Genomic DNA, 229442 nt, shown 5'->3' on the forward strand with positions numbered 1-229442 from the left:
CATCGGCAGGCCCATCGTCCCCAAGCCCAGAAATCCTATCGGCATGCGTTGTCCTTGTTCGTTATGACGTCTATCGGATGGATCAGCTGGCGAATACGCCACGCGCATCGCGTGGCTCGCAGCGCAGGTATTGCGGCGAGGGCGTGACCGATGCGCCAAGTGCGGCGGCGGCATGCCAGGGCCAGCGCGGGTCGTACAGGATGCCGCGCGCCAGCGCGATCGCATCGGCCTGGCCGTCCTGCAGGATCGCCTCGGCCTGCGCCGGCTCGGTGATCAGGCCCACACCGATCACCGGCGTGTTGACCTGCGCCTTGATCTGCTGCGCAAACGGAATCTGATAGCCCGCCTGCACCGGAATCTGCTGGCGCGGATCCAGCCCGCCGCTGGAGACATGGATGTAGTGCGCACCGCGCGCATCCAGCGCCTTGGACAGCGCGATGCTCTGCTCGATATCCCAGCCGCCCTCCACCCAATCGGTGGCCGAGATGCGCACGCCGATGGCAATCTTGTCCGACACCGCTGCGCGCACCGCGTCGAAGATGCGCAGCGTCAGCCGCATGCGGTTTTCCAGCGAACCGCCATACGCATCGCTGCGCCGATTGCTCAGCGGCGACAGGAACTGATGCATCAGATAGCCATGCGCGGCATGCAGCTCGATCAGCGCCAGGCCCAGGCGTTCGGCACGCTGTGCCGCATCGACAAAGGCCTGTACCACCGCATCGATGCCGGCCTCGTCCAGTGCCTGCGGCAACGGCTGACCGTCACGGAACGCCAGCGCCGATGCGGACACGGTCTGCCAGCCATGCGCGTGCTCCGGTGCGATCGCCTCGCCGCCGTTCCACGGCAGATCGGTGGAGGCCTTGCGCCCGGCGTGCGCCAGTTGGATGCCGATCGGCATCGGCGACCACCGCCGGACCGCGTCCAGCACCTCGGCCAGCGCCTGCTCGGTGGCATCGTCGTACAAGCCAAGGTCGGCATAGGAGATGCGCCCCTGCGGCTGCACCGCGGCCGCTTCCAGGATCAGCAGGCCGGCACCGGATTGCGACAAGGTGCCCAGATGGATGCGGTGCCAGTCGCTGGCGCGGCCGTCCTGTGCGGAGTACTGGCACATCGGGGCGATGACGATCCGGTTGGCGAGCGCAAGCGGACCGAAGCGGATGGGGGAGAACAGCTGGCTCAAGGGGGCATCCACAGATGACACGGGGGGTGCCCATTGCACTGCGCAGCGCGCGTGGACACAACCGCTGCGATGGATCACTGCGTCATGCCGGGCGCGCGCTGTTGTCATTGACGCTGCGTGCACGCAGCGGATCGAACGGGGTGTGCAGGAACGCCAGCGCCTGCGCGCACGACTGTTCCACCTTCAGGCTGAGCAGCTCGTCCGCACGGGTGCGCCCGAAGTTGAGCGCGGCGATCGGCAGGCCGTTGCGTGCAGCGGTCTGCACGAAACGAAAGCCCGAATACACCATCAGCGACGAGCCCACCACCAGCACCGCATCGGCCGCCTGCAGATGCGCAAATGCACGCTCCACGCGCTCGCGCGGCACGTTCTCGCCAAAGAACACCACATCCGGCTTCAGCACGCCGCCGCACACCGGGCACGGCGGCACCGCAAAGCTGTCGAAAGCCACATCGTCCAGGTCCGCATCGCCATCGGGCGCCTGCGCCGCGTCCAGGTCGGCCCAGCCGGGGTTGGCCTGCTCGAGCAGCCGCTGGAATTCGGTACGGGGCATGCGCCGCTCGCAGCCCATGCAACGCACCACATCGAGCCGGCCATGCAGATCGATCACCGCCTGACTGCCGGCCGCCTGGTGCAGGCGATCCACGTTTTGCGTGAGCAGCACTTCCAACTGGCCACGCGCTTCCAGTGCAGCCAGTGCGTGATGGGTGGCATTGGGTTGCGCCAAACCGAAACGCGGCCAGCCGACCAGACTGCGCGCCCAGTAGCGCTGCCGCGTGGACAACTCGCCCATGAACGCCTGGAACGTCACCGGTTGCGGACGCTTCCAGCCGCCTTGCAGATCGCGGTAATCGGGAATGCCCGAATCGGTGCTGCAGCCGGCGCCGGTAAGCACGAACAGGCGCCGATGGCGCTCGACGAAGTCCTGCAGCGCGCGGGGGTCTTGGGTAGGGACAGCAGTCATCTGGTAAGTCCGGAAGCGACGGGATCACTTTGCACCAGCGGCAAACGGTTTGCCCGCTGCGGCGCGGCGTCGACGGTGGGAACGGTTCGGCTTGCGCGAAGCGCGTCGCACTGTCGCATGACGCACGGCCGCCGCCGCGTGCGGGTCAGGACGTTGTACGCGCCACGCACCGGACCGGATGCATCCGTGAAGCCGGTACGGCATCACGCCGCGGCCGCGCGCAACTGTTTCAACCCATCGGCGCTGCGGGCCAGGGACGCTGACGCTCAGTGTGCAACCCGCGCCTGCTCGACAAACTGCACCAGGTCCCGATTGAAGCGCACGCTGTCCTCCAGGAATGGCGCGTGACCTGCATCTGGGTAGAGACGCGCCTGCGCACGCGGCTGCAGCTGCCGTGCACGCGCCAGCGTCGGCCCGGTGCTCACCAGTGCATCGCGTGCGCCGTACATCAGCAACACCGGCAGCTGTGTGCGTTGCAGCCCGGCGACGTCGATCGACATGCCCTGCACGGCACGCTGCATGTCCCACGAGGCCAGTGACGCATTGGCCAGCAAGGTGGCGAACACCGGCGCAGGCGGCTGGGTGGCAAAACACAGCCGCAGGAAGTCCTGCACCGCCTGCAGGTGCGTACGCAGGTCGTCGGAGACCAGATCGCGATAGATCGCCGGATGCGCGCCCAGCTGTTCTGCACGCAATTCGATTACGCCGTCGACATACACCACGCCACCAAGCCCCGCATCGCCATGGCGGGTGAGGTAGTTGCTGATCACCGCACCGCCCAGCGACCAACCCACCAGCACCGCATCGCGTGCGTTTGCGCCCTTCAACACGGCGGCAAGGTCGTCGGCCCAGCGCATGCCTTCCCGATACGCGGACGCTGCGGCCGGTTTGCCGGACAGCCCATGCCCGCGCAGGTCGTAGGTGATCAGTCGATAGCGTTGCAGGCGCGGATCGGCCAGCTACGCGTCCCAATCGATGCGGCTGCCGAGCAGGCCGTGCACGAACACGATTGCCCGGCCATCGGCGGCGCCATGCTCCTGCACCGCCAGGGTCACGCCGTCGGGCGCGGTAACGGTGTAGCTGCGGGAAGCCGGGGTGTCCGCCGGGACCGCCGCAGCCAAGGTTGCAAGGACCAGCAGCAGGCAGGCCAGCAGGCAGCGCATCGGCAACACGCCAATGACGGGAAGAAAGCGAACAGGCATCGGAGTGAGCTCCAGACAATGGGAGCCTGCATCCTCGCGCCTCACACCAATGTGAGGGTCAAGCGTTACGTGCAACGTATGCTGGGCGCATGGCCACATCGTCCGAACCATCGCTGAGCATTGGCGCGCTGGCGCTGCAGACCGGCGCCAGCGTGCGCTCGCTTCGCCACTACGACGCGCATGGCCTGCTGACCTCCTCGCGCAGCGCCAATGGCTATCGGGTGTTTCCCGCCGCCTGCGTTGCACAGGTGCGGCAGATTCAGCGGCTGATCGCCACCGGCTTCAGCCTGGACGACATCCTCGGCTTCCCCGATTGCATGCGCCTGGTGGAAGGCGCGCAGATGTGCCCGGAAACCGCGCAGGCGCATCGGGCACGCTTGCAGCTGATCGAGCGCCAGCTGGCCGACCTGGAACGGCGCCGTGCGCGTTTGCTGGAAACCCTGGCGCAGGGTGCGGCGGATGCAGTGGCCACGCTGCCGCCTGCAGCGCAGACCAAACGCAGCAAGCGGGCGCGCTAGAGCGGCTGACGAATACCGCGCAGTCGTGGTGTCAGTCGCTCTTGGACGCGTCGGCCGATCTGCGTCACTCGCCGCGTGCAGGATGCGGCGCAAGGCGTCCATAGGGCCGCGCGTCGTCGGCGCGCTGGCGCAGCACGTAGGCCGCCGCGAAGGCGAGCGCCAACAACGTCAGGCACATGCCGACCAGCGCACCCCAGCCGCCGTGTTGCCAGAACCAGCCGCCGAGCGCGCCGATCACACTGGAACCGGCGTAATACGCCAGCAGATACAGCGATGCGGCGTGGCTGCGGTGCGCGCCGCCGAGCCGGCTCACCCACGCGCTGGCCGCCGAATGCGCAATGAAAAAGCCGATCGTCAGCAACACGATGCCGCCTACCACCAGCGCCAGCACATGTGCCAGGGTCAGCGCCACGCCGAGGATGCACAGCACGATGCCGGTGGTCACCACCGGGCCGCGCCCGAAGCGATCCGATGCCGCACCGGCCACCGACGAACTGACGATGCCGAACACATAGGCGCTGAAGATCATGCCGATCTGGCTCTGGCTCAAGCCGAATTCCGGCCCGCCCAGCCGAAAGCCCGCATAGTTGTAGAGGCACACGAACACGCCCATCAACAGGAACGGCAGCGCGAACAGGAACGGCAGGTTGCGGTCGCGCAGATGCCCGGCCCAGGCGCGCAGATGGAAGCGCAGGTTGATGCCGTGCCGGCGCACGAAGTTGCGCGACGGCGGCAGCAACCAGAAGAACGCCAGCGCGCACAGCAGGTCGAACACGCTCAACACCGCCAGTGCGGTGCGCCAGTCGTAGTGATCGGTCAGCACGCTCATCACGATGCGCCCGCTCATGCCGCCGAAGGCATTGCCGGCCACATACAGGCCGGTGGCCGCGCCCATCTTGTTGGCCGGCAGTTCCTCGCCCAGATACACCATCGCCACCGCCGGCACCCCGCCCAGCGCGATACCGGACAAGGTGCGCACCAGTACCAGCGCGCCCCAGTGCGGCAGAAAGGCGGCGATCAGGTTCAACAGCGCGGCCAGCGCGATCGACACGAACATCAGACCGCGCCGGCCCAGGTTCTCCGACACGGCGCCGGCGCAGAAGATCGCCAGCGCCAGCGCACCGGTGGCCAGCGACAGCGGCAGCGAGGCGCTGGCCGCGTCCACATCGAAGACGCGCGCAAACTCAGGCAGCACCGGCTGCACGCTGTACAGCAGCGAAAAGGTGGCGAAGCCGGCCAGGAACAGGGCCAGGCGGATGCGGCCGCTGGCCGGCGCATCCGCGGCGGCTGCGTTGTCGGCAGGGCCGGCGGTGGCGCCCGGCAGGCGGCCGGTGCGGCGATCAGGAGAGGACACGGAAGCAGCGACGAGACACGGGACGGCGAGTATTCGCCTGCCATGACCCCCTGTCCAATATATGATGCTTGCAGTTGCCATATGCAGAACAGATAGCATGGAACTCCGCCACCTGCGCTACTTCCTCGCCGTTGCCGAGGAGGGCAACTTCACCCGCGCCGCAGCGCGGGTCGGCATCGGCCAGCCGCCGTTAAGCCAGCAGATCCAGGCGCTGGAGCGCGATCTGGGCACGCCGCTGTTCCGGCGCACCCACAGCGGCGCCGAGTTGACTCCGGCCGGCGAGGCGTTCCTGGTCGAGGTGCGTCGCGTGCTCGCCGATGTAGAGCGCGCTGCGGAAACCGCACGGCGGGTGGCGCGCGGTGAATCCGGCCGGCTGCGGCTAGGCTTCACCGCCTCGGCCGCATTCAACCCGGTGGTGTCGCACCTGATCCGCGACTTTCGCCGACAATGGCCGCAGGTCGAGTTGCTACTGGAAGAAACCAACACTGCCGGGCTGCTGCTGGCCCTGGCCGATGGCCGCCTGGACGCGGCCTTTGTGCGCTACGGCCTGAGCACGCCGCCCGACCTGCAACTGCTGCGCTTTGCCGACGAACCGATGAAAATCGCCGTGCCTACCGCGCATCGCCTGGCCGCCCGCAACCGCGCGCCGCTGGCCGCGCTGGCGGGCGAACCGTTCATCCTGTTCCCGCGCAGCTTCGGCTCCAGCCTGTACGACGAGATCCTCGCCGCCTGCCGGCAATCCGGCGTGACCCTGCGCATCACCCAGGAGGCGCCGCAGATGTCGTCCATCGTCAACTTGGTCGCCGCCGAGCTGGGCGTGTCGGTGGTGCCGGCCTCCACCGCGCAGCTGCAGCTGCCCGGCGTGCGCTATCTGGATATCGAAGGCCAGATGCCGCGGGCCCGGCTGGCCCTGGCAGTCGCGCCGGGCGCCCTGGACACCGCGCCGCTGGTGCGGCATCTGTGGGCGCTGGCGGACGTGCTGTGAGCCTGGGTGGTCTTGAGCCGACAGCACGGTTTTTGTAGGAGCGCACCCGTGCGCGATGTGGCTCTCCCGGTAACGCCCTCGCGCACAAGTGCGCTCCTACACCTGCTCATGCGGAAAGATGTTGGATTGCGTTGCCCGCCATCAGCGATGGCGCTGGTTCTCTTGCGCCGAGGTCTGATCGACACACCCTCAGCCACACCAGCGGCCGTTGATCCTTTGGATGCGCACATGCCCGCGATGCTGTTTGCGTGGCGACATCATCGCGGCCAGGGCCTTCGCTGCAGACAGCATGCACGTTGCCTGCGCACGCACGTGCCCTGCCGAATCAGTGCACGCCATTCCGGCACACCGCTTGACCTCAACCGCGATTGAGGTCGTTCAATGCCTGCACCTTCCATCACCTGCGCCCACCATGCATCTTCGCCATCTGTTGCTGCCCTGCCTGGACCCCGACCTCAGCCTGCGCTTCTACCGCGAGGTGCTGCAGCTGCCGCAGCACGGCAGCACCATTCGCATCGGCTGGAGCAGCCTGGAATGCGTGCAGGCGCAGCAGCCGGTGGGCAGCGTGCATCTGGCGTTCAACGTGGCGCCGTCGCGCTTCGACGCCGCTACGCAATGGATCGGCGCACGCAGCACCCTGCTTGCCGATCCACACGGCCGTCGGCAGTTCCAACTGGACGGCGTATGGCAGTCGCAATCGGTGTATTTCGCCGGCCCCGATGGCGCGGTACTCGAGTTGATCGCGCGTCGGGCGGTGCAGGACGTGGCCACCGGCGACGGTGCGTTCCACGGCGACGAGTTGCTCTGTGTGAGCGAGATCGGGTTACCCAGCAACGATGTCGCAGTGGTGACCAGCAGCGTCGCCCATCACTTCGGCGTGCGGCCGTTTGCGCCGGTGCTCGAGGGTTTTGCCGCGCTGGGCGACGATGATGGCCTGTTGATCGTGGTCGATCAGGCGCGGCGCTGGTTTCCGCAACAGCGGCAGCTGCCATGGGCCACCGGCGTGCGGGTCAGCGTGGATGCACCGCAACCGGGGCTGCGTTTGCGCGATGCGCAGGGCTGGGAGTTGCTGGCGGCGTGAGCGCCCACGCCGCGCAGGTCATGCCGCGGCTGCAGGCGCGGGCAGGCGGAAGAACGTACGCGCCGCCGCGGTGCTGTTGGCCGCGGTCAGCGCCACGTCCTCGCCGCGATCGCGCGCGAGTTCTTCGACGATATGCGACAGGAACATCGGCTCGTTGCGGCGGTCCTTGGGCATCGGTTTGAGGGTGCGCGGCAGCAGGTACGGCGCGTCGGTTTCGATCATCAACCGGTTGGCCGGGATGTTGCGCACCAGCTCGCGCAGATGCACGCCGCGGCGCTCGTCGCACAGCCAGCCGGTGATGCCGATGTAGTAATCGCGGTCCAGGTAGTCGAACAGCTCTTCTCGGGTACCGGTGAAGCAATGCACCACCGCCGGGCCCAGGCGGCCGTCGAAGCTGCGCATGATCGACAGGAAATCGTCGTGCGCTTCGCGTTGATGCAGGAACAGCGGTTTGCCGTTGTCGGCAGCCAGTTGCAGCTGGCGCTCGAAGGCCTTGTGCTGGGCCGGACGCGGGGCGAAATCGCGGAAGTAATCCAGCCCGCATTCGCCCACCGCCACCACCTGCGGGTGCGCCTGCAGCGTGCGCATTTCGGCCTCGCATTCGGCGGTGAACTCCACCGCGTGGTGCGGGTGCACACCGGCGGTGGCGTAGAGGAATCCGGGATGCTGCTGGGCCAGCTGCAAGGCCAGCGGCGAATGCTCGCGGCTGGCGCCGGTGATCACCAAGTGCGCAACGCCGGCGTCGCGTGCGCGTTGCAGCACCGCGTCGCGGTCGCGGTCGAAGGAGTCGTGGGTGAGGTTGGCGCCGATATCGATCAACTGCATGCTGCGGTGTCGTGTGGGGAGAGCCGGGCAAGTGTAACGAGTGGGGGTTGGCCGCGCTCGCAGAGCGGCTACTCCACCACCGGCACCACCATCGCATCGATCTTCGCCGCCAGCGCCTGGATCGTCAGTAGCGCCGAGCGCGACAGCTGCCGCTGCGGGGCAACGCACAGCGCCAGCGTCATCGGCTTGGTCAGGTGGCGGCGGAACGGCACGAATGCCAGGCGGCCGTCGGCCACATCCGGCGCGGCGTCCAGCCACGACATCAGGCCCACGCCGGCACCGGCACGCACCAACCCGCGCAGCGTGCGCACATCGTTGCAGTGGGTCAGCCGCTTCACGTCGATGTGCTGGCGCTGGTACAGCACCTTGGCATGCTCGCCGACGATCAGCGGGGCGGCCGGCAGCAGCAGGCGGTGTTCCAGCGTTTCGCTCAGCTGCAGCTCGCGACGGGTGCTGAGCGGGTGGCCGACCGGCATCGCAATGCCCAACGGGATGTCGGCAAATGCGCGCACCTCCAGGTCCACGCTGCTCACCGGGTCCAGCAGCAGGCCGATGTCCACATCGGCCGAGGTCACCATTTCCATCACCCGCTGGTTGCGCGCGGTGGACAGGTTGAAGGTGATGCCGGGGTATTCCTGCACCAGCGCCGCCACCGCCGCCGGCACCACGCCCTCGCTGAGCGCGTCGATCATGGCGATCTCCACATGCCCGCGGCGCAGCCCCTTGAGCTCGTCGAAGCGCTCCAGGGTGCGCGCGTAGGCCTTCTCCCAGCCGCGTACGTCCACCAGCAGCAGCTCGCCGGCCGCGGTCAGCCGCAAGCGGCCCGGCAGGCGTTCGAACAGCTGCGCGCCCAGCTCTTCCTCGGCCTTGAGGATCTGCCGGTCGATCGCCGACGCCGACACGTGCAGCACGTCGGAGGCCTTGCGGATGCTGCCGCAGCGGGCCACTTCGATGAAGTAACGGGTGAAGCGGGAAAAGGTCAGCATGCGGCAGGGCTCGGTTGGCGTTGCATTTTTTGCAATGGCTTGGCTGAAAATCGATGTTTGATAACACACCCCCGGCTTCCTAGAGTCAATCCGGCACCGCTCCCGCCCTACGCCAGAGACTGCACCCATGGATGTCGCCGTCCCCACCCTGCCGCTGCACTGCACCTTCGAGGCCGCCGACTGGCAGCGCCTAGCCCAGCACTGGCATGCGGTGGCGCTGAGCAGCGAGGTCGGGCAGGCGCCGTTCAAGGCCACCCTGCTGGACGAGCCGCTGGTGCTGTACCGGCTGGGCGAGGAACTGGTGGCCGCGCGCGATGTCTGCCCGCATCGCGGCGTGCCGCTGAGCATGGGCACTGCCGATGGCGGCGGCGTGGTCTGCGCCTACCACGGGCTGCGCTTCGGCTCGGGCGGGCGCTGCAACCACATCCCCGCCAGCCCCGGCCAGAACATCCCGGCCAAGATGCGCCTGCACACCTACGCGGTGGCCGAGCGCTACGGGTTGATCTGGGTGTGCCTGGCCAAACCGGCCGGCGTCAGCGCGGCCGAGGTGCAGATTCCACCGATGCCCGGCTGGGACGAGGACGGCTTCCAGCAGATCGTGTGCCCGGCCTTCGACATCGGCGGCAGTGCCGCGCGCCAGCTGGAAGGCTTCATCGACGTGGCGCATTTCGCCTTCGTGCACACCGCCACCTTCGCCCAGCCGGACAAGCGCGAGGTGCCGGCCTACACCACCACCGAGACGCCGACCGGCTTCAATGCCGACTACCTGAGCGCGGTGGCCAATTATTCGGTGGACATGCCGCTGCCGGACGTGGACCCGGATTTCCAGTGGCTGCGCCATTTCGAGGTGCATCTGCCCTTCACCGCCACCCTCACCATCCACTTCCCGGTGCCGGGCAAGCGGCTGGTGATCATGAACGCGGCCAGCCCGGTGTCCAAGCACAGGACGCGCCTGCTGGTGCCGATCGCGCGCAACTTCGACACCCACCTGCCGGTGGAAGACGTACACGCCTTCAACCTGCGCGTGTTCGAGGAAGACCGCGCCATGGTCGAGGCGCAGCGCCCCGAATACCTGCCGCTGGACCCGCTGCTGGAAGTGCATATCCCGGCCGATCGCAGCTCCATCGCCTACCGCCGCGGCCTGCGCAGCCAGGGCTACAGCGACTTCTTCCTCCGTTGACCGCCGAGGAGCACGCCATGCAGCTGCACGAGGTCCGCGTCGCCGAGGTCTTCGACCAGGGCCATCGCCAACGCGCGATCCGGCTGGAGCCGGTGGGTGCGGAATTGCCTGCCTTCGAGGCCGGCGCGCATGTGGACCTGCATCTGCCCGACGGCATGATCCGACAGTATTCGATCGCCAGCGCACCGCATGTGCGCGACCACTATCTGCTGTGCGTGAAGCTGGCCGACGCCTCGCGCGGCGGCTCGCGGCATCTGTGCGAGCAGCTGAGCACCGGCGACCGCCTGCGCATCTCCACACCGCGCAACCTGTTTCCGCTGCATCCGGGCGAGCGCCACGTCCTGCTGGCCGCCGGCATCGGCATCACCCCGCTGCTGTCGATGGCCGAAGCGCTGGAAGCGCGCGGCGAACCCTTCGTGCTGCACTACTACGCGCGCCGGCACGCCGATGTGGCGTTCGGGCAGCGGCTGCAGCAAGGTTTCGCGCATGGCCAGGTGCAGGTGCATCTGAGCGATGGCGGCGAAAGCCCGCGCGTGCATGTGCCCGAGGAAGTGGGCCAGGCGCGTGCGCGCGATCAGCTGTATCTATGCGGGCCGGCTGCGTTCATGGACCACTTCATGCTGCTTGCCAAGGCGCACGGCTGGACGGCGCAGCAACTGCACCGCGAGCACTTCGCCGCCGCCGAGCCCGGCATCGCCCACGATGCCGACAGCACCTTCGACGTGGAGCTGGCCGCCAGCGGCCGCGTGGTGCAGGTGCCGGCCGACCGCAGCATCGCCAGTGCCTTGCTGGATGCCGGCATCGAGGTACCGCTGTCCTGCGAGCAGGGCATGTGCGGCGCCTGCCTGACCGGCGTCCTGGCGGGCACCCCCGATCACCGCGACAGTGTGCTCAGCGACAGCGAACACGCGCAGAACCGGCAGATCACGCTGTGCTGTTCGCGTAGCCGCTCGCCGCGGCTGGTGCTGGATCTTTGAGGCGGTCTGTGTGCGGCGGTTGCATACGCAGCGATGCCGTGAACGCGGACATGCACTTATGCAGGCGACCCTGCCGATGCGACCGCTAAGCCGCATATGACAAGGCGTTGTGCCAGCGATCGTCACGGCCTGCACGCCGCTGCGCCTCCGCAATATGTCGCGTGCCCGGTGCCGGAAACGGCGTGGTGGTTGCAGCGAGGTTTGTGCGTTGCTCTCGTCTGGAGAGTCAACACTAGCGTGCCGCTGCGCAGCGTATCGCGTGTGGATCTGCAAGGCACGGCGAAGAAAACTAGGTACCGCACTTGTCGATCCGCAGGCATTTCTGGTGATGCGTTGCCTCATGCAGCCACAAGTGTCTTGCAACCTCACCCAGGTGCCTGGCGACCAACACGATCTTCAGCGCCAGCAAAAAAACCACTCCAGCGCTGGCCGTCCACCACGCTGCAAGGCATGCTTCGCATATCGGCGGCGTGACTGCGCCATCGCTTTTTCTCTCCGAGTTCTCCATCGCATGTCCACCGTTCATCGCAGTCTGATTGTGGCGCTATGCCTGCTGTTGCCCACCGCCGCACAGGCACGCAGCCAAGCCACCCCTGCACAGCAACGCGAGCAGCAGGTGGCGCAGCAGCTGCGCACCGCCGCCGATCAGCCTGCGCAGCTGCGTGCCTGGCTGCAGGCGATGCCCAAGGGCGGCGACCTGCACAACCATCTGTCCGGTTCGGTATATGCCGAGGACTACCTGCAGTGGGCCAGCGACGATGGCGCCTGCGTGCAACTGGACGACCTGAGCCTGCGCGCGCCGCCGTGTGGCAACGGCCAGGAGCCGGCACGCGACCTGGCAACGCGCAATGCCGCGCTGTATGGCCGGGTGGTGGACGCCTTGTCGATGCGCAAGTTCCTGCCCAGCCCGTCGCAGCCCACCGGACACGATCAGTTCTTCGGCACCTTCGGCAGGTTCGATGCGGTGGTGCGCGTGCGGGTTGCCGACACCGTGGCCGCAGTGCTGGAGCAGGCCGCACGCGACCGCGTGCCCTATATGGAAATCATCGCCAATCCGCCGCAGATGGATCAGGCGGCAAACCAGATGCAGTCCCTGCCCTGGAAGGACGGCGACGACGCGGCCAACCTGCGCGCCTTGCAGGATGCCTTGCCGCCGCTGGTGCAGGCCGCACAACGCGCGCTTGCCGACACCGATGCCCAGGTGCGCCGCGTGCTGCACTGCGACCAGCCCGATGCACGTCCCGGCTGCCGGGTCACCTACCGCTACGTGCCTTACGTGCTGCGCGTGTTGCCGCAGCCGATGGTGTTCGGGCAGATGGCGCTGGCGCACGCCCTGATCGCCGCCGGCGGCAGCCGCGCGGTGGCATTGAACATCGTCGCGCCCGAAGACAACCCGGTGGCGCTGGCCGATTACGCGCGGCATATGGCGATGTTCCGTTTCTTCGCCGCGCGCTATCCCGACGTGCCGCTGTCCCTGCACGCCGGCGAGCTGGCCCTGGGCCTGGTGCCGCCGGCGCAACTGCGTTCGCATATCCGCCAGGCGGTGGATGCCGGTGCACGCCGTATCGGTCATGGCGTGGACCTGCCTTATGAAGACGACGCCGATGGCCTGCTGCAGCGCATGCGCCGCCAGCAGGTTGCGGTGGAGATCAACCTCACCAGCAACGATGTGATTCTCGGCGTCAAAGGCCCCGCACATCCGCTGGCGATGTATCTGCGCGCCGGTGTGCCGGTGGTGCTGTCCACCGACGATGCCGGCGTCTCCCGCGCGGACATGACCCACGAATATCAACGCGCAATGCAGGAACAAGGCATCGATTACCCCACGCTCAAGCAGCTCGCCCGCAACGGCTTGACCTACAGCTTCCTGCCCGGCACCAGCCTGTGGGATGCCGACGGTCGCGCTGCGCAGGCCTGCGCCACTGCGTTGCAGCGCGAAACCGATGATGCTGCCTGTCGCGCATTCCGCCAGGGCAGCGAGAAGGCACGGCTGCAATGGCAACTGGAAACCGACCTTGCCCTGTACGAGCGCACGCTGTTGCAGGTAGGAGCGCGCCCGAGCGCGAACGGGCTTTACCGGTAACGCCCCGTCGCGCGCAGGCACGCTCCTACCAACGCGACTTCCGATCCATCGCCGTTGCAATGTATTAAACCTCCACGACAAAAGCGCAATGACCGACCCGCACGCCACCTCATCCAGACGCCGCGTCATTCTCGAAGACGACATCGACGGCTTCACGCCCGCGCAGCTGCTGCTGTTGCAGTCGCCCGAGGTCCAGGTGCTGGGCATCAGCGCGGTCAGCGGCAACATCTGGCGCGACGAAGTGCTGGCGCATAGCTGCCGCCTGCTGGAACTGGCCGGGCACCCCGACATCCCGGTGCTACCCGGCCCGGTGCATCCGCTGCTCAACAGCGAACGGGCCACCGAGCGTTGGGAAGCGCTCTACGGCAAGCTGGTCTGGAAAGGTGCCTGGACCAGGCACTGGGTGGATGGCGACACCGTGCAAAGCGCGCCGCGGTATCACGCCCACGACGTGGTGCCCGACCTGCCGTTGGGCAATCCCAGCGTGGTGCGCGCGTCCGACGAGCCGGCCGCATTGTTCATGCTGCGCATGGTGCGCCAGTATCCGGGCGAGGTGAGCATCATCGCCACCGGCCCGTTGACCAATCTGGCAATCGCGCAATCGCTGGATCCGGCCTTCGCCACGCTGGCGCGCGAGCTGGTCTACATGGGCGGCAGCCTCAACCCGCGCCAGCAACGCAACAGCATCAGCGCCCAGCAATTCGCACGCGAGTTCGTCAACTCGCCACGCCGCGAATTCAATATCCGCTGGGATCCGGAAGCGGCCAGCATCGTCATGCGCGCGCCCTGGCGCAGGATCGCCATGGTGCCGGTGGATCCATCGACCGCGACCGAACTCACGCCCGACCTGCTGGCGCGCATGAGCGCGGCCGATACCAGCATCGGCCACGCGTTGCGCCGCCGCGAAGCGGGCTTTCCGATGTGGGACGAGCTGGCCACCGCGGTATGGCTGCGCCCCGAGCTGGCGACACGGACCGAGACGCTCTACGTCGATACCAACACCGCCTTCGATGCCGGCTACGGCGACATCCTGTCGTGGGCGCCGGGCTATCAACCGGGGCTGGGCGAACAGGCGCAGACGGTGGTGCACGCGGTGGATATCGAGGCGTTCGAACAATTGCTGGTAGACCATCTCACCGCGCCGCAACCACCAGCAGTCGGCTTGCCGCTTCCCCCTCTCCCCTCGGGAGAAGCGGCCCGAGGCGCGGATGAGGCTGCGGCGCCCCAATCCCGAATCCCAACTAGCGAATCCCCGCTCCCAACCAGGTGACCCCATGCAACTCCCAGCGCAGTGGCAGGCCGGCATCGATCGCAATACCGAGGTCCTGCGTGGCCACGCGCAGCTGCTCGCCAGCTTCAACGCGCCGCGCCCCGCAGCGCCGGACACCACCACCCCGCGCGGGCTGATCGACTCCATCGTCAGCACCACCCGCGGCCAGCCCACCCTGGCCGCACGCCATGCCACCCAGACGCTCACGCGCATCAGCCAGGCCAACGACCAATTGCGCGCGATCACCCGCCTGCTGCCCGCACGCGCCGCCGCCGATGCCGCGCGCGTGCAGGCCGCGCTGGCCGGAGGCAGCGACGGCGGTGCGTTGGCCGGCGTGCCGTTCGTGGTCAAGGATCTGTTCGACGTCGCCGGCCAGGTCACCACCGCTGGCGCCGTCGTGCGCGCGCAGTGCGCGCCCGCCAGCCGCGATGCGGCCGTGGTGCAACGGCTGAGCGACGCCGGCGCGGTGCTGGTCGGCACCGCCAACATGGACGAGTTCGCCTACGGCTTCGCCACCGTCAACGCGCATTACGGCACCACCGCCAACCCGCACGATCGCCGCCATCTGGCCGGTGGCTCATCGGGCGGCTCGGCCGCCGCAGTGGCCGCCGGGCTGGTGCCGTTCGCGCTGGGCTCGGACACCAACGGTTCCATCCGCGTCCCGGCCGCGCTATGCGGCGTGTACGGCCTGCGTCCCACGCACGGCGCGTTGCCGCTGGATGGCGTGTTCGGCTTCGTCGATGCGCTGGACGTGGTCGGCCCGTTCGCCACCTCCATCGCCGACCTGCGCCGCGTCCATGAAGTCATGCTCGGTCGCCCATTGGCGTCGTGCAATGCCGGCAGCCTGCGCATCGCCCGCCTGGGCGGCTGGTTCCAGCGCAACCTGGATCCCGAGCTGGACGCCGGCCTCGGCACATTGCTGACCGCCTGCAACAGCAGCACCCTCATCGAATTACCCGAAGCAGAACGCGCCCGCGCCGCCGCCTTCGTGCTCACCGCTGCCGAGGGCGGCCACCGCCATCGCGCCGGCCTGAGCACGCAGGCCGAGCAGTTCGACCCGGCCACCCGCGACCGCCTGCTTGCCGGCCTGCAACTGCCCGCCAGCGCGGTGGCCGATGCGCACCGCTTCGCGCAGTGGTTTGACGCCGCCATGCAGCGCCTCTGGGACGAGGTGGATGTGTTGATCGCGCCGGCCACCCCCTGCGTGGCGCCACGCATCGACCAGGACACCATCCAGATCGACGGCCTGCCGGTGTCCGCACGCGCCAACCTGGGGATCTTCACCCAGCCGCTCGGCCTGGCCGCCTGCCCGGTGCTGGCCGCGCCGTTGCCGCGCCCCGGTCGCCTGCCGCTGGGCGTGCAGCTGATCGCCGCACCCGGCCGCGAAGACCGCCTGTTCGCACTCGCCGCGCAACTCGAACGCGACGGCCTGCTGGCCTTCAGCCCACCGCCGGAGACACGCTGATGCTGCACACCTTGCGCGCACGCCGCGGCATGGTCGTGGCCCCGCACCATCTGGCCGCACAGGCCGGGCGCGATGTGCTGCGCGACGGCGGCAATGCCATCGAAGCGGCCGTCGCCACTGCCGCCTGCCTGGCCGTGGTGTATCCGCACATGACCGGCATCGGGGGCGACGGCTTCTGGCTGATCCACGACCCCGACGGCCGCGTGCACGCCATCGATGCCTGCGGCCGCGCCGCACAGGCCGCAAACCTGGAGTTCTATCGCGGCCACAGCAACATTCCGTGGCGCGGCCCGGGCGCGGCCAATACCGTCGCCGGCACCGTCTCCGGCTGGGCGCTTGCCCTGCAGCACGCAGGCGGCAGCCTGCCGCTGCAGCGCCTGTTGCAGGATGCCATCCACCACGCCAGCGCCGGCGTGCCGGTGACGCTGGGCGGCGCGCACATCGCTGCCGGCAAGGGCGACGAACTGCGCGTGCAACCCGGCGCCTACGCGGACATCTTCGAACCCCACGGCACGCCGCTGCGCGAAGGCGCATTGCTGCAGCAGGCGCAGCTCGCACACACCCTACAGCGGCTGGCCGACCAGGGCCTGGACAGTTTCTATCGCGGCGCACTGGCCGACGACATCGCCGCCGACCTGCAGGCACTCGGCAGCCCGCTGCGCGCGTCCGATCTCGCAAGCCACCGTGCCGACGCCAGCGTACCGCTCTCGGTCGCCATCCATGGCGCGCGCCTCTACAACCACGCACCGCCCACGCAAGGCCTCGCCTCGCTGCTGATCCTTGCCTTGTTCGATCGCCTGCAGGCCGAACAGCCCGACAGCTATGCGCACCTCCACGGCCTGATCGAAGCCAGCAAACACGCATTCCTGATCCGCGACGCACACCTCGGCGACCCCGCCTGGATGACGCTGGATGCGCAGGCGCTGCTCGATGACAGTGCCGCACTCGATGCGCTCGCCGCACGCATCGACATGCGCAGCGCACGGCCCTGGCCGCAACCCTCGCAAGCCGGCGACACCGTCTGGTTCGGCGCCATCGACGCGCACGGCCGCGCGGTCAGTTGCATCCAGTCCACCTATTTCGAATTCGGTTCCGGCCTGGTGCTGCCGCGTACCGGCATCACCTGGCAAAACCGTGGCTGCAGTTTCCGCCTGGCCCCCGACGGCTGGAACGCGCTCGCCCCTGGGCGCAAACCCTTCCACACCCTCAACCCGGCACTGGCCACCTTCGACGACGGCCGCGTCATGGCTTACGGCACCATGGGCGGCGAAGGCCAGCCACAGACCCAGGCCGCGATCTTCTCCCGCTACGCCCGTTTCGGCGTGCCGCTGCAACAGGCCATCACCGCACCACGCTGGTTATTGGGACGCACCTGGGGCGAAGACAGCACGTCACTCAAGCTGGAAGACCGCTTTGATCCGGCACTGGTGCAGGCACTGCGTGATGCCGGGCACGCAGTGGACCTGTTGCCCGCCTACAGCTCGGTGATGGGACACGCAGGCGCGCTGGTGCGCGAGGTGGATGGCGTGATCAGCGGGGCAAGCGATCCGCGCTCCGATGGTGCGGTGGCCGGCTGGTAAGGGTTGGGCGTGTTGCCGCTTCCTGCAGTTGAGTGCGTGGCGGGCAGACGTTGCTGGCAGCCAATCAAGCTATGGGTCCGCCAGTCACCCTGCAGGACAGTAGAGGCGGGCGCACAGGATCAAGACTCCAGCCCGGGCAGGCCGACAAGGTGCACATGTCATAGACTCTGGGCATGCTCTCCAAGGCGACGATGGCGGACTCAACCACGCCGATCACCGGACAGAATGCATTTGCTTTCTTGGGCATGCGGGGCGATGAGTAGGTACTTCGCCGCGCTTATTTCGACAGACGCATCAACCCTTCCACCAAGGAGAGTCATATGACAGAGCTAGACGACAATCAACCCAACCTGGAAGACGTCAAGCTGGCGTTCGACGGCCAGAGCCTGGACTGGTATCTGCAGAAGCTGGTCGCAACCGTCAACACCTCGAACGTGCAGTTCGGCATCACGCTGTTTGTCGAGGGCATCATCGTGTCCGGCCAGCTGGTCAGCGGCAAGCAGTACTTCGAGGCGTTTGCGCAGGAATTCTCTGCAGCCTATCCGGGCGATGCGGAAGAAAAAGAGGATATCCGTCGCGCCTTTGCCAGCCACGCCAGCATCTACGACACCGAGGAAGATGCGCAGCAAAGCAGCCGGCCGCCGCAGTTCATTCACCTGATCGACTCGCGTTGCTTCTCGCCCGGCGGCCAGCCCCTGCCCAGCAACCGTGGTGTGCTCTGGCGCGGCAAGGTCAATGCCGTCTCCGGCTTCACCCTGGGATCGCTGTCGGCGGATTGAGCCTGGCGCGCTCCACCTTGGTGTGAGGTGCTTGTCATCTCACATCGGACTGTTGGAGATATCCCACGAGCACGCCATGGCCGTACAACGGCCAAGCGTGCTTGCGTTTGCTGACAACGTTGCGCTCGCCAACGTCTTCCGTTGGCTGTAGGCATTGGACCGGTGCGGCTCGCATGGCAGCAGCACCAGCCACGCGACGGTACCTACGCAGCCACCTTGAGCGTGCGTCCCAGGAAGTGGCCGATGTACTGCGCGATCTGCGAGGCATGCGTTTCCAATGCGAAGTGACCGGCATCCAGCAGATGCACTTCGGCGTTCGGCAGGTCCTTGCGATAGGCCCACGCGCCCGGCGGAATGAAGGCGGGATCGTGCCTGCCCCACACCGCCAGCAACGGCGGCTGATACTTGCGGAAATACGCGTGGAAGGCCGGATAGGCCGCGACGTTGCTACGGTAGTCGAGAATCAGATCGAGCTGGATCTCTTCGGCATCCGGACGGGCCATGTATGCGATGTCCAGCGTGTAGCCATCCGGCGACAGCCTGCCCGGGTCGGCACCGGTACCGTACTGCCAGTCGCGAATGGTCTGCGGCGACAGCGAGTCGCGGCATGCGTCGCGAGTGGCCGCGGTCGGCTCACGCCAGTACGCCTGCCAGGGGCCCCATTGGTCGCTGAAACCTTCCAGATAGGCATTGCCGTTCTGGCTGATGATCGCTTGCACCTTGTGCGGATTTGCCGCAGCCAGGCGCAAGCCCACCGGTGCGCCGTAATCGAACACGTACAAGCTGTAGCTGGTGAGTCCCAACGCTTCGGTGAAGCCTTCAATGACTTTATAGAGATTGTCGAACGTGTAATCGAACTGCCCGCGCGGCGGCGCCTTGGTATTGCCGAAGCCGGGCAAATCAGGCGCGATCAGGCGGTACTGGCTTGCCAGCAGCGGCATCAGATCGCGGAACATATGGCTGGCACTGGGGAACCCGTGCAGCAGCAACAGGACCGGTGCATCGTTGCGCCCGGCCTCGCGGTAGAACACGTCGACATCGCCGACCTGTAGCGTGTGGAAACTGACGCGAAGTGCTTCGTCGATCGGCATGGCGTCCTCTTTGAGGTCACTGGCTTTGTTGGAAAGTTCGGTAGCGCCGAGCGCGCCGGCGCCAAGTGCGAACGCGGTGCCTATGCACGATGCCAGCAGCAGGTTGCGGCGACTGACATCCGTTGTGGCGTTATCGATGTTGTCTGCGATGAGCGCATCGGAATGATCCATTGAGATCCCAGCTCGATGAAGAGCCGGCCATGCTAGGCGCGCAGGCTAGCTTCGAGAACCACCAAGGGGGTCAATTCACCATTGCCATTGCTGCAATGCTGCACGCAGGCGCACGCGATCCCCAGGCCGGGGGTGTCGCGCGACGTGCATGGGCAGGCTGTTACTGTGCTGCCACATCCGACGCTGAGACGCACGTGGACCGCATTCAGGAAATGACGCTGTTTGCCGCACTGGCAGGGGAGGCAAACTTTGCCGGCGTTGCGCGGCGTCTTGGCATTTCAACCGCAACGGTCACCCGCACCGTCGCGCAGCTGGAAAGCCGCCTGGGCGTGCTGCTGGTCATGCGCAGCACACGCAAGATGCGGCTTACCGTGGCCGGGCATCAGTACGCTGTCGACTGCCGACGCCTGCTTGCCGATCTGGAGGATGTCGAAAACAGGGCCGCCGGGGTGCACGCACTTCCCAGCGGCTTGCTGACGGTGACAGCCCCGCAGATGTTCGGCGCCTTGCATGTCACACCGGTACTGACGCGATTTCTCACCGAGTATCCGTCGATGACCGCACGCGCCATCCTGGCCGACCGCGTGCTGCCGCTACTGGACGAAGGTATCGATGTCGCCGTGCGCATTGGCGCACTGCCCGACTCGTCGCTGACCGCGATCCCGGTCGGCAGCGTGCGCCGCATGGTCTGCGCCTCGCCCGACTATCTTGCAGCGCAGGGCTCTCCGCAGCATCCGGACGATCTGCCGCAGCACGCCACCATCTCCACCTCATCGGCCGAACGCGCGCACAGATGGCTGTTCCGCATTGATGGGCGCGAGCATCTGGTCGAGGTGGCATCCCGCCTCCACGTGACCTCGTTCAATGCCGCCATCACCGCCGCCGTGCAGGGCTGGGGACTGACGCAGGTACCGTCCTACCAGATCCGCGAACATCTTCAGAGCGGCAAGCTCGCCTGCATCCTGGAGCCCTTCGAGATCGCACCGGAACCGGTGCATGTGGTCTACGTGGAAGGTCGTCGGGGCTCGGCCAAGGTGCGTACCTTCGTCGACTATTGCGTGGACGCATTGCGACAGGACCTGGGTTTCGACGGCCGCATTTGAGCCGGCGGCTCGAGCGGGCGGCGGCCTCATCGAAAGCCGCGCGCAGGAGCGATCGCGTGTTCCGATGACGTTGTAGGCACGTGTCCATCCCGCGTTGTCTGCGCTGCTCGACCGCTGCAACGACGAACGGCGATGCGCATGCACAAGCCGTCGGTCAAGCCGTTGTCGGCCACGATCGAGACCTTGATATCAGCGTGATCACGCAGCAGCCTGGGCAGCTTGGGCCACAGGACCGCGCACGCGGTGTGGGCGGGGCGGTGATGCGCAAGGTACCTGGAGGGGCGTGTCGCGCAATTCGCTGAGCGCAGACAACCCCGCCCTGGTCTTCCGCAACGCGCGGCGCCACCGTCTGGATCTGCTGCTCGCCGGCGTCGGTCGGCGCCACGCAGCGGGCAGTGCGGGTCGGTGTGTCGCATTTTTTGCAACGCGTGCCCCTAAAAAAACCGCTTTGGGGTAACGGGGGCGGTTCGTATAGTCAATTGCGACGCCCGGTGCGCACGCGCCTGTCGCCACGACGACCGGGCAATCAATCGCCCGGCGTGCCTCGTCCCTTCCACACCGCCTGCGGAGGCGTCATGCATCGGTTCCTGTCGCATCGCGGTCCTGGCAGCGCCGGTGCGACACAACGCCCGCACCGCGCCCCATGCTGAGTGCGCAGCTCACTTCCTCCATCCACTGCTCGGGCGCACGCGCGGTCGCCCGTTGCGATGCGCTGGGTGTTGCACCTTACAGCGACACGCCCGGCGGGCTGTTCCGTGCCTGGCTCAGCCCGGCGCACCGCGCCGCCGTCGCCCAGGTGAGCGAATGGATGCGCCAGGCCGGCATGCAGGTGCAGCTGGACGCAGCGGCCAACCTGATCGGGCGCTACGAAGGCGCACGTGCCGACGCGCCGGCAGTGCTGATCGGCAGCCATCTGGACAGCGTGCGCGATGCCGGGCGCTACGACGGCCCGCTCGGCGTCCTGCTCGGCATCGAATGCGTCGCCGCGTTGCATGCACAGGGGCGGCGCCTGCCGTTCGCGATCGAGGTGATCGCCTTCGGCGACGAAGAAGGCTCGCGCTTTCCTGTCTCGATGTTCTGCAGCCGCGCGGTCGCCGGCACGCTCGACCCCGCCACGCTGGCGGTCACCGACGCGGCCGGCACCGACGTGGCCACCGCGCTGGCCGACTGGGATCTGGATATCGCGCGGATAGCGCAGGCCGCACGCGCGCCCCGCAGCGTGCTGGCCTATCTGGAAACCCATATCGAGCAAGGCCCCGTGCTGGAAGCCGAAGGCCTGCCGGTCGGCATCGTCACCGCGATCGCGGCGCAGCGGCGCTTTGCCCTGCGCTTCGATGGCCGCGCCGGCCACGCCGGCACCACCACCATGGCCTTGCGTCGCGACGCACTGAGCGCCGCTGCCGAGGCCCTGCTGGCGATCGAAGGGATTGCACGCGCCGGCAGCGACGACCTGGTCGCCACGGTCGGCAGGCTGCAGGTCGCACCCGGTGCCACCAACGTGGTGCCCGGCCGGGTGGACTGCACGCTGGACGTGCGCGCCGGCGACGACGCCAGCCGCGATGCGGCGGTGCTGGAGATCGAACACGCGCTGGCACGGATCAGCGCGCTCCGCGGCATTGCCATCACCATCGATCCGCTGCAGACACTCGCCGCCAGCCCCTGCGCGCCGGCGTTGCTGAGCCGTCTGGCACACGCAGTGGCCGCACAAGGCATCGCACCGCGCCATCTGGTGTCCGGCGCCGGCCACGATGCGATGGTGATGGCATCGCTCTGCCCCACCGCGATGCTGTTCGTACGCTGCGCTGGCGGCATCAGCCATCATCCGGACGAATACGTGGCCCCGGCCGATGCCGAGCTCGCACTGGCGGTCATGCGCCACTTCATCGAACACCTGGGAGATCCCCTTGCCACCTGATCTGCGTCACCTGCACACCTTCGGCGAACTCGATCCCCCGCAACGGCTGTTGATGGGACCGGGCCCGGTCAACGCGCATCCGCGCGTGCTGCGCGCGATGGCGGCCGATCTGCTCGGCCAGTTCGATCCGGAAATGACCACCTACATGAACGAGGTGATGGCGCTGTACCGGCCGCTGTTCGGCACCGAGAATCGCTGGACGTTTCTGGTCGACGGCACCGCGCGCGCCGGGATCGAAGCGGCGCTGGTATCGCTGGTCAGCCCGGGCGACCGCGTACTGGTGATCAACTTCGGCCGTTTCGGCCTGCTGCTTACCGAGATCCTGGGCCGGCTCGGTGCCGACGTGCACACCGTGGATGCGCCATGGGGCGAAGTGGTGCCGCTTGCTGCCATTGCCGAGGCGATCGAGCGCGTGGCACCCAAATTGGTCGCTACCGTGCATGGCGACACCTCCACCACCATGGCCCAGCCGCTGGATGGCCTCGGCGCGCTGTGCCGCGCGGCCGGCGCGCTGAGTTACGTGGATGCCACTGCCACCATCGGCGGCATGCCCATCGCCAGCGATCGCTGGGACGTGGACGTGGTCACCGGCGGTTTGCAGAAATGCCTGGGCGGGCCGTCCGGCTCGGCGCCGATCACCGTCTCCGACGCGGCGGCCGAGGCGATCTTCGCGCGCCGGCATGTCGAGCGCGGCATCGTGCGCGAGGACATCGTCAACGGCAGCGGGCCGCGCATCGCCTCGAATTATTTCGATCTGGCGATGATCATGGACTACTGGTCGGACAAGCGCCTCAATCACCACACCGAAGCCACCACCATGTTGTACGGCGCGCGCGAATGCGCGCGCGTCGCGCTGCAGGAAGGCCTGGATGCCCGCTTCGCCCGCCATGCCGCCGCTGGGCGTGCGGTGAGCACCGGCATCCGTGCGTTGGGGCTGGAGGTGTTCGGCGACGATGCGCACCGCATGAGCAATGTCACCGGCGTGGTGATTCCGCACGGCATCGACAGCGATGCGGTGCGCCGGCGCATGCGCGAGGATTTCGAGATCGAGATCGGCACCGCGTTCGGGCCCTTGCAGGGCAGGATCTGGCGCATCGGCGCGATGGGCTACAACGCAATGAAGCACAAGGTGCTGATCACCCTGGCCGCACTGGAAGCGGTGCTGCGCGCCGAAGGCCACGCCTGCACACCAGGGCTGGCAGTGGAAGCCGCACTGGCGGCCTGGCACGCGGAGCCGCATGCATGAATACAGCCCGCGACCTGGTCGGCTACGGCGCCACCCCGCCTGCGGCGCAGTGGCCCGGTGGCGCACGCATCGCGGTGCAGTTCGTCATCAATTACGAAGAGGGCGCGGAAAACTGCGTGCTCAACGGCGATGCCGGCTCGGAGGCCTTCCTGTCGGAGATGGTCGGCGCGCAAGCGCAGCCCGGCGCGCGCGCCATGGCGATGGAAAGCCTGTACGACTACGGCAGCCGTGCCGGCTTCTGGCGGCTGCATCGGCTGTTCACTGCGCGCCATGTGCCGGTGACCGTGTTCGGCGTGGCGCAGGCACTGGCCTGCAACCCCGAGGCAGTCGCCGCGATGCGCGCGGCCGGCTGGGAGATCGCCAGCCACGGCCTGCGCTGGATCGATTACCAGCATGTGGATGCGGCCACCGAGCGTGCCCATATCGCCGAGGCCATCGCCGTGCACACGCGCGTCACCGGCAGCCGTCCGCTGGGCTGGTACCAGGGCCGCACCAGCCCCAACACCGCGCGGCTGGTCGCCGAGGAAGGCGGCTTTGTCTACGACGCCGACAGCTATGCCGACGATGTGCCGTACTACGACCATCGCCACGGCCGCGCGCAGTTGATCGTGCCGTACACGCTGGACGCCAACGACATGAAATTCGTGGCCTATAACGGCTTTGCCGACGGCGAGCCGTTCTTCCGTTATCTGCGCGATGGCTTCGAGCAACTGCGCAGCGAAGGCGGGCGCATGCTGTCGGTCGGCCTGCACGGACGCATCGTCGGCAAGCCGGCGCGCGCGGCGGCCCTGGCACGTTTTGTCGATCACGTGCTGGCCAGCGGCGATGCCTGGATTGCGCGCCGCATCGATATTGCGCGGCATTGGCTGCAGGTCCATCCGGCATGAGCATCGACAGCGCCGCCATCGACCTGCCCGAGGTGATCGCGCAAGTGACCGCCGCCTTCCACAGCTACGAGCAGGCCCTGATGCACGACGATATCGCCGCAATGGATGCGCTGTTTCACGCCGCACCCAGCACGGTGCGCTACGGCGTGGGCGAAGTGCTGTACGGCATCGATGCGATCCGCGCCTTTCGCATCGGCCGCGGCGGCTCGCCGCAACGCCGGCTTGTGCATGTGCAGGTGCACGGCTTCGGCCACGACTTCGCCACCACGCATGCAGAATTTATCCGCGACGGCAGCAGCGTGCGCGGCCGCCAGAGCCAGAGCTGGGTGCGTTTTGCCGACGGCTGGAAAGTGGTCGCTGCGCATGTCTCGCTGCAGGGAACGCATGCATGAGCGTGATCGACGACAGCGTGCTGGACGATGCCGCCTTCGTGGCGCGCTACCGCGAGCTGTTCGAGCATTCGCCGTGGGTGGTCGAACGCGCTGCACGGCGGCGCCCGTTCGCCGATGTGTACCGCGGGCTGATGCAGGTGGTGTTCGACGCGTCGCAGGAAGACCAGGTTGCGTTGATCCGCGCGCATCCGGAGCTGGCCGGCAAGGCGGCGATCGACCACACGCTCACCGCCGCGTCGGCCGCCGAGCAGGCCTCGGCCGGGTTGGACCGGCTCAGCGAAGCCGAATTCAAGCGCTTCCACGCGCTCAATCAGGCCTATCGCCATCGCTTCGGATTTCCGTTCGTGATCTGCGTGCGGCTGCACGACAAGGCCGGCATCCTGGCCGCGCTGGAACGCCGGCTGGACGCCTCGCGCAGCGAAGAGATTTCCACCGCCCTCGCCGAGATCGGCAAGATCGTGCAACTGCGCCTGGAGGCACTGCCATGAGCCTGGCCCAACTCGAACGCGAGCTCCACCACGACCTGCAACGCCTGGCCCACGGCGGCGATGCCTGGGTGCAGCCGCGCGTGCATCCGGCAGGGCACGTGTACGACGTGGTCATCGTCGGCGCCGGCCAGAGCGGCCTGGGTGCGGCATTCGCACTGCAACGCGAGCGCGTGCACAACGTGCTGGTCATCGATGAAAACCCGGCCGGGCAGGAAGGCCCGTGGGTGACCTACGCGCGCATGCAGACCTTGCGCACGCCCAAGCAGATCACCTCGATCGACCTGGGCGTGCCGTCGCTGACGTTCCGCGCCTGGTGGGAAGCCCAGCACGGCGGCGCCGGCTGGGACGCGCTGGACAAGATTCCGCGCAGCAGCTGGATGGACTATCTGCGCTGGTACCGCGCGGTGCTGCGCCTGCCGGTGCGCAATGCAACGCAGCTGGCGCGGGTGGAGCCGGATGTGGCGCCGGGCATCCACCGCCTGCATCTGGCGATGGGCGCGCCATTGCTGACGCGCAAGCTGATCCTGGCCACCGGCATCCAGGGCGGCGGCCAGTGGATGGTGCCGGACTGGATCAGCCGCGCCCTGCCCGCACAGCGCTATGCGCATACCTCCGGCCACATCGACTTCGCCGCGCTGGCCGGCAAGCGCGTGGGCATCCTGGGCGGTGGCGCCTCCGCGTTCGACAACGCCTGTTTCGCGCTGGATCAAGGCGTCGCCAGTGCCGAGGTATTCGTGCGCCGCAGCGCATTGCCGCGCATCAATCCGTTCCGCCACATGGAACAGGCCGGCATCATCCCGCGCTTTCTGACGCTGCCGGATGCGGATAAGTACCGGATGATGGCCAGCTTCTTCGCGCACAACCAGCCGCCGACCAACGACACCTTCCAGCGTGCCTGCGCGCATGCCGGCTTCGCGCTGCACCTGGGCGCGCCATGGCTGGAGGTGGCCGAGCGCGATGGCGAGGTGGTGGTGCGCACGCCACAGGGCGAACACCGCTTCGATTTTCTGGCCGTTGCCACCGGCCTGGTCACCGACCCGCAACTGCGCCCGGAACTGGCCGCGCTGTCCGGGCGCATCGCCTGCTGGGGCGACCGCTACCAGCCGCCGCCGGGCCAGGCCAATCCGGTGCTGGATGCGCACCCCTACCTGGGGCCGGGCTTCGAACTGCTGCCGCGCACGCCTGACGATGCCGCACTGCTGCACGGGGTGTTCGCCTTCAACTATTCGGCGCTGATCAACCACGGCCCGTCGGCGGCGGCGCTGTCCGGGCTCAAGGTCGCGCTGCCGCGGCTGGCCCGCGCGGTGGCCGACCAGCTGTTCCTGGACGACCGCCAGGCCATCGTCGACAGCTACCTGGCTTACGACCAGCCCGAGTTCGTCGGCCAATGGCCGCAGCCGACCCAGGCGGTGGCATGAGCACGCTGTCCACCCATGTACTGGATACGGCAACGGGCCGCCCCGCCGCCGGTATCGCCTTGCGCCTGTTCGCCGGCGCCACGCTGCATTTCGACGGGGTCACCAACCAGGACGGGCGCTGCCCCGAACTGGCCGCACTCACGCTGCAACCCGGCCGCTACCGGCTGGAATTCGAGGTGGCCGGCTATTGGCGGGCCGCCGGCACCGCACTGCCCGACCCGCCCTTCCTGGAACAGGTGCCGATCGCGTTCGGCATTGCCGACGACGGCCATTACCACGTGCCGCTGCTGCTCTCGCCGTACGGGTATTCCACCTATCGCGGCAGCTGAGCGGCCGCCGGTTCGGCAACGGATCGGTGGGGCACACGCCGCGTTCCGCATCGGCCCCGTAGAATGGCGCCTTTCCGGCGACAGGCCGGGGCCCCGGAATTGTCATGATCCACAACGATGTACTGCGCAGCATCCGCTACATGCTCGACCTCAGCGACGACAAGGTGGTGGAGATCACCCACCTGGCCGACCCGGAGTTCGCGCTCGACAAGCCGCAGGTACAGGCCTGGCTGAAGAAGGAAGACGAGCCCGGTTTCGAGCCCTGCACCGACGCAATGCTGGCGCGCTTCCTCGATGGCCTGGTGCTGCGTTTCCGCGGCCGCGACGAGAGCCAGCCGGTGCGCCCGCTGGAAACCCGCGTCGGCAACAACCTGGTGCTGAAGAAACTGCGCGTGGCCTTCGAGCTGAAAGACGTGGACATGCACGCCATCTTCGCCAGCGCCGGCTTCCCGCTGTCCAAGCCGGAACTGTCCGCGCTGTTCCGCCAGCCCGGCCACAAGAATTTTCGCCCCTGCGGCGACCAGTTGCTGCGCGCTTTCCTCAAGGGCCTGACCGCGCGGATGCGCGAAGCGGGTTGATGCCCGGATACTGAGGTCGGCCTGGTTTGGCCTGACTTGGTCGTCCGACGACGCTGCGACTTGAATCCGCAGGTTTTTAGCGCAGTTTTCGTGTGTCTCGAAGTGACTGGATGGTGCGGATAGAGCGATCGTGGAGCGGTCGATCTGGAGCGGTCGATCTGCGGCTTGGTTGCAGGGTCCTTGCCCGCCCACCCTCGCAGGACACGCCGCAAGTACGTCCGTGTAGGCTCTTACGCGGCATCCATGCCGCGTAAGGTCCCGCGACGGTAGGCGGGCAAGGACCAAGCGAGATGGTCGGTGTGCTTGGTGCAAGCAATGCACGACGTGCGTTGTTCGGATTGTGGGAGTCCAGTTGGCCCCTCAATCGAATTCGAGCAACAGGCAAGCCTTGAACGAAGCGATCTCAAACTTCTCGGCACCCCAAAGCAAAACCAGGTTTTCACGCGCCCATCGACCAAAGCCCGGTGCGGCGTCCCCGCCGCTTACGGGACCCTTGGCGGCACGGAGGCCGCCAAGGAGCCTCCACGGACGGATGCATGACGTGTCCCGCAGGTGGTGAGGGCACCGCGCCCTCGACGCACCGGGCTTTTTGATTCAAGCATCTGCACCTGGGTCGCTACAACGCCTCACGCAATCAAGCCGCAGCCGCCAGCGGCGGCCGACGTGCATCCAGACGGAACACCGATACCGCTTCGCTCAGTTCCACCGCCTGCTCTTCCATCGCACGTGCCGCGGCCGAGGCTTCTTCCACCAGTGCGGCATTGCGCTGGGTGGTTTCGTCCATGTCGTTGACGGTGCGGGCGACCTGCTCGATGCCGGAGGATTGTTCGCGCGATGCGGCGGAAATCTCCGCAATCAACGTGGTCACCTGCTGCACCGACTGCACGATCTGCTGCATCGTCTGCCCGGCCTGATCCACGCGCGCGCTGCCGCGCTCCACGCTGTCCACCGAGGCATCGATCAGGTGCTTGACCTCCTTGGCCGCGCCGGCCGAACGCTGCGCCAGCGCGCGCACTTCCGAGGCGACCACGGCAAAGCCACGGCCCTGTTCGCCGGCACGCGCCGCCTCCACTGCCGCGTTCAGCGCCAGGATATTGGTCTGGAACGCGATGCCGTCGATGACGCTGATGATCTCGGCGATCTTCTTGGACGACACCTCGATCTCGCCCATGGTGTCGACCACGCTGGCCACCATCTCGCCGCCACGGCCGGCGATCTCGGCGGCCGCCTGCGCGCCGCGGCTGGCCTGCTGCGCGGTGTCGGCGTTCTGGCGCACGGTGGAGGTGAGTTCTTCCATCGAGGCAGCGGTTTCTTCCAGGTTGGCAGCCTGCTGTTCGGTGCGCTGCGCCAGGTCGTTGTTGCCGGCGGCAATCTCCGCCGAGGCGGTGCGAATGGTCTGCGCGGCCACGGTGATGTCGCCGACGATATCGGTCAGGCGCTGCACCGTGGCGTTGGCATCGTCGCGCATGCGCGCGAATACGCCTTGCTGGTTGCCATGCATGCGCGCGGTCAGGTCGCCATCGGCGATCGCCTTGAGCAGCTGCGACAGCTCGGCCAGATTCTGGTCCACGTTCTGCATCAGGCCGTTGACGCCGCTGACCATGGCGCGGAATTCGAACTGATAGGCCTCGGCATTGCCGCGCGTGGCAAAGTCGCCGGCCGCCGCCGCGTCGACCAGGCCACGGATTTCGCCATTGATCGCCGCCAGGTTGCGCTTGGTGGTGTCCATCGCCTCGGTGATCTGCGCTTTCTCGCCCGGCAGACGCGGCATGTCCACCGACATGTCGCCGACCGCGTAATGCTGCATCACCTGCAGCATGTCGCCGATCAGACCGACCTGCGCGCCGATCAAGCCGTTGGTGTCGTCGACCATGCGGCCGTATGCACCCGGGAAGGCTTGCGCATCCATGCGGTAACTCATCTGCCCGGCCTCGTGGCGCTGCGCCATGTCGGCCTGCGCGGTGGAGACATCGGTGAGCGTGTTGACCACCTGGCCCATGGCCTGGCCAAGCAGACCGATTTCATCGCGATTGCTGACTGCTGCACGCGCCGACAGATCGCCAGCCGCCACCTGGCGTGCCGCACGTGCGACGTTTTCGATCGGGCGTACGATCGAGCGACGAATCCACCAGCCCAGCACTGCCACCAGGCACAGCGCCGCAGCGATCGTGGCCACCGCCGACAGCACCAGCTTGTGCTGCGCCGATTGCGAACTGGCCAGCACCGCCGCATCGGCCAGGGTCTTGCTGCGTTTCACCAGCGCTTCCAGCGTCTGGCTGGGCGCGCGGTCCTGGCCCTTGACCAGCTGGTCGCCCACCTGGGTGTCGTAACCGGCCTCGGCAAACTTGCCCAGCGCCGCTTCGTAATTGCGCTGCAAGGTCAGATGCGCCTTGGCAAAGTCCTGCGCCAGCGCGCGCGCCTGCGGGTCCCGGGTTGCCCTGGCCAGCGCCTCGGTGCTGGCCTGCACCTTCCTGCCCTGCTCGCGGAATGCGCCCAGGTGCTTGTCCAGCAGCGCCGGATCGCGCCCGCGGATCAGCACGTTCTTCCATTCCTGCACCTGCAGGCGGAAATCGCGGGTGATCTCTTCGCTGCTGGAGGCCTGTCCCACCTCCGGCGGCACCCTGCCCGACAGGCTCAGCCACGCCGTGCCCAAACCGCCGAGGGCACACAGCAGGATGACCGACAGACCCAGCGCGAGCGCGCCGAGCAGCTTGCTTTGCAGGCTGACGAATTTCGGGGTGGCAGCAGACATGGTGCATCCAGATCGGGGATTACACCGGTTATCGACCTGCGTATCGCCGATCTGAAGCAGCGCCCGCGCCAAAGTCAGCCTTGAATGCCCAAAAGGTAATAGCACTTCCGGATTCCCTGACAGGCTTCACCCGACGGCCCGACCATCGCGCCATCTGTGGCGTGCCCGTATCCTTCCCGCGCATGACCGAGCCTGCGTTTCCGATCTCTCCCCTGCTGCCGCAGCTGTGCGACAGCCTGGCCGCCCATCCGCGACTGGTGCTGGAAGCCCCGCCCGGCGCCGGCAAGACCACCCAGGTACCGCTGGCCCTGCTGGACGCACCGTGGCTGGCCGGTCGCAAGATCGTGATGCTGGAACCGCGGCGCGTGGCCGCCCGCAGCGCCGCGGTGTTCATGGCGCGCCAGCTCGGCGAGCCGGTCGGCGAGACCGTGGGCTATCGCATCCGCTTCGAGAACAAGACCTCCGCGCGTACCCGCATCGAGGTCGTCACCGAGGGCATCCTGACCCGGCTGATCCAGGACGACCCGATGCTGGAGAGCGTCGGCGCGCTGCTGTTCGACGAGTTCCACGAACGCCATCTGGCCGGCGACCTCGGCCTGGCACTGGCGCTGGACGTGCAGGCGCAGGTACGCGAAGACCTGCGCATCGTGGCGATGTCGGCCACGCTGGATGGCGAGCGCCTGGCCGGCTTTCTCGATGCGCCGCGCCTGAGCAGCGCCGGGCGCAGTTTCCCGGTGGACATCGCGCACTTTCCCGCGCGCCGCGACGAAGCGCTGGAACCGCAGACCCGGCGCGCGGTGGAACACGCCTTGTCCACCCATCCGGGCGATGTGCTGGTGTTCCTGCCCGGCCAGCGCGAGATCGCACGCGTGCACAGCGCGCTGCAGGACATGCTGGACCCGGCGATGCAGGTGCTGCCGCTGCACGGCGAGCTGTCGGTCGAGGCGCAAAGCCAGGTGCTGCAACCCGACCCGTCCGGGCGCCGCCGCGTGGTGCTGGCGACCAACGTCGCCGAGTCTTCGGTCACCCTGCCCGGCGTGCGCGTGGTGATCGACAGCGGGCTGGCGCGCGAGCCGCACTACGACCCCAACAGCGGTTTCTCGCGCCTGGACGTCACCGCCATCGCGCAGGCCTCGGCCGACCAGCGCGCCGGCCGCGCCGGGCGCGTGGCCAGCGGCTGGGCGTACCGGCTGTGGCCGCAATCGCAACGGCTGGAGCCGCAGCGGCGCGCGGAGATCACCCAGGTGGAACTGACCGGCCTGGCGCTGGAACTGGCCGCCTGGGGTAGCGCCGCGCTGCGCTTCGTCGATGCCCCGCCGGCCGGCGCGCTGGCCGCCGCGCAGGAATTGCTGCAGCGGCTGGGCGCGCTCACCGGCAGCGGCGGCATCACCGCGCTGGGCCGGCGCATGCTCGCGCTGGGCACGCATCCGCGCCTGGCCGCGATGCTGGCGCAGGCCGGCGATGCGACACGCGTGGCGCTGGCCTGCGACCTTGCCGCCTTGCTGGAAGCGCGCGACCCGCTGCGTCAGGGTGGCGATGGACTGGCTGCGCGCTGGCGCGCACTGGCCGCATTCCGGCAAGGCCGCAGCGCACACGATGCCAACCGCAGCGGCCTGGCCGCGATCGACAGCGCCGCCAAACAATGGCGACGGCGGCTGCGCTGCGACAGCGCCCCGCCTGCCAGCGTGGAGGCGCACGCGCTCGGCGACCTGCTCTCGCATGCCTTCCCCGACCGCATCGCCGCACGCCACCCCAACGACCCGCTGCGCTACCTGCTCGCCAACGGCCGCAGCGCGCGCCTGTTCGACCACAGCGACCTGCGCGGCGAACCCTGGCTGGTCGCCAGCGAACTGCGTTACGAAGCCAAGGACGCGCTGCTGTTGCGCGCCGCGCCGGTGGACGACGGCTATCTGCGCCGCAGCGTGCCCGAGCGCTTCGTGCAGCAGGATCTGGTGCAATGGGACGCGGACAAGCGCGCCCTGGTCGCGCGCCGGCAATCCAGCTTCGATCGCATCGTGCTCGACAGCCGCCCGGCCGGCCGCGTCGATCCGGCGCAAGCCGCCGGCGCCCTGACCGAGGCCGTGCGTCAGCTCGGCCTGGATGCCTTGCCGTGGACCGACGGCCTGCGCCAATGGCGTGCACGCCTGCAGTCGTTACGCGCCTGGATGCCCGAGCTTGCGCTGCCCGACCTGTCCGACCCGGCGTTGCTGGAGACGCTGGACACCTGGCTGCGCCCGGCCTTCGCCGGCAAGACCCGCCTGGATGCGCTGGACGAGGCCACTCTGGGCGAAGCGCTCAAGGCCGCCCTGCCGTGGGACCGCCGCCAGCTGGTCGACCGCAATGCGCCCACCCGCGTCAGCGTGCCCTCGGGCATGGAGCGACAGATCGTCTATGCCCTCGACCACGCCGAGCAACCGTTACCGCCGGTGCTGGCGGTCAAGTTGCAGGAGCTGTTCGGCCTGGCCGAAACCCCGCGCATCGCCGACGGCCGCATTCCGCTGACCCTGCACCTGCTCTCACCCGGTGGGCGCCCGTTGCAGGTGACCCAGGATTTGAAGAGCTTCTGGATCACGACCTATCCGGATGTCAGGAAGGAGATGAAGGGGCGGTATCCCAGACATCCGTGGCCGGAAGATCCATGGACTGCGACTGCAACCCATAGGGCAAAACCGCGCGGTACCTGATGCATCCTGGCCCGCAGCGGCGGTGAAAAATTGCAGGGATGCAATGGCTCCTGCGGCGCGGCCGGAAGATCCATGGACTGCGACTGCAACCCATAGAGCAAAACTGCGCGGTACCTGATGTAAGCCCTTCTCCCGGCGGGAGAAGGGAGTCGACGTCGATACCGGCCAGGGCAGGCCTCTGTTGCATCCAGGTAAGCACCGATCACAGCGTCGCCCCGCATCGTTACTTAACCGCAACCCAAACAAGCCCTGCCACCGCTAACACCGTCTATACGCACCAGCCCACACACTGCGGCACACGTACTCAGAAAGGAAACGCCTCCAATGAGCAAGCTGACTGTGATCACCGAACGCGCCCTGGAGCGTGCCCTGGAACTGGCTGGCAATGCCGGCGACCACCTGCGTCACGCCGCCTCCAACGCGGGCGATCAGGCCCGTCATGCAGGCAGCAGCCTGCGTCATTTCGGTCCGGGCGCCAGCGAATGGCTGAAGACCGGCGCTGCCCTGGGTGCCGTGCGCACCGGCGGCAAGGTCGTCAGCAAAGTGGTCAAGCGCAACCCGGCCGTCACCGTGGCCGCGGCCGTCGCCGGCCTAGGCCTGATCGGTTATGCCGTGTATCGCAAGCGCCAGCGTGACCAGCAGGTGCTCGGCGGCAACGTCCACCGTCTGGACCGCGAACACGCCAGCAATGCCAGCGCACGTCGCGCCGCCTACCAGCGTCGCGGTGCAGTAACCCCGAGCGACGGCATCGAATAAGCCGTCTTTCAAGGCACAAACAAAAACGCCACGGCCTTGCGCCGTGGCGTTTTTGTTTGTGGACGACGGCCGGTGCCACCATGAAATGGCTAAGCCATCGATGCCCACTCGCGTGGTCGAAGAATGCCGCATTGCATGTGCAGATTAACGTTCGCGTGTGATCGCGTTGCTTGCCCCTAGACGCGCCCTTGTCATTACCACGCTTGTCCTGACCCGCGCCGTCTTGCCGCATCGCAGGGTGGATCGGCCTCCACGCAGACACGCAACCGTTGCATCTGTGCGCGCGTTACCCATCCTGCTGCTCATGCTGCATGGGCGGTGCGGTAAGCAGCGCCGTCCAAAATGCATCGAGCTCAGCGCCACGTGCGGTGCAGCGACTGCTGTACCGAATACAGGATCAGCGTCGCGTCCTGCCAGGGCGCGCGCCATGCGATTGTTCGATGCGCCACTGGCCGGGCGCCAGCGCATCCAGGGTCCAGTCGCCGATCGCCACGCGGATCAGACGCAAGGTCGGAAGGCCCACCGAAGCGGTCATGCGCCGCACCTGGCGATTGCGCCCTTCGGTGATCCGCAATTCCAGCCAGGCATCGGGCACGGTCTTGCGCACGCGCACCGGCGGATCGCGCGGCCACAGCTGCGGTGCCGGATCGAGCCTGCGCACATCGGCCGGGCGGGTCGGGCCGTCGTTGAGCAGCACGCCATCGCGCAAGGCCTGCAGTTGCGCAGGTTCTGGGTCGCCTTCCACCTGCACCCAATAGGTCTTGGGTTGCTTGTGGCGCGGGTCGGTCAAGCGATGCGCCAATGCACCATCGTCGGTCAGCAGCAACAAGCCTTCGCTGTCGTGGTCCAGACGACCGGCCGCGTAGACGTCGGCCGGCAGGCCGAATTCGGCCAGCGTGCGTTTGGGCGGCTGCGAGCGGTCGCTAAATTGCGATAGCACGCCATAGGGTTTGTTTAACAACACCAACATGCCAATCCTGTTGCGCAAGGTCGTTGCAGGGCACGCACATGGCGCGTGAGGTCGTACACCGGGTCAAAGAGGTTTCGCCACGAGCGACAGGTGATGCGCTGCATCTGCCCGTAACGGTATTGAACGCTGAGGCCGCGAGTATCGCTTCGCGAGAGGTTGCGCATCGCTGGCATGCTGGGTGCAAGCGCCGCAGCATCGGTCTAGCAGGCCGTTATTACGCTGCCGGCGCCGTCTATGCAGTCGTGCGCCTGATCGCACCGTCATCGCATGCCGCGCGTCATGACACCACCGACGCACCATCGTGGGCAGCGCCCAAGACCCTGCATGCCGACACGCGATGCGTCGGCATGCAGGCGGCGTCTCACTGCTTGACGAACTTCAAGGTCATGCGGTCGCTCTCGCCGATCGCCTTGTACTTGGCATCGTCGGCCTTGTCGTGGTTGTTGCTCGGCGGCAGGGTCCATACGCCACCGGCATAGTCCTTGGTGTCGCGCGGATTGGCGTTGACCTCGCTCTTGCCAGCGAGCTTGAATCCGGCCGCTTCTGCCATCGCGATCAACTGCGCCTGGCCGACATAGCCGCTCTTGTCGTCGGCCGCCACGTCGGCCTTGGCACGGTGCTCGACCACGCCAAGCACGCCACCGGGCTTGAGCACCTTGTAGAAGCCGGCAAACATCGCCTCGGCATTGCCGGCCATACGCCAGTTATGCACGTTGCGGAAGGTCAGCACCAGATCGGCCGAGTTGTCCACGCCGAACGAAGGCGTCTTGGGCACATAGGAAACGAACGACGGCTTGCCATACACCTCCGGCTTTGCCGCAAACTTCTTCTCCAGCTCGTCGCGCCCACGTTGTGCCGAGTCGCGGCCGCGCCCCTCCGGCACCGCCGCCGGGTCGACCACCGCGGCGACATACCTGCCCTTGTCGCGCAGGTACGGCGCCAGGATTTCCGAATACCAGCCGCCGCCCGGCGTGATTTCGATGACGGTCTGGGTCGGCTTGATGCCAAAGAACGCCAGCGTCTGGCCCGGATGACGATAGACATCGCGCTGCACGTAGACCCGGTCGCGCCAGTTGCCGTCGATGGCTTTTTGCAACGCCGCATCGGGCGCCGGCAAGCTGGCGCTATCGGCCGGTTTCATTGCCATGGCCAGTGGCGCGCTCATCGCCACTGCCATCCCCACCACACACGCATACACCAGCTTGTTGCGGATCATCGCAGCGCCCTTTGCGGGAAAAAGTAGCGCGAGCCTAGCATGCGGCCCGAAGGCTGCCATGTGCATGGATCGGTGCGCCGCATGACGCGCCGCACCAGGCGCGCCGGGCCACATGTTCAAACGACGTGAGTCGATGAGGGCGATCTGCGGAACGCTGAATCCACGCAGGTGTCACACGCAACATCGACACGCATGACTATCCTGTCGGCAGTTCGAATCAGGAGCAACCGTGATGACCCACTCCCGCGCGCTAGGCCGCTCCGGCCTGCAGGTTCAACCGATCGTGTTCGGTGGCAATGTGTTTGGCTGGAGCGCCGACGAGGCGACCTCGTTCGCGTTGCTCGATGCCTTCGTCGATGCCGGCTTCAATCTGATCGACACCGCCGATGCGTACTCCGGCTGGGTGCCGGGCAATCGTGGTGGCGAGTCGGAAACCATCATCGGGCGCTGGCTCGCACGCAGCGGCAAGCGCGACAAGGTGCTGATCGCCACCAAGGTGGCCAAATGGAGCGAGCATCCGGGCCTGTCGCCGGAGAACATCGCCGCTGCGGTGGAAGATTCGCTCGCCCGCCTGCAGACCGATGTGATCGATCTGTACCAGGCGCACGAAGACGACGAATCGATTCCGCTGGAAGCCACGCTGGCCGCGTTCGGCCGCTTGATCGAACAGGGCAAGGTGCGCGCCATCGGCGCGTCCAACTACAGCGCCGCGCGCCTGCGCGATGCGCTGGATATTTCCGAGCAATACACACTGCCGCGCTATGAAAGCCTGCAACCGGAATACAACCTCTACGACCGCTCCGGCTATGAGGCCGAGCTGGAGCCGCTGGCGCGCGAACGCGAGCTCGGCGTGATCAGCTACTACTCGCTGGCCAGCGGCTTTCTGACCGGCAAATACCGCAGCGCCGACGACGCCGGCAAGAGCAGCGCGCGCGGCGCCTCGGTGGTCAAGCAGTACGTCAATCCGCGCGGTCTGCGCATCTTGCAGGCGCTGGACGATCTGGCGGCCACCCACGGTGCAACGCCGGCACAGATCGCACTGGCATGGTTGATCGCACGCCCGGGCCTAACCGCACCGATCGTCAGCGCCACCAGCGTGACCCAGTTGCACGATGTGCTGGCCGCCGCGCAGCTGTCGCTGAGCGCCGATCAGATTGCACAGCTCGATGGCGCAAGCGCCCCCGAGCCGGCCGACGCAGCCTGACGCACCGGCTTGCATCACGCACGCAGGCGACCACGCGCGTCCTCCCGCGCGCAGCCGCCGCCGTGGCTGTATCCCCCCGTCGCGTACGCGCGGCCCTTTCCGCAAGGAATTCCCATGCCATCGATCACCAACCGCCGCATCGTGCTGGCCTCACGCCCGCACGGCGAGCCGAACGCAGCCAATTTCCGCATTGAAGACGTCGCCTTGCCGCCCACCGGGCACGACCAGATCCTGGTGCGCAACCGCTTTCTGTCGCTGGACCCGTCCATGCGTGGACGCATGGACGAAGGCCCGTCCTATGCCGCACCGGTGGAGATCGACGCGGTGATGGAAGGCGGCACCGTCGGCGAAGTGCTCGAGTCGCACCATGCCGGCTATCAGCCGGGCGACCTGCTGGTGCTGCCCGGCGGTTGGCAGAGCCACAGCCTGCTCACGCCCGCCGCACCGTTGCGCAAGCTGCCCAAGGACGATGCCCTGCCGCTGAGCACCGCGCTCGGCGTGTACGGCATGCCCGGCTTCACCGCCTACGCCGGCCTGCACGAAATCGGCAAGCCGCAGGCCGGCGAAACCCTGGTGGTGGCGGCAGCCAGCGGGCCGGTCGGCGCCACCGTGGCCCAGCTGGCGCGTCTGCAGGGGTTGCGCGTGGTGGCCATTGCCGGTGGCGAGGAAAAGGTGCGGTACCTGCGCGAGGTGCTGCGCGTGGATGTGGCGCTTGACCATCGCGCCGACGACTTTGCCGAACAGCTGCGCGTGGCCACCCCGGACGGGATCGACATCTATTTCGAGAACGTCGGCGGCAAGGTCTTCGACGCGGTGTTGCCGCAATTGAACGCCTTTGCGCGCATCCCGGTGTGCGGCGTGATCGCCACCTACAACAGCCGCGGCCAGGCCTTGCCGGGGCCGGATCGCCTGCTGGAGTTCATGGGCCAGGTGCTGCGCCAGCGGCTGACCGTGCGCGGCTTCATCCAGCACGATTTCATCCGCCTGATGCCCGCCTTCCTGCGCGAGATGGGCCAGTGGCTGCGCGACGGCCAGATCCAGTACCGCGAACACGTCCTGCACGGCCTGGACAGCGCCCCGCAGGGCCTGATCAGCCTGCTGCGCGGCGAGAACTTCGGCAAGGCCGTCGTCGCACTGGACTAATGGCTCACAGCGCCCCGCACGACATCAGCGTTTGCGATTCACGATTCCCCATTCCCGATTACCAAAGGAACACAATGACAGTCCCCGCATTCGGCCTCGGCACCTTCCGTCTCAAGGACCAGGTCGTCATCGACTCGGTGCGCAATGCACTGGAGTTGGGTTACCGCGCCGTCGATACCGCGCAGATCTATGACAACGAAGAACAGGTCGGCCAGGCCATTGCCGCATCCGGTCTGCCGCGCGATGAGCTGTATCTGACCACCAAGATCTGGGTCGACAAGTTCGACCGCAGCGCCTTGCTGCCCAGCCTGCAGGAAAGCCTGCGCAAACTGGGCACCGACCATGTCGACCTGACCCTGATCCACTGGCCTTCGCCCAAGGATCAGGTGCCGATGCGCGACTACCTGGAAGCCTTGAACGAGGCCCGGCAGCAGGGCCTGACCCGTGCGATCGGCGTCTCCAACTTCACCATCGCGTTGATCAAGCAGGCCATCGAGATCCTGGGCGCGGAGGCCATCGCCACCAATCAGATCGAAGTGCATCCGTACCTGCAGAACCGTAGCCTGATCGCGTTCCTGCGCGAGCAGGGCATCCATGTCACCTCCTACATGACGCTGGCGGTGGGCGAAGTGCTGAAGGATCCGGTGATCCAGGCGATTGCCGCGCGCCACGACGCCACGCCGGCGCAGGTCACCCTGGCCTGGGCATTGCAGCAGGGCTATTCGGTGATTCCGTCCTCGACCAAGCGTGACAATCTGGAGAGCAATCTCAAGGCGCAGACGCTACGGTTGAGTGCGCAGGACATGGCCGAGATCGCGGCACTGGACCGCGGGCAGCGCCTGGCCAACCCGAAGGCCATCGCACCCGACTGGGATTGAGGTCCCGGTTGCCACGGGTCGGCACTGTCCGGCCCGTGGCATCACCACCGCGACGACCGCTCGTCGTCGCGTGCTGGTTGCACGCGGCAGGCGCTGCTACGGTGCCGGGCACAGGGGGTAGTCTCGGCAACGGAGTCTTACCCATGCACAGCGCATCCGTCTTGACCCGCCGCACCGTCGATCTCGCCACGGAGATCGCCTACTGGCGCGATGTCCACGCCGAAGGCCATCTGGGTGGTTACGCGTTCGCCGATTACGCCCGGCTACTCACACTCGGCTACGACATCTATCTGGCCTATCCGCGCGCCACCGAGGCGCAGCTGTATCGCGTGCTGCAGGACGGCTATTACCACTATCAACCGCTGCTGTCGGTGCCCTGGGACCAGGCGCGCTGGATCGTGCGGCATGCGTGGCGGCATCTGGAAGAGGCCGCCGTTCGGCATTGAAACAAGCATTCTGAAAAAGAATTGGCCACTCGGACGACCGCGCAGCCCTTGCGGCTGCCCGGTACTGTCAGCTCACTGCCCCAGCGCCATCGCCTGGCGATCGATGCGGTGCTTGTCGGCCAGTGCCTGCATGCCCTGCAGGGTGGCGGCGATCAGGCTGGCGTAGCGCAGCCGCCACAGCGTGGCGCGGGCGTTGTCGTCGTGCGTATTGCCCAGGCCGTCGAGCACCTGCGGCAGACGGCGGTCGGCCAGCGCGGAGGCGGCCAGGTAGGGCTTTTCCGGGGCGATCACGTCCACCGGGGGGCGCCAGTCGTTGGCAACCTGCTGGGAAATGCCGGCTAGGTGCGAGAGCTGGTGCATCCCGATCAGCGTCTCGTGCAGCATCTCGCGGCACGCCCACTGCCACAGCGCCACCTTCTCCGATGGGTCCTTGGCAATCTCGGTGAGTGCCAGATCAACCTTTTCGATGCGTGAGTCGAGCATTGCCGAGCTCCGATGCTGCTGTGCAACATAATTCACACCATACACCGTGAGAATCAAGTGAGCCAAACGTTTGCAGGATGTCGGCGCAGCGATGCTCGACCCGGTTCACGCTTTGCGCCGTCGAGGCCAAGAGGCCGCTACGGCACCCTGACTTCCTGCCCATGGCCAGGCGTGCAGCCGCGCGCCATGCTGCCGCATCACCACTCCCGGGCATCCGTCATGCGCATCCGCTCCGTCCTGGCGCCGCTCCTGCTGCTGGCGGCCTGTAGCGCACAGGCCGCAACCGCCAGGCCGCAGGTGTCCGCACAGCAATGCGACGTCAGCACCTCCTACGATGTGCTGGCCGACAGCGGCGGCATCTGGCTGCGTCGCAAGCAAGGCGTGCCGCGCGAGATTTTCTTCCACGGTGGCGAACTCAACATCGATCGCCAACCGCAAGCGGTCAGCGCTGCCGACGCGCAACGCCTGCGCGAACTCGAACAGGGCGCACGCGCGCTGATGCCGGCCGTGACCTCCATTGCCCGTTCGGTGGTCGACATCAGCTTCGACGCACTGGCCGGCGTGGTGCAGATGCTGACCGACAGCGCGCGCCAGGAGCGCAAGGTGGAGCGGCTGCGCGGCACCGCACTCGCGCAGGTCGATGCCACGCTGGGGCGTGGGCGCTGGGAACAGGCGCTGTTCGACGAACGTTTCCAAGCCAGTGTCGGACGCGCTGCCGACGACCTGGCCGGCAGCCTGGCCCGCAGCGTGATGTGGACGGTGATGACCGGACGCGCTGCGCAGCTGGAGCGACGCGGGGAGCAACTGGATGCGCGCATGGAGCAGCAGATGCAGGTACGCAGCCAGGCGCTGGAAGCACAGGCACAGACGCTGTGCACGCAGGCGCAGGCACTGTATGGAGTGCAGCAGGCGCTGGAATATCGTTTCCAGGGGCAGCGGCTGCAGATGCTCGAACTCAACACGCACCGGCAGAAAGACGACGCGGATGCGCCGGTGTCCAACAGCGTTGTGGCGACGGCCGCGCGGTGACGGCGGCGATGCAGCACATGCGGACTTGCACGCCGTCGTAGCAGCCCAACGAGTCGCTTCGGCCAGATGGCTGCCGTGACTGGGTATGACGCAATGCATGCATGAATGCAGGCATTGCGCAGCAGCCGACGGCGCGCTGATCGCCTTCCCAGGACCGCTGCTTCAGAGCCCCTCATCGCGCACTGGTTGATGCCGTCCCGCCGCATGGCGATCGCACGGCGGCAGGCATGGCTACGCCGGCTCGGTTGTCGCTGTATCAGGCGAGCAGCCATTGCCGCAATGCATCCGACACCGCCTGCGGCTGCTCCAATGGCGACAGATGGCCACACGCAGGCACTTGCACCAGACGCGCCTGCACTGCGAGTGCGGCCATTTCCTCGTGCAAGGCAGGCGGGGTGATCGCATCGTCCTGGCCGCACAGCACCAGCAGCGGGCCGGCATAGGCGCGCAGCAGCGCGCGGCCGTCTTCCCGCTCCAGCCGGTTCTGCCGCAGGAACACCTCCACGCCCAGACCCTGGGTCATGCCACGCACCCGCTCCAGCAAGGCCTCGTCCTGCCAGCGCGAGGGATGCACGTAGTGCCGCAGCAGCCGTTCGCCGAATCCGTGGAAGGCACCGGCGCCACGCACACTCGCTTCCTGCGCGCGCCGTTGCGCCGCGCGCTCGGGCGAATCGGCACGTGCGGAGGTATCCAGCAAGGCCAGCCGCTCCACGCGCTCCGGCGCGATACGCAGGATTTCCTGCGCGACGTAGCCGCCCAACGAAAACCCCGCCAGCGCAAAACGCGGCGGCATCTGCGCCAGCAGCTGCGTCGCCAGCGCGCGCATGCGCTCGCCCTGGGTGATGTCGCCGACCACGCAGTCGGCAACCTCGGCCAGGGCCACGCGCTGCGCCTGCCACAATTGCGCATCGTTGAGCAGACCGGGGAGCAGCAGCAAGGTCGGACGCGTTGCGCTCATGCGCAGGAAAATCCGATCGGGATCGCAGAAGCAGGCACTGTCATCGCAACAGTGTGCCGCGCGGTGACGCCCATCGCCAGCGCGTGCATGCGCGCCCGGACGCGGGTGCATCGACTCGTTGGCGTGTCTTGCATCCATGCCAGGTCACGCTGGCACAGCGCCGCCGACTATCTGTTTTCTTCAGGGCAGCGCTCCTGCTGCTGCAACAAAAAACGGCCCGACGCAGGCGCCGGGCCGTTTGTGACTCCACCACGTATTGCGCGTGGTGATGCTGGCGTGGATCAGGCCAGGGTCAGGGTGACGTCGATGTTGCCGCGGGTCGCGTTGGAGTAAGGGCAGACCTGGTGGGCCTTGTCGACCAGCGCCTGCAGTTCGGCCTGGTCCATGCCCGGCACTGCGATGCGCAGCTCCACGGCAATGCCGAAGCCGCCTGGAATCTGGCCGATGCCGACGCTGCTGTCGATGCTCACGTCGCCCGGCAGCTTGAGCTTGTCCTGCGCCGCGACCGCCTTCATCGCGCCGATGAAGCAGGCTGCGTAGCCGGCAGCGAACAGCTGTTCCGGGTTGGTGCCGTCGCCGCCGGCGCCGCCCAATTCGCGCGGCGTGGAGAGCTTGGCGTCCAGCGCCTTGTCGGAAGACACGGCACGGCCTTCGCGGCCACCGGTGGCAGTGGCGAGGGCGGTGTAGAGGACTTTTTCAGGTGAGGCCATGGTGGTTCTCCAGAATGAGCGCTGTCAGCGCGTGATGTAGCTGAATAGTTGGCGATTAAATCGTGTGCGATATTTTTAGGAAACATACAGGCAACGCTGGATCGACTCACCCCGCACCGAGGCCGGAGCGTAACGTCTCCAGTTGCTGCTTGAGTTGACGCAACTCGTCCAACGAACACGCCGAGGCACACAACACCTGCTCCGGCACCGCGCCGGCCTTGGCGCGCAGTGCGCGGCCGGCATCGGTCAGCGCAATGATCACCTGACGCTCGTCGCTGGCGGCGCGGGTGCGGGTGACCAGTCCGGCAGCCTGCAGCCGCTTGAGCAGCGGGGTCAGCGTGGCCGAGTCCAGGTACAGGCGCTCGCCGATCTCCGACACGCTGCGGCCGTCGGTTTCCCACAACACCAGCAGCACCAGATATTGCGGATAGGTCAGGTCCAGCGTCTTCAGCAGCCCGCGGTAGAGCTTGTGCATCGCCAGATTGGCCGAATACAGCGCAAAGCACAGCTGGTTGTCGAGTTGCAGCAGCGCATTGGTCCGGGCGGTGGTGGCTGTGGCGGTGTCCATGGCTGCAATTTACATTGCGCGCAATTTAATTGCAAGCGATTTTATCTGTCGTGTCACCAGGCATCGTCGCCAACCTGGTCCATGCCGCCGTCCCGATCGGTCACGACGGCCTGTGGAATCGCGGGCCGGGCCGCGTGTGCACGTCTACGCCCGATGCGCGGTCGCCAGATACTCGGCGCTCTGCATCTCGATCAGGCGCGAGGCGGTACGCTCGAACGCGCCGGCCAGGCGCTGGCCGCTGTACAACGCAGGCGGTGCGTCCTGCGCGGTGCAGACCAGGTTGACGTGGCGGTCGTACAGCTCATCGATCAGATTGACGAAGCGGCGCGCGGCGTCCTCGTTCATGCGGTCGAAGTGCGGAATGCCGCCCAGCAACACGGTGGTGAATTCGCGCGCTATCTCGATGTAATCGCCCGGGCCACGCGGGCCTTCGCACAGCGCGGCAAAATCGAACCAGGCAATGCTCTTGCCGCGCGCGCGTACGCAAATCTTGCGCGCCTCGATTTCAATATTGCCGCTGCGCGCCTCGGAATGTCCGCTCAGTTCGCCCCACCGCTGCGTCAGCCACGCATCGGCCTGCGCATCCAGGGGTGCGCGATACACCGGTGAGCGCGTCAGCGCGCGCATGCGGTAATCCTCGGTGCCTTCGGCATAGAGTTCCACGCAGAACTTCTGCAGCAGACCGATCGCCGGCATGAAGCTGTCGCGCTGCAGGCCGTTGGCGTAGAGGTTTTCCGGCGCGGTGTTGGAGGTGGTCACCAGGGTCACACCTTCGGCGAACAGGCGTTCCAGCAGGCGCGCCAGCAACATTGCATCGCCGATATCGGTAACGAAGAATTCGTCGAGCACCAGCACGCGCAGATCCTCGCGCCACTGTTGCGCGATCTTGGCAAGCGGATCGCTTTGCCCGGCATGCTCGCGCAGTTGCTCGTGCACTCCGCGCATGAAGCGATGGAAATGGGTGCGGTACTTCTGCTTGATCGGCAACCCGTCGTAGAACAGGTCGACCAGGAAGGTCTTGCCGCGCCCCACCCCACCCCAGAAATACAGGCCGCGCACCGGCTCGGGCTTCTTCCAGAACGCCGATAGCCGGTCCAGCCAGCCGTCCTGCGCGCTGTCCACCAATGCCTCGTGGATGCGGTCCAGTTCCGCCAGGGCCGCCTGCTGCGCGGGATCGGCGCGCCAGTCGCCGCGTTGTACGCCGGCGGCGTAGCGCTGCGACGGGGTCATCTCACTCATCGTGTTCTCCGCGGGCCGGCTGCTGCCTTGCCCGCTCAACGGCGCATCGCCGGGCGATACGCATGGGCCCTGCCGCGGTCAGAGGGTGGCCGGCAACCAGCGCCGGACACCATGCTGGATCGCACCGCGCAGGTCGATCAATTTGCGGTGGAAAAAATGGCTGGTGTCGGGCATGCGTACCAGCTCCGGCGGCTGCTCCAGGGTGTCCAGCCAGTCATACACCGCCTGCGGGTCGACGACTTCGTCGGCATCGCCCTGGATCACCAGCCACTGCGCCGGCGGTTGCACATCGCTGAAATCCCAGCGCCCGGCCGGCGGCGCGATCGAGATCAGCACCTGCGGTTCGAGCGAACCGGCGGCGCGCAACGACACATACGCCCCGAAGCTGAAACCGCCCAGCCACAGCGTGTCGCCGGGGCGCTGGCTGCGCACCCATGCAGCGACCGCACGCAGATCGTCCTGCTCGCCATCGCCATGGTCGAACGCACCGGCCGAGTTGCCGACACTGCGGAAATTGAAGCGCACCACGGTGATCCCCAACTCGCGCAGCGCGCGCGCAGCCATGGTGACGACCTTGTTGTGCATGCTGCCGCCCTCGGTGGAGAGCGGGTGGCAGACGATGGCGGTGACCGGTTGCACGGCAACGTCCGGCTCGGGCAGATCGACCGCAACCTCGAGCGGGCCGACCGGCCCGTCCAACGTCAGTGCAGCCGCTTCGGTGGGGAATAAGGGATTGGACATGCCGTCATAATAGCCGCCCCGCCGGCCGCGTTCATCGCCCTGCCTGCACACTTCGTTGCGTTGCCCATGCATTTCCTGCTGTTTTCCGTCGTTTGCAGTGTCCTGGTGTCGGTGTTGCTGAAGCTTGCGCCACGCCGCGATATCGATGTGTTTCAGGCCATTACCTGGAACTACGCTACCGCCAGCGTGTTGGCTGTTGCACTGCTCAAGCCCTCGTTTGCCAGTCTGGGCGCGCCGGCCACGCCGTGGTTTGCGCTGCTGGGGCTTGCGTTCGCGTTGCCGGGTATTTTCCTGCTGCTCGCACGCTCGATAGGCGTGGCCGGCATCGTGCGCACCGATGTGGCGCAACGTCTGTCGCTGTTGTTGTCGCTGGCGGCGGCCTTCAGCGTCTTTGGCGAAACCGCCGGGCCGTGGAAGCTGGCCGGCCTGGGTGTCGGGCTGCTGGCAATCGTCGGTATCGCGCAGCGCCCGCGTGCTACCACTGCGGTCGAGCCCGCATCGAACGCCGACAACCGCGCGCGCGCGTGGCCGTGGTTGCTCGGCGTGTGGGCCGGCTTCGCGCTGATCGATGTGCTGCTCAAGATCATCGCGCTTTCCGGCACGCCATCGCTTACCGCATTGACGCTGTGCTTTGCGATTGCATTCGCGTTGCTGCTGGTCGCGCAGCTGGCGCGCACGCGGCGCGGCCATCGCCTGCATCTGCGCAGCATCGCTGCCGGCCTGCTGCTGGGTGTACTCAACTTCGGCAACATCCTGTTTTACGTGCGCGCGCACCAACGCCTGCCGCATAGCCCGGCAACGGTGTTTGCGACGATGAACATCGGCGTGGTGGTGCTCGGTGCGCTGGTCGGCATTGCGGTGTTCGGCGAGCGCACCACCGTTTGGACGCGCGTGGGCCTGGCCCTGGCAGTGCTGGCGATCGCACTGATTGCCTGGGGTTCGCGCTGACGCAGCACGCATGCGGTCGCGCAGGGCGTGCGCAACTCGCGCACGCGTTGCGCGGCAGCTTCAACGCTGCCAGTGCGGAAACGGATCGTCCAGCAGTTGCCATTGCGCCGGGCCCTGGCGCAGTTCCTGGTCGCTGAGCAGGCACGCATCCAGCGCTGCGCGCGTGCGCGGTGCATCCATGTCCACGCCGATCACCGCCAGCTCCTGGCGACGGTCGCCCCACAGCGGGTGCCAGAGCCGCTGCATCGCGGCGTATTCGCTGGCATCGCCGACCTCGTGCAAGTGCGGCAGCGGCGCGGTCCAGCACCGGGTCTGCTGACGTTGCCAGCCGATATCGGTGTACGGCAATGGCGTGATGCTGGTCTGCAGCGGCTCTCCGATCGCGTGCGCATCCACGCGATGGCGTGCGGCGAACCAGAAACCGGCCGCATTGGTCTGGGTCGCGCCACCCACGCTGGACAATTCGCCGACCCAATCCATGCGGCTGGCCAGCCAGAAAAAGCCCTTGCTGCGAATCACCTGCGGCAGCCCGCCCTGCACCATGCGCGCGAAACGCTGCGGGTGAAACGGCCGGCGCGCACGATAGACGAAGCTGCTGATGCCGTATTCCTCGGTCTCCGGCGTGTGCTGGCCGCGCAGTTCCTGCATCCAGCCCGGCGCCAGCTGTGCACGGGTGAAATCGAAGCGGCCGGTGTCGAGCAGCTGGCGCAGCGGCACCTCGCCGTGCGCCGCGTCGACGATCGCCGCCTCGCGATTGAGCGCACGCAACACCGCGCGCAGGCGTTGCAGCTGCCGTGTATCGATCTGATCGCACTTGCTGATCACCAGCACGTCGGCGAATTCCACCTGTTCGCCCAGCAACTGCACCAGCCCGCGGGTATCGTCCGGGCCGGCTTGCTGGCCAAGCTCGGCCAATGTGGCCGCCGAGCCGAAATCCTGCAGGAAGCGGCTGCCGTCCACCACCGTCACCATGGTGTCGAGCCGGGCGATGTCGGCAAGGCTGAAGCCGTCGGCATCGCGCACCGCAAAGGTGGCCGCCACCGGCATCGGCTCGGCGATGCCGGTCGATTCGATCAATAGATAGTCGTAGCGCTTCTGTTCGGCCAGCTTGCGTACCTCCTGCAGCAGATCGTCGCGCAGCGTGCAGCAGATGCAGCCGTTGCTGAATTCCACCAGCGTCTCTTCGGTGCGTCGCAAGGCCGCGCCGCCCTCGCGCAGCAGTTGCGCGTCGATGTTGACCTCGCTCATGTCATTGACGATCACCGCCACGCGCAGGCCGTCGCGGTTATGCAGGATGCGGTTGAGCAAGGTGGTCTTGCCGGCGCCGAGAAAGCCGGACAACACGGTGACGGGCAGGCGTGAATCGCGCTTGGGGGACAGGGACATCCTGAGGGCCTGGCTGGAATGGAAGTGTTACTATATAACACTCGCTCGACAGGACACCCCCCGATGCGCGTTACCGCTTCCGTGCTGGACAACTCGGCCATCGCCTTATCCAGCCTGTGCCTGCTGCACTGCCTGGCCCTGCCATTACTGGCCGCCACATTGCCGCTACTGGGTGCCTGGAGCCAAGCCGAATGGGTGCATGTGGTGTTTGCCGCGGCTGCCGTGCCGCTGAGCGGCTACGCGTTGCGGAGCAGCCATCGCCGGCATGCGCTGCCCGCGCCGGTGTGGGCGCTGGCGGTCTTCGGCCTGGCCGGCCTGGTGCTGGGCGCCAGCGGGGTTGCCGACGGCAGCTGGGAAACCCCGATCACGGTGACCGGCAGCCTGCTGCTGGCCGGCACGCACCTGCTCAACCTGCGGCTGCGCCGCCGCGCCGGGAGGTGCGCCAGATAGCGCGCTATAGCGAAAAACCCAGCAGCACCGGGTCGTGGTCGGAACTGCGCCACGGGCCGGGCAGGTTGCGCTTGGCATAGCCGGCGTCGTCCATGACATCGGCGTTGATATGCCATTCCACCGCGCCGCGCAGTTGCTTGGCCATCGCCGGGCTGAGCAGGGCGTGGTCCAGCCGCCCGCTCATGCCATCGTAGACGTAGCTGTAGGGCTGCTTGACACCAGCCACCGCAAAGGCGTCCTGCCAGCCGCTGGCACGCAGGCTGCGCATCGGGGTTTCCATCGCGTAGGCATTGAAATCGCCCAGCAGCACGGCCAGCCTGGTCTGCGCGCCGGTGGGGTCGGTCTGCAGCCACTGGTGCAGGCGCTTGGCCGATTCGGTGCGGGTCGCGTTCCAGCAGGCCTGGCCGTCGCGCTGGTCGGCATCGGCGCCGCTGGCACTGCCGCAGCCCTTGGACTTGAAGTGATTGGCGACCACCACGAAGGTCGCCCCGCGGGTGCTGCGAAACGCCTGCGCCAGCGGCACCCGGCTGTGGCTGTCGAACGGCCCGCCGGTCAGCGTGGCCGGCTTGCCGACCGGAGTGACCTGCGAACTGCGGTACACGATGCCGACCCGGATCGCGTCGTCGCCCGGGCCGCTGCCGGTGTCGACGAACTGCCAGTCCTTGTCCTTGTCGCCCGCGTTGAGCGCGGCGACCAGTTGCGCCACCGCCGCATCGGCGCCATTGCCGTCGTTTTCCAGCTCCATCAACGCGGCCACATCGGCGCGCAGCGGCACGATGGTGGACACCAGCTTGGTCAGCTGCGCCTGGAACTGTTCGTGCGTGCTCGCGCCGCGCTTGGTCGGAAAGCCGCCGCCGCGGCCATTGCCGTTGAAGAAGTTCTCCAGATTGAACGAAGCGATACGCAGATCGCCGCCCACCTGCGGCGCCACCGCGGTCGGCATGGCCGGCAGCGTCAACGGACTCAGGACCTGGATGCGGTAGTTGCCGTCGTAGCGCTGGTCGACGATACCGTCGACCGACTTGAGCAGGCTGCCACTGCGCAGCACCGGATCGGCCGGCAGATAGGCCACCGTCTTGGGGCTGCGGCCATTGCGTGCGTCGTCCAGCAATACCTGGCGACGGGCATTGTCGGCCTCCACCTGCGCGAAGGCCGGGGTACCGGCGGCGGCCACTTCGCTTGGCTGCCACAAGCGCCCGCCGAACGCGGCGACCAACTCGCCATAGGTGTCCAGGCGATCGCTGCCATTGAGCGTCAACGCGGCGATGCGTACGTGCTCGCCTTCCAGCGCTTCCCAGTTGGCCGGCGGCCCGCTGAGCATGCGCACCGGCACCGGCTGGCCGCTGGCCAGTCGCTCGATGCTGCTGGCATCCACCGTGGTCAGGCTCGCCTCGCCACCTGCCGATACCTCACGCACGGTGCCGACGATGCGCACGCGGTCGCCCACGGCCACCTCGGCATTGCCGGCACCGGTGACGAACAGGCCGTGCGAGCGCCGCGGCTCGAAGCCGGGCTGCTGCACGAACAGACCCGCCAGGCCGGCACGCGTATCGGCGGTGACGATGCCCTCGACGTCGACCACACGGCCGTCGTGGGGGCTACGGGTATCTTCGCCCTGCACGTCGGCGATCGACAGACGTTGCGGCGCGCCCTCGGCGGCACTGCCCAGCAGTGGCGCCAACAGACCGATCACACCGAGCACAACCAGCGAGCAACGCGACATCGACACACTCCAGAAGGACGTAGACCACATGCACGCGCCACCCCGAAGGCGGTGCGTGAGAACCGCGACAGGCTAGCAAAACGTTGCGAGTGGCGACCAGTTGCTGCATGGATCTCGTGGCCGTGCGCAGGTGCCGGCAACTGCGTACATTCCCCGAAGCGATGGCGCTGACGTGGCCGCCCGAGGCTGACGTCGTCGTGCAAGCACGTCGTGCAGCGAGTGCAAGCGCTCACGCAATGCCTGCCGCCCTACAAAAGCAAAGCGTGCTCCAGCGCGCGCAAGCCTCGCGATTGACCAGATCGACACGCCCGCGCACGGCAGGCGCTGCCACCTGGCCGCACACCGACCGCTTGCATCAGCCGCTTGTTGCGAGCGCTTGCTGCTGCTTCAGGCGCTTACTTCAGGTTGCCCAGCATCCAGTCGACCGTGGCCCGCACCTGCTCTTCGGTCAACGCCGGGTTGCCGCCCTTGGGCGGCATGATGCCGCCGTCCGGGCCGGTATAGCCCTCGATCGCGTGCTTGTACAAGGTGTCCTTGCCCTGGGCGATGCGCGCGTCCCAATGCGCATGGTCCAGCGTCGGCGCCTTGCCCACGCCGGTGGTGTGGCAGGCGGTGCACAGGTTGTCGAAGATGGTCTTGCCGTCGGTGCTGCCGCCATAGGCAGACTGCGAGGCGGCCTTGGCCAGCGCTGCCGCCTGGGCTGCGGCCTGTGCGGACGCGCCGGTGGTGCCGGCATAGACCGCGCCGGCCGGGGCGATGCGTTGCTGCACGCGCTTGGCCGCGGTGGGCGAGACTTCGTCGGGAATGGCGCGTTGCAAATAGGCTGCCAGGGCAATCAGGCCCAGGGTGATCACCACCAATAGGCCGATCACCATCGAGAATTTCTTCAGGAACTCGAGGTCGTAATTCCGCACGCGCTCACCCCTGGCTGTTGGTCGAAGACCTCTGCTAGCGCCGGAGTATAGAGCACAGTTTGCGCCCGTCTGGCCACTGTGCATGACAGTGATTGCAGCGGTGTGCGCTGCGCCCTGGCGCGCTATGGGTCTTGCGCGCATGCACCGTCTGTACCCGCCGATGAATTGCCGCAATGCCGCATGAGACGTTGGTCTGGCTGGACGGAATTGCGTATCATTCCCATCAATCCACGGTGATGCGGTCCTCGCCTCGCCCGGTCCCGCTGACGAGGAGTCGCCGCGATGAAGTCCTTCCTGCTGTCCTGCCTGGCCTTGGCCAGCATCAGTCTGTCTGCCCAGGCCCACGAGATCTGGATCGAACGCGACGGCAGCGGCCCGGTGCGCATCTACTTCGGCGAGCCGGCGCAGGAAGCCCTGGATCACGGCGAAGACGAGATCAAGCGCGTGGTCAAGCCGACCGTGTTCGGCAGCGCCGGCAAGGCTGGCGCCCTGCAGCGCGGCAGCGAATTCCTCACCGCGCCGTTGTCCGGCACCGGCGATGCCTGGCTGAGCGACGACAGCGTGTTCGAGCCGTGGAAGGGCGAGGCTGGCGGCTTCGAGACGGTGAGCTACTACGCACGCGCCGGGCGCGCCACGCCCTCGGCCAAGCTCGATTTCGAGCTGGTGCCCACCGCCGCCGACAGCAACACGCTGACCGTGCTCTATCGCAACAAGCCACTGCCCAAGGTCGAGGTGACGGTGATCGACCCGCAGAAGTGGCAGAAGACGCTGACCTCCGATGCCAAGGGCCAGGTGACCCTGCCCAAGCTGCGCGCCGGCCGGTACATCCTGGTTGCCACCAACAAGGAGCCGGTGAAGCGTGAGATCGCCGGCAAGCAGGTATCGATGATCCATCACATCAGCACGTTGACCTTCCTGGCCGAGTAAGTCGGCCACACGCCTGGCTGATCCGATGTCTACAGTACCGTCCCTGCCGCTTCCCTGGTTCAGGCGTCCCTGGCTGGGCGTGCTTGCGCGCACGCTGGCGGCAATGTTCGGCGGCTATGCACTCGCCAGCGCCACCAATCTGCTGCTGGCGCTGGTCCTGCCCATGCCACGCAGCGAGGCGGTGCTGACCAGCATGCTGGTCGGCATCGTGGTGTGCGCCTGCGCGCCGCTATGGGCCTTCGCCACCGCCAGCGTGTGGCGCGCCTGGGCCGGCATCGCGGTGCCGGCGTCGCTGATGTTCGCACTGGCCGCATGGCTGCAACGGGGCGTGGCATGAAGCAGGGATTCCGCCAGTCGATGGCGTGGCTGCACACCTGGACCGGGCTGCTGGTCGGCTGGGTGCTGTTGTTGATCTTCATGGGCGGTACGGCGAGTTATTACCGCGACGAAATCAGCCGCTGGATGCGCCCGGAATTGCCCACCACCACGGTGAGCAACTCAACCGCGCTGCGCAGTGCCGAGCAGTATCTGCAGACGCATGCAGCCGATGCGCAGAGCTGGAACATCACCTTGCCGGACACGCGCAATCCGGTAGTCAGCATGTACTGGCAAAACCCTGCGCCAGCCGACGGAAAGCCGGCCAGCCGCCGCCAGATGTACGGCAACGCCATCATCGACCCGGCCACCGGCAAGGAGATCGCCGCACGCGACACCCTGGGCGGCGAATTCTTCTACCGGCTGCATTTCGATCTGCATTATCTGCCGGTGATGTGGTCGCGCTATATCGTCGGTTTCTGCGCGATGTTCATGCTGGTGGCGATCATCAGCGGCGTGATCACGCACAAGAAGATCTTCAAGGACTTCTTCACCTTTCGCCCGGGCAAGGGCCTGCGCTCGTGGCTGGATTTCCACAATGTCAGCGCGGTGACCGCGTTGCCGTACCACGCGATGATCACCTACACCGGCATCGTGACCTTGATGTTCATGTACCTGCCGTGGGGCATCAAGGCGCAGTACTCCGACAACGAAATGCGTTTCTACGAAGAGGCCGCCAACCGGGTGGCCGATACGCGAAGCGCCTCTGGCACGCCGGCGCGCATGCTGCCGCTGGAACAATTGGTGGCGCGTGCGCGCAGCGACTGGCGCGGCGGCGAGGTTGGCAACGTGGCGGTGTCGCTTCCCAACGACGCGCACGCGGCGGTCGGGGTCACGCAGTTGGCCGACAATCTCTCCACCGATGCGCCGTCCATCCTGTTCGATGCGATCAACGGACAGCGCCTGCAGCGCAGCGGGTCGCCGGGCGGTGCCAGCCAGACGCGCGGGGTGATGGTGGGCCTGCATATCGCCCACTTCGCCGGGCCATCGATGCGCGCGCTGTTCTTCGGTTCCGGCTTGCTCGGTTGCCTGATGGTGGCCAGCGGCGTGGTGATGTGGGCAGTGAAGGAACGCCCCAAACATCTGAAGGCCGGGCGCATCGGCTTCGGGCTGCGGTTGGTGGATGCGCTCAACATCGGCACGGTCGCCGGCCTGCCGATCGCCTTTGCCAGTTTCTTCTGGGCCAACCGCTTGTTGCCGGTGAGCCTGGAGGCGCGCGCGGCAATGGAGGCCAATCTGTTCTTCGCCGCATGGGCTACTGCATTGCTGGCAGCATTCGTGTGGCCACGGCGCGCGATGTGGAGCTGGCAGCTGTATCTGGGTGCGGGCTTGTTCGCGTTGGTGCCGGTGGTCAATGCGATCACCACCGATGTGCATCTGGGCGTGACCTTGCCGGCCGGGCAATGGACGCTGGCCGGGGTCGATCTGGTCTGCCTGTTCCTTGGGGTGTCTCTGGGAATGGCGGGGTGGCGCTTGCAACGCTGGAAGGCACCGCAACCGGCGTCGGCACGACGCGCGCGCGCCACTGCCGCCGCGCCTGCGCAAGGCAGTGTGCCGATGCAGGAAAGCGCATGAGCGTGTGGCTGTTGCTGGCGCTGAATTTTTCCGGATTCGCCGCGCTGTGCCTGGCGATGGACAAGCATCAGCAGGACGTACGTGGCCGCACGCTGGGTGCCGCGCGTTCGCGGCAACTGCGCGTGCTGGGTTGGCTGCTGTTGCTGCTCACCTTCGGCCTGGCGGTACGCGCGCAAGGCTGGGGCATCGGTCCGGTGTTGTGGCTGGGCACATTGACCGGCGCCGCCGCGCTGCTGTCGCTGGGGCTGCTGCCGTATCGGCGTGGATTGATTCTGCCGACGGCTGTGGCCGCCCCGGTGCTGGCGGGTGCGCTGCAGCTGTTGGTGGGTTGAAGGACGTCGTTACGCCTCAATCGGCGGATCGCCCCAGCTGCGCCCGTCGCGCGGCAGGCGGCCATCGTCGAGCACGTGCAGCACGTGTTCGGGCTGCAGCATGTCCACAAACAGCACCACGTTGATGCCCTGCGGCAACGCCATGCTGGGAAAGATCACACCGGGGATCTCCGCCTCGCGCAGCATGTCGCCGAGCACCCAGCTCACCGGTTCGATCTTGTTGACCAGGGCCTTGCGCCAGTCCTCGGTCCAATCGGCCCAGAGCGGATCCCAGCTGGCATCGAGCAGGCGCAGATCGGCCAACGCCGGCAGGTCGGCGGCGTAACTGACCAGGGTCAATGGCGGCAGGAACAGCGCGGCCTGCGCGTATTCGGCAGCAGCGGTTTCCAGCTGCAGCGACAGATACAGCGCCGGCTGCCCGAAACGATTGAAGCGCCCGCCCGAGCGCGCCGCACCGGCGCCGCTGAGCGGTTCGGCGGCCCAGCGCGGAGTGAAGGCGCGATACAGCGTGCAGCGCGCCGGGGCGCTCAGCTTCAACCGGCGGCCCCCGAGGCCACGGTGCGCAGATAGGTCAGCGCATCGTCGGTACGGCCCTGTTTGACCACTTCCAGCAAGGTGGCGAATTCGAACGCGGGGATCGGGGTGTTCTTGAGGTGGAACACCACCTGGCGTTCGTCCGGCTGGACCTGCGTCATCGCCACCAGCAGGCGCGACAGGTTGCGTAGCAAGTCCTGCACGCGCGGGCTTTCCGGATGCACGCGCAGGCTGTTGCGATGCACGCCGGCCAGCTCGGCCAGCTCCTGCTGCGACAGATCCAGCAGGCCGGCCATGGCCGTGGGCGACAGGATGGTGCGATCAGGCACGCGCAGGCGTTCGGTCAGGGCCAGGGGATTGAGAACGGCGACCATCGCACGACTCCAGCAGGACGAGTGCACAGTATATGCACAGTCAGAAGCATTCATACAGCCCAGTTAGGCGCTCAGTCAGCGCACTGTCAGTCCGTCGGCTGGTGTGCTCCCACCGCGCGCAGGCAGAACCCGCAGATCGCCTCGACCAGTTGCTCGCCCTGCTGCGGGTCGCCACGACTGGGGGCGATCGGCCCCACCAGCGCCTCGGTGAAGGCGCCGACGATGCAGGCCGCCGCCGCGTCCAGCGACTGCTGCGGGAACTCGCCGGCCGCCACGCCTTCGGCAAGCAGCTGGCGGAACACTTCGCCGAACAAGCGTCGGCCACGGATGCGCTCGGCATCCACTTCGCTTTCCACCGGCTCGGCGATGAAGGCGTACGCCAACGCGGGGCCGGCCAGCGCGCGCCGCACGAAGGTCGCGATCGCATTGCGCAGGCGCTCGGCAGAGCTGGCCTGGGTAGTGGCGATGGCGCGCAGGATGGTCATCTCGCGCTGTATTGCCGCGTTGAGAACTTCCACGAAGAGCTCTGCCTTGGACGGGAAGTGTCGGTAAATCTGCCCGGTGGACACACCGGCGGCAGCGGCGACGGCGGTCACCGGGGCATTGCGATAGCCGCCTTCGGCAATCAGGGCGCGGGCCGCATGCAGGATGCGTTCGCGATTGCCGGCCAGGCGTTCTTCCATCAGGGCGGAGCGTCGATAAGCCATGGTGTGATTCTGGGTTCAATAGTTGAATTTTAGTTCACTTTTTCATTGCGGACCGCTAGGCTGCTTACAAACGCCGTGCGGCCTGCCCGCTCCCACCCGGCACATCCCGATCCCTGCGGAGTCGCTCCATGCACGTGCCGTCCCTGAATTTTGCGCTTGGCGAAGACATCGATCTGCTGCGCGAAAGCGTGGCGGCCTTCGCCAGCCACCATATTGCCCCGCTCGCGGCCGCGGCCGATCAGGACAATGTCTTCCCCGCCCAATTGTGGCGCCTGTTCGGTGAGCAAGGCCTGCTCGGGTTGACCGTGGAAGAAGAGTACGGCGGCAGCGGCATGGGCTACCTGGCACATGTGGTGGCGATGGAAGAGATCTCGCGGGCCGGCGGGGCCATCGGCCTGTCGTACGGCGCGCATTCCAATCTATGCCTCAACCAGCTGCGCAAGAACGCCACGCCGGAACAGAAACAGCGCTACCTGCCCAGGCTGTGCACCGGCGAGCATGTCGGCGCGCTGGCGATGAGCGAGGCCGGCGCCGGCTCGGATGTGGTGTCGATGAAGCTGCGCGCCGAGGCGCGCGGCGACCGCTACGTGCTCAACGGCAGCAAGATGTGGATCACCAACGGCCCCGATGCCGATGTGCTGGTGGTGTACGCCAAGACCGACCCGGATGCCGGCGCACGCGGCATCACCGCCTTCATCGTCGAAAAGGGCATGAAGGGGTTCTCCACCGCGCAGAAGCTCGACAAGCTGGGCATGCGCGGCTCCAACACCTGCGAGCTGGTGTTCACCGATTGCGACGTGCCGGCCGAGAACGTGCTGGGCACGCTCAACGGTGGCGTGCGCGTGCTGATGTCCGGGCTGGATTTCGAACGTGTGGTGCTGGCCGGTGGCCCGTTGGGCTTGATGGCCGCGGCGATGGATGTGGTGCTGCCGTACGTGCACGAGCGCAAGCAGTTCGGCGAGCCGATCGGCACCTTCCAGTTGATGCAGGCCAAGCTGGCCGACATGTACGTCGGGCTCAACGCCTGCCGCGCGTATGTGTATGCGGTGGCGCGCGCCTGCGATGCCGGGCTGACCACGCGCCAGGATGCGGCCGGCGCGATTCTCTACGCCGCCGAAAAAGCGACCTGGCTCACCGGTCAGGCGATCCAGGTGCTGGGCGGCAACGGCTACATCAACGACTACCCCACCGGGCGCCTGTGGCGCGATGCCAAGCTGTACGAGATCGGCGCGGGCACCTCGGAGATCCGACGCATGCTGATCGGCCGCGAGCTGTTCGAACGCACCGCCTGACGGAGCCACCATGAGCGTGATCACCAGCCAGCTGCAGATCAGCGGCGAGAGCTTCCAACATAACGCCGCAGCGATGCGCACCGTGGTGGAGGATTTGCGCCGCACGCTGGCGCAGACCGCGCTGGGTGGCAGCGCCGCCGCGCGTGCCAAGCACACCGCACGCGGCAAGTTGCTGGTACGCGAGCGTATCGATGCCTTGCTGGATCCGGGCAGCGCCCTGCTGGAGGTCGCGCCATTGGCGGCGCATGGCATGTACGACGATCAGGTGCCCTGCGCCGGTGTGGTGGCCGGCATCGGGCGCGTGTCCGGGGTGGAATGCGTGATCGTGGCCAACGATGCCACCGTCAAGGGCGGCACCTATTACCCGATGACGGTGAAGAAGCATCTGCGCGCGCAGGAAATCGCGCAGCAGAACCGCTTGCCGTGCATCTACCTGGTCGATTCAGGCGGCGCGTTCCTGCCGCTGCAGGATGAAGTGTTTCCAGACCGCGACCACTTCGGGCGCATCTTCTACAACCAGGCCAACCTCTCGGCCAACGGCATCCCGCAGATCGCCTGCGTGATGGGCTCGTGCACCGCTGGTGGTGCCTACGTGCCGGCGATGAGCGATGAAACGGTGATCGTGCGCGAACAGGGCACGATCTTTCTCGGCGGCCCACCACTGGTCAAGGCGGCCACCGGCGAAGAGGTCAGTGCCGAAGAACTCGGCGGTGCGGATGTGCATACGCGCATCTCCGGCGTGGCCGACCACGTTGCCGACAACGATCTGCAGGCCCTGGCACGCGTGCGCGCCATCATCGCGCAGCTCAACTGGCGCAAGCCGGCTGCATCGCTGGCACTGCAGGCACCGCTGCCGCCACGCTACGCCGCCGACGAACTGTATGGCGTGATTCCCGCCGATACGCGCAAGCCCTTCGATGTGCGCGAGGTGATCGCCCGCATCGTCGACGACTCGCAGCTGGACGAATTCAAGCCGCGCTACGGCAGCACCCTGGTCACCGGCTTTGCGCATCTGCATGGCTACCCGGTGGGCATCATCGCCAACAACGGCATCCTGTTCTCCGAGTCCGCGCTCAAGGGCGCGCACTTCATCGAGCTGTGCACGCAGCGCGGCGTTCCGCTGGTATTCCTGCAGAACATCACCGGCTTCATGGTCGGGCGCAAGTACGAACATGGCGGCATCGCCAAGGACGGCGCCAAGCTGGTGATGGCGGTGGCCTGTGCCAAGGTGCCCAAGTTCACCGTGGTGATCGGCGGTTCGTTCGGTGCCGGCAATTACGGCATGTGCGGCCGCGCGTATTCGCCGAACTTCCTGTGGATGTGGCCGAATGCGCGCATCGGCGTGATGGGCGGCGAGCAGGCCGCCAGCGTATTGGCCACCGTGCGCCGCGACGGCATCGAAGCCAAGGGTGGCGCCTGGTCGGGCGAAGAGGAAGATGCGTTCAAGGCACCGATCCGTGCGCAGTTCGAGCAGCAGGGGCATCCGTATTACGCCAGTGCACGCTTGTGGGACGACGGCATCATCGACCCGGCCGATACCCGCCGCGCGCTGGGGCTGGGACTGTCGGCCGCATTGAATGCGCCGATCGAGACGACGCGCTTTGGCGTGTTCCGGATGTGAGGTGGTGATGCCCGTTTGCACGTGCTGCGCCTCACTGTCTTGCAGTGCACATGCATCTGCAAGCAGGCTGTTGCGTGTTGTCTGGAGCATTGCATGAGGACGCTCGCGTTGCCTGCTTCGAGCAGCGAATCGCATCAGGGCACAGTGGTGTCAGCTGCCATCGCACCGTGTACCGCGCAATCCATGCATCCGTATCTTCATCGCAGTGCCCGCCACCATGGCGGCGTACAGAGAACTTGGTCATGACCCAGCGCGAACTCACCACCACAGCAAGGCCGCCCTATTTCGACAAGATCCTGATCGCCAATCGCGGCGAGATCGCCTGTCGCGTCATCGCCACCTGTCGCAAGCTCGGCATCGCGACCGTAGCGGTGTATTCCGATGCCGACCGCGGCGCGCGGCATGTGCGGCTGGCCGATGAAGCGATCCATATCGGCGCCGCACCGGCGCAACAGAGTTATCTGCGTGGCGATGCGATCCTGGAAGCGGCACGCGCAAGCGGGGCGCAGGCGATCCATCCCGGCTATGGCTTCCTGTCCGAAAACGCCGCGTTTGCCGATGCCTGCGCGCAGGCCGGCATCGTGTTCATCGGCCCACCGGCGGCAGCCATCCGCGCGATGGGCGACAAGAGTGCAGCCAAGGCGCTGATGCAGCGCGCCGGCGTGCCACTGACACCGGGCTACCACGGCGACGAACAGGCGCCGGCCTTCCTGCGCGCGCAGGCCGATGCGATCGGCTATCCGGTGCTGATCAAGGCCAGCGCCGGCGGCGGCGGCAAGGGCATGCGCCGGGTGGATGCCAGCGCGGCATTCGAAGAGGCATTGGCCAGCTGCCAGCGCGAGGCGCAGTCGGCCTTCGGCAATGCGCAGGTGCTGGTGGAAAAGTACGTCGAGCGCCCGCGCCATATCGAGATTCAGGTATTTGGCGATACCCGGGGCGAGGTCGTCCATCTGTTCGAGCGCGATTGTTCGGTGCAACGCCGGCATCAGAAAGTGCTGGAGGAAGCACCTGCTCCCGGCATGAGCGAACAACGCCGCGCCGCAATGGGCAAGGCCGCCGTGGATGCCGCGCGCGCCGTGGGTTATGTCGGCGCCGGCACGGTGGAATTCATCGCCGGCCCGGATGGTGATTTCTATTTCATGGAAATGAACACCCGCCTGCAGGTCGAGCACCCGGTGACCGAGTTGATCACCGGCACCGATCTGGTCGAGTGGCAATTGCATGTCGCCGCGGGCGAGCCGTTGCCGCTGCGTCAGCAGGACCTGCGCATCCATGGCCACGCGCTGGAAGCGCGCCTGTACGCCGAAGATGCCGAACGCGGCTTTCTGCCGTCGACCGGCACGTTGCGGCAGCTGCAGTTTCCCGCACCCGGCGCGCATGTGCGGATCGATGCCGGCGTGGAGCAGGGCGACTGCATCAGCCCCTACTACGACCCCATGATCGCCAAGCTGATCGTATGGGATGTGGATCGCCCTGCCGTACTGGCACGCATGCGCGAGGCGCTGGCGCAATTCCATGCGGTGGGCGTCACCACCAACAGCGCGTTCCTTGCGCGCCTGATCGGCACGGTGTCGTTTGCGTCTGCCGATCTGGATACCGCGCTGATCGAACGCGAGCAGGCCGTGTTGTTTGCCGAGGCAGTCAGTCCGGCCAACGCCTGGTGGTGCCTGGCGGCGGCGTTGATCGCCGCAACATTGCCGAAGGCGGCCGCCGATCCAGCCGATCCGTTTTCACCATGGCAGCACACCGATGGGTGGCGCATCGGCGCGCATGCGGCGCACACCCTGACGCTGGAGGCCGCAGGCGAACGCCGCCAGTTTGGCGTGCGTCCGCTTGCCGATGGCTGGCAGGTCACGGCTGCGGGCGACACACGCACACTGCGCTACCACCTGCAGGACGATGCACTGCGCGTGGAAATGGATGGCCGGCAATGGCGCATGCAGGTCCTGCGCGATGGCGATACCCTGACATTGCGCGATGCCACGCAGCGCGCGACATTCCGCCACCATGATGCGCTGCTCGAAGCCGATCAGCCGGCGCACGACACTGGTGGCCTGACCGCACCGATGCCGGGCCGCATCGTGTCGCTGGTCGTCCCGGTGGGGCAGTCCGTCACTCGCGGGCAGGCCCTGGTGGTGCTCGAAGCGATGAAGATGGAGCACACCTTGCATGCACCCAGCGACGGCACCGTAGCGGCGTACCTGGTGGCCGAAGGCGAGCTGGTCGCCGAGGGTGCCGCGCTGGTGGAATTTGTGTCCGCGTCTGCGTAGCGGCGCCTGGCGCATTGGCACCTGCACGTGATGTCGGGCCAGCGGCCTGTTGCCGGTCCTTGACCTGAAGGCCATCCAATCAACGTGAGATGGCTCATCCAACAGCGTGAGTCTCCTACACACAGAGCTATTGCTGATCGAGTTGATTGGAATCGCTTACCCCAGCCCAGATCGCACCAGCTGGATCCAGTTCTGTAGTGACCATGGTCTGAGCGCGCCAACCGAAGCCACAGACAGCCAAAACACCTTGCGATATCGGGTCCAACCCTAAAGCACGTTCAAGATGTTTTTCGTTGACGGCGCCGGTGATGAATGCACCCAAGCCCAGATCTGTAGCCGCAAGGTAAAGCGTCTGCGAGAGGTGACCGGCCTCCAATGCGACCACACGATACCCTTTGGCGTGTTGCCGGTACTTCCAGAAGGTTCTATCGAAACGCGGAACCAGCGCGATCAGGACATGCGCATCTGCAAACCAGTGCTGTTGCCCGACAGCCTGCATAACGAAATCGTCGGAGCATTCAACCCCTGCGACAAGCTCGAGTGCATGAACATCTGCACGATAGTGATAAACGCCTGCCGCCAACCCCTCCACACACCTGACCAGAATGTAAGCCTCAATCGGATGCAAGCCGCCGCCAGATGGGACGTTTTTCTTCAAGAAGACCAGATCGTCGCCGACCTTTACCTTAGCCTGTGCGGCAAAAACCCGCTGCAGCATGTGGGAAAACATCTGAAGGGAAACCGCTTTGCGCCGGTCAAAATTACGGCATGTGACCCGGCGGCCCAGCAAATCGTCGAAGTTGTTTCGGGGCGTCGATGGCAAGCCGATCAATGCGTCGTTATCAACGGTCCGCTGGGCCTCCGGAGGTGCGGGGCCGAGCACACGACGCATTGCCACAGCCGTTTCGGTTCCAGAGTCCCGTGTGTTCTTGACCGCATCCACACCATCCCAACGCGTGAACGCATGCAGCACCGCTGCAAGCGGATGCCAATGCGATGCTCTGAGACGTTCATCGTTTCGGGCAAAGAACGCGTCCTGTGCTCGCTCCTCCAGCACCAGGCCTTCGTCGATCAACCCCTCCAGTGTTTCGTGGTCGAAATGCGATCGGTCCGTCCAATGCGAGGGGCTGAGTTCACCCAGTAACCGGCGCTGATCTTCCGTCACTGCCACTGGCGTATCGAGATGGGGCGCGAGCGCGAACCACTCCATCACATGTTGCAGCCCATTGCCTCCCTGCAGAAGACTCTCCAGCGTATAGAACACGGTTTCCCGCGGCTCCAGCATGACGACTGCACAACGTCTGACCCGCATCGGCTTCTCCAGCGAAATGAAATGCACCTTACGCAGGTGTCCCTGCGGTAGCTATAGCGTCTCCTGCCCGCCCAAACTTGAGTCCGTTGCACGATAGCCCTCAAGCCAACAACGCTAAAGCCGCTATGTGATACTTCACCCACTTGAAGAATTCAAAGATGCCGACGCTGAAGCTTGATCCTGCAGTTGCAAGCAAGTTGATCGACCTGCTGTCCACGGACGACGCCTTCCGCACGCTATTCGTCTCAGACACGGTGACGGCGTTACAGCTGGTCGGGCACATCGCCGCACCTGAGGACGACCTTGAGGCCTTTGTGCGCGATTGCGCGAGCAGCATCCAGCTTGCCGACAAGGATGTGATCGCGAGCGCCCGTGAGCAAATCAACACCATGCTTACGGCAGGAACCTCACATATCGTTCCTCAACTGGATGCTGGCTACGGCGGCGATAGAACTCTCAAATAATTCGACGGATGTGCGGCATGGGCAACATGGGTCAGCCCTGGGCCTCCGCAATCCAGGAAGCCTCTGCAGCTTTCAGATCCACTACATTGAGTGACTGCAAGCAGTACCCGCATTCGATTTCCGCGTAGGCCAGGCCCCGGCGCTGCCGCATCCAGTCGTTCTGGATGCGTGCGTCTTCGTTGCGCCGCGCTGATCGTGCCGCGCGCATTGCGGTGGCCCGCGTCTGGAAACGGGATGCCGAATCCAGATAGGGCATAAGCGAGCGGAACGCATCGTCCGGCCTCCGATTTGCCATCAGAATTTCGGCGTCCACTACCGCGCCCAGTTCGACGATCAGGCGGTTGGCATAGGCTAGCGGCGCTGCTCTGACCTGTTCCCGAACCTTCGCCGCACTCGATGTTTCTCCCGCTCGCACCATCACCAACGCTGCGGCCAGAGCAGTAGACAGATTGTCGATGGTATCGATTGGTACGTCCTTGCTTATGTCGTGCAGCGCTAGCTGTGCACCTTCCTTGGCTACCTCCGCAGCTTTAAGGCGCTGCCCCGACGCCAACAATGCAGTCGCCAGGGGAACGTAGTAATTGATGCGGTCCGTCCCTTGCTTGTTCAGGCCCGCGTCCACGCCGGCTTGGGCGTGCGCAACTGCACCACGCAGATCACCCTCGTCCAGAGCGACAGTCGCTCGGGTGATGCCGGCATGGAAATTGGTTGCCTCCACTTTTGCAAGCGCACTGCGTGCACTGGAGAAATCGCGCTTGGCGGCGGCTACGGCCGCCTGGCGGAGCAACGCGCCATTCCAGCCCGCGTTCACTGCTTGTGCCACTGCGTGATCGGCTTGATCGTATTGCCCCAGAGCAAGCAGGATGCGCCCATGCATATCGAGCGATATGCTGGAGAGATCGTACTTGCTTTGCGTCGACATACGCGCATGAGGCAATGCCTCAGTAAACCGGTTTGCAACAAACAGATCCATCGCTGCATTGGCTTGAGCAGGCGCGTAGTCTGGATACAGCTCTGCCATCTGAACCCAGGAATCGGCTGCCTGCGCCGGGTCAAGAATCTGTACACCCCAACTCTTGACGTAAAGCGCCTCACGCGGCGGAAGCCTGGATTTGAATCTTTCAGCGACGTTCAGTGTCTCGGTCGCCTTTCTGTAATCGACATTGGCAAAATGAGCACGCACTTGTCCCAGCCAAGCCAATGCGAAGTGAGGATCTATCTCCACTGCTTTCTGGAAGAAATCCAATGCAGCGGCATATTTTCCCTCCGCATAACGTTTCTGCCCAAGTGCGTAGGCGCGCAGGGCATCCAGACTGGAGGTCGTTACATCTGGCAAAGCGGGACTATTGTTGCGGATGCTCTCGCGGTTTTCGCCGAGCTGGTTTCTTAATTCGCCGGTAACCTTGTCAACTGCAGCAAGAATCGAAGGATTGGAACCGAAAGCAGTGCTTACTGCTACTGTCTGCTGTGTCTTCGGGTCAACGACTTCCACAACAAAACGCGTTCGTCCACCGACGTAGCCGACCGAAGGAAGCAACACCGCACGTGCGCCACTCCGAAGTGCAACGTCTGAGGCGTTCTTGCGATCCAAAGGCTCCTTGTAAGGATCCTTACGCATCAGCGCCAGCAGCTTGAGCGTTCTGTCCTCACTGAGCACATTGACGTAGCGCGACTGTTCCAGACTGATCCGAAAAGCCTGATCCAGAGAACTTTCCAGCATGACGTCGTCGGTAAGGTTGCGTACCGTTCCCACAACCACCCAATCCCGCTCGGCGAACGCAAGCGCCGGCTGCGGGCGTGCAAACAGCCAGACAGCAACACCGATTCCGAGGACCACTCCTAACTCTGCGACTAATGCCGCAGGCCGTCGCCACAGCGGAACATCGCGCCAGGCCTTTGCCGAATTCTTCGGCGTGCGCAACGGCGTCAGGCCGACTTCGCCAACCTCATAGATCTCCATCGGCGTGGGCACGCCCTTGAAGCGCCAGCGGCCGTGGGATTTCCACAGGATGCGATCGCCGCGGTCGCCCAGTTCGCGTGCCGCGCGATGGGTCAACGACTCGGCCACCGCCGACAACAGGATCTGCCCGGGCCGTGCCATCGACATCAGGCGTGCGGCGGTGGGCTTGGCCAGGCCTTCGACTTCCAGCGGTTTGGCGCCGATGCTGACCGCTTCGTCGCTGTTGCGCCAGGTCAGTACTTCGCCGACGTGCAGCCCCTGGCGCGCGCACAGCGTCAGCGCGCGGGCATTGCCCATCGCCTTGAGGCCGCGTGCGTAATCCAGTGCAAAGCCCAGACCGTCGATGGGGCGATCGAACAGCAGCAGCAATCCATCCGAGCGGTCGATCAGGCGGCCACGCCACTGCTGCTGCAGTTTGACGACCAGCCGATCGTGCTCGCGAAACAGCGCGGCGGCGGCGTTGTCACCAATGCGTTCGACCAGCGCGGTCGAATCGCACAGGTCGGTCAGCAGCAAGGTACGCAAGCGCGGCGCCTGGATCGCATCCGACGACGCATCCTTGCGTGCGTGGGCGCGAGCGCTCATTGCTCAGCGATTGTCCGACGTGGTTGGGTTGCCGGATGGCTGTGTGACGCCCGACACCAGCGTTTCATGCATGCACAGCACGTTGCCGCCCTGTCGCTTTGCCTCGTACAGCGCGCTGTCGGCCAGCGTGTACCAATCGTTCCATGCCGCGTCGGCGTCGATCATGCACAGACCCACGCTGACCGAGCAGCCCTGCTCGCCCTGGCCATTGCCCAGGCGCGCCTCCACCGCGCGTACGATGCATTCGCCGATGTGATGCAGCAGCTCCTGGGTGCCCAGTGCGACCAGCACGCAGAATTCGTCGCCGCCGAGCCGGCAGGCGAGGTCGCCGTCGGCGATGACCGAACGCAGTGCATGGGCGACGTTCTGCAACACGCGGTCGCCAGCCAGATGACCGAATTCGTCGTTGATGCGCTTGAAGCGGTCGCAGTCGATCAGGATCAGGCCCACCCCGGGCACGCGGCCGGCGCGTCGGCATTCCTGCAGATGCAGGGCGAGGCCGCGACGGTTGTGCAGGCCGGTGAGCTCGTCGGTGCGGCTGAGTTCTTCGGTGTGGTTGAGCTGGTGCGAGGTGACGTAGAGGTTGTCCAGCGCCGCTTCCAGGTCGTGATTGCGCCGGCGCAACTGGCGGATCAGCAACTGCTCGTTGTTGACCACGCGCACGATGGAGCGGCGCAGAAAATGCGCCACCATCGACGGATTGTGGTCGACCAGGCGCTGGAAGTCTTCATGCGCCAGTTCGATCAGACGGGTGTCGGCGGATGCACTGGCGCCGGCACTGCGCGCATGGTCGCCGATCAGCAGGCCAAGTTCGCCGAAGAATTCGCCCGGGCCCAGGTGCTTGAGCATCAGGTCTTCGCCGAAATCCAGATCGACCTGGCCACTGACCACGATGAACATCTGCGTGCCCACCGCCCCGCGCTCGAACAGCGCCTGGCCGGCAGCCAATTCGCGAGCACGGCCAAAGCGGGCGAAAAACGCCAGCTCTTCGGCAGTCATCAGCGCATGCAGCCCGTCCGACAGCGTCTTTGCAACGCTCCCCGTCGGCTCCACTGCGCCGGCAGTGTTATGGCACGTCATCCAAATTCCCTTAGACCGACCTGCAGCGCCGGCCTGCCCTAGCATCGTACAGGAGCGTTTTGTTCAGCACCAGGTCACACTCTATCTCATTTAACTTGAGACGAAATGACGGGTATTTGCAAAAAAGTGAGGGCTCGGTTGCCCAAGCCCCTTGCTCCCTTCCTGCAGTAGCGCATGGCGCCGCGCGCGAGGCCGGCGCTGTTCTACGGTGCTGGCGCAGACTTGCCGGCGGGCAAAACCACATGCTCCGATCCATCCCGCAGCCAGCTGACGAGCGTTCGCGACGCAGCGTTACGCCGCCTTTTCGCCGTGAAACTGCTCTTCCTCGGTCGAGCCTCGCAGCGCGGTGGTGGACGACTGGCCCTGCTGGATGGCCTGTGTCACCGCGTCGAAATAGCCGGTGCCCACCTCGCGTTGATGCTTGACCGCGGTAAAGCCCATCTCGGCCGCCGCGAACTCTGCCTGCTGCAACTCGACGAAGGCACTCATCTGGCGGCGTGCGTAGCCATGCGCCAGGTTGAACATGCCGTAGTTCAGAGCGTGGAAGCCGGCCAGGGTGATGAACTGGAATTTATAGCCATAGCTCGCCAACTCGGTCTGGAATCTGGCGATGGTGGCGTCGTCCAGGTTCTTCTTCCAGTTGAAGCTCGGCGAGCAGTTGTAGGCCAGCAATTTGCCCGGGAATTTCGCATGGATGGCTTGCGCGAAGGCACGCGCAAATTCCAGATCCGGCTTGCCGGTCTCGCACCAGATCAGATCCGCATATGGGGCGTAGGCCAGCCCGCGGCTGATCGCCTGATCCAGCCCGTTGCGGGTCTTGAAGAAGCCTTCGACGGTGCGCTGCCCGGTGGTGAACGGCTGGTCGTTGGCATCCACATCGCTGGTGATCAGATCGGCCGCCTCGGCGTCGGTGCGTGCGATCAGCAGCGTGGGCACGCCCAGCACATCGGCAGCCAGACGCGCGGCATTCAACTTTTCGATCGCCTCGCGGGTGGGCACCAGCACCTTGCCGCCCATGTGGCCGCATTTCTTCACCGATGCCAGCTGATCTTCGAAGTGCACGCCGGCGGCGCCGGCTTCGATCATCGCCTTCATCAACTCGAAGGCGTTGAGCACGCCGCCGAACCCGGCCTCGGCATCGGCCACGATCGGCTGCAGGAAGTCGATGTCGTCGTTGCCTTCGGCGTGATGCAGTTGATCGGCGCGCAACAAGGTGTTGTTGATGCGCTTGACCACCGCCGGCACCGAGTCGGCCGGATACAGCGATTGGTCCGGATACATCTGCCCGGCCAGGTTCGCATCGGCGGCGACCTGCCAGCCGGACAGGTAGATCGCCTTCAAACCGGCCTTGACCTGCTGCATCGCCTGGTTGCCGGTCAACGCGCCCAGCGCATTGACGAACGGCGTGGCGTGCAACGCGTTCCACAACTTGTCCGCGCCCAGCCGCGCCAGCGAATGCTCGACATGCACGGTGCCGCGCAAGCGCACCACGTCGGCGGCGGTGTAGTTGCGGGTGATGCCGGCCCAGCGCGGATTGCTGGCCCAGTCTTGCTGGATCTGTTCGGCGGTCTGCAGTGTGCTGCTCATGGTGCGTTCTCCTGGCAGGGATACGACGGATGCAACGAGGAAGGAATGGCGCATCAGAGGCGCGCCGGGCATGGCAAGGCCGTCGTTGCGCGCGTGGGCGCAACGGGCGGTGTGGTGCATGACGTTGATGGATTGCAGCGACAGCGCGCGTGCGCTGGCGTGTCGCGGCAGCGTTGGCTCAATCGATCAGGCGATACGCCGGCACGGTGAGGAAGTCGGCCAGCACATCGGCACGGCTGAGTGTGTCCAGCAGTGCAATGGCGTCGTCGATGCGCGCGGCGCCCGGCAGTGCATCGGTCGCACCCAGGCGTGCCGGCAGCGCACGCAACGTGGCCTGCAACAGGGGCTGATCGATCGCAGTGCCGTCGTCCAGGTGCTGGCCGTGATGCAACCACTGCCACAGCTGCGCGCGGCTGATCTCGGCAGTGGCGGCGTCTTCCATCAGGTTGTGGATGGGCACGCATCCATTGCCGTCCAGCCAGGCGGCCAGATAACGCACGCAGACTTCGACATTGCCCTCAAACCCGGCGCGGGTGACGGTGCCCGGCGAAGGCGCGATCAGCATGTCGCGCGTCACCTGCACGTCGTTGCGCAAGACATGCTGCTGATGCGCAGTGGGCATGTGTTCGTCGAAGATCCTCATCGCCACCGGGATCAGGGCCGGATGCGCCACCCAGGTGCCATCGTGCCCGGCGCTGACTTCGCGCAGCTTGTCGGCACGCACGCGTGCCATCGCCTGCTCGTTGGCGGCCTCGTCGTGATTGATCGGAATCTGCGCGGCCATGCCGCCCATCGCATGCGCGCCGCGGCGATGGCAGGTCTTGATCAGCAGTTCCGAATACGCCTTGAGGAAGGGCTGGCTCATGGTGACCTGGCCGCGTTCGGGCAACACGCGGTCGCGATGCGCGCGGAAGGTTTTCAGATACGAAAAGATGTAGTCCCAACGCCCGCAATTGAGCCCGACGATGCGCTCGCGCAGCGCATGCAGGATCTCGTCCATCTCGAACACCGCCGGCAGCGTTTCGATCAGCACGGTCACCTTGATCTGCCCATGCGGCAGACCGAGCATCGCTTCGATATGCGCCAGCGCGGTTTCCCACAGCGCGGCTTCTTCCATGCTCTGCAACTTGGGCAGATACAGATACGGGCCACGGTCCTTGGCCAGCAGGGCGCGGCCGTTATGGAAGGCGAACACCGCCGCGTCGAACAGTCCGCCGGCCAGCGGCTGGCCATCGATGAGCACGTGCTTCTCATCCAGATGCCAGCCGCGCGGGCGCACGATCAACACCGCCCGTTCGGCCTCCGGGCGCAACGCGTAGTGCTTGCCGTTGGGCGCATCGAAGCTGAGATCGCCTCGCACCGCAGCGGCCAACGTGCGCTGCCCGGCCAGCAGATTGCGCCAGGTCGGCGCGGTGGAATCCTCGAAGTCGGCCATGAACACCTTGGCGCCGGAGTTCAGCGCGTTGATGACCATCTTCGGATCGGTGGGGCCGGTGATCTCCACCCGGCGGTCCTGCAGCGCCGACGGCAGCGCGGCGACGCGCCACTCGCCATCGCGGATGGCGCGGGTGTCTGGGCGGAAGTCCGGCAACTGACCGGCATCGTAGTCGGCCTGGCGCGTGCGCCGCTGTGCCAGACGCTGCTGGCGACCGGGCTCGATCGCGCGATGTAGCGACACCAGCAAGGCCAGCGCGGCGGCAGGAAGGAGTTCCACCTGACCTGCGACCTGCATGGTCAGCGACAGACCGGGAGTGGCGCGTTCGGTAGGACGTGGGGCAAAAGCGGTAGAAGACATGTCGGGGAGTCCTTCTGAATCCGGACTTGCACCGTGCGCCGAACGCGAATATTTGACAAAGCAGTTTTATCAATGCTGTAAATAAGCCAGGCTTATATTGCATGCCGGAACGCACTGAGATGGCGCCAACCCCTCGATTTTCCTACAAATCCGATCGACTCAAACCGCTGCGCGCGTTCTGTCAGACGGTGCGTTTGGGTTCTGTCTCACGGGCGGCTGAGGCGCTGTATGTGAGCCAGCCGGCAGTGACCCTGCAGCTGCAGGCGCTGGAACGCGACCTGGGCGTGGTCCTGTTCGAGCGGTCGGGGCGACGCATGGCGCCCAGCCGCGAGGGCCAGCTGCTCTACGACATGGCGCTGCCGCTGGTGGAGAGCCTGGACGGGCTGGAGACGAGCTTCCGCGAGAAGGTGCGCGGGCTGGATGCGGGCGAGCTCAATATCGCCGCCAACAGTTCCACCATCCTGTACCTGCTGCCGCGCATCGTGGCGAACTTCCGCGCGCGTCACCCGGATGTGCGCCTGACCCTGCACAACGCCATCAGCGCCGACGGCACCGACCTGCTGCGCGAAGACGCAGTGGACCTGGCGATCGGCTCGATGCTGGACGTGCCGGCCGACCTCAACTACGCGCCGGTGTATCGCTTCGAACAGCTGCTGATCACCCCGCCCGATCATCCGTTGGCCAGCAAGTCCACGGTCACGTTGCAGGATCTGTCGCCGTATCCGCTGATCCTGCCGCCGCGCCGGCAGGTCACCTATCGGCTGGTCGATCTGATCTTCCAGCAGGCACGCGTGCCCTACACCGTGGCGTTGGAAGTGGGCGGCTGGGAAGTGATCAAGCAATACGTGGCGATGGACATGGGCATCTCCATCGTCACCGCGATCTGCGTTACCGAGGCCGATCGCGACAAACTTGCCACCCGCTCGTTGAAGGATTACTTCCCCACCCGCAGTTATGGCGTGGTGGTGCGCAAGGGCAAATATCTCTCGCCGCAGGCACGCGCATTTATCGAGCTGATCCAGCCGGATCTGTTTACCCCGCGCGGGTATGACGAAAGTGGCGATTCGGAGCGGTGAGCCTCCTGCCTGCTTGTGCGCGTGAGTCCCAGTAGCCCCCGAGCGTGCTCGCCGGGCACTGCGCATGAGATCGCCATGCGTTCTCCATCGGCGATGCCGTGCGCGGCGTGCGGGTCGCCATCCGAAGGCGTCGCTCGATCAAGCCGTGCAAGCGACACGGGGTCGCCCCGACGATCGGCGCCGCATCATCTCGGCTCGATGCGACTGCACGGCGGTTGGTGTCATAGACTAACAACGGGCAACAAAACGCGGCGAGCGGTCGTCAGGTAGGGGCAGAAGGCGCGCTCAGAGCCGGAGTGTACGAGTCGATTCCGAACACCGGCCGCGCCCGCCTGACGGCGGCGCCGTCGTTTTGATAGCCGCTCTCAGCCGATGTTGTGGGTACTGCATGTCATCAACAGCTGGTCAGTCCGGGGAACCATTGGCCAGATGCGCAGCCGTCCCGTACTGCGGGGCGAGCCGACTCAACCAACGCGAAGGGCTGACGCAATGAATCCGACAATGGTGTTGCTGGTGCAGTTGGCGGTGATCCTGGGCGCGGCGCGTGCGTGCGGCGCGCTGTTGCAACGCTTCGGGCAGCCGCCGGTGATCGGCGAGATGGCCGCCGGCCTGCTGCTGGGGCCGATCGCATTCGGCGCGTGGCTGCCGGAGTTGCATGGCGTGTTGTTCGCCTCCAGCAGCTTGCCGCCGCTGTCGGGCCTGGCCAACATCGGCGTGGTGCTTTTCATGTTCATCGTCGGCGTGGAGTTGCGCGCGCCGGAGGGCACCGCCGCGCAGGTGCGCTCGTCGGTGCTGGTGGGGCTGTCCGGTATCGTGCTGCCGTTGCTGCTGGGGCTGGTTGCCGCGCCCTGGTTGTTTACGCGCTTTGCACCGCAGGGCATCGGCTTCTGGCCATTCGCCTTGTTCATTGCCGCGGCGATGTCGGTGACCGCGTTTCCGGTACTGGCGCGCATCCTCAAGGACCGCAACATGACCCGCACGCCTGCCGGCCGGCTGGCCCTGGGCGCGGCGGTGATCGACGATGCCACGGTGTGGATGTTCCTGGCGATCGTGCTCACCCTGACCGGCGGCAACACCCATGGCGGTGTTGCGTTCACTGCGACCGGTGCAGTGGTGTTGATTGCGGTGGTGTTCGGCGTGTTGAAGCCGGTGTATGCACGTGTGCTCACGCCGCGCGCAAGCGATGGAGACTATCCGTCGACTGCGTTGGTGTGGGTGCTGATCGGTGTGCTGGCCTGCGCCGCGGTGGCCGAATGGATCGGCCTGCATGCGATCTTCGGCGCATTCCTGTTCGGCATCTGCGTGCCGCGCGATGACCGCCTGCTGGTACACCTGGCCGGGCGCATCGAACCCCTGGCGATCACCTTGCTGATGCCGGTGCTGTTTGCGGTCGCCGGCCAGGCCACCAGCCCGGGCGTGTTCGTCGGCGCAGGCGCCGCCGGCTTTGCGCTGGTGGTCGGCGTGGCGGTGACCGGCAAGCTGGTCGGCTGCACCCTGGGCGCGCGCCTGAGCGGGCACGATTGGCGCGATAGCCTGAGCGTGGGTTCGCTGATGAACGCACGTGGCCTGATGGAACTGGTGGTGATCAAGATCGGCCTGGACAGCGGTGTGATCGGGCCGGATCTGTTCACCCTGTTGTTCGGCATGACGCTGGTGACCACGGTGATGGCCTCGCCGATGGTGGCCTGGTTCCAACGCGGCCGGCCGGCCGTCACTGCCAGCGGGCTGGGTGCGGGTCGGTCGCCGCATTGACGAGGCAGCACAGGTCATCTGCGTGCGGCCTCGATGGACGCGTCTGCATCGGCCTGCGATGTCCAAGGCATCAGTCGGCGCCACGCACCCTCACCGCTGCGGTCGCCGAGCAGCACCGCATCCACTTCTTGGCACAACGCACTGATGTCCGACCTTTCCGAGTCCTGTTATGCCGAAAGCCCGGCACCGCCGGCATTACGCACGCAGCTGCAGTGCAGTTGGCGCTTTCGCCAGGGCACGGCCACGATGGACCCCGTGCTGGTATTGCCCGATGGCAGCGTGGATCTGATCTGGGATGGCACGCTGCTCCTGGTTGCCGGGCCCGATCGCACGGCCGCCATGGCAGCGCTGGCACCGGGCAGCGCGCTGGCCGGGGTGCGCCTGGCGGCGGGTGCGGCGGCCGGCCTGTTGAAGCTCCCGCTGCACGCCATCGCCGGCCAACGGGTCGCACTGGAATCGCTGTGGGGCGTGCGAGGCCGCACCTGGCAATACCGCCTGGAAGACGGCGCCGACCCGCTGCACACCTTGCAGGCGCTCTGCCGACAGCACGGCACATCGCAAGACCGGCAGATGGCGTGGCTGTTCGATCGATTGACCGCCGGCAACCCTGCGCGGCTGAGCGACTTGACCCAGGTGATGGGTCTGAGCGAACGCTCGCTGCGCCGCCGCTGCCAGGATGCCTTCGGCTATGGCAGCAAGACACTGGAGCGGGTGCTGCGTCTGCAGCGCTTCTTGCGTATCGCCGGCCAGCACCGCAGCCTGACCGACGCCGCGCTGCATGCCGGTTACGGCGATGCGCCGCATCTGGTACGCGATGCGCGCCAGCTCACCGGCCTGAGCCCGCGCGTGTTGGTACAGCGCCACGCACGCTGAGTTGGCCGTTTTCGCCAAGCCAGGCGCGCGCGCCGATTGCATGCTGTGCCTCCACTTCCGCAGGACGCCACGCCATGATCGACAACGCGCCGCAGCACCGCATCGATTACCTCGAATTCGCCGTTGACTCGATCGCCATCGCCAAGGCGTTTTACGGGCAAGCCTTCGACTGGACGTTTCAGGATTACGGCCCGGATTACTGCGAATTCCGCGACGGCCGCCTGACCGGCGGCTTCTTCCACGGCCCCGCCCAGCCCGGTGGTGCGCTGGTGGTGCTGGCCTCCGACGACCTCGCCCATAGCCAGGCACGCATCGAAGCGGCGGGCGGGCAGATCACGCAACCGGTCTTCGCGTTTCCCGGCGGGCGACGTTTTCATTTCACCGATCCGCATGGCTATGCGCTGGCGGTGTGGTCGAAGGACTGAGCACCCAGCACGCGCAGGCTGCAACGGCATGGGTTGCGCAGGCAGCGCGGTGCAGAACGTCTCGGTTGCAGCTGCAGTGCTGCGGCAGACATGCACCTGGCATGCGCATGGCGTGCCATCACTCGCGCCCGTACCGACCCAGGAACATCGCCACCGCCGATTCGGCCACCTGGGTGCGTTGCTGCGGCGACAACGGCGGCTGGCCCATGGCGATCTGCGGCCAGAACGCGAAACCCTTGATCAATGCCTGCAGTTGCTGCGCACCGACGTCCGGCTCCACGCCCGCCAGCCGGCCGTCGGCCAGTGCGGCGCGCACCCAGGTGGTGGTGCCTTCCTCCTTGCTGCCCAACTGCGCGATCAGCGCGCGCGCGCGCTCGGGCGAATGGATGCCTTCGGCGATGGCGACACGCGACAGGTCGATAAATGCCGGGTCGTCGAACAGGTGCAGCTTCTGCTGCAGCAGCTGGATCAGCTGCGCGCGCAGCGGCTGGTCGGGCCGGTAGACCAGATTCACCGCATCGGCGCTGCGTTGCCACAGCCCGCGCAGGATCTCGCCGAACAGCGCGTCCTTGCTGGGAAAATGGTTGTAGACGGTACGCTTGGACACGCCCGCGGTGGCCGCCACGCGGTCCATGCTGGTGGCCTCGAAGCCATGCTGGCGGAACTGGGCAATGGCCGCCTCGACGATGGCGTGGCGCTTGCGGTCGGTCAGCCGCAGCGGCGCAGCCAGGGGAATCGATGCAGTCGACATCGGGCCATTTTACACCGGACAGTTTACTTTTCGCGGAATAAAACTACACTGACCAGTGTAACTTACTCCTGCTGTCATTCCCTGCCTCGGTCGGACTTTCCATGGCTACCTCTCGCCCTTCCCCTTATGCCGATTCACCGCAGTTTCGCGGTGGCCGGTTCCGCAATGCATTGCCGCTGCCGACCACCGTGCTCAGCCTGAGCAAGCAGATCGGTCTGATGTGGACGCTCCTCTTCGACAAGCCCAGCACCACGGTGCCGTCCGCGCCGCTGCCGGTACAGCCGCTGACACGCGCGCAGTTGCTTGCCGCGCCCGATCGCAGCCTGTATCGCCTGGGCCATTCCACCGTGCTGATGAAGCTGGCCGGTGGCCTGTGGCTGACCGACCCGGTGTTCTCCAGGCGCGCCTCGCCGGTGCCGTTCGCCGGGCCCAAGCGCTTTCATGCGCCGCCGATCGCGCTGGACGAGCTGCCGCCGCTGGCCGGGGTGATCCTCTCTCACAACCATTACGACCATCTCGACCGCGCCAGCATCCGTGCCCTGGCCGACCGCGTCGGCGTGTTCGTCGCGCCCCTGGGCGTGGGCGATTTGCTGGTGCGCTGGGGCGTGGACCCGACCAAGGTGCGTCAGCTGGACTGGTGGGACGCGATCACCGTCGATGGCCTGCGACTCACCGCCACCCCGTCGCAGCATTTTTCCGGACGCGGCTTGTTCGATAGCGGGCGGTCGCTGTGGTGTTCCTGGGCGATCCAGGACCGCGAGTTGCGCGTGTTCTTCAGCGGCGACGGCGGTTACGGCCCGCACTTCAAGACCATCGGCCAACAGCTCGGGCCGTTCGACGTGGCGCTGATCGAAAACGGCGCCTACGACCAGCAATGGCCGCATGTGCACATGCAGCCGGAGCAGAGCCTGCAGGCCTACCTGGACATTGGCGGGCAGACCCTGCTGCCGATCCACAACGGCACCTTCGACCTGGCCATGCATGCGTGGCAGGAACCGCTGGACCGGATCGTGGCATTGGCCGACAGCGCCGGCGTTGCACTGGCGACGCCGCGCATGGGCGAGCGGGTGGATCTGAATGCGCCCGGCAATCGCCTGCGCTGGTGGCGGCAGGATGCTGCGACGCAGGCGTCCGATGGCTTGGTGGCGACGCGCTAGCCCGATACATGGCGCCGCCGGCGCATGCGCGGCGGCGTTCGCGTTGCCCTGCGTCATTGCCATCGCAGCAAAGTGCGCGATAACCGCCGGGAAAACCCTGCTTTGCTTCGCTAGCGTAGGGCGCTAACGCCGTCGCTCCTGCTGGCGTGTAAGCGCAGACCACGCATCACAGGCGTTGCCACTCCAGCCCTTGGCCACGCCGGTAATACACCGCCACCGCCTTGCCGTAGACGGCCGGCGCATCGACCAATCCGAAGTAACGTCCATCCAGGCTGTTGCCGCGGTGATCGCCCAGCATCAGCAGCTTGCCGGGCGGCACAGTCAGCCCGACGATGTTCGGGCCGCCGCCATTGCCGAGATTCAACTGCGCCAGGTGCGCCCCAAAACGTTCGGCATCGCCGCCCTCCGCTCCCAGCGGCTTGTCGTTGATCTGCAGATGGCCGTCGATCAACCCGACCCGGTCGCCTGCCACCGCCACCACACGCTTGATCAGGCGTGTGCCATCGCGCGGCGAATCGAACACCACCACCTCGCCACGCTGCGGTCGATCGCCATCGACGAGGATGCGGTTGCTCAACGGCAGTCGCCAGCCGTAGGCATGCATGTCCACCACCACGCGATCGCCCGGCTCCAGGGTGGGCTGCATCGAGCCGCTCGGCACCTGGTAGTGATTGGCGAACGAGGAACGCGCCGCGGTCATCAGCACCAGCAGCACCAACAACGGCAGCAGTTCCCTGCGCGACCAGTGCGCGGCGCGTTGCAGACGTGAGGCCGCCGGAGGGACTTGGCTCATGAGGCACCTGTTGGTTTGAAGGGTGACGGGCGATACCCGATGAAGATGCGCCTACGCGCCGGGCGGGCGGAAGTGACGAAAGGCATGGCACCAGCTGGGTCGTTACTTCGGATGCTGCCTGGGTGGCTGCCCTGCTGTCGCCAGTGCCGCTGCCGGGTGGCGGTTCAAAGGCAACAGCAAAGCACCATCGCCAAGGGCAGTCGCAACACCATCACCTGACCCGCCATCAAAAAAAAACGGGATGACGCGAGGCCATCCCGTTCGATTGCTGAGTGCGGCGATTACACGTGCATGCGCCAACGACGCAGGCGCGTCACCCAGTCGCTCACTCCGTCAGGCCGCGATTTTCCAGCAGCGCCTTGACGCTGGGATCCTTGCCGCGGAAATCGCGATACAACGTGGCCAGATCGACGGTGTTGCCGCGCGACAGGATCTTGGCGCGGAAGATGTCACCGTTCTTGCGGTTCAAACCGCCGTTTTCCTTGAACCATTCGAACGCATCGTCGTCGAGCACTTCCGACCAGAAATACGCGTAATACCCGGCCGAATAACCGCCGCCCCAGATGTGGTCGAAATAGCTGCTGCGATAACGCGGCGGCACTTCGGCCAGGTCCACCTTGAAGCGCTTCAAGGCATCGGCTTCGAACTTGCTCACGTCCTGCAGCGGCGCGCTGGCCGGCTGGGTGTGCCAGGCCAGATCGAGCAGCGCGGCCGACAGGTACTCGGTGGTGGCGTAGCCGCTGTTGAAGGTCTTGGCCTTCTTGATCTTCTCCACCAGCTCGGCCGGCATCGCCGCGCCGGTCTGGTAATGCTTGGCGTAGTTGGCGAAGACCTTGGGATCGGAGGCCCAGTGCTCGTTGAACTGCGAGGGGAACTCGACGAAGTCGCGCGAGGTGCTGGTGCCGGCGATCGAGGGGTACTTCACCTTGGAGAACATGCCGTGCAGCGCGTGGCCGAATTCATGGAACAAGGTGGTGACATCGTCAAAACTCAGCAGCGCCGGCTGGCCGGCGGCCGGCTTGGTGAAGTTGCAGACGTTGTAGACCACCGGCTTGGCGCCGCTGAGGCCGTCCTGCTCGACAAACACATCCATCCAGGCGCCGCCGGACTTGCTGTCACGCTTGAAGTAGTCGGTGTAGAACAGCGCCATCGAGGTGCCGTCCGCGTCGAACACTTCATACACCTTCATGTCCGCGTGATAGGTCGGGATGTCGGTGCGCTGCTTGAAGGTGATTCCGTACAGCTGCGTGGCCGCGTAGAAAACGCCATTCTGCAGCACGTTGTCCAGTTCGAAATACGGCTTGATCTGTGCCTCGTCCAGGTCGTACTTGGCCTTGCGCACCTGCTCGGCGTAGAAGTCCCAATCGGAAGCGGCGAGCTTGAAATCGCCGGTCTTCGAATCAGCGCGCTGCGCGTCGATCACCTTCTGCATCTCGGCCACCTCGCGGCGTGCCTTGGCGGTGGCGGCCGGCACGGTGTCGGTCAGCAGCTTGAGCGCGGCGTCCGGGGTCTTGGCCATCTGGTCGCCCAGGCTGTAGGCGGCGTAGGTGTCGAAGCCGAGCAGCTTGGCCTTTTGCGCGCGCAGCTGCGCTAGGCGCTGGATGGTCTGGCGGGTGTCGTTGGCATCGCCCTTTTCCGCGCGCGTTTCCGACGCCTTGAGCACCTCGGCGCGCAGCTGGCGGTCCTTCAGCGAGGCCAGCACCGGCTGCTGCGTGGTGTTCTGCAGGGTCAGCAGATACTTGCCGTCGAGCTTGCGCGCCTTGGCCGCATCGGCGGCGGCGGCGATGTCGCCCTCGCTCAGGCCGTCGAGCCTGGCCTTGTCGTCCACCACCACCGCACCGGCAGCCGAGGCGGCAACCAGACGGGTGTGGAACTGGGTGGAGAGCGTGGTTTCTTCGATATTGAGCTTGCGCAGGCTGGCCTTGTCGGCATCGGACAGCTGCGCACCGGCGCGTACCAGCTCTTCGTAGTCGCGCTCGACCAGACGCTTCTGCTCCGGCTCCGGCTCCAGGTTCAGCGTGTCGCGTTGGTCGTAGATCGTCTTGACGCGTGCGAACAGCTTGGGGTCGAGATTGATCTCGTCCTGGTGCGCAGCCAGCTTGGGCGCGATCTCTTCCTGGATCTTCTGGCGTGCGTCGCTGGTGTCGGCCTGCACCAGGCCGAAGAAGATGCGCGACACGCGCGTGAGCGTTTCGCCGCTGCGTTCCATCGCCTCGATGGTGTTGTCGAAGCTGGCCGGCTCGGGGTTGTCGGCGATCTTGCGGATGTCGGCCAGGTGCAGGCGCATGCCTTCTTCGAAGGCCGGCAGGTAATCGGCGTCCTTGATCCTGTCGAACGGCGGGGCCTGGAACGGCAGCGTGCTGGCGCTCAGCAGCGGGTTCGGCGCGGCATCCGCGGCCGGGGTGGTGGCGGTCTTTTCGGGCACGGTGGTGGACTCCTTACCGGACGAATCTTTTCCAGAACAAGCAGCCAGTGCCAGGGTGATGGCAGCGGCCAGAACGACGGTACGCGACATGGCGTGTGATTCCTGAGTGGGTAGCGCAGCCGGTCACGCTAGCGGGTTTTCGCAGCGTCGGCATGTGCCGTTGGATTGGGGGGCTGGGTGCGCTTGAGGAGGCGTGTGCTACAGCGTCTCGTCCTTGAAGATCGCCACGTGCGGGGTACCGTCTGCGCCGATCCAGCCGCGGTACATGCCTTCGGTATTGAACGGGAATGCGGCGTTGCCCTGCGCATCCAGCGCGATGGCGCCACCGTCGCCGCCGGCCTTGGGAATCTCCTGGTCGATCACCGTGTCGGCGGCCTGTTGCAACGACTGCCCGGCGTATTTCATGCGTGCGCAGATGTCGTAGGCGGCCACCGCACGGATGTAGAACTCGCCCCAGCCGGTGCCGGACACCGCGCACTGGCTGTTGGCATAGGTGCCGGCGCCGATGATCGGCGCATCGCCGACGCGGCCGTAGCGCTTGTTGGTCATGCCGCCGGTGGAGGTGCCGGCGGCCAGGTGGCCGGCGCGATCCAGCGCCAGCGCGCCCACGGTGCCGAAATGCTTGGCGGTTTCCAGATCCAGTTCGGCCTGCGCCTGACGGTCGCCGGCTTCGGCCTTGCGCGCTTTCTGCAGCTGTTGCCAGCGCTTGTCGGTGCGGAAATAATCCGGGTCGACCAACGTGACGCCCTGCTCGCGCGCGAACTGTTCGGCGCCGTCACCGACCAGCATCACGTGTTTGGAATGGTCCATGACGCTGCGCGCCAGCTGGATCGGGTTCCTGACCGTGTGCGCACCGGCAATCGCGCCGGCCTTGCCGGTGGCGCCGTCCATGATTGCGGCATCCAGTTCGTTCTTGCCGTCGTGGGTGAACACCGCACCGCGCCCGGCGTTGAACTGCGGCGCATCCTCCAGCACGGTGATGGTGGCCGCCACCGCATCCACCGCACTGCCGCCACCTTGCAGCACCGCGTGCCCTGCGCGCAGCGCGCGTTGCATCGCCTCGCGCGCCTGCGCCTGTTCCTCGCTGGAAAGGCTGGATTTCTCCACCCCGGCGCCGCCGTGGATCACCAGCATCGGCGTGGCCGCCAGCACAGGACCGGCAGCGAGCAGGAGGGAGAGCGACAAACACAGTGCGCGTGCGGACAAGCCCATCATGGTGTTTCCTCGATGGAGGTAGCGAGGTGCCCGGCGGCGCCAGTCATGAATGCAGTGGACCAGCAGCGACACAACCTTTCAGCCGCGCGGCAGCATCTTCACAGCGTGTCGCGATGCTTGCCACGCCACGGCCGGTACCAGGTGCGGATGGCGGCGATATCGGCGGCCATGTCGGTACCGGTCCAGAACGGCTCGCCGATACCTACGGTCTTGCTGGGGTAGTCGAAATACACCGGCAGGATCGGCACCTTGGAATCGGAAGCGATCTTCCAGAAGCCGGCCTTCCAGTGCTCCACCCGCTTGCGGGTGCCCTCGGGGGTGATCACGTACCACATCTGTTCGGAATTGCGGATCAGCCGCACCGCCTGGCCGATGGTGCCCTGCGGCGAGCTGCGGTCCAGCGGGATGGCGCCGAGTTTGCGCAGCAGCGGGCCCAGCGGCCACCAGAACAGTTGCGCCTTGCCCAGCACGCGCACATCGAAGCCCAGCGCGAACTTGGCCGCAAAGCCCAGGAAGCCGTCCCAGTTGGACGAATGCGGGGCGACGATCATCACCAGCTTGGGTTCGTCGGGCAGCCGCCCGAGCAGGCGCCAGCCGGTCAGACGCAGTGCCGTGCGCCCCAGCCAGCGGCCGAAGCGGCCGTGCGCGCGTGGCATTTGGGGTGGAGAGGGCTGCAGCAGGATGTTGGCCTGTGTTACCGGTGGCAACGACGGGGCGGTGTGACTCACGCTTACTCCCAGTGGGACGCAGAGCGTCCACGCTTGATATGGCTGCGCTCACGCTTGGCATCCAGCCGCCGCAGCTTGGCACCATGACTCGGTTTGGTGGCGACCCGGCGCTTGGGCACCGACAGGCAGGCACTGATGATCTCGACCAGCCGCTCGCGCGCATCCTCGCGGTTGCGGTCCTGGGTGCGGAAGCGCTGCGCGTCGATCACCAGCACGCCATCGGCGGTCATGCGCCGGTCGCGCCGCGACAGCAGCCGCGCGCGCAGGGGTTCGGGCAACGACGGCGACCCGGCCACGTCGAACCGCAGCTCCACCGCGGTGGAGACCTTGTTGACGTTCTGCCCGCCCGCGCCGCTGGCGCGCACGAAGCGCTCGACGATCTCGCTGGGCGGGAGCGTCAGGCTGGGGGTGATCTGGATCGGGTCGCTGGCCATCGGGCCGATTGTATCGGCACCGGCATGGACGCGCGCGCTAACGCCGGCTTCCCGTATGCTGCGGCCGGTTCCCCGACTGTGCAGGATGCTCCGATGACACCGCCCCGTTCCGTTGCCGCCGCCCGCGCCTTCGCGCGCCGCCTGATCGTGCTGGCCGCGCTGGCGCTGGCCACGCCTGCCGCGTTTGCGCAGGCGCCCAGCGATGCCGACATCAACCGCCTGCTGGCCGCCTCACGCGCGCAGACCATGCTGGACACGATGCTGCCGCAGATCGAGGCGATGCAGCAGCAACAGTTCGCCCAGCTCACCGCCCAGCGCCAGCTCGACGCCGACCAGCAGGCGCAGCTGCAGCGCATCCAGGAGCGCACCCGCCAGACCGTACGCAAGGCGCTGTCGTGGTCGGAACTGCGGCCGATGTATGTGGATATCTACAAGCGCTCGTTCTCGCGCGAGGACGTGCTGGCCATGGCCGAGTTCTACGAGAGCTCGGCCGGCCAGAGCCTGCTGGACAAGACCCCGGCACTGACCCAGAACCTGATGGGCGCGATCCAGCAGAAGATGCTGCCGCTGTTTGCCGACCTGCAGAAGGATCTGGAGAAGATCGTCAATGAGCCGGCAGCGGCACCGCAGAAACCCTGAAGGGCGGGGATGCGGGAATCGGGAATCGGGATTGGGGAATCGGACAGCGTGCCTGCTGCGGCGGTTGCTACTTGCGACGGTGGCGTTGATGGCGTTGACGATGATTGCGCCAACCCGCTTCTCCCACTCGCTGAGGGAGCGCTTGGCCCCTCTCCTGCGGGAGAGGGGTTGGGGTGAGGGTACGGTTGTGCGGATTTCCAGCAGATCGTGTGGGCTTGTTGACCGTCAGCCGCGCGCACCGCATCAAGCCGTCTGCACCACTCCCAGCGCGGCCATCTCCCACCCGAGCAACGCGCAGGCCTTGGAAAATTCCACATCCAGTGGTGCAGTGACGCTGATGCGCCGCCCATCGGCCGGATGCGGAAACCCCAACCGCTCGGCGTGCAGCAGCATGCGGTGGATGCCGAGCATGCGGAAGCTGCGGTTGTGCCGGCCATCGCCATGGCTGGTGTCGCCGAGCATGTGGTGCGACAGGTGTTTCATGTGCCGGCGGATCTGCCGGAACCGCCCGGTCTGCGGCTGGCAACGCAGCAACGCATAGCGCGAGGTGGCGAAGCCGGTGGACGAGATCTCCAGCTCGCCGGTGGCCAGCCGCTGGAAGTGCGTCACCGCCGGCTTCTTGACCGGCTTGCCGGGGCCGCCGTCCAGATCGTGGTCGACGATGAAGCGCTCTTCGGCCGGCCAGCCGCGGCACACGGTCAGATAGTCCTTCTCCAATTCGCCGGCCATCAGGGCCTTGCCCAGCGCGCTGGCGGCCTCGCGGTCGAACGCCAGCAGCAGGCAGCCGCTGGTCGCGCGGTCGAGCCGGTGCACCAGAAAGATCGGCCGGCCCAGCTGTTCGCGCAGGCGGTCGGCCAGAAAGTCGTCCTCCCCGCGCGCCAGCTTGCTGTCGTGGACCATCAGCCCGGCGGGTTTGTCGACGACGGCCAGGAGCTCGTCCTGGTAGAGAATCTGCAAATGCTTGGGGGAGGTGCTCACCGGCGCATTATCCGCGTCGTCGACACCGCATGCCACTGCGTCGCCACGCCGTATGGCGCATGCCGATCACGCGCCTTGAGACCTAAGGGCGTGGCAGCTCGGCGACGCACGCTCAGGCCGCGCCGCACACCGCCAGCAATTCGCCCTTGCCCACCGGCACCACGCTGCAGGTGACTGCCGGATCGTCAGCCAGCAGCGCGGTGAACGCCGCCAGTTCGTCGGCATGCGACAGCGCATTGTCGACCACCAGCAGGCCACCGCCGCGCAGCACGCGGCGCAGTGCCGGCCACCAGCGCACGTACTCGCCACGCGCCGAATCCAGGAACACCAGATCAATGCTGGCGCTGGCCGCCTGAGTCAGCCACGCACCACCGTCGTCATGCACCACATCCACCGACGCCGCCAAGCCGCTGCGCGCAAGCGTGGCCTGCGCCAGGGCCACCTTGTCGGCCGCAAGCTCCACCGTGGTGACGTGCCCACCGATTGCGGCGGCCGCCTCGGCCAGCCACAGCGTCGAATAACCGTTGGAGGTGCCGATTTCCAGAACGCGCCGCGCGGCGGTGGCACGTACCAGCACGGCCAGCAATTGCCCGGTGTCGGGCGTGATATTGAGCATGCGCCGGCCACGCGCCAGCTGCTGCGCATCGTTGTCGCTACCGAACCGTACCAGTTCGTCCTTCAGTGCCTGCAGATCGATCATCACCACCTCGCTCAGTACGGCGTGCCGTCCTTGTGCCGATAGGACCACTGCCCGTCTGCAGCGGTGACCAACATCAGATCGTCGTCCGGATAAGTGACGCAATCGCCGGCGCTGCGGTCGCCCACTTCCAGATACGTCACCGCCGCTTCGCTGCGATTGATAAGGCAATGCGCATCGCCGTCGCCCGCACGGAATCCGGCGCACATGCCCGGTTGCAGCATCTGCTCGCCGGCATTGGTCACCAGGCTCGGCGTGCCGCTGACGATGTAGACGAACTCGTCCTGCAACGAATGCCCGTGCCGCAACGCCGAGCGCGCGCCCGGCGCCAAGGTGGTCAAATTGACGCCGAAGTTGCGCAACCCGAACAGCGCACCCAGCGCGCATTTCTGACGGCCGTCCATCTGCGCAGCGAACGCCGGCGGATAGCTGGAATTTTGCGTGCGCGGCGGCGCATTGAGCGCGACGATCGGTGCGCCGGGTATGACTGCGTGGAATGCCTGGGGCATGGCGGCGCCTTAACGCCGCAGCCAGGCGACCAGCAGGGCCACCGAGCCGGTCGCGCCGCTGACCCAGCTCCATACCGGCACCGTGCCCAGGTACCAGCCATCCGGGTGCAGGCCATACAGCACGGCGGCGACCACCAGCAGGCCGCTGCCGGTGATGGCGGTGACCACGCGTGTCTGCAGCTTGCGCAGGCTCATGTCCAGCGCGCGCAACTCGGCCGAGCGGATGTCGACTTGGTGGCGGCCTTCCACCTGCTGCTTCAACCAGCTGTGCACCAGGCGCGGCATGTCCGGCGCATGCGTCATGATTTCCGGCAGGCGCTTGCGCAACTCGCCGAGCACGCGGCGCGGGCTGTAACGCTCGCGCAGGATGCGTTCGAGCACCGGCCGCGCCACTGCCCAGATGTCCAGCCTGGGGTCGAGCTGGCGGCCGACGCCTTCGATGTTGAGCAAGGTCTTCTGCAACAGGATCAGCTGCGGCTGCAGCGTCAATTCGTAACGCTGCGCGACGCGGAACAGCTTGATCAGCACTTCGGCCAGCGAAATCTCCGACAACGGCCGGGTGAAGTACGGCTCGCACACCGAGCGCGCGGCCGCTTCCAGTTCGTCGATGCGCACGTTGTCGGGCATCCAGCCCGCCTCCACGTGCAGCTCGGCCATGCGGCGATAATCCTTGTGGAAGATCGCCATGAAGTTCTCGGCCAGGTAGTACTGATCTTCCTGCGAGAGCTGGCCCATGATGCCGAAGTCCAGCGCGATGAAACGCGGATTGAGCCGGCGCTCCGGATCACTGTCGACCCAGATGTTGCCGGCATGCGCATCGGCATGGAAGAAGTTGTCGCGGAACACCTGCGTGTAGAACACGCGCACGCCCTTGGCCGCCAGCGCCTTGCGGTCGATACCGGCCGCGTCGAGCTTGGCGATGTCGTCGGACGGAATGCCGTACACGCGCTCCAGCGTGAGCGCACGCTCGGCGGTGTGCGACCAGATCACCTCGGGCACGTACAGATCGTCCGAGCCTTCCCAGAACCGGCGCAGCACGCTGGCGTTGGCGCCTTCGCGCTGCAGATCGAGTTCTGCCGACAAGGTGCCTTCGATCTCGGCCACCACTTCGCGCGGCCGGATCTTGTCCGCACGCGGGTGGGTGCGCTCGACCAATGTGGCCAGCGACTGCAGCAAGGCGATATCGGCATCGATCTGACGCTCGATCTCCGGGCGCAACACCTTGACCACCACCTCGCGGCGCACGCCGTTGGCATCCGGCGGCAAGGTGGCCGCGTGTACCTGCGCGATCGAGGCCGAGGCCAGCGGCACGGTGTCGAATGCGGCAAACGCCACGCTCACCGGCAGGCCCAGCGCCCGCTCCACGATCAGCCGCGCCGCTTCGCCGTCGAAGGGTTTGACGCGGTCCTGCAGCAGGGTCAGTTCATCGGCCACGTCGGCCGGAATCAGGTCGCGCCGGGTCGACAGGATCTGCCCGAACTTGACGAAGATCGGCCCCAGTTCCTGCAACGCCAGCCGCAGGCGTGCACCGCGCGATTGCGCGGCGATCTCCGCACTGGCGCGTGGCACGAACGGCTTGGCCAGGCGCAACCAGCGCTCGGCCGGCGTGTCCTGCAGCAGGTCGTCCAGGCGATAACGCAGGATCACCCGGCCGATGCGGCTGGCCCGCAGCAGCGCCTTCATGCCGCACCTCCGGCCGCGCCCAGGCGCGCGGCGCGCGCGGCCAGCCGTTCGACGTCGTCGCGCAGCTCGTCGACATCGTCGTGGAAGGCGTCCAGTTCGGCACGCGGCACCACGTCGCGCGATTCTTCGGTCACGAACTCGGCCGCGCTATGCGCCAGATCCACCGCGCTGCGGCGCGCCTGCTGCAGCGCTGCGCGCACCGCATTGGCGATCTGCACGCCGAGGATCTCGCCAAACACCGCCACGAACGGCAGCTGCCAATCCGGATCGAAGCGGCCGGCCAGTTGCTGCAGCTGGCGTGCCAGCTCGGCGTCGCCGGAAACCTTGAGCCGCCCGGCCGGTGCGCCGCTGCGACGCGCGTTGGCCAGGAATGGCAGCTGCCCGAGCAAGCCGGCCAGGCTGCTGCGCACGGCCAGATCGGGCTCCTGCGCCTGGTCCACCGGGCCGACCAGCAAGCGGCGCTCGTGCACACGGATCTGCAGGGCCAGCGCGGGCGCCTCCAGGGTCAGTGCGATGCGTTGGCCTTCCAGTGGCAGCAGGGCGTCGCGGGTATCGGGGTCCAGTGCCAGCGCGCGGTTGAGCGCGGCTTGCAGGGCCTGGCCGGCGAGCGGCTTGAGTGAGTTCAACAGGGATCCGGGCATGGGCGCATTCTACCGTCCCCGCAGGTCGCCACTGCTTGACGGCGATGTGGCCAGTGCAAGCCGGAGGCCGGGGTGGCGATCATGGCGGGCGCCTCAGTGGCCCGGCCGTGTGTCTTGGTCATGCAGGGCTTCCTTCGGCGCGCCTGCCGCGGGCATGCTGGCGACCTCATCACGCAGGTGGCAGGAGCAGGCAATGCGCAAGATCCGGGTCGGTCTCATCTTCGGCGGCAAATCGGCCGAGCACGAGGTCTCGCTGCAATCGGCGCGCAACATTCTCGATGCGCTGGATCCACAGCGCTTCGAGCCGGTGCTGATCGGCATCGACAAGCAGGGCCAGTGGCACGTCAACGACCCCGACAGTTTCCTGCTCAATGCCGACGACCCGGCCCGCATCGCCCTGCATCGCAGCGGTCGCGGCGTGGCCCTGCTGCCGGGCGCGCAGCAACAACAGCTGCGCCCGACCCAGCCGGAGCAGGCGCTGACGCAGATCGATGTGGTGTTTCCGATCGTGCATGGCACGCTCGGCGAAGATGGCTCGCTACAAGGGCTGCTGCGCATGGCCAATCTGCCCTTCGTCGGCTCGGGTGTGCTTGGCTCGGCGCTGGCGATGGACAAGGACCTGGCCAAGCGCGTGCTGCGCGATGCCGGGCTTGAGGTGGCGCCGTTCGCCTGCTTCAACCGCCACACCGCCGCACATGCCGATGTGGATGCGTTGATCGCGCAGTTGGGTTTGCCGCTGTTCGTCAAACCGGCCAACCAGGGTTCGTCGGTCGGTGTCAGCCAGGTGCGCAGTGCCGATGCATTTGCCGACGCGCTCGCATTGGCGCTGGCGTACGACCACAAGGTGCTGGTGGAAGCGGCGATCGCCGGGCGCGAGATCGAATGCGCCGTGCTGGGCAATGCCACCCCGCAGGCCAGCGTGTGCGGCGAAGTGGTGGTGCACGACGCGTTTTATTCCTATGAGACCAAGTACATCAGCGAACATGGCGCCGACATCGTGATCCCGGCCGACATCGATGCGCAGACGCAGCAGCGCATCCAGCAGATCGCAGTGCAGGCCTACCAGGCGCTGGACTGCGCCGGTATGGCGCGTGTGGACGTGTTCCTGTGCGCCGATGGCCGCATCGTGATCAATGAGGTCAACACATTGCCGGGCTTTACCCGGATCAGCATGTATCCCACGCTCTGGCAGGCAAGCGGGCTGGACTACCGCAGCTTGATCACGCAGCTGATCGAGCTGGCGTTGCAACGGCATGCAGATGATCGACTGCTGCGCAGCGCGGTCGAGCCAGGCGCATGAGCCAGGCCCGTGTGCGCGCAGTGCAACGGCACGACCACAGCGCACTGCTTGCGCTCAACAATGCGCATGCCACCGAGCTGTCGTTGCTGGATGCCGAAGGGCTGGCTGCATTGCTGCAACTGGCGTGGCATGCACGCCTGGTCGCGCCGGCGGATGGTTTGCTGATCGCGCTGGATCAAAGCGCCACATACGCCAATCCGAACTTTGCGTGGATGGCGCAACGCTTCGCGCGCTTTGTCTACATCGACCGCATCGTGATCGCTGCGCATGCGCAGGGGCGCGGGCTTGCCAGGCAGTTATATGACGGACTCATCCACGCCGCAGGTGCAGCGGGGCAACCGCGCCTGGTCTGCGAGGTCAACCTGGTCCCACCCAATCCGGCATCGCTGGCGATGCATCTGCAGCTGGGTTTCCTGCCGGTCGGCGATGCGCTGCTGGGCAACGGCAAGCACGTGCAATATCTCGAAAAACGGCTGTGAGACAGATGCCGCCCGGCTGCAGAGCGTCCATAACGCACATGGCCCACCTCCTTGCGGAAGCGGGCCATGTGAGCGCCGACCGGCAGCGCCGCTGCCGTGGCGTATCGCAACTAGGCGTTATACCTTGCCGCGACGGAACATCGAGATCACTGCCAGGATCAGGAACACCACGAACAGGATCCAGGCGATGTTGGTCGCCGCACCGGCGATGCCACTGAAGCCCAGCACGGCGGCGATGATGGCGATGACGAAGAAGATGATGGCGTAATGCAGCATGGCAATGATTCCAGAAGTTGTCGTGCCGAATCGGCGCAGACGTATCCTGAAGACGTGGCGGTCTTTATCGGGTGATGGCGATGTCGTTGGAAGATGAGGATCGCAGCCGTTGCAGCCCTTCCTCGATGCTGATGTGCGGCACATAGCCGAAGTCACGATATGCCGGCTCCATGCTGTACCAGTGCGGCGTGCACAGCTGTTCCACCAGAAAACGCGTCAACGGCACTTCGCCAGGCAGACGCAACATTGGCCATATGGTCTCGCATACCGCACCGATTCTGTATGCGGTCTTGAACGACAGCGAACGTGTCACTGCAGGCGCATCCACCGCGGCCAGCAGGCGATTGAGCAACTCGCGCATCGGCAACGGCTCGCCGTTGGAGATGAAGTACGCCTTGCCCGCACACGCAGCATCTGGAGCAAGATGCGCGAACGCATCGAAATGCGCCTGCGCGGCGTTGTCGATATAGGTGCTGTCCACCAGGTTGCTGCCATCGCCGACCATGCGCAAGCGGCCAGCGCGCGCACGTGCGGCCAGGCGCGGCAACAGATGATTGTCGCCCGGGCCCCAGATCAGGCGCGGACGCAAGGCCACCGTCGCCAGTTGCGCATCGTTGGCCGCCAGTACCGCGCGCTCGGCGATCGCCTTGGTCGCCGCGTATGCCGCGCGCAGGTTTTCGCCGTACGGCACGTCGTCGGCGCCCAGGCCCTCCACCGGATTGGTGGCGCGATGGGTCACGCTGGGCGTGGAGGTATAGATCAGGCGCGACACACCATTGGCCCGACACGCGTCGAGCACGTTCTGCGTGCCCACCACATTGGCCTGGTGATAGCTGTCGTAGCTGCCCCACGCGCCGGCCTTGGCGGCGTTGTGGAAGACCGCGTCGATACCGGCGAAAGCATGCCGCACCGCTTGCGGGTCGGCCAGGTCGCCACGGATCTGGCCCACGCCCAAGCGCTGCAGGACCGGATAATCGCCGCGCTGGAAACTCACCACCTCGTGCCCGCGCGCGCGCAAGCCGCGACACAACGCCTGGCCAAGAAAGCCACCACCACCGGTTACCAGGATGCGCACGCACCACCTCCATCGCAAGGACGCACACGATAACGGGCGCGGCCGGAATTGGCGATGCGGCCGGGTGCCTGCGCGCTACGCATCGACAGGTCAGCCACGTTGCTGCGCCGCCCAGATCGCCAGCGTTTCGCGGCCGATCTTGGCATTGTGGCGGATGTCCACCGGAAACCCGGAATGGCGCAGGAAACGTGTGATTCCAGCCGTGTGCGGGTGCGCAGCGCCCAGCGCGCGCAATGCGGTTTCCACTTGCGCAAACGCCGACGCCGCAACGCCTGGCTGCAATTCCACGCACAGCACCGGCTGCTGCTGTCCGGGCGCGCCGATACCGACCAAGGCGGTGCGCCGCACCTGCGGATGCACGTTGAAGACCGGTTCCACCTGCTCGGTATAGAGCGGGCCGCTGGCGGTTTCCACGCGATGGGTCTTGCGCCCGCAGAACCACAGGCGTCCTTCGGCATCGAAGTAGCCCACATCGCCCATGCGATGCACGATGCGTTCGCTGCCATCCGCGTTGCGCTCGCGGATCTTGGCAATCCGCGTGGCCGCGTCGCGGTTGAAGTAGGTGTCGGTGGTGGTGGGGCCGGCGACGGTGATCTCGCCGACCTCGCCCACCGCCAGCACGCGCGCGCCGCTCCACTCGGGAATGGCCGCATCGTCGATGGCGATGATGCGGACCTCGTTCGGCGCCACGACCTGGCCGACGCAGGTGCCCGCACCGGCTTCGGTGGCCGCGCGCGTGGCGTCCAGCGTGCGCCCTTCGATCGCCGCCACCGGCAGACATTCGGTGGCGCCATACGGCGTCCAGAATTGCGCATCTGCCGGCAGCAGCGCGCGGATCTTGGCCACCACGTCCGGCGGCACCGGCGCACCGGCCGAGGTGGCCAGGCGCACGTTGGGCAATGGCTGGCCATGGTCGGCCAACACGCGCATCAATGCCGGCGAGCCGAACAACTGCGTCACTCCGAAGCGGTCGATCGCATCGTGCAGCTTGCGCGGATCGGCAGTGGCCGGGCGGGTGGGGTCCATGTCCGGAATCACCGAGGTCAGCCCCAGTGCCGGATCGAACAAGGCAAACGGCGGAAACGTCGGCAGATCCACGCCGCCGGGCCGCATGCCGAAGGCATTGCGCAGCAACTCGATCTGGCCGACGAAATGGCGGTGTCGGTACACCACGCCCTTGGGCACACCGGTCGAGCCGCTGGTGAACAAGATGGCGGCCACATCGTCCGCCCCGGTGTCGGCCAGCTGACTGCCGGCGCCGGCGCCATCGCGCTCCACGCGCGCCAAGGTCACCCCGCCCCAGCTGTAACGGCCACCGACGCTGACGATCTGCTTGGCAGAGCGCGCCCACCGCAGCAGGCGACGCGCCAGCTGCGCAAGCGGAATGCCGATAAACGCCTGCGGCTGCGCTTCGTCCAGGCATTGCTTGAGCGCGCGCTTGTCGATGCCCGGATCCACCAGCACCGGCACCGCACCGGCCTTGAACAAGGCAAACATCAGCAGGAAGAATTCCGGCGACGGACGCACCATCACCACCGCGCGCGCACCGCGTCCGATGCCGTGCAGGGCCAGTCCGGCAGCAATCGCATCGCTGCGCGCGTCCAGCTCGGCGTAGCTCAAGGTCACATCGTAGGCGGCAAATCCATTGGCGGCGCGGCGGCCCGGGCAACGGATGGCGATCTGCTCGGGGCGCTCGCGCGCAAGTTCCGGCAGGGTGGCGGCGATATTGCAGAGAGTCGTCGTAGTCATTGCCGCATTATCACCCACGCGACGACGGTACCGGCCGCTTGTTCGCGCTCAAGTCAGCTGCGCTGCGCGTACCCGCATTGCAGCTGCGCCTGACGCGGTGATTGCGCGTCATCTGGCCGGATCGATGCGGCGCCGTGTTCGCACGACATGTCCTGCTCTGCGCGGGGTGCTCCGCATTGCGCGCGCACGCGCTGCTTCGAGGTGCACAGATGAACCGCTAACCGGCGCGCGGTGGTGCCACTTGTATCGTAGCGCGGTTCGGTCAGAATGCCGCGCTCTCCACGTTGTTTCGCCGCGCAAGGCCCGGCATTCCATGGCACATCCCTGCCTTACCTGCGGCGCCTGCTGCGCCTACTTCCGCGTCAGTTTCCACTGGAGCGAAGCCGACCCCGCATTGGGCGGCAGGGTGCCGATCGAGCTGACCGATGCGCTGCGCACGCACGAGCGCGTCATGCGCGGCACCTCGCAATCGCAGCCGCGCTGCATTGCGCTGGACGCGGACATCGGCCGCTACAGCCGCTGCAGCATCCATGATCGCCGGCCCTCCTCCTGCGCTGCCGTGCCGGCCTCGCTGGAATTCGGCCAGCGCAGCGCGCAATGCGACAAATCCCGGCTGGCACACGGCCTGCACGCGCTGACCGAAGCCGATTGGCTGGGCGTGGACGAGGCCCAACGCAATCCGCTGCCGCCGTTGTAACGGCTTTCGCTGCGAGTGAGCGCAGCATCCATTCGCAACGGCCAACAGAATGACGGCATGCCCGGTCGCATCCATTGGTGCATCCGATTTATGCGCGCCGCTTGCATTCACCTGCCGAGCGCCTGCGCGGCAACGCCAGCAGTGCTTACAGCCGATTGCGCTCCAGAAACGCACGGATCGCCGGCACCAGCACTTCATGCTTGTCTTCCAGCACGTAGTGGTTGGCATCGTCGAACGCGGTGACTTCGGCATTCGGCAATGCCTTGCGAAAGCCGGCCAGAAAATGCTTGTCGAAGCAGATATCGCGCAGGCCCCAGGCGATGAACGCCGGCCGGTCGGCGAACGACGGCAATGCCTGCGCCGAGCGCTCCAGCAGCGACCAGGCCTGGTCGGCGGGCGACAGCGGAATATCCTGCATGAAGCGAATGGTGGAGATGCGGTTGCGCCAATTGTCGTAGGGCGCCACATAGGCACCACGCACATCCGCCGGCATCCGCCGCGACACCCCGAACCAGGACGCGCCGGAGGAAAACGCATTGAACGTACGGATGAACCACTCGCCCGGGCCCCAATGCCGGCCCATTGCGATCTGCCACGGCATCGGTTTTTCCGCCGGCAACGGGAATGCAGCGGTGTTGGTGATCACCAGCCGCTTGACCTGCGCATGATGCGACAACGCCCAGCCGAACCCGATCATGCCGCCCCAGTCGTGCACCGCCAGCGTGACCGGGCCGGCGATGCCCAGATGCCGCAACAGCGTGTCCAGATCATCCACGCGCGACTGCAGCGTGTAGTCGTAACGCGGCTGCGCGTCGGGCGCATCGTCCGGCTTGTCGGACAGCCCCATGCCGATATGGTCCGGCACGATGCAGCGGTAACGATCCGACAGGCCACTCACCAGGTGCCGCCACAGATAACTCCACGACGGATTGCCGTGCAGCATTACGACCACCTCGCCATCGCGCGGACCTTCGTCCAGGTACGACATCGCAATGCCGGGACGCACTTCAAGGCGCTGGGGAGTGAAGGGATAGCCGGGGTAGTTCATGGATCTCTCTATTTGCTAAAGCTTGGACTGGGTGTGTCTGGCAAGTCGCCAGCTACATCGCCACGACAGTATCGAAAATACGCTGGATGTCTCTGCATCGTCGGCAACGGCCGTGCGCAAACGAAACGCTCACAGCGGCTGCGCCCCTTCGCTGAGGATGTCGAGATAGGCGTGATAGGCAAAAATACGGTGCCGCTGCTGGCCGGTGAGTTCGTTGACGATTTCCAGCTCCTGCAGGGTGCGTACTGCGGCACGGATGGTGGGCGCACTCAACGACAGGGCGGGCGCCACTTGCGGCACCGCCAACACCACGCGCCGCGCGAACTGCTCAAACACCAGGCCGACGTTGCCTGCTCGCTGGCCCAAAGCGGCAATGCGGGCCCGATCACGCGCCAACAGTGCCAGCAGGCGCTGCGCGGTGTCGACGGCTTGTTGCGCGGTCTCTGCCACACCATCCAGAAAGAAACCCAGCCATCCTTCCCAGTCACCGTTGAGTCGCACCGCATTGAGGCGGTCGTAGTAATCGGCACGACGGCGCTTGAAATACAGGCTCAGATACAGGCTGGGCTCCCGCAGCACGCCTTCGCTGCACAGGATCAAGGTAATCAACAGCCGTCCCAGGCGCCCGTTGCCATCGCTGAAAGGATGGATGGTTTCGAACTGCACATGGGCAAGCGCCGCCTTCACCAACGGCGGCATCTGCTCCTGCGGCGCATGCAGAAACTGTTCGAGTGCCGACAGCGCGTCGGGCAATGCATCTGGCGGTGGCGGAACAAAGTGTGCAAGTGCAGGCGAGGCCCCGCCTACCCACACCTGACTCCGGCGGAATTCACCTGGCTGCTTGCCGGCACCACGCCCGCCCTGCAGCAACAGCGCATGCATCTCGCGGATCAAACGCAGCGACAGCGGGAAATCGTGCTCGCGTAGGCGCCGCAAACCATGGTTGAGGGCCGCGACATAGTTGGATACTTCTTCGACATCGTCGACAGGCACGCCCGGCGCAGCATCCATTTCAAACAGCAGCAGATCCGAGAGCGATGACTGGGTTCCTTCAATCTGGGACGACAGCAAGGCTTCCTTGCGGATGTACTGATAGAGAAACAGTTCCGGGTCCGGCAGCATCAGCGTGATGCCGTCCAGTCGCCCTAATGCCTGGTCCGCGCGCTCTTTGCGCGCCACCAGTTCGGCCTGTGCGAAATCCAGTGCCGGCAATGGCGGCAACGGATCAGGGACGAACGCCTGGTAACGGCTCCCCGCGAGAGCGCCAGCAACATGGTGTCCAGTGATGCGCTGAGCCATCGTCTTTCCTTACAGACCGCAACTGTCCCTGCAAGGAAACTTAGATACCACTTTTTTACTTAAACAGCGATATTGCCCGGCTCGCAGCAGCACCTGCCGGGCAACACTAGCCTGTCACCACACCACTTCCGCCATCGAGCAGTTCAGGCCAGAACCAATCCCCATCAGCGCGATCCGGTCGCCCTTCTTCAAGCGGCCGAGCTCCTTGAGCTTGCTCAGCACGATCGGTACCGAAGCCGGGCCGATATTGCCGTGTTCGCCGAAGATGGTCATGACCTTTGCCGGGTCGATACCGAACGACTTCACGAACGAAGCGGTATGCGGGCGGCTGACCTGGTGGATGACGAACTGGTCCAGCTCGTCCACCGCCCAGCCCATTGCCTGCTTGGCGGCCAGGAAAGTCTTCTGCGCCAGCTTGATGCCTTCGATCAGCAGCAGGCGGGTGTCGGTGACCATGCGATCCAGGTTACCGCGGCACAGCCTGTTCCACTCGGTGGCCGAGCGGGTCACGCCACCCTTGTAGCGCGGGGCGTCGGGCACCAGCTCGGTGCGCGCCATCACCATGGCCGCGGCACCGCAGCCCAGGGTCAGCGCAGCAAGTTCGTTGCGGAACTCTTCTTCGGTGACGTCGGGCGAGGTCATGCGCTCGAGGGTCTTCTCGTAGACCAGGTTGGCGGTTTCGCCATCGACGACCAGCGCGTAGTCGATCTCGCCGCGCTCGAGCATGCGGGCGGCGATGTCCATGCCGTTGATGAAGGCAAGGCAGGCATTGGCGACATCGAAGGTGACGCAGTGGTCGCCGACCCCGAGGTTGCCGGACACGATGGACGCCGTGGACGGCTCCAGGTAGTCGCGGCTCACCGAGGTGTTGACCAGCAGGCCGATCTTCTCGATGCCGATGCCGGCGTCGAGCAGTGCCTTGCGCGCAGCCTGGGTGGCGGCGTCCGAGGCCTGGACATCCTGGTCCCACAAGCGCCGTGCATGGATACCGGCAACGTCGCCCAGCACGTCGGTTCTAATCCCGAGGCGGTCGTAGGTCGGTTGCAGGCGCTCGTTGATTTCCTTGGAAGTCAGGGTGTGCGGCGCATCAATATGCGCCAGTCCCGCGATGGAGACATTCTGGAAGAGCATCGAAGTAGCGCCATGGCGTCAGGCGAGGGGGCGCTAGTCTAGCCGCTGGCTGGTTTTACCGCATCTTTACAATTGCAGCGGCCGCGCCCCAGCCCAACGGTTCAGCGCGGCGGGCAGCGGAAGGCGTTGAAACGCTGGCTGCCATCGGCCGGCTGGCCCTGCGCCTGGACCGCATTGGCATTGGCGCCCGGCGCCTCGTTGCGTGCCAGCGTTTCCAGCTCTTCCTGCACCCGCAACGGGTTGCGGTTGTAGAAGCCGACCTTGCTCTTGACCGACACCACCACCTCGCCCTGCTGCTGACAGCCAGCCGGCACAGGGCCTGCGGGCAGTACCTGCACGCCTTTGCCGCTTTGTTCGATCGGCACCCAGGTGCAGGCCGTGGCGGTGGTGGCAACCAGAACAGACAGCATCAGCACGCGCATAAGTCTTAGACACCCGAGGACAAAGCCGGATTGTGCCGCAGTTACCGGCCGGCGATCGGCGTGTGCTGTTTGGCCACAGGCCGCGCATTCAGCGCACTGAACATCGTGTGGATCGTCGTGTTCTCTGGCCTGCAGCAGTGTCCGGCGCCTGCCATCGCGTCCGGGTGTCCGGACACGGACACCGCTGCGATGCATAAATCCCTTTAAAAACAATCTTCTAAAACTGGCACGCCGTTTGCTGCATGGCATGGGCAAGCAGCGGGCAGCAACCTCGATCAGTAAAAATGACTGCCAGCTGAATAAATAAACTTGCGCCACGAAAGTTGTTGCACTTACCGAAGCGGTGTACTACCTTACTACCACACCACTGATCGCCCACACCAAGAGACCTCGCCATGACGACCCAGACCCTGCGCATCGCCCTCTCCGCCGCCCTGCTTGCCGGTACCGCCCTGGCCGGTTTCGCCCAGGCCGCCAGCCTGACCACGCTGGACACCGTGCAGGTCCGCCCGTCTGCCGACCAGATCGCCCAGCAGACGCTGGAGCGCAACAGCGACATCCGTACCCTGTCCGCCGTGCAGGTGCGTCCGTCTGTGGAGCAGCTGGCCACCCTCGCCGCCGGACAGGCCGGCCCGCGCATCGTCACTCTCGCTGCGGTGCAGGTGCGTCCGTCCGCCGACCAGCGCGCCGACCTGGTGACCCGCAGCACCGCTGCCACCGCGCAAAGCACCGCCGGCCAGGCAGCTGCTGCCATCGGCGCGCTGATGGGCCAGGTCATCGTCAACCTGCCGGTGCCGCAGCTGCAGCCGTCGCCGGTCGAACTGGAAGCGCTGGTCAACGCCGCCATCAGCCTTTGAGCACGCGCGCAGCTACACTGCGCGCATGTCAGCTCCCGTCCTCGATGTCATCCTGTTTCAGCCGGAAATTCCGCCCAATACGGGCAATGTGATTCGCCTCTGCGCCAACACCGGCGCGCGCCTGCACCTGATCGAGCCACTCGGCTTCGACCTCAGCGACAAGCAGCTCAAACGCGCCGGCCTGGACTATCACGAATATGCAACCCTGCAGGTGCATGCCGACCTGCCCACCGCCCTGGCCGCGATCGCGCCCAAGCGTGTGTTTGCCCTGAGTACGCGCAGCACCGTGCGTTACGACACACCTCAATTTGCCGATGGTGATGCCTTCCTGTTTGGACCGGAAACACGCGGCTTGCCCGCCGACGTGCTGGAGTCGATCCCGCCACAGCACCGGCTGCGCCTGCCGATGCGCCCGGACAACCGCAGCCTCAATCTGTCCAACACCGTTGCGGTGATGGTGTTCGAAGCCTGGCGCCAGTGGGATTTCAGCGGCGGCCGATAACCGCGGCAATGCAGACGGCTGGCTGACTGCCAAATCCTCCGCCCCGATCCCGGTGCGCTGCATGGTTCCCGTACCGGTCTGTCGTTCAAAGCGTGCTCCGCGCGTATGCCAGTCCCGGGCATTGCCGTTTGCCTGCTGCTCCATGCCTGGCATCACTGCATCACCTGGACCTCGGCCGCTGCCTGCAACATGCCGCGGCAGCCTGCCGATAACGCCACCGCCAGCACGGCGATGGCGCCCAGCGCCAGAAACGCGATGCGATAGCCGAAGGCGTGCGCCAGCCAGCCACCCAACGTCGGGCTCAGCGCCGCGCCCACACCTTGCATTGTCATCACTGCGTCCTGGCCGACATTGATGCGCCCGGTGCCCTAAAGCAATTGCGCCACCAGTGCCGGCACCGCCAAGGCCTGCAGGCCGGCGAGTCCATCGAAGATCTGCACCAAAAACATGCCCCCAGCCATAGATCAGCGACGCTGCCACCAGTGCACCCACCAATGTCCGTGCACGCGGATCCAGCGCATCGCCAACAACGCCACCACCATCATGCCTGCACGACCATGATGGTGGTGGCCGTCAGCGCACTCGCATCGCCCGCATGCGCAGCCACGATGGCCATGCCATAGAGCGGCAGTATCGCCGCATTGCCCAGTGCAACAGCCCCGGGGCGATGCCGGCAACGCCAGCGGACGGCAGGTCTGCAGTATCCGCCAGTCGCGACCCGATTGCGGTCGCACTGCGCCAACACGGCAGTCGCATTGCAGGCTGCTAGTGCTTCGGCTTCGGCTTATGCCCACCCGGGCCATGCGGATGCTCGATCTGCTTCAGCGACGCGGCCTTGGTGCCCAGCCCATGCGCGTGGATCAGCACGCCGTGCGGGGTGGTCCTGGTATCGCCTTCGGCCACCAGCGTCTTGCCGACAACCAGCTGCCTGGCGAAGTCCGCACCGGCGTGCGGCGGGAACCGCACCGTGGCCCCGTCGTCCAGCAACACGCCATGCACCTGCCCGTGCGGACCGTGCAGCAACCGCGCAATGGTGCCGCTGTACTGGGTGATTTGCGGCTTGGGCGGCTTGTCGGCGGGCGGTTTGGGCTTGGGCTTGGCGTGCGGCCCGTGCGGGCCTTCATCGACGATGCGTTTGCCGCCTTCCGGATCGATCGCCAGGGCCACCAGCATGTCCACATCGCGCGGCTTGAGGCCGCGCACGGTCAGGGTGCTGCCTGGCTTGAGCGCCTTGAGCAAGGCGGCGGACAGGTGCGGCGGCGTGTGCACCTCGGTGCCGTCGGTCAGCAGCAGGCCGTCGATATCGGCCTTGGGATTGAGCAGAAAGCGCGCCAGCGTGCCGCGGGTTTCGGGGAGGAAATCAGGATCGATCCAATGCATGCAAAAACTCCAGAGAAGTGAGAACCGGCCGATGCCGGCAAGCCGCGCCCGTTGCCACGCATGACGCGTGGTGAACAGGCGCGTAGAGGGGAACGCGATGTGCGCGCGCCAGCGCGTGGCCGGCGGCGCCCTGGATCAACGCGGCGCCGGAGCCGGAGCCGGCGGTGCAGCCGGTGGGACAGGTGGCGCTGGTGGTGCGGGCGGCACCGGGCCGTCCGGGCGCGGCGGGCTGAACAACGCACGCTGCGAGGCGCGATCGCGGCCCAGTCGGGTGGCTTCGATGGCGCGGCCGTTGGCGGTGGCAACCCCGAAGCCGCTCACGCTCAATGGTGCGCCGGCCCGCAGCAGATCGCCAAACTGCAGCGCCAGATGCGGCGGCATCCGCACCAGCGTGCCATCGCTCAGCAACGCGCCATTGGTCTCGCCACCCGGGCCGTAGACCAGCCGCTCGATGCGTCCTTCCGCCTGCAACGGCGTCAACGCGGCAGGTGCCGGCGGCGCCGGCGGCATGGCGCCAGTGGGCGGCTGGTCGACCACTTCGCCCCCACCACGACTGGAGCGGATGCTGCTGGCGCGCAGCACCGGCAGGCTGCCCAGGCGATAGCCCTGCACGCTCACCGTATCGCCGCGGCGTATCGCGGCCTGCAACTGCGCGGACAGATGCGGTGCAAACGCCACCTGGGTGCCATCGCGCAGCCACAGGCCATCGACCTCGCCATTGGGATTGAGCATGAAGCGCTCGACCGTGCCGGTGATGCGTACCGGCGTGGCGGCCAACGGCGCAGGTGGGGCAGGCGGCAGCGGTGGAGCCGGTGGTGGCGTGCCGACCGGCGGACGCGGCGCTACCGGTGCCGCCGGCGGTGTGGGAGCCTGCGCGGCGGCGGTCGCCACGCTGCAGGCCAGTGCGAAAGCAAGTGCGGTCTGACGAATCATGCGATGTCTCCAACGCGGCAGGAGCGCCGCTCGCCCTGAAGACAAAGCAGCAATCGTGCCAACCGCGAATCCGTTGTTTTACAAGGGTTTTGCGTGTGCACGTTCACCGACAGTCGTCTTCGTTTCATACACCACTGTCCGCTTTGCAGACACTTGCAGCTTGGGTTGTGCGTCCCTGCAAGGCAAGAACGTGCCGGGCACGCTCGACGGTGGCGTGCGCGTGCGGATTCCCGGGCTGGATTTCGAGCGCGTGGTGCTGCGCTTTCCGGCTGCACTTTGCTGGTGGACGGCCATTGGCCAATGCTGCGAGTGGCAGCGGCGGCATGCAACCAAAAGGTGCGCACGACAACAGGTGCACGTGCTGCTGTGCGCGTACTGCGTGGTGACCGAAGCGGCAGCCTGCAACCATCGCGTCCGGTCTGATCGCTGCGACTACTGCAAGCCGTACTCATCAAGCTTGCGGTACAGCAGCTGGCGATGAATCCCGAGCCGGCGCGCGGCTTCAGCGCGGTTGCCGCCACTGTGCGCCAGGGCGGCCTGGATCATCTGCTTTTCCAGCCGCGCCACGGCTTCGGGCAAGCTGCCTTCCGGTGGCGCTTCAGTCATGGGCTGCTCGGCATCGTACTCGAGCGCGTCGTCCAGATCCGCGGCAACGATGCTGTGGCCGCGCACCAGCAGCTGGCTGCGTTGCATGAGGTTACGCAGCTCGCGCACGTTACCGGGCCACGGGTAGGCCAGCAGCCGCGCTTGCGCGTCCGCCGACAACGCACGCGCCGCGCCTTCGCCGGTGCGCAGAAAATACTGCGCCAGCAGCACGATGTCCTGCCCGCGTTCGCGTAGCGGCGGCAGTTCGATCGGCACCACATTCAGGCGATAGCGCAGGTCGCTGCGGAACTGCCCTGCCGCCGCCCATGCCGCCAGATCGCGATGCGTGGCCGCCAGCACGCGCACATCCACCTTCTGCGCGCCGCGCCCGCCCAGCGGCGTCACTTCGCCTTCCTGCAAGAAGCGCAACAACTTGGCCTGCATCGGCAGCGGCATGTCGCCGATCTCGTCCAGAAACAGCGTGCCGCCATCGGCTTCGCGAATCAGGCCGATGCGGTCGCCGGTCGCCCCGGAAAACGCGCCCTTGCGATGGCCGAACAATTCGCTTTCCATCAACTCCAACGGAATCGCCGCGCAGTTGACTGCCACGAACGCCGCATTTGCGCGTGCGCTGGCGCGATGCAGGGCGCGCGCGACCAGTTCCTTGCCGGTACCGGTTTCGCCGGTGATCAACACCGGCAGATCGGACGCCGCCGCCAGCCCGATGCGTTTATGCACGGTACGCATCGCCGGACTGTGGCCGACCAGGCCGTCGTCGTCGGAAGGTTCGCTCGCTGCGGCATCGGCGTCGGCATCGGCATCGGCGCGACTTGCCAATGCACGCTCCACCACATCGACGATATCCGCACGCCCCACCGGCTTGACCAGGTGATCGAACGCACCCAGCGTCATCGCCTCGATGGTGTTGCCGCTGGATGCGTACGCGGTGAGCATCACCAGCGGCACCTGGCGCGCGCGGGGATCGTCCGCACGCGCACGCATCAGCTGGATCCCGTCCATGCCGGACATACGGAAGTCCACGAACGCCAGCTCGATGTCGCCCTCGTTCAAGCGCATCAGTCCCTCGGCGCCGTTATCGACCGCGACCACCGCATGGCCGAGCGAGCGCAGCGTTGCCTGCAAGGTGGCCAGAAACGCCGCATCGTCGTCGATGATCAGAATGCGCGCCATGGCAGCTCCAGAATGAAATGGGTCAAACCGTCGGTGTGTGCGTAACGCACCTGCCCGCCATGTGCACGGGCGATCTCGCGCACCAGCGCAAGCCCCAGGCCATTGCCGTCGGCGCGACCGCTGACGAACGGCTCGAACAACTGCGCTGCGATAGTTGGGGCGATGGCCGCGCCGCGATTGCCCACCTGTAGCTGCAGCAACCCATCGCGGGCGCTGGCATCCAGTGTCACCGCGCTGCCTGCCTCGGCATGTTGCAGTGCGTTGCGCAGCAGATTGTGCACGGCGCGTCCGAGCTGCTGCGGATCGAGCGTCCACTGCAGCGGCGTGTCAGGGACGCACAGCTGTGGCGTCGGCGTGCCTGGCGGCAGCAAGGCCGGATCGAGCAAGGCCGCCAACCAGTCCTGCACCACCACCGTTTCCAGCTGCAGGCGGATCGGCTGCACCATGCCGAGCAGACTTTCGACCACCCCATCCAGGCGACGGATCTGCCCCAGCATCAGCTCGCCGTGCGCGGCATCGTCCGGCGTGCCCTGGCGCGTGGCGATTTCGTTTTCCACCGCCAGGCGCATCGTGGCGATGGGGTTGCGAATCTCATGCGCCACCGTGGCGGTCAGGCGCCCGAGTGCGGCCAGCCGCTCGTGCCGTGCCAGTTCGTCGGCCAGCCGCCGCGTCTGCGCCAGGGCGTGCGCATTGCGCTGTGCGTAATCGCTCACCGCAGCGCCCAGCCGGTCCAATTCGGGCGCGCCGGTGACCGGAATCTGCGGAAGTTCGGTGTCGGCGGCCAGCGCCTGCTGGATGCGCTGCAGGCGCTGACTCCAGCGCCGCACCACCACGCCCAGGGCAATCGCGGACACCGCCACCATGGCGAAAATCAGCAGCATGCCGATTACCAATGGCCGCCAGGCATCGGAGGTGCTCGCCGGCACCCGCGACATGGTCCATGCGGCGGTGCCGGCGGCCAGCGGGCAGGCGCTGATCAGTACCACTTCGCGGCTGCCATCGCGACGAAAATCCACGGCCCTGTTGCCCACCGCACTCTGCCGTGCGGTACTGACGATCGTGGTCCACTCGGCAGCCGGAATATCGGTCTTGTGATCGCTGCCGTCGTAGGTGGGATAGGCGTAGGCAACAAACCCCTTGTCAAGATTCCACACCCCGCCCTCCACGCCGGGCGCATCGGCTAGCACCAGTTGCACGACCACCGCGGCCAGCCCGGCGCCGTTGTCGCCGCTGCGTGCCGCCTCGCTTGCACCGGCGTAGCGCTGCACGATGCGTGCGCATTGCGCGGTCAACTGCTGGTGCGCATCGTCCAGTCGCACGCCTTCGGTCTGTCGGTACAGGCCATACAACATGGTGGCCACGCCCACGCAGGCAGCCAGGACCACCACCCAGATCAGCAGCAACTGGCGCAACAACGAACGAGGCATGCGAGGGTCCGAAAAAACGTGCAGTGGTGGAGCGTGGCGATGGCGTCAGCGCATATTGGTCTTGACCAGATCGATCACCTCATCGCCGCGCCCGCTCATCACTGCCTTGAGCAGATACAGGCCCATGCCCTTGGCCTGTTCCAGCTTGATGGCCGGCGGCACCGCCAGTTCCTGCGTGGCGATACGCACATCCACCAGCGCCGGACCCGAATGCGCGAAGGCCTGCCGCAACGCCCGCTCCAGTTGCGCGGACTCATCGACCCGGATGCCCAGGATGCCCATCGCATTGCTCATCGCAGCGAAGTCCGGATTGCGCAACTCGGTGCCGGTATCCAGATAACCGGCGGCCTTCATTTCCATCGCCACAAATCCCAGCGAGGCATTGTTGAACACCACGATCTTCACCGGCAGGCGCAGCTGCGCCAGCGAGATGAAATCGCCCATCAGCATCGCAAAACCGCCATCGCCGGACAGCGCAATCACCTGACGGCCCGGATACGCCGACTGCGCACCCAGCGCCTGCGGCATCGCATTGGCCATCGAGCCGTGATTGAACGAACCGAGTAACCGGCGTTGCCCATTCATGCGCAGATAGCGCGCAGCCCACACCGTCGGCGTGCCGACATCGCAGGTGAATACCGCATCCTGGTCGGCGATCTGGCTGATCATGCGCGCCACGAATTGCGGATGCAGCGGCTCGCCTGGATCGGCCGGCACCGCCAGATCGTCCAGCCCCTCGCGCGCCTTGCGATAGTGGGCAAGCGACTTGTCCAGGAAGTCGCGTTTCTCGCGTCGCTGCAGCTGGGGCAGCAAGGCGGCGATGGTTTCACCCACATCCGCTGCGATACCCAACTGCAACGGCGTGCGCCGTCCCAGCGCGCTCGGGTCGCGGTCCACCTGCACGATGGTCGCGTCCTTCGGATAGAACTGCCGATACGGGAAATCCGTGCCCAGCATGATCAAGGTGTCGCAATTGAGCATCGCGTGGTAGCCGGAGCTGAAACCGATCAGGCCGGTCATGCCGACATCGAACGGGTTCTCCCACTCCACGTGTTCCTTGCCGCGCAAGGCATGCACGATCGGCGCGCCCAGGGTGTCGGCCAATGCCACCACCGCATCGTGCGCACCCGCGCACCCGCTGCCGCACAACAGCGTGATCGCTTCGCTTTGCTGCAGCAGCTCAGCCAGCTGCTGCACATCTTCGGGAGCCGGCAGCACGCGCGGTTGGCGCAATTGCGGCCAGGCCGTGGGGATGTGCTTGTCCACTTCCAGCAGTGCGATATCGCCGGGGATCACCACCACCGCCACGCCTTGCTGCAGGATGGCTGCACGCATCGCCCGGTGCAGCACTTCCGGGAGCTGCGCCGGATTGGTCACCAGCTCCACAAAGTGACTGCACTCGCGGAACAGTTCCTGCGGATGCGTCTCCTGAAAATAGTTCAGCCCGATCTCAGACGAGGGAATATGCGCGGCAATCGCCAGCACCGGCTGGCGGCTGCGATGGCAATCGAACAGCCCGTTGATCAGGTGCAGGTTGCCTGGTCCGCAGCTACCCGCGCACACCGCCAGCCTGCCGGTCACCGCCGCCTCGGCGCCGGCGGCGAACGCGGCCACTTCTTCGTGGCGCACGTGCATCCACTCGATCGTCTGCATCTCGCGCAAGGCATCGGTCAAGCCGTTGAGGCTGTCGCCGGTCAATCCCCAGATCCGCTCCACCCCCGCGCTCTGCAGCGTCTCGGCCAGAAACCGCGCCAATGTCTTCTTCTTCGCCACGATGCAGCTCCACGCTTGTTCGACAAGCCTGGCATGCTCCCAGTCGCGGCGTCAGCGCAATGTGCTTGCACGCTGCAAACGCGGTAAAAACCCCTGAAAAACAGCTGCTGCTATACATGCGCGTGGTAACGACCGATGTAAAGCGCCAATGCATCACGCTTTTCGTGTGCGCTACGCGCGTTGCAAGTTAGTGACAAGGAAGCGCAGCTGAACCGGGTGCGATGATTCATGCACCAGTCAGTCCAAAATTCATGTCGCGTTCCATCGAATAACGGAGAATTTACATCTCGGCAGCGAACGGCATCCGCCTCAGCGCCGGCCCAAACCATAAGTACAGGTATCGATCATGAAGACTTCACTGCTGGCCCTCGGCCTTCTCGCAGCCCTGCCGTTTGCGGCCTCCGCTGCTGAAAACCTCTCCTACAACTTCGTCGAAGGCGACTACGTGCGCACTCCGACCGAAGGCCGCGACGCCGATGGTTGGGGCGTGAAGGCGTCCTACGCCGTCGCTCCGAACTTCCACGTGTTCGGCGATTACAGCAAGCAGAACGCTGACGACAACGACAACGTGTTCGAAAGCTCCAACTCCGACTTCCAGCAGTGGGGCGTTGGCGTGGGTTACAACCACGAAATCGCCACCAGCACCGACTTCGTCGCCCGCGTTGCCTACCGCAAGCTGGACCTGGACACCCCGAACATCAGCTTCGATGGTTACAGCGTTGAAGCTGGCCTGCGCAACGCCTTCGGCGAGCACTTCGAAGTCTACGCCCTGGCTGGCTACGAGGACTTCTCCAAGAAGCGCGGCATCGACATCGGCGACAACTTCTACGGCCGCCTCGGCGCCCAGGTCAAGCTGAACCAGAATTGGGGCATCAACGGCGACATCCGTATGGATGGCGACGGCAACAAGGAATGGTCGGTCGGCCCGCGCTTCAGCTGGTAAGCCGCACGTTTGACTGCAACGCGACTCTCTCTCCCGCGTTGCATTGGAAGCCCGGTCCCCCGACCGGGCTTCTTTCTTTTGGGCGATCGGCTGGTGACGCGCACATCGCTTCATAGCGGCATGTGCGCAATGCCGCTCCTGTAGAAGCACGGTGCATCGCGCTCAGCTGCTGCGTCCTGCCGCCAGCCTTTGCGATCCGTGCCAACAAAAAGCCCGGCAATGCCGGGCTTTTTGTTGATTTCCGCACAGTGCGCCAACACGCGACGCCGCAATCAGGTGAACAGGGTCTGCGGATACTCGGGCTTGCGCTCGCGTGCCAGCAATTCCTTCAAGCCCGCTTCCGGGGTGATCTCGCCATGCAACACCGCACGCACGGCATTGGAGATCGGCAGCTCGATGCCGTGATGCTCGGCCTGACGCATGACTTCGTCGGCGGTCTGCACCGATTCCACCACCTGGCCGATCTCGCGGATCGCATCGTTCAGGCTCTGTCCGCGTCCCAGGGCCAGTCCCAGCCGTCGGTTACGCGACAGATCGCCGGTGCAGGTGAGCACCAGATCGCCCAGACCCGCCAGACCCATCAAGGTCTCCGGACGCGCACCGATCGCCGCCGCCAGACGCAGCATCTCGTTCAAGCCGCGCGTGATCAGACCGGCACGGGCGTTGAGGCCAAGCTGCATGCCATCGGCCACGCCGGTGGCCACGGCCAGCACGTTCTTCATCGCGCCACCGAGCTCGGCGCCCACCATGTCATCGCCGGTGTAGGCGCGGAAGGTCGGGCCATGCATGGCATCGGCGACGACTTGCGCAAACGCCGCATCGTCGCCGTGGACAGTGATGGCGGTCGGCAGGCCGAGCGTGACTTCCTTGGCGAAGGACGGCCCGGTCACCACGGCCAGAGGAACGCTGGAGCCGAGGATGTCGCGCGCCACTTCGTGCAGGAAACGCCCGGAACCGGGCTCGAAGCCCTTGGTCGCCCACGCGACGCCGGCACCGGCCGGACGCAACGGTGCGATCAACCGGATCGTCTCGGTGAATGCATGCGAAGGCACCACGACCAGGATCCAGCCGGCATCGGCAATGGCCAGTTGCAGGTCGGTGGTTGCGCGCAGGCTCTCGGGCAATGCGATACCCGGCAGATAGCGTGCGTTTTCGTGCGTGCGGTCGATGGCATCCACCATCGCCGCATCGCGTCCCCAGAGCACGGTCGGGTGACCGTGCCTGGCGAGCAGCGCGGCCAGGGCCGTGCCCCAGGAGCCGGCGCCGAGAACAGCGATCTTCTGTTTCGAATCGCTCATCGGCGCACGCAAGGCTTAGGCGTTGCCAGCCGGCTCGGAATCGGCCAGCGAAGTGCCTTCGCCCTGCGAACGCTGGCGCAGGGTTTCTGCGTACAGCGCTTCGAAGTTGATCGGCTGCAGGTAGAACGGCGGGAAGCCGCCGGCCTGGATCAGGTCGCTGACCAGGGTGCGCACATACGGGAACAGGATGTTCGGGCACTGGGTGCCGAGCAGCACGTCGATCGCCTGCGGCTCCAGGCCGACCAGGCCGAACACGCCGGCCTGCTGCACTTCGGCCACGTAGGCGGTCTTGCCACCGGCGGTGCAGGTCAGGGTCACGGCCAGCACGACTTCGAAGGCGTTGTCGTTGAGGCGCTGCACCTTCTGGTTGAGGTTCAGCTGCAGCTCGGGCTGGTTGGCGTCATTGAAGACGGCCGGCGCGTTCGGCGATTCGAAGGAAACGTCCTTGACGTAAATCTTCTCGATGGTGAAAGCGGGGCCAGCAGCGGCGTCGGCCGGCGCAGCCGCGCCGTTGATGATTTCGTCGGACATTCCTAACTCCAGAAACGGTTCGGTGGATGCAGCGTTGAATGATGCAGACGTGAAAGCGCGAGTCTCTCACGCCAGCAATGGGGACTTGCCTGGCGCCTCACAAGGTGCGGTCAGGCGCGGCCCTTGACCAGCGGCAGCTCGGCCATCTGCCAGGCAGCCACGCCGCCATCGAGCCAGTAGACCTGCTCGAACCCGGCTTTCTTCAGCGTCTTGGCCGCGCCTGCGGAGGCGTTGCCAGTGCGGCACACCACCACCACGGGCGAGGACTTGGCGTTGGCGAGCAGCTTGCCGGCCGGGTCGAATTTGGCCAGCGCCACGTTGCGGCTGCCGGCGATGTGGCCTTTTTCGAAATCGGCGGTCGGCGACAGATCGATCACCAGCGCGTTCTCGCTATTGATCAAACGGGTCAGCTCGGCCGGCTTGAGTGCGCGATACCCACGGAACAGGCGCGCGACCTCGGTGACGATCAGGGCGATGGTCAGGCCCACCAGGGCCAGCGACAACATGGGGTTGCGGCCGACAAAGGCCTGCAGCTCTTCGAAATTCACGGGGTCAGGGTCAGTCAAGCGGGCGGGAATTGTCGCACAGCTGGCGCACGCGACGGCCAAGCACCCCTGCGGCGGGCTATTGGCCCTGCCACAGATCGGGCAGGCCGCTGGCCAGCCACCAGCGTTTGCGCTCGGCGTCCCAGCGCCACAACTCGATGCTGCGCACCAGCCGCTCGGCCTGGGTATTGCGGTTGATCACCCGCAACTCGACCTCGCGGCGCAGGTCGCCGTTGCCGTCTTCGCCCACCCGCAGCTCGCGGTAGCCGGAGATCTGCACCTGTTCATAGCGCGAGCGTTCCAGATCGCTGAGCGGATGCGCCTGGGCGTAGGTCGGTTCGACAAAGCCCTGCGCGGCATCGAAATCGCTCCAGCGTATGGCGGCCGTGTAGGCGGCCTGGGTGGTTTCCAGCGCGCGTGCCTGGGCGCGGCTGCCGGCAGATACCACCCCGCTGACCATTGTCAGCCCGAGCAACAGCATTGCCCCGATCACTGCACGCATGCGCATTCCCCCAAGTCCAGCGCGCATCCTACCGTTTTGGAAACGCCACGAAACGCCCGCTCAAGGTGGCCGCCGCCGCGCCGGAACCCAGCGCGATCTGCGCACGCATGCCGATACGCGCCTTGCCGCGCTGCCGGAAGGTCGCAAGGAACGCCTCCCAGCCACCGAGTTCGGACGGCTCGGCATTGGCCACCAGGTCTTCGTAGACCGGGGCGACGTAGCGCAGCTGGCTGTCGGCCACATAGACATCGGCGCTGTGCCCGGCCAGTTGCAACTGCAGCGTCAGCCAGCCCCAACTGGCCAGCGTCATCAACGAAGCCAGGCTGCCGCCGAATGCATTGGCTTTGTCGTTGACGTTGGCCTGCAGCGGCGCACGCAAACGTAACGCGCCGTCATGCAAGCCGTCGACGGCAATGCCCATCGACAGGACCGGCGGCATGGCGATGAACTGTTGCTGCAGCGACTGCAGGGCGGATGCGAGCGTGCACGAAGGAGTCATCGGCGAAGGCTGGAAGACGGCGAAGGGCGGCATCATGCCGCAATGTTCCGCGGGCGTCTTGTGCACTGGAATGACATGCGGTACCGCATGGTGAGACGCGTACGGCGCCGCGGCGCCACACGCCTCGATTCTGCCCCGCTCAGGGTACGAATACGACCTCGCGATAGCGTTGCGCCACCATTGCAGAAATGCGGCGACCCCGGCCTTCCAATGCGCGCGGCGGCGCTTCTGCGCATGCGTCAACGGCACATCGATGTAGTGCCGGTGAACACGCTCTGCTCCGGCGCGGCGTGGAAGCACTTGTCCAGGAAGCAGACGGCCGGCGACAGACGACAGATGGAATGTGCAGGCGTCCAGGTGGCGCCATCGACCGCAGGCATCCGCTCGGGCAGATGCCCAGCGCCTGCCACCGCACCGACATCGCCTGCAGGCAGTCGCGCTGCGCTGCATGTCGATGGGATGGACCTTGATCGCGGTGTCACTCCAGCTCGATTGTCGTGGCCAATCGTGGGCGGAAGCAGTCATCGGTACGGACCCCTTCGCCAGATTCTGGCCGCAGAAGCGCAGGCGTCACGCTGATGCAGGCACGCAAGGCCAGACCATGCGCAGGAATCTGATCGTCGTCAGCCTCATCGCAGCGCGCGACACCCGCCCCGATACGTCACGGCTCTCGCATAATCACCCGATGACACGTCCCGCCCCAGCTGCCGCCGCCTGGACCTTGATCTCGTTCCGGCCCAGCGGTGAACACGCGCCATTACGGCGGGCCGCCGCGCGACACGGCGGACGGCTGCTGGCGCTGTCGCCGTGGCGGCTGCAGACCAACGACACCGCACAGGCACTGGCCGCATTGCGGCAGGCCTTGCAAGCGCCGATCGCGGTGTTCACCAGCCCGGCCGCGGTGCACGCTGCGCATCGCCTGGCACCACTGCAGCGGCCGGCGCAGGCGCAATGGGTGAGCGTGGGAGACGGCACTGCGCGCGCGCTGCAGGCCTGTGGCATCGACACGGTGATACGCCCGGCACGCATGGACAGCGAGGGCCTGCTCGCGCTGCCGCTGTTACGGCAGCCGCTGCAGGCCGTGGGGCTGATCACCGCCCCGGGTGGGCGCGGCATGCTGGCGCCGGCCCTGGAGCAGCGTGGCGCCCGCATCCTGCGCGCCGATGTCTATCAGCGCGTGGCGCTGCGCCTGCGCGCATCGGCAGTCCGCGCGCTGGCGGATGCGCTTCCTGCTAGCGTGTTGGCGCTGAGCAGCGCCGAAGCGCTGACGCTGGTGCTGCAGCAGTTGCCCGGACCGCTGGTCGACACCTTGCGGCAACGGCCAGTGGTGACCTCCAGCGAGCGCATGCTGCAATCCGCACACCTCGCCGGCTTCCGTCATGTGGTGCGCGCCGCAGGCCCCTTGCCCGAGCAGTTGGCCGCTGCTGCCGCGGCGATCGTGACGCCATTGCGACCTTGCTGAACTCCAAACGCAAGCACCGCTTGCGAGTGTCTGCCGCTGCACGCCATGCTGTGCCGGATGACTGCAGCACCTGCACCCGTCGTGACCGCGCGAGGATGGACGAATGACCGAAATGCCCGCTACCACGCGACGCTTTCCCCTGGCATGGCTGCTGCTCGTCGTCGCGCTGGTCGCCGTGGGCGTGGCGCTGCTCCTCGGCTGGCGCGCATGGCAGGACTATCAAGGCGCGCAGCTGCAGGCGGCCGAGGCGCAGCAGCAGCGCTGGGACGGCACGCAGCAGATGCTGGAGACGCTGCGCCGCGACCAACGCCTGGCCAACGAACGCCTGGCGGACGCGGCAGCCACCAACCGCGTGCTGCGCGACGAGATGCTTGGTCTGAGCCAGCGCAGTGCCTTGCTCGAAGACACCGTACAAAGGCTCGCCGACACCAATCGCCACGGTGCGCAGGCGCTGCGGCTCGATGAGGTGGAGCTGATGCTGCGGCTTGGCCAGCAGCGGCTGAGCATTGCCGGCGACGCCGACGGTGCCCGCCGCGCCTACGCACTGGCCAATGCCGCACTCAATGGCATCGACGATCCCGGCTATCTCAATCTGCGCCAGGCGCTGGTGCAGGAACGCGACGCACTGGATCGCCTCGGTGCCGGTCCGCAGGCGCAGGCCGGTCAAGCCCTGGATCAGTTGGCCGGCGACCTGCTGCGCCTGCCCGAACAGACCGCAAAAGACAGCGAAGCGGCGCAGCCGTGGTGGCAGAAAGCACTCGCACCGCTGGTGGACATCCGTCCCAGCCGTGGCGATGCGCTGCTGACCGGCGGCGACCGCCACGCCGCGCGCGACGCCTTGCAGATCGAAGTCAGCCTGGCCCGCGCTGCGGCCGAGCGCGGCGATGTCGCCGGCTTTGTGCAATCGCTGCGGCGCGTGGACACCTGGACCAGCCGGCTGTGGCCGGATTCGCCACAACGTCGCCAGGCACGCACGCGCCTGCGCACGCTGCAACAAGCGCCACTGCGTCCGCGCCTGCCGGAACTGGGCACCACCCTGCTGCAACTGCAGGCCATGCGTGAAGGGAGATCCATCCAATGAAAGTGTTGCGTACCGTCTTGATCCTGTTGGTTGCCGTGGCGCTGGGCGTGCTCGGTGCGCAATGGCTGTCGCATCAGACCAGTTACGACCTGGGCAATGTGGTGGTCAGCGTCGGCGGCAACGACTATCGCGCCGCCATGCCGCAGGCGCTGCTGATTCTGGTCATCGCGCTGTTGGTGCTGTGGCTGGTTTGGACGCTGGTCAGCCTGCCGTTCCGGGTCTGGGGCAAGTACCGCCGCAAGAAGGGCCGCGCCCGCCTGATCGAAGGCCTGCGCGCAGCCGATCACGGCCAATGGCAGCGTGCCGAGCGCCTGTTGGTCAACGCCAGCGAGGATGCGGACGTCAGCGGCATCGCCCTGGCCAGTGCGGTGCGGGTCGCCGATGCACGCGGCGATGAGGTGGCGGCGAACGCGCTGGCCCAGCAATTGGCCGAGCGCGATCCCACCGCGCATGCGTTGCTGCAAGGCGAGCGGCATCTGGCGCGGCAACGCCCGGTCGAGGCGATCAATGCGCTCGACAGTGCCGATGCGCAACCGCTGCCGGCGCGCGGCTTGCTGCTGCGCACGCATGCTTTGGCGCAGATCGGTCGCGCCGACGAGGCCTACGGTCAGCTGGGGGCATTGCGCCAGCAGGCGGTACTGGCACCGGAGGCCTACAGCGCACTGGAAGCCACGCTGGCCGAGCAGACGCTGTTGCAGGCAGGCGATGCCAATGCCCTGGCCGAACGCTGGGAAGCGCTGCCCAAACCGCTGCGTACCTATCCCGCGGTGGTGGGTGCCTACGCACAGCGCGCGGCAGTGCTGCACTGGGACGATGCAGCGGTGCATAGCCTGGAACAGGCGCTGGATACGCAGTGGGACGAGTCGCTGGTGCGCCTGTATGGCGTGCTGCCGCTGGAAAAATACGATTCGCGCCGCGCCAGTGCGCAGCGTTGGCTGACCCAGTACCCGGACAGCCCGGGCCTGTTGCTGACCCTGGCACGCCTGGCACGTCACCAGCAGCAGTGGTCGCAGGCCGAAGAGTTTCTGCATCGCGCGGTGGCCAATGGTGCGGGCAGCGAAGCCTGGGAAGAACTCGGCCACGGCTTTGCTGCCGCGGGCGATCTGCTGTCCGCGCAGCACTGCTATGCCAACGCCCTGCGCGCCGCGCGGGGCGAGCCGGTGCACGAGGGCTTGCCGCAGCAGTCGCTGCGCGGGCCGATCGTGTCGGCGTATGCAACGCCGCCGGCCGATCCGCTCGCACCGGACGATCGCGTGCTTTGATCTGACCTCTGATCGCTCCTGGAGCGATGCGCGGATTCACCAAGGGCCCCGGCATGTCCGGGGCTCTTGGTTTTCTAGATCCGAGCAAAAGCGCTACCGGCAACGCTTGCCGGCCTGTCATCACGCCTGCAGGGACGGCACCGCGCGGACGTTACGACAGCATCTGCAAACACAGCAGCGCAAATCACCAATCGCGCGATCGCCGGGGCGGCGCCGGCAATGCGCGCAAAAACGCCTCACAGGCACCGAGATAACGCGCCTGCTCGTGATCGACCGATTGCGCCGACAACACGCGCGAACAGCGCCTGCCGATCAACAGCATCGCCGCCATCGCACCGGCACCGGTCAGCAAGCCGGTCGCGCCATCGATCCACAGCACCCCCACCAGCAACGGCACGATCGACGCCATCGCGATGGCGACACAACGCACGCGGCGGCGCTCATGCCGCGCGCACAGGCTCAGCACGTGCGCACTGCGCTTGCGCAGCACGATGGCCAGGATCAGATACGGCAGCACCCCCATCAATAGGGCCAGATAGATCGCCGGGTGATGCCAATGAAAGATGTAGCGGCGCGGCGAGATGTCCGCCGGCGCATTGCACTTGACGCAACGTGGCGGCAGATCGGCGCCTGGCGTGCACACCAGCACGTCGCCCTCGCGCCACACGGCGCCGTGCGCCGGAGGCAGATAAAGCGTAGGGGGTTGGCGTGAATCAACGTTCGACATCCATGCGTCCTTGCAGGTTGGGGATTCGGGATTCGGGATTCGGGATTCGGGATTCGGGATTTGTAAAAACCAGGGGTCCGCTTCCGCCTTGCGAATGCCCTATCCCGAATGCCCAATCCCACGCTGCGCAGCAGCGTCAGCGCTCGACGATGGCCACCACGCCCATGCCGCCGGCGGTGCAGATGGAAATCAACGCACGCCCGCCGCCGCGTTCTTCCAGTTGCTTGGCGGCGGTGGCCACCACGCGCGCGCCAGTGGCGGCGAAGGGGTGACCGGTGGCCAGCGACGAGCCCAGCGGGTTGATCTTGTCCGGGTCGATACGGCCGAGCGGCGCCTCCAGCCCCAGGCGATTGCGGCAGTAATCCTCGCTTTCCCAGGCGCGCAGCGTGCACAGCACCTGGGCGGCGAAGGCCTCGTGGATTTCGTAGATGTCGAAGTCCTGCAGGGTCAGGCCCTGGCGCGCCAGCATCTGCGGCACCGCAATGGTCGGCGCCATCAACAGGCCTTCGCCATGCACGAAATCCACCGCAGACACCTGCGCATCGCGCAGGTAGGCCATCGGCGTGTGGCCATGCGCCAGCGCCCAGGCCTCGCTGGACAGCAGCACCGCGGCCGCACCATCGGTGAGCGGGGTGGAATTGGCCGCAGTCAGCGTGCCGCGGCCGGAGGTCTTGTCGAAAGCAGGGCGCAGCGTGGCCAGCTTTTCCAGCGAGGTGTCGGCGCGCAGGATGTTGTCGCGCGAGACGCCGCGGAACGGCGCGATCAGCGTGTCGAAGAAGCCGCGCTCATAGGCGGCGGCCAGCTTGTGATGCGAGGACACCGCCCATTCGTCCTGCGAATCGCGCGAGATGTTCCATTCCTTGGCCATGTCCTCGCAGTGGTCGCCCATGCTCTTGCCGGTGCGCGGCTCGGCCACGCCTGGGAACTCGGGTTTGAGCTCGCTGAGCTTGAAGCCGCGCAGCAGGGCCTTGAGCTTGTCGCCGGTGGCCTTGGCGCGGTTGGCGGCCATCAACCGCGCGCGCAGCTTCTTGCCGTAGACGATGGGTACTTCCGAAGTGGTGTCCGAGCCGCCGCCGATGCCCGAATCGATCTGGCCCAGCGCGATCTTGTTGGCGATGGTGATCACCGAGTCCAGGCTGGTGCCGCAGGCGCGCTGCAAGGTGATGCCCGGCGTCAGCGGCGACAGCCCGGACGACAGCGCCGCTTCGCGGGCCAGGTTCCAGTCCGAGGAGTGCTTGATCACCGCTCCCATCGCCACTTCGCCCAGTTGCTGCCCGTGCAGCCCGAAGCGCTCGACCAGTGCGCCCAGCGTGCGCACCGACATGCCCAGGTTGCCCACGTCCGCGTAAGCGGTGTTCTGACGACAGAACGGGATACGAACGCCGCCCAGAATGGCGACGGGACGGGCTGCGGGCATCGGTTGACCTGGCATGGAGGACTCGGGGACATGGCCTGCACAGGGCCGGCAGGCATAATGGCCGCAGTGTAGCTTCGACCCCGTGATGGGCCAACCGCGAATCATGAGCAAGACCGAACACGGCGTGACCGCCATGGGTGTGATGGCGCTGGAATTGACGGGCGGCACCGTCCCCGAGCGCGGCGCCCTGGCGCCGGAACAGGCCGGCATGCTGGCCGAACGCATCGGCCGCGACCTGGCGCAGTGGATCCCCGAGGTCCGCGAGCTCGAGCTCAGCGTGGCGATGGCGCACTTCGACCCGGCCGAGGCGCTGCGGCCCGGCTGGCCGCTGCATCGCCGGCTGGAGGAGCTGCATGCGCGTGCGCCCGGGCGCGATCAGGGCCCGCGCGTGCTGGCGTTCGGCGCCGATGCGCAGGGCGAGATTCCCCTGCCCTTCCAGGCCGACCCGCAGCTGACCGGTGGCGGCCTGCGCGTGCTGCCGTTCCTGCTCTCCGGCGATCCGCAGATCGTGACGACGGTGGCCGATGCGATGGAAGACGTGCTGCTGGCCCAGGGCATGGCGCAGGCCGATACCGCGCTGCTGGCGCAGGAAAGCTTCGGCGCACGCATCGAACATGCGCGGTATCTCACCGCGAACGATCTGGCCGCAATGATTTCGATGCAGTACGACAACCAGGGCCTGGCCCCGTTGTGGCCGCTGATCGAAGCCGCCCTGCTGGCGCCGCAGTCCGAAGAGTGGCTGGAACAGCCGCCTGAGCCGGTGCTGCGCTACGTCGATGGCGAAGTGCGCATCGCGCTGTTCGACCCGGCCGGCTGGTGCGATTACTACGCGCACGACCGCGACAATTGCGAGCGCCTGCGCGGGGTGTACGAGCAGTATCTGTCGCGTCAGCGGCAGATGGCCGCAGTGCTGGAAGCGCATGGCCTGCCCGTGCTGTACGTGCACGTGGAACCGGGCCAGGATCCGCGCCTGGCATTGGCCGCGTGAGTCAGGCGCCGGCTTCCACGGCGCCGGCGTTGCAGGGCGTCTTGGAAACCGGCGTGTATGTGGCAGATCTGGAACGCGCCTGCGCGTTCTATGTCCGCGTGCTGGGACTGGCAGCCATGTACCGCGACGCGCGCATGGCCGCGTATGCAATCGCCCCCGGGCAGGTGCTGCTGCTGTTCCTGCAAGGCAGCACCGCCACCACCGTCACGCTGCCGGGCGGCACGATTCCGCCGCACGATGGCAGCGGGCGGGCACATTACGCACTGGCCATCGCCGCCGATGCGTTGGCCGGATGGGAGGCACATCTGCAGGCCTGCGATGTGCCCATCGAAGGCCGCACCCAGTGGCCGGGCGGCGGGCAGAGCCTGTACTTCCGCGATCCGGATGCGCATCTGCTGGAGCTGGCAACGCCGGGGCTGTGGCCGAACTATTGAATCGCTGATGACGCGGTGCCCACGGCGCCCGGCACTTCGATGCGTGCGAACAGGAAGCATTGAGCATGCCGCACCGCATGACCGGATCGCTCCCACCGCAGCACAGGAACAACAACGCCGCGGTGATCGATCACCGCGGCGTTTGGCCTGGCCGCTGACTTGCCCTGCTTACCTGGCTGCAGCCGGCGCGTTGTCGGTGGTGATCACGCCGCAGGCCAGACGGCCGCCGGCGTTGCCGGTGGGCTGGGTCTTGTAGTCGTCCGCATCGGCATGCACGATCACCGCGTGGCCGGCGATATCGAACTGGTCGGCCTTGCCGAGATTGACGTTGCTCGACACCGGGCCGTCGACGCTGGCATTGCCCTGCGCATCGGCCTTGATGTTGGGCATGTCGCCGCCGTGGTGCGGGTCGGCACTGACGGCGCCGTGATCGGATTGGGCCGGATTGAAGTGTCCGCCGGCGCTGCTGCCGTCCGGTGCGCTGCAATCGCCCTTCTCGTGGATATGGAAGCCGTGTTCGCTGCCGGGCTTGAGGCCACTGAGCTGGCCGGTGACACGCAGCGCGCCGTCGACGATCTTGAAGCTCACCGTGCCTTTGACATCGCTGCCCTTGGTCGGCTTGAGCTCGGCGGTTGCGGTGGTGGTGGCCGCCGCTTCGGTGACCATGGACGCGGCGTGCTCGCCGCCATGCGCCGCTTCGGCCGCTGCACCGGCCTGCGGTGCGGGTGCAGGGTCGGCCGGTGCGGGTTCGTCGCGCTTGCACGCGGTCAGCGCCAGCGCGGTGGCAAGGAACAATGTCGTTGGAAGAATGCGCATGAAAAAACTCCTGTAGAAAGGCCGCAGCTGCAGCCAGGGGTGCCCCGACTCAGGGCTGCGAAGGGGGTGTGCGCCACTGGGTGACGCGGATGACGCCGCAGGCCAGGCGTGCGCCGGCATTGCCGCTGGGTTGGCTGCGGTAATCGTCGGCATCGGCATGCACGACCAGCGACTTGCCGACCACGTCGGTGGGTGCGGCATCGCCGAGGGTGATACCGGCAACGATCATGTCCAGATGCGCGACACCTTCGGCATCGGCACGCAGATTGTCCATGTCGCCGGCGTGGTGGGGAGCACTGCCGGCACGTCCGTGCGCCGCACCGGCCGGATTGAAATGCGCACCGGCGCTGCTGGCATCGGCGGCGCTGCAGTCGCCCCGTTCGTGCACATGGAAGCCGGCCACGCCGCCCGGACGCAGGCCACCGACCGTGCCGGTGATGCGGATGCCCTGCAGCGCGGGGACCAGCACCACCCGACCGCTGACCAGACTGCCCGACGCCGATGCCAGCGCCGCCTCGGCCTGCTGGACTGGACGCACGGGCACCACCCGCGCCGCCGGGGGTGGTGGCGGGGGCGGCGGGGGCGTGCTGCTGCAGGCGGCCAGCGCCAGTGCGGTAAGGGCAACGATCGTGGACGACCGGTAACGCATCGAGCTGTTCTCCTGATCAGGCTGAAAACCTATGCGGGCGCATGTTCACATGTCATGAAATGCAACCGCTGGCAGCACAGGAGTTTACGGGGTTGGTGTGGTGAGTCGGGTTGTTAGATGTTGTGCGAGGTGCCAGCCACGGTGCGCAAGCTGCCTGGACGATGGCGTCGGCATGTCAGGGCTGCGCTGGCGTCATCGACGGCACGGGATGCGGCGGCGTGCCACGCATCAACGCTTGCCGCGGGCAATGTCAGGCAGCCTCGGCGCGATCAAGGCATCGTTGGAATAGCTGCGCGTGCAGTAGCGCTTTCATCGGCACAGGGACCCTCACCCTCCTCTCCCATAGGAGAGGGGCTTGGACCCAGATCAGCGGCGCTTGCGCCCCGGGCCGAGTTTGCGGGTGACGGTGTTGCGGCCCAGCCCCAATCGGGCGGCGGCTTCGGCACGGCGGCCCTGGGTGAGTTGCAGGGCGGCTTCGAGCAGGGTCTTGTCCAGGCGTTCGCGGGCTTCGGCGTGCAGGCCCTGGGCGCCTTCGCTCAGGCGTTGCGCGGCCCAGCTGGAGAGCATCTCGTCCCATTGCCCGTCGCCGCGGCCGGCACGCTGGCGGCGGCCGCCGCGCGCCAGTGCCGATTCGACGTCGACCACGTCGATGATGTCGGCAGTGGCCAGGGCCGCCAGGCGCCAGCAGACGTTTTCCAGTTCGCGCACGTTGCCGGGCCAATCGTATTGGCGGAGTTGTTCCAGTGCGGCCGAGGACAGCCGCTTGGGCAGCATGTCGAGCTTGCGCCCGGCCATGGCCAGGAAATTCTCGGCCAGTTGCGCGATATCGCCACGGCGTTCGCGCAGCGGCGGCAATTGCAGGCGCACCACGTCCAGGCGATGCAACAGGTCGGCACGGAAGCGGCCTTGCTCGACCAGCGCCTCCAGGTCCTGGTGGGTGGCGGCGATCACGCGTACATCGACGCGGATCAGCTCGCGCCCGCCGACCCGGAAGAATTCGTTCTCGGCCAGCACGCGCAGCAGGCGGGTCTGCAGCGGCAGCGGCATGTCGCCGATTTCGTCCAGAAACAGCGTGCCGCCGTCGGCCTGTTCGAAGCGGCCGATATGGCGTTTGGTGGCGCCGGTGAAGGCGCCGGTTTCGTGGCCGAACAATTCGCTTTCCAGCAGTTCCGCCGGAATGGCGGCGGTGTTGAGCGCGACGAAGGGTTTGCGCGCGCGCGGCGATTCGTTATGCAGCGCGCGCGCGACCAGTTCCTTGCCGGTGCCGGTCTCGCCGTTGATCAGCACCGACAGCGGTGCCTGGGCCAGCCGGCCGATCGCGCGGAACAGCGCCTGCATCGCCGGGGTGTCGCCGATCAGCGCCGCCGAGCCTTCTGCCAACGGAGTCCCGACGATCTCCTCGACACCGGCATCGGCATCCGGCAGCGCCCGTGCGGCCAAGGCCACCGCATCGTCCAGATCGAAGGGCTTGGACAGGAACTCGTGCGCGCCGCCGCGGAAGGCGCCGGCGGTACTGGCGACATCGGTATAGGCCGACATCACGATCACCGGCAGTTGCGGGTGCCTGGACTTGAGCTTGTCGAGCAGGCTCAGGCCGTCTTCGCCCGGCATGCGCACGTCGGTGAACAACAGATCCGGCGTAGGCCGCATGGCCAGTGCCTGCAATGCGGCGGCGGCACTCTCGAAGCCATCCACGGCATAACCGGCATCGCGCAAGGCGGTGGACAGCACGAAGCGGACCGAACGGTCGTCGTCGACCACCCAGATGTGGTGGGATGCGGCGGCGGCCTCAGCCATGCGGATGGTCCTTGTCGTGATTGCCGGCCAGCTCGGGCAACAGCAGGGTGAAAACGGTATGCCCCGGCCGCGAGCGGTAGGTCAGCGTGCCGTGGTGTTCGCGCGAGACCTGCTGGGCCAGCGCCAGACCCAGCCCGCTGCCTTCGGCACGTCCGCTGACCAGGGGCAGGAACAGGTGCTCGGCCAGTTCCTCCGGCACGCCACCGCCGTCGTCGATGATCTCCAGCCGCAGCGACATTGCATGCACGCGGTCGCGGATGCGCTGGCCGTGCTCGACGCGGGTGCGCAGGGTCACCCGCGTGGCGCCGGCCTGGAACGCATTGCGCACCAGATTCCACACCGCCTGGGTCAGGCGGTCGCCATCGCCGAGGATCTCGGGAATGCTGGGGTCGTAATCGCGCTGCACCTGCACCGACCAGCCGCCCTCGGCCTCGGCCAGGCGCAGCACGCGTTCGAGCACGACGTGGATGTTGAGATGGTCGTGCGGGCGCGCCGGCGTGGGCGAGAGCAGGCGTTCGAGCAAGGTGTTGAGGCGTTCGATCTCGGTGCCGATCAACTCGATCAGCTCGCGCTCGTCTTCGTCGCGCCCGGCCGAGCGCCGCGCCAGCAGCTGCGCCGCGCCCTTGAGCCCGGCCAACGGATTGCGCAGTTCGTGCGCCAGGCCCTTGAGCGCGGCGCTCAAGGCGTTGGGCAGCGCATGGGTGGGATCCAGCGCGGGGAATTCGTCGACCGGATGGGTTTCCAGCAGCCAGCCGCCGTCGTCCAGCCGCGACAGCCAGCCTTCGGCAAAGCGCGGTGCGTCATTGGGCAGGCCCAGTGCCAGCCGATGCAGGCGCAGCACGTCCCGCTCGTCGTTGAGCAGGAAACGCGCGAGCGCATCGCCCTGTACTTCCAGCGCGGCCAACGGTTGATCGACCAGGCGCCGCGCACTGACCCCAAGCCAGCGCGCGAAGGCGGGATTGACGCCCAGCACGCGACCTTCGCGGTCGGTCCAGGCCACCGGCGTGCCCAGGCTGTCCAGCGACGGGAGTAGGGACGACATCAGCATTGCACCAATTTAGTGCAAACACGATCGGCCTGCGCATGTGACGCGCAGAATCGAGCATGCAGGGAAGAACTCGGGGCCGGACGGCGGCAGGTCGCACCGATCCAGCGGGCATCCGCGCCGACCGTCACAGGCGTGGGGCTGGTCATGCAGGCACCTCGGCAGTTGGTCCGCCGCCAGCGCGGCAGCGGGGAAAACGGACCCGGCACTGCTCTCCCGGCCGGGTCGTTGCGCCACCCGCGGCAGCGTGGCCGCGGGTGTGCATGCTCAGGACTCGTATGCCGCTTCGCCGTGCGAGGTGATATCCAGGCCCTCGCGCTCGGCTTCTTCGGTGACGCGCAGGCCGAACACCAGCTTGGCGACCAGGAAGCCCACCACCGAGACCACGCCGATCCAGACCAGGGTGATACCCACGCCCAGCGCCTGGATGCCGACCTGATGCAGCATGTCGTAATCGCCGCCCTTCTGGCCGCCCAGCGAAGCGGCCGAGAACACGCCGGTCAGGATCGCGCCGATGATGCCGCCCAGGCCGTGCACGCCGAACACGTCCAGGCTGTCGTCGGCGCCCAGCAGGCGCTTGAGGCCGGTGACGCCCCACACGCACAGCACGCCGGCAGCCAGGCCGATGACGATCGCGCCGAACGGACCCACCGTGCCGCAGGCCGGGGTGATGCCGACCAGACCGGCGACCATGCCCGAGGCCACGCCCAGGGCGGACGACTTGCCCTTGATGATCTTCTCGGTCAGCGACCAGCCCAGGATGGCAGCGGCGGTGGCCAGCAAGGTGTTGAGGAAGGCCAGCGCCGCACCGGCATTGGCTTCCAGGTTGGAGCCGGCGTTGAAGCCGAACCAGCCCACCCACAGCAGCGAGGCACCGACGAAGGTCAGGGTCACGTTGTGCGGCTTGATCGCCTCACGCCCCAGGCCGGCACGCTTGCCGACAAAGTAGGCGCCGACCAGGCCGGCGATACCGGCGTTGATATGCACCACGGTGCCGCCTGCAAAATCGAGCGCGCCCAGGCCGAACAGGTAACCGCCGGTGGCCCAGACCATGTGCGCCAGCGGCAGATAGCCGAAGGTGAACCAGATCACCGAGAACAGCAGCACCGCGGCGAACTTGGCGCGTTCGGCGAAGGCGCCGACGATCAGTGCACCGGTGATGCCGGCAAAGGTCGCCTGGAACGCCACGAACACGTATTCCGGCAGGCTGACGCCCTTGGTGAAGGTGGCCGCCAGCGTTTCGATGGTCACGCCCTTGAGCAGCGCCTTGTCCAGGTTGCCGATCCATGGGCCTTCGCCGGAGAACGCCAGGCTGTAGCCATACACCACCCACAGGATGGTGAGCAGCGAGAACACCACGGCGACCTGGATCAGCACCGACAACACGTTCTTGGCGCGCACCATGCCGCCGTAGAACAACGCCAGGCCCGGTACCACCATCAGCAGCACCAGCAGCGTGGAGGTCAGCATCCAGGCGACATCGCCCTTCTCCACCACCGGGGCGGACTCGGCCGCGGCCACCGGTGCGGCGGGCGGCTGCGCCGACGGCAGCGGTTCGGTGGTGACCGGCTCGGTCGGTAGCGGGGTGACCTGCGGGGTGGACTGCGCGTGCGCGCTGCCCATGCCGCCCGCCACCAGCGCGCTGAACAGCATCAACATGCAGACACTGTAGAACCGGGCTTTCCACCCGGCGAAAAGGGCTGTCTTCATAAGGACTCCGGGGATGGGGAACTCAGAGCGCATCGGCGCCGATCTCGCCGGTGCGGATGCGCACGACTTGCTCGATCGCGGTCACGAAGATCTTGCCGTCGCCGATCTTGCCGGTGCCGGCGGCGTTCTGGATCGCCTCGACCACTGCGTCCAGCCGGTCGTCGGTCACCACCGTCTCGATCTTGATCTTGGGCAGGAAATCGACGACGTACTCGGCGCCGCGGTACAGCTCGGTGTGGCCCTTCTGGCGCCCGAAGCCCTTGACCTCGGTCACGGTGATGCCCGACACGCCTGCTGCGGACAAGGCCTCGCGGACCTCGTCGAGCTTGAACGGCCGGATGATGGCGGTGATCAATTTCATGCGCATACCCCGAATGGTGGAAAAGACCGGCCGGCATTGCGCCGCCCGGCGGTGTCATTCACCTGGATGCCAACCCCGGCATCCGCGCGTTCGCGATGACGCAGACCTCGGCCGATGCCAATGCATCCGCCTCGTGGGAGAGGTCAGGCCCGCGCCCCGCGAACTGTGTGCGCTCTCAATACCCCTTCAATCCACGGCCGATGCCGTGGACCGATCGAACATGTGCGGCGATGGCGGAGGTGGGAGGGGGGGCCTCCGCCATCACCGCGGTGGAACTCAGTTGCCGTAGTACAGCTGGTACTCCAACGGGTGGGTCGCAGCACGGAACTTGGTGACTTCCTGCATCTTCAGCGCGATGTAGCCGTCGATGAAGTCGTCGCTCATCACGCCGCCGGCCTTGAGGAACTCGCGGTCCTTGTCCAGCGCTTCCAACGCCTGATCCAGGCTGGAGCAGACCTGCGGGATCAGCTTCTCTTCTTCCGGCGGCAGGTCGTACAGGTCCTTGTCGCTCGGCGCGCCCGGGTCGATCTGGTTCTTGATGCCGTCCAGGCCGGCCATCATCAGTGCGGTGAAGGTCAGGTAGCCGGACTGCAACGGATCGGGGAAGCGCATTTCGATACGGCGTGCCTTCGGGTTGGTGACCCACGGAATGCGGCACGAGGCCGAACGGTTGCGGGCCGAATAGGCCAACATGACCGGCGCCTCGAAGCCCGGGACCAGACGCTTGTAGCTGTTGGTGCCGGAGTTGGAAAAGGCGTTGATCGCACGCGCGTGCTTGAAGATGCCGCCGATGTACCACAGCGCCATCTGCGACAGGCCGCCGTAACCGTCGCCGGAGAACAGGTTGACGCCGCCCTTGGTCAGCGACTGGTGCACGTGCATGCCCGAGCCGTTGTCGCCCACGATGGGCTTGGGCATGAAGGTTGCGGTCTTGCCGTTGCGGTAGGCGACGTTCTTGATGATGTACTTCATCGTCAGCAGTTCGTCGGCCTTCTGCACCAGCGAGCTGAACTTGGTGCCGATCTCGCACTGGCCGGCGGTGGCCACTTCGTGGTGGTGCACTTCGGTCTCGATGCCGACCTGTTCCAGCGTCTTGATCATCTCCGCGCGCAGGTCGTGCAGCGTGTCGGTCGGCGGAACCGGGAAGTAGCCACCCTTCACGCCAGGACGGTAGCCGCTGTTGCCGCCGTCGTACTTGGCGCCGGTGTTCCAGGCAGCCTCTTCCGAGCCGACCTGGAAGAAGGTGTGGCCCATGTCGTTGGCAAAGCGCACCGAATCGAAGATGAAGAATTCCGGCTCAGGGCCGAAGAACGCCTGGTCAGCGGTGCCGGAGGACTTCAGGTAGGCCTCGGCGCGCTTGGCGATGCCGCGCGGGTCGCGCTCATAGCTCTGCATGGTGGCCGGATCGAGGATGTCGCAGGTCAGCACGATGGTCGGATCGGCGAAGAACGGATCCAGATACGCAGTGCCGGCGTCCGGGAGCAGGACCATGTCCGACTCGTTGATGCCCTTCCAACCCGCGATTGAGCTGCCGTCGAACATCTTGCCTTCTTCGAACAGCGCCGGCTCGATGATGTTGGCCGGAAAGGTGATGTGCTGCTGTACACCACGCATATCGACGAAGCGCAGGTCGACAAACTCGACCTTGTTGTCCTTGATCAGCTTTTCAACATTTTCCACGGACATCGGAAGAAACCTCTGCAGGAGTTAAGTGGCTCGTGAGCGAACTACAGCAGGGACCATGCCAAACGCTGCATCTTCACAAGTTGTTGATTTTGCTCGCATCGCTTGAGGTCGCTCACGGCTAATTAGCACCCTTAATGTGCTAACCAATTTCATAATGCACCAATATGGTGCATGCCGCTATGCACTATCCTGACGCCTCCCCCATCCCCCTCTCCAGTCCGATGTCCGATCTGATTTCCGCCCTGCTGTTGGGCATTCTCGAAGGCCTCACCGAATTCCTGCCGATCTCCAGCACCGGCCATCTGCTGATCGCCGAACAATGGCTCGGACGCCGTTCTGACTTCTTCAACATCGTCATCCAGGCCGGCGCGATCCTGGCGATCTGCCTGGCGCTGCGGCAGAAGCTGTGGACCCTGGCCACCGGCCTGGGCCAACGCGACAACCGCGACTACGTGCTCAAGATCGGCGTGGCCTTCCTGGTTACCGCGGTGGTGGGGCTGATCGTGCGCAAGGCTGGCTGGCAGCTGCCGGAAACCGTGCAGCCGGTGGCCTGGGCGTTGCTGATCGGCGGGCTGTGGATGCTGGTGGCCGAGCACTTTGCCGGCAAATTGCCCGAGCGCGATGTGGTGACCTGGAAGGTCGCCATCGCGGTGGGTCTGGCGCAGGTGGTGGCCGGTGTGTTCCCCGGCACCTCGCGCTCGGCCTCGGCGATCTTCCTGGCCATGCTGCTGGGCCTGAGCAAGCGCTCGGCGGCGGCGGATTTCGTGTTCATGGTGGGCATCCCGACCATGTTCGCGGCCAGCGCCTATGCCCTGCTGGAAATGTACAAGGAAGGCGGCGTCGGCAGCGAGAACTGGGCCGATGTGGCGGTGGCCTTCGTGGCGGCGACCATCACCGGCTTTGTGGTGGTGAAGTGGCTGCTGGGCTATATCAAGAAGCACCGCTTCACGGTGTTTGCGGTCTACCGCATCGTGCTGGGCGCTGCCCTGCTGTTGTGGCTGCCGGCGCTGGCCTGAGACCGCCATGCGGTCGCGTGCCGTGCCGGTTGAGCCGGCGCGACATGCAGGGCACGTGGCCGGGCAGTGACGTGCATCATTGCCCTGGCCGCGCGGTGGCGGTATCACTGACATATCGATCACCGGGAGCCGCCGCATGCGTGCCGTGTTGTTTGCCCCTGCACTGCTGGCAGCGGGCGTGACGGCCTGCGGGTCGAACACGCCGCCGCAGGCGCCCGGATCCAGCGCCGACCCCGCTGCCGCCGAGCCGGCCGCGAGCACCCCAATCGCCGCCGACAATGCGCCGTTACAGGCCGCCTTGCAGGCGCAACACTGGCAGCTGCAACAGGCCAGCGATGCGCACGGCACCGCCTTGCGCAGTCTGTTCGTCGCCGGCACCCCGCCCTTGCAGCTGGATTTCAGCGATCAACGCATCCAGGTCAGCCAGACCTGCAACGCATTGGGCGCCGACTACAGCGTGGCGCAGGCGCATTTGCAGATCGGCCGGGTGGTGTCGAGCAAACGCCTGTGCCCGCAACCGCGGCGGATGGCCCAGGAACGCGCCGCCAGCGCGTTGCTGTCCGGGCGCTTCGCGGTGGCACTGAACGCCGCACAAAACGGTCGGCAGCTGACCCTGACCCGCAGCGACGGCACCCGGCTGGTGTTCGGCGGTGTCGCCACGGCCGCCACACGCTATGGCGGCCCCGGTCAGACGCTGCTGATCGAAGTGGCGGCCGACACCGTGCCATGCGGGTCCGATCCGGCACGCCAATGCCTGAAACTGCGCGAACAGGATGCGGCAGGGCAGCCTGTCACCCGGACCTGGCAAGTCTTCGAGGGCAAGATCGAAGGCTTCGAACACGAAGCCGGCATCCGCACCCTGCTGCGCGTCACCCGCTACCCGGCTGCCGCAGGCACGGACGGTGCGCCGGTGTACGTGCTCGAGCAGATGATCGAAGCCAACGGTTAGCGGGTGTGGCGGCGGTGGTGCGAGCGACGCCGCACGCACCAGGGGCACCGCTGGCCGCACCGGCCCCGGGCACCCTAAGCGGTTGCGCAGGACCGTTCGTTGCCGTCAGCGCAGCGCCGGATTCAGCGTGTAGGTGCCGTGCAACGCCGCCTCGGCCAGCACGTGGCCCTGGATCGCCGCCAGCACATCGGCCGCGGTGAAGGTCTCGGGCAGGCCGAGTTGCGCCACGTCCAGCGCAAACACGCGGAAGAAGTAGCGGTGCACACGCAGGTCGTTGAACGGCGGGTACGGGCCGTCGTAGCCCAGATAGTTGCCGGCCATGTCGGCATTGCCGGCGAACCATTCGGTATACGAATTCAGGCCCTGGCGCGCACCGGCCGGGCCGGCCGGCTGCTGCTTGCCCTTGGGCACGAAGCCGTCGCTGCAGCTGCCTGCGGCGATCGCATGCACGTCCGTAGGGATATCGGCCATCGCCCAATGCACAAAATCGGTGCGTGGCTGATCGACCGGAATCTGCACGTCGTCGCGGCCCACGGTCTCCGGCACGGTCGGCACATCCGGGTCCAGGCACAGCAGCGCGAACGAGCGCGTGCCGGCCGGTACCTCGCTCCAGGCCAGATGCGGGTTGCGGTTGGGCGCAAAGCCCTCGGGCGTTCCGGCGGCAAATTCCGCCGCGATGGACTTGCCGTTTTCGATGCTGTTGCTGGTCAGGCGCATGCGGGGGTCTCCGAGGGAATGAGGCCGACCAGGGTGCCTGGGCCCGCGCCGCAGAGGAAGCCATCGCCATGGAACCCTCTGGTGCGCCCGGCCGGGTTTATCGCTGCCGGTTCACCACACCAACGGACACCGCGGCCGCGTGATCGTGCATCGGTAACATGGACGCTGCAGCGCCCGCGTGCCGCGTCGCGCGCCGTCCGCGTGCGCTCGGCAGGCAACGCCATAGTCAGTCAGTGCTGGCGCCGGCCAATCCGCACCGACCGTAGGAGCGGACCTGGCCGCGACGGGGCGTTCTCGGTAACGCCACATCATTCGGTGGCGACGCATCGTCGGTAACGCCTCGTCGCGGCCGGGGCCGCTCCTACGAGGCGGTGCGAGCTGCGCCGCCGATGGCATGCCGCACCCACGCAGCCGTGCTGGGCGGCGCTCAGTCCTGCGGGTAGCCGAAGCGCACCGCGATCAGCGTAAGCAGATCGAATTGCGCGCCCAGTAAGTTGCGGTAGTTGCGCCAGCGACCCGCGGCCAGGCGGGCCGGGCCGCGCGGTTCGACCAGCGGGAAGCGCAGGCCGAACGCCTGTTCCAGCGCGGTGGAGATGCCTTGCGGGTCGCTCTCGATACCGTCCAGGCGGATGATCCGGTGCGGATACAGATCGCGCTCATGCAGCACCGCGAGCTGTTCGAGCGCCGTCAGCAGCCAGTCGGCGGCCTGCTGCGGCGATTGCACGGCCAGCGGTGCCGGCGCGCCGGCCGACAGCCAGTCCAGCAGCATGTCGCGCGGGTCGCGTAGCGCGATCGCCAGCCGGCCTTCGGGCAGATGCGGGCGCAGCGCGGTCAGCAAGGTGTTGTCCCACCACAGCAGCCAGTCGATGACGTTGCCGTCGTCGATGCCGCGCCGCGGCAGCTGCGCCTTCCAGCCTTCCACCAGCGCCATCGGCGCCAGCTCGCCGGACGCCAGCTGCTCGACGGTGCGGTAGCTCTGCAGCGCGTCGGACGGCGGCGTGCTGCCATAGCGGTCGTCGCGCACCAGCGGGGTGGCCGCGCCCATCACCGCGACCAGGCGTTCGACATGCGAGCCGGGCGTGCCCCATACGAACAGCGGCCGTGCCGTCACCGTTTCAGGAATGGTCCCCAGCTCCGGCCACTGCATCGGCTGCTTGGCGGCCTGCGGCGGCAACGGCAGGCGGTGCTGGGCCTGTTCGCGCTGGAACTGCATCCAGGTCGCCACGGCAGCGTCGGGTTGGCCGGCGCGGTCCTGCACGTTGCCCAACCACGGCCGCAGCACGGTCTGCTGGGGTTCGGGCAGCGAGTCGATCAGCGATTGCACGCAGGCGATCGCCGCCGGCGGGTCGCGTTCCAGCAGCGCCTCGACGATGCGTTGCTCGCCGCTGATGCGGCCCGGCTCCACCGCCACGATCTGGCGCGCCACCATTTCCGCCTGTTCGGCATGGCCCTGCATGTCGTGCACGCGCATCAGCGCTTCCAGCGCCGGCAGATGCTCGGGCATGCCCAGCAGCCAGCGCTCGATCACCGCCTGCGCCTGCGGCCCGCCGACTGGCTCCACCGCCAGCCGCGCCAGCCACAGGTCGTGCGCATTGGCCGAGGTGGCCAGCGCCGCGTCCAGGGTGTCGCGCGCATCGTCCACCGCGCCCAGCCGCTCCCAGGCGGTCAGCAAGGCATGCAGGGTGCGGCGGTCGGCCGGCCAGTGGGCCAGCGCCAGGCGCAGGTGCGCGGCGGCCTGGTCGGGGCGACCGGCCTGCAATTCCATCTCGCCGGCGAGCCGGCGCATGGCCGGGAGATCGCCGCCGGGCTGGGCGAACACGCCCTGCATCGCGGCCAGCGCGTCGTCCAGGCGGCCCTGGCGCTGGGCGAGCTGGGCGATGAAGGCGCGCAGCGCGGTACCCGGCGGATTGAGCTCCACCACGCGCTCGAAGGCGCGCTCGGCAAACGCGAAGTGCTCCTTCTGCAGATACGCAAAGCCCAGCGCGAACATCACCCGCGGGTCGTCGGGCAGTTGCTCGGCGGCACGGGTCAGCAGCGACAGCGCGCGCTCGCCCTGGCCGCGACGCAGCTCCACCACGCCATCGACGGCCAGCAGCTGCGGGTGCTCGGGCGCCAAACGTGCGGCGGTGCGGCTCAGCCGCTGCGCCTCGTCCAGATCGCCGCGCGCCACCGCCAGATGCGCCTGCATCACGTAGGCGTTGAACTGGTTGGGGTCGAGCGCGGTGGTGCGCGACAGCGCATCGTCCGCCGCGGACAGCTCGCGCATCGCCAACAGCAAGCCGGCGCGCAGCAGGTGCAGGTCGGCATCTTCCGGCGTCAGCGTCAGCGCGGTTTCGATGCTGGCCAGCGCCAGCGCCGGTTGACCCTGCTGCTGCAGGGCCAAACCCAGCCAACGATGCGTGGCGGCGGTCTCGGGCGCGCTGAGGACCCACTCGCGGGCCAGCGCCACCGCATCGTCGGCCGCATTGCGGCGCAGGGCTTGAAGAATGGCGTCTTGCATGGCGGAGGGCGTGTCCAGGACAAACGCCTATTGTAACGATGCGCGAGGTGGCGCCGACTTACGCCTGCGCCGCCAGCCGCTCGGCCACCCAGCGTTCGGCAAAACCATCGCCGCGGGCGTTTTCCAGAAAGCCGCAGTGGCCGCCCCAGCGCGCGATTTCCAGCTGTGCGTGCGCCGGCAGCTGCCAGCCGGCGAAATCCTCGAACGGAATGACCGGGTCGTCTTCGGCCATCAGGATGTCCACCGGCACCTGCAGACCGGTCAGGCGCTCGCCGGCGATCGAATAACTGTCGAAATACGCTTCCAGCGTGCCATGCCCGGTGTGCTGCTCGGCCAGCCAGGCCATCAACCCGCGCATGTCCAGCGCCAGGGTGGCGTCGTCGTAGCCGTGCTGATCGGGGAACAGCTTGCGCTTGCGCAGCAGCGAGTCGCGCCACTTGCGGCGGAAATACCAATCGTAGAACTGCGGGCCTTTTTCCAGCTGCAGCATCGTCGCCGCCGGGTCCAGCAGCGGGCACACCGCCGCCACGCGCGCCAGCGGCAGACCGGCCGCCGGTGCACGCAGTGCCAGCCGCAACGCGAAATTGCCACCCAGCGAATAGCCCGCCGCCAGCAGCTGCGGCGCGGGGAACCGTCGCCACAGATCGCCCGCCGCATTGACCACTTCCCCGATCCGATCGGAGTGGAACAGGTCCACGTTGAGGTGGTGCGTGCCGCCGTGGTCGCGGAAGTTCAGCCGGAACACCTGATAGCCCAGGCCGAGCAGGCGCGCGGCGGTCAGCCGCATGTAGTTCGAGTCGGCACTGCCTTCCCAGCCGTGCAGCAGCAGCACCGTGCCGCGTACCGGCGCATCGCCGGGCGGGATGCTCATCCAGCCCTGCAGGCGCACGCCGTCGCCGCCGTCGAGAATATGTTCGCTGGTCACCGCGCCGCTGGCGGCCAGCACCTGGCGGCTGCGGATCCGGCGCAAGGCACTGCTGCCCAGCACCGATTGCACATGCGGATTGCGCAGCCAGCGCGGCGGCAGATAGTCGGAGGCGTTCATGCGCTCATCGGGCCAGACAAGATGGTGCTGGCCGCAGGGAGGATGAGCGTTTGCATCGTCGGCTCAGGACTCCATCGCCGCGATGATGCGTTGCCGCGAGGTATCGGCCAGGCGGCGACGGCCTTCGATATCCAGCGCGCGGATCGGCTCTAGAAAATGCACCTCGGCCAGCCGCGACGGCTCGCCGAGCAGCCGCACGATATTGGCGAAGAAACTCTCGCGCTCGCCGAACGCCACCACCGCCTGCGCATTGCCGCGCTCGCCGTAACGCAGCGCCACCGGCTGCACCGGCACGCCGGCCTCGACCGCGGCCTGGAAGATGCGCGCATGGAACGGGCCGACTTCGGTACCGCCACGGGTGCGGCCTTCGGGAAACACGCCCACCGGCTTGCCGCTGCGCAGACGCAGCAGCATTTCCTGCAGCACCCCGCCCAGCGATTCGGTATTGCCGCGCTGATGGAAGATGGTCTGGCCCTTGGTCGCCAGCCAGCCGACCAGCGGCCAGCCGGCGATTTCGCGCTTGGCCACAAAACCCATCACGCGCTGGCTGTGCAGCATCGAGATGTCGACCCAGCTGACATGGTTGGCCACGAACAGGGTCGCGCCCGGCAGCGGGGTGCCGAAGCGACGCAGGCGAAACCCGAAGATGCGCATCAGGTTGCCCTGCCACCAACGGATCATCAGCTCGTCCAGGGTGTCGTCGCGCCCGGTACGGATGCGCGCCAGCGGCGGTGCCACCACGCACAGCATGGTGATCGGCAGGCAGATGCTCAGATGCATCAGCAACAACGGCACCCGATACAGGTACCGGAACCAACGCAACACGCTGCCAGCATCGCGCGTGGCGTCCAGGGATGACTCGCTCATTGACGGAACGGGACCGGTACCAGGGGAAGGAAGCGCAACTATTGTGACAGCAGCGTGGCCTGCGCGCAGTGCCCGCCGCGGGTGGCGCTGTTCCACCCATGCACTTGCACGGCGTGCTCAGCCATTGCTGCGCGGGACCACGGCCAGGGTCAGCCGCGAGACGCAGACGCGCTTGCCGGCCGGATTCTCGATGGTGATGTCCCACACCTGGGTGCTGCGTCCCACATGCACCGCACGCGCAGTGCCGGTGACCAGGCCGTCGGTGGCGGCGCGCAGGTGATTGGCATTGATCTCCAGCCCCACGCACATCTGGGCGGTCATATCCACGCACAGGTTGCCGGCGCTGCTGCCCAGGGTTTCAGCCAATACCACCGACGCACCGCCGTGCAGCAGGCCGTACGGCTGCTTGGTACGCGCATCCACCGGCATGGTGGCGCTCAACCAGTCGTCGCCGGCGGCGGTGAACACGATGCCCAGATGGTCGATCAAGGTATCGCGGCTGGAGGCGTTGAGGGCGGCCAGGTCGACGGGTTCGCGGAAGGTCATAGGCTGGGGATTGGGGATTGGGGATTGGGGATTGGGGATTGGGGATCGGGAATCGGGAATCGGGAATCGGGAATCGGGAATCGGGAATCGGGAATCGGGAAAGCATCTGCGGCGCTGGGGTTGGATGCAACTGCCTTTGGCTGGTGCTGCAAGTCAGGCCGCGATGGTGACTTCAGCTGGTTGGCGGTGTGCGGCGCGCCGCTTCCCACGTCGGCGCACCGCGCCATTGCAGCGGTACGTCACTCCACGATGCACCAGTTACCACGCGTCGCTCGATGCTGGCCCCGGACCGGCGCGGCGATCAAAGGATCGGCACCAATCCTGCACCGAAGGCGGTCAGCATCCGCACCAGCAGCCACTTCGGGCCGACGTTGACCTCGGGGAAATCGCCTACCGCCACATAGCACTGCCGGAACTGCGGGTCCTGGCGCTTGAGCGGAAACGGGCAACCCGGCCCCGGCTGGAACTCGTAATTGGTGGCGTAGCGCCAGGGCCAGAAATCCAGCACCGGCAAGGCTTCGGACACCTTGCCCACGCTGTAGTTCAATCCGCTCAGCACCGGCGGCTTTTCGCGCGAGGCCACGGTCCAGGCGTTTTCCGGCGCCATGTCGCGTTCGATGCTGGCCGCCAGCGCCTGCGCAAAGCGCGCATCGTCGATCACCACCGCCGCCTCGGTGTTGTAGTTTTCGCTACGCGGATCGAAGTTGTGCGTGCCGATCACGCCGATGCGGCGATCCACCACCAACGACTTGGCATGCAGGCCCATGCGCGCACCGGCACGGGTCACCGGCAGCGGCTTGTTGACCGCCCGCGTGCCCAGGAACGAGGGCCGTGTCTCGGTGCGCAGCACGCGCCGATCGACCTCGCTGCCGCCAGGCGTGCGGCCTGCGACGCCACCGCTGCCGCGGACCGCATTGCCGGCTGTGCCACCGCCACCGCCACCACTGCCACGCATGGCGTTGCCGGCCGCACTGCCGCCGATCACACGGTTGACCCGACCATCGTCTTCGGCCGGCTCGGCCGCTTCGGGGTTGAGCGGATCGGGCACCAGGTTGGCGTACTCCACCGGCGCATCCAACGGGAACGGCTTGAACTCGTACAGATTGAAGCCCAGCTCGCGCATGTTGCGGCGTTTGAACTTGTACGACAGCGCATACACGATCGGGTTGTCGGTGGCGGCCAGGCTATTGGTCGACACCACGATCCGCGGCGGCTGCGGGCGCTGGCGCAATGCGCGGAAGATCGCCTGGGCCTCGTCCGACAGCACCAGATACGGCGTCTGCAGCAGCACTTCCTGCTGCGCGCCGGCAATCAGGCCGTCCAGCTCGGGCGCGGTGGATACCGCCTTGGCGGCGTGCTCCTTGCGATGCTTCTGCGGCAGGTCGGCCACATACAGCACGCGCTGCACCGGCATGGCCCCGGTCACGAACGCATCGCGCACGAACTGCGGATCGCGCGCCTCGTCATCGACCCGCTCCACCCGATCGGGGCGGCGGAACGTGGCCGGCGGCATCTTGGGCGCGCCCTGTTCCAGCAGCAGGCGACCGACATCGTTCAGACGCTCGGCCGGTACGCTGCGGCGCGCGCGCCAGAATGCATCGAAATTGGCCGCCATCGCGCGCACTTCCGGCCCGGCCAGGATCACGTCGCGGTCGCGGAAGTTGTACTCGCTGTCCCAGTCGTAATAGTCGTCCTGGTAGTTGCGTCCGCCGACCACGCCGAGCACGTCGTCCACCACCAGCAGCTTGTTGTGCATGCGCTGGTTGAAGCGGCGGAAGCAACACACCACGCTGCCGGCATAATCGAAATAATTGAGTTTGACCTTGCCGAAGGTCGGGTTGTAGATGCGTAGCTGCAGGTTTTCGTGGGTGCTGGCCAGCGCACCGAGAATCTGCAGATCGGCAATCGCCGAGAGCTGATCGATCAGGATGCGGACCTTGACCCCACGCTGCGCCGCATCGATCAGCGCATCCAGCACCATGCGCGCGCTGTCGTCCTTGTCGAAGATGTAGGTCTGCAGGTCGATGCTGCGGGTGGCACTACGGATCAGGTTGAGCCGCGCCACCAGCGATTCTTCGCCGTGATCGACGATGGTGGCGTAATGCCGTGGCGCGGCCGGTGTGGAGGCGGTGATCGCCTCGCCCCCCAGCGCGCGCAGCGGCGAGAGCTGGGCGCAGCGATTGGCCTGCGTGCAGCTGACCACGGTGCTGCGCGCCGCCGCCGCCACCCCTGCGGCACGGTTGCGCTCGATTTGCGACAGGCCGGCGCATCCGGTGCCGAGCAACAGCGTTGCCAGCACAAGCACCCTCAACAGGAACCTCACGGGCGCCGCGCCTCCTGCAACCGCCCACGCAGAATGAACGTCACCCTGTCGCCCAGGGCCATCTGCCACGCATTCATTCCGTAACGTCCACGCAGGACCGTACCTCGACTGATCACATCGCAATCATAGCCCGGCCGCGCACAGTCAGCCGGCACCACATGCAGGGTCTCGACATGGGTGATTCCGCGAATGGTCAGGTTGCCGGTGATGTCGCCGCCCTTTTTCACCACCTCCGCAGGGTAGGGAAACGACTCGAATTCCACTACCGGATACCGCGCGACGTCGAAAAAATCCTCTCCGCGCATCCATGACGTATAGCGATCCTTGGCGGGAATTTCCACCTGGGTGGCATCCAGGCGGAACCGCACCTGCTGGCGCCCGTTGGGCAATTCCGCCAGTTCACCCCGAAATCGCGGAAAAAACCCCTCGATCTTCATGCCAAAGCGCGTCCTGATCTCGAACCCGAAGCGCGATTGCACCGGATCGATGGAATGCAGCGTCTGCTGCGCCAAGCAGGGAAACGCGACCCAGAGCGCGAGCCAGGTGAACCAGCGCAGCGACAATGGCACGGATCAAGGCCACCAGAAGGCGGTCAGGCGGGCGATGCCCGGTTCGATGGCCGCGTCCAGCGGTAGTGCCAGCAAGGCGATCGCGGCGGTCGGCATGCCGCGGTAGTCGCCGGTCTGGCCGCTGTGCATCAGGGCGGCCAGCCGTTCCAGGCCCGGATTGTGGCCGACCAGCAGCAGGCGCTCGGCATCGCGGTGTTCGTCCACCAGGCTGGCCAGCGTGCCGGGCGTCGCGTCGTAGATCCGCTCATCCAGGCGTTGTTCGACATAGCCGGTGAGTTCCAGCACCGCTTCCAGCGTCTCACGGGCACGCCGCGCCGGCGAGCACAGCACGCGGTCGGGCACCAGGCGCTGCTCGCGCAGCCAGCGGCCGGCCGATTCGGCCTCGGCGATGCCGTGCGGGGACAGCGGGCGATCCAGATCGGCCTGGCCGGTATCGGCCGGCTCGGCGTGGGCATGTCGCAGCAGTATCAGTTCGCGCATGAAAACACTCCGGTCTAGGATTTCTTGAGCCACTTGAACAGTGGCTCCCAGTCCTGTTGATGGTCGCGCACCTGCGCCGAGCGGTAATCGAACAGGCTGCGCCCCAATCCGGCCATCACCACATAGGCCTGGGTGTCGCGCAGCTGGGCCACCAGGGGATAAGGCCAGCCGCCAATCATCTCGGCAGCCTGCTGCGAGGTCTGGGTCCAGGGACGGGCGCGGTTGAGCACCAGGCCCACCGGCAATTTGCGCTGATGCACGCGCGGTACCTTGGCCAGCGTGTTGAGGAAGCCGACCACCGCTTCGATATCCAGCGCCGAGGACAGCACCGGCACCACGATGGCATCGACGTGGTCGAGAAAGCCGCTCAGGTCATCGGCCATCGCACCGGCCGGGGCATCGATGATCAGCTGGTCGGTGCCGTCGGGCACCGCGGCCTGCCAGGTGCGCCGACGGGTGGCATCGATCGGCAATACCGCACTTTCCAGGCTGGCGCGACGCTGCGCCCAACGCGTGGACGAGCCTTGCGGATCGGCATCTGCCAGCACGGTGCGCTGGCCCTGCAAGGCCGCATGTGCGGCCAGATTGGTGGCGATCGTGGTCTTGCCGACGCCGCCTTTGGAGCCGGCCACCAGGACTGTCTTCATGCACGCCTCGCTTCCGGGAGCAGGCAGGCAGCGTACACCGCGACGAAGTGAGGAGGTAGTCGAAAGGCGTTAAACCTCCGACAGCGGCGGCCATCGCACCGCAGCATCTGCACTGGCACGTGCCGATGCGGCATGCGCTGGACTAGCGGATCTGGCGGCTCGGCGTGCCCGGCTGCCAATTGGCAGGCGGTCGCGCTGCGAGGCCTTGGCGCTGTAACCGCGCACGCAACGCCGGCACTTCGCCCTGCGTCAGGACGGCATCCAGCTCGACGGCCAGGCCATCGGCCGTGGGCGCGCGGCGCTGCGCTTGCTGCTGCAGCCACTCCAGCTCGCGCATGCGCGCCTGCCAACGCGCGGCGTCGGCGCCGCTGCTCAGTGCGACCATGCCTCTGGTGCCGATCATGGCGGTGGCCAAGGCGGACTCGTCATTGGCCACGTTGTTCAGCACGGCCATGCATTCGTCGCGTAGCGCGGGCGTAGCGGCGGTGGGGCTGCAGCGCCGCATCAGATCGCCCAGCGCAGGGAGTGCATGCGCAGACCAGGCAACCGTCACGAACATCGCGGCCATGCCCGCGCCTGTGGAAGGCATGTCTTGTGCGTCGAGTTGCGCGCGCAAGCTCACCGAGGCCAGCGATGGCCATTGCACGCCGTCGTAGCTGGCATGCAGGGCCTTGCCGAGTTCCCGCGTACCGTTGTCGAAATGATCGGACTGCACCGCCGCCTGCCAGGCGCGTTCGGCAGCGGCCTGGTCGCCGCGGCGCTGTGCAGCCGCATAGGCACGCAGATGCACAGCGGCATTGCCCGCATCGGCCTGCTCCAGGAAAGCCAGCGCAGCGCCCGGATCGCAGCGCAATGCGGGTGCGCAACCGGCTGCTTCCATCTGCGCCACCAACGGGTCGCGCGGCCGCGCGTCCAGGGCACGCTGCAGCCAGACGCGCTGGATGGGGGCATAACCTCCATCTGCGGTCGACGCCGCGTCGTCCTCGGCATCGGCCCACAACAGCCCGGCCAGATACACCTGCCTGGGCTCGCCGCTGGCCGCCATGCTGCGCAGGCGTGCCTGCATGACCTGGCCGACCTGGCGTGCCCATTGATCCACCAGCGGATCGTCGGCCGGAGCCGGTGCGTGCGCAGGCGATGCCGCCATGGCCGAATGTGCCATGCAAACGCTGCCAAGCCACAGCAGCGCAGTGGTGATCAAGCGATATCCGTGCATGTGTTGCTCCTGTTCGTAGTGCGCGCAGCGCTGCGGGCCAGCATTTCATACGGCGTCAGCCGCATCAAGCCACCAGACGTACCAGCAACCAGGCCCATGCAGGCAGGGTCAGCAGCGACAGCAGAATGCTGTAGCCGACCATCGCTGCGGCCAGGCGCGGTGCCAGCCGGTGCGAGATGGCCAGCGCGGCGGCGGTGATCATGGTGGGCATGGCCGATTCGAGCACGTTGGTCTGCAGCATCGCGCCCTGCAGGCCGAGCGCCAACGACAGCGGCAACGCCAGGATCGGCATCACGGCCAGCTTGAAGGCCAAACCCACGGCCAAGGGTTTGAGTTCGTCCGCAGGCAGGCGCAGCTGCAGCGAAAAGCCCACCGCCAGCATCACCAGCGGCAGCATCGCGTCGGACAGGCTCTTCAAGCCCGCGCCGATCCAGGTCGGCGGCTGTTCCGGCATCACGGTCAATGCAAACAGCAATGCCCACAGCGGTGGGAAGCGCAGCACGCGCAACAGGATCAGCCTCGCGGTCGGCGGAGTGTCGCCGCTGTAGCGGGCCAGCACATACAGCCCGAAGGTAGACAACAGCACGAAGGTGCCGAACTGGTCGTAGACCACCGCATACGGCAGGGCGTGATCGCCGATCAACGCGCGCACCATCGGAAAGCCGATGAAGCTGGAGTTGGTGAACACCACGCACATCAGCAGCGCGGCGTATTCCTCGCGCTTGAACCGGAACAGGCGGCTGCAGCCCCACAGCAGCGGCACGATGATCGCGGTCAGCAGCCACGGCGTGGCGATCACGCCACCCAGCGAGGCATCCAGATGCAACCGCGGCACATAGGTCAGCACCGAGGCTGGCAGGCAGATGTACAACACGATGCGATTGAGCACGTCGGCGCTGTTGTCCGGCAGCACCCGCAAGCGCGCGAACAGCAGGCCGAGCCCCAGCGTCGCCAGAATCAACGCAAATGCATCCACCGCCATGGCGTGGTCAGGTCCGTGGGAAAGCGGCACTCAGCATCGCATAGTGAGCGTGTCGTGCCTGGATCGGCGACGGGCTAAATCGGCAAGCATGCCTAGCCTACGCGTGGCGCGGATCGGTCGCTCAACGCCTGGCGACAGGCATGTCGAGGCTTGCCGACCATCTCGACGGGTCCTTGCCCGCTCACCGTCGCGGGACCTTACGCGGCATGGATGCCGCGTAAGAGCCTACAAGGACGTACTTGCGGCGTGTCCTGCGATGGTGGGCGGGCAAGGGCCCTGCAGCCAAGCCGCAGATCATCCGCTCTGCAACTGATCGATCCGCGCTGACCAGCGCTCTTTGAGCACGGCACCCAAAGCAATCGAGACTTGGAGCGATGGCTTCGTTTCGTCGCGATCAGATGCTTAAGTCAAAAGCTCGGTCCGTGGCGTGCGCGGTGCCCTCACCGCTTGCGGGACACGCCGTGAATCCGTCCATGGAGGCTCCTTGGCGGCATCCATGCCGCCAAGGGTCCCGCAACCGGCAAGGACACCGCACCAGAGAGTTGGTCGGTAGTCGAATGAAAAGCTGCTTGCTCGATGCATCGACCACTGAGCCAGCCCATCATTCTCCAGCGATGCACATCGCGCACCGCTCTTGACCGTGCACACCGACCATCTCAACTGGTCCTTGCCCGCTCACCGTCGCGGGACCTTACGCGGCATGGATGCCGCGTAAGAGCCTACACGGACGTACTTGCGGCGTGTCCTGCGATGGTGAGCGGGCAAGGGCCCTGCAACAAAGCCGCAGATCATCCGCTCTACAACTGATCCATCAGCGCTGACCAATCCTTCGAAGCACGACACCCGAAGCAATCGACTTGGAGCGGTGGCTGCGTTGCCCGCTGGCGCCGGCCGCAAAACGACGTGCGACGTGATGCACAGCGACGCGCTACGGGGCGTTCTGCAGCGCGCCCGCCTGCCGAATTACGGAAACGCCGGCGGGTTCGCCTGCCATGCCGCAAAGACCTCGGCCAGGCTGGCGCGTTCGGCCTCGCGCCAATCCGGCAGCAAGGTGGCGTAGCTGGTGGTGCTGCTCCAGCGATCCGGCCAGGTGCGCACTGCGGCGGCATACCACTCGACCGCTTCCTGCTTACGCCCGCTGCGCCATAGCGCCAGGGCGGCGGTGGTCGGCAACCAGGCCGGCGCGGCCGGACGGCCGTTGGCCAGGCTGGCCCACTGCTGCAAGGCCTTGTCGGGCTGGTCGGCGCGCAACAGATCCCAGCCGTAGTTCCAGGTGATGGCACGGTATTGCTGGCTGCCGTTGGAGACCAGCCCCAGGGCACCCTGGTAGAGCTCGTCGCCCAACTGCGTGCGGCCACCGGCATAGGCCAGCGATGCCAGCTGCGCGCGCGGTTCGGCCGCGCGGGCGTCACGCTGCACCATCGCCGCCAAGCGGTCCACCACCGCATCGCCCTGCCCCTGTACAGCGACCACGGCCTTGGTGGTGCCGCGATCTTCGTCGAAATAGAACTCCTTGGGCTTGGGCAGGTTCTGCGCCTGCGCCATCGACCACACGCCCCCGAGCAAGGCCACCATCGCGGCCCATGCGTATTTCCTTTTCACTGGCTTTATCCCCTGACAGCAAACGACCCTTCCCGTCCCCATCCTAACCGCAGCGCGCCTGCTGCGCATCCGCATGCGCAACGGGCGCGTGAAGGGCGACTGTTACACTTTGCGCCGCCGTTTTGGAATCCGTCGGGCGGGTCATCTGGTTTCAGATGACATGCACCGGGTCCCAGCCACCCTTTCCGGGCACGCCATGACCAGTACTGCTGCACTCTCTTCTCCCGACTCTGCCAACACGCCGGAGCTCGGCCGGGTGGATGCGGATTACACGCTGGAGCACAAGTACACGCGCGCCGATGGGCGCATCTACCTGTCCGGCGTGCAGGCGCTGGTGCGGCTGCCGTTGATGCAACGCCTGCGCGATGACGCCGCGGGCCTTGCGACTGCCGGCTTCATCAGCGGCTATCGCGGCAGCCCGCTGGGCGGTTTCGATCTGGAACTGTGGCGTGCGCGCAAGCATCTGGACGCGGCCGGGGTGACCTTCACCCCCGGCCTCAACGAAGACCTGGCCGCCACCATGGTCTGGGGCACCCAGCAGACCAACCTGTTCCCCGGTGCCAAGGTGCAAGGCGTCTACGGCATGTGGTACGGCAAGGGCCCGGGCGTGGACCGCAGCGGCGATGTGTTCAAGCACGGTAACGCCGCCGGCACCTCGCCGTATGGCGGCGTGCTGGCATTGGCCGCCGACGACCATGCCTGCCGCAGCTCGACCCTGCCGCACGGCTCGGAAGAGGAATTCGTCAGCGCGATGATGCCGATCCTCAACCCGGCCGGGGTGCAGGACATCCTGGACATGGGCCTGCTCGGTTGGGCGATGAGCCGCTATACCGGGCGCTGGGTCGGCTTCAAGACCATCGCCGAAACGGTGGAATCGTCGGCCTCGGTGGATGTGGATCCGTTCGCACGCAGCATCGTGTTGCCGGAGGACTTTGCGCTGCCGCCGGGCGGCCTGAGCATCCGCTGGCCGGATCCGCCGGTGGATCAGGAAATGCGCCTGCACCGCTATGCGATCGCCGCCGCGCAGGCCTTCGCACGCGCCAACCAGATCGACAAAGTGGTGCTGGATTCGCCGCATGCGCGGCTGGGCATCGTCACCACCGGCAAGAGCTATCTGGACGTGCTGCAGGCACTGGAATACCTCGGCCTGGATGCGCAGGCCTGCGCGCAGATCGGCATCCGCGTCTACAAGGTCGGCATGACCTGGCCGCTGGAGCCGGTGGGCATCAGCGCGTTCGCGCGCGGGCTCGACGACATTGTGGTGGTGGAAGAGAAAAAGGCCTTCATCGAGCGCCAGATGAAGGAACTGTTCTACAACTGGCCGGCCAGCGCCGGTGCGCGGCCGAGCATCGTCGGCAAGTACGACGAGCAGGGCGCATGGATCCTGCCGTCCACCGGCGAGCTGACACCGGCCACGATCGCGGCGGTGATCGGCAAACGCATCCAGCGCTTTGCGCTGCCGTCCAGCGCGATGACCGAGTCGATCGAACACCGGCTGCGCTGGATGGACAGCAAGGAGGCCGAAATGGCCTTGCCGCGCGCGCTGTTTCCGCGCGTGCCGCATTACTGCTCCGGCTGCCCGCACAACACCTCCACGGCGGTGCCGGAAGGATCGCGTGCGCTGGGCGGCATCGGTTGCCATTACATGGTGACCTGGATGAACCGCTCCACCGACACCTTCACCCATATGGGCGGCGAGGGCGTGACCTGGTCGGGGCAGGCGCCGTTCACCGAGACGCCGCACGTGTTCCAGAACCTGGGCGACGGCACCTATTTCCACAGCGGCTCGCTGGCGATCCGGCAGTCGGTCGCCACCGGCGTCAACATCACCTACAAGATCCTCTACAACGATGCGGTGGCGATGACCGGCGGGCAGCCGGTGGACGGCACGCTCACCGTGCCGGATATCGCGCACCAGCTGCGCGCCGAAGGCATCCACACCATTGCGGTGGTCAGCGACGACATCGGCAAATGGACGCGCCGGCGCGAGCGCTTCCCCGGCGAGGTGGCGTTCCACGATCGCAGCGAACTGGATGCGGTGCAGCAGCAGCTGCGCACGGTCAAGGGCGTGTCGATCCTGATCTACGACCAGACCTGCGCCACCGAAAAGCGCCGCCGTCGCAAGCGCGGCAAGCTGATCGACCCGCCCAAACGCGTCATGATCAATTCGCTGGTATGCGAAGGCTGCGGCGATTGCGGCGAAAAGAGTTTCTGCGTGTCAGTGCTGCCCAAGGACACCGAATTCGGCCGCAAGCGGCAGATCGACCAATCCAATTGCAACAAGGATTATTCCTGTGTGTCCGGCTTTTGCCCGAGCTTTGTCACCGTGCATGGCGGTGCGCCGCGCAAGGGCAAGCAGCGCGGTGCCAGCGCCTTGCTGGACGACCTGCCCGCGCCGCCGCAACGCACCACGCTGGAACAGCCCTGGAACATCCTGATCACCGGCGTGGGCGGCACCGGCGTGGTGACCATCGGCGCACTGCTCGGCATGGCCGGGCACCTGGAAGGCAAGGGCGCCACGGTGCTGGACCAGACCGGCCTGGCACAGAAGGGTGGCGCGGTGACCACGCATATCCGCATCGCGCGCCTGCCGGCCGATATCCACGCGGTGCGCATCGCTGCCGGCGAAGCGGATCTGGTGCTGGGCTGCGACATGGTGGTGGTCAACGATTACTGGGCCCTGTCCAAGGTGCGCGACGGGCGCACCCAGGTGGTGCTCAACACCTACGAAGCGATGCCGGGCAACTTCACCACCCAGCCGGATCTGCAGTTCCCCGCTGCCGGGATCATCGCCGGCGTGCGCACCGCATTGGGCGGCCAGGAGCCGTTGTTGCTGGATGCCACGCAACTGGCGACCGCGCTGCTGGGCGATGCGATTGCCAGCAACCTGTTCGTGCTTGGCTATGCCTGGCAACACGGGTTGGTGCCGTTGTCGCATGCGGCGCTGATGCGCGCGATCGAGCTCAATGGCGCGGCGGTGGCGATGAACCAGCAGGCATTTGCGTGGGGGCGTCTGGCCGCGATCGACCTGCCGGCGGTGCAGCAGGCGGCGGGGCTGCGCAAGGGTGGCGAGCTCGTGCACGCGCGAGGCGATACGCCGCCAGCGCGCGCACCCGGCAGCTGGGAAGAACACGATCTCGGCGGGCAGACTGCGCCGCGTGCGCTGGCGCAAAGCGACGGCAACACGCTGCATGGCGATGTCGATGCGGCGACGCATCCGCTCGACGACGAGCAGCTGGCGCAGTCGCTGGATGAAGCCATCGCGCGACGTGTGGCGTTTCTGACCGACTACCAGGATGCCGCCTACGCACAGCGCTACCGCAGCCTGGTCGAGCGCGTACGCACGCACGAAGCGCACCATGCGCCCGGCAGCAGCGCATTGAGCGAGGCAGTGGCGCGTTACTTCTTCAAGCTGATGGCCTACAAGGACGAATACGAAGTGGCGCGGCTGTACACGCGTGGCGACTTCCAGCGCCGGCTGCAGCAGCAGTTCGAAGGCGACTACACGCTGCGCTTCCATCTGGCACCGCCGCTGCTGGCCAGGAAGGATGCGCACGGCCACGCGATCAAGCGCGAATACGGGCCGTGGATGTTCACTGCCTTCAAACTGCTGGCGCGGCTGAAGTTCCTGCGCGGCGGCAAGCTGGATGTGTTCGGCTACAGCGCCGAACGGCGTGGCGAGCGTCAGCTGATTGCCGACTACGTGGCGACGGTGGACACGCTGCTGCAACGGCTGGATGCCGACAACGTCGGCCTGGCCGCGCAGATCGCCAGCATTCCCGAGCATATCCGCGGCTATGGGCATATCAAGCACGCGCACCTGCAGGAAGCCAGGGCACGCGAAGCGGCGCTGCTGGTGCAATGGCGCAATCCCAAGGCCTTGCATGTGGTGCAGGCGGCGTAGGGCAGACGGATTGGCGCTGCGGTGTGAACCTTGCGCGCTGATCCGCTGGCGCGTTGTCGGTAATGCTGCAACGCCAAGCTGGTGCGTTGTGAATCAGATCTCGCGCACTGGGCGCTGCTGCGGCAAGTGATCGCGTTCGCGCATGACATCGGCCAGCGCATGCTGCGTGGATGCGCTGCCGGCGCCATGATCGGCGTTGCAACCTGTCCCTGCCGCGTACGAGCAGCGCTGCGCATGCAGCGCCCCACCCGTCATTCGAAATGCTGCCCACGTCTCAGGCGGACCGGGCCACGCACCGTGCTCAGGTCGACCGCTTGGCCGCGCTGAGTAATCTGCACCACGTCCTTGCCCGCCAGATCCGCGGCAACCGTGCGTATCTGCGGCATCAGGGCGCGCCAGCGCGCTTCGTCATCGCCGAGCGCGCGGGCGACCTCGGACGGGCAGATCGATTGCTCCGGCAGCCGGCGCGCCAGCAGCGCGCGGATGGTCGCGACGATCTGCGTGTCGTCGATCCGTTGCACGCCAGACGCCGGAGCTCAGAGCGGGCGCAGCACGCGTAGGCCGAACCAGTCCTTGGCATCGTTCCAGCCGTGGGTGACCTTCAGCCCGGCGGCGGCGGCGAGTTTGGCAAAGCGCGCGTCGGTGTACTTGTAGCTGTACTCCACCTGCATCGCCTCGCCCTCGGCGAAGGCGAACTCCTGGCCGCCCACACGCACGCGCTGTGCGCGCTGGCTGATCAGGAAGGTTTCGATCCGGCCGCGCTCGCGCGCATACACCGCGTGGTGGCGGAAGCCTGCCAGATCGAAGTCGCTGCCGATCTCGCGGTTGAGCCGCGCCAGCAGATTCAAGGTGAACTCGGCAGTGACGCCGGCCGCATCGTTGTAGGCGGCCTCGATCAGGCCGGCATCCTTGTCCAGATCGATGCCGATCAGGGCGCACCCGTCGCTGCCCATGGTCTGGCGCATCGCATCCAGCAACTCGACGGCGGCGTCATCGGTGAAATTGCCCAGCGTCGAGCCGGGGAAAAACACCAGATGCCGGCGCGCCGGGCGTTGCGCCTGCGGCAGCTGCAGCGGTTTGGTGAAGTCGGTGCACACCGGCAGCATCTGGATCTGCGGGAACTGCTGTGCCAGCCGCGCGGTGCTGTCGAGCAAGGCGGTACGCGAGATTTCCAGCGGCGTATAGGCCACCACATCGCGCAGGCCCTGCAGCAGCAATTCGGTCTTGCGCCCGCTGCCGCTGCCGTATTCGACCACGTGCACGCCAGCGCCGATCGCCTGCGCGATCGAGGCCATGCTGGCCTCCAGCAACGCCAGTTCGGTGCCGGTGAGGTAATACTCGGGCTGTCGGGTGATCGTTTCGAACAACTGCGAGCCGTGCGCATCGTAGAAATACTTCGACGGCAGCGTCTTGGGCGTTTGCGACAGGCCGGCCAGCGCGTCGGCCGTGATGTCGTCCGGTTGCGGGCGCAGGTCGGTCAGCGCGGCGTGCGCGCGTTGCATGGCATGGGCGGCGGCGTTCAAGGCAGATCCTTGGCAAGGCGCACGCCGGCAAACTGCCAACGCGCATCGGAGGGAAAAAAGTTGCGGTAACTGGCGCGGATATGGCTGGCCGGCGTGGCACAGCTGCCACCGCGCAGCACCCACTGCGCATTCATGAATTTGCCGTTGTACTCGCCCAGCGATCCGGGCCATGGCGCAAAGCCGGGATACGGCAGGTACGCGCTGCCGGTCCATTCCCAGACGTCGCCGAACAGCTGCTGCAGGCCGGTATCCACCGCGTCGGCGCCGCACGGATGCAACGCGTCGGTGTCGACGAAATTGCCCTGCACCGGCACACCGGTGGCGGCCTGTTCCCACTCGGCTTCGGTGGGCAGGCGCGCGCCGGCCCAGCGCGCGAAGGCGTCGGCTTCGAACAGGCTCAGATGGCATACCGGCGCATGCGCATCGCGCGGGCGCCAGCCATCCAGGGTGAACTCGCGTCCGTCCGCGTCCCAATACAGCGGATGCTGCCAGCCTTGCGCCTGCACCATCGCCCAGCCGTCGCTGAGCCAGGCGCCGGCATTGCGGTAGCCACCGGCATCGATGAACTGCTGAAACTCGGCGTTGCTGACCACCCGATGCGCCAACGCATGCGCGCCCACCAGCACGCGGTGACGCGGCGACTCGTTGTCGTAGGCGAAGGTGTCGGCCTGCGGCCATGCCGCCGCACCGATCTCCACGATCTGTTCGTCGCGCGCCTGCCAGCGCAGCGTGCTGGCGACAGCAGCAGGCGGTGCGGGCGCGTCGCGGTACGCCGGCTGCAGCGGGTTGCTCCACAGCGCATGCTTGATGTCGGTCAACAGCAATTCCTGGTGCTGCTGCTCGTGCTGGATGCCGAGCTGCACGATAGTGCAAGCCTGCGCGTCCAACACCCCGTCACGCAGGCGCTGCTGCATCTGCGCATCGACTGCGGCCCTGTAGTCGCGCACCTGCTGCAACGACGGCCGCGACAACACTCCGCGACGCGCGCGCGCATGCATCGGGCCCACGCTCTGGTAGTAGCTGTTGAACAGGAAATCCCAGGCCGGGTCGAACACGCGGTAGGCCGGATCGGCCTGCAGCACGAAGCGTTCGAAAAACCAGGTGGTGTGTGCCAGATGCCATTTGCTGGGGCTGGCGTCGGGCATGCTCTGCACCATTGCGTCTTCAGCGCTCAGGGGTGCGGCGAGGCGATCGCTCAGCGCGCGGGTCTGCGCGTAGCGTTCCAGCAGCGTCAGCTGCTGTTGCTGGTGGTGGCCCAGCAGAGATGAGAGTGCAGACATCGCCATATGCTTGAGGAGCGCCTGTGAACGCGCCGTGTCGGCAGCGTGGCAGCCAGCGGTAAGCTGTCGCCATGTCTTCTTTTTCTCTGTCCAGCCTGCTCCCCGCGCCCGTCGAATGGGAACGCCGCCAGCAGGCATTTGCGTTACCTGCCGACATCACCTATCTGGATGCCGCCTCGCGCGGCCCGCTGCTGCGCGCGGTGCAAGCGGTCGCGCATCAGGCAGTGGATGCGCTGGCCACCCCGTGGCAGCTGCCGTTCGATGCCTGGCTGCAGGACATCGAGCGTTTGCGCACGCTCGCTGCAGGCCTGTTCGACGCCGATGCCGACGGCGTGGCAATGCTGCCCTCGGCCGCGCACGGCCTGGCGACTGCCGCACGCAACCTGCCGCTGCAACGCGGCGAGGCGGTGCTGCTGCTGGAAGGCCAGTTCCCCTCGAACCTGCTGATCTGGCAACGCCGCTGTGCCGAGGTGGGTGCGCACATCGTGGCGGTATCCACGGCCGGTGGCGATGCCTTGACCGCGGCGGTGCTGCAGGCCATTGCCCAGACACCTGCATTGCGCATCGTCACGTTGCCGCATGCGTACTGGCTGGATGGACGACAGCTCGATCTGGACCGCATCAGCGCCGCGGTGCACGCACGCGGTGCGGCGCTGGTGCTGGATCTGAGCCAGAGCCTGGGCGTGCTGCCGACCGACCTGCCGCGCTGGCGGCCGGACTTCGTGGTCAGCGTCGGCCACAAATGGCTGCTGGGGCCGATGGGGCTGGCCTGGCTGTGGGTGGCCCCGCAATGGCGGGCGCACGGCGTGCCGATCGAAGAACACTGGATCGGCCGCGATGCGGGCAGCAGCTGGGAATTTCCGGTCGCCCAGACGCCGTCCTATCGCAGCGGTGCGCGCCGGTTCGATGCCGGCGGCGTTGCCGATCCAATGAGGATCGCGATGGCGACGGTGGCCTTGCAGCAGGTCGCTGCCTGGCAACCGGCGCGCATCGCGCAGGCGCTGGGCGCGCTCACCGCGCGCTGGGATGCGGCGCTGCAGGCACGCGGTCTGGGCATTTGGTGCACGCCCGCCCACGCGGCGCATCTGACCGCGTTGCAGCCGCCAGCCAATCAGCTGGATGCGGTGGCGACGGCGTTCGGCGCGCGCAGGGCGATCTGCACACGCCGACACGGACGTCTACGTATCGCACCGCACCTCAATGTCACCGAGGATGCACTCTCAACCCTGATCGCAGCGCTGCCAACCGCCTAACCGTAGGAGCGGACCAGGCCGCGATTGGGCTTACCCGATAGCGCCCCGTCGCGGCCGGGTCCGCTCCTACGGGCTCAGCCGCGCTGGCGGATGCGCAGTCCACGCGGGGTGACCCAGCGCTCCAGGCCTTCGAACACCGCCTGCACGATCATTGCGAGCACCGCCGCAGGAATCGCGCCTTCCAGGATCAAGCCGATGTCGTCCAGGCGGATGCCGGTGAGGATCGGTTGGCCGTAGCCGCCTGCGCCGATCAACGCGCCCAGCGTGGCGGTGCCCACGTTGATCACCGCCGCAGTCTGGATGCCGGCCACGATGGTGCGACGCGCCAGCGGCAGTTCCACCCGCCACAGGCGCGTCCATGCCGGCAGCCCGATCGCCTCGGCGGTCTGGCGCAACTCGCGCGGGATCGAGGTCAGCCCGGCATGTGTGTTGCGCACGATCGGCAGCAGGCTGTAGAGAAACAACGCCGCAATCGCCGGTTTGGCGCCGATGCCGAACAAGGGAATCATGAAGACGAACACCGCCAGCGACGGCAAGGTCTGCAGCACGCCGGTCAACGACAGCACCACCTGCCCGAGCCGCGGCCGCCGAGCCGCCAGCACGCCCAGCGGCAACGCGATCAGCAAGGCAAAGCCCAACGAGATGCCGACCAGGGCCAGATGCTCGCGCGTATGCCGCAGCAGACGCGCCACACGCGAGTCGGCTGCCGATGCGGGCGCAACGCCTAGCCACTGCGCGGCAACGGATGCCTCGGACTGACGCTCCAGCTTCACCTGTGCGTTGAGCCGCTGCATGGTCGCCTCGTCGATGCGGCCCTGCAGCCCCTGCAACGCCTTGAGCATCGCCGGTGAGCGCTGCGCCAGCTCCTTGCGATACAGAAATACCGCCTGATAGTCGGGGAAATAGCGGCGGTCATCGCGCAGCACCTGCAACCGGTAATACGGAATTTCCGCATCGGTGCTGTACAGATCGGTGACCTCGATCGCCCCGCTCTGCAGCGCGCGATAGGCCAGATCGTGATCCAGCCCGGTCGCGGTCTGCGGCAGTGCATAGGCGGCGCGTACCCCCGGCCAGCCATCGGCGCGCTGCATGAACTCGTTGCTCAGGCCGATCTTGAGCGCCGGATGCCGTGCCAGATCCGACATCGATGCGATGCCAAGCGCCTGCGCGCGCTCGACGCGCATGCCGAAGGCATAGGTGTTCTGGAAGCCGAGCGAGTCGGTCATCGCCAACCCACGTGCATCCAGTGCGGCGCGCAGTTCGGCCTGGCTGGCCTTGGGCAGCTGCAGCAGTTCCTGCGCCAGCGTGCCGGTGTATTCGGCGTACGCATCGATCTGCCCGGTCTCCAACGCGCGCCACAGGATGCGCGTGCCACCGAGCTGCGCGCGGTGGTGCACGTCCACGCCGTCGCGCTGCCCGGCGGCGGTGGCGATCTCGCCCAGCAGCACGGCCTCGGTGAAGTTCTTCGAGCCGATCGTCACCTGCGCGGCCTGCGCACCGACGCTTGCGATCAGCAGTGCAACGGCGAACAGCACGCGCGCGCTCATGCGGCGTCGCCGATGCTGCGCTGCGCGGTGAGGAAGCGCTGCACGAACGGATCGGCCGGGTGTTCCAGCAGGCTGCGCGCACTGCCCTGCTGCACCACCTGGCCGGCCCGCATCAGCACCAGGGTGTCGGCCAGGTAGGCGGCTTCGGCAACGTCGTGGGTCACCAGCACCACGGTCTTGCCGAGCTGGGCGAACAGCGCGCGCATCTGCGCTTGCAGGTCGTAGCGCACGATCGGGTCGAGTGCGCCCAAAGGTTCGTCCAGCAGCAAGGCCGGTGGATCCAGCATCAGGGCACGGATCAAGCCCACGCGCTGGCGCTGACCACCGGACAGCTCGGCCGGATAACGCGCCAGCAGCTCCGGCGGCAACTGGCAGAGCGCGCACAGGGTCTGCAGGCGTTGGTCGATGCGCTGCCGCGTCCAGCCCAGCGTCTGCGCCAGCAACACCGCGTTGCTGCGTGCATCCAGATGCGGGAACAGCCCACCTTCCTGGATCACATAGCCGATGCGCTGGCGCTGCGCCTGCAGGCCGGCGCGTCGCAGCGGCGCGCCATCGAAGGCGACCGTGCCGCTGTCCGGCCACTCCAGCCCCACCAGCATCCGCAGCACGGTGGACTTGCCGGCGCCGCTGGGGCCGATCAGGGCCGTGGTGATGCCGCTGGCGAAATGCAGCGAGACGGTGTCGAGGGCAATGGCCTGGCCGTAGCGCCGGCTGACTTGGTCGAGAGTGAACATGCGCTCGAGCTTGCCGAATGCAGCGTCAGACACGCGCGAAGGTGCATCAGCGCGGCGGCGCCAGTAACTCGCGCGCGCTCAGGTAACCGTCGCCGTTGGCATCCTGCCGCGCGAAACGCTCGATCAGCGTGGCGCGATGCGCGGCGCGGGTGATCGGCGTGCCGCGGCGGCCAGGCAGTTCGTCACCCTGCAGCACGCCGTCATGGTCCAGGTCGCGCTGGTCGAAGGCATAGCTCATCCAGGCCAGATACTCATCGCGACTGACGCGGCCATCGCCATCGGTATCCATGCGTTGCAGGTACTGCTGGCTGTCCTGCACCTGGGCATGCGCTTGCATAGAAAAACCCGGAGCGCACACGACGCACGCCGTCAGCAGTCCGCGTGCGATCGAACCATACGATCCACGCACGCGCACATCAGCACGCGTGCCACCACGATTACGCGCCACTCAGCGCATAACCCTTCAGCCGCGCTGCATAGGCCTGCAAGGCAGCATTGCCGCTGGCTTCGGCTTCGTGACACCACTGCTGCAAATGTTTGAGCCGTTCGGACGCATCGTGGCTGCGCGCTTCCAGTACGGCACTCAGACGTGCGCGGTACTCGACCAGCGTGCGCATGCGCGGGCGCTCGGCCACCCAGCGCTGCAGTTGCGCACGCGCATCGGGCTTGAGCCAACGTCCGTCATCGACCAGGCCCCTGCGCAGCCGCCGCGGCAACAGTTGCCGCAACTTGGCGCCGGTGGCCGCAGCTTCTTCGCGCAACGCCGGGGTGAACACATTGCGCTGGTAATCGGTCATGGCCTGGAAGCGATGCGAGAGCAAGGCCTTGAGCGTGTCGGCATCGGGCACGGCGATGTTGGGGCGGATGTCCAGCGACGGCGCCACGCGCAGCACCTTGGCCAGACCGATCGCCTGCAACCCGCGAATGGCGACCCAGCCGATATCCAGCTCCCAGCGCCGCATCGAAAACCGCGCCGAGCTCGGGAACGCATGGTGGTTGTTGTGCAGTTCCTCGCCACCGATCCACAGCGCCCATGGCGTGAGGTTGGTGGAGGTGTCGGCCGACTCGAAATTGCGATAGCCCCACCAGTGGCCCAGGCCATTGACCACGCCGGCGGCCCAGAACGGAATCCACGCCATCTGGATCGCCCACAACGCGATGCCGGGCAAACCGAACAGCACCGCGTTGATCACCAGCAGCGCGATCGGGCCGGCGTTGGCATGCGGGGTGTACAGATGCCGCTCGATCCAGTCGGTGGGCGCGCCCTTGCCGTACTGCTCGATGTCGGCACGCTGCGCGCGCGCTTCGCGGTACAGCTCCACGCCGCGCCAGAACACCTGGCTGATGCCCTTGGTCTGCGGGCTGTGGGGGTCTTCCTCGGTCTCGACCTTGGCGTGATGCTTGCGATGGATCGCCACCCATTCGCGGGTGATCATCGAGGTGGTCAGCCAGGTCCAGAAGCGGAAGAAGTGCGCCACCACCGGATGGAAGTCCACACCGCGATGGGCCTGGCTGCGGTGCAGGTACAAGGTCACCGCGAAGATGGTGACCTGGGTGAACACCAGCAGCACCGCCAGCATGCCCCACACGCCCAGCCCGGCCACGCCGGAAGTCAGAACGTCGATGATCGGGTCGGACAACATCGGCATCTCCACAGCGGCGCCATTGATTTGGTTGTTAGAGACATGATGGGGGCGATGGCGGCAAACTTCACCCTTCGGATGCGTAGGGGTCGCCCTGCATTCCTAAAGCGGTTCACACGTCCCTTTCCCCACTGCGCCTGATGTCACCCGTATGACGGTTACTGCCGAGATGTCCACCGATCCTGCTGCTGTTGCGAACCCCACTCCGTTGATCGAGCTCGACCAGGCCAGCGTGATGCGCGGCCAGGTGCGCGTGCTGCATGCGCTCAGCCTGCGTATTGCGCTGGGGCAGCACACCGCCATCCTCGGCCCCAATGGCTGCGGCAAATCCTCCTTCATCAAACTGATCACCCGCGAGCTGTATCCGCTGGTGCGCGCCGATGGCCAGGCGGCGGTGAAAGTGCTCGGGCAGACACGCTGGCAGTTGGATCGCCTGCGCGCGCAGCTGGGCATCGTCACCGGCGACCTCAGCGTCAACCTGGCCGACATGCCGGGGCTGGATGTGGAAAGCGCGGTGCTGTCCGGTTTCTTCGCCAGCTATGTGGTGCCACCGCACCGCGAGATCAGCGACGACATGCGCGCACGGGCACGTGAGGCATTGGCCCTGGCGCGCGCCTTGCCGTTGCTGGACCGGCAATTTGCCGAACTGTCGGCCGGCGAAACCCGCCGCGTGCTGATCGCACGTGCGCTGGTCAATCGGCCGCAGGCGCTGCTGCTGGACGAGCCGTCCACCGGCCTGGACCTGGTGGCGCGCCAGCACCTGCTCGACAGCATGCGTCACCTGGCCCGGCAAGGCATCACGCTGATCCTGGTGACCCACCACATCGAGGAAATCGTGCCGGAGATCGCACGGGTGATCCTGCTGCGTGCCGGCACCGTCGTGGCCGATGGCCCGCGCGATGCGCTGCTCACCGACGCCCGCCTGTCGGACGTGTTCGGCGGCCCGGTGCGGGTGCAGCGCGACGGCGAGCGCTATTGGGCGACGGTAGGCGAGTAAGGGCCACCCGCCCGCAGCGCGCGGGCCGCACGCCTTGCGCAAGCTGCGAGACGACACCCGGCATTGCGTCAGCGACGCGCTCCGGACAGGCCGCAACCGCGCCCAACCGCGCCCTCCAGGCATGACCTTGGACACGGGACGCCTTGGTGGCGGCTGCGCTTAGACTCGTCGCACGCACAGACAGGAGTCGTCCCGATGGCCCAGTGGTACTTGCATGTTCCCGGACAGGCCGATCGCATCGGCCCGCTCGACGATGCCAGCGCCCGCGCGCATGCCCAGCGCCAGCCCGACGCGCTGGCCTGGCGCGACGGACTCGATGGCTGGACGCCGGCCCGCCAGCTGGCCGAGCTGCAGGGCGGCAGCGGCCTGCCGCCCCCGCTGACCGGCGCAGCCGGGCGCGCCGACGAGATCGACTACCGCATCGTCGGCAACGACATGCAGTTCGTGGAGGTCGAGCTGGACCCGGGCGAAAGCGCCATCGCCGAGGCCGGCGCGCTGATGTACAAGGACGCCGCGGTGCAGATGGACACCGTGTTCGGCGACGGCTCGCATGCCGGCCAGAGCGGCGGCGGCGGCTTGATGGGCAAGCTGCTGTCGGCCGGCAAGCGCGTGGTCACCGGCGAGAGCATGTTCACCACGGTGTTCACCCATGCCGGCAGCGGCAAGGCCAGGGTCGCATTCGCCGCGCCCTATCCGGGCACGGTGCTGGCGCTGCGCCTGTCCGAGCATGGCGGGCAACTGATCTGCCAGAAGGACAGCTTCCTGGCCGGCGCGCGCGGCGTGTCGCTGGGGATCGCGTTTCAACGCAAGATCCTCACCGGCCTGTTCGGCGGCGAGGGCTTCATCATGCAGAAGCTCGAAGGCGACGGCTGGGTCTTCGTGCATGCCGGCGGCACCGTGGTGGAACGCGAACTCGGCCCCGGCGAACGCATCGATGTGGACACCGGCTGCGTGGTCGCCTACCACGCCGGCGTGGACATGGACGTGCGCCGCGTCGCCGGGCTGAAGAGCATGTTCTTCGGCGGCGAAGGCGTGTTCCTGGCCACCCTGACCGGCCCTGGCAAGGTGTGGCTGCAATCGCTGCCGTTCTCGCGCATGGCCGGTCGCATGCTGGCCGCCGCCCCGCAGGCCGGCGACCAGCAACGCGGCGAAGGCTCGGTGCTGGGCGGCCTGGGGCGGTTGCTGGATGGCGATAACCGGTTTTGAAGGGGTGAAGCGGCAGGCGGGCGTGCCGGCACCCTTGTCCCGCCGGGAGAAGGTGGCGCGTCGCGCCGGATGAGGGGACCGACGAAGCCTGCTGCGATCCCATGTGGCCTCGCTTCTTAACCTCCCCCCGCTCCGCGCCCCTGGCCCGTGCAGGTGGCTGCGGTCATCGCCCGAATGAACCGGCTCGCCCTTCTTGCCGGGACAAGGCAGTGCAACGCCTGCAAACGATGCCGTTCTGAACAATCTCCACGCACGCCAACCATCAGCGCCGCCGTGACGGCACGCGTGTATTCTCCCTCGCCTTTCCCATCGACGTTTTCGCCATGACCGCGCTCCGCCGCCCCCGCTCTCTCGCCTTGATGTCGTTGCTCGGTCTGCTCTGCGCCTGCGGTGGCGAACCGCGACCGGCGGCACCGGCGCCGGTCGTGCAGGCACCGTCTGCCGGCACGGTCAAGCCGGTGAAGATCGGCGTGGCGCTCGGTGGCGGCGCGGCCAAGGGCTTTGCGCATATCGGCGTGATCAAGATGCTCGAGGCCAACGGCTTTGCGCCGGTGGTGGTGTCGGGCACCAGCGCCGGCAGCGTGGTCGGGGCGTTGTATGCCAGCGGCATGGACGCGTTCCAGATGCAGGAAAAGGCCGTTGCGCTCGACCAGACCAGCATCCGCGACGTGCGGATCTTCTCCGGCGGCCTGGTGCAGGGCCAGAAGCTGCAGGACTACGTCAACGAGCAGCTCGGCGGCAAGCCGATCGACAAGTTGCGCAAGCCGTTCGCGGCGGTCGCCACGCGGCTGGAAGACGGCGAGCGCACCGTGTTCGTGCGCGGCAATGCCGGCCAGGCGGTGCGTGCGTCCAGCAGCATCCCCGGCGTGTTCGAGCCGGTGACCATCGGCCAATACCACTATGTGGACGGTGGCGTGGTCAGCCCGGTGCCGGTGGATGCGGCGCGCCAGCTCGGTGCGGAGTTCGTGGTGGCGGTGGATATTTCCAGCAAGGCCAGCGGCAGGAATCCCGGCGATCTGCTCGGCACCGTCAACCAGTCGATCTCGATCATGGGCCAGCGCCTGGGCGAGGCCGAACTCAAGCGTGCCGACGTGGTGATCCGCCCCAAGGTCAACGACATCGGCTCGGCCGATTTCAACCAGCGTGGCGCGGCCATCCTGGAAGGCGAGCGTGCCGCGATGGCGGCCATGCCGCAGATCCGCGCCAAGATCGCGCAGTTGCAGGCGCAGCGCAGCAGTGCCACCCGCACCGCCGCCGAGCAGGCTGCCGCCGCCAAGGCGGAAGCGTATCGCCGCTGTCTGCAAGAGCGCTCGCGCTGGCAGAAACTGCGCGGCAAGGACGAGGCCTGCGTGGCGCCGTGAGGCGGATGCAGTGCGAGGTCATGCGGAGCTGATGCGGGTGTCGCGCGAGGTCATGCGGAGCTGAGCGGGCGCGGGGTGCCTGTTTCGAGACGCGCGCTGTTAGGGCCGACGCGTGGGGCGACTGCGTTGTTGGATGCCTTGTGTTGATGCACCGAGCGGATGCCGGACAGGGGTGCGGCGGTTCTTTTCGGTGCGCTGGGGCGTGTCGGGATGGGGTCGCGGCCGGGGCCGCTCCTACGAGGGTGCGGCGGTCTTTGGGTGTATCGGCGCGACGTCGGCACGGCCAGCGCCGCTCTTGTAGGAGCGGCCCTGGCCGCGAGGCCTTACCCGTAGTAACCCCTGGACTTCACCGGCAACGCATCAACCCCGGACGTCATCGGCGACGCCTCAATAGCGCCAACGCAACGACACGCTGACAAACCGCGGCTCGCCGTAGTTCTGGTAATCCAGGTTGGCCCAGTAGGTCTTGTCGAAGGCATTGCGTACCGCCAGCGTGGCGGTCCATTGCTCGCTGATGCGGTAGTTGGCGTTGAAATGCACCAGCGCGTAGGGGTTCTGCACCACGGTCACCGGCGTGGTGGCGCCGGTGCCGTCGCCGGTGGGGCGCGCGATGTTGAAGCCGCGCACCGCGCTCTGCCAGCTGACCCCGCCGCCGATGCTCAGGCGCTCCCAGGCGCCGGGCAGGCGCAGCTGCGTGGACAGCTGCAGGTAATCCTCGGGCAGGTTGGCGTAGATCGCAGCGGTGGGCGGGCGCGTCACCTTGACGTGGGTAAAGCCGGCATTGACGGTCCAGCCGGGCAGGATCTCGCCGTTAAAATCCATTTCCCAGCCACGGCTCTTGGTGCCGTTGATGCCGATGTAGGCCGAATTGCCGTCCGGCAGCGAGGATTCCGGCTGGGTCATGTCGCGCACGGCGAAGTTGTCCTGCTTGGCCTCGAACACGGCGGCGGTGGCCATCGCACGGCCGTCGAGCAGCTGCGCCTTGATGCCGGCTTCCAGGTTGGAGCCTTCCACCGGGGCGAGCAGGTTGTTGTCCTTGTCGCGGTAATTCTGCGGGTTGAAGATTTCGGTGTAGCTGGCGTAGAGCGACACCTCCGGCACGATGTCGTAGACCAGTCCCACATACGGGGTGACTTCGTCGCTCACCTCGTACCGGCCGCTGGTGCCGGTGTAGGCGCCGCTGGCATTGAAGGCCTGGGTGCGGGTTTCCCAGGAGCTCAGGCGTGCGCCGGCGATCAGCGACAGCGGGTCGGCCAGGCGCAACCGGGTGGAGGCATACACGCCACGCTGCGTGGTGCGCGCCTCGCTGCGGCGGCCGTTGCGCGCATAGGTCACCTCTGGGATATCGCCATCCCAGTTGCGGATGTCGGGGATGAAATAGCAACGTTCGCTGCCGCAGGTGGCCCAGTCGGCGGGATAGGTCTGCGCGACGCCATAGGAGGTCGACTGCAGATCCTGCCAGCTGCCGCCGACCACCACATCGTGCTGGCGGCCGAACAACGAGAAACCGCCGGACAGGTACACGTCCACGCCATCGCGCGCGTCGCTGGTTTCGCCGGCAGCGGTGCGCAGGAACATGCCGCTGCCATCGGCGGCCGGATAACCGGTGCCGTAGACGCGCAGGTTCTGCACATCGCCCTTGGTGTGCGCGTAGTTGACGCGCAGCAGCCAGTCCTCGCCGAAGCGCTGCTCCAGGTTGGCGAAAGCGGTGCTGGTCTCGCGCTGCCAGCGGCTCCACTTGGGCGCCATGTTGGTCGAACGCGGCAGGTTGGCCGGCGAACCATCGGCGGCGAAGAACGGCACCGTGCCCCAGGTCGAGCCGACGGGGGTGTTGTCCTGGCGCTGATAGCCGACGGTGAGCGTGGTGCTGTCGGTCAGGTCGCCTTCCAGCACCGCCATGCCCGACATCTTGTTGTCGTGGTAGCGGTCGTAGTAGTAGTCGCGGTCCTGCCAGGCGGCGACCACGCGGCTGCGCCAGCGCCCGTCTTCGGTCAGCGGCGCATTGACGTCGGCCTGCATGCGGCGGAAATCCCAGGTGCCGGCGCTCACCGCAAACGAGGCATCGAAGTCCTTGCCCGGGCGCTTGCGCAGCAGGTTGACCGTGGCCGAGGGAATGCCGGCGCCGGTGAGCAGGCCGTTGGCGCCGCGGATCACCTCGATGCGGTCGTAGAAGACCGTGTCGTATTCCTGGTTGGTCGCACCGCTGTAGGTGGGCAGGCCATCGACCTGGAAGTCGGTGATCTGGAAGCCGCGTGCGAAATACAACGGGCGCTGGGTGTCGTAGAACGACACGTTGACGCCGGTGACGTTGCGCATCACATCGTCGATGCTGAACAGCGATTGCTCTTCCAGCCGCTGCAGCCCGATCACGCTGACCGATTGCGGCGTTTCCTGCAGGGTCAGCGGCAGGCGCGTGGTGGTGGCCGGCTGTGCGCGGCTCACCGCGCCGTTGACGTTGACCTGGTCCAGCGTCTTGGCATTGCTTGCATCGGCGGCATCGGCGGCACGGGCAGCGCAGGGCGTCAGCGCCAACGCGCATAGCAAGGCAGCGGACAACGTGGCCAGGGGAGCGGAAATCGCGGGCATTGGAGGGTTTCTCATCGATCGGTGCGGGACGCGTGGCGTCGCGGGGAAGAAAAGCGCAGGCATGCGCGGCGCGTCCCACTCGGGCGACGAGCTGGCTGGCCCCGCAGGGCTGGCGGATCGGCGAGAAGACATGCCGGACGCGGCCGGATGTTACGCAAATGTAAATCGTTATCGTTTGAGAGGCAAGTCATACTGCGCGCGCGCCCTGCCTTGCATCCCGCCGGATCAGCCCAGATGCGAGAGCGGCAGGCCTTCCGGCGCCTTCACCGTGCGCAGGACGAAGCTGGAATTGACGTCGGACACGCCGGTCGCATTGAGCAGGCGGTCGAGCAGGAAGCGCGAGAAATGCTCCAGATCGCGCACCTGCACCTGCAGCAGGTAATCCATGTCGCCGGTGAGCGCCCAGCAGGCCACCACCTCGTCCCAGCCGCGCACGCCGTCGGCGAAATGTTCGATATCGGCCTGGCCGTGCTGCTCCAGCTGCACCCGCACGAAGGCCTGCAGCCCCAGCCCCAGCGCCTTGGCATCCAGGCGCGCGCCGTAGCTGGCGATGATGCCGGCCGCCTCCAGCCGCTGGGTGCGGCGCAGGCAGGCCGAAGCCGACAGATTGACCTGCACCGCCAGCTCCGCATTGCTGCTGCGGCCCTGCGTCTGCAGCAGGGCGAGCAGGCGCAGATCGGTGCGGTCCAGGGCGATTGGCTGGTCCATATGTTGCGCAGCAGCAGAGGAAGACGCACGAATCTTGCGCCTGCAAACACTGGACACGCAAGATTCGCAATCCCGTTGCGCGGCCGTCGGGCTAAGGTGAGCGCTGATCATCGGGAACTGCCGCCGCATGAACATCGCACCGCAACGCGTCGAGAATCAGCTCACCGACAAGGGCTATGTGCCGGTCTACACCACCGCCGTGGTCGAGCAGCCGTGGGATGGCTACAGCGCCGACGACCACGCCACCTGGGGCACCCTGTATCGCCGCCAGCGCGCGCTGCTGGTGGGGCGCGCCTGCGACGAGTTCCTGCAGGCGCAGGATGCGATGGGCATGGGCGAGACCCACGTTCCGCGATTCGATGCGCTCAATACGGTGCTGCGGGCGGCCACCGGCTGGACCCTGGTCGGCGTGCAGGGCCTGCTGCCGGAGCTGGATTTCTTCGAGCATCTGGCCAACAGGCGCTTCCCGGTGACATGGTGGATCCGCCGCCCCGATCAGATCGACTACATCGCCGAACCAGACCTGTTCCATGACCTGTTCGGGCACGTGCCGCTGCTGATGAATCCGCTGTTTGCCGACTTCATGCAGGCTTACGGCCGTGGCGGGGTCAAGGCGCACGGCATCGGCGCGGACGCGCTGCAGAATCTCACCCGCCTGTATTGGTACACGGTCGAATTCGGCCTGATCGCCACGCCGCAGGGGCTGCGCATCTTTGGCGCCGGCATCGTGTCGTCCAAGGGCGAATCGCTGCATTCGCTGGAATCGCCGGTGCCCAACCGGATCGGCTTCGACCTGCAGCGCATCATGCGCACGCGCTACCGCATCGACAGCTTCCAGAAGACCTATTTCGTCATCGACAGCTTTGCGCAATTGATGCACGCCACCGCGCCGGATTTCACCCCGATCTATGCCGATCTTGCGCAGCAGGCGCAGGTGCCGGCCGGCGACGTGCTGGACACCGATCAGGTTCTTCAGCGCGGCAGTGGCGACGGCTGGAGTCGCGACGGCGACGTGTGAGGGGTGCGTGGGACGGCGCTGGATCGCGTCGATCCAGGATCGGCGCGCGAGCGCAGCTGCCTCACCGCCGCATCCGCTGCACCGACTCGACACCACCGCCGACGCGCACTATGGTCAAACCTCCCCACACCGCCTTCGCTCAATGGACCTGACGCAGCTTCGCATCCGGCGCTTGGAGCTGGACGACACCCGCCTGCTGTTCACCCTGGTCAACGGCATCCGCATCGACGAGCCGATCCAGGCGCATCGGTTGTTGTTGAAGGCATCGCCGCCGCTGCGCGCGCAATGGCAACTCACCGACGACGGCTTCGGGGTGAACTGGCCGGCAGTGGCGCCGCCCACGGCAGAGGGGCTGCTCAACATGCCCGAATTGCTGTGGCGCCGTCGCAGCGCACGGGTGCAAGCCAAACTGACCGCGCTGCGAGGACGCAGGGATGCCTTGTCGCCGGGCGAGCGCGAGCTCGTGGCATTGGCGCGGCTGGATGCGGACATGAGCGAGAGCGGCTATGCACGCTATTTCGACCGCTGGGATGCCGCCACCCGGCGTGACGCAGTGCAGGGACTGGGCGCGATGGGTGCGGCGCAGGCGCGCCAGGCGATCGAAGGCCTGGGCGCGGTGTTCGAACGCCTGGAAGAAGATCCCAACCTGCTCAGCATCGAAGACATCCTCGATGCGATGAGCGAGACCGACCGCCAGCGCGTGGAGGGTTGGGAAGAGGTCTACTACCGCCGCTCCGGCGAACTGGCCCGGCTGGGGCTGCATCACTACGGGATCGACAAGGCGTGAGGCGGGCGCCCGCTGCCGGACAGGCGCGGGCGTGCGAGATCGCGTTCGTGCACCACCAGCGAGGGATGCGCCTGCGCCGCCCGTTTGGCGGTGGTGTCGGCGGCTGCGCCGCAATCGGCATCGCGGCGCAGCTGTGGCGTGAGATCGGGTTGCAGCTGCACCCAGCCATGCACGACCAGGCACGCCACGGCGGTGGCGCCGGCGCGGCTGAAGTGGGTGCCGTCGGCCTTGCCTTGCTCGGGGACGAACAGGAAATACGGTCTGGCCGCCTGTTCGCCGAGGGCACGGATCCAGTCGCTGGAACTGGCATTGAGATCGATCAGGCCAACGCGTTCCTGCGCGGCGAGTTGCTGCATGGCCAGGGTGTAGCGGCCGTGGGTGTCGAGCAGCGCACCGAAGTCGTAGAGCAGACGGGCGGCGGGCGTGATCAGGATCGGCGTGGCGCCCTTGCCGCGCGCGGCGGCGATATAGCGGCGCAGGAACTGCTGATAGTCGCCTTGCGCATCGGCATAGCGGCTGGGATCTTCGTGTTTGGCGTCGTTGTGGCCGAACTGGATCAGCAGGATGTCGCCGCGTTGCAGTTCGCCGGCGATGGCGTCCAGGCGCCCTTCGGCGATGAAGCTGCGGGTGCTGCGGCCGCCCTTGGCGTGGTTGCGCACCTGCCATTGCGCCGGGTCGAACCACTCCTGCAGCACCTGGCCCCAGCCGGCCTGCGGGGCGCGCTCGGCACCGTAGTCGGCGGCGGTGGAATCGCCGGCAATGAAGATGCGGTGTGGGTCGGCGCGGGCATTATTTGCGCAGAGCAGCAGCAATGCGAACAGCAGCAGACGCATGGTGGGCTCCGGGAACAATGCTAAGGACGCGACGCTGTTTCCTTCTCCCATTGGGAGAAGGTGCCCGAAAGGCGGATGAGGGTGCGGCGGCATAGGAAATGTTGGACGACCGTACTGTCGTCTTAAGCCTTTCAAGCCTCCCCGTTTAGGCCAGCTGTCTTCCGCCTTACCCTCACCCCAACCCCTCTCCCGGCGGGAGAGGGGCTAAAACGCACTGACTAATTACGCAGCTGCTGCGGCGGCTTCGGGCTTGCCCAGCACGCCGGCGACGAAGGCGCGGATCTCGGCGTCCTGGGCATTGTCGAAGAAGCACTGCTGGAAACGCTCGCCGCCCACGGCCTGCTTGATCAGTTCCGGGTCGATGGCGCGCAGGCCGTCCAGGTAGGACTTGGCGGTGGCCTGCTTGAGCTGGGTCAGGATGCCGGCGTTGGCGGCCTGCGATTCGCGACGCTCGGCCGGGTAGCCCATGCCACGCTCGCCGCTGAAGGCCTTTTCGAAGATGTAGCGCACGTTGATTTCCGCGCCCCAGCCGTAGCCCTTGGCGAACGCCAGCGACAGCGCGTTGCCGTTGTTGACCTGGGCGAACAGGTAGGCGTCGGTCGGCTCGATGCAATAGCCGCAGAACACGCCCGGATGCGCGTTGAGCGACATCATCGCGCCCTGGCCGGTGCCGCAGCCGGCGACGACGAAGTCCACGGCCTTGGAGTTCAGCAGCAGGCTGGCGACGATGCCCAGGTGGATGTAGGTCAGGCGATGGTCGTCGTCGCCGTCCATGCCGACGTTGAAGACGCTGTGGCCCTGCTCGCCGGCGACGTCGTTGAGCTGCTGCAGGATCACCGGGTTCTTGCCGGCCTGACTGAACTCATTCATGAGTGCGATTTTCATGGGGATGCTCCGATTGGTTTGGGGACGTTGTTTTGAATGTGGAATGTGGTGACTGCGCGCGTCTGGGTGCTGTCTTGATTCGCTTTTCAGGTGCCTTATCCGTGAGGGATCAAGGCTCTGTAGAAACGTTGCCGGGTATGCAGCGCACGTTTGCCTGATGCGCGTGCTCGCCGGCCCTCATCGGCCCTTCGGGCACCTTCTCCCGGAGGGAGAAGGCACCGCGTGGGTTTGACTCAGCGTGCCAGCCAGCCGCCGTCGACCGGGATGATGGCGCCGTTGACGTAATCCGAGGCGCTGCTGGCCAGGAACACCGCGGTGCCGCCCAGGTCGGCCGGCACGCCCCAGCGCGCGGCCGGGATGCGGTCCAGGATGGCCTTGTTGCGGTCCTGGTCGGCACGCAGCTGGGCGGTGTTGTCGGTGGCCATGTAGCCGGGCGCGATGGCATTGGTGGTCACGCCCTTGCTGGCCCATTCGTTGGCCAGCAGGCGGGTGATGCCGGCGATGCCGGACTTGCTGGCGGTGTAGGACGGCACGCGGATGCCCCCCTGGAACGACAGCATCGAGGCGATGTTGATGATCTTGCCGCTGCCCTGGGCGATGAAATGGCGGCCGGCGGCCTGCGCCATGAAGAAGGCCGATTTCAGATTGACGTTCATCACGTCGTCCCAATCCTGCTCGCTGAAATCCACCGCGTCTGTGCGGCGGATCAGGCCGGCGTTGTTGACCAGGATGTCCAGGCGACCCAGGCCGTCCAGCGTTTCCTTGAGGATGCGCTGCACCGGTTCGACGCTGATCAGGTTGGCCTGGATCGCGACGAAGCGGCGGCCCAGGCCCTTGACCAGTTCTTCGGTCTCGGTCGGCGCCTGGATGCCGGCAGCGGCGATGTCGGCGCCGGACTGTGCCAGTGCCAGCGCGATGCCCTGGCCCAGGCCCGTGTTGGCACCGGTGACCAGTGCGACCTTGCCTTCGAGACTGAACGGATTGCTCATTACCTTATCGCTCCTGCTGGATGTGCCACGTTGGATGAGTGCGTGCGTCCGCGCGATGCGCGGCCGCTGGCATGGGGTGGATCTGGCGCGTTGATCGGGCTGTCGCATCGACGCGGTGAGTGCGGTGCTGCCCGGCACGCATGGGGTTACTTGAGCTGGCAGATGTCCAGCACGTGCATGTCGGTGTAATCCAGGTTTTCGCCGCCCATCGCCCAGATGAAGGCGTAATTGCTGGTGCCGGCGCCCATGTGGATGGACCACGGCGGCGACACCACCGCTTCGTTGTTCTGGATCACGATGTGGCGCTGCGCGTCCGGCTCGCCCATGAAGTGATAGACGCGGTCGTTGGCGCCGAGATCGAAGTAGAAATACACCTCGCTGCGGCGGTCGTGCAGATGCGGCGGCATGGTGTTCCAGACACTGCCCGGCTTGAGCACGGTCAGGCCCAGCAGCAGCTGCGAGGACTGGCAGGTGGTCGGCACGATGTACTGGTAGATGGTGCGCTCGTTGCTGGTTTCCAGCGCGCCGCGCTCCAGCGCCACGGCGTCCTTGATCGACAGTTGCTTGGTCTCGAAGCGCGCATGCGCCGGTGTCGACGCCAGATAGAACCTGGCCGGGTTGGCGGCATTGTCCGAGGCGAAGCTGACTTCGGTACTGCCCATCGCCACGTACAGGCCGTCCTTCGGTCCGAGCGTGTAGACGGTGCCGTCCACGGTCACGCTACCGGTCCCGGCGCCGACATTGAGGATGCCCAGCTCGCGGCGCTCCAGGAACGGATGGCCGGCGGCAGAGGCGGGTTCGGTCTGCCTGGGCAGTTCCAGCGTGGTGCCGAGCGGTGCTGCGCCACCGAGCACGAAGCGCTCGTAGTGGGTGTACTTGAGCGTGACCGCATCGTCGACGAACAGGCCATCGAGCAGATAGAGCTCGCGCAGGTCGTCGTTGCTGGCGCCCTTGATGGCGTCGGGATGGGTGGCGTAGTGGGTCTTGCAGTACAGGGACATGCGCGATCTCCGGTGCCAAGCGCGGGGGGAATGGCTTGCACCAAGCCATTCTACCGGCTCTGGTTAACCGGTGTCATTGCGCAGTGCACGATAGCCGCGTGGCGGCTTGGGAATTCTTTCTCCCGTCGGGAGAAGGCGGCGCGTAGCGCCGGATGAGGGTGCGCCTCAGGCGATTGCCACTGCCTGCCATGATCAACGCCGTCGCCACGCGCCGTCACAAGCGACTCGCCAGCGCCTTGCCTGGCGTCCCTTGCCCGGGCTTCGACCTCGCTCAATCTTCCGGCGGTTGACAGGAGTCGCGCACGATCAGGTGCGGGCGCACGCTGGCGGTGGGTAGTTGCGGGGCGTTATCGGGCTGGATCAGCATCGCCGCGGCGGTGCGGCCGGTGTCGCGGGTGTGGCGGCGCACCGAGGTCAGCGGCGGCCACAGGCGCGAGGCCAGCGAGCTGTCGTCGTAGCCGATCACCGACAGCTGGCGCGGGATGTTGATGCCGGCGCGTAGCGCGACCTTGTAGATACCGGCCGCCATTTCGTCGTTACCGGTGAAGATGGCGGTGGGGCGTTTCTTGCCCAGCAGCAGTTTTTCGGCCGCGGCCACGCCCGATTCGAAGGTGTAGCCAGCTTCGACGATGCGCTCGGGCGGCAGTTCGATGCCGCGCCGGGTCAGCGCGTCGGCAAAGCCGGAGGTGCGCTCGATCGAGGAACGGTAGGCGCTGGGGCCGGTGACCAGGGCGATGTCGCGGTGGCCGAGCGAGAGCAGGTAGTCGGCGGCCTCGGCGGCGCCGTCGCGGTCGTGGGTGATCACCGTCTGCGAGGTGGTGTCCAGCGCGACCGAGGCGATGCGGGTGTAGCGGCAGCCGATCTCGGCCAGCATGTCGGCCAGCGCCTGGTCCTCGGAGGCGCGTGGGACCAGGATCACCCCGTGCAGCTTCTGCGCCTGGGCGAAGCGGCGCACGCCTTCGATGTAGCCGGGGCTGCGGCTGTCGCAGGGGTGTACCACCAGCTCGAAGCTGGAGCCGCGCAGCGCGTCCAGCGCGCCGTACTGCATGTCCACGATGTATTGCGCGGTGGGGTTGTCGTAGACCATGCCGATCAGGAACGAGCGCCGGAACGCCAGCCCGCGCGCGAGCGGGTCGGGGGCGTAGCCGACCTCGCGCATCAGCGCCTCGACCTTCTCGCGGGTGTCCTGCCGCACCAGCGGCGAGTTGTTGATGATCCGCGAGACGGTCTTCTTGGAGACTCCGGACATCCGGGCGATGTCGTTGATCGTGGCTACCTTGCCCTTCGGCAGGCCAGGCATTCCCTCTTCGGGCATCTTGCGGGCGGGCATAGCGGTCAACCGTTCGAGTTGAATGGATTCTACCGGCCAGCGGGCCGGCAAGCCTTCGCAGGCCTGCCGATGTCCCGCATCCGCAGCATCGAGGCAGGCAGCGTCCGGGTGTGCCGCAGCCTGCCTGGCAGTGCGGAACGGTCAGTCCAGGGCGCGGTAGCGGAAGTTGCGGAACTCCACCTGGCCCTGTCCGGCGGCATACAGCGCCGGTTTCAGTGCCAGGAACTTGCCGGCCACGTTGTGGTGATAGCCGGACACTTCCATCTGCACCGGGTACTTGGTCCAGGTGGTGCCGTCGGTGCTGCTGTGGATGGTGACGATATGGCGGTTGTTGGTGACGCGCAGCCACAGCGCACCGCCCTTGGCACTGGGCGCCAGCCTGGCCGGGCGCTCCTCGCCGTAGCGGTGCATGACGAAGTGCTCGCCATTGCTGCCCACGCCGGCGTAGAGCTTGTCGCTGTAGAACAGCAGCGCCCCGCCCTGCCCGCCCGGCGCGACGGTCATCTGCACCTCGAACTGGTAGGCCTGGTCGGGCGCGATCACCGTCAGTGGCGAGGCATCGCGCGGCGCGCTGCCCTTGCCCTGCAGGCGCAGCACGCCATCGCCGACCTGCAGGCGCTTGGCCTCGTCGGCGGCGGGGTTGAAGAACGCCCACTGCGGGCCCAGCGTGCTGGCGCGGAAGTCGTCCGACAACGCCAGCCCGTGCGGCAAGGCCTGCCCGCTGGGCTTTTTCAGCGGCGTACCCAGATCGCCGCCCTTGGCGACGAACCAGCCGTCCGCGGTCCACTCGATCGGGTCCAGCAATGCCTGCCGGCCCAGCGTCCAGTAGCCGTGCTCGTAACCGTGGTAGAGCATCCACCAGCGCTGGTCGGTGCCTTCCACCAGGGTGGCGTGGCCGCGCGACCACCACGGCTCGTCGGCGCTCTTGGTGCGGGTGATCGGGTTGTCGGGCGCGTTCTGCCAGGGGCCGTGGATCGAGCGCGAACGCGCGGTGATCACCATGTGCCCGGTCGGCGGGCCGGCGGTGCCGCCGACAGCGGTGGTCATGTAGTACCAGCCGTTGTGGCGGGTGATCTTGGGGCCTTCCTGCGCGTAGCCTTCCACGTCCCAGCTTTCCGGGTATTTCCAGCCGTCGTAGACGTGTTTGGGGGTGCCGACCACCTTGAGGCCGTCGTCGGAGAGCTGCACGTAGTCGCCGCCGCTCAGGAACAGGTAGCGCTTGCCGTCCTCGCCCACCGCATGGCCGGGGTCGATGTACTTGCCCAGGCCGATGTCGATCGGCGCGCTCCACGGGCCGGTGATGTCGTCGGCCCAGACCACGAAGTTGCTGCGCTCGCCCTGGTCGCCGCGGCGCGCCGGGAAGTAGATGTAGTAGCGCTTGCCGTGCTTGATCAGATCCGGCGCCCAGATCGCGCCGACGTTCTGGGTGATGGCATGGCCCAGCGGCTGCCAGTTGACCAGATCGCGCGAATGCCAGATCGGCAGGCCCGGATACGCATCGAACGAGGACAGCGTGAGGTAGTAGTCCTGCCCGTCCTTGAGCACCGACGGGTCGGGGTGATCGCCGGCCAGCACCGGGTTGAGGAAGGTGCCGTCGCCCTGGTCGGCGATGCGCTGGTGTTCGATGCCGCGCTTCCAGTCGGCCGCGGCAGCGAGCCCGGCACACAGCAGCAGGCCGCCGGCCAGCAGCCAACGCAAACGGGTTGAAGCGATACGCACACGCATGCTTGCTCCTAGTCCCCGCTCGGCGGGGCGATACGACGGCCGACGCCGGGAGCGTCGGCCGCCTGGATGAGGGCGGAACTACCTTCCAGCAGCCACGCTGCGCAGCGCGCCGGTAACGTCGGCCGGCGTTTGTCGGGCGAGGCGCGGCGCGCGGACATCGCATTGCACGCGCCGTGCAGGCCGCTGCCACGCACCGACGACGCCCGCCCGACGGACGCAGTCGGGATCGCGGGCGCTTACGCGCGCAGCGCGCGTGGCAGCCACAGCGACAGTTCGGGGAAGAACGCCACGATCAGCAGCACGCACAGGGCCGCCAGCCAGAACGGCCAGATGGTGCGCATGCTCTGGGCGATGGTGATCTGCCCGATCGAGGTGCCGATGAACAGCACCGAGCCGATCGGCGGGGTGATCAGGCCGATGCCGCCGGCCAGCACCATCACCAGACCGAAGTGGATCGGGTCGATGCCGTAGGCCTTGACCACCGGCAGGAAGATCGGCGTGCAGATCAGGATCTTCGGCGCCAGGTCCATGAACATGCCCAGCAGCAACAACATCACCACGATCATCAACAGCACCGTGTTCTTGCTGTCGGCGATGGCCTGCAGGAACTTCACCGCCGCCGCCGGCACCTGCAGGTAGGCCAGCAACCAGCCGAACACCGCCGCAGTGGCGATCACGAACAGGATCACGCCGGTGGTGCGCGCCGCATGCGTCACCGCGGCGAAGAACTCGGCCCACCGCAGCTGCCGATACAGCAGCGCGGTGACGATCAAGGCATACACCACCGCGATCGCCGCGCTCTCCACCGCGGTGAAGATGCCGGCACGGATACCGATGAAGATCAACGCCACCAGGCCCAGGCCCGGCAACGCGCCGATCAGGCGCAGCGCCACTGCGCGCCAGCCGGGGAACGGCTCGGTGCCGTAGCCGCGGTGGCGGGCCACCGCATAACCGGTGACCATCATCGCCGCGGTCATCAGCAGCGCCGGGAAGATACCGGCCGCGAACAGATCGGCGATCGACAGCCCGCCACCGGCCGCGGCCGAGAACAGGATCAGGTTGTGCGAGGGCGGCACCAGCAACGCCACCAGCGCGGCGGTCATGCTCACATTGACCGCGTAATCGCGGTCGTAACCGCGCTTGATCATCTGCGGGATCATGGTGCCGCCGACCGCCGAGACGTCGGCGATCGCCGAGCCGGACACGCCGCCGAAGAACAGCGACGACAGCACGCTGACCTGGCCCAGGCCGCCACGCACGCGCCCCACCAGCGAGGAGGCCAGCGCGATCAGGCGTTCGGAGATACCGCCGCGCAGCATCAACTCGCCGGCGAAGATGAACAGCGGGATGGCGATCAACGAGGCCGAGCCGCTGCCGGCGGAAATCTGCTGCACCAGCACCACCGTGGGCAGGTCCAGATACAGCAGCGTGGCCAGTGCGGCCGCGCCCAGCGCATACGCCACCGGCACGCCGATCAGCAGCAGCACCACGAAGGTTCCCAACAACATCGCGATGCCCATCAGCGCACTCCTCCGGCCTGGATCGGGCGCAGCACACGCCACAGCTTGTATAAGGCAAAGATCACCATCAGCGCGCCGCCGATCGACAGCGGCAGGTAGTTGATGCTTTGCGGCATCTGCGCGCCGGCCATCTTGATATCCAGGCCATCGAGCAGCAGCGCCGCGCTCCACCACGCCAGCACCGCACCGATGGACATGATCATCAACGGGCGGATCAGGTCGAACACCCTGCGCACCAGCGGCGGCACGTGTTCGCCCAGCAGATAGAAGCCGAAGTGGCGGTTGGTATGCACGCCGGCGGCCGCGCCCAGGCTCAGCGCGGTGCTGAGCAACAGCAGCGTCACCGGCTCGGTCCAGCTGGGCGAGTCGTTGAGCACGTAGCGGGTGAACACCTGCCAGCCCTGCACGACCACCAGGCCCAGCAGCGCGATGGACGCCACGCCAACGGCGGTATCGGAAACGCGGTCCAGCGCGCGCTGCAACGGCGCGACCGGGACGGCGACGGTCTCGGGTTCGGTCATCGGGTCACCTCTATGCAAAGTCGCGGATGCGGCGGTACAGCGCTTCGATCTCCGGCTGCTTGCGGTACTCGGCCAGCAGCGGCGCGGCGGCGGCGCGGAACGCCGGCATGTCGACCTGATTGAGCTGCACGCCGTAATCGATCACCTGCTTGCGCGCGACGGTTTCCGACGCGTCCCACAGCTGGCGCATCACCGGTACCGAGGCGCGTGCCAGTTCCACCACCAGGGCGCGATCGTTCGGGCGCAGCGATTCGAAACTTCGCCGCGACATCACCAGGATGTCCGGCGCATAGGAATGCTCGCTCTGCGACCAGTAATGCGCGGCTTCGAAATGCCGGCTGGACTGGAAGCTGCGCATGTTGTTTTCCGCACCGTCGATCATGTGCGTTTCCATCGCCGAGAACGTCTCGCCCAGCGACATCGGGGTGGGGTTGGCACCCAGCATGCGCATCAGCTTGAGGAAGATGTCCGACGATGCCACGCGCAGTTTCAGGCCCTTGAGATCTTCCGGGCGGTGCAGCGGGTGCTTGGTGTTGTAGAAGCAACGCGCGCCGGAGTCGTAGATCGCCAGGCCCACCAGGTCGCGCTGCTCGAAGCTGCGCAACACGCTGTCGCCGACATGGCCGTCGATGGCGCGGCGCAGATGCGGCACCGAGTCGAACACGTACGGCAGGCACAGCGCCTGGGTCAGCGGAAAGGTGTTGTTCAACGCGCCCGAGTACACCCGGGTGATGTCGATGGCGCCGAAGCGCGCCATGTCGATCGCCTCGGACTCGCGGCCCAGCTGGCCGGAGTGGTACTGGCGCAGCTTGAGCCGGCCGTTGCTGCGTTGCTCCAGCTGCTTGCCGAACCACCGCACCGCCTCCACGGTGGGGTAGTCGCCGACATGCACGTCGGTGGCGGTCAGCAGCTGCCCGCCGGGGATCGGCGTGGTGGCACCCGCGCCCAGCCAGGGGGCGGCCGCGGCGGCACCGAGCCCGGCACCGAGGAAATGTCTGCGTGTGATCATTGGCGCCCTCCCAAGCGTCTGGTCACTGGGTCCGGCGTTACTTGGCGGACACAGCCGTACACGAAATGTCGCCGATGCCGGCGAAGCGAATCAGCGCATGCTGTCCCACTTCGATGTCATGGATACCGGTGGCATTGCCCGTGGCGATGAGATCACCGCGCTTGAGCGGACGCCCGCGCCGGGCCGAACGACTGAGCGCAAATGCGTAGGCGGCGCGCAATCCGCCCGGCAGCGTGGTGGCCCCGCCGGTGCCGACGAGCTGGTCGTCGATCAGGGTTTCGGCGGTCAGCGCGGCTTCGTCGCGCGCCAGCCAATCGCTCACTTCCGGGCCCAGGATCAGGCCATTGTTGTTGCCGAAGTCGGAGATCACCACGCGCGGGCCCAGCGTGTTGATGGTCGCCAGCGGACTGCTGGCGATTTCCACGCCGATGAACAGCGTGGCCGGCAGCTGCGCCGCCTGCTCCGGGGTGAAGTGGGTCTGCTCGGCCGGCGCGTCGGCGTCCAGGCGCAGCACGTACTCGGCCTCGACCGCACCGAAGCCGCCTTCGTAGATCGGGAATTTGGTTGTTCCACCGGTAGCATTCCAGAGCTTGTGCGAGAAGATCGGGCCCAGCAGGCGCTCGTCGCCCGATGCATCGCGGCGCTCGGCGGCGATATAGCCCACCTTCCAGCCGACCACCTGGTCATCCCACTGGCTGATGGCGATATCCTGGACCTGGTAGGCGGTGAGCAGATCGTCGGGGATCTGCCCTGGAAAGTCCGGCAGCGATGCCCCTGCACGGCGTGCCTCCACAAAGCGCTGGGCGATCTGCGACAGCGAGGATGTGGCGGATGGTGGGGTGGCGGCGTCGTTGCTCAAGGGTGTCTCCCTGATAGGTGTTTTTGTTGCACTGCCAATCGACAGCGGCACGGTGTGCTGTATATGGTAAACCGGTGTCATTGGCAATGTGCAGTGCGGCAAAACCGGCCGCAACAACGCAGCAACCCTGGGAGGGGTGGATGGAACAGACAAGCCAGATGCGCGCTCTTGCCGCGTTCTCGAAGGTCATGCGCCGGTGCATGACGGTGGTGGTGATGGGATCGCTGCTGGCCGGGCCGGCACTGGCCGCCGAAGTGCCCGGCGCCGATACCGCTGCCGAGCAGGCCAGCCGGATCCCGCTGTGGCCCAAGGGAGTTGCACCGGGAGACAAGGCGCTCAAAGAGCCACAGCGCATCGTCCAACGCAGCAGCGACCCTGCCCTGCCCGATCGCTACATCCAGCAGATCAGCACGCCTTACCTGGTGGTCTACCGGCCCAGGCGGCCGAACGGCACCGCGCTGTTGGTCACTCCCGGCGGCGGCTACCAGCGCATCGTGCTCGACAACGAGGGCAGCGCATTGGTGCCGAGCTTCGTCGACCAGGCCGGCATCACCCTGTTCGTGCTGCGCTACCGCTTGCCTGACGAAGGCCACCCGAATGGCGCCGACGTGCCGCTGGCCGATGCACAGCGCGCGCTGCGGCTGATCCGCGCCAATGCCGCCCGCTACGGCATCGACCGCCAGCGGGTCGGGGTGATGGGCTTCTCGGCCGGCGGCCATGTCGCCGCCAGCCTGGGCACCCGCTACGCCGCGCAGGTCTACCCCAAGGTGGATGCGGCCGATGCACTGAGCGCGCGGCCGGATTTTGCGCTGCTGATCTACCCGGTCATCGACATGGACAGCGCCAACGCGCACCCCGGCTCGCGCGAGCGCCTGCTCGGCAGCAGTCCCAGCGATGCGCAGGTGCGCGCGTATTCGCCGCAACTGCATGTGGATGCACGCACCCCGCCCAGCTTTCTGCTGCATGCGCAGGACGACACCGTGGTATCGGTGCGCAACAGCCTGCTGATGCACGACGCGCTGCTGCGCGCCGGTGTGCCGAGCGAGCTGCACGTCTTCCCGCAGGGCGGCCATGGCTTCGGCACCGCCAGCGGCAGCGGCCTGACCGTGGCCGCCTGGCCGCAGCTGGCCCAGGCCTGGATCGCGCATGTCGCCAAGGCGCAGCCGCCAGCACCTGCATCGGGACCGGCGCAGGACACGGCGCGATGACAGCGCCGTCCACGCCCGACGCGCGCCGACGTACGCTGCTGCGTGGCGGCCTGCTTGTCACTGCCGCGGCAGCACTCCCCGGCTTTGCTGGCGCCGCCGCACCCCCGCCGCCACGCGACGACAGCGCGCCGCTGGCGCGCGTGCGTGGCGGCGCCTTGCGCGGTTATCGCGACCAGGGCATCTGCGTGTTCAAGGGCATCCCCTATGGCGGCGACACTGCCACGCGGCGCTTCCAGGCAGCGCTGCCGGAAAGCCCGTGGCAGCACGTGCGCGAGGCCAGCGCCTATGCTGCGGCGGCGCCGCAGCTCAAGGCCAGCGAGCCCACCAGCGAAGACTGCCTGTTCCTCAACGTGTGGACGCCGGGCCTGCGCGATGGCGGCAAGCGGCCGATCCTGTTCTACATCCACGGCGGCGGCTACACCACCGGCTCCGGCAGCGACCCGCTGTACGACGGCGTGCGCCTGTGCAAACGCGGCGATGTGGTGGTGGTCACCGTCAATCACCGGCTCAACCTGTTCGGCTACCTGTCGCTGGCGCAGCTGGGCGATGCCGGCTTTGCCGACTCCGGCAATGCCGGGCAGCTGGACCTGATCCAGGCACTGCAGTGGGTGCGCCAGCACGCCGGCGAATTCGGCGGCGATGCCGGCAATGTCACCGTGTTCGGCCAGTCCGGTGGCGGCGCCAAGATCGCCACCCTGATGGCGATGCCGGCCGCACGCGGCCTGTTCCACCGCGCCTGGACCATGAGCGGGCAGCAGGTCACCGTGGCCGGCCCGCGTGCGGCCACGCAGCGTGCGCAGTTGCTGCTGGATGCATTGAAACTTGCGCCCGGCGCGCTTGCGCGCATCCGCACGCTGCCGGCTGCGCAGCTGCTGGCTGCCGCGCAGCTGCGCGACCCCTCGCGGGTGGAAAACAGCGCGCTGTACTTCGGCCCGGTACTGGATGCACGCAATGTGCCGGTGCATCCGTTCTGGCCGACCGCACCACTGCAATCGGCCAGCATTCCGCTGGTGATCGGCAACACCCGCGACGAGACGCGCGCGTTTCTCGGCAACGACGCGAAGAACTTCGCATTGAGCTGGGACGAGCTGCCGGCCAGGCTGGAAGCGCAGCAGTACGTCGACCTGCTGCCGCAGGTGGTGATTGCCGAATATCGCCGGCTGTATCCGCACTACTCGCCTTCGGACGTGTTCTTTGCCGCGACCACCGCCGGCCGTTCGTGGCGCGGTGCGGTCGAAGAGGCCGAAGCGCGCGCACGCCAGGGCGCACCGACCTGGGTGTATCAGCTGGACTGGGGTTCGCCGCTGGAGGGCGGCAAGTTCGGCGCCTTCCACACGCTGGATATCCCGCTGGTCTTCGACACCATTGCGCAGCCCGGCTCGCGCACCGGCGACGGCGTCGATGCGCAGCGCATGGCCGAGCAGATGAGCGAGGCGCTGCTCGCCTTCGCACGCAGTGGCGACCCGAATCATCGCGGCCTGCCCCGCTGGCGCCAGTACTCGCTGCAGCACCGCGACACGTTGCTGTTCGATGTGCCGAGCCGGATGGCCAACGACCCGCGCGGCGGCGAACGGCGGCTCTACCAGCAGGCGCCCTTCGTCCAGCGCGGTACGTTCTGAGCGCTTTCGTTCCGGCGGGGCGATCAGCACGTGGCCTGCGGTCGCCACACCTGTACGAACGTTCCCATACCGGGGAGGTCTGCGCAGGACAGGCCGATTCCGCAGCGCTGGGCGTCCCCATCTGGCGAACGCGCAGCCGTGTTTCAGTCGTTTTCGAGGTGATGCATGCGTAAGGACTGTGTTGTTGCACCGATGCTGCTGACAGCGCTGGCCGCTGCCTGCCTGCCGTTTGCCGATGCTGCCGCTGCCGCGCGGGTCGACACGCCGCTCGGGTCCGGGGCATCGACCACCAACGTCTCTGCGGCCGCTGCGCCTCCGCTTGCCGCCAGCAAGATCGTCCTGGTCGGCGACTCCACCACCGCCGTGCAGGGCGGCTGGGGGCCGAGCTTTTGCGCGCAGCATGTGACCTCGTTTCTGAGCTGCCTCAATCTGGCGCGCGGCGGCCGCAGCACGTCCAACTACCGTGCCGAAGGTTCGTGGGAGATCGCGCTGCACGAGCTGCGCAGCGGCGGGTATCGCCAGGTGTATGTGCTGATCCAGTTCGGCCACAACGATCAACCGGGCAAGCCGGGGCGCTCCACCGACCTGGCGACCGAGTTCCCCGCCAACCTGCGCCGCTATGTGGCCGAGGCGCGTGCTGCCGGTGCGATTCCGGTACTGGTCACACCGTTGACGCGGCGGCAGTTCGCGCGCGGCCAGTTGCTGGACGATCTGGCGCCCTGGGCCGAGGCCACGCGCAAACTCGCACAGGAATTGCAGGTGCCATTGATCGACCTGCATGCGCGCAGCCGCGCCCTGGTGCAAGGCATGGGCCCGGTGCTGGCAATGCGCCTGGCGCAGCGGCCGGCCGATCCGGAGCAGGTGCTTGCCGCGCAATCGGGTACCACCATGGGCAAGACACCGGCGCAGACCACATCGACGTCAGCCACGCCTGCTGTTGCCGCTGCGCGTGCACAGGACAACGCCAGCGCCGAGCCGATGGGCCAGGCCAAGCTGGCATTCGATTACACCCATCTGGGTGCGGACGGCGCCGATCTGTTCGCGGCGATTGTCGCCGACGAACTGGCCAGGCAGGTGCCTGCGTTGCGGCCGCTGCTGTTTCCGTGATGGGTGACGTGGTGCGTGGTGCGCGACGTGATGCATCGCAAGCGCAGGCGTTTGCGATGGCACCCTCACCACGCGTGAGCCTCAGCCCAGAACAGGCACCGGTGCGTCCGCTTCGATCACCTGGTCGCGCTTGAGCTCTTCCCACACCGCTGCCGGAATCGCCACGCGCATCGAGGCCGCATTCGCATGCGCCTGCTCGGCCGTGCGCGCGCCCGGAATCACCGCCGACACCACCTTGGGTGCAGCGGCAAACTGCAGCGACACCGTGCGCAGATCCACGCCGTGACGCTCGCAGATGGCCAGCGCCTTCTGGCGCATGGCCGGCGCCCATTCCGGTACGGTGCCGTCGTAGAGATAACGCTCGCGCCCGGCCAGATAGCCCGCCAATAGCGGCGCGCCGACCACCACCGACGCGCCATGCTTTGCGATCTTCGGGAAGGTGTCGTGCAACGCGCGCGCGTGGTCGAGCAACGAATACTGGCAGGCCAGCAGGAAGATGTCCGGGTCGGCCTCCTCGATCGCACGCAGGGCCGGCTCGGGGCGATTGACGCCAAAGCCCCAGGCCTTGATCAGGCCCTCCTTGCGCATCTTGGTCAGCTCGGGCATCGCGCCTTTCACCGCTTCGGCAAAACGCTGTTCCCATGGCATGCCGAGGTCTTTCTCGTTCTCCGGCGACAGGTCGTGGATGTAGGCGATATCGATCTGCGACACGCCCAGCCGCTGCAGGCTGTCTTCGATCGAGCGACGCACCCCGGAGGCGCTGTAGTCGTAGCGATAGTCGAAGGGCGACGGCTGCTGCCACATCGTCTTCGGCGGTTTGTCGGTGGCGGTGAGCAGGCGCCCGACCTTGGTCGACAGCACATAGTCGTCTGCAGCGTGATTGTGCAGGTGGTGCCCGGTACGGCGCTCAGACAGGCCCAGGCCGTACCACGGCGAGGTATCGAAGTACCGCACGCCCGATTCCCACGCCGCAGCCAGGGTCGCTTCGCTTTGCGCATCGCTGGTGGGCGCAAAGCCATTGCCGATTGCCACGCCACCAAAACCCAGTCGACTTGAAGGCCGATAGCGTGCGCCCTTGCTTGCGGGATTGGTCGGCAACGCGGATGCGGCGGCCTTGCCGCGCGTGGGCATCACGCTGCCGGGTGCGGAGGTTTGCGCCAACAACGGGGCGGCGGCCAATGCGGCGGTGCCGACAGCGGCGGCGGAGAGGAACTGGCGACGGGTATTCATGGAGAAATCCTTGCAACGACGCGATGCACGAGGATGGTCCCGCCTGCGTGCAGACAAGGTCAGCGCAGGGGCCGGGGGCCTACACATGCAGGCAACGAACGGCTCGCGTGCAGGTTTGCACAAGCAGGCACGTCAGCGCGGGTTGTCAGCGGTCGCTGCTGGCGGTCATCGCATGCACCGCATGCTCAGGGCATGCTGAAGTGGCCTGTATGCCGGGCCGATGCACTTCATCGCTCGGCATTGTCCAAGAGCAGCGAACACGACGTCGCAAGCGGTGGTGAGGTGGGTTTTGGCGCGCGCTCAGAACTGCAGTGTACGCGTGGCACATGCCGCTTCCGAGCAGCGGCGGTGCAGTCGTTTTGCTAGCCGCTCTAGATCCCGGCGCAAATCTCCGTTGCACGGATCCAACTTGCATCAGCGTATTTCCAGCAGCTGCAGCTGCGCACGCGGCGGGCCACCGCCCAGCCACAGCGTGCCCACGCTGATCGGCAGGCTGAAGCGACGGGGGCCGGCGCTGCCCGGATTGATGTACAGCACGTCGTCGCGCGTGTGTATCGATGGCTTGTGCGAATGCCCGCAGATGATCACATCTGCAGCAACACCCGCCGCCAGCGCTTTCAGATCGTGCAGCACATGGATCCGCACGCCTGCGAGCAGCAGATCCAGCGTTTCCGGAAGCTGCGCTGCCCACGGCGTGTTATCGATATTGCCGGCGATCGCATGCAGCGGTGCCAGCGCCTGCAGCGCAGTGAGGATCTCCGGCTTGCCCACATCGCCGGCATGGATGATCGCCGCGCAGCCCTGCAATGCAGCCACCGCCTCGGGCCGCAGCAGGCCATGCGTGTCGGAGATCAGGCCAATGCGTAAGGCGACAGCCGTCATCGGGTGTGGGCGAAGGTGGCGGGCGATCAGGATGCACTGCCGGGTGAGGCCGTTGCGTCAACGGGCCAGGTTGTTGGGCCAGCAGCATGGCCAGCGACCAAGCGCGACGCCGCAGGTGTTGTCCGGCACACCGTGGCGTACCGGGCATCAATCGGCGCGGTGCATCGGGCGCATGTTCCACGCCCAGACGCTGTTGGGGTCGCCCTGCAGTCCGCGCCGCCTGCTCGCACGCGCCAGTTGCCAGTACGCCCATGCCAACACCAAGGCGATCAGGTCCACGACCAGCACCGTCGCGTCCTGCCATGGCAGTACAACGCCACGTGCCGAAACACAGCTGGCCAGCGGAATCAGCGCGGTCAATCCAGCGCAGGCCAGCAAGACCTCGTACGCACCACGTGCGGTAGGGCGGACCAGCGCCCACACCAGCACGGCCGCAAAGACCGCGTAATAGACATAACGCTCCTGTCCTTGCGCAAGCAAGCGTGCGGCGATGAACAAGGCCGAGATGCCGGCGACGCTGCCCAGGCAGACGCCGATGGTCAGGCGCGCCATCGCGTGGGTGCGGCGCGGTTGATCCACCAACCGACGCTTGCGGCGTGTCTCGATCCACAACAGGTTGCCGCTGTAGAACAGGAACGCACCGCCCAACCCGAGCAGGAAATACAACCACTGCACCGGCGCATGCCCGAAGTTGCCGAAGTGCAGCCCTTGCAGCCCTCGCAAGGCAGCCGTGCCTGTCGACATCGTCGCTGGCTCGAGCACGCGCAGGACCTGGCCGGTTGCCGCGTCCAATGCCACGCCACCGAGCGTGTTGAGGCGGCGCTGATCGTGATGGCCATACACTTCCGCGCGTGCATTGGCATCGCCTGCATCGTGAAACCCGATGCTCTCCGGTACAAAGCCCGAGCTGGCCGCGCGCGCCTTGTCCAGTAGCACCGCCAGCGGCAACACCGGTGCCGCACGCCTGGCCGCTTGCACATGCGGAGTGAGTTCGAACTCCGGTGCGAGGATCTTCATCAATTTGCCGTCGAACACCAGGAACTGGAACGGCGCCAGCAGCAGCACCCCGAGGCACAACACCGCGCCGGACCAGGCAAAGATCACATGGAACGGCAGCGACAACATGCCGACCACGTTGTGGGCGTCCTGCCACAGCCGCTTGAGGTTATGGCCCGGCCGCAGCGCGAACAGGTCCTTGAAGAACACCGGCGCGTACAACACCACCCCGCTGAGCAGCGCCAGCCCGTACAGCACGCTCACCACGCCGAACAGATAGGTGCCGAACGCGCGCGGCAGGCCGGCGGTGAAGTGCAGGTCGTAGAGGAAGTCGGCAAAGCCCACGCGCTGCGGCAGTTCCAGCAGGCGGCCATCGGCGGCCTGTTGATACTGCCGCATGCCGCCACTGGCCTCGGCCTGCGGCCCATGCCAGTACAGCCGCGGAGTCGGCCCGTGCTCGCCGGGCAGCAGCACCAGGAAGGATTCGGCCACCTGCGGATGCCGTGCGATCACCGCATCCAGCAGGGTCTGCGTGGCGGCGACGGGATCTGCCGGCGCACGCTGTGTGACAGGCGGCGTGGCCTGCCAGCCGCTCAATTGGTGCGTGAACACGGTGATGGCGCCGGCATAGAAGGCAATGAACAAGGCCATGCCGGCCAACAAGCCCATCCAACTGTGGACCGACAGAAACGCGCGCAAGGTCGATGCTTTCATGCACCCAGCTCCGTCCAGCCCAATGCCTTGATGCCTGCAAGCGCGAGGTAGCACAGCAGCGTCAACCCACCGAGCACGACCCAGGCGCGCGCTGCGCTGCGAAACGCGAACGGCAGCGCCATCGCACCCACCCATGCCGGAAACATCAGCAGCAACCATGCCAGCGTGTAGCTCTGCTGCGGCCCCGGCAGCAACAGGGCGCACAGGCCCACCACGCCGACTGCCAGCGGCAGGCCCAGTACCACCGCGGCCAGCCACCTAGCCCACATCGCGCACCTGCCTGCGTTGCGCACGCGCCTGCTGCCAGGTATCCAGATACGGCAGCGCCACCGCCACCAGCATCAGCGCCGTCACTGCGGCGAAGACGCCGGCCCAGGTGCCCAAGGCCTGCATGGCGCAGCCCAGCGACAGCAGCAGCAACACGTTGGCGCCGATGCGTAGCGCGCGCGCCGACAGCCGGCGCTGCGGCCACAGGCGCTGATGCCGTGTTGCCAGGTAGAACGTCAGCGACGACGCCGCAGCGGTGAGCAGATAAAACCAGGTCATCAAACCGCTCATGCCTGCGCCTGCGTTGCATCGGAGAACGGCAACACACCGAGCTGCACCGGCCACATGCCGCCATGCCGCGCGCCGACACACAGCGAACGTGCAACCCACACCAGTGCATGCGCGCATCCAGCGATGCGCACCACATGGGTAAACGGCTCAACCATCGAAGAAGTCACCGCCATCAAGACGCCCACGCACAACACTCCCGTACACACGGTCGACGGAAGGCATGGCGGCGGCTGTGCCCGGCAGCCCTCCCCGGGCTGCCTACGTAGCGGCTAACACCCCTGTTGCGAAGCCCGGTGGGCGCCTGCAGCGAAGTGTTGGCCGCTCTACGGCGCGCAATCTAACAGGTGCCACAGCGCCGGACCAGCGGTCCGGCGCCGTGTGCGCTGCATCAGCCCTGCGGCGTCAGCACGATGACGCCCAGCGGCGGCAACAGCAGCGGCAGGGAGTGCGCGTGGCCGTGCATGGACTGCTGCTCGGCGCTCACCACACCGCCATTGCCCAGATTCGCACCGCCATAGATGCCGGCATCGCTATTGAACACCTCGCGCCACTGGCCGCCCTGCGGCACGCCGATGCGGTAGCCGTGCTGCACGATCGGGGTGAAGTTGATCACCACCAGCACTGGCGCATCGCCGCGTTTGCCTTTGCGCAGGAACGCGACCACGCTATTGGCCGCGTCATCGCCGACCACCCAGGCAAACCCGGCCGGGTCGTCGTCCTGCGCGTGCAGCGCGGGGGACTCGACATACAGCCGATTCAGGTCGCGCACCAGGGTCTGCACGCCGCGATGGCGCGGGTCGTCGAGCAGGTGCCAGGGGATGCCGCCGTCGTGGTTCCACTCGGTGGGCTGGCCGAACTCGCAGCCCATGAACAGCAACTTGCGCCCCGGGTGGGTGAACATGTAGCCCAGGTAGGCGCGCAGGTTGGCAAAGCGCTGCCAGTCGTCGCCCGGCATGCGGCCGAGCAACGAACCCTTGCCGTGCACCACTTCGTCGTGCGAGATCGGCAGCACGAAGCGCTCCGAATACGCGTAGACCATGCTGAAGGTCAGCTCGCCATGGTGGTACCGGCGGTAGATCGGATCCAGCGCCGCGTAATGCAGGGTGTCGTGCATCCAGCCCATGTTCCACTTGTAGTGGAAGCCCAGGCCGCCGTGCGCCACGTCGGCGGTGACGCCGGGGAACGCGGTGGATTCCTCGGCAATCATCACCGCACCCGGCGTGTGCTCGCGCACCACCTCGTTGAGCCGGCGCAGGAAGGCGATGGTCTCGTAGTTCTCGCGCCCGCCGTGGATGTTGGGCACCCACTCGCCGGCATTGCGGCTGTAGTCGCGGTACAGCATCGAGGCCACCGCATCCACGCGCAGGCCGTCGACGTGGAAGCGCTGCAGGAACTCCAGCGCACTGGCGATCAGGAACCCGGACACCTCGCGCCGCCCGTGGTTGTAGATCAGCGTATTCCAGTCGCGGTGGAAGCCTTCGCGCGGGTCGGCATGTTCGTACAGCGCGGTGCCGTCGAAATGCGCCAGGCCGTGGGCGTCGGTGGGGAAATGCGCCGGCACCCAGTCGACGATCACGCCGATGCCTTCGCGGTGGCAGCGATCGACGAAGCGGGCAAAGCCATCCGGCGAGCCGAAGCGCGCGGTCGGCGCGAACAGGCCCAGCGGCTGATACCCCCACGAGCCGCCGAACGGATGCTCGGTCACCGGCATCAGCTCGACGTGGGTGAAGCCCATATCGGCCACGTAGGGAATCAGGCGGTCGGCCAGACCATCCCAGTCCAGGTCCACGCCTTCTTCGCGCAGCCAGGAACCGGCGTGGATCTCGTAGATGCTCATCGGTGCGTCGTGCGCCTGACGGCGCGCGCGCGTGGCCATCCAGCCGTCATCATTCCACTGATGCGGGGTGGGGTCTGCCACGATCGAAGCGGTGCCCGGCGCCAGCTCGGAACGCCGCGCCACCGGGTCGGCCTTGGCCGGCAACTCGTTCCCCTGCGGGCCGCGTAGCTGGTACTTGTAATGCGCCCCCGGGCCGACGTCGGGCACGAACAGCTCCCACACGCCTGACTGGTGCCGCAGCCGCATCGGATGCCGGCGCGCGTCCCAACTGTTGAAGTCGCCCACCACCGCCACGCGCGTGGCATTGGGCGCCCACACCGCAAAGCGCGTGCCGCGCACGCCGTCCACCTCGACCGCGTTGGCGCCGAGTGCATCGGCCAACTGCAGGTGATGGCCTTCGCTGATCAGGTGCAGGTCGAAGTCGCTGAGCTGCGGGCCGAACGCATACGGGTCGGCGGTGTCCTGCTCGCCGCCTGGCCAGCCGATGCGCAGGCGGTAGCCGCCTTGCGCCGGCAACGCGCCGGCGAACAGGCCCGGTTCCGGGCCCGCCTCCAGTGCGATGACCTGGCTGTCGTCGAGCACGGCATTGACGTACGCGGCGCCCGGTTGATAGGTGCGCAGCACCCGACCGCTGTCGGTCGGGTGCGCGCCCAGGATGGCGAATGCGTCGCCATGGCGTGCCTCGGCCAGGGCGCGGGCCGCGCCGGGATCCCATCGATTGGTCACTGCTGTCATCACTCCACTCATCATGTGTCTCCCGCACCAGCGCGCGCACGGTGCAGGATGCGTCGCAAACCCTCGATCGGCACCATCAACCAGCCGGGGCGGTTGGCAGCCTCGTAGCGCACCTCGTAACAGGCCTTCTCCACCAGGAACAGCAAGGTGGCCGCGTTGAACGCTGCCGGTGCGATCCACGGGTGCGTACTGGCATTGAGCACGGCATGGTACGCGTCCAGAAACGCCTGTGTGGAACGGCGGCGGAACTGCACCAGGAACTCGTCCAGATGCGTGTCCACGCCCACGCCCGCACGGGCGGCGGTGCCTTCCTCGCCACGTGCCGACACTTCGCTGGCGTAATCGAGCGAGCGCAGGAAGCCGGCCACATCGCGCAGCGGGCTGGCCTTGGCGCGCCGCTCGGACAGCGGCTTGGCCGGCTCGCCTTCGAAGTCGATCAGCACCACATCGTCGAAGGCCACCAGGATCTGGCCCAGGTGGAAATCGCCGTGCACACGGGTCAGCAAGGAATCGGCCAGCACGCTCGGTGCCTGGGCGAGCAAGGCATCCAGCTGCGGGCGCTCGGCCAGCACTGCCTGCAGCGCTTCGCGTTCGGTCGCATCGTCGCTGCCGGCCAGGCGTGCATTGACCGTGTCCCACATCTCTTCGACCTGGCGTGCGACGCCGGCCACCACATCGTTGGCGGTCGGAAGATCGATACGCTGCGGGGCGAAGTCGGCGTCGTCGGTGTCGCGCGACAAGGCCTCGTGCAACTCGGCCAGGCGCTTGCCGACCACCGCGGCAAAGGCATCGTAGCCGGCGATGGCTTCGGCACGCGATTCGTCGGTCTGCGCGGTGGCGTACTCGTCGAAGCTGCGTGCCAGATGGTCCAGCGTCCAGCGCCAGGCATCGCCCTGGTTGCGGATGAAGCCCTGCAGCAGTGCGATCGTGGTGATGGTGCCATGCGCATCGATGCGGCTGACGCTGCCCAGCAAGGGCGCGGCATTGGCATAGCCCATCTCGGTCAGGCGACGGCCGATCTCGATCTCCGGGTTGGCACCGTTGGCCACATGCCGCAGCAGCTTGAACACCGCCTTGTCGGCCACCACCAGCGAGCTGTTGCTCTGCTCGGCCGACAGCCAGCGGATGTCCGGATCCTGCGGGATCTCCAGCGTGGCCAGCGCCGGTGTCGCCTCGAAGCGCACCTGCCCCTGCTGCGAGACGTCGTCGCCATCGCAGAACTCCAGCGCGGCGTTGTCGCGCAATGCGTCGATCACCCCGCGCACCATCGGCTTGAGCGCGAAGGCATCGGTGAGGTAACCCACTTCGCGGCCCTGGCGCACGCGCGCCAGTGCAAGCTGCTCGGCCAGGGTGCTGGGCTGATCGCGCTCCCACACGATGCCGACCGGCAGCATGTAGCTCTCGTGGTGGCCGTCTTCCAGCTCCACTTCCAGCTCCAGCAGACTCATCGGCTCGGCACCCGGCAGCGGCGTACGGCGCGAGATGCGCACGTGCTTGAGTGCCTGGTCCTTGGCCGAGAACCAGCGCCGTGCCGACAACCAGGCCGGCAGGATCTCCGCTTCCAGCGTGGGCAGATGCGGCAGCAGCGCATTGCTCTCGTCGGTATCGCTGCGCAACACCAGCGTGCGGTAGTCCGGCAACGGCACCGGGCTGGGCACATGCCAGTCCGGCAAGGTGCCCTCACTGACCAGCTGGAATGCGTAGAAGCCGAACGGCGGCACGGTGAGCAGATAGGTCAACCGCCCGACCGGCGGGAAACTGCCGCCGCCGATGATGTCCACCGGCACGCGGCCCTCGAACTCGGACAGGTCCAGCTCCACCGCCTGCAGCGTGTGCGACAGGTTGGCCACGCACAGCACCGTCTCGTCCTGGTAGCACCGCAGGTAGGCCAGCATGCGGCGGTTGCCCGGATACAGAAAGCGCAGGCTGCCGCGGCCGAAGGCCTGGTAGCGCTTGCGCACGCTGAGCACGCGGCGGGTCCAGGTCAGCAGCGAATGCTGGTCGCGGATCTGCGCTTCCACATTCACTGCCTGGAAGCCGTACAGCGGGTCCATCACCGGCGGCAGCACCAGCTGCGCCGGGTCGGCGCGCGAGAAGCCGCCATTGCGGTCGATCGACCACTGCATCGGCGTGCGCACGCCATCGCGGTCGCCCAGATGGATGTTGTCGCCCATGCCGATCTCGTCGCCGTAATACAGCACCGGCGTGCCGGGCATGGTCAGCAACAGGGAGGTCATCAACTCGATGCGGCGGCGGTCGCGCTCCAGCAGCGGCGCCAACCGGCGCCGGATGCCCAGATTGATGCGTGCGCGGCGGTCGGCGGCATAGGTCTGCCACAGGTAATCGCGCTCCGAATCGGTGACCATTTCCAGCGTCAACTCATCGTGATTGCGCAGGAAGATCGCCCACTGGCAGCTCTCCGGAATCTCCGGAGTCTGGCGCATGATGTCGGTGATCGGGAAGCGGTCTTCGCGTGCGATCGCCATGTACATGCGCGGCATCAGCGGGAAGTGGAACGCCATATGGCACTCGTCGGCGTTCTGGCCGAAGTACTGCTGGGTGTCTTCCGGCCACATGTTGGCTTCGGCCAGCAGCATGCGGTCTGGGTACTCGGCATCCAGGGTGGCGCGGATCTTGCGCAGGATCGCGTGGGTTTCCGGCAGGTTCTCGTTGGAGGTGCCGGAGCGCTCGATCAGGTACGGCACCGCATCCAGACGCAGGCCGTCCACGCCGCGGTCCAGCCAGAAACGCATCACTTCCAGCACCGCTTCCAGCACCGCGGGGTTGTCGAAGTTCAGGTCCGGCTGGTGCGAATAGAAGCGGTGCCAGAAGTACTGCCCGGCCACCGGGTCCCAGGTCCAGTTGGATTTTTCGGTATCGCAGAAAATGATCCGCGTGCCTTCGTATTCCTGGTCGGTGTCCGACCACACATAGAAGTCGCGCTCCGGCGAACCGGCCAGCGCGTTGCGTGCGCGCTGGAACCACGGGTGCAGATCGGAGGTGTGGTTGATCACCAGCTCGGTGACGATGCGGATGCCGCGTGCATGCGCCTGCGCCACCAGCTGCTCGAAGTCTTCGATGCTGCCGTAATCCGGATGCACCGCCATGTATTCGGCGATGTCGTAGCCGTCGTCGCGGCGCGGGCTGGGGTAAAACGGCAGCAGCCAGATGGTGTCCACGCCGAGTTCGGCGATGTAATCCAGCTTGGAAATCAGCCCCGGGAAATCGCCGATGCCATCGTCGTTGGAGTCGAAGAACGACTTGACGTGCACCTGATAGATGATCGCGTCCTTGTACCAAAGCTGGTCTGCAACCACCGCGGACTGTTCCGCGTCGGCTTGTAACGATGGGACTGCATTCATGCGACCTCTCCTGCGCGGATGCGCCATAACGCGAACGGCCGCGTCGCCTCTAAACGGATGTGTTGCTGTTTTCCCTGCCATGTGAAGCGATGGCCGTCCCACAGGTCGTCCACCGCCACGCTGGCGTGATCGGGCAGGCCCAACTCCCACAATGGCACTTCGATTGCGGCATCCTGCGCAGCGTTGGGGTCCAGGTTGATCGCCACCAACACCATGCTGCGGCTGCGCGACAGGTAGCCGGCATCCAGAAACTTGCCGAAGTACAGCACCTGGTCGTTGTGCGCCTGGTAGAAGCGCGTACCCAGGTGCGACTGCAGCTCCGGGTGCATGCGGCGCAGCTGATTGAAGCGGGTGATCTCATCGACGATGTCGCCGGGCGCACGCTCGGGCCAGGCGCGCAGCTGGAACTTCTCCGAATCCAGGTACTCTTCCTTGCCCGGCGCCAATGGCGTGGCCTCGCACAGTTCGAAGCCCTGATACATGCCCCACAGCCCCGACAGCGTGGTCGCCAACGCGGCGCGGATCAGATGCCCGTTGCGCCCGCTGGTCTGCAGGAACAGCGGATTGATGTCCGGCGTGTTGACGAAGAAGTGCGGACGGAAGCACTCGCGCGGCACGCCCTGGTTCAACTCTTCCACGTACTCCTGCAGCTCGTGCTTGTGGTTGCGCCAGGTGAAGTAGGTATAGGACTGCGAGAAACCGCACTTGGCCAGGCGGTACATCATCTTCGGCCGGGTGAAGGCCTCCGACAGGAACACCACATCCGGCCGGCGCCCGCGGATATCGGCAATCAACCACTCCCAGAACGGGAACGGCTTGGTATGCGGGTTGTCGACGCGGAACAGCGTCACGCCCTCGTTGACCCAGAACAGCACCGCATCGCGCAACGTGTTCCACAGGTCCGGCACCGCACCGCTGGCATAGAAATCGACGTTGACGATGTCCTGGTATTTCTTCGGCGGGTTCTCCGCGTATGGAATCGAACCATCCGCGCGCCAGGTGAACCAGTCCTTGTGGTCCTTCAGCCACGGATGATCCGGCGCGCACTGGATGGCGAAATCCAGCGCCACTTCCAGCCCGTGCGCACGCGCAGCCTGGATCAACCTGCGGAAACCTTCGAGCCCGCCGAGCTCGGCATGCACCTCGGTATGCCCGCCATCGGCCGCGCCGATCGCATACGGGCTGCCCGGCTCGCCATCGACCGCAGTGACCGAGTTGTTGCGGCCCTTGCGGTTCTTCGCGCCGATCGGGTGGATCGGCGGCATGTACAGCACGTCGAAGTGCATCGCGCGGATATGCGCCAGCCGCTCGATCACATCGTCGAAGGTGCCGTGCCGTTGCGGATCGCCGCTTTGCGAGCGCGGGAACAATTCGTACCAGCTGGCGAAATGCGCCGCGCGTCGCTCGGATTCCACCCGGAAGGTCACCGGCGTCTCGGAGCGGAACGGCTTGTCGTCGGCCGCGGCCATCGCCTGCGCGGTGTCCGGCTCCAGCACGATCGCCAGCTGCTGCAGCGGCTCGCTCTGCGCACCGATGCGGGTGAGGATGGCCTGCAGGCGCTCGGTCAAGGCACCGCTGCTGCGCGCGTGCGCGGCCTGCACCACGGCCACCGCTTCCTGCACGTCCACCGGCAGCACCGTGTTGGCGGCGCGCTTCTTTTCCAGATCCGCATGCAAGGTGGCGAACACATCGCGCCAGCCTTCCACCCGGAACTCATAGGTGCCGATGCGCTCCAGCGGGAACTCTGCACGCCAGCGATCGTTGCCCAGCGCACGCATCGGCGCGCTGGCCCAGGTCTTGGCATCGGCCGGGCGCCACAGCACCGCCACCGCGATGCGGTCGTGCCCATCGCAGAACGCGTCGGCTTCCACACAGATCCGGTCGCCCACGGTGCGCTTGACCGGGAAGCGGCCGTTATCGACCGACGGCGTCACCGACTCGATGCACACACGCGGCCAGGCGGCCGCGGTCTGCGCACGCGGGCGCATGCGCGGCACCGCCAGCACGTGCCGTGCCGGCACGCTGCGGTATACCCGCACCTCGCCTGGCTCCAATGCCTCCAGCGTCGCACCGGAGAGCGTGCTGCCGTCCTCGCCCACCAGCGCTTCGGCATCGCCAAGCAGGCGCAACAGATCCGGCGCCGGGACCGGCACCACATGATCGGCATCGCCATTGATCAACAGCAGCGACGGCAAGCCACCCAGCGGCTCGATCGCCACCGCCGTCAGGCCGGTGCCCTCGCGCAGCAGCGGGCGCAGCCGCAGGCCGGCATTGCTGAGCGGCACGCCATCGCTGGCCCTGATCGACAACGGCAACATCTCCAGCTGCGTCTCGTCCAGCAGCCACGCACCGCCCAGTGCCTGGGCCAGTTGCCAGTGCTGCGCGGGAGTGGCCGCACGTTTGCCATCGGGTGCACCCACCACCGCCACGACCTGCGACGCCAACGCGCGCAGCGCCGTGTCTTCGTCGAAGAACCAGCTGCCGCGGCCGTCCCACCATGCGAGCGAGGAGAACGCCACATCGAATCCGGCACTGGCCAGCTGCTGCAAGGCCTCGATGCCCAGGCCAGGCGTCCAGGCCGCAAACACCACCTCCGGTGCCTGTGCATGCACGCGTGCGATCAACTCGCGCCAGCGCTGCGCCGGCACCTGCTGCGGCTGCAACAGGCGGAAGCCGGCCACGCCCTGCGAGGCCCAGTCCAGCAAACGCGCACTCCACCACTCCACCAGCGCCGCACCTTCCTGCGCATAGGTAAAGCGTGCCTCGGCCACTTCGGGCGTGGCCCGCGGTTGGCGCGGGTCCGGTACCGCCGTGCTGCGTGCCCGGAACCACTGCGGGTTGTCGCGCACCACCGCGCTGGCGCCGCCCACTTCGTCCAGGCGCACATCGAGCAGCAGCTTCACCCCGGCCCGGTGCGTGGCCTGCACCACCTCGCGCAGACGCTGCGCGTCTTCCTCGCCGGTGGTGGCTACCTCGCTCAGCCGGCCCTGGGCGTCGCGCGCAAATGGCGGCGCGAGCACGACATGATCAAAGCCCGCCTCGCGCGCCGACTTGCAGCGCTGCTCCAGCCCGGCCTGCTCGCCGGTTGCCTCATTGAGAACACAGATCCGCATGGCGCCCCCTCAGCAGACCACGGCGCGCGCACGCGCCGTGACGAAGGAAACGACACGGGCCGACCCACCCCGCAGATCCGCCGGCGCTCGTTCACGACGCACCAGTCCAACTCCCGTCCGGATCGACCCGTCTCTACCCGATCCCTGGTCGACCCTTCCTACCGTGACTGCACTCATGCGCAACTCCGCAACGATTCTTGACCGATGCAGTCAAGCACCCTGCCTGCGAATTTCATGTGTCGGTGGAATTGACGAAAATCAAACAAGCGCGGCTGTGGTGAGGGCTCAGGCAGCACTGGCCAACTCCCAAGCGTTGTAGGCTATGGCTTCAACCTGCAAGGAGAGCAAGGATGCGGAGCTACATCATGGCGGCACTGCTGGCCATCGCCACGGTTGCAACGGCAAAGGATCAGAAGCTGAGCCCGAGCCGTGCCGGAGAGATCGTAGGGCTTTGGCAAGATGTCAGCGCCAACGACGACATCGTCAAGGAGGACTACGCCGGCTTCGTGCAGGCCGTCGACCTGGACAAGGATGGAGTCGATGAGATCGTCTATCTGAGTTCTTCGTATTGCTCGGGCTCCACTTCCGACTGCCCCAACAGCATCGATGTATTGCGCAAGCATCCGCCCAGGAAGGCACCCAACGTCAGCGCTCCGATCGACGAATGGGAAACCAGGGCACGCAAGACCGGTTACACGCCAGACGCCAGCGAGCAGATGCCTGGCGAAGTGATGCGCCTTGCAGTCCAGGGCAACCGCATCGAGGTCGTGTTCGTCGTGCAGGAGAACTCGCCGATCTGCAAACCGGAACAACCCAATCCGGACGGGTCGCAGCGCTGTCCCGCCCCCGGCCGCTACAGCTGGACGTACACCTGGAAGCCAGGCGCACTGGCGCGCCTTACCGGTGCTGGCAGCTATGAACCACACGTCCCCAAAGCACATTTTCCCGAGCAACTACGAGGCGCCTGGGTCACCGCAGGGATCGCCTGCCGCGACGCCGAGACAGCGGACCCCAAGCACCTCATCCAGTTCGGCTGGGATCACATGACCGGCAAGGGCGAAGACCTCTGGCCCAACGCGGTCATGCTGCTGGCACGCACACCGTGGACATGGCGAATCATCACCGCGTCTGCCAACGCGCCGAAGAAGAACGTTCCTGCAGTCTTCATCCTCAGCCAGATGGAAGACCGCCTGATCATTGCAGAGCAAACGCGCGTCAGAACCTTTGATCGGTGCCGCTGAGCGGGACGTCGGTTGCCATCGCGTTTACGGCAACGCAACGTCGCTTGAGCGCATCGCTAGAGAAATTTTGATCGACGTCCGCGAATGCATCTCAAGTGAACCCGCGCCCGCTCTTCGGCGATCATGGCGAGTCCCATGATGTAAACAATGCCGGGAAGCGCTGCGAGCAATCCGACAAGAACGCCTATACGCAGGACGTTTCGGTGCCGGGAGAGCAGGATGTGGCGCCCGTTGCTAGAGTTACGCCCACCTGCCAAACGCAAGCTGTGGCAACATTCCAGATCGTAGCGATGTGAAGATATGAGCATTCAAACAAGAACCAATAATGCATTCGCGATCCGCTCTTTCCTATCGCTTGTTGGTGGAGTGGTCTTGTTTCAAGTCGGAAATGCGCTGGGAAAGGGCTCCTCCTATCAGATCAACGGATACTTCATTGGCCTTTGTGCGGTCTATGCATTAGTTCCGATCGCCATTCTTCGAGCCATTCAGCGTCGCCCCAATTTTTCCAGGCGTCTGTATTCGATAATTCTTAGCGTGCTGGCGCTGTTGGCAGTTGTAGGGGGAATCGCTTTTTCCCTGATCCCCTTTTCGGGTCCCTGAAGCTCAAAAACGGCGACGTCGCTCCCTCGCCGCTTGCAGGCCAGGCGTGGCAGACCGGCGATCTGCCACGCCCACGCTCACATTGCCTTCTTGATGGCTTCCGCCTTGGCCAGGTGCTGCTCGACGTGCGTCTTGGTTTCGGTCAGATGCTGCTTGACCGGCTCGCTCGACGCCACCGTCATCATCTGCGTCTCGATCAGCTGCAGCGCGTCCTTGTGCCCGGCGATCATTGCATCGATATAGGCCGCCGCGTAGTCATTGCCGGACTTCTGCCCCAGCGTGGACAGGTCTTGCTCGCCCTTGCTCTCCAGCTTCTTGACGTCCGGGGTTTCGGCCAGCGTTCCCAGCGCCTTGGTCTTGTCCAGATTCTCGGTGTGCTCTTTCTCCATCATCTTCGCGTAGTCCAGCACCGCGCCGGTGACCTTCTTGTCCTGCGCCTGCTTCGCTGCGGCGATCTCGTGCTTGTCCACCGCCCCGAGCAAGCCAAGGGCGATGTCGTCTCCGGAACTCGCGCGTGCCGCGCCTTCAGGCGCCGGGCTGGCTTCGCCGACAGGCGGTGTGGTCGGGGTCGCCACACCACCGGTCGGCGTCGGTTGGGTGGACGCGGCAGGCGCTGCGGCCTCCTTGTCGGCATCCGGCTTGCAGCCAGCGAGCGCCAGCGCCGCCACGATGGACAGGACCAACAGTGATTGTTTCATGCTCCACTCCCTTTCGATTGGAGACAGCAGCATCTGCCTGCCCAGGTGAAGAAGGCTCATACACGTCCACTGAGTGATTCAGACGTACGCATCGCCCGCGGGCGAATGCACAACGCCGCATCACGCGCGGCACCACGCCGCAATCGGCGGCCCGCGCCTGCGCGCGGGCGTGGATTCTGGACGTGGTCAGCGCAGCTATGGCATGCGTGGCGTGTGGTGGCACTTTCCTGCTGAAAGACGGCCCGGTTTGCCGCACACTACCGCGCCACATTTGGAGTGATAGCCATGCACAAGGCCTGGATGCTTGCCCTGTTGGGCGTTTCGCCGTTGGTCCACGCCGCGCCTGCCGACGACGATGCCACCTGCCGCAATGGGTTGTTCACCAGTGCGCCGGTGGCGTTCTCACTCGGCAAGGTCATCCCGCCGCGTCTGTACCTGCTCAAGGACACCGATGGCTGCCCGGACACGGGCGGGGCCGCATGCCAGGGGCGCGCCTACGTCGTCAAGAACGATATCGTCCTGACGGCGCAGCGCCGCAATGCCTACGTCTGCGTGCTCTATCCCAACAAGGGAGGCGGCAATGCTGGCTGGGTCGCACAGTCCAGCCTGCAGATGCAGCCAAGCGCGGCCACACCCACACCGCAGGCATGGAACGGCCACTGGCACGACGGCGACAACACGCTGCAATTGACCACCAACCCAGACGGCAGCATCACCGTCAACGGCGATGCGTACTGGCCCAGCGCCTTTCCCGACCCGGAACAGACGCCGGGCGGTCCGCACACGGGCTCGGTCACCGCGCGCGGCTATCCAGAAGGCAACCGCGTCGAAGTCAACGAGGACACGTGCAAGGTGCGCCTGCAATTGCTGGGCGACATGCTGCTGGCCGACGACAACCTGGAGTGCGGCGGAATGAACGTGTCCTTTGGCGGGGTGTACCGAAAGAAGTAATCGCAAGCCTAGCCACCCCGGTGCGCCGCACGCCTGCAGTGGCAGGCGCATCGAGGCAGGCACGCCATCGACCACCGCGCGGCATGAAAATCGATGCCAAGCGGTGCAGTGCGGTTTACGGTAGCCCGCAACGACCACAACGAATTCGGCTCGCTCGATCCCGTCAGCGGTGCGGTGGATGCTGATAGCAGCAGGACGCGCCAGAAGACCTTGTCAGGGATGACGCACCGCGTAGACCGGCGTCATCTATCATTGCCGATTGCTGTTTTGAAGGAATTGCGTTGAGACGTTCCGCCACGCGTTTGATGCGCGCACCGCTGCTTGCTGCCATGGCGTTGATTGCCGCTTGCAGCACAACCAACACCACCAACAAATCGTTGCCGCCATCGGCGGACAATCCCGGCAACGTAAGTTACTGCGTCGGGCGGCTTGCCGTGACGACCGATGTGCCCCTGCATTTTCTGGGGAGTTCCGCGCAGTTTTACTGGGGCGACATCGATACCTACCGCGAGGACGCGGCCAGCTATGCGCAGCGCCTGCTGACCGCACAAGCATCGGCCAGCGATGGCAAGGTGCGCCAACTGGTCAAGCCCATGGAAACGCTGACGCAGGACGATGGCAGGGTCATCGTCGTACACGCGGAAGACGCGTTGCCGCTCGACCCGAATGTCGTACAGGTCACCGGCTTCGCCCATCGCGATGGCACCACGTTTCGTTTCCAGAAGACCGCCATCAGCCGCCTGCAGGACATCACCGAACGGCGCACCAAGGAAATCCTGGCCTCGATCACCAGCAGCGCATCGCCCTTCCCGCCAGCGGCACAGTCCCAGCAGGGGTTTTGCGTCATGCATGGCGCCGTCAATCTGGCCCCGGGGCACGACTGGCACGAAGCTTCCAGGGTCGAAGGGGAATTCACCCTGCAGGAAGCGCGCTACCGTTTCAGTCTGCGTTCGCGCTACCTGCGCTCGCTGTCGTTGAACGCGCAGGAAGTGACAAACCAGCGCGACCTGCTACTGGCACTGGCGGGCGCCGTACCGGACTCCGGCCTGGTACCGATCAGTGAACTGCCGGTCGCCGCCAGCACCCCATCGCAAGGCAGCGCCAGCCTGCTCGAGATGACGACAGCCGACGGCAAGCACCAGGTCTATGAGTGGCACATGCCGGCCATTAGTACAGCGCCTGGTACGCCGGCAACGTTCCTGTATATCTGGCCAGCGTCCGGGCAGGCGTCAGCGCAGGACCAAGCCAAGTTCAGAAGCTGGGTTGTGGCCCACCCGCAGCAGACGACACCGCTGTTGCAGATACAGCAACTAGCCAGCAGCGTTGAACAGCAGCAGGCGACGCCAGCAGTAGAAGAGAGCAGGCTGGTGTACCGGATGCAGCTGCATTACCACGGCGACCAGGCTGCCGGCGGGCGCCATTACGTGATCTACAAGGATGGCCAGAAGGTCGATGATGGATTCAGCGATGCCCACGGTTTTACCAAGGCGCACAACGCGGATTACGACCAGATATGGACAACCGAGGTGCTCAATAAATGAGTACCTGCCTTAGCACACGAAAACCGCGCTGGTAGTGCCAAAGCCAACCAGATTGGCGGACTGGTTGGCATGTCGACCGCCTGAGCGATCGAGGCGTATGGGTTGGATACGGCAGGAGGCGAGCACAGCCATTTATAGCGTATGTGAGAGCGAACTCGATAGGACACGGGAACAAGCCTTGCATGTTCTGTTGCGCACCTAACGTGCGACATTAGGACGAACCCATGCGACTGCAGTTCTGCTTGCTTGCGTTAGCAATGGCCTTTGCGCCACACGCACTTGCCAAAGGACCTTCTACAGCGTTGTCTGATGCCAACATCAGGACGCTGCTGATTCAACAATCGGTCAATGCATATCCCGGCAACTGTCCCTGCCCGTACAACGCGGCACGCAATGGCAGCAGCTGCGGCGGTAGAAGCGCATATAGCCGTGGCGGTGGCTACGCCCCGTTGTGCTACCCAAAGGACGTGACCAAGGCAATGATTGCCGACTACCGAGCTGGAGCGCAGTGAAGCCGATGGCCCAAGCTGGCCGTATCACTCGGGCCAGACGGCCATCACGTCGTTCGTCTTCTGCGGCCCTGCATAAACCATCAAGTCGTTACGAGGAAACATCCATGAAAAAGGCAAAGATCGTTTTGGCGATCGTGGTAGCACTCGCCTCCGCTTCAGTGTGCGCGCAGACCCGTGTCAATGGTTACCACCGCGCTGATGGCACCTATGTGCAACCTCACTATCGCAGTGCGGCCAACAGCACAACGCTAGACAATTATTCGACACGTGGGAACGTGAATCCATACACCGGAAAAATTGGAACTGTCGATCCGTATAAAGAACAGAACACTTATCGCCAGCCAGCACCACAACCAATCTACGAACCATCGAGGGCCGACTCTGTCAATCCTTATGGATCCGGTTACTGATGCGTCAAACCCTGCCTCGGCAGGGTTTTTTATCTGCATCGATGTTTGCTGGTCGTAGCGCACCGGCATGCGTGTACAACACAGCGAGGATGCATCCTGATGTTCTCATCCGGTAGACAACGCAGCCCAGGCGCATCACTGCACAGCGGCCCGGCACGCGGCCAGTGCGCGGCTGATGTGCTTTTCCACCATCTTGATCGAGATGCCCATGGCTGCGGCCACTTGCGGGTAGGTTAGGCCGTCGATGCGGTTGAGGATGAAGGCCTGGCGGCATCTGGGCGGTAGTGCGGGCAGCGTGTGGGTGTGCAGGTGCTGCAGGATGCGGCGGGCGTCGGCGATCTGGTCGACGTGGGCGCCGTCTGCGGCCAGTGGTGCGATCAGGTCCAGTGCGACGTGGGCGTTGGCATGGCGGCGGTGGCGCGTGCGCCAATACTCCAGCACCACGTTGTGCGCGATGCGGTACATCAGCAGTGCGTAGTCGCCGATGTCGGGCGCGTCGCGGTAGGCCAGCAGGCGGAGCAGCGTTTCCTGGGTGAGGTCATCAGCAGTATTGGGGTCACGCAGGCGCCGGCGCATGTAGGCCAGCAGGTCGGCATGCAACAGGCCAATGGCCTGGTCGAAACGCGCTCTGCCCGCTGCCGGCTCCTCGCGTACGCGCCAACGCGTCGTGTGGCGTATGCGGGTGTAGCCGCCCATAGATGCGGCACGCAGCGGCGCGACGTACGCCATGCGTGTGGTGGTGGTGCCTGAGGCGCTGCGTCGATGCCAGGCGGTGCAGGTGTTGGTCGCGCGTTCGACCGGCAGCGGCATCCATGTGCTGCCGAAGCGCGGGAATGTGCCGAGGGCGCCGGCCAGGGTGTCATTCACCATGCGAGTTCTCCAACTGCGGGGTGCACGCGCGGAGCGCGGGGTGTGGCGGGTTGGTCACTCTGCAGGTGCTACGGTGACGACCAGCTCGCCGTTGCGCATGCGGATGTGGAGTTTGCTGCCGATGGTGAAGCCGAGTTGTTCCAGCCAGCGGCCGCGTAGGCGCAGCGTGGGGATGCGTTGGTGGCTGTCGGGGTAGTAGCCGTAGCCGACGGTGCAGTGTTGCGGGGCACGCGGGTGGCCTGGGCGTGGGGGGCGGGCTTCAGTGCGGGGTTGGGGGATGGGGGTGCGCTCGACGTAGGGCCGCGGCTTGATCGAGGGATCGAGCGAGTGCCAGCCGATCTCGGTGGGCGGCGGCACCGTGCCGCGCTGGCGTGTGGATGTGGGACGGGACGTGGGTCGACGCATGGCAAAGCCCTCCTTGACGAACAGGCCCCGCCGCCGGGTGGCGACGGGATGTCGGGAGGTTAGAAACCGAAGACAGACGGCGGGCGTATTTCCCCGAAGGGTGTTGTATTAGCCGCCCTCCCGACGCAGGCATCGCGTCGGCTGCGCCAGCAGGACACTGCAGGCACAAAAAACCCACCGGGATTTCGGAGGTGGGTACCGCTGTCTTAGGAGTTTCTACGCTCCTTGTGGTAGAGATTGCTGCGGGTTTGTTGGGATGTCAACTGCTTCGAGCTATGAAGTGACGATGATTTTTGAGTGCGGCCACTACGAAGAACCTGCAGATCGCTCCTGTTCTTGCTCGCTTCACACCATGCAGCGGACTACCGTTTGGCCGCAGCATTAAGATTGTCCATGTCCGAGAAGATCAACCACCGCTTGCCGGAATCCCGATGCAGCGTAAGAGTGAACTTTCCTATGTCGCCGGGCGCATCTCCGTAGCCGTACGCACCGATGATGTAGGCGACATTACCTTCGGCGGAAAACCCGAGTGAGCGCAAACGTAAGGGGCCTCCGCTGCTACCTTCGTAGGCCGCTTGAATAGCTGCCCTGCCCCGGATTGGGGGATGATCGCTTTGCAGCAAAAAGCCATCTTCTGCAAACAACGCAGCAAGCGCGCTCGCGTCGCCCTTACGCCATGCGCTCTCATAATCACGGAGTAATCGATCAAGTTCGGGCGGCAACTCAACGCTGGCAACTGCTGTTGGGTTCGCCTTTTCTGTGATGTTCTGACCATGCAATGGCCCTGTGGCAAGCACGAGACTGAAGACGAAAAAGGCAATGATCGGTCGGCTCATATGTCTTACTCCTTCTAGCATCTCGTTGGTTTACCACACAATTATTCCCTGCTTCGCAACTGCAGTGATTAGACTGGATTTTTGAGTTAGCCTGGCCCGTCATTCGAAGCTTTGCCGCGATGCGGCGTCGGCTTGGACAACCTGTTAGACAGCGTGCGAGGAAACCAGCATGAACCTGGGCAGTTTAAATCCGCGGCCAGATAGCTCGCGCACCGTTTCCACCTCGAATCCCGCACGCGTCAATGTAGAAAAGTAGAGCTCTAATGGATGGTGAAAGTGAGTCGTCACCATCTGCGTAGATTGGTTGCGGATTTTGAACTGTCCTTCTACAGCGAAGGAGCTGCCGTAACGGAACTTTGGATGTGACGCGTAGCCCCAATAGAGCGGCCAGAAGCAAGGGTGGGGAAATGTTGCGATGAGCTGGCCGCCCTTCCGCAATAACCGACGTGAGGCCGAAAAAAACTGTTGTAAGTCAGGGGCGCTACTCGCTGCCATGTTTGAGATTGCAGTATCGAACTGTGGGCGGGTGCGACGACGTGCGTATTGCTCAACCGTTTCTGCCCGATAACTGATTGAGGCTCCGGCATGAAGAGTTTGTGCGATAGCGATAGACTCCGGGCTCGGATCCACCCCAACCGCAAGCTTAGAGCGTGGCGCTGCTCGCGATGTAAGCCAGCCGGTGCCACATCCGATGTCTACCAGCGAGCTGGATCTTGGCAGCGACTCAAGTATCGCGGGCGCAAGAACGAAGTTCGCGCTGTGATCTCGGCCTGACGCAATTTGCTGCTCACGTAAATTTGCAATGGCGTCCCACTCACGAGTGATGCGAGACAAACTCTTATTTTTTCTAAGATAGATCATTGGCTGCTCGGATGGATCGAATCAGGTCCCGCGCCATCGAATATGTCGGATGCGATGAATCCAACTCCTCAATTATATGTGGCCCATTTGGCTTCTTGCGATCGATAGCCACGTAGGATGAAGCGGGGTTTCCGGCATTTACCACTGTGAATCGAGTTACCGGCTCGAAACCAAGAACGCCGTACTCAATCACTTCGGCGCCGAGTTGAGCGAGAGAGCGAATCTCCCGGGTCGAGTGATGGATCAGGAATGTCAACTCGCCACGCACCGCCTTCTGCTGCAAGAGCGCGTAGATTCGTTTATCGTCAATCCAGCTGGCATCGCGAGAGCATATTTCGCACTTTCCGCTCTTATGAAGCATCGTGTACATATAATCATTAATACTTGCGGAGTTTTTATAGCTCTTAGCTGCGCGCCGACGCTCGCTGCGAATATCAGCAGCCGCAGCCAAGCCGAATATTAGCAATATCAAGCCGACGAAGCCTATCTGCGCATTCGAAAGCTCACCATTTGGCGGCCGAAGCGTGAAGAACAAGCCGATGAGCGAGGCTGCTGCGGCGAGCCAGTTTAGGATAGGCCTCATATATTTCTCAACTCAGTCTAAACACCCAATTTAAGACGCACAGCAAAGTAAAAATTCGGCCTGAGAAAATTGTTAGCCAGCAGCTCGCTCCCGGTCACGCTTGCCTTATCACGTTCTGGAAGTGGAAGATACCTGGTGGCTGCTGGAATAGCTCGTTGATCAGAAGACAGAGCTCATCAAATGATCGGATGCCATTGGGTTTAATGATCCACCATGCTGGAGGATCGCCAACATCTAGCTGTAGAAAGTAGGTATTGAGGGCGGCGTCCCAGCCGACAAAGCCTTCTCTGTCCCACTCAGCAAGCGTGTACCCCTTCTGATCTTTTATGCCACCGGCTTCCAAAAGCGAATTGATGTTTGCAATAATCTGGCAGAACGCGTACTGGGACATGTGTTCTCCTTGCGCGCGGTTGCTAAGTAGACTGGGGCCTAACGACTGAATCAAGCCAAGTTACTTGGCAATTCGGCTTGAATGGGTTGTCAGGCATATGATGCTCGCTTATTCCACTCAGAGCCTCTTTTTCCTCTAAGCACTGTGTACAAGCGTACTTGCCGGCGTTGTAGCCCAAGTGCTGCTCCCACTCAATACAAAGGCGGTCGGAAAGTGCGTTTCTCCGTGCCTGACGAAGTTTTGCTGCAACCAGCATCTGCTTACCTCCCTGTCTATGTCTAACTACTGCGGCCCCTAAACGCGGCATAACGTGATCCTCGCCGACTGCCTGGCCGTGGTCAATCGCCACGAGAGTTTGAAGCTCATGGCTCTTCAGCTGGGTCTCTACCTCTGACGCCAAATCTTGAGCCGCGTTCTAGCGGACTCATCCAACGCCCCCGGCTTGATTGGCCTAACGCCGAGATCCAAGAAATCCGGCACTCAAGCTCGTTGCCTACTTTCAAGGCACCTCCAGCATGTTGTTGCTTTGAGTCACCTCGGCAACCTCTCTTTCCGTTACCAACCTCAAACGCGCACCCTTAGCATTGCTACCGCCTCGCACCGCAAACCTCACAACCGCCGCCCTAGGCACTCAATCCCGCGGAGCCTCCAACGCGGGAAAACCCGCCCGCGCCAACTCCTTCCCACGCGCATCCTCCGGCATCACAAACTCGGCCGGTACGACGGCATGCCGCCCGCCTTCGGCCGGCGCGCCGGTCCAATCCGTTCCCCAGCGCTCGCTTAATTGCGGCCTTGACTGCATAGCGCCAAGCCTTGATGCGCTTGTAGTGGGCCCAGCGAGAACTCTTGGCCTTTGATCTTGGGGCATAACGCTTGACTTAGGCGGCGGCGTAGCCGCCCGCCCTGAACGAGTTGTTAGGTTAAGTTCCAATGATAGCGAGCTTGGCCTGTGAATTTGATGGCGTCGGGTCAACTGCAAAGCTCATCAATGGTCATTGTTAAATTTGCGTTGAGATTAATCCTGTTGAAATTGCCTTTTACCTTGGATTCTGCTTCCTTAACAGTGAATCCTTGGTCGATAAGGCGCTGTTGCGCAGCTTTCATCTGGTCGGCCGCAGCGTTGACGATGGCAGAACTATTTTCGAGAGACATCAAACTTTCCTTCGAGCTTTGGTTGAGCGCCTAACGGCAGAATTAAGCCGACCCGCAAAGCGGGTTCGGCTTGAATGAATTGTTAGGCCGCAAGCTGACGTAGTCTGCCCCACGACTGGCGAAGTCCCACAAGGTGCACCAGACCAATGGCGAGACAGATCGCCGAGCTCACGACCCAGAACGTGAGGCTGTTGCCAGGGAAGTAAGCCATGATCGGGACGAATGCCACACCGCGAACGATGTAAATACCTGTGACCGCCGAAAGGACTGTTCGACGTCGCGGAAACGGCCGGAATACGCCCGCGGCCGAGAGCGCGTACGCTCCCCAAGTGGCCAAGACGGTGGCGATTGCGAGCGTGACCACTGTGGGATACCAGCTGCCTTGAGCGTGAAGTTGCGCCATCTGCTCTCCGGCGCCCAAGAGGCGGAACAGTGGCGCGCCCACTACTAAGCACGCAAGATGTGCCAGTGCTGCAACGCCACTCAGTGCGCCGCCGACGATGAGGAGCTTGTTGGTTGTGCCTTCCACGCGGTCTCCCTTGCGGCCTAACGCGTGAGCTAAGCGGCAGCATCAATCGCGAGGCGATTGATGCTGCCGAGCGAGTTGTTAGCCCGCACTGCAGTAGGCATTTACACCCATCTTGCCGACCAAGCAAAGCAACAAGGCAACCGCTGGAGCCAATAGTGTTGATGAATAGCCGATGGTGGCACCGATTGCAGCAGATATGACGCTGATCATCATCGCCTTCGCTACAGAAGACTCCGATGATAGGGCTTTTCGCTCCTCGACGTATGCCATGTCATCACAAATGAACCGATGAAACTCGTCCTTGAAGCGACTCCAAAATGGTTTGTGATCGGCTGCGCCACCAAAGGGGGCGATGTTTGGCGAGCCAGTGGAACTCAGCCACCGCTCCGCTGAAGCTTCGATAGTATCGGTTGCCAAAAACACCTCAAGTGTCTGTTGCTGGTAAGGCTTCAACTCAGCAAGCCAGACATTCACATCCTGCTCTGCAACACTGATTCCTCTCATTACAGCATTCCCTTGATGTACTCGGCAGATACACACTGCGTCGTCTGGTGAAGCTCTCGAGGATTGATGCCCCCAAGCGAAATTCCGCCTTGCCCAGGCACCCATGCTCCGACCAGCACGCCACATATCGACTCGATCTTTGGTGAAAAAACAAGACTGCCAGACTGTCCCGGCCTAGATTGAGTATTGATTACGGCATGCTTTGACTTTACGCCGTTCGCGGCGATGAGAACTTTTGCGCCGATCTCTGCTTTCTGAAAGGTGAGCGCCCGTCTCCCTTCAACACAATGCGGAAACCCAAAAATCCCAATCTCCTCCCCGACAGGAACTGCATCAAAGCTCCCCAACGTCGGGATAGGAGCTTGAACGTTGATATCGGCCTTGAGCAGTGCCAGATCTCTGATCGGGTCGATCTCTTTCACAATGACAGGGACGGTGGCGCAACTGTCGTCACTCAAGTCTTGGAACGCATCTATGTCATTGGTATGCGGGGCGAGAATCACGAGGTTCGCGGAAGTCGAACCGACCACGTGATGTGTAGTCGCGATGAGGCCGTCGTTACTTACCAAGAATCCTGTCCCAAGCATCTCAACACCGTTGGGATTGATGCGCCCTATCACGTACACCAGTTGCGTAAAAAGGTTCATGCGAAAAAACTCCATTGCGACATAACGTCTGAATTAAGCCAACTGGCGAATCCGGTTCGGCTTGAATGAATTGTTAGGCTGCACCTGCGCCCAACGCCTGAACCAACTGTGCCTTGAGAGGAGCGAACTGCCCGCGCTCATAGAATGGCTGGGTAATCCGAGATGGCTCAATGGCATGCCCCTCAAATGGGTCGCCAGCGTACCGTGGAAAGAAGTGTATGTGCAGGTGCGGCAGAGTGTTGCCATGAATCTCGTAGTTGAGCTTGACGGAACCTGTGACAGAAGACAGGGCGGACGAGACGCGATGCGCGTCCTGCGTAGATGCTGCTGATTGAGTGACGCTAAAGTCGTGTAGACCAACAGCATGCGCGCGGGATACAAGGCAGACGTATCCGACCATTGGTGCACGTCCCGACATGGTGAGCCATGACGCATCTAATGTGTCGATGATGTCGAGAGACTGGCCGCGAACGCAAATTGGACAAGCGGATCCATCACACAATCGTTGCCACTCAGTAGGCAAGTTCCATTTGCTCAAATTTAAGACTCTCTTACTGTGTGGCCTAACTACTGTTGGACCGCCTAAGCGCGGCATAACGTGATCCTCGCCAACTCCCTGAGCGAGGTCAATCGCTAAACCTGTTTGAAGCTAATCGCTTTTCAGCTGCGTATCTGCCTCTGACGCCAGGCGTTGAGCCGCGTTCTAGCGGGCTCATCCTGTTACACCGATTTATTTTCAGCCTAGCGTCGAGATCTAGAATCCAAAAGTCGGGCTCGTTGCCTACTTCAAGGCAACGCCAACGTGTCATTGCGTTGAGTCACCTCAGCAATCTCGCCTTCTGTCACCAACTGCAACCGCGCGCCTTTACTAACGCTACCACCCGGCACCGGCAGCCGCACAACCGCCGTCTTCGGCACTAAATTCCGCGGAGCCTCCAACGCCGGGAACGCCGCTCTTGCCAGCTCCTTGCCACGCGCATCCTCCAACACCACAAACCCAGCTGGCGCATCCGCATGGCCGAGGCTGTGCACGGTCACCTCGATGGCATCGGCAGTCACACGCACGTCGCCATAGCCGATGCCCAGGTCCGGGCGTAGTTCAACCGGGGTGGTGGCTGCGATGCGTTCGAGCTGCAGGACGGTGGTGCGGCCTGCGGGGAAGTCGATGTCGATGGATGCGCTTTTTTCGAAAGCGCGCTCTTGCGTCTTGGCGTTGCTGTCGAGCTTGCCGTCATTGCCTTTGCTCACGCCTTGGGTGATGCGCCATTGGCCCGGGGCGACGTTCCAGCCGGTCATGCTGGCGCGCTGAGTCTTGTTGGAGGTGTTGTAGGCGATGACGGTGAAGCGGTCTTGCTGGGGTGCGGGGATGGCGATGGCTAATTGCGTAGCGGCCTCCGGATCGGCAAAGCGCCAGCTGACGGTGTGGCCGGGGTAGGTCTGGTTGCGCTTGAGCGCCACACCGCCTAGGCGGGCGCGTTGCAGGTTGACGGTGGGGGATTCCACGCGGTCGCTCCACCAGTGGCCTTCGGTGTTCATGTAGAAGTTCTGCAGTTTCTCGCGCGCCTCGCTGCGGTAAGTGGCGGCGAGATACTCGAGATTGCCGGTTTGTTCCCAGGCCACATGGTGCGGGAAGTCCGGGGCGCTGCCGTCGTCCTTGTTTGCGGCGTCGATGAGCTTGGCGCTCCAATCGCTGCGCTTGCCCATGACGTCGAGGAAGTTTTCGTTAAGCAGGGAGAGGCCGTTGGGGCCGCTGTTGGCGACGCGGTAGTTAATCGGCTTGAGATAGCGATCTGCGCCGGTGAAGCGGTAGGCGGCCCAGAAGGTGTGCAAGGTGTCGGCGCCGCCGCTGCCTTCGAACAGTTCGCCGCCGCGGGTTTTGCCGGTTTGCCAATTGATCTCGTTGGGTAGCGCCCAGTTGCCCTTGGCGTTGGTGTAGGCGTGGGCGAGATAGCCATCCGCTAACCCGGTGACGATGCGGCGGCTGTTGGGGTCGGCGTTATAGCCGCCCAGCAGGATGGCCGGGTGCACGATGGGAAAGGAGTACGGTTTTTGCCATTGCCAGTTGGGCTCGCGGTAGACCTTGCGGCCGCCGAACCAGTTGCTGGCAAACAGAAGATGGCCTTGCGGGTTGACCTGGATGATGGTGTCGAAGGCCTTGACGGTTTCCATCAGGCGCTCGACGGTACGTGGGTCGCCCCAGTTGAGGTACAGCAGGGCGCTGTTGAGGTTGATGCCCTCTTCGTAGGAATGCAGCTCGTCGGTTTCGATGGTGGACAGGCCATTGGTGAACATGCCGTTGCGGTAGTTGGCATCGGACAACGCCAGCATGGAGGCATTGAGCATGTCCGGGTCCACACCCATCAGGGCGACGCCGGGCCATTGCTGCACCAGGTCCGAGTCGTCGGAGATGCCGCCGCCGAAATCGCCGTAGGCCACCTGGCGCTGCTCGATCCACCAGCGGATGTAGCGGCGGGTGGCGCTGAGGTCTTGCAGCTGCCAGAACGCCCAGGCGGGCACGCCCTTGGGCACGGTGGGCAGCTCGACAGGCAACGCGCCCTGGTTGGCGTAGCTGATGTCGTTCCAGTATTCGCGGCCGAGGGCGTGGTCCGGGTCGACGCGCAGCAGGTCGGTGATGTCGGCATCCAGCCGCTTGTAGAGCAGCTGGCGCTTGGAGGTGGTGTGCTCTTCGACCAGAAAACCCCAGTTGTCCTTGACCTGGTTGAAGCGGTCGGCGACGTGCTCGGTGATGGCCTCGGCGCGCGGCTTGAACACCAGTTGCAGCTGGGTGCCGTCGAGCGCGTTGGCGTCAAAGCCGGGCGCGGCGGCGGCGATGCTGAGCATCAGGCTGTCGTTGCTCAGGATGCGGTCGCGCAGGTCCAGCCACAGCGTGCGGGCCTGGCCGGGGGCGACCGCGACCGAGACATCGATCATGTCGCGCGCGGGCCAGATGGGGTCCTTGATGCGGATGTTGAGCGGGATGCTGCCGTTGTGGGTGGCCGGCAGGTTGAGTGCCGGCAGGGTGATGGCGATGCCGTCCAGGCCGTCGTGCATGTTCTCCCAGCCGTAGGACCAGCTGCGCATCAGCGCCTGGTCCGGCGGCGGGTCGCCCAGGCTGGAGGGCACCAGAATGTGCACGATGGGTTGCTGCGCGCTTGCTGCGGCCTTGTCGCTGGGGCGCTTGCGCGCCGGTGCCTTGGTGGGCAGCGCAATGACGGTCTGCCGCTCGCCTGGCGGGTAGCGGCCGGCGATGACATCGCGCAAGGGGGCGAGGTTGTCGTAGTCGGGCTGGATGTCGCTGCGCACGGTGTAGCTGAGTTGCGCGCTGCCTTTGGGCACCTCGCCCGGCTGCACGTTGTAGGCCCAGATTTCCTGGATGGGGGTTTCCTGCGCGGTGTTGGCAAAGCGCAGGGTGCCGCCGCGGCGCGCGGGGAACTGGTCCACGCTGCGCACCACGCCCTGGCTGCGCGCGAACAGCGGCTGCGGCTGCGCGTTGGGCGCGGCGTATGTGGCCTGGCCGTAGGCGGCGCCGCGCAGCTCGATGCGGTTGACCGGCTCGTCCGGCAGGGTGAGATCCAGCGCCTTGCCTCCTTCGACGTAGGTGTTCCAGTCCGGCAGCTGGAAGTAGTCGTCGCGCCCCGGCAGGCGCGAGCGGTTGTAGACGCCGGGCCAGGTGGTTTCGGCAATGCCGTCGGTGGCCTTCCACATCCATTGCTTGAGGTCGCGCGCATCATTGAACTCCACTTTGCGGATGCGGGTGACCGGCGCATCCAGCAGTGGTGGTGCGTGGCCGTTGTCCCAGCCAAAGCGGTGCAGGAAGGCGGCGTGTTGCTTGTCGGTTGGCGCGGACTCGGCAGTGGCGGGCTCCTGCAGGCGTGCGAGCGCGGCGGCGCCGCTGGCGTCGAGCATGCGGTCGTAGATGCGGATCTCGTCGACGTCGCTGCCGCGCAGGAAGTTGTAGCGGCTCTGCACCTGGTGCGGCGACATCACGCGGCCAGCCAGGCCGAACTGGTCCAACGCGGCGTCGAAGTCGAGCGCGCCGCCGTTGGCGCAGGGCGAACCGCAGTCCACGCGTGCGGCTTCCTTACCGTCCACGTACAGGCGCACGCCGCGGGTTTCGTCCCAGGCAAACGCAATGTGGGTCCAGTCGCTGGCAGCCGGGGCCTTGTCGAGCTTGAAGGAGACGCGGGTGCGCGCCAGGTTGGCGTCGGTGACGAAGGCATCGAAGCCGTGGCCGTTCCAGTCGATGCGCAGCCAGGCCATGTCCCAGCTGGTGTGGTCGGCGTAGCCGACGCGGAAGATCACGAACGGCGCTTCGCCCACGGGATAACGCGCGCGCCAGAAGAAGCCGAGCGTGCCGCGCTGGGTGTAGAGGTTGCCGGGCGCATTCCACGACAGCACGCCGTCGTCGGCCCATTCGATGGCGTTGCCGCGTTTGCCGGTGGGCACCAGCGTGATCTTGTCGCGGAAGTTGGGCACGCCGTCGCCGCGGGCGACATCGGCCTGCAGGTCGCGGTCGGCCGACACCCGGAACAACAGCTCCGGCGCGGTGGTGGTGGCCGCGCTCACCGGCAGCGCGATCAGGCACAGCATTCCCAACAAGAACTTCGACACGCTCACCTCGTCAATTCCAAAACGTAAAACAGCCACCGTGCGCTTGCACGCGGTGGCGACGACGCACTTACAGACCGTTGGCGGTGCGCCACTTGGGAATGTCGTCCTTCAACAGCTTGTCCGGCCAGGTGCCGTGCCAGGCATAACCGACGCGGCGCTCGTTGGGCACCTGCATGTACTCGGTCAAGGCCTTGCCGTCGCGGTTGGCGTAGAGCGGGCGTTGATTCTGCAGGTCGTAGAAGCGTGCCCATAGTGACGCACCCGGTTGCGCGATGAGGATCACGTCCTGGCCGGTTTCCTGGGTGGGGTCGTCGATCTTCTTGGTGGCCAGGTCGCGCATGCGGTGGGTGTCGAACCAGCGTGCAGCGGCCTCGACCGATGCCTTGATCTGCGCGGACGGGGTGGGCTGGCGCATCAGAAAGCGCACGATGCTGACCGACTCGCTGGAGGCCAGCGAGGCCAGCTCATACGCGCGTGCCTTGGCCGGCTTGAGCGTGACCTCGTCGTACTGCGCGCCCCAGATGGTGAGCGTGCCGCCGATCTTGACCTGGGTGGCGAGCACGCATTCCAGCCCCTTGGTCACCGCCTGGCGGGCGCGTGCACCGTGGCTGGCACGCAGCAGCGCGCCGGTGTCGCCCTTGCCCTCGCTGATGTCCTGCAGCAGGTTGAGCACGCGCACCATTGCATCGTCGTTGTAGGTGATCTGGTGATGGTAGGACGACAGGTCCGGGTAGAACTGCGGCCAGCCGCCGTTGGCGTATTGCGCGGTGAGCAGATAGTCCACGCCGCGCTTGGCGGCGGCCACGTACTTGGCGTTCTTCTCGGTCTTGTAGAGGGTGGAGAGGTAGCCGATCTCGTAGGTGGTGGCCTTGTTGTCGATGGTGGCGTCGTCCTTGCGCCCGGGTTGCTGCAGCTCGGCGATTTCCGCAGCGGTGAAGGTGCGGTTGTAGTCGACGGCGACGCCCTTGTACTGCTTGGACCAACCACCGGAGGCAGTCTGCAGCAACAGCATGTTGTCGGCGATCTTGTCGGCCAGTGCGGACAGCGGTGCCAGCAGCAGCGCGGTGGCGAGGGCGAAGGTGGTGAGCTTGCGCATCAGAACGGCCTCCAGGTGCCGAGGATGGTGTTGCGGTCCAGCGCGGCGGCCTGCGCAGCAGTGAGCTGGCGCGACCACTTCACGCGGCGCGACGGGTTGGCGCCGGCGCCGCTGCTCTGGTACTCGCTGTAGCGGGCGGTGGCCTCGTTGGCGGCGTTGCCCCAGTTGTTCCAGCCCTCGGGCAGGATGTGCGCGCCGAGCTGGCTGCCGATGAAGCTGACGCTGGCATACGGGCGCCACGGCCGGCCCAGGTGCACGCGCGACACGCCGCTGGCAGCGGTGACGCGCGCATTGCGAAACACGAAGCCGCGTGCGCTCTCCTGCGGGGTGGAGGCAGCGGTGAGATAGCCGTCGCCCAGCGAGTGCAGCTGCACATTCTCGAACAGCGCGGTGCCGGCGCCGAACACGAAGTCCACGGTGCCTTCGACATAGCAGTCGAGAAAGTAGGACAGCTTGGCGCCGCGCAGGTACAGCGTGTCCTGGTAGCCGACGAAACGCACGTTGCGGAACGCGGCGCGGTCGCCATCCACGCGCACCGCCACCGCCTGCCCGACCGGGCCGGCGTGATTGCCGAAGCTCAGTTGCTCGGCAGTGAAGTCGTTGCCGGCAATGATGACGCTGGACGAGCCGGACGTGCCGTACTCGGTGCCGGTGGCCGGATTGATGCGTGAGGCGTAGTTGTCGTAGGTGATGATGGTCTGGGTGGCGCCGGCACCGGTGAGCTTGAGCGCCGGTGCGTTGGACGGCACCGCGATCAGTTCCTGGTAGGTGCCGGCGCCGATGTTGATCTGCGCGCGCTTGCCTCCCTGCACGGCGGCATCGATGGCGGCCTGCACGGTGCGGTAGCCGGCACTGCCCTGCTTGGCCACGGTGTAGACCGGGTCTGCGGCGATGGCGGTCGTGCTGCCGAGCGACAGCCCGGCCAGCAAGGCGGTGGCAGCGAGAGTACGTAACACGATCCTGCGATGCGGTTGCATGCGTTGCTCCTGTCAGAACTTGTAGCGCGCGCCGATGTAGTACTGGCGCCCGGTGACGGTGTACTTGTCGGGCAGTTCCAGCGTGGAATCGACGTAGCGGCGGTCGGGGGTGTCGAGCAGGTTGATGGCCTCGAAGGTCAGCGACAGCTGGTCGTTGAGCTTGTAGGACATGTTGAAATCCACGTTTTCCACGCTGTATTTGCCGGTCACGTCGGCCGTGACCAGGCGCTTGCCATCCAGGTCGTAGACGTCTTCCTGGGCGAGGATGTTGTTGATGTAGCCATCGCGGTAGCTGGTGGACACGCGCGCACTGAAGCGGCCGTCGTCGTAATAGACGGTGGCGTTGTAGGACTGTGGCGAAAGGTTGAGCAGGTCGCGCTCGGTGGCGGTGGTGGTGATGCTGGTATTGCTGCTGCCGGCGGTACTGAACAGGTAATTGATCTTGGAATCGACCTGGGTGTAGTTGAGCTGCACGCCGAAGTTGCGCCAGAAGCCGGGCAGGAAATCGAACGCCTGCTGGTAGGTCAGCTCGAAGCCCTTGAGCGGGCCGCCGGGCGTGTTGAAGTAGCTCTGCACGTTGAAGATGGTGTCCGGCGTGAAGCCGGCCGGCAGCAGGTCCAGCGAGTAGCCCATCGCTTCCCAGGTGCTGAGCACGCGGGTGCGCTGCACGTAGCTGTCGATGTCCTTGTAGAACACCGCCGCCGACAGCAGCGAGCCCTCGCGGAAGTACCACTCGGCGCTGAGGTCGTAGTTGGTGGAGCGGAACGGGTCGAGCTTGGGGTTGCCCAGGTTGATCGAGAAAAAACGTCCGTCGTCGAAGTACTGGGTGGGGCCGCCGCTGACGCTGGGCGACAGGTATGCCAGCGTGGGGCGCGCCATGGTCTTGGCCGCGCCCAAGCGCAGCACCACCTCGTCGCTGACATCCCAGGACAGGTTCAACGAGGGCAGGATGTCGCGGTAGTGGTGGTTGACGGTGGTGGGCACCAGCAGGCGCTCGCCGGCCGCGGCGGTGGCGCTGGCCACGCCGAAGAACGACTGGCAGTTGGGCGAAATCGCACCGGCCGCGGTGGCCGTGCACGGCGCATAGCCGCTGGCGGCGATCTGCGTCTGCACATAGCGCACGCCCAGGTTGCCGCGCAGCGCGCGGCCCCACAGGTCGGTGTTGAAGTCCAGCTGCAGGTAGGTGCCCAGGCTCTTTTCGTTGACGGCGAAATTGTTGTTGGACGAGCCGAAGTGGCCGACATCGGCCAGCCGGTAGTCGCCGCCCGGCACGCCGGTGTCGCAATCGCAATTGATGTTGAGCAGGTCGGCGACTTTTTGGAAATCCGGGATCACCCAGGTGGTGGGGAAGCTGCCGTTCAAGCTGCGGCCGAAGCCGGCCAAATTAGTGCTCAGCTCATTCACACCCACACCGGCCGGCAGTGCCTGCGCCAGTCGCCCGTAGGAGATGTTGCGCGACTCCGACGTGTCCATGTCGTAGTTCTTGTAGGCCAGCCCGGTGCGGAAGGTGAAGGTGGGGCTGATGTTGAATTCCAGATCCACCTTGGCGGTGTCGAAGGTGTTGCCCACCGACTGCGGGTTGAGCCGCACCTCGCTGATGTTGGTGCCGCGCGCGGTGCCGTTGCTGTTGACCGGCACTGCGCCGTAGCCCAGCCACTGCCAGTTATTCGGGTTACCCGCGTCGAACGGGAAACTCATGCTGGGGTAGTCGCCGCCACCGCGCCGGTCCAGCACGAAGCCGTCCAGGTTGGTGTTGTCGAAACTCACCATCGAAAACTCGGGGCGTTCGTAGTCAGAGGTCGAGTGGCCGACCAATGCATTGACGCGCACCTGGTCGTTGAAGCGGTGCTGCAGGTCCAGGCTGAACTGCTTGAACTCGGTGGATTCTTCGATGTTGCTGGATTCGGTGCGGAAGTCGACGTTGTCGAACACGCCATAGGTGAGGCGGTTCTGGTCGTCCACCTGCGCTTCGCGCACCGCGATCTGGGTCTTGCCGCCGAAGTTGGCGGTGCGGTGCAGGTTGGCACCGACCGAGTCTTCGCGCTGGTCCTTGTCCAGCTTGGAATACAGCATGTCGAAGTTCAGCAGGGTGTCGTCGCTGACCTTGAACTGCAGCGCGCCGGTGACGCCCAGGCGCTTGATCTCGTGATCGGTGCGGATGTAGCGCGGGTAGCGCGGAATCCAGGCATTGGTGGCGGTTTCATAGGCCTGGATGTTCTCCGGCGTGTTGGCCGGGCGCGCAATGCCGGTGCCGCAGTTGGTGGCGCTGATGCCGTAGCTGCCCCAGCCGTTGTTGCGGTCCTGGTTGGCCTGCGAGCCGACCCCGGCAGGGGTTTCGTTGGCCAGCGGGTTGCGCGGGGTCTGCGGGTTGTAGCCCACCGGCGAACAGAAGCCGTAGGTACCGTTGTTGGTGGCGGTGCTCTGGTTGGAGTTGCGGTAGTTGCCGTGCTCCCAGCGCACCGGGTTGTAGCCTTCCTCGCGCAGATGGCGCTCGCTGTAGGACACCGACATCAGCGCGCCGACGCGGCCATCGGCCCAGATGTTGCTGATCAGACCGGAAAAGCGCGGGTCTTTTTCCCGCGAGAGATCGTTGTAGCCGTATTGCGTGGACGCGGCCGCTTCGAAGCCGTCGAAGTCGAACGGGCGCGAGCCGCGTAGGTCGACCGTGGCACCCAATGAGCCTTCGTCCATCTGCGCCGACTGGGTCTTGCTGATGGTGACGCGGCTGAAGAGTTCGGAGGCAAAGGTATTGAAGTCGAAACCGCGGCTGCGGTTGACGCCATCGCTGCCGCTGCCGGCGGTAGCCAGCGCTTCCAGCCCGTTGATGCGCACGCGGGTGAAATCCGAACCCAGGCCGCGCACGGAGATCTGCTTGCCCTCGCCGCCCTCGCGGTCGATGGAGACGCCGGCGATGCGCTGCATCGATTCGGCCAGGTTCAGATCGGGAAACTTGCCGATGTCTTCGGCATAGATGGCATCCACCTGCTCCACGCTGTAGCGCTTGGCGTCCAGCGATTGCTGCAGGCTTTCGCGGTAGGTGGCCTTGACCTGCACGCGGTCCAGGTCGACCGCATCGGTGGGTGTGGCCGGCGGGCCGACGGTTTGCGCGGCAGCGCTCACACCGTGCAAGGCCAGGACGATGGCTACCGACAAACGTGCGGCGGACAGGCGGACGCCTGCCTCGGCGGCGGGACGACGCAAACGGGCTTGCATGATGCACTCACTCCAATGGCACTGGCTGCAATGACGCGCTCAGCCTCCCCACGGGCCACCGGCGTCGAGATGAGCGACCGGCAGCACCGCTGCGCAGTCGTCAGGCGACTGTCCGCTGCGTGGTGCCTGACGCTTCCAACATCACGCCCACCGCGTTGCATGCGTGCGGCAACGGCAACGCATGCGCAGCGATCAGGCGTCGGATCGGGGCCCGCTGCGCGTGTGCGCAGCGGGCAGACAGCGGGTCAGAACTTGTAGCGCAGGCCCAGCAGGTACTGGCGGCCGGTTTCGGCGTACTGCAGCGGCAGCTGGCCGGTACGCGGCGAGGACACCCATTCGTCGGAGGCTTCGTTGGTGAGGTTGATGCCTTCCAGGCTCAGCTCCAGCTGCTTGCTGATCTTGTAGCGCAGCGAGGCGTCGAGGATGGTGGTGCCAGTCATCCCGTGCACGCCGTCGACGTTGAAGCCGGTTTCCGCACCCGGTGCCTGGGTGAGGTAGTCGTCGCGGTTGGTGGCCGACACGCGCCCGGCGAAGGAGTCGCCTTCGTAGAACAGCGTGGCATTCCACGACGAGCGCGACAGCCCGAGCAGGTCGTTCTTCATCACCGGTGCGCCGCTGCTGGCCAGGTACTGGATCTGCGAATCGACCCAGGTGTAGTTGAGCTGCACGCCCAGGTTGGCCCACTTGCCCGGCAGGAAGGTGAAGGGCTGGGTGTAGTTGGCTTCCACGCCCTTCAATTCGCCGCCCGGGGTATTGAGCGGGATGCTGAAGGCGAAGTCGTCGTTGACGGTGGCGCCGGTGCCCTCCAGCAACGAGGCCGGCAGGCCGCTGCTGGAGTACGGACGCACTTCGCGCGCGGTCTGGATGAAGCTCTCGATGTCCTTGTAGAACAGGCCGACACCGAGCATGGCGCCTTCGTCGAAGTACCACTCCAGGCCGAGGTCGACATTGGTGGCTTCGATCGGATTCAGATCCGGGTTGCCGCCGGCCACGGTGCGCGCGCCGCCGGCCACCGCCACGGTCACGCCGGGGGTGAGGCTGCCCAGGCCCGGGCGGCTCATCACCTTGGCCGCACCCAGGCGCAGCAGCAGGTCCGGTGCCAGCTCGGCGACCAGGTTGAACGAGGGCAGCGTGTTGTCGTACTTGCGGCCCACCGTGGTCAGCGCTGGTGCGTTGTTGATCAGCGCATAGCCGGTGGATTCCTGCTCGGTCTCCACGTAGCGCACGCCGAAGTTGCCCGACAGCGGGATGGAACCCAGGTCGGTGGAGAACTCGCCCATCAACCAGACGCCGCGGTCCTTTTCCTCGACGCTGCGGCTGTTGTTGACGCGCGGTGCCACGGCGAAGGTGCCGCTGTTGCTGTAGATGCCGAACAGGTCGGCCACCGCATCCAGGTTGGGCACCACCCAGCTGGACGGGCTGCCGTTGATGCCCTTGAGCCCGGCCTGTTCGGTCAGGTCGGCCGGCACGATGGTGCTGCCGTTGGCGAAGGTTGGCACGGCCAGTTCGTTGGCGCGGCGCAGCTCGACGGTGCTGAAGCTGTAGTTCTTGGCCAGCACGCCGCCCTTGAGGCGGAAGCCGGGGCTGATGTTCCAGTTGAAGTCGATCTGGCCGGTGTCGAAGTCGTTGTCCACCGACTGCGGACGCAGGCGGATTTCGGCCAGCTCCCAACCGGCGGGGTTGGTCGGGTCGATGCCGTAGTTCAGCACCGGCGCGCGGCTGTTGCCACGGTAGTCGTAGCTGTAGCCGTCGACGTCGTACTTGTCCATGATGATGGTGGTCTGCACCGGGTTCTCGTGCGCAGAGCGCGAGGTGCCGACCCGGGCATTGATGCTGAAGTCGTCGTTGAAGCGATGCTCCAGGTCCAGGCTGACCTGGGTGAACTTGGTGTTCCACTCGTCGTGGCGGTTTTCCGAGCGGATATCGACATTGTCGAACTCGCCATAGACCAGCGCGTTGTTGCGGATCTCGCCGTTGCGCACGATGGTGCCCGGCTTGCCGTCGCGCTCCGGCCGGCGCGGGGTGAGCCCGTCGCGGTTGCGGCTGAAGGAGATCGCTTCGATGTAGTGCTCGTCGCGCTTGGCGTCGATCTTGGAATACAGCGCGTCCAGCGACAGCGTGGTGCGGTCGGTGGGCTTCCACTGCAGCGAGCCGGTGACGCCCAGGCGCTGCTGGTCGTGGATCTGCTGGGTGTAGCGCGGGAAGCGCGGGTGGTAGACATCGGCCGAGCGCGCTGCGGCGTACGGCGAGGCGGCGCTGAAGTTGCCGTTGCTGGGGCCGTTGGCCCAGCGGCCGGTGTTGGCGCCTTCTTCCAGCACCTCGCGCTCGGTGTAGGCCACCGACAGCAGGGCACCGAAGGTGTTGTCGGCCCAGGTGTTGGCGATCAACGCGGCCACGCGCGGGTTGGCCTTCTCGGCCATGGCGTTGTAGGCGGCCTGGCCGCTGGCGGCGAAGGTGAAGCCGTTGTAGTCGAACGGGCGCGCGGTGCGCAGGTCGACGGTGGCGCCGAGCGAGCCTTCTTCCACATCGGCCGAGGCGGTCTTGCGCGCGATCAGCTGCGAGAACAGGTCCGAGGCGAACACGTTGAAGTCGAAGCCGCGGCCGCGGTTGGTGCCGCCGCTCTGGTCGCCGGCACCCACGGTGGTGAGCGCTTCCATGCCGTTGATGCGCACGCGGGTGAACTCCGGGCCCAGGCCGCGCACCGAGATGGCGCGGCCTTCGCCGGCCTCACGGGTGATCACCACGCCGGGGATGCGCTGCAGCGACTCGGCCAGGTTGAGGTCGGGGAACTTGCCGATGTCCTCGGCGACAATCGCATCGACCACGCCGGCTTCGCCGCGCTTGATGTCCAGGGCCTTTTCCACCGAGGCGCGATAGCCGGTCACCGTGACGGTGTCCAGGTCGACGGCCGGTTCTGCAGGCGCTTGGGTGGTTTCTTGTGCTGCCAGATGGCCGCTCAGCGCAAGGCCGATCGACAACGCCAGCAAGGTAACCGGTGTCTTCCGGCGGGTGGTCCGAAATTGCATGTACTCCCCTCCCAAGGGTCCATGAACAACATGAAAGTCTGGTTGTGAGCGGTAATGACACCGCTAGTCAAAAAGACGTTACCAGCTGAATCCTCCCGTAACATCTTGCAGCGCAGCAGAAAACGTCACCAAATTTGCCCAAAAGGGGTGCAAGCGGTCACTGCGCGTCGCATCATGGGCCTCGCCCGGCGCGTTAGGCGCCGGCTAGAATGACACCGATGGTCATCCTGACGCGCAGCGGTTCCCCCACACCGTGACGCACCACACAGCCGAGGTAATTGCCGCATGAGTCGTGCCCGTATCCTGTGCTTTGGAGAGTTGTTGCTGCGCCTGGGGGCGCCTGGTCATGAGCTGCTACTGCAGCAGCCGCGGCTGGACGTGCATTGCGGCGGGGCCGAGGCCAATGTCGGCGTGTCGCTGGCGCATTTCGGCCATGCCGTGGCCATGGTCAGCACGGTGGCCGACAACCCGCTGGGAGCGGCGGTGCTGGGCGAGTTGCGCCGCCACGACGTGGACACACGGCATGTGCGGCGGGTGGACGGGCGCATGGGGCTGTACTTCCTGACCACCGGCGCGCTCCACCGCCCCAGCGAAGTGGTCTACGACCGCGCCGACTCGGCGTTTGCGCTGGCTCCGGCCGACGCCTACGACTGGCCGGCCCTGCTGGACGGCGTGCAGTGGCTGCATCTGTCCGGGGTCAGCCCGGCACTGGGTGCGGACGTGGCGCAGGCCACGCTGGCGGCGGCACGCGCGGCGCGTGCGGCCGGGGTCAAGGTCTCGTTCGACGGCAATTACCGGCCCAAGCTATGGCAACGCTGGCAGGGCGATGCGCGCGGCATCCTGCACCAGCTGTTCGCCTGTGCGGACGTGGTGTTTGCCGACTACCGCGACATCGGCGTGGTGCTGGGCGGCGAGTTCCCGCAGGACACGCTGGAAGCGCGTGTGGAAGCGGCCGCGCAGCAGGCCTTTGCCGCATTCCCGCAGCTGCAGCTGATGGCCTGCACGCAGCGCGTGGCGCACAACGTGGACCACCACAGCCTGGGCGCGCTGCTGGTGCCGCGCAGTGGCGCGGTGGCGCGCGCGCCCAGCGAGGAACTGAGCCCGATCATCGACCGCATCGGCGGCGGCGACGCGTTCGCCGCCGGCGTGCTGCACGGCCTGATCGAAGGCTGGCCGTTGGAGGACACGGTGCGCTTCGGCCTGGCGGCAGGCTGCCTGAAGCACTCGATTCCCGGCGATTTCAATCCGCTGTCGGTGGCCGATGTGCAGGCCTGCGTGGGGGATGCGCGGTTCGATGTGAGGCGGTAAATCGGGAGTGGGGAATCGGGAATCGTAAGAGCTGAAAGCGCTGGCGCTTCAGTCTTCTGGTGGCCTATCTGGTTGAGACGCTGCAGCGTATGAAGCGCGCTGCGGCGCGAACTGACCAGCAGCGGCCAATAAAACTACTGGGTGGGCCATCAGGCCGCCCGCTGTATCTGTTACCCCGCTCCACTTCAGATCGCCGCCTTACGCCTACCGCGTGCGCGGCGCTTGTTCGCGACCCATGCCATGACGGCGCTCATCAACACCACGCACACCGAGGCCGGGACGCTGAAAAACGAGGCAATCAGCAGCGCATCCTGCCAAAGAGGCGCCGAGCCGTCCTGCATCACTGCAGCGCAAACGACCGCGGTTGTGATCGCAAAATTGGCGGTGGCTTTCAGCGCAAAGTGCACTCGCATAAAGCGCAACAGCACGGCGCACACGGCGCTGACGAGAAATGCCAGTAAGAAATGAGCGATCAGTTTGTCCATCGGGTGCCGGCATCAGGGGTGATCGTTCGGGATTGGTGGCGGTGTCGTTGAAGCAAAGGTACGTGTCTCCGGGGGCGGTGAGCGACACGTGGACTGATCCCTTCTCCCCTCGGGAGAAGGTGCACGAAGGGCGGATGAGGGTACGGCGCCTCCACGTCGCGCCATCCACCACATTGGCAATGAAGGCGTTACCGAGCTCGTCGAACCAGTCACCGGGAGCCACGACGCAACAATGCAGCAGCGCGCCGTCTCAACGCGTGCCCCGCTGCAGGGCCACGCAACACCACCACGGCCCCTATTAAGACGGCCGGCATGATCTGCCGGCCGTTTTCAAACTCATCGGGCTGGGAACTCCAAGCGCGGAGAAACCGCTCTTGCGATTCTCCATTCCCGATTCCCGATTCACCCCAACTCGATGCAGTCGAACTTCACGTCCGTCGCTACATCGGCGTCGTAGTCCACATCGTCGCGCTCGAAGCCGAACAGCTTGAGGAACTCGTGCTTGTAGCCGGCGTAGTCGGTGAGCTGGAACAGGTTCTCGGTGGTGACCTGCGGCCAGAGCGCCTTGCAGGCGTCCTGCACGTCGTCGCGCAATTCCCAGTCGTCCAGGCGCAGGCGGTTTTCGGCGTCCACCTCGGCGGGCTGGCCGTCTTCGCGGTACAGGCGCTCGCGGAACAGGCGGTCGAGCTGCTCGATGGTGCCTTCGTGCAGGCCCTTTTCCTTCATGATCTTGTAGACCATGGAGATATACAGCGGCATCACCGGGATTGCCGCGCTGGCCTGGGTGACCACCGACTTGAGCACCGCCACGTTGGCGCTGCCGCCGCGCTTGGCCAGGCGCGCGTGCAACCGCTGCGCGGTGTGGTCCAGGTCGACCTTGGCCTTGCCCAGCGCACCATGCCAGTAGATCGGCCAGGTGATCTCGGTACCGATATAGCTGAAGGCCACCGAGCGCGCGCCGTCGGCGAGCACGCCGACGCCTTCCAGCGCGTCGATCCACAGCTCCCAGTCCTGCCCGCCCATCACAGTGACGGTGTCTTCGATCTCCTGCGCGCTGGCCGGCTCGATCGAGGCCTGGATGATGGTGTCCTTGTTGGTGTCGATGGCGGTGGCGGTATAGGTGTTGCCGATCGGCTTGAGCGCCGAGCGTTTCACTTCGCCGGTGGCCGGCAGCTTGCGCACCGGCGAGGCCAGCGAATACACCACCAGGTCGACCTGGCCGCCCATCTCGGTCTTGATCAGCTCGATGACCTGGGCACGCGCGGCATCGGAAAACGCATCGCCATTGATCGACTTGCTGTACAGGCCCGCGGCCTTGGCGTGCTTGTCGAACGCGGCCGAGTTGTACCAGCCGGCAGTGCCGGCCTTGCTGGGGCTGCCGGGTTTTTCGAAGAACACGCCCAGCGTGTCGGCACCGAAGCCGAACGCGGCAGTGATACGCGAGGCCAGGCCGTAGCCGCTGGATGCGCCGATCACCAGCACCTTCTTCGGGCCGTCATTGCGCACGCCGCGCGCGCGCGCGGCAGCGATCTGCTCGAGCACATTGCGCTCGCAGCCAAGCGGATGCGTGGTGGTGCAGATGAAGCCGCGCACTTTGGGATGGATGATCAACGTGAACTCCTGGTCAGCAAGATGCTGGCGGCATCTTAATCGCTGGCCTGCTGGCGAAACAGCCTGAGGCGCACCACACGCCGCTGTATGGGGATGCGTGAAGCCCGCTTGCAGCGCCTGGCATGCCGCGTGGCCGGGCCTGCATCTTCCACGCACGGGCGCGAACGAACGGCGATCACCATCGATTTCCTGCGCCAGCGGCTGTGCTACTTTTGCGCCTGCCGTGCCGTGCCCGGCCGCGCCTGATGGCGATCGTCGGGGCCCCTCCCACCGTGCGACCGGTATCCGAGCGAATGTCTCTTCGAAGCGAGCGCGTCACGCAGCTGGGCTCTGTTCCGCGGTTTCGGCTTGGGCCCTTGCTGGTCGAGCCGGAACGGCTTGCGCTGATCGACGACGGCCAGACCATCGCGCTGGAACCGCGCATGATGGAAGTGCTGATCGCGCTGGCCGAACGCGCCGGCGAGGTGGTCAGCGCCGAGCAGTTGCTGATCGAGGTCTGGCACGGCAGCTTCTACGGCGACAACCCGGTGCACAAGACCATCGCCCAACTGCGCCGCAAGCTGGGCGACGACAGCCGCCAACCGCGCTACATCGAAACCATCCGCAAGCGTGGGTACCGGCTGCTGCCCAAGGTGGTGTTTCCCGACGATTATCGCGGTGCGGTGATGGGCACGCAGGTGTGGGGACACGGCAGCCCGTACGTGGGGCTGCAGGCGTTCGATCCCGCACACGCCGAGGTCTTCTTCGGCCGCAGCCATGCGATTGCGCAGGTGCTGGGCGCGATGCGCGCGCAATTGCACAGCCAGCGCGGGCTGGTGCTGGTGAGCGGCGCCAGCGGCTGCGGCAAGACCTCGTTGCTGCGCGCCGGCGTGGTGCCGTTGCTGGCGCAGCCCGGCGGGCTGGATGGCCTGGAAGCCATTGCGGTGGCGTACTGCAACCTGGCGCAATGCCGTGGCGGCGATGTGCTCGACACGCTGGCGCGCGCACTCGGCGACTTGGCCCCCGGCGGGCGCGCGGTGTTTTCGCCGGCGCAGATGGCGGCGTTGCCCGAGTGGCTGCAGCGCCCTGCCCCGCTGCATGCAGCCATTGGCGAAGCGATGCGTCAACGCCCACCAGCGCGCGACAGCGCGCAGACCCAGCGCCATCTGTTGCTGGTGATCGACCACGCAGAAGCGCTGGTGGCCACGCCCGGGATCACCGATGCCGACCGCGCCGCACTGGCCGCCGCCTTGCAGGCACTGTGCAGCAGCGCGCAGGTGGCGGTGCTGATGCTCACCCGTAGCGATTTCTACCCACGCCTGATCGATGCGTTGCCGCAGATCGTCGAACTCAAACGCGGCGACGGCCATGTGGATCTGCTGGCGCCGTGCGATGGCGAGATCGGCCAGATCATCCGCGTGCCAGCGGCCATGGCCGGGCTGCGTTTCGAAGAGGACCGCGACAGCGCCAGCCGGCTGGACGATGTGCTGCGCGATGCCACCGCGCGCCAGCCCGATGCGCTGCCGTTGCTGCAGCATCTGCTGCATGCCTTGCACGCGCAACGCAGCGACGACGGGCTGCTGACCTTTGCCGCCTACCGCGCATTGGGCGGGCTGGAAGGCGCGTTGGCGCACCATGCCGAACACACCTTCCGTGCCTTGCCCGCTGCTGCACAGGCGGCGTTGGGCGAGGTGCTGAGCTTGCTGAGCGTGATCCATCCCGACAGCGATGCGGTGACCGCGCGGCGTGCGCTGTGGTCGGCCCTGCCGGCGCACGGCGCAGCGCGCGTGCTGGTGGATGCCTTCGTGCAGGCGCGCCTGTTCGTCAGCGAACTGGTGGCCGGCGAGCCGGGGTTTGCGGTCGCGCACGAGGCCTTGCTGCGGCAATGGCCGCGCGCGGCCGACTGGATCCACGAAAACCGCCGCCTGCTGCAGGCGCGCAAGCGGCTGCAGCTGGCCGCACAGCGCTGGGCTGCCGAAGGCCGGCGCAGCGATCACCTGCTCAACAGCGGCCGCCCGTTGAGCGAAGCGCGTGAGGCGGCGCGGCGCATGCCGCAGGATCTGGACGCGTTGGATCACGCGTTCCTGCATGCCTGCGAACGCTCGCAACGGCGCCGCCGCGGCCTGTATGCGGCGGCGGCGACCTTGCTGGTGGTACTGGCAAGCGCCTCGATGCTGCTGGGCTGGCAGGCGCGGCAAGCGCAACAGGTGGCCGAACAACGGCGCGACCAGGCCCAGCAACTGGTGAGCTACATGCTGGGCGACCTGGCCGAGCAGTTGCGCACGGTGGGCAACCTCAAGCTGCTCGACAGCGTGGGCAGCCGCGCGCTGCGCTATCTGGAAGACCTGCCCAGCGCGAGCATGCAGCCGGGCGATCTGATCAACCACGCCCGTGCGCTGCGCACCACCGGCGAGGTGCTGATGAACCAGGGCAAGCTGGACGAGGCGCATGCGGCATTCACGCGTGCCGCCGCCACTGCCGAGCAGGCGCGTGCGCGTGCACCGGCGTCCCTGGAGGCGCATGCCGAAACCGGGCAGACCGCGTATTGGCTGGGGGATCTTGCCTACAGGAGCAAGCAGTTGCCTGTGGCACAGCGGTACTGGTCGCAGTACCTGGCCGCCTGCGAGCAGCTGGTGCGCGCCGCGCCGCAGGACCCGCACTGGCAACTGGAGCTGTCCTACGCCCTCAACAACCTCGGCACGCTGGCCAAGGAACAGGGCCGGACCGGTGCGGCGATCGGCCTGTTTGCACGCTCGATCGCCCTCAAGCGCCAGTTGCTGGCGCGCACGCCGGACAACGCGGCGCTGCGCTACGAGCTGGTCGACAGCCTGTCCTGGCTGAGCCTGACGCAGGAAATGCAGGGCCTGCTGGCCCCCGCCGAGCAGGGCTATCGCGAGCAGATCGCCATGCTGCGCGTGCTGGTCGACCACGATCCCGACGCGCACGCCTGGCGCAGGCGTCTGGCCGGCGCATTGATCCGCGTCTCCAACCTGGCGCTGGCGCGTGGCCAGCTGCGCCAGGCGCAGACCGATGCGCAGGACAGCCTGCGCATGCTGCAGGCGCTGGTGGCCTTGCAGCCGGACAATGTCGCCTGGCGCCGCGATCTGGCGCATGCCGACGCACAGGTCGGCTGGATGGCCGCGCTGGACGGGCACCCCGAACTGGCGGTGCCGCACCTCGATCGGGCCCGGCAGACCATGGCCGCGTTGCTGAAACAGGCGCAACCGCTGCCGGAATGGCAATGGCTGGACGCCATCATCGCGCTACGCCTGCAGCGGGTGCAGCGCGCGCGCGCCGGCAACGATGCCGACGGCCTTGCGCCGATCGTTGCGCAGCTGGATGCCTTGCACCGCGCCAGGCCGGACGATCTGCTCGGCCTGTCCGCCTTGGCCCAGGCGCTGGTCTGGCACGGCGAACAGCAGGCCGCCGCCGGCGACGCAGCCGGTGCACGCGCGGCGTGGCAGCGCGCGGTGGCGGTGTTGGGCAAGGACATCGGCAACAGCCGCGACAAGAACCTGCTGGACCCCTGGATTCGCGCACAGGTGCATCTGGGTCAGCGCAGCGCCGTTACGCAACAGCTCGGATGGCTGTATCACGCGGGCTACCGCCACCCGGGGTTCGTCTCCCTCTATGCCCCGCTTCTCAAGGAACAGGACAGCTCATGACGGATTTCAAGATCAAACTCACGGTGGCACGGGTGGGATTCGGCGGCAACACCGGCGCTGGCGAATATTTCTACAGCTTCGCCCCGGACCTGCTGATCGTGGATAAGAACGACAAGGCATCGACGCTGCTCTATTACTTCGATGAAGACGTGGTCCCCAGGCATTTCAAGATCAAGAGTCTGCTGAGTTCCGATGCCTTGAAACAGATCGGAGAACCCACGATCAGCCCCGACGGCCGCAGCGTGCATGTCGCCAATGCCAATAGCGTCCCGACGCTGATCTTCCTGACCATCATCGTCGAGGACGAAAGCCGGAAGGACAAGAAAACCTGGTTCAGCTGTGACCCCCAGGTCGGCAACGATCCGCAGATCAACCCGCAGGAAACCCCACCCCGGCCGTAAGCCCTGCGTCGACACCTGCCTGGCGGCTCGCCGCCAGGCGGTGTGTTGCTGCGGTGTGTTGGCGCGGCACAGCGTGCGCATGCGCGGGACTTGGGCCAGCGATGGCCAAGCCACTGCCGTTGGCACCTACGGTCGACCTGCGCACCGGACCAGCTGCCACCGGATGACACTCCTGGTGGTCACGATGCATCTCGCTGCGAGCTGGCTGACGTGCACCTTGCTAGGTGCTCCGGCCCACCGTAGATAGCGGCAGGCAGGCCTGCCGCCGTATCGCCAACGGTACCTGACGACGTTCTTATCCTACGCAGTCCCGCGCGCGCGGCTGGATGCCGGCCGGCGCGTCCACCAGGCCGGCAGTGCAGTGCGGCGCCACCGGGTGCAGGCGGTCATCGCGCTCGGAGCCGTTGCTGAAAGCCACCTTGAACTGGCCGCGGGTCGACCACGCCACAGGCGTGCCGGCTGCGATGCGATGGGTGCTGCCAACGCCGCGCCCTGTCCATGGCCGACAGGCCGGGCCCGGGCTGCAACCACTCTGGTCGGTATGGGCGGACAAGCTGTCGCAGGTTCGGGCCACCGCGCCCTGCGCGGTCAGGTCGCAGGGCGCCACACCGACACGCAGGTCGCGCTCGGTTGGCGGCTGGGTATGCAGTGCGGCCTGGACCCAGGCGATCGGCAAGTCGGCCTGGGTCGGCGCCGCCCAGGCGCTGGTGGACAGCACGACGATCAGCACGAACAGATACCGGACCAGGCGCATGACGCACTCCGCAGCGGACCGGAGCGCGGCGCGTCCCCGAGCGGCATCGGTGGCCGCCAGACGACCTTGGTGCCAGGCCGCCCACACGACCTGACGGCAACCTTACGGTTGTTGCCCGATCCAGCCGAAGTCGGGAAATTCCATTTAAAAACAACCAGATGGAACCTGACGGAAACAGCATTGTCGGCGACGATCAGCGTGCGTCATGCACATCGCACTGGCAGTGGCGCATGGTGGCGGCAACGCACAGATCTCTGCTCCCGGCCCGCATGAAGGCCAGAGTTGCTTTGGAGAAGAGCAGGCTTTGAGGCAGAGGGGCCTTTTTGCATCAAGCATCCCACCTGCCAACTTACGCTCCTGCGATTCCCGATTCCCGATTCCCCGCCCTTACGAATCCCCAATCCCGACTCCCCAATCCCCGCCCTCAAATCACCCGCAACGTGATCGCCTTCAACACCGCCCTTGTGCGGTCGCGGGTGCCGAGCTTTTCCAGGATGGTGGAGACGTAGTTCTTCACCGTGCCTTCGGCCAGGAACAGGGTGCGGGCGATCTCCTTGTTGGAATAGCCGCCGGCGAGCAGGCGCAGGATCGCCACCTCGCGTTCGCTGAAGGTCTCGCGCGGGGGCTGCTGGTCGCGGAACTGGTAGCGCGCCCGTACCGGGTCGGTGCTGACCGGCTGCAGCAGGGTCTCGCCGTGGGCGACCCGCTCGATCGCCTCGCGCAGGTCCTCCGGGGCCGCGTCCTTGAGCAGGAAGCCCTGCGCGCCGGCTTCGGTGGCGCGCAGCAGCAGGTCGCTGTCGTCGAAGGTGGTCAACAACAGCACCGGGGTGCGGTCGCCGCGGGCGCGCAGTTGCTGCAGCGCCTGGATGCCGTCCAGGCCGGGCATGCGGATGTCGCTGAGCACTACGTCGACCGTGGTGCTGGCGAGCGCGTCCAGCAGGCCCTGGCCGTCGTCGGCCTCGCAGACTACTTCCACGCCCTGTTGCTGCAACAGCGCGCGCAGGCCGGCGCGGACCAGGATCTGGTCGTCGGCCAGCGCGATGCGATGTGAACTCATGTGGGTAGTCTCGCCATCAGATGCATGCCGCCAGTGGGTGTGCGGCCAAGTTCAAGCTGCCCGTGCAGGGCAGCCAGGCGTTCGCGCATGCCGGTGATGCCGTTGCCTTCGCTGATGCGCTCGGCGCGGCGGCCATCGTCGCAGATGTCCACGTGCAGCTGCGCACCGGCGTGATGCAGGTGCACTGCAACCTCGTTGGCGTCGGCATGCCGCACCGCGTTGGTCAGCGCCTCCTGCACCAGCCGCAACAGCAGCTCGGCCACGCGGGCATCGGTGATGCGCACGTCCGGGTCGATCTGCAGGCGCAGCGCCGGGCGCGGGAACGGGGCGGCCAGCGCGCGCAAGGCGGTCTGCAGGTCCAGGCCCTGATCGTCGCGCAGCGACTGCACCACGTTGCGGATGTCCGACAGCACTTCGGCCGACAGCTGCTCCACCACCGCGATCTCGTCGCGCCGCGCCAGCGCCGGGTCGGCGCCGAGCAGGCGCAGATTGATGCGCATGGCGGTGAGCTTATGCCCGGCCACGTCGTGCAACTCGCGCGCCAGGCGCAGGCGCTCGGCATCGCGCGCGCTATCGGCCAGCAGGGCGCGGGTGGCCAGCAGATCGGCATTGACGTAGGCCAGGGCATCGCGCGCGCGCTCGGCGCTGCGCGCGTAATGGGCGGTCAGCGCGGCGAAGGCCTGGAAACCGGCGTAGATGCCGACGATCAACCACGGACGCTCGAACCCGGCCTGCACCAGCAGCGCATACATGCCCGCGTTCAATGCCAGCGCCAGCAACAACACGCGCACCGGCGGCCAGGTCATGCCCGCCTGCGCCACCAGCATGACCAGCAGCACCGGGGCGGTGCCGGCACGCGGCTCCATCCAGACCATCAGCAAGGCCATGACCGCTTGCAGCAGCGTTGCGACAGTGCGCAACGCATGTAATGGCGGCAACACGGTGTGCAGCAGAAACAACGCGGTGAAGCCGGCCAGCACGCCCCAGCGCCAGGCGCCCTGGGGTGATGCGTCCGGCACGAACGACAACGCCACCGCGGCAATGGTGAACGCACCGGCCAGACGCAGGGGATGCAGAAGATGAGGCAGGGAAGAATTCATGCGGCGATGCTGACGGCCGCGCGGCCACTCGGCAATGGTGCGCATGCACAAAGTGACTTCCGGCAGGTGCGATCGATGACCTGCGGCCCCTGCCGTCGCTGCGGCGCGTCCGCACACTGGCATCACCAGCCCACCCATCGCCACGGAGTCACGCCATGTCCGCTTCCAGTCTGTTTCTTGCGCTCAATCTGCTGTGGGGCGGCTACGAACTGCTGCTCAGTCGCCGCCGTCGTGCCGGCGACGGTGGCGCGCACGATCAAGGCACCCTGCAACACCTGTGGCGCGTGTTGTCTGCGGCGGTGGCCGTTGCGGTGGCACTGGCCTACAGCGGCCTGGCCCACTGGCCACAGGGTTGGGGCGCGCCGCTGCAATGGGCCGGCTGCGCCTTGATCGGCAGCGGGCTGGCGTTGCGCGTGTGGGCCATCCAGGTGCTGGCACGTTGGTTCACGGTGGATGTGACCATCCAGCCCGATCACCAGCTGGTGCGCAGCGGCCCGTATCGCTGGCTGCGCCATCCCTCCTATACCGGCGCGCTGATGGCCTTTTACGGGCTGGCGCTGGGCATGGGCAATGGGTTGTCGGTGGCGGCGATCGTGGTGCCGGTGACCTGGGTCTTCCTGCATCGCATCCGTATCGAAGAGGCCGCATTGCAGCGTGCCTTTCCGGTTGCCTACCCCGCGTATGCGAAGCAGAGCCATCGGTTGCTGCCGTTGGTGTGGTGAGGCACCGCCAGCATGATCAGTGCCGGCGCCTGAAGACAGTCAGTGTTTCTCGATGCGGCTGGCGGGTGCGTCCTGGATGAACTTCACCAGCTCCAGCACTTGCTGTCCTGGATCGACCATGCTGTCGTGCAATGCGATGTCGGGCTCGACCAAGGCCAAGCCGGCACTGCTGGAGGGTGGCAGTAAATAGAAGCGCGGGCACACCAGCTCCAGCCCGCTGGCGGGGTAGACAAACGACTGGATTCCTCCGGTCTGCCCGCGCCTTGCAGCGCTGCCGGAGCCGGCCAACGTTGCAAATCCATAATCCTTCATCACATTGGCGAACAGAATCGCCGAGGAGTAGGTGTAAGGACCGATCAAGACATACGTCTTGCCGTGGAAGAACTGCGGATGCTGCATCTCTGGCTGGGTGACTGTTTCTATGTGTCCGGCTATCGCATCGCCCGGTGTTTCGCCTGCATTGCGACGCCCTTCGATAACACGTTTGATATAGCTGGATCCAGTTTTATACGGCGCGCTTGCGATGTACTTCAAGATGCCGCGCATCCACATGTCGTCATCGCCGCCGCCGTTATCGCGCACATCGATGATCAAGTGGGTAGCGCCCGCTCGCCTGATGCGTCGGAATGCATCTTCCATCAACGCGTAATAGCGTTTCTTGTCTTCCCAATAAAACGATTTGACGGTGAGCACCGCAACACTGGCGGTGGGGAAGTGGAGCCGATAGGTATCGTCGAAGCTCGCTTCATGCAGTGCAACCGGCTCTGCAGTGCTTGCAGAGACCGCGATCTCGTGCGATTCGGCGACAATCCTGATGGTGAACTGACGTGGCGCGCCATAACGCTTCCAGTAATACCACCACCATCGCCGTGACAGCAGGGCCGCGCGAAACACCGGCGTGTCGCCATGCGTTCGCGCAAGCAACTCTGCAGCAACGGTGCTGGCGGGTAGACCATTGATCGATGCTATTTCGCGCCCGGCCAACGGAGTGGGTGCACCGCCCAATGCCGAGACGATCACCACCGCACCGCCCGCAGTGACGCCCACTTCGTAGGGAAACAGTCGCCCGCCTTTCTGCAGGTAATCGCGTGCGCCGGTGCGCCATTGCGCAGCCAGGATGGACAGATGCCCATCCGACAACAGCGGGTTCAATGTGGCCGCGCGCCTCCATGCCGCATCCTGACTCAGTGGTGTGTCTGCCGCAGAAATGAGCGCGGCAAATGCCTGATCCAGCGCCGCAGGGTCGAGCGTGTAGTCCAGTTGCGGATGCGTGACCTGCATCCGTGCGTGGATCGCCTGCAGGTCCTGGCGAAACTGCTGCGGGCTGACCGTCGTGCTGGATGGCATCGCGCGCATGTCGACCGCCGCTGCCGGTTTTACGAAGAGAGCCGACGCCAGCAAGAGGACGAAGACGCATCGGTTGGTAAACATGCGATTGCTCTGCTGGTGATCATGCACGCCCCCGCCATTCCGACCAGGTCCTTGGCCAAATGAGAGGCTGAAGATACGGGGTCGCTATGCGCAGCGCTGTGGGGAGCGCTGCGCATAGCAGATAGGCAAACAGAAACCGCCAGGGCGGCGATGACTCACCTGCGTAGCACTGCGCCCTTGCTGGACAAGTAGGAGCGAATGGCCTGCGTGCTGGCCTGATTCAACGGCGAGCGCCATTGCCCGGCATCAGCGACCACACCAAGATTGACATCGGCGCCATGCTCGACCAGCGACGTCACAACAGCCAGGTGGCCGCGGCGGGCGGCGTTGATCAATGGCGTTTCGTCATGCACCACGATGCCGTTGACGTTGGCTCCGGCTGCGATCAGACGTTCCACCACGGCGATGTGGCCTGCATGCGCTGCAGCAATCAAGGGATTGCCGTCGCCCACCGATGCCTGATCGGGCCTGGCACCCAGTTCGAGCAACTGCTCGACCATCGCAAGATCGCCGCGTTTTGAGGCGACGATCAACGCCGTGCCGTCACCGCGCACACGCGCATCGACCGCGACGCCACTGGCCACCAGTTCGCGCACTTCGTGCAATCGGCCTTTCGTCGCAGCGTAGATCAACTGCGCGGCTCCGGCAATGTCGGCCTCCGGGCCAGGAGTGGCTGCCGCAGCAGTGCCCATGCGCGGCGTCGCGGCCAGTGTCAGCCCGATCTGCAACGACAACGCAGCCACGCAAACAGCGGCCCATCCCAGATGTCGATGACGTGCTGCCGAACGCGTTTCCATCTCAAGCAGGTCATCGATCCGTTGCGCCAGGCCACCGCGATGGCCAGACATGCCGACAGCCAACGGCATCGCGTCATTGCGATGCGCGGCCAGCCTGGATGCACCATCGAGCAACGAACGTGCATAGCTGCGGCCGCTACCAGCGCGTTGCGCGGCACGTTCATCGCATGCCATCTCGCGGGTGAGGTCCACCTGCGTGCCAAGACGGTGCATGAAAGGACTCCACCAGTAGAGTGCGAGCACCACACGCTGCAATGTGGACACCCACAGATCCCGGCGCTGCAGATGCGCCAGCTCATGCAACAGCAGATCGGTCATCACAGCTGGCGCCAACGCAGACGCCAAGGCCGTGGGAACCAGGATGCGTGGGCGGATCAGGCCCATCACCATTGGACCTGCGGCGGACTCGGACAGGGCGATACACACCTTGCGCGGTAACGCGCTCCCCAACAGGCGCTCAAGGTCTGGAGCGCGTTGCGTATTGCTGCGCATCAGACGGGCGAGATTCCAGCCTTGCAGCAAGCGCATCAGGCTCCACAGCGTTCCCAGCAGCCAGACCGCAGCCAGTCCCTTGATCGCCACTGCGGCGGGTAACGACAACTCCTCGCCGTGCGCGTTGCGATCGATGCGATCAACGTCGAGCACGCTCGCCGATGGCTGCATGACAGTTGTTGCCTCCGAAGGCGTGTTGATCTCCAACGGCACCGCAGCGCCTGGAAGCAGGATCGCAAGCGGCGAGACGGCCGACAAGCCAAATGCACATAGCACCACCCACGAACGCGCTGCCGCGCTGGCCTTGCCTCGCAACAGCAACACCACCAGCAGCACCACCAGCGCGCTTTGCCAAAGATGGTGGACGCCGGCAGTGAGCAAGAGTTCCAGTCCGGGCAGACTCATTTGCGCACTCCATTGCCCGCAGCTGCATCGACCTTGGCCTGCAGCGCCTTGAGTTCGTCAGGATCCATGCCGTGTTCGCTGATCAGATGTTGGGCCAGCACCTGCGGCGAGCCATTGAAGAACTGCTTGAGCAGGCTTTCCAGCGCCTGCTTGCGCGCATCGCTGCGACTGATCGCCGCCGCATAGATGAAGGCCCTGCCTTCAACGCGATGGGTCACCAGACCCTTCTTGTCGAGCACCTTGAACATGGTCAGCACCGTCGTATACGCAACCGGTTTTTTCTTCGAGAGCTCGTCGGCAACCTCACGCACCGAGGCCTCTTTCTTCTTCCACAGCACTTCGAGAATCCGGCGCTCGGTTTCTGTTGGCGCCAGCGATGCGGGACGGGCCATGGCAGTGGTCTACTATGAAATTAGTTGATGGACTGAAATCTACAGCGGCAACGCCAAGAGAGTCAACTAATAAATTAGTTTTGATGGGTTCTGGATAACGACGCGGCATGGCAAGCGATGGCGCAATCGTCTGCCCTCTGCACCGATCGCTTTACACTCGCCAGCTACCCCGCAGCTGCCGTGCGTCTTCGATGATCATTTCCGCCGCTTCCGACTACCGTGCCGCCGCGCAGGCGCGCCTGCCGCCGTTTCTGTTCCACTACATCGATGGCGGGGCGTACGCCGAGCACACCTTGCGGCGCAATGTCGCGGATCTGGCCGATATCGCGCTGCGCCAGCGGGTGCTGCGCAACATGTCGGACCTGAGCCTGGGCACCGAGCTGTTCGGCGAGACGCTGGCGATGCCGGTGGCGTTGGCGCCGGTCGGGCTGACCGGCATGTACGCGCGCCGTGGCGAAGTGC

At 66.3% G+C, this 229442-nt stretch carries 201 protein-coding genes, 1 other RNA gene and 6 pseudogenes (2 of these 208 only partly in view); 76 read left to right on the plus strand and 132 right to left on the minus strand.

Annotated features, from left to right (window positions below):
- From FHT08_RS12125 to FHT08_RS12140, 4 genes and pseudogenes are all read right to left on the minus strand, one after another.
- Nucleotides 1–45: the 5' end (the start) of an NAD(P)-dependent oxidoreductase gene (locus tag FHT08_RS12125; RefSeq protein ID WP_166775202.1), read on the minus strand. It extends 831 nt beyond the left edge of the window; 45 of the gene's 876 nt are visible here — the first part of the coding sequence; its start codon is at nt 43–45; its stop codon lies beyond the left edge, outside the window.
- 37 nt (nt 46–82) lie between these two features.
- The gene (locus FHT08_RS12130) at nt 83–1201 is read right to left on the minus strand and encodes an NADH:flavin oxidoreductase/NADH oxidase (RefSeq protein WP_166775203.1); all 1119 of its coding nucleotides are present in this window, start codon (nt 1199–1201) and stop codon (nt 83–85) included.
- A gap of 61 nt (nt 1202–1262) precedes the next feature.
- Nucleotides 1263–2144, minus strand: coding sequence for an NAD-dependent protein deacetylase (locus FHT08_RS12135; protein ID WP_166775204.1), 882 nt, complete (start codon nt 2142–2144; stop codon nt 1263–1265).
- Between the two features lie 266 nt (nt 2145–2410).
- Nucleotides 2411–3346 (minus strand): annotated as a pseudogene (locus FHT08_RS12140) (alpha/beta hydrolase).
- Between the two features lie 89 nt (nt 3347–3435).
- On the opposite strand from FHT08_RS12140, the gene FHT08_RS12145 reads away from it, so the two are divergent.
- Nucleotides 3436–3864: a MerR family transcriptional regulator gene (locus FHT08_RS12145; RefSeq protein ID WP_166775205.1), complete on the plus strand. Its 429-nt coding sequence runs from the start codon at nt 3436–3438 to the stop codon at nt 3862–3864.
- Nucleotides 3865–3928: 64 nt separating this feature from the next.
- On the opposite strand, the gene FHT08_RS12150 is transcribed toward FHT08_RS12145, so the two are convergent.
- Nucleotides 3929–5299 (minus strand): MFS transporter, encoded by a 1371-nt coding sequence (locus FHT08_RS12150; protein WP_166775474.1) that lies wholly within the window; start codon nt 5297–5299, stop codon nt 3929–3931.
- Between the two features lie 16 nt (nt 5300–5315).
- Here FHT08_RS12150 and FHT08_RS12155 point away from each other — a divergent pair, with 16 nt between their 5' ends.
- Nucleotides 5316–6203: a LysR family transcriptional regulator gene (locus tag FHT08_RS12155; RefSeq protein WP_166775206.1), complete on the plus strand. Its 888-nt coding sequence runs from the start codon at nt 5316–5318 to the stop codon at nt 6201–6203.
- A gap of 412 nt (nt 6204–6615) precedes the next feature.
- Nucleotides 6616–7284, plus strand: a complete 669-nt coding sequence (locus tag FHT08_RS12160; protein ID WP_166775207.1) for a hypothetical protein — start codon at nt 6616–6618, stop codon at nt 7282–7284.
- 18 nt (nt 7285–7302) lie between these two features.
- Here the strand turns inward: FHT08_RS12160 and FHT08_RS12165 are convergent, their stop codons facing one another.
- Together FHT08_RS12165 and FHT08_RS12170 are read right to left on the minus strand one after the other, a co-directional pair.
- Entirely contained in the window at nt 7303–8109 is an 807-nt protein-coding gene (locus tag FHT08_RS12165) for a TatD family hydrolase (RefSeq protein WP_166775208.1), read from the minus strand.
- Between the two features lie 68 nt (nt 8110–8177).
- Nucleotides 8178–9095 (minus strand): LysR family transcriptional regulator, encoded by a 918-nt coding sequence (locus tag FHT08_RS12170; protein ID WP_104607090.1) that lies wholly within the window; start codon nt 9093–9095, stop codon nt 8178–8180.
- A 127-nt stretch (nt 9096–9222) separates the two neighbouring features.
- Here FHT08_RS12170 and FHT08_RS12175 point away from each other — a divergent pair, with 127 nt between their 5' ends.
- The 7 genes from FHT08_RS12175 to gvpU all read left to right on the plus strand — a co-directional run bounded on the left by FHT08_RS12175 (nt 9223) and on the right by gvpU (nt 18429).
- Nucleotides 9223–10275, plus strand: a complete 1053-nt coding sequence (locus tag FHT08_RS12175) for an aromatic ring-hydroxylating dioxygenase subunit alpha (RefSeq protein ID WP_104607091.1) — start codon at nt 9223–9225, stop codon at nt 10273–10275.
- A gap of 17 nt (nt 10276–10292) precedes the next feature.
- Nucleotides 10293–11252, plus strand: a complete 960-nt coding sequence (locus FHT08_RS12180) for a PDR/VanB family oxidoreductase (RefSeq protein WP_166775209.1) — start codon at nt 10293–10295, stop codon at nt 11250–11252.
- A 511-nt stretch (nt 11253–11763) separates the two neighbouring features.
- Nucleotides 11764–13335, plus strand: a complete 1572-nt coding sequence (locus tag FHT08_RS12185; RefSeq protein ID WP_166775210.1) for an adenosine deaminase — start codon at nt 11764–11766, stop codon at nt 13333–13335.
- An 88-nt stretch (nt 13336–13423) separates the two neighbouring features.
- On the plus strand, nt 13424–14605 hold the full coding sequence (locus FHT08_RS12190) for a nucleoside hydrolase (RefSeq protein WP_166775211.1): 1182 nt from the start codon (nt 13424–13426) through the stop codon (nt 14603–14605).
- Nucleotides 14606–14609: 4 nt separating this feature from the next.
- Nucleotides 14610–16070: an AtzE family amidohydrolase gene (locus tag FHT08_RS12195; RefSeq protein ID WP_166775212.1), complete on the plus strand. Its 1461-nt coding sequence runs from the start codon at nt 14610–14612 to the stop codon at nt 16068–16070.
- Nucleotides 16070–17650 (plus strand): gamma-glutamyltransferase family protein, encoded by a 1581-nt coding sequence (locus tag FHT08_RS12200; RefSeq protein WP_166775213.1) that lies wholly within the window; start codon nt 16070–16072, stop codon nt 17648–17650. The genes FHT08_RS12195 and FHT08_RS12200 overlap by 1 nt, the downstream gene beginning before the upstream one ends.
- A 320-nt stretch (nt 17651–17970) precedes the next feature.
- Nucleotides 17971–18429 (plus strand): gas vesicle accessory protein GvpU, encoded by a 459-nt coding sequence (gene gvpU / locus FHT08_RS12205; protein WP_166775214.1) that lies wholly within the window; start codon nt 17971–17973, stop codon nt 18427–18429.
- A 203-nt stretch (nt 18430–18632) separates the two neighbouring features.
- Here gvpU and FHT08_RS12210 read toward each other — a convergent pair whose 3' ends face one another.
- Nucleotides 18633–19691: an alpha/beta hydrolase gene (locus FHT08_RS12210; protein ID WP_166775215.1), complete on the minus strand. Its 1059-nt coding sequence runs from the start codon at nt 19689–19691 to the stop codon at nt 18633–18635.
- A 212-nt stretch (nt 19692–19903) separates the two neighbouring features.
- Between FHT08_RS12210 and FHT08_RS12215 the strand changes: the two genes are divergently transcribed.
- The 9 genes from FHT08_RS12215 to FHT08_RS12255 all read left to right on the plus strand — a co-directional run bounded on the left by FHT08_RS12215 (nt 19904) and on the right by FHT08_RS12255 (nt 28047).
- On the plus strand, nt 19904–20794 hold the full coding sequence (locus FHT08_RS12215; protein WP_166775216.1) for a LysR family transcriptional regulator: 891 nt from the start codon (nt 19904–19906) through the stop codon (nt 20792–20794).
- Between the two features lie 643 nt (nt 20795–21437).
- Nucleotides 21438–22709: an allantoate amidohydrolase gene (locus FHT08_RS12220; protein WP_166775217.1), complete on the plus strand. Its 1272-nt coding sequence runs from the start codon at nt 21438–21440 to the stop codon at nt 22707–22709.
- The gene (locus tag FHT08_RS12225) at nt 22699–23955 is read left to right on the plus strand and encodes an alanine--glyoxylate aminotransferase family protein (RefSeq protein ID WP_166775218.1); all 1257 of its coding nucleotides are present in this window, start codon (nt 22699–22701) and stop codon (nt 23953–23955) included. Before FHT08_RS12220 ends, FHT08_RS12225 begins: the two co-directional genes overlap by 11 nt.
- Complete coding sequence (puuE, locus tag FHT08_RS12230) at nt 23952–24842, plus strand: allantoinase PuuE (protein WP_166775219.1); 891 nt, start codon at nt 23952–23954, stop codon at nt 24840–24842. Before FHT08_RS12225 ends, puuE begins: the two co-directional genes overlap by 4 nt.
- Nucleotides 24839–25234 (plus strand): oxalurate catabolism protein HpxZ, encoded by a 396-nt coding sequence (hpxZ, locus tag FHT08_RS12235; protein WP_166775220.1) that lies wholly within the window; start codon nt 24839–24841, stop codon nt 25232–25234. Before puuE ends, hpxZ begins: the two co-directional genes overlap by 4 nt.
- Nucleotides 25231–25722 carry a 2-oxo-4-hydroxy-4-carboxy-5-ureidoimidazoline decarboxylase gene (gene uraD, locus FHT08_RS12240; protein ID WP_166775221.1) on the plus strand — a complete coding sequence of 164 codons (492 nt, stop codon included), beginning with the start codon at nt 25231–25233 and terminating at the stop codon, nt 25720–25722. Before hpxZ ends, uraD begins: the two co-directional genes overlap by 4 nt.
- On the plus strand, nt 25719–27140 hold the full coding sequence (gene hpyO / locus FHT08_RS12245; protein WP_166775222.1) for an FAD-dependent urate hydroxylase HpyO: 1422 nt from the start codon (nt 25719–25721) through the stop codon (nt 27138–27140). The genes uraD and hpyO overlap by 4 nt, the downstream gene beginning before the upstream one ends.
- Complete coding sequence (gene uraH, locus FHT08_RS12250; protein WP_166775223.1) at nt 27110–27469, plus strand: hydroxyisourate hydrolase; 360 nt, start codon at nt 27110–27112, stop codon at nt 27467–27469. The genes hpyO and uraH overlap by 31 nt, the downstream gene beginning before the upstream one ends.
- A gap of 104 nt (nt 27470–27573) precedes the next feature.
- Nucleotides 27574–28047: a DUF1456 family protein gene (locus FHT08_RS12255; protein ID WP_016901421.1), complete on the plus strand. Its 474-nt coding sequence runs from the start codon at nt 27574–27576 to the stop codon at nt 28045–28047.
- Between the two features lie 634 nt (nt 28048–28681).
- On the opposite strand, the gene FHT08_RS12260 is transcribed toward FHT08_RS12255, so the two are convergent.
- The gene (locus FHT08_RS12260) at nt 28682–30799 is read right to left on the minus strand and encodes a methyl-accepting chemotaxis protein (RefSeq protein WP_166775224.1); all 2118 of its coding nucleotides are present in this window, start codon (nt 30797–30799) and stop codon (nt 28682–28684) included.
- 182 nt (nt 30800–30981) lie between these two features.
- Here FHT08_RS12260 and hrpB point away from each other — a divergent pair, with 182 nt between their 5' ends.
- Together hrpB and FHT08_RS12270 are read left to right on the plus strand one after the other, a co-directional pair.
- The gene (hrpB, locus tag FHT08_RS12265; protein WP_166775225.1) at nt 30982–33483 is read left to right on the plus strand and encodes an ATP-dependent helicase HrpB; all 2502 of its coding nucleotides are present in this window, start codon (nt 30982–30984) and stop codon (nt 33481–33483) included.
- A gap of 324 nt (nt 33484–33807) precedes the next feature.
- Nucleotides 33808–34239 carry a hypothetical protein gene (locus FHT08_RS12270; RefSeq protein ID WP_016903604.1) on the plus strand — a complete coding sequence of 144 codons (432 nt, stop codon included), beginning with the start codon at nt 33808–33810 and terminating at the stop codon, nt 34237–34239.
- A gap of 397 nt (nt 34240–34636) precedes the next feature.
- Here FHT08_RS12270 and FHT08_RS12275 read toward each other — a convergent pair whose 3' ends face one another.
- Entirely contained in the window at nt 34637–35209 is a 573-nt protein-coding gene (locus FHT08_RS12275; protein ID WP_166775226.1) for a pseudouridine synthase, read from the minus strand.
- 361 nt (nt 35210–35570) lie between these two features.
- The gene (locus FHT08_RS12280) at nt 35571–36425 is read right to left on the minus strand and encodes a class I SAM-dependent methyltransferase (protein ID WP_166775227.1); all 855 of its coding nucleotides are present in this window, start codon (nt 36423–36425) and stop codon (nt 35571–35573) included.
- 232 nt (nt 36426–36657) lie between these two features.
- Between FHT08_RS12280 and FHT08_RS12285 the strand changes: the two genes are divergently transcribed.
- The 4 genes from FHT08_RS12285 (at nt 36658) to FHT08_RS12300 (ending at nt 40096) form a co-directional block, all read left to right on the plus strand.
- Complete coding sequence (locus FHT08_RS12285) at nt 36658–37629, plus strand: aldo/keto reductase (protein ID WP_166775228.1); 972 nt, start codon at nt 36658–36660, stop codon at nt 37627–37629.
- A gap of 114 nt (nt 37630–37743) precedes the next feature.
- Nucleotides 37744–38772 (plus strand): NADP-dependent oxidoreductase, encoded by a 1029-nt coding sequence (locus FHT08_RS12290; protein WP_166775229.1) that lies wholly within the window; start codon nt 37744–37746, stop codon nt 38770–38772.
- A 74-nt stretch (nt 38773–38846) separates the two neighbouring features.
- Complete coding sequence (dkgB, locus tag FHT08_RS12295) at nt 38847–39650, plus strand: 2,5-didehydrogluconate reductase DkgB (protein ID WP_166775230.1); 804 nt, start codon at nt 38847–38849, stop codon at nt 39648–39650.
- 143 nt (nt 39651–39793) lie between these two features.
- Nucleotides 39794–40096, plus strand: coding sequence for a hypothetical protein (locus tag FHT08_RS12300; RefSeq protein ID WP_104606913.1), 303 nt, complete (start codon nt 39794–39796; stop codon nt 40094–40096).
- Nucleotides 40097–40168: 72 nt separating this feature from the next.
- On the opposite strand, the gene FHT08_RS12305 is transcribed toward FHT08_RS12300, so the two are convergent.
- Nucleotides 40169–40579: a hypothetical protein gene (locus FHT08_RS12305; protein WP_166775231.1), complete on the minus strand. Its 411-nt coding sequence runs from the start codon at nt 40577–40579 to the stop codon at nt 40169–40171.
- A 161-nt stretch (nt 40580–40740) separates the two neighbouring features.
- On the opposite strand from FHT08_RS12305, the pseudogene FHT08_RS12310 reads away from it, so the two are divergent.
- Nucleotides 40741–41608, plus strand: a pseudogene (locus FHT08_RS12310) (DUF2884 family protein).
- 256 nt (nt 41609–41864) lie between these two features.
- Here FHT08_RS12310 and FHT08_RS12315 read toward each other — a convergent pair.
- From FHT08_RS12315 to FHT08_RS12335, 5 genes are all read right to left on the minus strand, one after another.
- Entirely contained in the window at nt 41865–42566 is a 702-nt protein-coding gene (locus FHT08_RS12315; RefSeq protein WP_166775233.1) for an alpha/beta fold hydrolase, read from the minus strand.
- A 281-nt stretch (nt 42567–42847) separates the two neighbouring features.
- Complete coding sequence (locus FHT08_RS12320) at nt 42848–43276, minus strand: organic hydroperoxide resistance protein (RefSeq protein ID WP_166775234.1); 429 nt, start codon at nt 43274–43276, stop codon at nt 42848–42850.
- Between the two features lie 106 nt (nt 43277–43382).
- The gene (locus tag FHT08_RS12325; RefSeq protein ID WP_166775235.1) at nt 43383–43844 is read right to left on the minus strand and encodes a MarR family transcriptional regulator; all 462 of its coding nucleotides are present in this window, start codon (nt 43842–43844) and stop codon (nt 43383–43385) included.
- A 144-nt stretch (nt 43845–43988) separates the two neighbouring features.
- Nucleotides 43989–45083, minus strand: a complete 1095-nt coding sequence (zapE, locus tag FHT08_RS12330) for a cell division protein ZapE (protein WP_104606908.1) — start codon at nt 45081–45083, stop codon at nt 43989–43991.
- Nucleotides 45084–45161: 78 nt separating this feature from the next.
- Nucleotides 45162–45824: an alpha/beta hydrolase gene (locus FHT08_RS12335; RefSeq protein ID WP_104606926.1), complete on the minus strand. Its 663-nt coding sequence runs from the start codon at nt 45822–45824 to the stop codon at nt 45162–45164.
- A 66-nt stretch (nt 45825–45890) separates the two neighbouring features.
- Here FHT08_RS12335 and FHT08_RS12340 point away from each other — a divergent pair, with 66 nt between their 5' ends.
- Nucleotides 45891–46772 (plus strand): EamA family transporter, encoded by an 882-nt coding sequence (locus FHT08_RS12340; RefSeq protein WP_166775236.1) that lies wholly within the window; start codon nt 45891–45893, stop codon nt 46770–46772.
- A 60-nt stretch (nt 46773–46832) separates the two neighbouring features.
- On the opposite strand, the gene FHT08_RS12345 is transcribed toward FHT08_RS12340, so the two are convergent.
- Entirely contained in the window at nt 46833–48158 is a 1326-nt protein-coding gene (locus FHT08_RS12345; protein ID WP_104606907.1) for a GTP-binding protein, read from the minus strand.
- Between the two features lie 63 nt (nt 48159–48221).
- Here FHT08_RS12345 and FHT08_RS12350 point away from each other — a divergent pair, with 63 nt between their 5' ends.
- Nucleotides 48222–48608 (plus strand): MerC family mercury resistance protein, encoded by a 387-nt coding sequence (locus FHT08_RS12350; RefSeq protein ID WP_104606906.1) that lies wholly within the window; start codon nt 48222–48224, stop codon nt 48606–48608.
- 4 nt (nt 48609–48612) lie between these two features.
- On the opposite strand, the gene FHT08_RS12355 is transcribed toward FHT08_RS12350, so the two are convergent.
- Both FHT08_RS12355 and FHT08_RS12360 read right to left on the minus strand, forming a co-directional pair.
- Nucleotides 48613–50331, minus strand: a complete 1719-nt coding sequence (locus FHT08_RS12355; protein ID WP_166775237.1) for an ExeM/NucH family extracellular endonuclease — start codon at nt 50329–50331, stop codon at nt 48613–48615.
- A gap of 395 nt (nt 50332–50726) precedes the next feature.
- The gene (locus FHT08_RS12360; RefSeq protein WP_104606904.1) at nt 50727–51245 is read right to left on the minus strand and encodes a c-type cytochrome; all 519 of its coding nucleotides are present in this window, start codon (nt 51243–51245) and stop codon (nt 50727–50729) included.
- 282 nt (nt 51246–51527) lie between these two features.
- Here FHT08_RS12360 and FHT08_RS12365 point away from each other — a divergent pair, with 282 nt between their 5' ends.
- From FHT08_RS12365 to FHT08_RS12380, 4 genes are read left to right on the plus strand one after another with little or no spacing between them, the layout of a single operon-like run.
- The gene (locus FHT08_RS12365; protein WP_166775238.1) at nt 51528–52172 is read left to right on the plus strand and encodes a DUF4198 domain-containing protein; all 645 of its coding nucleotides are present in this window, start codon (nt 51528–51530) and stop codon (nt 52170–52172) included.
- Nucleotides 52173–52197: 25 nt separating this feature from the next.
- On the plus strand, nt 52198–52509 hold the full coding sequence (locus FHT08_RS12370) for a DUF3649 domain-containing protein (RefSeq protein WP_166775239.1): 312 nt from the start codon (nt 52198–52200) through the stop codon (nt 52507–52509).
- On the plus strand, nt 52506–54122 hold the full coding sequence (locus tag FHT08_RS12375; protein WP_166775240.1) for a PepSY-associated TM helix domain-containing protein: 1617 nt from the start codon (nt 52506–52508) through the stop codon (nt 54120–54122). Before FHT08_RS12370 ends, FHT08_RS12375 begins: the two co-directional genes overlap by 4 nt.
- Nucleotides 54119–54454: a DUF3325 domain-containing protein gene (locus FHT08_RS12380; RefSeq protein WP_047124549.1), complete on the plus strand. Its 336-nt coding sequence runs from the start codon at nt 54119–54121 to the stop codon at nt 54452–54454. Before FHT08_RS12375 ends, FHT08_RS12380 begins: the two co-directional genes overlap by 4 nt.
- Before the next feature lie 9 nt (nt 54455–54463).
- Here FHT08_RS12380 and FHT08_RS12385 read toward each other — a convergent pair whose 3' ends face one another.
- From FHT08_RS12385 to FHT08_RS12395, 3 genes are all read right to left on the minus strand, one after another.
- Complete coding sequence (locus tag FHT08_RS12385; RefSeq protein ID WP_166775241.1) at nt 54464–54991, minus strand: RES family NAD+ phosphorylase; 528 nt, start codon at nt 54989–54991, stop codon at nt 54464–54466.
- On the minus strand, nt 54988–55362 hold the full coding sequence (locus FHT08_RS12390; protein WP_047124547.1) for a hypothetical protein: 375 nt from the start codon (nt 55360–55362) through the stop codon (nt 54988–54990). Before FHT08_RS12390 ends, FHT08_RS12385 begins: the two co-directional genes overlap by 4 nt.
- A gap of 86 nt (nt 55363–55448) precedes the next feature.
- Nucleotides 55449–56069 (minus strand): TetR/AcrR family transcriptional regulator, encoded by a 621-nt coding sequence (locus FHT08_RS12395; RefSeq protein WP_166775242.1) that lies wholly within the window; start codon nt 56067–56069, stop codon nt 55449–55451.
- A 128-nt stretch (nt 56070–56197) separates the two neighbouring features.
- Here FHT08_RS12395 and FHT08_RS12400 point away from each other — a divergent pair, with 128 nt between their 5' ends.
- The 3 genes from FHT08_RS12400 (at nt 56198) to FHT08_RS12410 (ending at nt 61252) form a co-directional block, all read left to right on the plus strand.
- The gene (locus tag FHT08_RS12400; RefSeq protein ID WP_104606900.1) at nt 56198–57361 is read left to right on the plus strand and encodes an isovaleryl-CoA dehydrogenase; all 1164 of its coding nucleotides are present in this window, start codon (nt 56198–56200) and stop codon (nt 57359–57361) included.
- 10 nt (nt 57362–57371) lie between these two features.
- Nucleotides 57372–58982, plus strand: coding sequence for a carboxyl transferase domain-containing protein (locus FHT08_RS12405; protein ID WP_166775243.1), 1611 nt, complete (start codon nt 57372–57374; stop codon nt 58980–58982).
- A 242-nt stretch (nt 58983–59224) separates the two neighbouring features.
- The gene (locus FHT08_RS12410; protein ID WP_166775244.1) at nt 59225–61252 is read left to right on the plus strand and encodes an acetyl/propionyl/methylcrotonyl-CoA carboxylase subunit alpha; all 2028 of its coding nucleotides are present in this window, start codon (nt 59225–59227) and stop codon (nt 61250–61252) included.
- 127 nt (nt 61253–61379) lie between these two features.
- Here the strand turns inward: FHT08_RS12410 and FHT08_RS12415 are convergent, their stop codons facing one another.
- Nucleotides 61380–62564, minus strand: a complete 1185-nt coding sequence (locus FHT08_RS12415) for a putative peptide maturation dehydrogenase (RefSeq protein ID WP_166775245.1) — start codon at nt 62562–62564, stop codon at nt 61380–61382.
- A 158-nt stretch (nt 62565–62722) separates the two neighbouring features.
- Between FHT08_RS12415 and FHT08_RS12420 the strand changes: the two genes are divergently transcribed.
- Nucleotides 62723–63028: an NHLP-related RiPP peptide gene (locus tag FHT08_RS12420; RefSeq protein WP_166775246.1), complete on the plus strand. Its 306-nt coding sequence runs from the start codon at nt 62723–62725 to the stop codon at nt 63026–63028.
- A gap of 31 nt (nt 63029–63059) precedes the next feature.
- Here the strand turns inward: FHT08_RS12420 and FHT08_RS12425 are convergent, their stop codons facing one another.
- The 4 genes from FHT08_RS12425 to aceB form a co-directional block, all read right to left on the minus strand.
- Nucleotides 63060–65573 (minus strand): putative peptide modification system cyclase, encoded by a 2514-nt coding sequence (locus tag FHT08_RS12425; protein WP_166775247.1) that lies wholly within the window; start codon nt 65571–65573, stop codon nt 63060–63062.
- A gap of 3 nt (nt 65574–65576) precedes the next feature.
- A complete protein-coding gene (locus tag FHT08_RS12430; protein ID WP_166775248.1) occupies nt 65577–66653 on the minus strand; it encodes a GGDEF domain-containing protein in 1077 nt (358 codons plus the stop codon).
- 291 nt (nt 66654–66944) lie between these two features.
- Entirely contained in the window at nt 66945–68240 is a 1296-nt protein-coding gene (aceA, locus tag FHT08_RS12435) for an isocitrate lyase (RefSeq protein WP_104606893.1), read from the minus strand.
- A gap of 178 nt (nt 68241–68418) precedes the next feature.
- Nucleotides 68419–70035 (minus strand): malate synthase A, encoded by a 1617-nt coding sequence (gene aceB / locus FHT08_RS12440; protein WP_166775249.1) that lies wholly within the window; start codon nt 70033–70035, stop codon nt 68419–68421.
- 119 nt (nt 70036–70154) lie between these two features.
- Here aceB and FHT08_RS12445 point away from each other — a divergent pair, with 119 nt between their 5' ends.
- Nucleotides 70155–71111 (plus strand): LysR family transcriptional regulator, encoded by a 957-nt coding sequence (locus FHT08_RS12445; RefSeq protein ID WP_026064207.1) that lies wholly within the window; start codon nt 70155–70157, stop codon nt 71109–71111.
- 236 nt (nt 71112–71347) lie between these two features.
- On the opposite strand, the gene FHT08_RS12450 is transcribed toward FHT08_RS12445, so the two are convergent.
- Nucleotides 71348–71421: non-coding RNA, sX9 sRNA (locus tag FHT08_RS12450), on the minus strand.
- A 179-nt stretch (nt 71422–71600) separates the two neighbouring features.
- Between FHT08_RS12450 and FHT08_RS12455 the strand changes: the two genes are divergently transcribed.
- The 3 genes from FHT08_RS12455 (at nt 71601) to FHT08_RS12465 (ending at nt 74161) form a co-directional block, all read left to right on the plus strand.
- Nucleotides 71601–72863: a cation:proton antiporter gene (locus tag FHT08_RS12455; protein WP_166775250.1), complete on the plus strand. Its 1263-nt coding sequence runs from the start codon at nt 71601–71603 to the stop codon at nt 72861–72863.
- 144 nt (nt 72864–73007) lie between these two features.
- Nucleotides 73008–73736, plus strand: a complete 729-nt coding sequence (locus tag FHT08_RS12460) for a helix-turn-helix domain-containing protein (RefSeq protein WP_016902036.1) — start codon at nt 73008–73010, stop codon at nt 73734–73736.
- A gap of 77 nt (nt 73737–73813) precedes the next feature.
- On the plus strand, nt 73814–74161 hold the full coding sequence (locus tag FHT08_RS12465; protein ID WP_026064205.1) for a VOC family protein: 348 nt from the start codon (nt 73814–73816) through the stop codon (nt 74159–74161).
- 118 nt (nt 74162–74279) lie between these two features.
- Here FHT08_RS12465 and FHT08_RS12470 read toward each other — a convergent pair whose 3' ends face one another.
- Nucleotides 74280–74912 carry a TetR/AcrR family transcriptional regulator gene (locus tag FHT08_RS12470; RefSeq protein ID WP_104538913.1) on the minus strand — a complete coding sequence of 211 codons (633 nt, stop codon included), beginning with the start codon at nt 74910–74912 and terminating at the stop codon, nt 74280–74282.
- 101 nt (nt 74913–75013) lie between these two features.
- Between FHT08_RS12470 and FHT08_RS12475 the strand changes: the two genes are divergently transcribed.
- On the plus strand, nt 75014–76069 hold the full coding sequence (locus FHT08_RS12475) for an MBL fold metallo-hydrolase (RefSeq protein WP_166775251.1): 1056 nt from the start codon (nt 75014–75016) through the stop codon (nt 76067–76069).
- Nucleotides 76070–76235: 166 nt separating this feature from the next.
- On the opposite strand, the gene lepB is transcribed toward FHT08_RS12475, so the two are convergent.
- The 5 genes from lepB to arfB form a co-directional block, all read right to left on the minus strand.
- Nucleotides 76236–76862, minus strand: a complete 627-nt coding sequence (lepB, locus tag FHT08_RS12480) for a signal peptidase I (RefSeq protein WP_104538915.1) — start codon at nt 76860–76862, stop codon at nt 76236–76238.
- A gap of 325 nt (nt 76863–77187) precedes the next feature.
- Entirely contained in the window at nt 77188–79377 is a 2190-nt protein-coding gene (gene dcp / locus FHT08_RS12485) for a peptidyl-dipeptidase Dcp (protein ID WP_166775252.1), read from the minus strand.
- 108 nt (nt 79378–79485) lie between these two features.
- Nucleotides 79486–80502 (minus strand): isoaspartyl peptidase/L-asparaginase, encoded by a 1017-nt coding sequence (locus FHT08_RS12490; RefSeq protein WP_166775253.1) that lies wholly within the window; start codon nt 80500–80502, stop codon nt 79486–79488.
- 98 nt (nt 80503–80600) lie between these two features.
- On the minus strand, nt 80601–81230 hold the full coding sequence (locus tag FHT08_RS12495; RefSeq protein ID WP_166775254.1) for a lysophosphatidylcholine acyltransferase: 630 nt from the start codon (nt 81228–81230) through the stop codon (nt 80601–80603).
- A 2-nt stretch (nt 81231–81232) separates the two neighbouring features.
- Nucleotides 81233–81664: an alternative ribosome rescue aminoacyl-tRNA hydrolase ArfB gene (arfB, locus tag FHT08_RS12500; RefSeq protein WP_104538917.1), complete on the minus strand. Its 432-nt coding sequence runs from the start codon at nt 81662–81664 to the stop codon at nt 81233–81235.
- Nucleotides 81665–81757: 93 nt separating this feature from the next.
- Between arfB and FHT08_RS12505 the strand changes: the two genes are divergently transcribed.
- Entirely contained in the window at nt 81758–82303 is a 546-nt protein-coding gene (locus FHT08_RS12505) for a DUF2059 domain-containing protein (RefSeq protein ID WP_104539011.1), read from the plus strand.
- Between the two features lie 243 nt (nt 82304–82546).
- Here the strand turns inward: FHT08_RS12505 and FHT08_RS12510 are convergent, their stop codons facing one another.
- From FHT08_RS12510 to FHT08_RS12530, 5 genes are all read right to left on the minus strand, one after another.
- Entirely contained in the window at nt 82547–83317 is a 771-nt protein-coding gene (locus FHT08_RS12510; protein ID WP_166775255.1) for a pseudouridine synthase, read from the minus strand.
- A 76-nt stretch (nt 83318–83393) separates the two neighbouring features.
- Nucleotides 83394–83981 (minus strand): class I SAM-dependent methyltransferase, encoded by a 588-nt coding sequence (locus tag FHT08_RS12515; RefSeq protein WP_166775256.1) that lies wholly within the window; start codon nt 83979–83981, stop codon nt 83394–83396.
- Nucleotides 83982–83992: 11 nt separating this feature from the next.
- Nucleotides 83993–84487: a cupin domain-containing protein gene (locus FHT08_RS12520; protein WP_166775257.1), complete on the minus strand. Its 495-nt coding sequence runs from the start codon at nt 84485–84487 to the stop codon at nt 83993–83995.
- Between the two features lie 9 nt (nt 84488–84496).
- Nucleotides 84497–86170, minus strand: coding sequence for a ubiquinone biosynthesis regulatory protein kinase UbiB (ubiB, locus tag FHT08_RS12525; protein WP_166775258.1), 1674 nt, complete (start codon nt 86168–86170; stop codon nt 84497–84499).
- Nucleotides 86167–86811 carry an SCP2 sterol-binding domain-containing protein gene (locus FHT08_RS12530; protein ID WP_104606886.1) on the minus strand — a complete coding sequence of 215 codons (645 nt, stop codon included), beginning with the start codon at nt 86809–86811 and terminating at the stop codon, nt 86167–86169. Before FHT08_RS12530 ends, ubiB begins: the two co-directional genes overlap by 4 nt.
- 193 nt (nt 86812–87004) lie before the next feature.
- Between FHT08_RS12530 and ddlA the strand changes: the two genes are divergently transcribed.
- Both ddlA and FHT08_RS12540 read left to right on the plus strand, forming a co-directional pair.
- On the plus strand, nt 87005–88111 hold the full coding sequence (gene ddlA, locus FHT08_RS12535; RefSeq protein WP_166775259.1) for a D-alanine--D-alanine ligase: 1107 nt from the start codon (nt 87005–87007) through the stop codon (nt 88109–88111).
- A complete protein-coding gene (locus FHT08_RS12540; RefSeq protein WP_166775260.1) occupies nt 88108–88590 on the plus strand; it encodes a GNAT family N-acetyltransferase in 483 nt (160 codons plus the stop codon). The genes ddlA and FHT08_RS12540 overlap by 4 nt, the downstream gene beginning before the upstream one ends.
- 117 nt (nt 88591–88707) lie before the next feature.
- On the opposite strand, the gene FHT08_RS12545 is transcribed toward FHT08_RS12540, so the two are convergent.
- The 3 genes from FHT08_RS12545 to oleC all read right to left on the minus strand — a co-directional run bounded on the left by FHT08_RS12545 (nt 88708) and on the right by oleC (nt 91690).
- Entirely contained in the window at nt 88708–88866 is a 159-nt protein-coding gene (locus tag FHT08_RS12545) for a DUF1328 domain-containing protein (protein ID WP_003468167.1), read from the minus strand.
- Nucleotides 88867–88930: 64 nt separating this feature from the next.
- Nucleotides 88931–89941, minus strand: coding sequence for a 2-alkyl-3-oxoalkanoate reductase (gene oleD / locus FHT08_RS12550; RefSeq protein ID WP_104538923.1), 1011 nt, complete (start codon nt 89939–89941; stop codon nt 88931–88933).
- A 90-nt stretch (nt 89942–90031) separates the two neighbouring features.
- On the minus strand, nt 90032–91690 hold the full coding sequence (gene oleC, locus FHT08_RS12555; RefSeq protein ID WP_104538924.1) for an olefin beta-lactone synthetase: 1659 nt from the start codon (nt 91688–91690) through the stop codon (nt 90032–90034).
- 313 nt (nt 91691–92003) lie between these two features.
- Between oleC and FHT08_RS12560 the strand changes: the two genes are divergently transcribed.
- A complete protein-coding gene (locus tag FHT08_RS12560; protein ID WP_024939040.1) occupies nt 92004–92387 on the plus strand; it encodes a YkgJ family cysteine cluster protein in 384 nt (127 codons plus the stop codon).
- Nucleotides 92388–92532: 145 nt separating this feature from the next.
- Here the strand turns inward: FHT08_RS12560 and FHT08_RS12565 are convergent, their stop codons facing one another.
- The 4 genes from FHT08_RS12565 to FHT08_RS12580 form a co-directional block, all read right to left on the minus strand.
- On the minus strand, nt 92533–93435 hold the full coding sequence (locus FHT08_RS12565) for an alpha/beta fold hydrolase (protein ID WP_166775261.1): 903 nt from the start codon (nt 93433–93435) through the stop codon (nt 92533–92535).
- Between the two features lie 129 nt (nt 93436–93564).
- A complete protein-coding gene (locus tag FHT08_RS12570; protein WP_208408976.1) occupies nt 93565–94734 on the minus strand; it encodes a Fic family protein in 1170 nt (389 codons plus the stop codon).
- A 114-nt stretch (nt 94735–94848) separates the two neighbouring features.
- Nucleotides 94849–95865 (minus strand): 3-oxoacyl-ACP synthase III, encoded by a 1017-nt coding sequence (locus FHT08_RS12575; protein ID WP_104538927.1) that lies wholly within the window; start codon nt 95863–95865, stop codon nt 94849–94851.
- 101 nt (nt 95866–95966) lie between these two features.
- A complete protein-coding gene (locus FHT08_RS12580; protein ID WP_104538928.1) occupies nt 95967–96287 on the minus strand; it encodes a DUF4156 domain-containing protein in 321 nt (106 codons plus the stop codon).
- A gap of 395 nt (nt 96288–96682) precedes the next feature.
- Here FHT08_RS12580 and FHT08_RS12585 point away from each other — a divergent pair, with 395 nt between their 5' ends.
- Entirely contained in the window at nt 96683–97144 is a 462-nt protein-coding gene (locus FHT08_RS12585) for a hypothetical protein (protein ID WP_166775262.1), read from the plus strand.
- Between the two features lie 25 nt (nt 97145–97169).
- Nucleotides 97170–97646 carry a tRNA (cytidine(34)-2'-O)-methyltransferase gene (locus FHT08_RS12590; protein ID WP_104534297.1) on the plus strand — a complete coding sequence of 159 codons (477 nt, stop codon included), beginning with the start codon at nt 97170–97172 and terminating at the stop codon, nt 97644–97646.
- A 152-nt stretch (nt 97647–97798) separates the two neighbouring features.
- Here the strand turns inward: FHT08_RS12590 and FHT08_RS12595 are convergent.
- The 6 genes and pseudogenes from FHT08_RS12595 to poxB all read right to left on the minus strand — a co-directional run.
- Nucleotides 97799–98368, minus strand: a pseudogene (locus FHT08_RS12595) (MFS transporter); the annotation flags it as partial.
- A gap of 43 nt (nt 98369–98411) precedes the next feature.
- Nucleotides 98412–99026 carry a hypothetical protein gene (locus FHT08_RS12600; RefSeq protein ID WP_166775263.1) on the minus strand — a complete coding sequence of 205 codons (615 nt, stop codon included), beginning with the start codon at nt 99024–99026 and terminating at the stop codon, nt 98412–98414.
- A 135-nt stretch (nt 99027–99161) separates the two neighbouring features.
- Nucleotides 99162–99959, minus strand: coding sequence for a hypothetical protein (locus tag FHT08_RS12605; protein WP_166775264.1), 798 nt, complete (start codon nt 99957–99959; stop codon nt 99162–99164).
- Nucleotides 99960–100391: 432 nt separating this feature from the next.
- On the minus strand, nt 100392–101735 hold the full coding sequence (locus FHT08_RS12610; protein ID WP_166775265.1) for a sigma-54 dependent transcriptional regulator: 1344 nt from the start codon (nt 101733–101735) through the stop codon (nt 100392–100394).
- Nucleotides 101720–103162, minus strand: coding sequence for an ATP-binding protein (locus FHT08_RS12615; RefSeq protein WP_104606691.1), 1443 nt, complete (start codon nt 103160–103162; stop codon nt 101720–101722). The genes FHT08_RS12610 and FHT08_RS12615 overlap by 16 nt, the downstream gene beginning before the upstream one ends.
- Before the next feature lie 45 nt (nt 103163–103207).
- Complete coding sequence (gene poxB / locus FHT08_RS12620) at nt 103208–104917, minus strand: ubiquinone-dependent pyruvate dehydrogenase (RefSeq protein WP_208409043.1); 1710 nt, start codon at nt 104915–104917, stop codon at nt 103208–103210.
- 364 nt (nt 104918–105281) lie between these two features.
- Between poxB and FHT08_RS12625 the strand changes: the two genes are divergently transcribed.
- Nucleotides 105282–105878, plus strand: a complete 597-nt coding sequence (locus FHT08_RS12625; protein ID WP_042596714.1) for a diffusible signal factor-reguated Ax21 faimly virulence factor — start codon at nt 105282–105284, stop codon at nt 105876–105878.
- Nucleotides 105879–106150: 272 nt separating this feature from the next.
- Here FHT08_RS12625 and FHT08_RS12630 read toward each other — a convergent pair whose 3' ends face one another.
- The 5 genes from FHT08_RS12630 to FHT08_RS12650 all read right to left on the minus strand — a co-directional run bounded on the left by FHT08_RS12630 (nt 106151) and on the right by FHT08_RS12650 (nt 109253).
- A complete protein-coding gene (locus tag FHT08_RS12630) occupies nt 106151–107176 on the minus strand; it encodes an NAD(P)H-dependent glycerol-3-phosphate dehydrogenase (RefSeq protein ID WP_104539013.1) in 1026 nt (341 codons plus the stop codon).
- A gap of 15 nt (nt 107177–107191) precedes the next feature.
- Nucleotides 107192–107707, minus strand: coding sequence for a protein-export chaperone SecB (gene secB, locus FHT08_RS12635; RefSeq protein WP_055825569.1), 516 nt, complete (start codon nt 107705–107707; stop codon nt 107192–107194).
- Between the two features lie 110 nt (nt 107708–107817).
- Nucleotides 107818–108255 (minus strand): rhodanese-like domain-containing protein, encoded by a 438-nt coding sequence (locus FHT08_RS12640; RefSeq protein WP_104538935.1) that lies wholly within the window; start codon nt 108253–108255, stop codon nt 107818–107820.
- Nucleotides 108256–108331: 76 nt separating this feature from the next.
- Nucleotides 108332–108754: a hypothetical protein gene (locus FHT08_RS12645; RefSeq protein WP_104539014.1), complete on the minus strand. Its 423-nt coding sequence runs from the start codon at nt 108752–108754 to the stop codon at nt 108332–108334.
- Between the two features lie 28 nt (nt 108755–108782).
- Nucleotides 108783–109253, minus strand: a complete 471-nt coding sequence (locus FHT08_RS12650; protein WP_104539015.1) for a YiiD C-terminal domain-containing protein — start codon at nt 109251–109253, stop codon at nt 108783–108785.
- Between the two features lie 601 nt (nt 109254–109854).
- On the opposite strand from FHT08_RS12650, the gene FHT08_RS12655 reads away from it, so the two are divergent.
- From FHT08_RS12655 to FHT08_RS12665, 3 genes are all read left to right on the plus strand, one after another.
- Nucleotides 109855–110715, plus strand: a complete 861-nt coding sequence (locus FHT08_RS12655) for a uroporphyrinogen-III synthase (protein WP_166775267.1) — start codon at nt 109855–109857, stop codon at nt 110713–110715.
- Nucleotides 110716–110818: 103 nt separating this feature from the next.
- Entirely contained in the window at nt 110819–111796 is a 978-nt protein-coding gene (locus tag FHT08_RS12660) for a uroporphyrinogen-III C-methyltransferase (RefSeq protein ID WP_047124537.1), read from the plus strand.
- Nucleotides 111793–113058: a heme biosynthesis HemY N-terminal domain-containing protein gene (locus tag FHT08_RS12665; protein ID WP_166775268.1), complete on the plus strand. Its 1266-nt coding sequence runs from the start codon at nt 111793–111795 to the stop codon at nt 113056–113058. The genes FHT08_RS12660 and FHT08_RS12665 overlap by 4 nt, the downstream gene beginning before the upstream one ends.
- Before the next feature lie 184 nt (nt 113059–113242).
- Here FHT08_RS12665 and FHT08_RS12670 read toward each other — a convergent pair whose 3' ends face one another.
- Both FHT08_RS12670 and FHT08_RS12675 read right to left on the minus strand, forming a co-directional pair.
- Nucleotides 113243–113785 (minus strand): hypothetical protein, encoded by a 543-nt coding sequence (locus FHT08_RS12670; protein ID WP_104538938.1) that lies wholly within the window; start codon nt 113783–113785, stop codon nt 113243–113245.
- Between the two features lie 136 nt (nt 113786–113921).
- Entirely contained in the window at nt 113922–115217 is a 1296-nt protein-coding gene (locus tag FHT08_RS12675; RefSeq protein ID WP_104538939.1) for an acetyl-CoA C-acetyltransferase, read from the minus strand.
- 88 nt (nt 115218–115305) lie between these two features.
- Between FHT08_RS12675 and FHT08_RS12680 the strand changes: the two genes are divergently transcribed.
- Together FHT08_RS12680 and FHT08_RS12685 are read left to right on the plus strand one after the other, a co-directional pair.
- Nucleotides 115306–116190 (plus strand): hypothetical protein, encoded by an 885-nt coding sequence (locus FHT08_RS12680; protein ID WP_166775269.1) that lies wholly within the window; start codon nt 115306–115308, stop codon nt 116188–116190.
- Nucleotides 116187–116624, plus strand: coding sequence for a VOC family protein (locus FHT08_RS12685; protein ID WP_104606684.1), 438 nt, complete (start codon nt 116187–116189; stop codon nt 116622–116624). The genes FHT08_RS12680 and FHT08_RS12685 overlap by 4 nt, the downstream gene beginning before the upstream one ends.
- Nucleotides 116625–116792: 168 nt before the next feature.
- Here the strand turns inward: FHT08_RS12685 and FHT08_RS12690 are convergent, their stop codons facing one another.
- The 7 genes from FHT08_RS12690 to glnA form a co-directional block, all read right to left on the minus strand.
- On the minus strand, nt 116793–117440 hold the full coding sequence (locus FHT08_RS12690) for a superoxide dismutase family protein (protein WP_166775270.1): 648 nt from the start codon (nt 117438–117440) through the stop codon (nt 116793–116795).
- A 49-nt stretch (nt 117441–117489) separates the two neighbouring features.
- Entirely contained in the window at nt 117490–118089 is a 600-nt protein-coding gene (locus FHT08_RS12695; RefSeq protein WP_166775271.1) for a superoxide dismutase family protein, read from the minus strand.
- 366 nt (nt 118090–118455) lie between these two features.
- Nucleotides 118456–119886: a nitrogen regulation protein NR(I) gene (gene ntrC / locus FHT08_RS12700; protein ID WP_104606682.1), complete on the minus strand. Its 1431-nt coding sequence runs from the start codon at nt 119884–119886 to the stop codon at nt 118456–118458.
- On the minus strand, nt 119879–120934 hold the full coding sequence (locus tag FHT08_RS12705) for an ATP-binding protein (protein ID WP_166775272.1): 1056 nt from the start codon (nt 120932–120934) through the stop codon (nt 119879–119881). Before FHT08_RS12705 ends, ntrC begins: the two co-directional genes overlap by 8 nt.
- A 264-nt stretch (nt 120935–121198) precedes the next feature.
- Nucleotides 121199–122641 (minus strand): ammonium transporter, encoded by a 1443-nt coding sequence (locus tag FHT08_RS12710; protein WP_166775273.1) that lies wholly within the window; start codon nt 122639–122641, stop codon nt 121199–121201.
- Nucleotides 122642–122663: 22 nt separating this feature from the next.
- A complete protein-coding gene (locus tag FHT08_RS12715; protein ID WP_002808480.1) occupies nt 122664–123002 on the minus strand; it encodes a P-II family nitrogen regulator in 339 nt (112 codons plus the stop codon).
- A gap of 276 nt (nt 123003–123278) precedes the next feature.
- Complete coding sequence (gene glnA / locus FHT08_RS12720) at nt 123279–124688, minus strand: type I glutamate--ammonia ligase (protein WP_016903411.1); 1410 nt, start codon at nt 124686–124688, stop codon at nt 123279–123281.
- Nucleotides 124689–124909: 221 nt separating this feature from the next.
- On the opposite strand from glnA, the gene FHT08_RS12725 reads away from it, so the two are divergent.
- Complete coding sequence (locus tag FHT08_RS12725) at nt 124910–125704, plus strand: undecaprenyl-diphosphate phosphatase (protein WP_104538945.1); 795 nt, start codon at nt 124910–124912, stop codon at nt 125702–125704.
- Between the two features lie 136 nt (nt 125705–125840).
- Complete coding sequence (locus tag FHT08_RS12730) at nt 125841–126653, plus strand: META and DUF4377 domain-containing protein (RefSeq protein WP_104606681.1); 813 nt, start codon at nt 125841–125843, stop codon at nt 126651–126653.
- Nucleotides 126654–126758: 105 nt separating this feature from the next.
- On the opposite strand, the gene FHT08_RS12735 is transcribed toward FHT08_RS12730, so the two are convergent.
- The 13 genes and pseudogenes from FHT08_RS12735 to FHT08_RS12790 all read right to left on the minus strand — a co-directional run bounded on the left by FHT08_RS12735 (nt 126759) and on the right by FHT08_RS12790 (nt 140147).
- The gene (locus FHT08_RS12735; RefSeq protein ID WP_104606680.1) at nt 126759–127370 is read right to left on the minus strand and encodes a YbhB/YbcL family Raf kinase inhibitor-like protein; all 612 of its coding nucleotides are present in this window, start codon (nt 127368–127370) and stop codon (nt 126759–126761) included.
- A gap of 427 nt (nt 127371–127797) precedes the next feature.
- Entirely contained in the window at nt 127798–129870 is a 2073-nt protein-coding gene (locus FHT08_RS12740; protein WP_166775274.1) for a tetratricopeptide repeat protein, read from the minus strand.
- A 58-nt stretch (nt 129871–129928) separates the two neighbouring features.
- Nucleotides 129929–130915: an alpha/beta fold hydrolase gene (locus FHT08_RS12745; protein WP_104606679.1), complete on the minus strand. Its 987-nt coding sequence runs from the start codon at nt 130913–130915 to the stop codon at nt 129929–129931.
- 63 nt (nt 130916–130978) lie between these two features.
- A complete protein-coding gene (locus FHT08_RS12750) occupies nt 130979–131878 on the minus strand; it encodes a lysophospholipid acyltransferase family protein (RefSeq protein ID WP_181126434.1) in 900 nt (299 codons plus the stop codon).
- A gap of 21 nt (nt 131879–131899) precedes the next feature.
- On the minus strand, nt 131900–132328 hold the full coding sequence (locus FHT08_RS12755) for a hotdog fold thioesterase (RefSeq protein WP_104538950.1): 429 nt from the start codon (nt 132326–132328) through the stop codon (nt 131900–131902).
- Nucleotides 132329–132629: 301 nt separating this feature from the next.
- Nucleotides 132630–134651, minus strand: a complete 2022-nt coding sequence (locus FHT08_RS12760) for a phospholipase D family protein (RefSeq protein ID WP_104606678.1) — start codon at nt 134649–134651, stop codon at nt 132630–132632.
- A complete protein-coding gene (locus FHT08_RS12765) occupies nt 134648–135220 on the minus strand; it encodes a YceI family protein (protein ID WP_104606677.1) in 573 nt (190 codons plus the stop codon). Before FHT08_RS12765 ends, FHT08_RS12760 begins: the two co-directional genes overlap by 4 nt.
- 3 nt (nt 135221–135223) lie before the next feature.
- Nucleotides 135224–135700 carry a histidine phosphatase family protein gene (locus FHT08_RS12770; protein ID WP_104538954.1) on the minus strand — a complete coding sequence of 159 codons (477 nt, stop codon included), beginning with the start codon at nt 135698–135700 and terminating at the stop codon, nt 135224–135226.
- 14 nt (nt 135701–135714) lie between these two features.
- Nucleotides 135715–136347 (minus strand): ParA family protein, encoded by a 633-nt coding sequence (locus FHT08_RS12775; RefSeq protein ID WP_104606676.1) that lies wholly within the window; start codon nt 136345–136347, stop codon nt 135715–135717.
- Between the two features lie 142 nt (nt 136348–136489).
- On the minus strand, nt 136490–137563 hold the full coding sequence (locus FHT08_RS12780; protein WP_166775275.1) for a hypothetical protein: 1074 nt from the start codon (nt 137561–137563) through the stop codon (nt 136490–136492).
- Nucleotides 137564–137627: 64 nt separating this feature from the next.
- On the minus strand, nt 137628–138545 hold the full coding sequence (locus tag FHT08_RS12785) for an AEC family transporter (protein ID WP_104606674.1): 918 nt from the start codon (nt 138543–138545) through the stop codon (nt 137628–137630).
- A gap of 440 nt (nt 138546–138985) precedes the next feature.
- Nucleotides 138986–139251: pseudogene (locus FHT08_RS20210) on the minus strand (hypothetical protein).
- 257 nt (nt 139252–139508) lie between these two features.
- Complete coding sequence (locus FHT08_RS12790; protein WP_104606673.1) at nt 139509–140147, minus strand: hypothetical protein; 639 nt, start codon at nt 140145–140147, stop codon at nt 139509–139511.
- 160 nt (nt 140148–140307) lie between these two features.
- Here FHT08_RS12790 and FHT08_RS12795 point away from each other — a divergent pair, with 160 nt between their 5' ends.
- Complete coding sequence (locus FHT08_RS12795; RefSeq protein ID WP_208408977.1) at nt 140308–144051, plus strand: indolepyruvate ferredoxin oxidoreductase family protein; 3744 nt, start codon at nt 140308–140310, stop codon at nt 144049–144051.
- Nucleotides 144052–144302: 251 nt separating this feature from the next.
- Here the strand turns inward: FHT08_RS12795 and FHT08_RS12800 are convergent, their stop codons facing one another.
- Genes FHT08_RS12800 through egtB form a run of 3 tightly spaced genes read right to left on the minus strand, consistent with a single transcriptional unit; the run spans nt 144303 to nt 146860 of the window.
- On the minus strand, nt 144303–144572 hold the full coding sequence (locus FHT08_RS12800; RefSeq protein ID WP_104606671.1) for a DUF3253 domain-containing protein: 270 nt from the start codon (nt 144570–144572) through the stop codon (nt 144303–144305).
- A gap of 15 nt (nt 144573–144587) precedes the next feature.
- Entirely contained in the window at nt 144588–145574 is a 987-nt protein-coding gene (gene egtD / locus FHT08_RS12805; protein ID WP_166775277.1) for an L-histidine N(alpha)-methyltransferase, read from the minus strand.
- The gene (egtB, locus tag FHT08_RS12810; RefSeq protein WP_166775278.1) at nt 145571–146860 is read right to left on the minus strand and encodes an ergothioneine biosynthesis protein EgtB; all 1290 of its coding nucleotides are present in this window, start codon (nt 146858–146860) and stop codon (nt 145571–145573) included. The genes egtD and egtB overlap by 4 nt, the downstream gene beginning before the upstream one ends.
- 65 nt (nt 146861–146925) lie before the next feature.
- Between egtB and FHT08_RS12815 the strand changes: the two genes are divergently transcribed.
- On the plus strand, nt 146926–148107 hold the full coding sequence (locus FHT08_RS12815) for an aminotransferase class V-fold PLP-dependent enzyme (protein WP_166775279.1): 1182 nt from the start codon (nt 146926–146928) through the stop codon (nt 148105–148107).
- A 74-nt stretch (nt 148108–148181) separates the two neighbouring features.
- Here the strand turns inward: FHT08_RS12815 and FHT08_RS12820 are convergent, their stop codons facing one another.
- Genes FHT08_RS12820 through FHT08_RS12835 form a run of 4 tightly spaced genes read right to left on the minus strand, consistent with a single transcriptional unit; the run spans nt 148182 to nt 152031 of the window.
- Nucleotides 148182–149654: a glycine betaine ABC transporter substrate-binding protein gene (locus FHT08_RS12820; protein ID WP_166775280.1), complete on the minus strand. Its 1473-nt coding sequence runs from the start codon at nt 149652–149654 to the stop codon at nt 148182–148184.
- The gene (locus FHT08_RS12825) at nt 149651–150388 is read right to left on the minus strand and encodes an ATP-binding cassette domain-containing protein (RefSeq protein WP_166775476.1); all 738 of its coding nucleotides are present in this window, start codon (nt 150386–150388) and stop codon (nt 149651–149653) included. Before FHT08_RS12825 ends, FHT08_RS12820 begins: the two co-directional genes overlap by 4 nt.
- A gap of 46 nt (nt 150389–150434) precedes the next feature.
- Nucleotides 150435–150836, minus strand: a complete 402-nt coding sequence (locus tag FHT08_RS12830; RefSeq protein WP_104606667.1) for a calcium-dependent protein kinase 21 — start codon at nt 150834–150836, stop codon at nt 150435–150437.
- The gene (locus FHT08_RS12835; RefSeq protein ID WP_104606700.1) at nt 150826–152031 is read right to left on the minus strand and encodes a fatty acid desaturase; all 1206 of its coding nucleotides are present in this window, start codon (nt 152029–152031) and stop codon (nt 150826–150828) included. Before FHT08_RS12835 ends, FHT08_RS12830 begins: the two co-directional genes overlap by 11 nt.
- A 151-nt stretch (nt 152032–152182) precedes the next feature.
- On the opposite strand from FHT08_RS12835, the gene FHT08_RS12840 reads away from it, so the two are divergent.
- From FHT08_RS12840 to FHT08_RS12850, 3 genes are all read left to right on the plus strand, one after another.
- Nucleotides 152183–153028, plus strand: coding sequence for an ATP-binding cassette domain-containing protein (locus FHT08_RS12840; protein WP_166775281.1), 846 nt, complete (start codon nt 152183–152185; stop codon nt 153026–153028).
- A gap of 195 nt (nt 153029–153223) precedes the next feature.
- Complete coding sequence (locus FHT08_RS12845; protein WP_104538966.1) at nt 153224–154234, plus strand: TIGR00266 family protein; 1011 nt, start codon at nt 153224–153226, stop codon at nt 154232–154234.
- A 323-nt stretch (nt 154235–154557) separates the two neighbouring features.
- The gene (locus FHT08_RS12850) at nt 154558–155595 is read left to right on the plus strand and encodes a patatin-like phospholipase family protein (RefSeq protein ID WP_104538967.1); all 1038 of its coding nucleotides are present in this window, start codon (nt 154558–154560) and stop codon (nt 155593–155595) included.
- A gap of 387 nt (nt 155596–155982) precedes the next feature.
- Here FHT08_RS12850 and FHT08_RS12855 read toward each other — a convergent pair whose 3' ends face one another.
- Both FHT08_RS12855 and FHT08_RS12860 read right to left on the minus strand, forming a co-directional pair.
- Complete coding sequence (locus FHT08_RS12855; RefSeq protein WP_166775282.1) at nt 155983–158181, minus strand: TonB-dependent siderophore receptor; 2199 nt, start codon at nt 158179–158181, stop codon at nt 155983–155985.
- A gap of 225 nt (nt 158182–158406) precedes the next feature.
- A complete protein-coding gene (locus tag FHT08_RS12860) occupies nt 158407–158889 on the minus strand; it encodes an Lrp/AsnC family transcriptional regulator (protein ID WP_166775283.1) in 483 nt (160 codons plus the stop codon).
- Between the two features lie 127 nt (nt 158890–159016).
- On the opposite strand from FHT08_RS12860, the gene phhA reads away from it, so the two are divergent.
- Nucleotides 159017–159907, plus strand: coding sequence for a phenylalanine 4-monooxygenase (gene phhA / locus FHT08_RS12865; RefSeq protein WP_166775284.1), 891 nt, complete (start codon nt 159017–159019; stop codon nt 159905–159907).
- A gap of 142 nt (nt 159908–160049) precedes the next feature.
- Entirely contained in the window at nt 160050–160694 is a 645-nt protein-coding gene (locus FHT08_RS12870) for a DUF4375 domain-containing protein (RefSeq protein ID WP_104606663.1), read from the plus strand.
- A 29-nt stretch (nt 160695–160723) separates the two neighbouring features.
- Here FHT08_RS12870 and FHT08_RS12875 read toward each other — a convergent pair.
- The 10 genes and pseudogenes from FHT08_RS12875 to FHT08_RS12920 form a co-directional block, all read right to left on the minus strand.
- A pseudogene (locus FHT08_RS12875) lies at nt 160724–161527 on the minus strand (rhamnogalacturonan acetylesterase); the annotation flags it as partial.
- Between the two features lie 222 nt (nt 161528–161749).
- A complete protein-coding gene (locus FHT08_RS12880) occupies nt 161750–162412 on the minus strand; it encodes an RpiB/LacA/LacB family sugar-phosphate isomerase (RefSeq protein ID WP_166775285.1) in 663 nt (220 codons plus the stop codon).
- A 233-nt stretch (nt 162413–162645) separates the two neighbouring features.
- Nucleotides 162646–163401: a 2-dehydro-3-deoxy-D-gluconate 5-dehydrogenase KduD gene (gene kduD / locus FHT08_RS12885; protein ID WP_104538973.1), complete on the minus strand. Its 756-nt coding sequence runs from the start codon at nt 163399–163401 to the stop codon at nt 162646–162648.
- Nucleotides 163402–163547: 146 nt separating this feature from the next.
- The gene (gene kduI, locus FHT08_RS12890) at nt 163548–164402 is read right to left on the minus strand and encodes a 5-dehydro-4-deoxy-D-glucuronate isomerase (protein ID WP_104538974.1); all 855 of its coding nucleotides are present in this window, start codon (nt 164400–164402) and stop codon (nt 163548–163550) included.
- A 271-nt stretch (nt 164403–164673) separates the two neighbouring features.
- The gene (locus FHT08_RS12895) at nt 164674–165732 is read right to left on the minus strand and encodes a LacI family DNA-binding transcriptional regulator (RefSeq protein ID WP_181109262.1); all 1059 of its coding nucleotides are present in this window, start codon (nt 165730–165732) and stop codon (nt 164674–164676) included.
- 141 nt (nt 165733–165873) lie between these two features.
- Complete coding sequence (locus tag FHT08_RS12900) at nt 165874–167457, minus strand: family 43 glycosylhydrolase (RefSeq protein WP_104538976.1); 1584 nt, start codon at nt 167455–167457, stop codon at nt 165874–165876.
- 236 nt (nt 167458–167693) lie between these two features.
- Complete coding sequence (locus tag FHT08_RS12905; protein ID WP_104535644.1) at nt 167694–168977, minus strand: TRAP transporter large permease; 1284 nt, start codon at nt 168975–168977, stop codon at nt 167694–167696.
- Nucleotides 168977–169498, minus strand: a complete 522-nt coding sequence (locus FHT08_RS12910) for a TRAP transporter small permease (RefSeq protein ID WP_016901233.1) — start codon at nt 169496–169498, stop codon at nt 168977–168979. Before FHT08_RS12910 ends, FHT08_RS12905 begins: the two co-directional genes overlap by 1 nt.
- A gap of 10 nt (nt 169499–169508) precedes the next feature.
- A complete protein-coding gene (locus tag FHT08_RS12915) occupies nt 169509–170507 on the minus strand; it encodes a TRAP transporter substrate-binding protein (protein ID WP_104606655.1) in 999 nt (332 codons plus the stop codon).
- A 37-nt stretch (nt 170508–170544) separates the two neighbouring features.
- On the minus strand, nt 170545–171366 hold the full coding sequence (locus tag FHT08_RS12920; RefSeq protein ID WP_104606654.1) for a 2-keto-4-pentenoate hydratase: 822 nt from the start codon (nt 171364–171366) through the stop codon (nt 170545–170547).
- Between the two features lie 140 nt (nt 171367–171506).
- Between FHT08_RS12920 and FHT08_RS12925 the strand changes: the two genes are divergently transcribed.
- From FHT08_RS12925 to FHT08_RS12935, 3 genes are all read left to right on the plus strand, one after another.
- A complete protein-coding gene (locus FHT08_RS12925) occupies nt 171507–172574 on the plus strand; it encodes an alpha/beta hydrolase (RefSeq protein ID WP_104606653.1) in 1068 nt (355 codons plus the stop codon).
- Nucleotides 172571–174193 (plus strand): carboxylesterase family protein, encoded by a 1623-nt coding sequence (locus FHT08_RS12930; RefSeq protein WP_166775287.1) that lies wholly within the window; start codon nt 172571–172573, stop codon nt 174191–174193. The genes FHT08_RS12925 and FHT08_RS12930 overlap by 4 nt, the downstream gene beginning before the upstream one ends.
- 165 nt (nt 174194–174358) lie before the next feature.
- Complete coding sequence (locus FHT08_RS12935) at nt 174359–175300, plus strand: rhamnogalacturonan acetylesterase (protein WP_208408979.1); 942 nt, start codon at nt 174359–174361, stop codon at nt 175298–175300.
- 81 nt (nt 175301–175381) lie between these two features.
- Here FHT08_RS12935 and FHT08_RS12940 read toward each other — a convergent pair whose 3' ends face one another.
- The 9 genes from FHT08_RS12940 to FHT08_RS12980 all read right to left on the minus strand — a co-directional run bounded on the left by FHT08_RS12940 (nt 175382) and on the right by FHT08_RS12980 (nt 188727).
- Nucleotides 175382–176530 (minus strand): aldo/keto reductase, encoded by a 1149-nt coding sequence (locus FHT08_RS12940; RefSeq protein ID WP_104538981.1) that lies wholly within the window; start codon nt 176528–176530, stop codon nt 175382–175384.
- A gap of 414 nt (nt 176531–176944) precedes the next feature.
- Nucleotides 176945–177412 carry a metallophosphoesterase family protein gene (locus tag FHT08_RS12945; protein WP_166775288.1) on the minus strand — a complete coding sequence of 156 codons (468 nt, stop codon included), beginning with the start codon at nt 177410–177412 and terminating at the stop codon, nt 176945–176947.
- A gap of 147 nt (nt 177413–177559) precedes the next feature.
- A complete protein-coding gene (locus FHT08_RS12950) occupies nt 177560–179122 on the minus strand; it encodes a PepSY-associated TM helix domain-containing protein (protein ID WP_166775289.1) in 1563 nt (520 codons plus the stop codon).
- Nucleotides 179119–179391, minus strand: a complete 273-nt coding sequence (locus FHT08_RS12955; protein WP_104538984.1) for a hypothetical protein — start codon at nt 179389–179391, stop codon at nt 179119–179121. Before FHT08_RS12955 ends, FHT08_RS12950 begins: the two co-directional genes overlap by 4 nt.
- Nucleotides 179381–179680 (minus strand): hypothetical protein, encoded by a 300-nt coding sequence (locus FHT08_RS12960; protein WP_166775290.1) that lies wholly within the window; start codon nt 179678–179680, stop codon nt 179381–179383. The genes FHT08_RS12955 and FHT08_RS12960 overlap by 11 nt, the downstream gene beginning before the upstream one ends.
- Entirely contained in the window at nt 179677–179835 is a 159-nt protein-coding gene (locus tag FHT08_RS12965) for a hypothetical protein (protein WP_166775291.1), read from the minus strand. The genes FHT08_RS12960 and FHT08_RS12965 overlap by 4 nt, the downstream gene beginning before the upstream one ends.
- A 233-nt stretch (nt 179836–180068) precedes the next feature.
- On the minus strand, nt 180069–182252 hold the full coding sequence (gene glgB / locus FHT08_RS12970) for a 1,4-alpha-glucan branching protein GlgB (RefSeq protein WP_166775292.1): 2184 nt from the start codon (nt 182250–182252) through the stop codon (nt 180069–180071).
- 11 nt (nt 182253–182263) lie between these two features.
- Nucleotides 182264–185614 carry a maltose alpha-D-glucosyltransferase gene (gene treS / locus FHT08_RS12975; protein WP_166775293.1) on the minus strand — a complete coding sequence of 1117 codons (3351 nt, stop codon included), beginning with the start codon at nt 185612–185614 and terminating at the stop codon, nt 182264–182266.
- Nucleotides 185611–188727, minus strand: a complete 3117-nt coding sequence (locus tag FHT08_RS12980; RefSeq protein WP_166775294.1) for a maltotransferase domain-containing protein — start codon at nt 188725–188727, stop codon at nt 185611–185613. The genes treS and FHT08_RS12980 overlap by 4 nt, the downstream gene beginning before the upstream one ends.
- A 350-nt stretch (nt 188728–189077) precedes the next feature.
- Between FHT08_RS12980 and FHT08_RS12985 the strand changes: the two genes are divergently transcribed.
- A complete protein-coding gene (locus FHT08_RS12985; RefSeq protein ID WP_166775295.1) occupies nt 189078–189968 on the plus strand; it encodes a hypothetical protein in 891 nt (296 codons plus the stop codon).
- A 300-nt stretch (nt 189969–190268) separates the two neighbouring features.
- On the plus strand, nt 190269–190568 hold the full coding sequence (locus FHT08_RS12990; RefSeq protein WP_166775296.1) for a hypothetical protein: 300 nt from the start codon (nt 190269–190271) through the stop codon (nt 190566–190568).
- 77 nt (nt 190569–190645) lie between these two features.
- Here the strand turns inward: FHT08_RS12990 and FHT08_RS12995 are convergent, their stop codons facing one another.
- Nucleotides 190646–191266 (minus strand): DUF4142 domain-containing protein, encoded by a 621-nt coding sequence (locus FHT08_RS12995; protein ID WP_166775297.1) that lies wholly within the window; start codon nt 191264–191266, stop codon nt 190646–190648.
- 285 nt (nt 191267–191551) lie between these two features.
- On the opposite strand from FHT08_RS12995, the gene FHT08_RS13000 reads away from it, so the two are divergent.
- The 4 genes from FHT08_RS13000 (at nt 191552) to FHT08_RS13015 (ending at nt 194680) form a co-directional block, all read left to right on the plus strand.
- Entirely contained in the window at nt 191552–192217 is a 666-nt protein-coding gene (locus FHT08_RS13000; RefSeq protein ID WP_166775298.1) for a hypothetical protein, read from the plus strand.
- Nucleotides 192218–192522: 305 nt separating this feature from the next.
- Nucleotides 192523–193758, plus strand: a complete 1236-nt coding sequence (locus FHT08_RS19845) for a hypothetical protein (protein ID WP_243849021.1) — start codon at nt 192523–192525, stop codon at nt 193756–193758.
- A gap of 224 nt (nt 193759–193982) precedes the next feature.
- Nucleotides 193983–194270 (plus strand): hypothetical protein, encoded by a 288-nt coding sequence (locus FHT08_RS13010; RefSeq protein WP_208408980.1) that lies wholly within the window; start codon nt 193983–193985, stop codon nt 194268–194270.
- Nucleotides 194271–194374: 104 nt separating this feature from the next.
- Nucleotides 194375–194680 carry a hypothetical protein gene (locus FHT08_RS13015; RefSeq protein ID WP_181126584.1) on the plus strand — a complete coding sequence of 102 codons (306 nt, stop codon included), beginning with the start codon at nt 194375–194377 and terminating at the stop codon, nt 194678–194680.
- 135 nt (nt 194681–194815) lie between these two features.
- Here the strand turns inward: FHT08_RS13015 and FHT08_RS13020 are convergent, their stop codons facing one another.
- The 15 genes from FHT08_RS13020 to FHT08_RS13090 form a co-directional block, all read right to left on the minus strand.
- Nucleotides 194816–195550 carry an RNA polymerase sigma factor gene (locus FHT08_RS13020; RefSeq protein ID WP_243849022.1) on the minus strand — a complete coding sequence of 245 codons (735 nt, stop codon included), beginning with the start codon at nt 195548–195550 and terminating at the stop codon, nt 194816–194818.
- A 54-nt stretch (nt 195551–195604) separates the two neighbouring features.
- On the minus strand, nt 195605–195955 hold the full coding sequence (locus FHT08_RS13025) for a SymE family type I addiction module toxin (RefSeq protein ID WP_166775299.1): 351 nt from the start codon (nt 195953–195955) through the stop codon (nt 195605–195607).
- 362 nt (nt 195956–196317) lie between these two features.
- Nucleotides 196318–196791: a nuclear transport factor 2 family protein gene (locus FHT08_RS13030; protein WP_166775300.1), complete on the minus strand. Its 474-nt coding sequence runs from the start codon at nt 196789–196791 to the stop codon at nt 196318–196320.
- Between the two features lie 144 nt (nt 196792–196935).
- Nucleotides 196936–197652: a class I SAM-dependent methyltransferase gene (locus FHT08_RS13035; protein WP_166775301.1), complete on the minus strand. Its 717-nt coding sequence runs from the start codon at nt 197650–197652 to the stop codon at nt 196936–196938.
- The gene (locus tag FHT08_RS13040) at nt 197639–198235 is read right to left on the minus strand and encodes a hypothetical protein (protein ID WP_166775302.1); all 597 of its coding nucleotides are present in this window, start codon (nt 198233–198235) and stop codon (nt 197639–197641) included. Before FHT08_RS13040 ends, FHT08_RS13035 begins: the two co-directional genes overlap by 14 nt.
- A gap of 94 nt (nt 198236–198329) precedes the next feature.
- Nucleotides 198330–198626 (minus strand): hypothetical protein, encoded by a 297-nt coding sequence (locus tag FHT08_RS13045; RefSeq protein ID WP_166775303.1) that lies wholly within the window; start codon nt 198624–198626, stop codon nt 198330–198332.
- 969 nt (nt 198627–199595) lie between these two features.
- The gene (locus FHT08_RS13050) at nt 199596–199778 is read right to left on the minus strand and encodes a hypothetical protein (RefSeq protein ID WP_166775304.1); all 183 of its coding nucleotides are present in this window, start codon (nt 199776–199778) and stop codon (nt 199596–199598) included.
- Between the two features lie 82 nt (nt 199779–199860).
- Entirely contained in the window at nt 199861–200307 is a 447-nt protein-coding gene (locus FHT08_RS13055) for a hypothetical protein (protein WP_166775305.1), read from the minus strand.
- A gap of 78 nt (nt 200308–200385) precedes the next feature.
- Nucleotides 200386–200811, minus strand: a complete 426-nt coding sequence (locus FHT08_RS13060) for a hypothetical protein (protein ID WP_166775306.1) — start codon at nt 200809–200811, stop codon at nt 200386–200388.
- A complete protein-coding gene (locus FHT08_RS13065) occupies nt 200811–201458 on the minus strand; it encodes a serine protease (protein WP_166775307.1) in 648 nt (215 codons plus the stop codon). Before FHT08_RS13065 ends, FHT08_RS13060 begins: the two co-directional genes overlap by 1 nt.
- A gap of 786 nt (nt 201459–202244) precedes the next feature.
- Nucleotides 202245–206075 (minus strand): LamG domain-containing protein, encoded by a 3831-nt coding sequence (locus FHT08_RS13070; protein WP_166775308.1) that lies wholly within the window; start codon nt 206073–206075, stop codon nt 202245–202247.
- A gap of 61 nt (nt 206076–206136) precedes the next feature.
- Nucleotides 206137–207165 carry a pectate lyase gene (pelA, locus tag FHT08_RS13075; RefSeq protein WP_102583074.1) on the minus strand — a complete coding sequence of 343 codons (1029 nt, stop codon included), beginning with the start codon at nt 207163–207165 and terminating at the stop codon, nt 206137–206139.
- Nucleotides 207165–208142, minus strand: a complete 978-nt coding sequence (locus FHT08_RS13080; protein WP_166775309.1) for a pectinesterase family protein — start codon at nt 208140–208142, stop codon at nt 207165–207167. The genes pelA and FHT08_RS13080 overlap by 1 nt, the downstream gene beginning before the upstream one ends.
- Nucleotides 208143–208154: 12 nt before the next feature.
- Nucleotides 208155–211355: a TonB-dependent receptor gene (locus FHT08_RS13085; protein WP_166775310.1), complete on the minus strand. Its 3201-nt coding sequence runs from the start codon at nt 211353–211355 to the stop codon at nt 208155–208157.
- A gap of 245 nt (nt 211356–211600) precedes the next feature.
- Nucleotides 211601–214381 (minus strand): TonB-dependent receptor, encoded by a 2781-nt coding sequence (locus tag FHT08_RS13090; RefSeq protein WP_104645567.1) that lies wholly within the window; start codon nt 214379–214381, stop codon nt 211601–211603.
- A gap of 285 nt (nt 214382–214666) precedes the next feature.
- On the opposite strand from FHT08_RS13090, the gene FHT08_RS13095 reads away from it, so the two are divergent.
- Entirely contained in the window at nt 214667–215689 is a 1023-nt protein-coding gene (locus FHT08_RS13095; RefSeq protein WP_104645566.1) for a sugar kinase, read from the plus strand.
- Between the two features lie 185 nt (nt 215690–215874).
- Here the strand turns inward: FHT08_RS13095 and FHT08_RS13100 are convergent, their stop codons facing one another.
- Together FHT08_RS13100 and fabV are read right to left on the minus strand one after the other, a co-directional pair.
- The gene (locus tag FHT08_RS13100) at nt 215875–216174 is read right to left on the minus strand and encodes a hypothetical protein (protein WP_047126437.1); all 300 of its coding nucleotides are present in this window, start codon (nt 216172–216174) and stop codon (nt 215875–215877) included.
- Between the two features lie 402 nt (nt 216175–216576).
- Nucleotides 216577–217785 carry an enoyl-ACP reductase FabV gene (gene fabV, locus FHT08_RS13105; RefSeq protein WP_166775311.1) on the minus strand — a complete coding sequence of 403 codons (1209 nt, stop codon included), beginning with the start codon at nt 217783–217785 and terminating at the stop codon, nt 216577–216579.
- 293 nt (nt 217786–218078) lie between these two features.
- Here fabV and FHT08_RS13110 point away from each other — a divergent pair, with 293 nt between their 5' ends.
- Both FHT08_RS13110 and FHT08_RS13115 read left to right on the plus strand, forming a co-directional pair.
- Nucleotides 218079–221429 (plus strand): winged helix-turn-helix domain-containing protein, encoded by a 3351-nt coding sequence (locus FHT08_RS13110; RefSeq protein WP_104645565.1) that lies wholly within the window; start codon nt 218079–218081, stop codon nt 221427–221429.
- Nucleotides 221426–221830: a hypothetical protein gene (locus FHT08_RS13115; protein ID WP_047129879.1), complete on the plus strand. Its 405-nt coding sequence runs from the start codon at nt 221426–221428 to the stop codon at nt 221828–221830. The genes FHT08_RS13110 and FHT08_RS13115 overlap by 4 nt, the downstream gene beginning before the upstream one ends.
- Before the next feature lie 379 nt (nt 221831–222209).
- Here FHT08_RS13115 and FHT08_RS13120 read toward each other — a convergent pair.
- From FHT08_RS13120 to FHT08_RS13130, 3 genes and pseudogenes are all read right to left on the minus strand, one after another.
- Nucleotides 222210–222584 (minus strand): annotated as a pseudogene (locus tag FHT08_RS13120) (hypothetical protein); the annotation flags it as partial.
- 424 nt (nt 222585–223008) lie between these two features.
- Entirely contained in the window at nt 223009–223641 is a 633-nt protein-coding gene (locus FHT08_RS13125; RefSeq protein ID WP_166775312.1) for a response regulator transcription factor, read from the minus strand.
- Nucleotides 223638–224864, minus strand: coding sequence for a sensor histidine kinase (locus FHT08_RS13130; protein ID WP_166775480.1), 1227 nt, complete (start codon nt 224862–224864; stop codon nt 223638–223640). Before FHT08_RS13130 ends, FHT08_RS13125 begins: the two co-directional genes overlap by 4 nt.
- Nucleotides 224865–224896: 32 nt before the next feature.
- On the opposite strand from FHT08_RS13130, the gene FHT08_RS13135 reads away from it, so the two are divergent.
- A complete protein-coding gene (locus FHT08_RS13135) occupies nt 224897–225463 on the plus strand; it encodes a PEMT/PEM2 methyltransferase family protein (protein ID WP_166775313.1) in 567 nt (188 codons plus the stop codon).
- Between the two features lie 39 nt (nt 225464–225502).
- Here the strand turns inward: FHT08_RS13135 and FHT08_RS20140 are convergent, their stop codons facing one another.
- From FHT08_RS20140 to FHT08_RS13150, 3 genes are all read right to left on the minus strand, one after another.
- Nucleotides 225503–226921, minus strand: coding sequence for a S41 family peptidase (locus FHT08_RS20140; RefSeq protein WP_166775314.1), 1419 nt, complete (start codon nt 226919–226921; stop codon nt 225503–225505).
- 128 nt (nt 226922–227049) lie between these two features.
- Nucleotides 227050–228588 carry a M56 family metallopeptidase gene (locus tag FHT08_RS13145; RefSeq protein WP_166775315.1) on the minus strand — a complete coding sequence of 513 codons (1539 nt, stop codon included), beginning with the start codon at nt 228586–228588 and terminating at the stop codon, nt 227050–227052.
- Nucleotides 228585–228980, minus strand: coding sequence for a BlaI/MecI/CopY family transcriptional regulator (locus FHT08_RS13150; RefSeq protein WP_166775316.1), 396 nt, complete (start codon nt 228978–228980; stop codon nt 228585–228587). Before FHT08_RS13150 ends, FHT08_RS13145 begins: the two co-directional genes overlap by 4 nt.
- A gap of 191 nt (nt 228981–229171) precedes the next feature.
- Between FHT08_RS13150 and lldD the strand changes: the two genes are divergently transcribed.
- Nucleotides 229172–229442, plus strand: the beginning of a protein-coding gene (gene lldD / locus FHT08_RS13155) for an FMN-dependent L-lactate dehydrogenase LldD (RefSeq protein WP_166775317.1). The gene runs 890 nt beyond the window's last position; 271 of the gene's 1161 nt are visible here — the first part of the coding sequence; the start codon lies at nt 229172–229174; its stop codon lies off the right edge, out of view.

Source organism: Xanthomonas sp. CFBP 8151 (assembly GCF_011761885.1).
Classification (GTDB): Bacteria; Pseudomonadota; Gammaproteobacteria; order Xanthomonadales; family Xanthomonadaceae; genus Xanthomonas; species Xanthomonas arboricola_B.

Coding starts and splice junctions, on each gene's coding strand:
- FHT08_RS12135 (WP_166775204.1), bottom strand. CDS start 2,144: ATGACTGCTGTCCCTACCCAAGACCCCCGCGCGCTGCAGGACTTCGTC.
- FHT08_RS12145 (WP_166775205.1), top strand. CDS start 3,436: ATGGCCACATCGTCCGAACCATCGCTGAGCATTGGCGCGCTGGCGCTG.
- FHT08_RS12150 (WP_166775474.1), bottom strand. CDS start 5,299: ATGGCAACTGCAAGCATCATATATTGGACAGGGGGTCATGGCAGGCGA.
- FHT08_RS12155 (WP_166775206.1), top strand. CDS start 5,316: ATGGAACTCCGCCACCTGCGCTACTTCCTCGCCGTTGCCGAGGAGGGC.
- FHT08_RS12160 (WP_166775207.1), top strand. CDS start 6,616: ATGCATCTTCGCCATCTGTTGCTGCCCTGCCTGGACCCCGACCTCAGC.
- FHT08_RS12165 (WP_166775208.1), bottom strand. CDS start 8,109: ATGCAGTTGATCGATATCGGCGCCAACCTCACCCACGACTCCTTCGAC.
- FHT08_RS12170 (WP_104607090.1), bottom strand. CDS start 9,095: ATGCTGACCTTTTCCCGCTTCACCCGTTACTTCATCGAAGTGGCCCGC.
- FHT08_RS12175 (WP_104607091.1), top strand. CDS start 9,223: ATGGATGTCGCCGTCCCCACCCTGCCGCTGCACTGCACCTTCGAGGCC.
- FHT08_RS12180 (WP_166775209.1), top strand. CDS start 10,293: ATGCAGCTGCACGAGGTCCGCGTCGCCGAGGTCTTCGACCAGGGCCAT.
- FHT08_RS12185 (WP_166775210.1), top strand. CDS start 11,764: ATGTCCACCGTTCATCGCAGTCTGATTGTGGCGCTATGCCTGCTGTTG.
- FHT08_RS12190 (WP_166775211.1), top strand. CDS start 13,424: ATGACCGACCCGCACGCCACCTCATCCAGACGCCGCGTCATTCTCGAA.
- FHT08_RS12195 (WP_166775212.1), top strand. CDS start 14,610: ATGCAACTCCCAGCGCAGTGGCAGGCCGGCATCGATCGCAATACCGAG.
- FHT08_RS12200 (WP_166775213.1), top strand. CDS start 16,070: ATGCTGCACACCTTGCGCGCACGCCGCGGCATGGTCGTGGCCCCGCAC.
- gvpU (WP_166775214.1), top strand. CDS start 17,971: ATGACAGAGCTAGACGACAATCAACCCAACCTGGAAGACGTCAAGCTG.
- FHT08_RS12210 (WP_166775215.1), bottom strand. CDS start 19,691: ATGGATCATTCCGATGCGCTCATCGCAGACAACATCGATAACGCCACA.
- FHT08_RS12215 (WP_166775216.1), top strand. CDS start 19,904: ATGACGCTGTTTGCCGCACTGGCAGGGGAGGCAAACTTTGCCGGCGTT.
- FHT08_RS12220 (WP_166775217.1), top strand. CDS start 21,438: ATGCTGAGTGCGCAGCTCACTTCCTCCATCCACTGCTCGGGCGCACGC.
- puuE (WP_166775219.1), top strand. CDS start 23,952: ATGAATACAGCCCGCGACCTGGTCGGCTACGGCGCCACCCCGCCTGCG.
- hpxZ (WP_166775220.1), top strand. CDS start 24,839: ATGAGCATCGACAGCGCCGCCATCGACCTGCCCGAGGTGATCGCGCAA.
- uraD (WP_166775221.1), top strand. CDS start 25,231: ATGAGCGTGATCGACGACAGCGTGCTGGACGATGCCGCCTTCGTGGCG.
- hpyO (WP_166775222.1), top strand. CDS start 25,719: ATGAGCCTGGCCCAACTCGAACGCGAGCTCCACCACGACCTGCAACGC.
- uraH (WP_166775223.1), top strand. CDS start 27,110: ATGGCCGCAGCCGACCCAGGCGGTGGCATGAGCACGCTGTCCACCCAT.
- FHT08_RS12255 (WP_016901421.1), top strand. CDS start 27,574: ATGATCCACAACGATGTACTGCGCAGCATCCGCTACATGCTCGACCTC.
- FHT08_RS12260 (WP_166775224.1), bottom strand. CDS start 30,799: ATGTCTGCTGCCACCCCGAAATTCGTCAGCCTGCAAAGCAAGCTGCTC.
- hrpB (WP_166775225.1), top strand. CDS start 30,982: ATGACCGAGCCTGCGTTTCCGATCTCTCCCCTGCTGCCGCAGCTGTGC.
- FHT08_RS12270 (WP_016903604.1), top strand. CDS start 33,808: ATGAGCAAGCTGACTGTGATCACCGAACGCGCCCTGGAGCGTGCCCTG.
- FHT08_RS12275 (WP_166775226.1), bottom strand. CDS start 35,209: ATGTTGGTGTTGTTAAACAAACCCTATGGCGTGCTATCGCAATTTAGC.
- FHT08_RS12280 (WP_166775227.1), bottom strand. CDS start 36,425: ATGATCCGCAACAAGCTGGTGTATGCGTGTGTGGTGGGGATGGCAGTG.
- FHT08_RS12285 (WP_166775228.1), top strand. CDS start 36,658: ATGACCCACTCCCGCGCGCTAGGCCGCTCCGGCCTGCAGGTTCAACCG.
- FHT08_RS12290 (WP_166775229.1), top strand. CDS start 37,744: ATGCCATCGATCACCAACCGCCGCATCGTGCTGGCCTCACGCCCGCAC.
- dkgB (WP_166775230.1), top strand. CDS start 38,847: ATGACAGTCCCCGCATTCGGCCTCGGCACCTTCCGTCTCAAGGACCAG.
- FHT08_RS12300 (WP_104606913.1), top strand. CDS start 39,794: ATGCACAGCGCATCCGTCTTGACCCGCCGCACCGTCGATCTCGCCACG.
- FHT08_RS12305 (WP_166775231.1), bottom strand. CDS start 40,579: ATGCTCGACTCACGCATCGAAAAGGTTGATCTGGCACTCACCGAGATT.
- FHT08_RS12315 (WP_166775233.1), bottom strand. CDS start 42,566: ATGAGCGCAACGCGTCCGACCTTGCTGCTGCTCCCCGGTCTGCTCAAC.
- FHT08_RS12320 (WP_166775234.1), bottom strand. CDS start 43,276: ATGGCCTCACCTGAAAAAGTCCTCTACACCGCCCTCGCCACTGCCACC.
- FHT08_RS12325 (WP_166775235.1), bottom strand. CDS start 43,844: ATGGACACCGCCACAGCCACCACCGCCCGGACCAATGCGCTGCTGCAA.
- zapE (WP_104606908.1), bottom strand. CDS start 45,083: ATGAGTGAGATGACCCCGTCGCAGCGCTACGCCGCCGGCGTACAACGC.
- FHT08_RS12335 (WP_104606926.1), bottom strand. CDS start 45,824: ATGTCCAATCCCTTATTCCCCACCGAAGCGGCTGCACTGACGTTGGAC.
- FHT08_RS12340 (WP_166775236.1), top strand. CDS start 45,891: ATGCATTTCCTGCTGTTTTCCGTCGTTTGCAGTGTCCTGGTGTCGGTG.
- FHT08_RS12345 (WP_104606907.1), bottom strand. CDS start 48,158: ATGTCCCTGTCCCCCAAGCGCGATTCACGCCTGCCCGTCACCGTGTTG.
- FHT08_RS12350 (WP_104606906.1), top strand. CDS start 48,222: ATGCGCGTTACCGCTTCCGTGCTGGACAACTCGGCCATCGCCTTATCC.
- FHT08_RS12355 (WP_166775237.1), bottom strand. CDS start 50,331: ATGTCGCGTTGCTCGCTGGTTGTGCTCGGTGTGATCGGTCTGTTGGCG.
- FHT08_RS12365 (WP_166775238.1), top strand. CDS start 51,528: ATGAAGTCCTTCCTGCTGTCCTGCCTGGCCTTGGCCAGCATCAGTCTG.
- FHT08_RS12370 (WP_166775239.1), top strand. CDS start 52,198: ATGTCTACAGTACCGTCCCTGCCGCTTCCCTGGTTCAGGCGTCCCTGG.
- FHT08_RS12375 (WP_166775240.1), top strand. CDS start 52,506: ATGAAGCAGGGATTCCGCCAGTCGATGGCGTGGCTGCACACCTGGACC.
- FHT08_RS12380 (WP_047124549.1), top strand. CDS start 54,119: ATGAGCGTGTGGCTGTTGCTGGCGCTGAATTTTTCCGGATTCGCCGCG.
- FHT08_RS12390 (WP_047124547.1), bottom strand. CDS start 55,362: ATGGTCGCCGTTCTCAATCCCCTGGCCCTGACCGAACGCCTGCGCGTG.
- FHT08_RS12395 (WP_166775242.1), bottom strand. CDS start 56,069: ATGGCTTATCGACGCTCCGCCCTGATGGAAGAACGCCTGGCCGGCAAT.
- FHT08_RS12400 (WP_104606900.1), top strand. CDS start 56,198: ATGCACGTGCCGTCCCTGAATTTTGCGCTTGGCGAAGACATCGATCTG.
- FHT08_RS12405 (WP_166775243.1), top strand. CDS start 57,372: ATGAGCGTGATCACCAGCCAGCTGCAGATCAGCGGCGAGAGCTTCCAA.
- FHT08_RS12410 (WP_166775244.1), top strand. CDS start 59,225: ATGACCCAGCGCGAACTCACCACCACAGCAAGGCCGCCCTATTTCGAC.
- FHT08_RS12415 (WP_166775245.1), bottom strand. CDS start 62,564: ATGCGGGTCAGACGTTGTGCAGTCGTCATGCTGGAGCCGCGGGAAACC.
- FHT08_RS12420 (WP_166775246.1), top strand. CDS start 62,723: ATGCCGACGCTGAAGCTTGATCCTGCAGTTGCAAGCAAGTTGATCGAC.
- FHT08_RS12425 (WP_166775247.1), bottom strand. CDS start 65,573: ATGAGCGCTCGCGCCCACGCACGCAAGGATGCGTCGTCGGATGCGATC.
- FHT08_RS12430 (WP_166775248.1), bottom strand. CDS start 66,653: ATGACGTGCCATAACACTGCCGGCGCAGTGGAGCCGACGGGGAGCGTT.
- aceA (WP_104606893.1), bottom strand. CDS start 68,240: ATGAGCAGCACACTGCAGACCGCCGAACAGATCCAGCAAGACTGGGCC.
- aceB (WP_166775249.1), bottom strand. CDS start 70,035: ATGTCTTCTACCGCTTTTGCCCCACGTCCTACCGAACGCGCCACTCCC.
- FHT08_RS12445 (WP_026064207.1), top strand. CDS start 70,155: ATGGCGCCAACCCCTCGATTTTCCTACAAATCCGATCGACTCAAACCG.
- FHT08_RS12455 (WP_166775250.1), top strand. CDS start 71,601: ATGAATCCGACAATGGTGTTGCTGGTGCAGTTGGCGGTGATCCTGGGC.
- FHT08_RS12460 (WP_016902036.1), top strand. CDS start 73,008: ATGTCCGACCTTTCCGAGTCCTGTTATGCCGAAAGCCCGGCACCGCCG.
- FHT08_RS12470 (WP_104538913.1), bottom strand. CDS start 74,912: ATGTCGACTGCATCGATTCCCCTGGCTGCGCCGCTGCGGCTGACCGAC.
- FHT08_RS12475 (WP_166775251.1), top strand. CDS start 75,014: ATGGCTACCTCTCGCCCTTCCCCTTATGCCGATTCACCGCAGTTTCGC.
- lepB (WP_104538915.1), bottom strand. CDS start 76,862: ATGAGCCAAGTCCCTCCGGCGGCCTCACGTCTGCAACGCGCCGCGCAC.
- dcp (WP_166775252.1), bottom strand. CDS start 79,377: ATGTCGCGTACCGTCGTTCTGGCCGCTGCCATCACCCTGGCACTGGCT.
- FHT08_RS12490 (WP_166775253.1), bottom strand. CDS start 80,502: ATGATGGGCTTGTCCGCACGCGCACTGTGTTTGTCGCTCTCCCTCCTG.
- arfB (WP_104538917.1), bottom strand. CDS start 81,664: ATGGCCAGCGACCCGATCCAGATCACCCCCAGCCTGACGCTCCCGCCC.
- FHT08_RS12505 (WP_104539011.1), top strand. CDS start 81,758: ATGACACCGCCCCGTTCCGTTGCCGCCGCCCGCGCCTTCGCGCGCCGC.
- FHT08_RS12515 (WP_166775256.1), bottom strand. CDS start 83,981: ATGATCGATCTGCAGGCACTGAAGGACGAACTGGTACGGTTCGGTAGC.
- FHT08_RS12520 (WP_166775257.1), bottom strand. CDS start 84,487: ATGCCCCAGGCATTCCACGCAGTCATACCCGGCGCACCGATCGTCGCG.
- ubiB (WP_166775258.1), bottom strand. CDS start 86,170: ATGAAGGCGCTGCTGCGGGCCAGCCGCATCGGCCGGGTGATCCTGCGT.
- FHT08_RS12530 (WP_104606886.1), bottom strand. CDS start 86,811: ATGCCCGGATCCCTGTTGAACTCACTCAAGCCGCTCGCCGGCCAGGCC.
- ddlA (WP_166775259.1), top strand. CDS start 87,005: ATGCGCAAGATCCGGGTCGGTCTCATCTTCGGCGGCAAATCGGCCGAG.
- FHT08_RS12540 (WP_166775260.1), top strand. CDS start 88,108: ATGAGCCAGGCCCGTGTGCGCGCAGTGCAACGGCACGACCACAGCGCA.
- FHT08_RS12545 (WP_003468167.1), bottom strand. CDS start 88,866: ATGCTGCATTACGCCATCATCTTCTTCGTCATCGCCATCATCGCCGCC.
- oleC (WP_104538924.1), bottom strand. CDS start 91,690: ATGACTACGACGACTCTCTGCAATATCGCCGCCACCCTGCCGGAACTT.
- FHT08_RS12560 (WP_024939040.1), top strand. CDS start 92,004: ATGGCACATCCCTGCCTTACCTGCGGCGCCTGCTGCGCCTACTTCCGC.
- FHT08_RS12565 (WP_166775261.1), bottom strand. CDS start 93,435: ATGAACTACCCCGGCTATCCCTTCACTCCCCAGCGCCTTGAAGTGCGT.
- FHT08_RS12570 (WP_208408976.1), bottom strand. CDS start 94,734: ATGGCTCAGCGCATCACTGGACACCATGTTGCTGGCGCTCTCGCGGGG.
- FHT08_RS12575 (WP_104538927.1), bottom strand. CDS start 95,865: ATGCTCTTCCAGAATGTCTCCATCGCGGGACTGGCGCATATTGATGCG.
- FHT08_RS12580 (WP_104538928.1), bottom strand. CDS start 96,287: ATGCGCGTGCTGATGCTGTCTGTTCTGGTTGCCACCACCGCCACGGCC.
- FHT08_RS12585 (WP_166775262.1), top strand. CDS start 96,683: ATGACGACCCAGACCCTGCGCATCGCCCTCTCCGCCGCCCTGCTTGCC.
- FHT08_RS12590 (WP_104534297.1), top strand. CDS start 97,170: ATGTCAGCTCCCGTCCTCGATGTCATCCTGTTTCAGCCGGAAATTCCG.
- FHT08_RS12600 (WP_166775263.1), bottom strand. CDS start 99,026: ATGCATTGGATCGATCCTGATTTCCTCCCCGAAACCCGCGGCACGCTG.
- FHT08_RS12605 (WP_166775264.1), bottom strand. CDS start 99,959: ATGATTCGTCAGACCGCACTTGCTTTCGCACTGGCCTGCAGCGTGGCG.
- FHT08_RS12610 (WP_166775265.1), bottom strand. CDS start 101,735: ATGGCGCGCATTCTGATCATCGACGACGATGCGGCGTTTCTGGCCACC.
- FHT08_RS12615 (WP_104606691.1), bottom strand. CDS start 103,162: ATGCCTCGTTCGTTGTTGCGCCAGTTGCTGCTGATCTGGGTGGTGGTC.
- FHT08_RS12625 (WP_042596714.1), top strand. CDS start 105,282: ATGAAGACTTCACTGCTGGCCCTCGGCCTTCTCGCAGCCCTGCCGTTT.
- FHT08_RS12630 (WP_104539013.1), bottom strand. CDS start 107,176: ATGAGCGATTCGAAACAGAAGATCGCTGTTCTCGGCGCCGGCTCCTGG.
- secB (WP_055825569.1), bottom strand. CDS start 107,707: ATGTCCGACGAAATCATCAACGGCGCGGCTGCGCCGGCCGACGCCGCT.
- FHT08_RS12645 (WP_104539014.1), bottom strand. CDS start 108,754: ATGCGTGCAGTGATCGGGGCAATGCTGTTGCTCGGGCTGACAATGGTC.
- FHT08_RS12650 (WP_104539015.1), bottom strand. CDS start 109,253: ATGACTCCTTCGTGCACGCTCGCATCCGCCCTGCAGTCGCTGCAGCAA.
- FHT08_RS12655 (WP_166775267.1), top strand. CDS start 109,855: ATGCGCAGGAATCTGATCGTCGTCAGCCTCATCGCAGCGCGCGACACC.
- FHT08_RS12660 (WP_047124537.1), top strand. CDS start 110,819: ATGACCGAAATGCCCGCTACCACGCGACGCTTTCCCCTGGCATGGCTG.
- FHT08_RS12665 (WP_166775268.1), top strand. CDS start 111,793: ATGAAAGTGTTGCGTACCGTCTTGATCCTGTTGGTTGCCGTGGCGCTG.
- FHT08_RS12670 (WP_104538938.1), bottom strand. CDS start 113,785: ATGTCGAACGTTGATTCACGCCAACCCCCTACGCTTTATCTGCCTCCG.
- FHT08_RS12675 (WP_104538939.1), bottom strand. CDS start 115,217: ATGCCAGGTCAACCGATGCCCGCAGCCCGTCCCGTCGCCATTCTGGGC.
- FHT08_RS12680 (WP_166775269.1), top strand. CDS start 115,306: ATGAGCAAGACCGAACACGGCGTGACCGCCATGGGTGTGATGGCGCTG.
- FHT08_RS12690 (WP_166775270.1), bottom strand. CDS start 117,440: ATGCGCATTCTTCCAACGACATTGTTCCTTGCCACCGCGCTGGCGCTG.
- FHT08_RS12695 (WP_166775271.1), bottom strand. CDS start 118,089: ATGCGTTACCGGTCGTCCACGATCGTTGCCCTTACCGCACTGGCGCTG.
- ntrC (WP_104606682.1), bottom strand. CDS start 119,886: ATGGCTGAGGCCGCCGCCGCATCCCACCACATCTGGGTGGTCGACGAC.
- FHT08_RS12705 (WP_166775272.1), bottom strand. CDS start 120,934: ATGCTGATGTCGTCCCTACTCCCGTCGCTGGACAGCCTGGGCACGCCG.
- FHT08_RS12710 (WP_166775273.1), bottom strand. CDS start 122,641: ATGAAGACAGCCCTTTTCGCCGGGTGGAAAGCCCGGTTCTACAGTGTC.
- FHT08_RS12715 (WP_002808480.1), bottom strand. CDS start 123,002: ATGAAATTGATCACCGCCATCATCCGGCCGTTCAAGCTCGACGAGGTC.
- glnA (WP_016903411.1), bottom strand. CDS start 124,688: ATGTCCGTGGAAAATGTTGAAAAGCTGATCAAGGACAACAAGGTCGAG.
- FHT08_RS12725 (WP_104538945.1), top strand. CDS start 124,910: ATGTCCGATCTGATTTCCGCCCTGCTGTTGGGCATTCTCGAAGGCCTC.
- FHT08_RS12730 (WP_104606681.1), top strand. CDS start 125,841: ATGCGTGCCGTGTTGTTTGCCCCTGCACTGCTGGCAGCGGGCGTGACG.
- FHT08_RS12735 (WP_104606680.1), bottom strand. CDS start 127,370: ATGCGCCTGACCAGCAACAGCATCGAAAACGGCAAGTCCATCGCGGCG.
- FHT08_RS12740 (WP_166775274.1), bottom strand. CDS start 129,870: ATGCAAGACGCCATTCTTCAAGCCCTGCGCCGCAATGCGGCCGACGAT.
- FHT08_RS12745 (WP_104606679.1), bottom strand. CDS start 130,915: ATGAACGCCTCCGACTATCTGCCGCCGCGCTGGCTGCGCAATCCGCAT.
- FHT08_RS12755 (WP_104538950.1), bottom strand. CDS start 132,328: ATGACCTTCCGCGAACCCGTCGACCTGGCCGCCCTCAACGCCTCCAGC.
- FHT08_RS12770 (WP_104538954.1), bottom strand. CDS start 135,700: ATGCGCGAACTGATACTGCTGCGACATGCCCACGCCGAGCCGGCCGAT.
- FHT08_RS12775 (WP_104606676.1), bottom strand. CDS start 136,347: ATGAAGACAGTCCTGGTGGCCGGCTCCAAAGGCGGCGTCGGCAAGACC.
- FHT08_RS12780 (WP_166775275.1), bottom strand. CDS start 137,563: ATGCACGGATATCGCTTGATCACCACTGCGCTGCTGTGGCTTGGCAGC.
- FHT08_RS12785 (WP_104606674.1), bottom strand. CDS start 138,545: ATGGCGGTGGATGCATTTGCGTTGATTCTGGCGACGCTGGGGCTCGGC.
- FHT08_RS12795 (WP_208408977.1), top strand. CDS start 140,308: ATGCACCGGGTCCCAGCCACCCTTTCCGGGCACGCCATGACCAGTACT.
- egtB (WP_166775278.1), bottom strand. CDS start 146,860: ATGGCGATGTCTGCACTCTCATCTCTGCTGGGCCACCACCAGCAACAG.
- FHT08_RS12815 (WP_166775279.1), top strand. CDS start 146,926: ATGTCTTCTTTTTCTCTGTCCAGCCTGCTCCCCGCGCCCGTCGAATGG.
- FHT08_RS12820 (WP_166775280.1), bottom strand. CDS start 149,654: ATGAGCGCGCGCGTGCTGTTCGCCGTTGCACTGCTGATCGCAAGCGTC.
- FHT08_RS12825 (WP_166775476.1), bottom strand. CDS start 150,388: ATGTTCACTCTCGACCAAGTCAGCCGGCGCTACGGCCAGGCCATTGCC.
- FHT08_RS12835 (WP_104606700.1), bottom strand. CDS start 152,031: ATGTTGTCCGACCCGATCATCGACGTTCTGACTTCCGGCGTGGCCGGG.
- FHT08_RS12840 (WP_166775281.1), top strand. CDS start 152,183: ATGACGGTTACTGCCGAGATGTCCACCGATCCTGCTGCTGTTGCGAAC.
- FHT08_RS12845 (WP_104538966.1), top strand. CDS start 153,224: ATGGCCCAGTGGTACTTGCATGTTCCCGGACAGGCCGATCGCATCGGC.
- FHT08_RS12850 (WP_104538967.1), top strand. CDS start 154,558: ATGACCGCGCTCCGCCGCCCCCGCTCTCTCGCCTTGATGTCGTTGCTC.
- FHT08_RS12855 (WP_166775282.1), bottom strand. CDS start 158,181: ATGCCCGCGATTTCCGCTCCCCTGGCCACGTTGTCCGCTGCCTTGCTA.
- FHT08_RS12860 (WP_166775283.1), bottom strand. CDS start 158,889: ATGGACCAGCCAATCGCCCTGGACCGCACCGATCTGCGCCTGCTCGCC.
- phhA (WP_166775284.1), top strand. CDS start 159,017: ATGAACATCGCACCGCAACGCGTCGAGAATCAGCTCACCGACAAGGGC.
- FHT08_RS12870 (WP_104606663.1), top strand. CDS start 160,050: ATGGACCTGACGCAGCTTCGCATCCGGCGCTTGGAGCTGGACGACACC.
- FHT08_RS12880 (WP_166775285.1), bottom strand. CDS start 162,412: ATGAAAATCGCACTCATGAATGAGTTCAGTCAGGCCGGCAAGAACCCG.
- kduD (WP_104538973.1), bottom strand. CDS start 163,401: ATGAGCAATCCGTTCAGTCTCGAAGGCAAGGTCGCACTGGTCACCGGT.
- kduI (WP_104538974.1), bottom strand. CDS start 164,402: ATGTCCCTGTACTGCAAGACCCACTACGCCACCCATCCCGACGCCATC.
- FHT08_RS12895 (WP_181109262.1), bottom strand. CDS start 165,732: ATGCCCGCCCGCAAGATGCCCGAAGAGGGAATGCCTGGCCTGCCGAAG.
- FHT08_RS12900 (WP_104538976.1), bottom strand. CDS start 167,457: ATGCGTGTGCGTATCGCTTCAACCCGTTTGCGTTGGCTGCTGGCCGGC.
- FHT08_RS12905 (WP_104535644.1), bottom strand. CDS start 168,977: ATGGGCATCGCGATGTTGTTGGGAACCTTCGTGGTGCTGCTGCTGATC.
- FHT08_RS12910 (WP_016901233.1), bottom strand. CDS start 169,498: ATGACCGAACCCGAGACCGTCGCCGTCCCGGTCGCGCCGTTGCAGCGC.
- FHT08_RS12915 (WP_104606655.1), bottom strand. CDS start 170,507: ATGATCACACGCAGACATTTCCTCGGTGCCGGGCTCGGTGCCGCCGCG.
- FHT08_RS12925 (WP_104606653.1), top strand. CDS start 171,507: ATGGAACAGACAAGCCAGATGCGCGCTCTTGCCGCGTTCTCGAAGGTC.
- FHT08_RS12930 (WP_166775287.1), top strand. CDS start 172,571: ATGACAGCGCCGTCCACGCCCGACGCGCGCCGACGTACGCTGCTGCGT.
- FHT08_RS12935 (WP_208408979.1), top strand. CDS start 174,359: ATGCGTAAGGACTGTGTTGTTGCACCGATGCTGCTGACAGCGCTGGCC.
- FHT08_RS12940 (WP_104538981.1), bottom strand. CDS start 176,530: ATGAATACCCGTCGCCAGTTCCTCTCCGCCGCCGCTGTCGGCACCGCC.
- FHT08_RS12945 (WP_166775288.1), bottom strand. CDS start 177,412: ATGACGGCTGTCGCCTTACGCATTGGCCTGATCTCCGACACGCATGGC.
- FHT08_RS12950 (WP_166775289.1), bottom strand. CDS start 179,122: ATGAAAGCATCGACCTTGCGCGCGTTTCTGTCGGTCCACAGTTGGATG.
- FHT08_RS12955 (WP_104538984.1), bottom strand. CDS start 179,391: ATGTGGGCTAGGTGGCTGGCCGCGGTGGTACTGGGCCTGCCGCTGGCA.
- FHT08_RS12960 (WP_166775290.1), bottom strand. CDS start 179,680: ATGAGCGGTTTGATGACCTGGTTTTATCTGCTCACCGCTGCGGCGTCG.
- FHT08_RS12965 (WP_166775291.1), bottom strand. CDS start 179,835: ATGGTTGAGCCGTTTACCCATGTGGTGCGCATCGCTGGATGCGCGCAT.
- glgB (WP_166775292.1), bottom strand. CDS start 182,252: ATGACAGCAGTGACCAATCGATGGGATCCCGGCGCGGCCCGCGCCCTG.
- treS (WP_166775293.1), bottom strand. CDS start 185,614: ATGAATGCAGTCCCATCGTTACAAGCCGACGCGGAACAGTCCGCGGTG.
- FHT08_RS12980 (WP_166775294.1), bottom strand. CDS start 188,727: ATGCGGATCTGTGTTCTCAATGAGGCAACCGGCGAGCAGGCCGGGCTG.
- FHT08_RS12985 (WP_166775295.1), top strand. CDS start 189,078: ATGCGGAGCTACATCATGGCGGCACTGCTGGCCATCGCCACGGTTGCA.
- FHT08_RS12990 (WP_166775296.1), top strand. CDS start 190,269: ATGAGCATTCAAACAAGAACCAATAATGCATTCGCGATCCGCTCTTTC.
- FHT08_RS12995 (WP_166775297.1), bottom strand. CDS start 191,266: ATGAAACAATCACTGTTGGTCCTGTCCATCGTGGCGGCGCTGGCGCTC.
- FHT08_RS13000 (WP_166775298.1), top strand. CDS start 191,552: ATGCACAAGGCCTGGATGCTTGCCCTGTTGGGCGTTTCGCCGTTGGTC.
- FHT08_RS19845 (WP_243849021.1), top strand. CDS start 192,523: ATGCGCGCACCGCTGCTTGCTGCCATGGCGTTGATTGCCGCTTGCAGC.
- FHT08_RS13010 (WP_208408980.1), top strand. CDS start 193,983: ATGCGACTGCAGTTCTGCTTGCTTGCGTTAGCAATGGCCTTTGCGCCA.
- FHT08_RS13015 (WP_181126584.1), top strand. CDS start 194,375: ATGAAAAAGGCAAAGATCGTTTTGGCGATCGTGGTAGCACTCGCCTCC.
- FHT08_RS13020 (WP_243849022.1), bottom strand. CDS start 195,550: ATGGTGAATGACACCCTGGCCGGCGCCCTCGGCACATTCCCGCGCTTC.
- FHT08_RS13025 (WP_166775299.1), bottom strand. CDS start 195,955: ATGCGTCGACCCACGTCCCGTCCCACATCCACACGCCAGCGCGGCACG.
- FHT08_RS13030 (WP_166775300.1), bottom strand. CDS start 196,791: ATGAGCCGACCGATCATTGCCTTTTTCGTCTTCAGTCTCGTGCTTGCC.
- FHT08_RS13035 (WP_166775301.1), bottom strand. CDS start 197,652: ATGATCTATCTTAGAAAAAATAAGAGTTTGTCTCGCATCACTCGTGAG.
- FHT08_RS13040 (WP_166775302.1), bottom strand. CDS start 198,235: ATGAGGCCTATCCTAAACTGGCTCGCCGCAGCAGCCTCGCTCATCGGC.
- FHT08_RS13045 (WP_166775303.1), bottom strand. CDS start 198,626: ATGTCCCAGTACGCGTTCTGCCAGATTATTGCAAACATCAATTCGCTT.
- FHT08_RS13050 (WP_166775304.1), bottom strand. CDS start 199,778: ATGTCTCTCGAAAATAGTTCTGCCATCGTCAACGCTGCGGCCGACCAG.
- FHT08_RS13060 (WP_166775306.1), bottom strand. CDS start 200,811: ATGAGAGGAATCAGTGTTGCAGAGCAGGATGTGAATGTCTGGCTTGCT.
- FHT08_RS13065 (WP_166775307.1), bottom strand. CDS start 201,458: ATGAACCTTTTTACGCAACTGGTGTACGTGATAGGGCGCATCAATCCC.
- pelA (WP_102583074.1), bottom strand. CDS start 207,165: ATGCGCAAGCTCACCACCTTCGCCCTCGCCACCGCGCTGCTGCTGGCA.
- FHT08_RS13080 (WP_166775309.1), bottom strand. CDS start 208,142: ATGCAACCGCATCGCAGGATCGTGTTACGTACTCTCGCTGCCACCGCC.
- FHT08_RS13085 (WP_166775310.1), bottom strand. CDS start 211,355: ATGCAAGCCCGTTTGCGTCGTCCCGCCGCCGAGGCAGGCGTCCGCCTG.
- FHT08_RS13090 (WP_104645567.1), bottom strand. CDS start 214,381: ATGCAATTTCGGACCACCCGCCGGAAGACACCGGTTACCTTGCTGGCG.
- FHT08_RS13095 (WP_104645566.1), top strand. CDS start 214,667: ATGAGTCGTGCCCGTATCCTGTGCTTTGGAGAGTTGTTGCTGCGCCTG.
- FHT08_RS13100 (WP_047126437.1), bottom strand. CDS start 216,174: ATGGACAAACTGATCGCTCATTTCTTACTGGCATTTCTCGTCAGCGCC.
- FHT08_RS13110 (WP_104645565.1), top strand. CDS start 218,079: ATGTCTCTTCGAAGCGAGCGCGTCACGCAGCTGGGCTCTGTTCCGCGG.
- FHT08_RS13115 (WP_047129879.1), top strand. CDS start 221,426: ATGACGGATTTCAAGATCAAACTCACGGTGGCACGGGTGGGATTCGGC.
- FHT08_RS13125 (WP_166775312.1), bottom strand. CDS start 223,641: ATGAGTTCACATCGCATCGCGCTGGCCGACGACCAGATCCTGGTCCGC.
- FHT08_RS13130 (WP_166775480.1), bottom strand. CDS start 224,864: ATGCCAGTGTGCGGACGCGCCGCAGCGACGGCAGGGGCCGCAGGTCAT.
- FHT08_RS13135 (WP_166775313.1), top strand. CDS start 224,897: ATGTCCGCTTCCAGTCTGTTTCTTGCGCTCAATCTGCTGTGGGGCGGC.
- FHT08_RS13145 (WP_166775315.1), bottom strand. CDS start 228,588: ATGAGTCTGCCCGGACTGGAACTCTTGCTCACTGCCGGCGTCCACCAT.
- FHT08_RS13150 (WP_166775316.1), bottom strand. CDS start 228,980: ATGGCCCGTCCCGCATCGCTGGCGCCAACAGAAACCGAGCGCCGGATT.